Genomic DNA, 230,686 nt, shown 5'->3' with positions numbered 1-230,686 from the left:
CGCCGGCCTGGCGCGGCGGGAACAGCATCGGCATTTGCTTGAAGGTGGACGCGTTGCCGACCCCAGCGAAGAAGAACAGCGTCAGCATCCCCGCGACGAACATCGGGAAGCTCTCCAAGCCCGACGGCTGCGTCAGCGTGGTCACCCACAGCGCAGCACCCAGCATGCCCAGCCCCGCCCAATGCGTCACCCGTGCGCCACCCAGCTTGTCCGACAGCGGGCCGGCCACGACGCGCGATGCCGACCCCACCAGCGGCCCCCAGAACGCCCAGGCGAGCGGGTCGGGTGCACCGGGGAATTGACCGTAGATTTGCTTGATGAGCAGCGGAAACGTCGCCGACAGACCGGAGAACGCGCCGAAGGTCATGATGTAGAGCGACGTCATCGACCACGTGTGGCGCGAGCGGAAGATGTCGAACTGCTCGGCGAAATTGGCCTTGACCGGCACCGACTTCAGCAGCAACCACGCGGTGATGCCGAACACCGCCACCAGCGGAATCATCACCGCCGGCGCGTTTTGCAGCCACACCTGGCTCGTCACGCCCCCCTTGACCATCGTCTGGCTGGTCCCCATCCAGGTCGCGCCCGCCAGCAGCGGAAAGCTGATCACCCACGGCGTGACGAACTGCACGATCGACACCCCGAAGTTGCCGATACCCGCCTGAATGGCCAGCGCCGTGCCCTGCAGCCGCTTGGGGAAGAACAGGCTCGTCGACGGCATGAAGGACGAGAAATTGCCACCGCCCAGCCCGGCCAGGAAGGCCAGCACCATCAGCACCCAGTACGGGGTACTGATGTCCTGTACGACGTAGAACCACCCCACCAGTGGCAACAACAGCGACAGGGTCGAGAGACTGACCACGTGGCGCGTGCCCACCATGGGCGTCAGGAACATGTGGACGAGACGAAGCGTGCCGCCAGCCAATCCGGGCATCGCCGCCAGCCAGAACAGCTCCGTGGGGCTGAACTTGAAGCCGATCTGGGGCAAGCGCACGACCAATGCCGACACCAGAAACCACGACATGAACGCCATGGTCAGACACAGGGTGGTGATGGTCAGGGTGCGCCACGCCAGGCTGGCTCCGCCGTTGCGCCAGAACGCGTCGTTTTCCGGCTCCCAGCGTTCGAGCCAGGTGCCATCGGGTGCCGAAGGGCCACGCGAAGTGACCGAGGGGGTGGGCATAGGAACTCTCCTGTTTTTTCAACGGTGACGTTCCGCACTGTGCCCAGTCTTCCCCGGTTTGACCATCCGTCGGAAGGCTCACTGGCGCATCCTCCTGATGGCCGATTCGCCACATCCAATCGGACGATGGCGAAGCGCCCCATATCCGCCGATCGCATCATCCGGGGCGATCTTTCGGGCGATTGGCATATCCGCGGACGGCTCCTAGAGTGGCGACATCACCAACCCTGTTCAGGAGGACAACCGCCATGCCCCCTTCGACCCCGAAAGCGGATCGGCGCGCCTGGTCGACGCTGATCGTTAGCACATGGGCCTTCACCGTGTGCTTCATGGTGTGGATGATGTTTGGCGTGATCGGCATCCCGCTCAAAAAGGAGCTGGGCCTCAACGCCACGCAGTTCGGGCTGCTGACCGCCACACCGGTTCTCACCGGCTCCTTGGTCCGGGTGCCGCTGGGCATTTGGACAGACAAGTACGGCGGCCGCATCGTGCTGACCATCCTGATGGCCGTGACCGTTCCAGCGATCTGGTTGATGGCCTACGCCACCGAGTTCTGGCACTTCTTGGTCATCGGCTTGTTCGTCGGTCTCGCGGGCGGGTCGTTTTCGGTGGGCACGCCCTACGTCGCGCGCTGGTTCCCAAAACACCAGCAAGGCATGGCGATGGGCATCTTCGGCGCCGGTAACTCAGGCGCCGCGGTCAACAAGTTCGTCGCGCCGGCGCTCGTCGTGGCCTTTGGCTGGGCCATGGTACCGCAGGTATACGCCGCGGTCATGCTCGGCACGGTGATCCTGTTTTGGCTGTTCAGCCATCACGATCCGGCACATCTCGTCCCCAGTAACACCCGCTTCGTGGACCAGCTCAAGGCATTGAAAGACCCCACGGTGCTCAAGTACTGCCAGTACTACAGCATCGTCTTCGGCGGCTATGTCGCGCTGAGCCTGTGGATGGTGCAGTACTACGTGGGTGAGTTCGGGCTGGACATCCGGGTTGCAGCACTGCTGGCCGCGTGCTTCTCGCTCCCGGGCGGCGTGCTGCGCGCCATCGGCGGGTGGCTCTCCGACAAATATGGCGCGCACAACGTCACCTGGTGGGTGATGTGGGTGAGCTGGATCTGCCTGTTCCTGCTGAGCTATCCGCAAACCGACTTCACCATCCAGACCATCAACGGGCCGCAGACCTTCCACATCGGGCTCAACGTGTACCTGTTCACCATCCTGATGTTCGTGCTCGGTATTGCCTGGGCGTTTGGCAAGGCCAGCGTCTTCAAGTACATCTCCGACGAATACCCGAAGAACATCGGTACCGTGTCGGGCATCGTCGGACTGGCCGGCGGATTGGGTGGTTTCATCCTGCCCATCATGTTTGGCGCGCTGCTGGACATCACCGGTATCCGCTCCAGCGCCTTCATGCTGATGTACGGCGTGGTGTGGGTCTCACTGATCTGGATGTACCTGACCGAAGTGCGCCGCCACGAGGTGCTCAAGCGCGAGCCGGTCAGCGCGGAGGCCTGACACCGTGCTTGCCGCCATCGATCCGGTCGTCGGCTTCTTCGTATTGGGCCTGGTGGCAGGCCTGCTGGGGTCGGATCTGAAACTCTCCAGCGGCCTGTACGACACGCTGACGATTTATTTGCTGATTGCGATCGGACTCAAAGGTGGGTTCGAACTGGCCAGCCGGGATGTCACCTCGTTGATCCTGCCGACCGCCGTCATCGTGGTGGCCAGTGCGGTCACGCCGATGGTGGCGTACCAGATCTTGCTGCGGCTGGGGCGTTTGCCCCACGCCGACGCGGCGTCGATTTCGGCGCACTACGGTTCGGTATCGGTGGTGACGTTTGCGGTCGGGGCCTCCTACCTGGGACGGCAGGGCCTGGATTACGACGGCTTCATGTCGGTCTTTCTGGTGTTTTTGGAGTTTCCCGCGCTGATCGTGGGCGTACTGTTGGCCAAGGGCTTGAAAGCCGATGCCAACTGGCGGCGCCTGGCACACGAGGTTCTGACGGGCAAAGCCATCGTGCTACTGCTCGGCGCTTTGCTCATCGGCTGGATCTGGGGACGCGAGGGGGGAAAGGCCCTGGTGCCGTTCTTCGAAGGCCTTTTCAAGGGCTTTCTGGCCCTGTTTCTGCTCGGCATGGGTGTGACCACCGCTGCCCGCTTCGGGGATCTGCGCCGGGTCGGCTTGTTTCTGGTGGGGTTTGGTATCCTGATGCCCATCGTCTCTGCGGCGGGCGGTGTGCTCGTGGGCTGGCTGCTGGGGCTGTCGGTTGGCAATACGCACTTGCTGGCGGTGCTGTACGCGAGCGCGTCATACATCGCCGCACCCGCGGCGATGCGTATTGCGATACCCGAAGCCAACCCCGCGCTGTCGATGGGCGCGTCGTTGGGCGTGACGTTTCCGTTCAACGTGGTCGCTGGTGTCCCGCTGTATCTGGCGATGACCCAAACCTTCTACCGGATGATGGCATGAACGCCCCGAGCCCCACACCCTCCCCGTACCACGGCTTCGTCGTGGTGGTGATCGCCGAGGCGGAGCTGGAATCCGTCTTGCGTGACGACATTCTGCACGCAGGCGCGCAGGGTTATACCGTCAGCGAGGTCCGTGGCCGCGGCAACCGCGGCCTGCGCGACGATCGGTTGCTGCTTTCGAACAATGTGCGGTTCGAGGTACTGTGCGACGAAGCCACGGCGCGCCGCGTGTTGGATACGGTATTGGGTCGCTACGGTCGGCACTATGGCATCGTCGCCTACGCGCTGCCGACATGGACACCACCCGACGCCAGCAGTGCGCACCGTCCCCCTCTCACCCGAGTCCGTGATTGACCGCCAGCACGGCGGCCTGCACGCGCGATGTCACATTGAGTTTGCGCAGAATGTGCTGCACGTGGATCTTGACGGTGGTCTCGGCAATGTCCAAGGCCCGCGCGATCATTTTGTTGCTCTGACCGCGGGCGATGAGGATTAGGATTTCGCGCTCGCGTTCCGACAGTCCGTCCAGAGCCGAGGGCGGCGGCGGGGGTGGCGCTGGCGCTGGGATCGGCGTGACGTGCTGATGTCCAGCAGCTTCTGCCATATCGCCCGCGGAGGCGGGGACCGACGGCACCCCGTTTTCCGCGGGCTGACGCATCAATGACACCAACTTGTTCAACATGGGCGGGCTGATGACCGAGTCGCCCTCCATCGCCCGCTCGACGGCGTCACAGAGCTGGTCCAGTTCAGCAGTCTTGAGCAGATAGCCATCCGCGCCAGCGCGCAGCGCAGCGGCGAGATCCTCGGCATCCTCGCTGACCGTCAGCATCACGATGCGGACTGCGCCGGCCACCTCGCGCAACGAGGCAATCGCGTCCACCCCCCGCACCCCGGGCAGGTGGTTGTCCAGCAGAATCACGTCCACCTCGATGTCTCGCAAGGCACGCAATGCCTCGCCAATATCGCCCGCCTCGCCGCAGACACGCAGTTGTCCAGCCTGCTCCAGCAGCGCGCGCAACCCGCGGCGAAACAACGTGTGGTCGTCCACCAAAAACAAACGGATGGTTTTCATGACGATTGACTGGTCGCGAAGGCGACGGCCACGCGCGCCGGCTGCGAAGCCGCCTCCCGCGGCCCGACATCACGGCTACCCGCATCGGTGGGCACGATCAGGGTGACGGTCGTCCCGGCTTGCGGGGCGGCCTCGATTTGCAACGTCGCCCCAATGGTAGCCGCACGCTCACGCATGATACGCAGACCCACATGGGTCTCCCCCGCCAGGGCCGCGGGATCGAAGCCCGCCCCGTCGTCACGCACGACAAAGCGCCACGGCTCGCCTTTGTGCACACTCATTACCACACGCCGAGCGCGCGCGTGCTTGCGCACGTTCGACAACGCCTCCTGCACCACGTGCAACACCTGAATCTGCACATCGGCGGGCAGCTCGACCCCAGTACCGTCGACCTGCACCTGCACCGGCATCCCCGTCTGGTGCTGGAACTTGCTCGCCGTCTCCTGCAGTGCGGCCACGATATCCCCCTCGTGCGAGCGGGTGCGGAAATGCACCAGCAGCTCCCGCACGTCGGCCAAGCTCTCCTGCAACCCCGCCTGCAGCTCCTCGACGTGTCCCCGGATCGCCGTCATGTCGCCACGGTGGAGCGCGCCCTGCAGCAGCTGCACCTGGATCTTGAGAAACGCCAGCGACTGTGCGATGGAGTCGTGCAGCTCGCGCGCCAGAAAGGCCCGCTCCTGCGCCACCGCGGCTTCGCGCTCCAGCGCGCGGGCTCGCAAACCCTCCAACGCGTTGGCCAGCTGCCCCGCCAAGGCATCCAACAACTCACGCTCGCCATCGTGCAACACCACAGGCTGGCGGTAGAACAGGTTGATTTCTCCCAAAATCTGGTGCTGCAGCCGCACGGGCACGCTGATCAGTGCACGCAAGCCATGGTCGGCGCAATGCACGGGGTGGGCGCTGTCCACCGGCTCGATCGGGATGACGCGCGTACGCCCCTCGATGTGGACTTGTCCGCATTCGCACACACCACACGGCAGGACGCGCTCGGCCGCGACGATTTCACGCGGCATCTGGTGCTCTGCCAGCAGCACGTAGCCTTGCATCGCGTCTTGCGCCCAACGCAGCACGACGGCTTCGGCCCCCATCCGGTGACGCAAGCGCTCGACAAACCCCGGCGCCAGCACGGGTAAAGAATCGGCGTCGCTGAGAAATTCGCTCATCTCATAGAGCGTTTGCAGATTGGCGCGCTTGGTCTCAAGGTCCCGGGTTTTTTCGGCTACCTTCGCCTCGAGCTGACCGTACAGCTCCTGCAGCGTGGCTGCCATCTGGTTGAAACCCGCGGCCAGCTGACCGAACTCGTCTCCCGTCGTCGCCACCACCCGCGCGGCGAACCGTCCTTGCTGCAGATCGGTCATCGCACGGGCGAGCCGTGTCAGCGGCTGCATCACGTAGCGCTGTCCGGTGTGGAGCATGATGACTGCGCCCAAAACAGCCAGCCCGATCATGACAAACTGCAGCAAGTTGAGCGCTCGCGTCAGGCGAGCCAACTCATCTTCGATCGCTTGCACCAGGGCGTCGATATCCCGCACCAATTGTTGCGCCGCGACAAAGTTGGCCATCCCTTCCTGCGCCAACGGCGTGGCAACGGACTCGATCGGCTCCCAACGCCAACGATTGCTCTCCCAGCCCATCTGGACGGCGGTAAAGCGCGCCTCGATCGTGGGGGTCCACGGTACAAACAGCGGCCGCTGCGGATCACCCGCCCGCAAGCGCTCCAGACTGGCAGCGAGCTCCCGCACATAGGCCGCCCGTTCGGGTGCGGGGATGCGCTGGGCCTGCGCTGCATCAAGCCGCCAAACCTGCATCCGCAGCCGACCCGCCTCATTGGTCGCCCCTGAAATATTCATAACAGCATGATTTTTCTTGTGTTATTGTCTGTTTGCGAGTACAATTTCCCCCAGATTTGATGGTCTGATGCGCCGTTTTCTGGGAGTTTTGCGATGTTTGCCTGCCCCGCCACCGAGGACTTCTTCCGCGCCCGGCTCGATCAGATGATCGACCTGCGCCATCCGCTGGCGGTGTTGTCCTCACGCATGCCGTGGCAGGAGTTGGAAGCAAGGCTGTCGCACCTGTTCATGCGCAAAGCGCGCGCAGGTGTCGCGATGCCCGATCTGGACCTCTTTGGCGAATCTCCGGTGCGCGCAGCTCGGGCGTCCAACGCAGGCCGACCCCGCGTGCCGCTGCGCGTGATGATCGCGCTGCTGTATCTGAAGCACGCCTTCAACGAGTCGGACGAAGGGGTGGTCGAGCGCTGGGGCGAAACCCCCACATGGCAGTTCTTCTCGGGGCGGGCGTACTTTGAACATCGCCGGCCGTGCGACGCCACGACGCTGGTGAAGTTTCGCCGGCTGCTGGGCGAAGAAGGCGTGGAAGAACTCTTGGCGCAGACCATCAACGTGGCGGTGGAAACCGGACTCATCAAGCCGCAGGAACTCAAGCGCGTGGTGGTGGACACCACCGTACAACCCAAGGCGGTGGCGCACCCCACCGACAGCCGGCTGCTGGAGACGGCACGCACCAAGCTGGTGGAGGCGGCCAAGGCCGCCGGCATCGCCTTGAAGCAGACCTTTGCCAAGGAAGGCAAGGAGCTGGCCCGCAAGGCAGGACGCTATGCGCACGCGCGGCAGTTTGCGCGCATGCGCCGGGTCATCAAGCGCCAGCGCACGATCGTGGCCAGGCTGCAGCGCGAGATCGAGCGCAAGGCCAGCCGCCTGGGGCAGGCCATCCAGAGTGCTCTTGGCCACACCCTCAACAAGGCGGCGCGTCTGGTGGCGCAGACTGCCAACCGAAAGACCGCCGACGGGACTCGAAAGCTCTACGCCTGGCACGCGCCGGAGGTGGAGTGCATCAACAAGGGCAAGGCCCGCTGCCCTTACGAGTTCGGCGTCAAGGTCGGCATTGCCAGCACCCTGAAGCACAGCCTCATCGTCGCAGCCCGGGCCTTCCATGGCAACCCCTACGACGGGCACACGCTGCAAGCGCAGCTGGAGCAGGCCACGATCCTGATGCAGGACACTGGCATCAAGCCCAGCACAGCGTTTGCCGATCTGGGCTACCGCGGGGTGGAAGCCGACATTGCGGATGTGCGCCTGGTGCACCGCGGCAAGATCAAGCGCCTCACGCAGCAGGAGCGCAAGCTGCTCAAGCGCCGCCAGGCCATCGAGCCGGTCATCGGGCACTTGAAGCAGGATCACCGCATGGACAGGTGCCACCTCAAGGGCGAGCAGGGTGACCGGCTGCACGCGGTGCTGTGCGCGGCGGGCTACAACATCCGCTGGCTGCTGCGCATGATCACGAAGAAGGGCGTGCCCTTCTTGAGGCGAGCTTTTTTGCGCCTCATTGCGGCCGTGCGCCTCATCGGCCGGTGGCTCGCCCAGCGGCGGCCAACCGAGTCCAGTGGCGCCAACCCTGCCCAGCTGCGGCTAAGGGCGGCGTGAAAATGAATTTTTCAGGGACGACTCATTGACGGCTGCGGCCCCGCCATCGAGCTGCCAGGTCACCCACAGCGTCACGCCGATCGACGCTGCAACGGCCAGCAGCAACGACAGGCCGGCGTAAACCAGCTTGGTGGCGATGGTGGAACGGGTGCGCATCGCGGCAGCGGGGACAGTCAGGCACTGTCCCCAAGTTCTCAAAGCGGGCCCAGCATATTGCGCACGATACGCGCACTGCCGTGACACGCGACATCATGCATATTTTTAACCCAGATTGTCCATAGTATTTTCCAATTCAGGTATGAGCCTGAAGCGTGGTGTGTGAGGGGTGATTTTCAGGCGGCGGGTCTGGATCGTTTGGAGATTGTCGCAAAGAGGCTGCTGCGTGCGGCATTGAGTGTTTCGGCGGCCTGCAAGTCCGACATCTGCATGGCCTGCTGTTGCAGCTGCGCGAGGGTGATGCCGGGCTTGAGCCTGTGATCGATGTCGGGCAGGCTGGCGAGCTTCTCCAGTGGGGTCTGCACCTGATCGTGTGGATAGGTTTTGCGGATCTTGTCCTTGCCATCGATGATCTCCTTGGCGAACAGACAGGGGCGATGCAGGTTGAGGTACGGGTTCAGAGGCCGCTGGCAGAAGTCATTGATCAGGCTGGCAAAGCGCTGCGGGATGTGGGCGTAGCCAAGTCGCCCCTGAAATATTCATAACAGCATGATTTTTCTTGTGTTATTGTCTGTTTGCGAGTACAATTTCCCCCAGATTTGATGGTCTGATGCGCCGTTTTCTGGGAGTTTTGCGATGTTTGCCTGCCCCGCCACCGAGGACTTCTTCCGCGCCCGGCTCGATCAGATGATCGACCTGCGCCATCCGCTGGCGGTGTTGTCCTCACGCATGCCGTGGCAGGAGTTGGAAGCAAGGCTGTCGCACCTGTTCATGCGCAAAGCGCGCTCTGGGGTGGCCATGCCCGATCTGGACCTCTTTGGCGAATCTCCGGTGCGCGCAGCTCGGGCGTCCAACGCAGGCCGACCCCGCGTGCCGCTGCGCGTGATGATCGCGCTGCTGTATCTGAAGCACGCCTTCAACGAGTCGGACGAAGGGGTGGTCGAGCGCTGGGGCGAAACCCCCACATGGCAGTTCTTCTCGGGGCGGGCGTACTTTGAACATCGCCGGCCGTGCGACGCCACGACGCTGGTGAAGTTTCGCCGGCTGCTGGGCGAAGAAGGCGTGGAAGAACTCTTGGCGCAGACCATCAACGTGGCGGTGGAAACCGGACTCATCAAGCCGCAGGAACTCAAGCGCGTGGTGGTGGACACCACCGTACAACCCAAGGCGGTGGCGCACCCCACCGACAGCCGGCTGCTGGAGACGGCACGCACCAAGCTGGTGGAGGCGGCCAAGGCCGCCGGCATCGCCTTGAAGCAGACCTTTGCCAAGGAAGGCAAGGAGCTGGCCCGCAAGGCAGGACGCTATGCGCACGCGCGGCAGTTTGCGCGCATGCGCCGGGTCATCAAGCGCCAGCGCACGATCGTGGCCAGGCTGCAGCGCGAGATCGAGCGCAAGGCCAGCCGCCTGGGGCAGGCCATCCAGAGTGCTCTTGGCCACACCCTCAACAAGGCGGCGCGTCTGGTGGCGCAGACTGCCAACCGAAAGACCGCCGACGGGACTCGAAAGCTCTACGCCTGGCACGCGCCGGAGGTGGAGTGCATCAACAAGGGCAAGGCCCGCTGCCCTTACGAGTTCGGCGTCAAGGTCGGCATTGCCAGCACCCTGAAGCACAGCCTCATCGTCGCAGCCCGGGCCTTCCATGGCAACCCCTACGACGGGCACACGCTGCAAGCGCAGCTGGAGCAGGCCACGATCCTGATGCAGGACACTGGCATCAAGCCCAGCACAGCGTTTGCCGATCTGGGCTACCGCGGGGTGGAAGCCGACATTGCGGATGTGCGCCTGGTGCACCGCGGCAAGATCAAGCGCCTCACGCAGCAGGAGCGCAAGCTGCTCAAGCGCCGCCAGGCCATCGAGCCGGTCATCGGGCACTTGAAGCAGGATCACCGCATGGACAGGTGCCACCTCAAGGGCGAGCAGGGTGACCGGCTGCACGCGGTGCTGTGCGCGGCGGGCTACAACATCCGCTGGCTGCTGCGCATGATCACGAAGAAGGGCGTGCCCTTCTTGAGGCGAGCTTTTTTGCGCCTCATTGCGGCCGTGCGCCTCATCGGCCGGTGGCTCGCCCAGCGGCGGCCAACCGAGTCCAGTGGCGCCAACCCTGCCCAGCTGCGGCTAAGGGCGGCGTGAAAATGAATTTTTCAGGGACGACTAGCCAAAGGTCTTGCGCACGACCGAGCCGTTCTTGCTCTCGGCAAGGGCGTTGTCGTTGCTCTTGCGTGGACGTGACTTGGTCTGCTCGGCATGGAGCTTGTGCAGCAAGGCTGCCACCGTCTTGTTGATGTACTCGCCGCCGTTGTCCGAGTGAAAGCCTTTGATGGGGAAGGGAAACTGCTCGATCAGCTGCTGGAGCACCGGCAGCAGATAAGCCTCGCTGATGCGCTTGTATGTTTCATACCAGACCAGTGCGGTAGAGTTTGACTGCCGACGAGGCAGCCAGACCGGCCCGTGCAGTTTGGTATGCGCTGGGGTGATCGAGCCCGTTTGTGAGTACAGAGCGCACGGCCGCCGTGCTGGTCTTCCTCAAGCCCGAACGGTTACGCGCGCTGGCCTGTCCGAGCGCGCATGCACAAGCAAGGGATCCGAAGACCATGTCTGCTTCCTCTGTGGTGGTGGGCATCGACGTGGCCAAAGCGCATGTCGATGTCTGTGTGCTGGGCGCCCAGTTCAAGGCCCAGCGGTTTGACAACCAGGCCGAGGGCCACTCGGCCTTGACGGCGGCCCTGAAGCCGCTGGGGGTGGCGCTGGTGGTGATGGAGGCCACCGGCGGGTATGAAACGGAACTGGCCTGCGCGCTGCAGGCGGCCGGCTTGCCGGTGGCGGTGGTCAATCCGCGTCAGGCGCGAGACTTCGCCAAATCGATGGGCCGCCTGGCCAAGACCGACGCCATCGATGCGCGTGTGCTGGCCGAGTACGCGGCGGTGCTGCTGCGCCGCGAGGACCTCACGCGCTTGCTGCGCCCGCTGCCCGATGCGCAGCAGCAGTGGCTCGCCGCGCTGGTCACACGCCGTCGGCAGCTGCTGGCCATGCTGCTGGCCGAACGCCAGCGCCTGCAGATCACGCCCCGCGGGCTGCACCCGAGCATCGAGGCCGTCATTGCCGTCATCAAGGCCCAGCTCGACGAGATCGATGGCCAAATGGTGGGCCACGTGCGCGAGCACTTTGGCGAGCTCGATGCGCTGCTGCAGTCGGCCCGTGGCATCGGCCCGGTGGCCAGCGCCACGCTCATTGCCGAGCTGCCCGAGCTCGGGCGGCTCAATCGGCGCGAAATCGCCGCGCTCGTGGGCATCGCCCCCATGGCCAACGACTCGGGCGCGAGCAAGGGGCGACGACGCATCCAGGGCGGGCGCTTCGACGTGCGCCGCGTGCTCTACATGGCCACACTCACCGCTTGCCGCGCCAACCCCGTCATCAAGGCCTTCTACGAGCGCCTCATCGCTGCGGGGAAGTTGCCCAAGGTGGCACTGGTGGCCTGCATGCGCAAGCTGCTGACCATGCTCAATGCCATGGTCAGATCCAACAAACCTTGGGACAACTCGCTTCACAACTCGCCTCTCGGCGCTTGACAGAAAAGACGGTTACTCACAGCAGGCCACCACCTCCCACTGGGTGAGGATGTCGACCGCGTTGATGTGATAGACCCCCTTGGTGCCATCCTGATCGCCCTGATGCACGGAGTCGATGCGGATGAAGCCCACCTGCCCGCGAGGGTTGGGGGCCCGGCGCTCACCGATGGGATTGAGCACCGGGCGGGTTTTGGTGAAAGACACCCGGGCAGCTTGGTACTGCCGGGTCTTGCGCAGGTTGTACAGATGGGAGCAGGACAACTGCGCCAGGCGCTCGAAGCGCGCATCGGCGTGCACATGCCAGGCGCGGCGCAGCAGGTGCACGGTCGCAGGCCCGGACAAGCAGCCATGGGCGCGATCGACCATCACCAGCAAATCGACGTCGGCCGAGGTGTAGCGCCGGGCAAAGGCGTGGGCCGGGGTGCGGTAGCGCTTGCCCAAGGGGGCACCCTCGAGCACACGGGCCACCAGACGGCTCAGTTGAGCACGGGAGTAGCCACTGGTGTGGGCCAGATAGCGCAGCACCACGCCCTTGTCGGACTTGCCAAGCCGGGCGTAGCCAAAGCGGCGCACCACGCTGGCGATGTGGGCATGACGCGCATCGTCATCGGCCAACGGCGCAAAGGCAACGGAGGGCGTGCCTTCGAGGAAGGCCCGCAGTTGGGCAATGGTGCCCACAGCAGAGTCGTTCATGTCGATCACCATGAGAGAAATGATCGACCCAGATCCCCCTTCAGGCTCACACCTCGTTGGAATCACAACACCCCGTTCAGCCTCATACCTCGTTGGACAAGACTTCCATTAGCGATTTTTGAGGAGTTATGGCAAGCTGTCGGGGGAGCGCAGTAGCAGGTCGTGTCCTAGCAAGTGGTGTAAGAAGCCGGGTCCGATCTCGGTTCTTCCGCTCGGTCGGGGCACCCTCGATCAGGCCAGCGCCTGCGCAGTCGGCAGCCTGGGGCGGCATTGTCGCTCATCGCCGCCAGTGGCCCCAAGCGCATGTAGCGCTTCTGGATAGCGTGCCTTCCACTACAATCGTTGTGCCGCAGCGGAGCCTTCCTGCGCGCCAGCGGGCGCGTCGGTATGGGTGTCGCGGCACGTGGCCTTCACAGCGCCCGCGGTGGTGAAGGTCGGTCCTGACGGCCCGCAGCGGCCGACGGAGCGTGCCGTGGAAGCGTACGTGCTTGATTGGCTCAACGTCTTGCTGCGCTGGCTGCACGTGGTGGCGGCCATCGCCTGGATCGGCTCTTCGTTTTATTTCGTCTTTCTGGACAGCAGCCTGACCCCGCCCGCTGACGAGCGGCTGCGGCGCGAGGGAGCCACCGGCGAGCTGTGGGCGGTGCACGGGGGTGGCTTTTACCACCCGGTCAAGTACGCAGTCGCGCCGCCTGCGCTGCCCCCCCACCTGCACTGGTTCTACTGGGAGAGCTACACCACGTGGCTCAGCGGCTTTGCGCTGTTCGCGGCCAGCTACCTGTGGCAGGCGGATGTCTACCTGATCGATACGCGCGTCTACGCCTGGCCGTCGACGGGGTGGGCGGTGGCCGCGGCGCTGGCGTGGCTTTTGGTATTCTGGCTGGCGTACGATGGGTTGTGCCGCGTGCTGGGCCAGGGGCCGGGCGGGGATCGGCGCGTCGGCATCGGCGTGGCCATCCTGGTCGCGTTCGCCACGTGGCTGGCGTGTCAGCTGTTCACTGGAAGAGCCGCCTTTGTGCTCGTCGGCGCGATGCTCGCCACGGCGATGAGTGCCAACGTGCTCGTGTGGATCATCCCCGGCCAGCGCAAGGTGGTCGCCGCGCTGCGCCGCGGCGAGACCCCGAATCCGGTGCACGGCCAGCGGGGCAAGCAGCGCAGTGTCCACAACACCTATTTCACGCTGCCGGTGGTGATCGCGATGATCAGCAACCACTACGGCTTCTTGACGCAGCACGCGTGGAACTGGGCGGTGTTGCTGGTGCTGATGGCGGCGGGCGCGGCGATCCGGCAGTTTTTCGTGCTGCGGCACGCCCACCGGCTGGGCAAACACCCCCACCCGTGGCCGTGGGCCGCGGTGGGCGTCGGGTTGATCGTCGCGGTCATCGTGGCGCTGCGGCCGGACGGTGCCGCCATCGCTCCGGCGGCGTCCGCTCCGCTGTCGGCCCCGCAACCGCAGCAGGTGCTGGCGATCGTGCAGCAGCGCTGCGTCGCCTGCCACGGCGAGGCGCTTGCGTCACGCAATGTGCGGCTGGACTCCCCGGAGGCCCTGCGCCAGCACGCGCAAGCGGTGTATCAACAGGTGGTCGTGCTGCGCCAGATGCCGCTGAACAACGTCACGGGCCTGACGGAGGAGGAGCGCGCCGTGCTGGCCGCGTGGTACCGGGCAGGTGCGCCGCTGCCGCCGTGATGTCCTATCCCCGCCACGGGCTTGCGTGCGTCACGGCAACCCGGGCGACACCCCCTTGCGTAACCGGCTCCCACGCCGTCGCCGACCCCGTCACGGTTGGTTGCACGCGCGCCAGATGCGCTCCGGGGTCGCGGGGGCGTCCAGTGGCAGCGGGCGGTCGACCGGTAGCGCCGCGCGACGGCGGGCACTGGCCACGGCGTCGCGGATGGCTTCCCAGACGCTCAAGGCCAGCATAAAGGGCGGTTCACCCACGGCCTTGCTGCCGTAGACGTTGTCTTCGCGGTTCGGTTCGGGCCACAGCTCGATGCACCAGTGGGCCGGTATGTCACCGGCCGTAGGGATCTTGTAGGTGCTGGCACCGGTGGTCCAGAGGGAGCCGTCCTCGCGCCAGACGAGTTCCTCGGTGGTCAGCCACCCCATGCCCTGGACGAAACCGCCTTCGATCTGTCCGATGTCGATGGCCGGGTTGATGCTGCGCCCGACGTCGTGCAGCACGTCGACGGCGAGGACGCGCAGCTCGCCGGTGGTGGTGTCGATGGCGACCTCAGTACACGCCGCCCCATACGCGAAGTAATAAAACGGCCGCCCGGTCAGCGTCGCGCGGTCGTAGTGGATTTTTGGGGTGCGGTAGAACCCGTCGCTCCACAACTGCACCCGCGCGGCGTAGGCGAGCCGCACCACGTCGTCAAACGTCCGCTGCGCCACCGGCGATACGACAACGCCATGCGCAAACCGTACATCCTCCGGGGCGCAGCCATCCTGCTCCGCCACGAAGCGCGCGAGCCGCTCGCGGATGCGTTGCGCGGCGCGCTCGGCGGCGCGGCCGTTGAGGTCGGTCCCACTGGAGGCGGCGGTGGCGCTCGCATTGGGCACGCGCGCCGTGTCGCTGGCGCTGACGCGCACGCGCGTGAGCGGCACCCCGAGGGTCTCGGCGACGATTTGCGCCACTTTGGTGTGCAGGCCCTGCCCCATCTCGGTCCCGCCGTGATTCACGAGGACGCTGCCGTCGGTGTAAACGTGCACCAGGGCCCCGGCCTGGTTGAAGTGTGTGGCGGTGAAGCTGATGCCAAACTTGACGGGCGTGAGTGCCAGCCCGCGCTGGACGACAGGCTGCTGCGCGTTCCACGCGGCGATGGCCGCGCGTCGCTCGGCGTAGCGGCAGCGCTGCGCCAGCGTCTGCAGCAACGGCTCCAGGATGTTGTCCTCCACCCGCATGCCGTAGGGGGTGGTGTCACAGCGCGGGGGCACCGGGTGGTGGTGTGGCGGCAGCGGCGCGGTCCATGGCACAGCCGGTGCATCGCGATAGAGGTTGCGCAGGCGCACCTGCAGCGGGTCGAGCCCCAAGCACCGCGCCACGTCGCCCAGCACGGTTTCGATCGCCAACATTCCCTGCGGACCGCCAAAGCCGCGAAACGCCGTGAAACTCGTCTTGTGCGTGCGGCAGCGGTAACTGTGCAGCGCCACGTGCGGGATGAAGTACGCGTTGTCGGCGTGGAAGACCGCCCGGTCGGCCACAGGGCCGGAGAGGTCCGCACTGAACCCGCAGTCGACCCACATCGTCAGCGCCAGCGCCTGCACGACGCCATCGTCGTCGAAGCCAACGTCGTAGGCGTAGTGGAACGGGTGGCGCTTGCCGGTGATGCGGAAGTCCTCGTCACGGTCCAGCCGCAGCTTGACGGGCGCGCCCACCCGCTGGGCCGCCACCGCGGCCCACACCGCCACCTGCCCGGCTTGCGTCTCCTTGCCGCCAAACCCGCCGCCCATGCGGCGGCACTCGACCCGCACGTCGTGCGCTGCCACGCCCAGCGCGTGGGCCACCCAGTGTTGCACTTCGCCCGGGTGCTGGGTGCTGGAGCAGATATGCCACTGGTGCCCCTCCACCGGTATGGCCAGGGCCGCCTGTGTCTCCAAATAGTAGTGCTCCTGCCCCCCGGCGGAAAACCGCCCCTGCAGCCGGTGCGGCGCACGCGCGAGGGCCGCGTCCGGATCACCCCGGCACACGTGCACCGGCGGCAGCACGTAGTGCTGCTGGGCGTGCGCCACATGGACGTCCAACACCGCCGGCAACGGCTCGATCTCGAGCCGCACGGCGCGCGCCGCGGCACGGGCCGTGCGCTCGTCGTCGGCGACGACCAGCGCCACGACCTGCCCTTCGTAAGCGATCTCTTCCGTGGGGAAAACGGGTTCGTCGCGCGCGGGCGTAGGGAAAAAGCCCTCCCCGACCACATCCCGCGCCGTGACCACCGCCCGCACCCCGGGCAGCGCCAGCGCGGCCTCCCCATCGACGCCTCGCAGCCGACCGTGCGCGACGCCCGCACACACCGGGGCCGCGTGCAAAGTGCCTCGGGGCACCGGGATGTCGTCCAGGTAAGGCGCAGTGCCACACACGTGGCCAGCGGCGCTTTCGTGCGCCACGGGCACGCCACACCCCCCGCACGCTACCGGCGAGCCTGGCAGCGCGGCATCGGCGACGTTCATGACGGCTCCCCCTGCAGTTCGACGTCGACGGCGATGGGAGCGACGGATTCGAGCCCTCCGACGGCAGTCGACGCAATTACACCGGGCACACCGGGCTCGGTCGTCTGCGCCAGCCGCATCAGCAACGCGCCCAGCATCGCGCGCCGATAGCCAGCGCTGGCACGCCCGTCGTCCAGCGGCTGCACGCTGGCTTGCAAGGCGGCAGCCGCCCGCTGCAGGGCGTCACGCCCCCACGGGCGGTGCAGGAGCTGCGCTTCGGCGGCCGTCGCGCGCACGGGGGTCGCGGCCACACCGCCGACGCCGATGCGCACGTGTTGCACCGCGCCATCGGGATCAAGCCGCCACGCGGCGGCCAGACTCACGGTGGAGATGTCGTCTTCGTGGCGCTTGGCGATCTTGTATGCAGCCACCTCCGGCAGCGGCTCCCTCAGGGGCACGTCTACCGCCGTCAACAGTTCGTCCCCGCGCAGTGCGGTGCGCCGGTAGCCGAGGTAAAAATCCTCGATCAGCACCGTGCGCGTCTGGAGACCGGCGTCGGCGTCGAGCCGCTGCAGGACAACCCGCGCGCCCAGCGCGATCAGCACCGGCATGCTGTCGCCGATTGGCGAGCCGTTGACGACATTGCCGCCCAGGGTGCCGCCATGTCGGATCGGCTCGCCCGCGAACCGATCGGCAAACGGCCCCAACCGCGGCCAACGCTCGGCGAGAACAGACCACGCCTGCTCCAGCGTCACCGCGGCACCGATGCGCAGGTACGGCCCAGTGTCATCGCTGCCGACGCTCACGGCCGTCAACGCATCGCAGCGCGAAACGTCCAGCACCCGATCCCAGCGGGCCTGGCGCTTGGTCAGTGCGAGTGCCGCGTCCGTGCCGCCGGCCACCACCATGGCCTGTGGCCAGCGCGCGCGTGCCGTCAGCGCGTCGGCGAGCGTGCGGGGTGCAAGGTAGGTCGACCCCTGCGGCGCATCCCCCCGCGCCGCGTCGGCCTGTGCCACCAGGTCCCGCAAGCGAGCCTCGTCCATGGCCGCCCGCGGGTAGTCGTCCATGGCCCGCGCGGCGTCCAGGATCGGCCGGTACCCCGTGCACCGGCACAGGTTGCCGGACAGCACCCGCACCGCCTCCTCGTGTCCGAGCCCCTCGCCCGCACGGCGCTGGTAGGCCACAAACAGGCTCATGACGAAACCCGGGGTGCAAAAACCGCACTGGGACGCGTGGCACGCGCGCATGGCCTCCTGCACCGGGTGCAAGTCTGTTGTCTTGGCGATCAGCGGGTCGTGCACGAGATCGGCGCTCGTCCACACCGCGCAGCCCGCCACACTGTGCGCCAGGCGCAGGCAGCTGTTGAGGGCACGCCAGCGCAGCGCCCCGTCCGTCGTCACGTCGGCCACGGCCACGGTGCAGGCCCCACAGTCGCCGCTGGCGCAGCCTTCCTTGACCGCGGTGAGGCCGAGCTCCTCGCGCAGGACGGACAGCAGCGTGCGGTCGGGCGCAATACCGTGCAGCATCGTCACCCGCCCCCGGTGCACGAGGGGCAGCGGCGGAGGGGCCGACGGCGGCGGTTCAAGGGACGTGTCGTGCATACCAGCAAGGTTACGCGCGTACCCTCTTCCCACCATAACGGATTCGTTATATGGGTCATAATGCAACAGAGATGGAAACTGCTGCATGGCTCGACCTCGACCTGCACCTGGTCCGTGTCTTGCACGCAGTGCTCACGGAGGGCAGCGTCTCGCGTGCGGCGTTGCGCCTCGGGATGCACCAGCCCGCGGTGAGTGCAGCACTGCGCCGCTTGCGCGCCATCACCGGCGATCCGCTGCTGGTACGGGCGGGGGGGCGAATGGTTCCCACCGCCAACGCGCTGCGCATGATCGGGCCGGCGAGCGCGATCCTGGCGCACGCCCAGGCGATGGTCCAGCAAACGCAGCCGTTCGATCCCGCCCACGCACGGCACGCGTTCACCATCGCGGCGAGCGACTACCTGGACCCGCGCTTTCTGCCGCAGGTGGTGGCGCGACTCAAGGCGGAGGCACCGCTCGTGCAGCTGACGATCCAGCCGCTGCACCCCGGTGCCGACTACCGGCGCTGGCTCGCCGAGGGGGAGGTCGACGTCGTGATCGGCAACTGGCCCAGCCCGCCCGGTGACCTGCACCAGGGGCGACTGCTGTCGGACGAGGTGGTGTGTCTCGTCGCGCGCCACCACCCTGCCGTGCGGCGTGGCTGGACGCTGCAGGAGTGGCTGCAGGCGGAGCATGTCGCGCCGACACCGTTCGGCCCAGGGCTGCGTGGCGCGATCGACGATTACCTGAACCAGCAGGGGTGGCAGCGCAACATCGTGGTGCGCTGCCCCTCATTCGGCATGATTCCAGCGATGGTCAGCCAGACCTTGCTGGTGCTGACGACGGGGCGACGCTACTGCGAGGCGTTCACGGCCCAGCTGCCGCTGGTGGTATTGCCGCCGCCCGTGCCACTGCCGCGCTTGCAGTACTACCAGCTGTGGCACGAGCGCGCGCACGGCTCGCGCAGCGGTCAATGGCTGCGCGCCCTGATCCGCGACGTGGCGGCACGCTTGTGGCAGCCCGCCGCCGCTTGACCCGCGCTGAGCCGCCACACCCCACCCGGCATCCCCGTGGTGGTGCATGGTGACCCTGTGCGGGCAGCGCGCGCACCACGACGGGGACGGGTTTTCCCGGGGGCTTGTACACAAGCCTGTGTGCAAAATGCGTCATGCGTCTGGCACCGAACTTGCTGGCCTGGATGCGTCCGGGGCGTCGCCCCTTTGCCGGAGACCTCGCCATGAACAAACGTCAACTGCTGCGTACGCTCGCCGCCCTCCCCGTCGCCATCGCCGCGCCGACGGCATTCGCGCAGGCGGTGCCGATCAAGTTCCAGCTCGACTGGCGCTTCGAAGGGCCGTCGGCGCTGTTCCTGCACCCGGCCAGCAAGGGGTATTTCCGCGACGCGGGTCTGAACGTGACGATCGACGCCGGCAGCGGCTCGGCTGGTACGGTCACGCGCGTGGCGTCCGGTACCTATGACATGGGGTTGGCGGACATGGCCGCGCTGATGGAGTTCCACGCCAACAACCCGGACGCGCCGAACAAGCCGGTGGCCATCATGATGGTCTACAACAACACCCCGGCGGCGGTGCTCGCGCTGAAAAAATCCGGAATCCGCACGCCCAAGGACCTGAGCGGCAAGAAGCTCGGCGCGCCGGTGTTCGACGCGGGCCGCAAAGCGTGGCCGATTTTCGAGAAGGCCAACGGGGTCGGGCCCGTGACGTGGACGTCGATGGATCCCCCGCTGCGCGAGACCATGCTGGTGCGCGGCGACGTCGACGCGATCACCGGCTTTTCGTTCACGTCGCTGCTCAACCTCGAGGCGCGCGGCGTCAAGACCGAGGACATCGTCGTGATGCCCTACGCGCAGTATGGCGTCAAGCTGTACGGCAACGCGATCATCGCGAGCCCCAAACTCCTACGGGAAAACCCGAGTGCGGTGCGCGCGTTCCTCGCCACCTTCGCCAAGGGGGCGGGCGAGGTGATGGCGGACCCGGCCAACGGCATCCAGGCCGTCAAGGCGCGTGACGGGATCATCAACACCGACCTGGAGCTGCGCCGCCTGCGGCTGGCCATCGACTCCGTCGTCGCCAGCCCCGACGCACGGGCCGAAGGGTTCGGCCGCGTCAACCCGGGGCGCCTGTCGCTGATGGCGAGTCAGATTTCGGACGCCTACCAGACCAAGACGCGCGTGGACGTCAGCAAGGTCTGGGACGGGTCGTTCCTGCCGGACGCCGCGGCCCTGAACGTGCTGCCGAAGCGGTGAACCGATGACGACCTCCCCGGCAACGGACGAGCCCTTCGTCGTCTTCGACGGCGTGTGGCTGGCGTACAACCCGACGCTGCTGGCGCAGGGCATCTACGCCGTCGAGGACATCCACCTGACGGTGCGGCGCGGCGAGTTCATCGCCATCGTCGGCCCGTCGGGCTGTGGCAAATCGACCTTCATGAAGCTGACCACGGGGCTCAAGCGCCCGTCGCGGGGCACGATCCGCGTCGACGGGCAGCCCGTGGACGGGCCGCTGAAGATCTCCGGCATGGCGTTTCAGGCGCCGTCGCTGCTGCCGTGGCGCACGACGCTCGACAACGTGCTGCTGCCGCTGGAAATCGTGGAGCCGTATCGCAGCCAGTTCAAGGACCGGCGGCGTGAGTTTGAGGAACGCGCCCGGCGGTTGCTGGCGTCCGTCGGCCTGGCCGGCTATGAGCACAAGTACCCCTGGGAACTCTCTGGTGGGATGCAGCAGCGCGCCAGTATCTGCCGCGCGCTCATCCACGAACCCAAGATGCTGCTGCTCGACGAGCCCTTCGGCGCGCTGGACGCCTTCACGCGCGAGGAGCTGTGGTGCACGCTGCGCGATCTGTGGGAGGCGCAGCGCTTCAACGTCATCCTGGTCACGCACGACCTGCGCGAATCCGTCTTTCTGGCCGACACCGTCTACTGCATGAGCAAGAGCCCCGGGCGCTTCGTGGTGCGGCGCGACATCCCCATCCCGCGCACGCGCGACCTGGAGGTCACCTATACCCCCGAGTTCACCGACATCGTGCACGAGCTGCGCGGCCACATCGGCGCGCTGCGCAAGCCGGGCGCCCCCCTGCACCAGTGAGCCCCATGTCCCGCAAAACCCTCGAACGCCTCTCGCCTCTCATCCTGCTCGTCGCGCTCGTCGTGCTGTGGGAAGGCATCACGCGCGGCTTTGCCGTGTCGGAGTTCATCTTTCCGTCTCCGTCCCGGATTTGGGAGCAGACGGTGGAGCACCACACCACGATCCTCGGGCACGCGTGGCGCACCTTCTGGGTGACGATGGCGGGCTTTGGCATTGCCATCGTGGTGGGCGTGCTGCTCGGTTTCCTGATGGGGTCGTCGCGCATCGCCTACGCCGCACTCTACCCGCTGATGACGGCGTTCAACGCGCTGCCGAAAGCGGCGTTCGTGCCGATCCTGGTGGTGTGGTTCGGCATCGGGGTGGGACCGGCGATCCTCACGGCCTTCCTCATCAGCTTCTTCCCGATCATGGTCAACATCGCCACCGGGCTCGCGACGCTGGAGCCAGAGTTGGAGGACGTGCTGCGCGTGCTCGGCGCCAGGCGCTGGGACGTGCTGACCAAGGTGGGGCTGCCGCGGTCGCTGCCGTACTTTTTCGGTTCGCTCAAGGTCGCCATCACGCTGGCGTTCGTCGGCACCACGGTGTCGGAAATGACCGCCGCCAACGAGGGCATCGGCTACCTGCTGATCTCGGCCGGCTCGTCGATGCAGATGGGGTTGGCGTTTGCCGGCCTGCTGGTGGTGGGCATCATGGCGATGGCGATGTACGAGCTGTTCAGCTGGATCGAGCGGCGCATGACGGGCTGGGCGCACCGCGGCAGCCAGGCGGCATGAACGCGCCTTCCTGGACGGCCCGGCTGCGGCTCGATTTCTGGCGCGATGCCGCCGCCACACGCCTGCGTTTCCGCCATGAGGGGCCGCTGCGTGTCTTCAAGACGCTGTACCCCGAGGGCGATGCGGTGTGCCACACCGTGATCGTCCACCCCCCGGGCGGTATCGTGCAGGGCGATCGGCTGGATATCGCCGTCGACGCCGGCCCCGATACCCATGCGGTGATCACGACGCCCGGGGCGACCCGGTTCTACCGTTGCGAACATGGCGACAGTCGCCAGACCACGCAATTGCACGTCGGTGCCCACGCGCGGCTCGAGTGGCTGCCGCAAGAAACCATCGTCTACCCCGGGGTACGTGGGGCCAATCGGCTGTGCTGGACGCTGCATGAGAGCGCCTCGCTGATCACGTGGGACGTGCTGAGCCTCGGGCTGCCCGCCTCGGGCCTCAGCTACACCGCGGGGCGGTTCGAGCAGACGATAGCGTGGCCCGGTGTCTGGCTGGATCAGGGGTGTCTGGACGGCAGCGACCAACGGCTGCTGACGTCTCCGCTGGGGTGGGGCGGATGTGCGTGCCTCGGCACGCTGGTCTACGCCAGTGGTTCCCCGCTACCGACCGCCACCCGCGAGTCCTGGCTGGCGGCGATCCGGGAGGGGTTGCCTTGGAACGCCGAGATACGGGCCGCCGCCACCAGCCCCGATGCCCGCCTGATCGTGGTGCGCGCGCTCGCTCCGCTGACGGAACCGATTTTTCGCAGCCTGGAGTCCACGTGGGCACGGCTGCGCCAGCTCGCGTGGGGAATGACCGCCCCGCCGCTGCGCAGTTGGCGGGTTTGAGCACCATCGCGGGCATGTCGCTCGAAGCCCCGCGAGATGCGCCGCTCAAATCGCGATCCGCTGCCGCACCCCCCGTTGCGCCATTTCATGGCCAGCGCCCGCATCGACGACCTCGCCGCGCTCGAGCACGACATACCGATCCGCCAAAGCCTGTGCAAAATCGTAGTACTGCTCCACCAGCAGAATGGCCATCGGGCGTCCATCCACCCCTTCCCGCGCCAAGCGGCGCAATACCTCCCCAATGGCCTGGATAATGTTGGGCTGAATGCCCTCCGTCGGTTCATCCAACACCAGCACGCGCGGAGACGCTGCGAGCGCCCGTGCGATGGCCAGTTGCTGCTGCTGCCCCCCGGACAGGTCGCCCCCTCGGCGGCGGCGCATCTGCGCCAGGATCGGAAAGAGCTCGTACAACACGGCAGGAATGGCCGTGTGCGCGGGGCGGCTCGCCAACCCCATCATGAGGTTTTCGTGAACCGTGAGGCGACCGAAGATCTCCCGCCCCTGCGGGACGTAGCCGATCCCCGCCGCGGCCCGCCGGTACGGCGGCCATCCCGCGATGGGCTGACCGTCCAGGGCGATCGTCCCACGACGGATCGGCACCAAACCCATCAGGCATTTCAACAGCGTCGTTTTGCCGACGCCGTTGCGCCCCAACACCACGGTGATCTCGCCGGGCCGCACCTCGAGCCCTACCCCGCGCAAAATATGTGAGCCCCCGTAGTACTGGTGGACGTCTTGGATCTGCAGCATCGGCACGCTCCCCGTCATCGGCCCAGATACACCTCGATGACGCGCTCGTCCGCCTGGACCTTTTCCAGCGTTCCGTCGGCCAGCACGCGCCCCTCGCTCAACACGGTCACCCGTCCGCCGTCGCTCACGGCGCGCACGAACGCCATGTCGTGCTCCACCACCATCAACGAGTGCTTGCCTTTGAGCGAGCGCAAGAGCTCGGCCGTGCGCGCGGTCTCGTCATCGGTCATCCCGGCCACGGGTTCGTCCAGCAACAGCAGCCGCGGCTCCTGCGCCAGCAGCATGCCGATTTCCAACCACTGCTTCTGGCCGTGACTCAGTTCACCGGCCCGCCGGTGCCGCTGATCCGCCAACTGGATGGTCGCCAGCAACTCATCGATGCGTTGCCGGCCCTTGGCATCGAGTGTGCCGCGCAAGCTGGCGACAATGCCTTTCTCACCGGCCAGGGCCAGTTCGAGGTTTTCCCACACGGTCAGGGCCTCGAATACCGTGGGCTTTTGAAATTTGCGCCCGATCCCGAGCGCCGCAATCTCCGCCTCGCGGTAACGCGTCAGGTCGATGGCGCTGCCAAAAAACACCGTCCCGCTATCGGGTCGTGTCTTGCCGGTGATCACATCCATCAGGGTGGTCTTGCCGGCACCGTTCGGACCGATGATGCACCGCAGCTCGCCCACCCCGATATCGAGCGTCAGCCGGTCCAAGGCCCGAAAGCCGTCGAACGTTACCGTCACGTCTTCCAGGTACAGAATGCGGCCGTGTGCGGCATCAAAGCGGTCCGCGGACAACGGACGTGCATACCCTGCATCACGTCCGCCGGATTCCGTGGCGATATTGCGCCGCTCGCTGGCACGCGCCAACCGCGCCGCCCCCTCGTCCAGCAAGTCGGGCGTCATGTCCGGTGCTCCTGTTTCGAGGCGCCGAGACTGTCCGGCTTGCGCCGCCCCAGCAGCCCCACCAAGCCGCGCGGCATCCACAGCGTCACCGCGATGAACAACGCCCCCAGGGCGTACAACCAGTACTCGGGCATGGCGACCGTGAACCAGCTCTTCGCTCCGTTGACTGCAAACGCGCCCACGATCGGGCCAATGAGCGTTCCGCGGCCACCCACCGCCGTCCAGACCGCAATCTCGATACTGTTGGCCGGGCTCATTTCACTTGGGTTGATGATGCCCACCTGGGGCACGTACAACGCTCCCGCAATCCCGCACAACACCGCGGAGAAGGTCCACACCGCCAGCTTGTACGGCAGTGGGTCATAGCCACAAAACATCAGCCGCGACTCCGCGTCTCGCACGGCTTGCAGCAGACGCCCAAACTTCGACGCGACCAGCCAACGGCACGCCACGTACGCGAGCACCAGCGTCACGCCCGACAGCGCAAACAGCGTCACCCGCATCTCACCCGTGGCAATCGGGTAGCCAAGGATCCGTTTGAAATCGGTAAAGCCATTGTTTCCCCCAAACCCCGTTTCGTTTCGGAAAAAAAGCAGCATCGCGGCAAAGGTGAGCGCTTGCGTGATGATGGAAAAATACACCCCTTGGATGCGCGAGCGAAACGCGAAGTAGCCAAACACCAGCGCCAGCAAGCCCGGCACCAACATCACGAGCAATACCGTGGCGACAAAACTGTCCGACAGCGCCCAATGCCAGGGCAGTTCCTTCCAGTCGAGAAACACCATGAAGTCGGGCAAGTCGGCGCCGTAGTGGCCGTCGCGCCCGATTTGACGCATCAGGTACATGCCCATCACATAGCCCCCCAAGGCAAAAAACAATCCATGCCCAAGGGAGAGGATGCCCGCATAGCCCCAGATCAGATCCATCGCCAGCGCACAAATCGCATAGCAGAGGATCTTGCCGACCAGACTGACCGTGTAGTCCGAAACGTGCAGAAAGTGCTCTGGTGGAACGGCGAGGTTCAACACCGGCACCAGGACAGCCACGACCAGGAGACCGGCCCACACACCCAGCCACTGCGGCTGGAGGAGCAGCGGGAGGCGTCGTCGTGATGGGGTCATCACCGGGGCATGGGGTTGAAGCACGTCAGTTGTCATGTCGGTTTCCACCTCAAGCCGCGCGTCCACGCAAGGCAAAGAGGCCTTGGGGACGTTTCTGGATGAATGCGATGATGAGCAGCAAGACGGCGATCTTGGCCAATACCGCGCCCGCCCATCCCTCGAATAGCTTGTTCAACAGGCCCAACCCCAGTGCCGCAAGCACCGACCCAGCCAATTGCCCCACTCCACCGACCACCACGACCATGAACGAATCGATGATGTAAGCCTGCCCGAGATCAGGCCCGACATTGCCGAGTTGGCTCAGCGCCACACCGGCCAAACCCGCCACACCCGAACCAAACGCAAACGCCAACATGTCGACGCGCGCGGTGTTGACCCCCATACACGCCGCGATCGGACGGTTTTGGGTCACACCCCGCACGAACAACCCAAAGCGAGTGCGAGCAATCAGCAGCGCCACGGCAGCCAACACCAACGCCGCAAATGCCAGTACGGCGATGCGATTCCACGGCAGGATGAGCCCCGCGCCCACATCGACACCGCCCGAGAGCCAGCCCGGGTTTTCGACGGCGACGTTCTGCGCCCCGAACAGGCTGCGCACCGCCTGAATGAGGATCAGACTCAGGCCCCACGTCGCCAGCAGCGTCTCCAGCGGTCGGCCATAGAGATGACGGATCACGCCGCGCTCGATGGCTGCGCCAACCGCCGCCGTGGCCAAAAACGCCACCGGTATCGCAGCCAGGACGTAATACTCCAGTGCCTGCGGCCACCAGCGCTGAAAAGCCACCTGTACCGCATAGGTCGCGTAGGCACCGATCATGATCATTTCCCCATGGGCCATGTTGATGACGCCCATGAGCCCATACGTGATCGCCAACCCCAGTGCCGCGAGCAACAGAATCGAGCCCAGGCTCAACCCCGCAAACAACTGTCCTGCGGCGGCGGTCAGGGCTTGACGCCGCTCGACGGCTGCCAGCGCGTGCTGCAGCGCCGCGCGCACAGCCGGGTCCGACTCCTCAGCCAGGCGACGCTCGATCAGGGGGCGAATGGCGGGCTCCGCTGACCGCGCCAGCAGCTTGGCAGCGCGCTGCCGCTCGCTGGGCTCTTCCGATGCCAACCCAGCGGCCGCCAAGGCCTCATCCAAAGCGCGACGGGTGCTGGCATCGACGGTGCGGTTCGCCAACGCCGCATCCACCCGCTGCAACAGCGCCAGCAGGGCCGCGTCAGCGTCATCGACGGCCGCACTGCGCAGCAGCCGTGCTGCCTCACGCTGGCGCGCGGGATCAGCACCCTCGATCAGGTCCAACGCCGCCAGCGCCGTTTCCAATACACCGCGCAGGCGGTTGTTGACGAGCGCGTCTTCGGCATCAGGGGGCACGGTAACTGACTGCCCCGTCACCGCATCGCGCGCCCCCGTGTCGTCGACCACGTAGACCCCCAGGGCGTTGAAGCGCACGGCACCCTGCGCCAGCGCGCGCAGCAGCCGCGCCGCCGCAGGGTCGCCGGATGCGACGAGCCGTTGCACGACCTCCACGCGATCGCCGATGCCCCCCTCGACCGCGGCACGCGCGTCCTCGGGCGTCAGGGCCCACGCGGCGCGGGTCAGCAGCAGGCTGGCCAGCAGCAGCGCAGCCCCGAGCCAAGCCGGTACGGGGATTCCATGTCGATTGCGAGTTGCCATGATCGTGCAGGCCCTGTAGTGCCGGCCGTCGTTGACCGTCACGCTTTCTCCGGAACGTCCTTTTTCTTCTCGTTGCCCGGAATGAACGGACTCCACGGCTGGGCGCGGATCGGCCCCTTGGTCTTCCAGACCACGTTGAACTGCCCGTCCGCCCGCACCTCCCCGATAAATACTGGCTTGTGCAGGTGGTGGTTGCGTTCGTCCATCTTCACGACGAAGCCGCACGGGGCCTGGAAGGTCTGTCCCGCCATCGCGGCAATGACTTTGTCGGTCTCCGTGCTCTTGGCCTTCTCCACCGCCTGCTTCCACATGTGGATGCCGATGTAGGTGGCCTCCATCGGATCGTTGGTCAATGGCTTGTCTTTGTGGCCGGGGATGTTTTTGGCTTTGGCGTAGGCGGCCCACTTTTGGATGAAGGCATCGTTGGCCGGGTTTTTGATCGACATGAAATAGTTCCACGCCGCCAGATGGCCCACCAGCGGCTTGGTGTCGACACCACGCAACTCCTCCTCGCCCACGGAAAATGCCACGACCGGCACATCGGTGGCTTTGAGGCCCTGGTTGCCCAGTTCCTTGTAGAACGGCACATTGGAGTCACCGTTGATCGTGGACACCACCGCCGTCTTCTTGCCCTCGCTGGCAAATTTTTTGATTTTGGCGATGATGCTTTGGTAGTCGCTGTGGCCAAACGGCGTGTATTCCTCCATGATGTCGGATTCGGGAATGCCTTTGGACTTGAGGAACGCGCGCAGGATCTTGTTCGTGGTACGCGGATAAACATAGTCCGTGCCCAGCAACACAAAGCGCTTGGCCCCGCCACCGTCTTTGCTCATCAGGTATTCCACGGCAGGAATGGCCTGTTGGTTGGGCGCGGCACCGGTGTAGAAGACGTTTTTGCTGAGCTCTTCGCCCTCGTACTGAACGGGGTAGAACAGCAGGCTGTTGAGCTCCTCGAAGACCGGCAGCACCGACTTGCGCGACACACTGGTCCAGCAACCGAATACGGCGGCCACCTTATCTTGGGTGATGAGCTGCCGCGCCTTCTCGGCAAACAGCGGCCAGTTCGACGCCGGGTCGACGACGACCGGCTCGATACGGCGTCCCATCACACCACCGGCGGCGTTGATCTCATCGAACGTCATCAGCGCAATGTCCTTGAGCACCGTCTCGGAAATGGCCATCGTGCCCGAGAGGCTGTGCAGCACCCCCACCTTGATCGGGGCGTTTTGTGCGCGCACGGAAAATATCGGCAGGGTCGACAGGGCGGCAGCGGACAGCAGCTGGAGCGATTCACGGCGTTTCATGGCAAGACTCCTGGACGTTGGAGAGGAAGGGACCGGCTCGCATCACGGATCCGGCGACCACATCTGCATCCTAGGGTTGACCCTAGGGCCCTGTCTGTACGCCAGATGGCGTACGGCGCGCGTCACGGAGCCCGCAGACGCTGCAGCGCCATGGCCGCTGCGGCCGTCCGCGTCTCGACGCCGAGCTTGGCCAAAATGCGTTCCAAGTGCTTTTTGACGGTCGCCGGGCTGGCACCGACGATGGCTCCGATGTCACGGTTGATCTTGCCCTGCGCCACCCAATACAGCACCTCGGCCTCGCGGACGGTCAGGCCGAACGCCTCGGCCAGCCGCGCCATCGCGAGACTCTCACGCCGCTCCTCCAAAACGATCAGCCAGTCCCCCGCGTCCCTCGTCCCCGTTGCGCTCTGCTCGTCGTCCAGATCGCCGATGCGACGGTGCACGCGCAACACGAGTTGATCGGCCCCCGCGCGCAAGACGAGTGGTGGTGGCTCCTCACCGCGTTGCGCCAACGACAACCCTGCCTGCCACCAACGGCGCACGGGTGCCGGAGTGTGGACACCGTCTCCCCCGGCGTACTGCACCAGCAACGCACGGGCCAGAGGTGTCTGCCACAACAGCTTGCCCTCGGCACCGCGCAGCACCAGGGTCGCCAGACCGAACGCGTCCAGCGCCTGCCGCGCCAGCCCGTCCTGCCGCTGGCCCCAGCGCACTTGCCGGGCCAACCGCCGGTGGGCATTCAGCCGCGCCAACACCTCACGGGGTCGGACTGGCTTGGTGACGTAGTCCACGCCGCCCACGGCAAAGGCGCGCTCCACGTCCTCGGTCTCGTTCAAGCCGGTCATAAAAATGATGGGCACCCCCTGGGTACGTGGGTCTGCCTGCAGACGCCGCGCGACCTCGAAACCATCCATCCCGGGCATCACGGCATCGAGCAGGATCGCGTCCGGCAGCGCCTCCCGCGCGCGCTGCAGCGCCGTCCCCCCGTCCAGCGCCACCAAAACGGTGAAACCCGCCTCGTCCAGCACATCGTGCAGGGCAGACACGCTGTGCGGCTGGTCGTCGACCAACAGCACCACTGCCCCGGATGAGAAGCCCGTCCCCCGAATGACCTCCGATGCCTCTGCCGCGGTCATCGCTCAACCCCAACAGCGCTGTCATCGTCAACCACGATCGGCTGCAATCGATCGAACCGGAATTCGCGCACGTCCTCGCGACACTGCCGCAGCCATTGCCGCGCTGCGGCGGAAAGGCCTGGCTGGGCCTGCGCCGTGTCCAGCGCGGCTTCGACACCGCGGCGATGCCCCAGGCGTGCCGCCGTCGCCAACCGTTGGCGCAGCATCTCGGGCAGCTCCAGCCACGGCTGCGGGAGCGCTTCGTGTGTCGGCCCCGTGGCGTGGTGCGCGGCCAGCCCGTCAGTGGCATGAGCCATCTCCACGGCATCGGAGGCACGGGCCGTCTCACCCGGGGCGCCATCCTCGCCCTGGATCCATCGCAGCAGGGTCTGCCGTGACACGGGTTTGACCAAAAAATCGACCACGGGCAGGCCGATCGGGTTGTCGATGCCACGGTCGAAGGCGTTGGCCGACACCACGGCACACCGAGGCGGCGGCTGCAGCTCCATGGCGCGTATGTCGGCCAACGTTTGCCAGCCGTCTTTGCCCGGCATGGCCAAGTCCATCAGGACGAAATCGGGGCGCAAGCCCCCGTGAAGCGCTTCCAGAGCCGACTCGCCGTCCGGACAGATGACAACGTCATAGCCGGCCTCACGCAGCCAAATCCCCAGCAACTCCCGGTCTGCCGCCTCGTTGTCGACCACCAGCGCACAGCCGCGTCGGTCGGTACGCGCCTCCCCCGCTGGGGTGGCCGGCTCGTCGCGCAGTGGTGGCGGGGCAGCGAGCGTGGGTAAGAACAGGCGCAACCGACACGTGGTCCCCACCCCCGGCCTGCTGTCGATCACCAACTCCCCCCCCATGAGGTCGGTCAGCATCCGCGCCACGGTCAATCCCAAGCCGGAGCCAGGCACACCCACTGCGGCGCGCCCCCGCGCAAACGGCTCGAAGATGCGCTCACGCTCGTCGGGGTCGATTCCCGGCCCTGAGTCGGTGATCTCGAACGATGCGATCTCGCGCGCGTACGCGACCCGAAGCGCCACGTGACCGTCTCGCGTGAACTTGACCGCGTTGCCGAGCAGATTGAGCAGGATCTGGCGGATGCGGCGCTCGTCTGCCCGTACCGCCGCAGGCCAGCGTTCGGGCGGCTGGTAGTCGAACGTGAGCTGTTTCGCTCGGGCTTGGGGCCCGATGAGTGCCACGACACTCTCCACGAGCCCGCGCAGATCGGTCGGGCGCGGCTCCAGCACCATACGGCCCGACTCGATACGGGCGATGTCGAGGGTGCCCTCGATGAGCGACAGCACGTGCTCGCCCGCCCGCGCGATCACCCCGGCCGCTTCCCGCCGCTTCGGCGACAGATCCCGCGCCTCTTGCAACCACTGCGCGTAGCCCAGGATCGCGTTGAGCGGGGTGCGCAATTCGTGACTCAAACTGCCGATAAAGCGCGTCTTTGCGCGGTTGGCCTGATCGGCCGTGCGCCGTGCGCGTTCGGCCTGCTCGCGGGCCTGCTGCAGTTGTCGGTCGGTGCGGCGGTGCGCCTCGATCTCGCGCAACAGCAACGCGGTCTGCCGTCGGGATTCCTCCAGTGCCACGGCACGGCTCTTCTGCGCCAGGACCACCCACCACACCAGCGTCGCCAACATCACACTGGTGAGCGCAAGGACCGGCAGATACCCGGACGACCACCAATACCCCCAGGTCAGTCCCGTTGAACCGGCTGGCGGCCAAGCGCCCAGGTAACGAAACAAGAGCGCCAGGCCGATGGCGACCAGTGGGAGGAGAACCGCCATCCACAAGGTGAATGCCGCCAATCCCGCCTCCAGATAGGGGTGGGCGCGCGCGGGCAACAGCCGGTGCAACAGCTGCTGCCACTGGACAGCCACGCGGGCCTGTGGCTTGCACAGATCTTCGCAGCGGGCATCCAACGTACAGCACAACGAGCAGATGCGCCCCTGGTATGCAGGGCAGTGGGCGGTGTCGGGTGCCTCGTACTCGCCGCCGCAAACGACACACCGAACCGCCGCCGGGACGTCAGCGCCATTGGGTTGCGCCACAGGATCGGGGTGGCGCGCCAGGTAGTAGCGCCCGCGTGTGAGCCACGCCAACAGCGGTGCCGCCGCGATAGCCACCACCAACGCCACAACAGCAGAGAATGCTTGCGCCGCCAGACCCATGGCCCCCACATGCGCCGCAATACCCACGACCGATGCCAACCCCATGGCCCCGAGCCCGACCGGATTGACATCGTAGAGATAAGCCCGTTGAAAGACGATGGCCCGCGGTGACCAGCCCAGCGGCTTGTTGATCACCAAGTCTGCAAACACCGCCCCCATCCATGCGATGGCCAGGTTGGCATAGATCCCCAGCACCTGCGACATCGCGTCGAAGACGTTCATCTCCATCAGCAGCAGCGCAATCCCGATGTTGAACACGACCCACACCACGCGGCCGGGGTGACTGTGCGTCCAGCGGGAAAAGAAGTTGCTCCACGCCAGCGACCCGGCATAGGCGTTGGTGACGTTGATCTTGAGCTGCGAGATCACGACGAACAGGGCGGTCGCCCACACCGCCCACTCGTGGGGCAGCAGATACTCATAGGCGACGAGGTACATCTGGTTGGGATCGACTGCCCGTTCCGGAGGCACCTGATGGCCGATGGCGAGCCACGCGAGCGCCGCCCCACCCAGCATCTTGAGCACACCGATCAGAACCCACCCGACACCGCCGATCAGCACAGCCATGCGCCAGCGTCCCGCTTGCCCCGGACGTGCCGGCGGCATGAAGCGCAAGTAATCGGCCTGCTCCCCCATCTGGGTCACCAAAGCCAGCCCGACGGTGAGGGCCGTTCCGAATGCCAGGCTGTCGAACCCTGCGTACGTCCCCCCGGCACCGGCGTAGACCGAGAGACCTTCGAAGGCGTTGGGCGCTTGCACCAGCACGCCCACAAAGGGCACGACCATCAACGAGAGCCAGATCGGCTGTGTCCACACCTGAAAGCGACTGATCGCCGTGATCCCGTGGATGACCAGCGGGATGACGACGAGAGCGCACACCCCATAGCCCCAGGCGGGCGGAATGCCGAATGCGAGCTCCAGCGCGTACGCCATCACCGCCGCCTCGAGCGCGAAAAAGATGAACGTGAAGCTCGCGTAAATGAGCGACGTAACGGTCGAGCCGATATAGCCGAACCCGGCCCCGCGCGTGAGCAGGTCCATGTCCACCCCGTGGCGTGCCGCCGCCATGCTGATGGGCCAGCCGATAAGAAAAATCAGCGCGCCAGCGGCCACAATCGCCCACGCTGCATTGACAAAGCCGAACTGGACCAGCAGGCTGGCACCGACCGCTTCCAAGACCAAAAAGGACGACACGCCCAACGCCGTGTTGGCGACCCGCCCAGGGGACCAGCGGCGAAAGCGCCGCGCGGTGTAGCGCAGGGCGTAGTCTTCCATCGTCTCGCTGGCCACCCAGCGGTTGTAGTCACGCCGCACGCGGACGATGCGCTGCAGAGGTTCCGTGCTCACGCGGGCGTTTCAGCAGATTCCATGCCATCGGGCGCGCCCTCTTTGGCATGCCGCTTGCTTCAATTCCTGCATGGACCTCACCCCCCGCGAAAAAGACAAACTGCTGATCTTCACGGCGGCGCTGTTGGCCGAGCGGCGTCGCGCCCGTGGTCTCAAGCTCAATCATCCCGAGGCGGTGGCGCTGATCAGTGCCGCGGTGCTCGAAGGCGCGCGCGACGGGCGCACCGTCGCCGAACTGATGGCACTGGGGCGCGAGGTCCTGACGCGCGACGACGTGATGGAGGGTGTGCCCGAGATGATCCCGGAAATCCAGGTGGAGGCCACCTTCCCCGACGGCACCAAATTGGTGACCGTGCACCAACCGATTGCGTAACCCAACCACGAGAGAGAGAACAACATGCCAGAAGACCACACCCACCCGTCGCGCCGATCGGTGCGGCGGCCGCCGACGACCCGCGTGACAGCGCTGCTCTTGGGGCTCGCGGCCATACCCGGATACGCCCACACCGGGCACGGGACCTCGAGCTGGTTCGAGGGGCTCGTTCATCCCTTCGGCCTGGATCACATGCTCGCGATGATCGCGGTGGGCACATGGTCCGTCTTTGCGCTGCCGCCACAGCGGGCCTGGTGGGGGCCGGCAGCGTTCATGCTCGCGCTCATCATCGGTGCCATCACCGGATGGAGCGTGGGGGTGCCCGGCTGGCTGGAACACGCGGTGGCGCTGTCCGTCGTGGTGTTCGGGCTGATGTTGATGGCGGCGCAGCGCCGCTGGCCCGTTCCGTTGGGGATGGGGTTGATCGCCGCCGGCGCGGCGCTGCACGGGCTGGCGCACGGCGCGGAAACGCCGGAAAGCGGCTTTGCCGGATACGCGGCCGGCTTTCTGCTCACGACGCTGGCCCTGCACATGAGCGGCGTCACGGCGGGGCTGTCGCTGCGACGCTGGGCGGCCGCCCGCGCGCGTTGGCTGCTGGCCGCTGCCGGTGGCGCAACGGGGCTCGCCGGGCTGGTGCTGATGGGGCGACTCGCCTGACACGGGGGCACGTGCCATGATCCCAGGCGAAATCGTGACAGCCGGGGGCGACCTGACGCTCAATCCCGGGCGCGCCACGCTAACCTTGGTCGTGCGCAACACCGGCGACCGCCCCATCCAGGTCGGCTCGCACTACCACTTTGCCGAGACGAACCCGGCGCTCGCGTTCGACCGAGCGGCCGCACGCGGAATGCGCCTGCACATCGCCTCCGGAACCGCGATCCGCTTCGAACCGGGCCAGCAGCGCACCGTCACGCTCGTGCCGTTTGGCGGCCAACGCGTCGTCTGGGGTTTTCGGGGAGAGGTCCAGGGGCCGCTGGATTCCGGCGCTGACGCCAAGGAGGCATCATGAGCACAATCTCACGCCGGGCCTACGCCGAGATGTTCGGCCCCACCGTGGGTGACCGGGTGCGGCTCGCCGACACCGATCTCTGGGTCGAGGTCGAAGACGACTACACCCTGCGCGCCGGGGGCTATGGCGAGGAGGTGAAGTTCGGTGGTGGCAAGACCATCCGCGACGGCATGGGCCAGAGCCAGAGGACCCGCGCGCAGGGGGCGATGGACCTGGTCATCACCAACGCGCTCATCATCGACCACTGGGGCATTGTCAAAGCCGATATCGGCGTGCGCGACGGGCGCATCGCGGCCATCGGCAAGGCCGGCAACCCGGACGTGCAGCCGGGTGTCGACATCGTCATCGGCCCGGGCACCGAAATTCTCGCGGGCGAAGGCATGATCGTCACCGCCGGTGGATACGACAGCCACATCCACTTTATCTGCCCGCAGCAGGTGGAAGAAGCGCTGATGTCCGGCATCACCACGATGACCGGCGGCGGCACCGGCCCCGCCACCGGCACCAACGCCACCACCTGCACGCCGGGCCCGTGGAATATCGCGCGCATGCTGCAGGCGGCCGATGGCCTGCCCGTGAACCTGGGGTTTCTGGGCAAGGGCAACGCCAGCCACCCCGACGCCTTGCACGAGCAGATCGCCGCCGGTGCCATCGGCATGAAGCTGCACGAGGACTGGGGCAGCACCCCGGGCGCCATCCGCACCTGCCTGTCCGTTGCCGAAGAGACGGACACCCAGGTGGCGATCCACACCGACACGCTCAACGAAAGCGGCTGTGTCGAGGACTCGATCGCCGCTTTCGAGGGGCGCACCATCCACGCGTTCCACTGCGAGGGGGCGGGCGGCGGCCACGCGCCCGATATCCTGCGCATCGTCGGTGAGGCCAACGTCCTGCCCTCTTCCACCAACCCCACGCGCCCGTACACCGTCAACACGCTCGACGAGCACGTGGACATGCTGATGGTGTGCCACCATCTCGACGCGAGCATCCCGGAGGACCTCGCCTTTGCCGAGAGCCGCATCCGGCGCGAGACGATCGCGGCCGAGGACATCCTGCACGACCTCGGGGCAATCAGCATCATGAGCAGCGACAGCCAGGCGATGGGACGGGTGGGCGAGGTCATCACCCGCACTTGGCAGACCGCGCACAAAATGAAGGTGCAGCGTGGCTGGCTTGCGCCCCCGGCCAACCGTCCGCCGGGGGTCGAGCACGCATCGCGTAACGACAACTTTCGCGTCAAGCGCTACATCGCCAAGTACACGATCAATCCGGCCATCGCGCACGGCGTCTCGCACATCGTCGGCTCGATCGAGCCGGGCAAGTGGGCCGATCTGGTGCTGTGGAAACCGGCGTTTTTTGGCGTCAAGCCAGCCGTCATCGTCAAAGGGGGCATGATCATCGCCGCGGCGATGGGCGACCCCAACGCCTCGATTCCCACGCCGCAGCCGGTGCACTTCCGTCCGATGTTCGGTGCCTATGGCGGCGCGCTCGCGCGGACGTCGCTGACCTTTGTGTCGCAGGCCGCACTGGCCGCGGGCGTCGGCGCGCGCTATGGGTTGGCCAAGCCACTGGTCACGGTGCAGGGCTGCCGCACCATCGGCAAGCGCGACATGGTGCTCAATGATTACGCACCGCGGCTGGAGATCGACCCGCAGACCTACGCGGTGCGCGCGGACGGCGAACTCCTGACCTGTGAGCCCGCGCAGGTCCTGCCGATGGCGCAACGGTATTTTCTCTTCTGACGGGCCGATACCGCCATGCTGACCGCTGCCCGACTGATCCCCCAAGGCCAAGGGTTGGCGCGCCCGCTGCTGGAACGCTGCGCGTGGCTCAGCCTGGATTGGGACCAGCGACAAAAGAGCCGCTTCGACTGCGAGGATTCGCTCGGCCGCCGCGTCGGTGTCTTTTTGGCGCCGGGCACCGTGTTGCGCGGGGGCGACGTCCTGGTCACCGAAGACGGAACGCTGCTGCGCGTGCAGGCCGCCGCCCAGCCCGTGCTGCGGGTGAGCGTTTGCCCGCAGCACGGCACGCCACTCGATCTGCTGCGCGCCGCCTACCACCTGGGGAACCGTCACGTGCCATTGGAAGTGCGCGCCGATCACCTCAAGCTGGAGCCGGACCATGTGCTGGCCGATCTGCTGCGGCAGATGCACCTGATCGTGACCGAGGCGCGCGAGCCGTTCGAGCCCGAAGCCGGTGCCTACGCCGCCCATGGGCATGCCCACGCCCATGATGGGCACGGACACGTCCATCCGCACGGCCACGGTGCATCCCCGGCATGACCCCCACCGCCACCCTGCTACCTCTCTTGTGGTTGGCCTCACCGGCACTGCCCGTGGGGGCGTTCTCCTACTCCGAGGGACTGGAAGCCGCAGTGGACGACGGGTGGGTGCACGACGAGCGCTCCGCAGGGGATTGGATCGTCGATCAGCTGCACCTGAGTGTGGCGCGCGCGGAATTGCCCGTGATCGCGCGTGCCTGTTTGGCGGCGCGCTCGGGTGACGCCACCGCACTGCGGTTGCTCGACGATTGGGTGCACCACAGCCGCGAGAGCGCCGAGCTGCGCCTGCAGACCGAGCAGATCGGGCACGGCGTGTGGGCGTGGCTGGAAGCGCTGGGTGCCCGGCCCCACCCCTGCTGGCCCGACCCGACGTCCCCCACCCATCCCGTCGCGCTGGGCATGGCGCTGGCCCTGCAGACCCCGGCGGATACCCCGCTGGAGGCGGCGCTAGCGGCGCTTGCTTTCGGTTGGGCGGAAAACGCGGTGCAGGCCGCCATCAAGGCGGTGCCCTTGGGCCAGGCCGCGGGACAACGGATCCTGCGCCGACTGGTCGCGGAGATTCCCGACGCGGTGGCCGAGGCGCTGCGGCGCGCCGACGACCCCTCGCCTCTCGCGTTGCAGGCGTTTACCCCCGGGCTGGCCCTGTTGTCCAGCCGGCACGAAACCCAGTATTCCCGACTGTTTCGCTCATGAACGCGACCCTTCAGAATCCCGCCCCTGCCCTGCACCACATCCCGGGCCGCACCAAGCGGTTGCCGCCGCTGCGCGTCGGCATCGGCGGCCCCGTCGGTTCCGGCAAAACCACGCTGCTGGAGATGCTGTGCAAGGCCATGCGCGACCGCTGGGACCTCGTGGCGATCACCAACGACATCTACACCAAGGAGGACCAGCGACTCCTCACCGCCAGCGGCGCGCTGCCGCCCGAGCGCATCCTCGGTGTGGAAACCGGCGGCTGCCCCCACACGGCGATCCGGGAGGACTGCTCGATCAACCTCGAAGCCATCGACCGCATGCTGCGCCAGTTTCCGGATGCGGACATCGTGTTCGTGGAAAGCGGCGGTGACAACCTGGCCGCCACCTTCAGCCCCGAGCTGTCGGACCTGACGATCTACGTTATCGACGTCGCCGCGGGCGAAAAAATCCCGCGCAAAGGGGGGCCCGGCATCACGAAAAGCGACCTCTTCGTCATCAACAAGACCGACCTCGCGCCGCACGTGGGGGCCAACCTCGACGTGATGGCGGCCGACACCGCACGTATGCGCCCCGATGCGCAGCGCCGGCCGTGGGTCATGACCAATTTGAAGACTGGCGAGGGGCTGGACGCGGTCGTGCGCTTCATCGAGGAACGCGGTCTGCTGACAACGCCTTCCTCGCCCCCTGCGCGGCCGTAGTGCCCCGACAGACGGGGGAAGCGCCGAGCATCAACAACTGCGCCGCCACGGAAACGGCGATGACTGACGGGGCCTTGCCGGCAATACCGGCCAGCCCGATGGGGCAGACGACCCGCTGACACTCCGCCGGACCGAAACCCAGTGCCTGCAGCCGGCGCTGAAAGCCGTTCCATTTGCTGCGGCTGCCGATCAGCCCGATGAACGGCAGATCACCCCGTCGCCGCAGCCGCTCCAGCGCCGCACGCACGATGGCAAAGTCATCGTCGTGCCGGTGCGTCATCACCAGCACCCGCGCCCCGGCGGGCAGGTCGTCGACGGCGTCCTGCACCGGGTCCGCATGCTCCACGAGGACGACGGGCGGATGCGGCGCGGGAAGCGCCTCGGCGCGCGCGTCGATGCACGTCACGGCAAAAGGCAGCGGGCGCAACACGTCGACGAGCGCCCGCCCCACGTGCCCCATGCCAAAAATCGCCACCGGCGTCAGCGTCGCTAGCGCGGCCTGCGCCAACGGTTCAATATCCGCCACCCCGATGCGCTCGAACGACAGGTGCACCACACCGCCACAGCATTGGCCCAGGCTCGGGCCCAGCGCCCAGCGCACCCGCTTGGAGCGGCTATCAAGCCGCGCCAGCATGGCGCGCGCGTGCGCCATCGCCTGCCACTCGAGGTGTCCGCCGCCGATCGAACCCGCGGTCGCATCGGCCGTGACGACCATCCAGGCACCGACCCCGCGCGGGGCCGACCCCTGCACGTCGTGCACCCGGACCAGCACACCGGGACCACGGGTCAGCAACGCACGGGCGCGCTCGACGTCATCCCACGTCGCATGCTCCGCGCCGTTCACGCCCGCCGCTATGCCAGCCCCAGCGCCGGACGTCACCGTCAGCTCCCCCGGTAGGTCGCGTAGCTCCAGGGGCTCACCAGCAGCGGCACGTGGTAGTGCCCCTGCGCATCCGCCACCCCAAAGTCCACGCTGACTTCATCCAGGAACGGCGGATCGGGCAACGCCACCCCGCGGCGGCGAAAGTAGTCGCCGACCGAAAACACCAGCCGATAGCGCCCCGCCTGGAACGCCGCCTGCCCCAACAAACGCGCCCCGGCGGCCCGGCCGTCGGCGTCCAGCACGAGGCTCGCCAACGGCTCCGCCGCGGAACCGTCCAACCGGTACAGCCGCACCGCCATCCCAGCGGCCGGACAGCCGTGCATCGTATCGAGAACGTGGGTGCTCAGGCCCATCGGTCACCTCCAGGCTGATGGCAGCGGGCAACGATCGTACCCGCCAAACCGACGTTTGCAATACCAAAGTGTATACAAGCGGGCGATTCTGCCGCTATCATGCCCCCATGCCGGACGTCAGCGCCCACACCATCGTCGCAACCATCACCCAGGCGATCGCCGAACACCGCCTGCTGCCCGGGACCCCGCTGGTGGAGCTGCGCCTGGCGGAGCATTTTGGCGTCTCGCGCACGGTGGTGCGGCAGGCCCTGCACCAGCTCGCCCAGACGCGGCTCGTGCAGCTGCGCCCGCGCCGCGGCGCGTGCGTCGCCGCCCCGACGGTGCAGGAGGCGCGCCAGATCCTGAGTGTGCGCCGCACCCTCGAGGTCGATCTGGTGCGCCAGCTGGCCGCTTCCATTACGGACAAGCAACTGCGTGCCTGGCGCGCGCACTTGCGGGCGGAGCGCGCCGCCATCGCGGACGGTGACGCCAGTACACGCAACCAACTATTGGGAGACTTCCATCTGCGTTTGGCCGAGTGCTCGGGCAACCAGGTGCTGACCGAGATCCTCGGCGGGCTGCTGACCCGCAGCGCGCTCATCACGCTGATGTACCAAAGCGAGCCGGCAGCGCGACACTCCAGCGAGGAGCACGAGGCAATCCTCGACGCGCTTGCCGCGCGCGATGCGGAGGCCGCGGCGCGGCTGATGGCCGATCACCTCGAACACGTAATCAGCGGCCTGTCGTTCGAGCGGCCGCGGCGCAGCGCCGATCTCTCTCTGGCTTTGGGATAACGCGACATGGCTGCCCTCTACGACACGACCGCCCCCTACCCCCGCGACCTCGTCGGCTACGGTCGCCAGCCCCCGCACGCCCGCTGGCCGGGCGGCGCACGCGTCGCCGTGCAGTTCGTCCTCAACTACGAGGAGGGCGGCGAGAACTGCGTTCTGCACGGTGACGCGGCGAGCGAAACCTTCCTATCCGAGATGTTCGCGCCGGCGGCCTACCCGGATCGGCACCTGAGCATGGAGGGCATCTACGAGTACGGCTCGCGCGTCGGCGTGTGGCGCATCCTGCGCGAGTTCGAATCCCGCGGCCTGGCGTTGACCGTCTTCGCGGTGGCCAGCGCCTTGCAGCGCCACCCGGAAGTGGCGGCCGCCTGCCGCGCGGCGGGCCACGAAATCGCCTGCCACGGGCTCAAATGGATCCACTACCAACAGGTGGATGAGGCGACGGAACGCGCCCACATGGCCGAAGCCATCGCCATCCAGACCGCCCTCACCGGGGAGCCGCCGCTGGGCTGGTACACGGGGCGCGACAGCCCCAACACCCGCCGCCTCGTCGTCGATCACGGGGGTTTTCTCTACGACAGCGATTACTACGGCGACGACCTGCCGTTCTGGATGCGCGTGCGCCGCAGCGACGGCACCGTGGTCAACCACTTGGTCGTGCCGTACACGCTCGACTGCAACGACATGCGCTTTGCGCTCCCGCAGGGTTTTTCGCACGCGGATCCGTTCTACCTCTACCTGCGTGACACATTCGATGCGCTCTATGCCGAAGGCGACCCCGAGGGTCTGGACCAGCCGCGCATGATGAGCGTGGGCATGCACTGTCGGCTGTTGGGTCGCCCGGGGCGTATCGGCGCGCTGCAACGCTTCCTCGATCATATCCAGCGCCACGACGGTGTGTGGGTCGCCCGGCGCGTGGATATTGCGCGCCACTGGCGGGACACCCATCCCTGCCCCACCCCGGCGGAGGACACCCGATGAGCACCGGCATCGCGGCGCTCGACGCCCTCAACGCCGCGCCGTTGGAGGAGGCTTGCGCGCGCCTCGACGGGCTGTATGAGCACTCGCCCTGGATCGTGCGCGCGGCCCTGGCGCGCCGCCCGTTTGCGACACCGGCCGCGCTCATCTGTGCCTGCGCCGACGTGGTGGACCAGGCCCCCCTCGAGGCCCAGCTCGCCCTCATCCGAGCCCACCCCGAACTCGCCGGCAAGGCCATGGTCGCTGGCACGCTGACGGCAGAGTCGACCGGCGAACAAAGCCGGGCCGGGCTTACGCATTGCAGCCCCGAGGAGTTCGCGGCGCTGCAACGCCTCAACGCGGCCTACAACGCCCGCTTTGGCTGGCCCTTCATCCTGGCGGTGCGCGGCCCGCGCGGCACCGGGCTGACGCGAGCCGAGATCATCGCCACGTTCGAGCGGCGGCTGCACGCCCACCCGGACGATGAGTGGCGCGAGTGCCTGCGGCAGATTCACCGCATCGCCGAAATCCGCCTGCACGACAAGTTGGGTTGGGAGCCCACCGCGGGACACGCCGTGTGGGATCGGTTGGCGGCCCTCGCCCGACACAGTGAAGATGCCGGTCAGCTGACGGTCACCTACCTCAGCGAAGCCCACCGCGCCTGTGCCGCGGAGATCGCCGCCTGGATGCGCGACGCCGGTTGTGACGCGGTGGAGATCGACGCGGTCGGCAATGTCGTCGGCCGGTATGCCGCGGCGCAACCGCACGCGCGCTGGCTCCTCACCGGCAGCCACTACGACACGGTGCGCAACGCCGGCCCGCACGACGGGCGCTTGGGCATCGCAGTCCCGCTGGCCGCCGTGCGTGCGCTGCACGCACGCGGCGAGCGCCTGCCGTTCGGCATCGAAATCATCGCATTCGCTGAGGAGGAAGGCCAACGCTACCCCGCGACGTTTTTGGGCTCTGCCGCCGTGGCGGGCGCGTTCGATCCCGCGTGGCTCGCCCTCACGGACGCCGACGGCGTTCCCATGGCCGACGCCATGCGCGGCGCGGGGCTGCCGGGTACGATGGACGCCATCGCGGCGTGCGAACGCGATCCGTCCCGCTACCTCGGTTTTGTCGAGGTACACATCGAACAAGGGCCCGTGCTGGCGGCGGCCAACCGCCCGCTGGGGATCGTCACCGGCATCAACGGCAGCGTCCGGTGGCTGGGCGAATACACAGGCGTCGCCTGCCATGCCGGCACCACGCCGATGACGCAGCGCCGCGACGCCGCCGCCGGCGCCGCCGAGCTGGTGTTGGCTGTCGAGCGCCTGGCCCGCGCCCACCCCGGTACGGTCGGCACCGTGGGTATCCTGGACGTGCCGTCGGGCTCCATCAACGTCGTGCCGGGCCGCTGCCGCTTCAGCCTGGACCTGCGCGCGCCGACCGACGCCGCCCGCGACGCGTTGGCGCAGGTGGCCCTCAGCGAAGCCCACGCGATCGCCGAGCAGCGCGGCCTGACGCTGACGCTGCGCGAAACGTTGCGCGCCGCTGCCGCCCCGAGTGCCCCCGCGTGGCAGGCGCGCTGGGAACGCGCGGTGGCGGCGATGGGCGTTCCGCTGCACCACCTGCCCAGCGGCGCGGGACACGACGCGATGATGCTGCACCGTATCCTGCCCCAGGCCATGCTGTTCGTACGGGGGGAAAACGGCGGCATCAGCCACAACCCGCTCGAATCGACGACCAGCGACGATATCGACCTGGCGGTGCAGGCCTTTGCGCGCTTGCTGCGCGATCTGGCCGCCGAAACGGTCTGAGCCCGTGTCCCTTCCCCGACGCTGCTTCATCGGCCGGTCTCAAGATCCACCGCCGTTTTCGACCCTCACAAGCCTTCACCCCTGTCATGAGCACCGCTTACACAGACCCCACTGCACTGGACGCCTGGATCGATGCCCACTTCGACGAGGAAGTGCGGTTCCTGCAGGCGCTGCTGCGGGTGCCGACCGACACCCCGCCGGGCGACAACGCACGCCACGCCGAGGTCACCGCCACCCTGTTGGAAGCGATGGGTTGGTCCGTGGAGCGCCACCCCGTGCCCGCGGATATCGTGCACGCGGCCGGACTGGCGTCGATCACCAACCTGATCGTGCGGCGTCGCTACGGCAGCGATGCCGCGACACAGCGCCCGGTGATCGCGCTCAATGCGCACGGTGACGTCGTGCCGCCCGGCGAGGGTTGGACCCACGACCCCTATGGCGGCGAGATCGTCGACGGCAAGCTCTACGGCCGCGCCGCCGCGGTCAGCAAAAGCGACTTCGCCACATACGTGTTCGCCGTCCGCGCGCTGGAAGCCGTCGCGCGTCCGCGGCAAGGCGCGGTGGAGCTGCACTTCACCTACGACGAAGAGTTTGGCGGCGAGCTGGGGCCGGGGTGGCTGTTGCGACAGGGCCTGACCCAGCCGGATCTGATGATGGCCGCCGGCTTCACCTACCAAGTGGTCACGGCCCACAACGGCTGTCTGCAGCTCGAAGTCACCATCGAGGGGGAAATGGCCCACGCCGCAATCCCCGACAGCGGCACCGACGCGCTGCAGGGTGCTGTGCACATCCTCAATGCCCTGTACCGGCTCAACGCGGACTATCTGGCCATCCGCTCCGGTGTCGGAGGTATCACGCACCCGTACCTGAACGTCGGCCGCATCGAGGGCGGCACCAACACCAACGTCGTGCCGGGCAAGGTCACCTTCAAGCTGGACCGCCGCCTGATCCCGGAAGAGGATCCGACCGCGGTCGAAGCCGCACTGCGCCGCACGATCGGCGAAGCCGCCGCCACCTATGCACCGGTGCGCGGCGGGCGGGCGTTGAAGGTCTCGGTGCGGCGGCTGTTGCTGGCACACGCGATGCGGCCGCTGCCAGGGGCCCAGCCGTTGGTGCGGGCGCTGCAGCGCCACGCCCACGCGGTGCTCGGGGAGGCCATCCCCGCCGTCGGCACACCGCTCTACACCGATGTCCGGCTGTACGTGGAGCGCGGCGTCCCCGGCGTCATCTACGGTGCGGGGCCACGGACGGTGCGCGAATCCAACGCCAAGCGGGCCGACGAACACCTCGTACTGGAAGACCTGCGCCGCGCAACCAAGATCGTGGCGCGCGCACTGGCCGATCTGCTCGGCCCGACCTCGCCCCTGCAGCAGACACCGCGTGAATGAAGCGCGGCAAAGACGTACCGCTATATCGGCAACGGAATCGGTGCGTCGGTGCACTCAGGCCGGCTGGCGGGCCCGTCGCGACCGGTGGAGGGGACGCCCCACCCTATCCCCGCAACGCCGCATCGAGCCGGTCCACCACCTCCGCCCAGTCGGCATCCTCACAGCGCGCGTCACGCAGGAAAGCCGCCTGCGGCGGCGTCCAGAACGGCGCATCCGGCAGCGCGACGTGACGGGGCAGTGGCGCGTGGGTTTCGATGAAGCGGCGGATGCTCTGCTCGTCCGATGGCAGGCCGAGCTGCTCGAACAGTTCCCGGAAACCGTGAAACGGGTGGTCGATCATGGCGTTTTCCCCTCTCCGACTGATCAGTAATCGCTGTGGTACTCCGCCAGATTCTCGAAGCGGGTGAGCGCGTTCAGGAACGCGAGCTTGACCGTGCCCGTCGGGCCGTTGCGCTGCTTACCGATGATGATCTCGGCCACGCCCGGCTCCTTGCACTGGTCCTTGGTGTAGTACTCGTCGCGGTAGATGAACATGATGATGTCGGCGTCTTGTTCGATCGCGCCCGAGTTGTGGCTGACAATCCCATCGGCCAACCACGAAGCCCTATCCGGGACGGTCAGGTCAAAGACCTCCCGTTCACCGGCAGGCTCCACCGCCACGACGGTATCCCAGAAAAGATCCGACTGTGCCCAGTTCAGCAGCGCCTCGTCGCCCAAGCGTTGCGCGTAGTCGGCCACCACGGATCGCGACGGCGAAAATCGAAAATGCGAAGTGCCGCCGTATGCGGTCCCACGCCATTGCGCCATCTGGCGATGGCTGACACCCTTCTCGCGCATCACGCGACGGATGCGATCGAAAATCGCCTTCGGCAGCGTGTCCACATTGAACTGTCGGCGGCGAGGCGCGTCCGAGCCACGTCCCAGCCACTCGGCCAGTCGTTGCGCAGGCTCGACGCGCGGCCCGAAAGCGCCGGCCGTTTCCAAAAACCGCTTGAGTTGCTCTGCCCCGGAGATGTCGACGGTCCAGACGCCGCCACCCGTGCGGCTCAACCGTATCCGCGCAACAATGCCCAACCGCAGCAGGAGCGCCGCGACGTCGTGCGCGAGCCCACGACTTGCCGTGGAGAAATACACCCGTGGGCTACCTTTTTGCCCGTGCGGGCGAATATGAATCGCGCCGTCTGTCGCCCAGAGGTGCCGCAACAAAACGGCCACGCATTCGTCATTGAGCGTGAACGCTTCCTGCGGAATCCGCTTTTCACGCGAACGCTGTCCATACACGCCGAGCCCACGCAGCCAGGCATTTACGCCTTTGGTTTGCCAACGGTTCCCGTTACCGCGGATGAGGAGTTGCCACCACCGCCCCCGGCCAGGGTAGCGCCGCACGGTGCACCCCATCGCCTCGGCCGCCCGGGTAACGATCGCAGCGTTTTCGTCTGATGAGGTCGCATACCGCAACGGCTGACCGTCCAGATAGCTGCCATCCCCGATCAGGTGAGCGAGCAGCGCCAAATGTTCCTCGGGCCACGCGGTGGCGTGCGCGGGTTGGGGAATCCGACGGGCAATGGCGAGTCGATCGCCTTTGCGTAAGGCTGCTATGGCAACCCACCCTTGCGCACCCAGAAGACGGTGATCGGCGGTGGCCACGAGCGTGCGGCCACTGGCCAAACGCACTTCGTATACCGGCCGATTGCCGACCCTCCACACGATGTCGGCCCGCGCCGGTACCAAGCGCTGCTGGGCATCGAGTGCCCAGACTTCGGGTTGGGTGCCCACGAGCTCCTGAATGGGCACGCGTCGTCCGTCCGCCAAACAAACCAAAGTATCTCCGGTGACGCACTCCCGCAGATCCGACATCATCGGCCGCTTGTCGGTGCGCTGCTCCACGCCGCGGTTGAGCTGCGACAGCGCGATCACGGGGCATTGCAGCTCCTTGGCCAGCATCTTGAGGCCGCGCGAGATTTCGCCCAGTTCGGTGGCGCGGTTTTCGCCGTCGCTGTTGCTGCCGCTCATGAGCTGCAGGTAGTCCACGACGATCAGGCCCAGCTTGCCGCACTGGCGGGCCAGGCGCCGGGCGTTGGCGCGCAGCTCCGCGGGCGTGAGGCCCGGTGTCTCGTCGATGTAGAGGGATACGTGGCGCAGCTTCTCGATCGCCTCGGTCAGGCGCGGCCACTCATCGGGCGTGAGCTTGCCGGTGCGCAGGTGCCCCTGATTGATGCGGCCGATCGATCCCACGACCCGCACCGCCAGCTGCGCGGCGCCCATTTCCATCGAGAACACCGCCACCGGCAAGCCTTCGTTGAGCGCAACGTGCTCGGCGATGTTGATCGCAAAGCTCGTCTTGCCCATGCTGGGGCGTGCCGCGATGATGATGAGGTCGCCCGGCTGCAGCCCGGCGGTCATGCGGTCCAGGTCGATGAAGCCGGTGGGCACCCCAGTGATGTCGTTGGGGTTGTCGGCCATCTCCTGCACGCGGTCGAGCAGCTCCACCACGAGCTTGTCCATCGACTGGAAGCCCTGCTTCATGCGGCTGCCTTCCTCGCCGATGGAGAGGATTTTCTGCTCCGCCTCGTCGAGGATGGTGGCCACGGGCTTGCCGCGCGGCGCGAAGGCCTGCGCGGCGATCTCGTCGCTGGCGACGATGAGCTTGCGCAGGATCGCGCGCTCGCGCACGATCTCGGCATAGCGCCGGATGTTGGCCGCGCTGGGGACGAACTGCGCGAGCTGGTTGAGGTAGGCAAGCCCCCCCACCTCCTCAGCCCGCCCCAGACTCGTCAGGTGTTCATAGACCGTGATGACGTCCGCGGGCTTGTTGGCGTTGATCAGCGCGGCGATGGCCTCGAAGATGCGCTGGTGCTCGGCGCGGTAGAAGTCGGTCTCGGTGATCAGGTCCGCCACGCGGTCCCACGCACTGTTGTCCAGCAGCAACCCGCCCAGCACGCTGGATTCGGCCTCCAGCGAGTGCGGCGGCACGCGCAGCTGGGCCAGTTGCAGGTCATCGTGAAACGGAATCACGGGCGCGGTGGGCGTCGGCCCGCTCAACTCTTGCTCGCTCATCGGCGCAATTGTGGCAGCAGTCCGTGGCGCGGGAGCGGTCGCGTCCCAGCAACGGGCGTAGAACGCCGACTCCGATTTCGGTTTTCTTCCGCGCGGGCAGGATGCCCCCGATCAGACCAGTACCGGCGGGCGGGGCGGGCACCTGCCGGCGTGCGACCAAGCAGAGCGGCCTATACGGAGTGGGGAAAAAGAAAAACGCCCCGTGCCGGATCGAACACGGGGCGTTGCGGTGTCTGGTAGGCGCGATTGGACTCGAACCAACGACCCCCACCATGTCAAGGTGGTGCTCTAACCAGCTGAGCTACGCGCCTGTCGTCTGTGTCACCAGCGGTGCGTCGACAGAACCGAGACTATAGCAGAAAAATCGCCCTTTCTGACGCTCTTCGGTCAGCGTCGCCACACCTTGAGCACGCCGGGCACGTCGTTGAGCACGGCCATCACCCGCTGCACGCGCGTGGCGTCGTTCACCTCGACGGTGAACGTCATCCACGCCACGCCTTTGACCGACTGGGTTTGCACGCCGACGACGTTGATCTTCTCGCGCGCGAAGGCCTCCGAGATATCGCGCAGCAGGCCCTGCCGATCTTGCGCCTGGACGCCCACATCCACTGCGTACACCGGCGCGTGCGCGCCACCGCCGGTGGGGGCGGCCCACTCGACGTCGATGACGCGCGCCGGCTGACGTTTCGCCAGCGCGAGGAAGTCCGGGCAATCCGCGCGGTGAACGCTCACCCCCTTGCCGCGCGTGACGAAGCCCCGGATGTCGTCCGGCGGCGCCGGCTTGCAGCACCGCGCCAGCGTCGTCATCAACGCCCCCACGCCGACGACCACGACCCCGCTGGGGCCGCCCGCGGCGCGCTGGCGCGACGGCTTCGGGCTCAACACCTCGGCGGCGGGTACCGGCTCCGCCGGGCGCAGGCGCTGCTCGATCGCGCGCAGCGAGACCGCCTCCTTGCCCACCGCCTCGAACAGCGCGTCGGCGGCGTCAAACCCCATCTCCAGCGCGAGTTCGTCGAGGTTGACGCTGGTCTTGCCCTCGCGCTGCAACAAGCGCTCCACCTGCTCCCGGCCGCGCGCGACGTTCTCGGCCGCCGCCTGCGCGTTGAACCATGCGCGCACCTTGGACTTGGCGCGGTGGCTGACCAGGTAGCCCGCTTCCGGGTTGAGCCAGTCCCGCGAAGGCCCCCCCTCCTTGGCCGCGATGATTTCCACCGTCTGGCCGTTGGCCAACGGGGTGTTGAGCGGCACCATCTGCCCGTCGACCCGCGCGCCCCGGCAGCGGTGCCCGAGATCCGTGTGCACCGCGTAGGCAAAGTCGACCGGGGTCGCCCCCTTGGGCAGCTCGACGATCGCGGCCTGGGGCGTGAGCACGTAGATGCGGTCGTCGAACAGGGCGTGCGAGACACCGCCCCCCAGATCCCGCTGCCACGCCAGCAACTGGCGCAGCACCGCAATCTTGGCGTCGTACGACGACCCCGCCGTCACGCCCGCGTAGCCCTTGGTGCCGGCTTCCTTGTAGGCCCAGTGGGCCGCGACACCGTGCTCCGCGTGCTCGTGCATCGCGCGGGTGCGAATCTGGATTTCGAACGCGCGCCCCTGCTCATCGCGCACCACCGTGTGCAGCGACTGGTAGCCGTTGGGCTTGGGCTTGGCGATGTAGTCGTCGAACTCCTCCGGCACGGGCGTGAAATGCTCGTGCACCCAGGCGAGCACCCGGTAGCACTCGTCCACCGTCTCGACGATGACGCGCAGCGCCCGCAGGTCGTAGACGTGGTCGAAGTCGAGCGACTTGCCGCGCATCTTTTTGACGATGCTGTAGATGTGCTTGGGCCGCCCCTGCACCTGCACGCGCAGACCCAACGAAGTCAACGCCTGTTCCAGCCGCTGGCGCACCTGCTCGACATGCTGCTCGCGCTCGACGCGCTTCTCATCCAGCAGGCGCGCGATGTGCTTGTACGTCTCGGGCTCGAGGAAGCGAAACGCCAGATCCTCCAGCTCCCACTTGAGCTGCCAGATCCCCAGCCGGTTGGCCAGCGGCGCAAAGACGTGCAGCGACTCGGCCGCGAGGGCCTGCGGGGGCTCGCGCTTCACCGCAGCAAAGTAGCGCAGCGTCTGCAGGCGCGACGCCAGCCGCAGCAGCACCACCCGCAGGTCGCGCGAGAACGCCAGCAGCATCTTGCGCACGTTCTCGGTCTGCGCCGCCTCCAGCGCGTTGGGGGCAGCCTTCGGGTTGGACGCCTCGGCAACGACCCGCCGGCGCGCCTGCCGCTGCAGCTCGACGAGCTTGTGGGTTTCCACCGCGACGTCCGCGAACGGCTCGCCGAATGCCTTGGCGATCGCCTCGCGCGGCCGGGCCAGGTACGGCGTGGTATAGACCAGGTACACGCACACCTGCAGGTCGGTGTTGCCCCCGATGTGGCGCAGGATCTCGACGACGGCGTCGGCGTGGTCGAGCACGGGCTCACCGGTGTCCAGGACCTCGCCGGTGAGCAACGGCTCGGCGAACGCGCGCGCCCGCTGCAGCGCGCGCTGCTCCTCTCCATCGCCAGTGGGCGCCGGGGTGGCCAGCGCGGCAGTGATCGCCGTGGCGGCCTCTGTTGGGGCCACGGCCGGGAGCGTGCGCGTGATCATGGGGCCAACAGGAAGTCCCGCACCACCTGCACCTGATCGGGCTGCACCAGCGTCGGCGCATGCCCGACGCCCGCAAACTCGACCAGCCGCGCGCGGGGACCGCGCTGCGTCATCGCGAGTGCCGTCTCGCGCGAGAGGAGGTCGGACGCCGCCCCGCGCAGCAGCAGCGTCGGGCACGTGATGGCGTCGTAGATGGCCCACAGCGTCGCTTCACCGGCCTGCTGCGCGGATCGCTGCGCATCGGCCGCGGCAGCGGGGTCGGCTGCCTGCGCAGCGCGCTGCGCTTCGAGCAGGGCCCGAAACGGCACCGCGATCGCGGGGTCGTAATGCAGCGTCCAGCCCCCCTCCACCGGCCGCAGCATCGGCCGCGTCAGCGCCATCCACTGCTCCGGGGTATGGGGGCCAAAGGTGCGGGAGACCTCCCACAGCGCGTCGGCCGCCGTCTGCTCGGTCGGAAATACCGGCATCGTGCCGACGTACTGCGCGATGCGCTCAATGGCCGCGGGCTCCAACACCGGGCCGACGTCGTTGAGCACGAGCCGGTGCAGCCCCATCGCGGGCTGCGAGGCGAGCGCCATGCCGATCAGCCCGCCCATGCTCGTCCCCACCCAGTCGATGCGCAGCGCGTAAGGCTCGGCGCTGCCGGTGGCCTGGGCGTGACGCTGCCGCAGGTGGGCCAGCAACACCGCCAGATCGCTGACATAGGTAGGAATCTGGTACGCCATCGGGTCTTCCAGCCAGTCGCTGTGGCCGCGACCGGCGACGTCCACGCACACGACGGCCGCATGCGGCGCGAGGGCGCGCGCTAGCACATCGAAGTCCCGCGCCTGCCGGGTCAGCCCGTGCACGCAGACGACCACATGATCGGGGTGGGCCAGCCCGGTCGCGTTCCACTCCCACCAGGCGATGCGCCGGGGCTCGCCGTGCTTGGCGCGCGGGCCGGGAACGGGCAGGTGATGCAGCAAAGGTTCCATGGCGTGTGTGACCGATAATGGGTGTTATTGTCAACCCGAATGGCCACCATCGTAAAGGAAACCGAGCCCCATGCTGAAAGGCAAAACCGCTCTCGTCACCGGCTCCACCAGCGGCATCGGTCTGGGCATCGCCAAGGCCCTGGCGCGCCAGGGGGCCAACATCGTGCTCAACGGCTTTGGCGACGTCGACGGCGCACGTGCGGCCGTTGAAGCGCTGGGCGTCGAGGTGTTCTACCACGGCGCCGACATGAGCCAGCCCACCCAGATCGAGGACATGATGCGCGCCGCCGCCGAGCGCTTCGGCCGCGTCGACATCCTGGTCAACAACGCCGGCATCCAGCACGTCGCGCCGGTGGAGGAGTTTCCGGTGGAGCGCTGGGACGCGATCATCGCGATCAACCTCTCCAGCGCCTTTCACACCACGCGGCTGGCGCTGCCCGCGATGAAGGCCGCCAACTGGGGCCGCATCATCAACGTGGCGTCCGTGCACGGGCTGGTGGCGTCCGCCCAGAAATCGGCTTACGTGGCGGCCAAGCACGGCCTGGTGGGGTTGACCAAGGTCGTGGCGCTGGAGACCGCCACCACCGGCGTGACGTGCAACGCGATCTGCCCCGGCTGGGTGCTGACGCCGCTGGTGCAAAAGCAGGTGGACGCGAAGGCGGCGGCGCTGGGCATCAGCAACGAGGAAGCCACCCGCCTGCTGCTCGGCGAAAAAGAGCCGTCGATGCAATTCACGACACCGGAGGAGCTGGGCGAACTGGCGGTGTTTTTCTGCTCGCCTGCGGCCAACAACGTGCGCGGGGTGGCCTGGAACATGGACGGCGGCTGGGCCGCCCAATGACGCGGCGGCAATAGGGATCCGCTACGAAGCTGTTTTTGTGTTCCCGCGCCGCGTCCTTTCCGTATTCATGAAGTGGAGGGCTCAAACCAGACCGGGCCTATCCGTTCGGCACGATTTTGTCTTGAGTGCCTGCCCCTCACCCAGATACGCCGCAATGCGAGAGCGCCAGACTTCCTCGTACCGAATCAATAGAACAATAGCTGCCCGTGGTGCAGAGGGCGTCATTGCAACTGCACCGCGCCCGACACCGTGACCTGCAGCCACGTGTGCCCGGGTGCAACGGGCAATGCCGGGGCCGCTTCTACGGCAGCGGCCATACCGCGCATGACCGGGATAGGCCCCGGCTCTGGCCGCTGGGCGCCAACATGCACCTCGTGGAGCACATAGCCACGAAAACCGAACGCCGCGGCCACGTCCTGCGCCTGCTGACGGAACGCCGCGATCGCCTGCGCCCGCAGGTCCGCTTCGGCAGCGCGCGCCGCTTCGCGACTGACCGACGTTTGCAGGCCCGCGACCACCATCCCCGGTGTCTGGGCGGCCAGTGCGGTAATCGCGCCCACGTTGCGGCCCTGCACCAACAGCTCGGCGCTGCCCTGCCAGCCGACGATCTGCCCCTCGCGGCCGTAGCGGGGCTGGACCTGAACCGCGCCACTGGCCACCTCGAGCTCTCCCGGGCGCTGGCGCGCGCGCAGCGGCTCAAGCGCCCGCTGCAGCACGCGCTGCAGGTGCGCCTGGACCGCCGCCGCCTCGTCACCCTGATGACGCACTGCGAGGGTCACCGCCACCCAGTCGTGCGGCAGGCGCTGCTCCGCCTGTGCGTTCAGGTGAACGAGGCGCGCCGGCGGGGTCTGGACCTGTGCGTAAACCGGCGTCACCGCGGTCAGTGCCAGGAGCGCTGCGCCGATGTGCCGACCGGCCAAGAGTACCGCACGGCGGGCGAGCCATCGAACGTCGGCGCCTGCCGAGCCCTCCACTGCGCCGGCACGATTTTGCCTCGAGTCCGCAGCGCTTTTCAAAAAAAGTACAGAGCGCCGCGAAAGACTCAAAACTGCTTTGTGCTGGATCGGTGAGACCATCGTTTGCTCCGATCCCGTCGTCATCGCCATCGCCTTGCCCCCATGTGAACGGTCGTTACCGAGGCAGGTGCCACATCCGGCACCGCCCCTATCATGCCGTTTCGCGCCACAATGTTAAGCCATGAACACGCGCCACCCGGACCGCATCGTTATCGTCGACGACGACGCCCGCATCCGCGAGCTGCTGCACCGCTACCTGTCGCAGGAGGGGTTCGAGGTGCTCCTCGCGGAAAACGGCCAGCGGCTCGACCGGTTGCTGATGCGCGAAACAGTGGACCTGATCGTACTCGACCTGATGCTGCCGGGCGAGGACGGCCTGTCGATCTGTCGCCGCCTGCGCGCGGCGGGCGATGCGACGCCGATCATCATGCTCACCGCCAAGGGCGAGGACGTGGACCGCATCGTCGGCCTCGAGCTGGGCGCGGACGACTACCTGCCCAAGCCGTTCAACCCGCGCGAGCTGCTGGCCCGCATCCACGCGGTGCTGCGCCGCCGCCCGCGCCAGGAGGCGCCAGGCGCCGCGGCCAGCGACAAGATCGTGGTGCGCTTCGGCCCCTTCGTCTTCGATGCCGGACAGCGGACGCTGACGCGCGACGGCGAACCGGTGCCGCTGACCACCGGCGAATTCGCGATGCTCAAGGCGCTGGCGCGCCACCCCCGCCAGCCGATGTCGCGCGACAAGCTGGCGCAACTGGCGCGCGGGCGTGAGTTCGAGCCTTTCGACCGCAGCCTGGACGTGCAGATTTCGCGGCTGCGCAAGCTGATCGAGCCCGACCCGGCCAACCCCCGCTACATCCAGACCGTCTGGGGCGTGGGCTACATGTTCGTGCCGGACGACTGATGAGCCTGTTCTGGCGCACTTTTTTGCTGCTCGCCGGGCTGCTGCTGCTGAGCGTGCTCGCCTGGTTCCAGACCTTTCGCACGCTCGAGCAGGAGCCGCGCGCGCTGCAGAGCGCCCAGGGCCTGGCGTCACTCGTGAACCTCACGCGCGCCGCCCTCATCTACACCGACCCGATCGCGCGCGTCGCGCTCGTCAAGACCCTGGTCGACGAGGAGAACGTGCGCATCGCCGTGCGCGACGAGGGAGACACCTTCACCCCCTTCGAGGTCGATTCCCCCAGCCACCGCGTGGCCCAGGCGCTCATCGAGCGGCTCGGCCCCGGCACGGTCGTCGCGCGGGAGGTCAACGGCTTTCCGGGGCTGTGGATCGGCTTTGCGATCGAAGGCCAAAAATACTGGTTGCTCGCCGATCCGGCGCGGCTGGAGACGGTACGCGGGCGCACGTGGCTCGCGTGGCTGGCGACGGCGCTGGCGCTATCGCTGCTCGGCGCCGCGGTCATCGCCCGGCTCATCAACCAGCCGCTGCAGCGACTCGCGCTGGCGGCCGCCCGCGTGCGCGACGGCGACTTCGAGGGCGCGCACCTGGACGAGCGCCTGCCGACGCGCGAGATCGCCAGCGTCAACCGCGCCTTCAACCGCATGGCCGAGCGGCTCGCGCGCGCGGAGGCGGACCGTCGCCTGATGCTCGCGGGGATTTCGCACGACCTGCGCACCCCGCTGGCACGGCTGCGGCTGGAAATCGAGATGGGTGTGCCCGATGCGCCCACGCGCGAGCGTATGGCCGGCGACATCGCCGACGTCGATGCGATCATCGGGCAGTTCCTGGACTACGCGCGCGAGCGGCCGGCACAGCTGGAACCGACGCCGCTGGCCACCGCCATCGAGCGCGCCGCCGCGCCGTACCGCCAGCGCCCGGAGGTGGTGTTGCGCGTCTTCGCGCCGCAGGACGTCGCGGCGCTGGCCGACGCCACCGCGCTGCAGCGGGCGCTGACCAACCTGCTGGAAAACGCCGTGCGCCACGGTCGCAGCCCGGACGAACAGGCCCGTATCGATATCACCGTCGAGCGACGGGGTGAGTGGAGCGAGGTGACGGTGCGGGACCACGGCCCAGGTGTCCCCGACGATGCGCTCGCGCATCTGACCGAGCCGTTTTTCCGCGCAGAAAGCGCGCGCACCACCCCGGGCAGTGGCCTGGGGCTCGCGATCGTGCGCCGGGCGGTCGAGCGCATGGGGGGTGAATGCCACGTCAGCCACGCCGAAGGCGGCGGGTTGGCAGTACGGTTGCGGTTGCGGTCCGCGCCGTGATCGGCCGCCGTCGAGGATGTGTTCTTGATCCAGCACCAAGAAGTTTTGTGTGTCCGCACCACGCCCTTCCCTTGTGATGGGAGCGGAGGATTCAAGACAGAATCGTGCCGGATCTGTAGGGTGATCAACCCGCGGCGCGCAGGTCAACGTGGAGCAGCCGACCGACCGACGAGGACCACCGCCCGCGCCTCGATCGAAAGGCCCTGCCCCACCGGTCCCAGCCGCTCGGCGGTCTTGGCCTTCACATTGACCGCATCGGCGGGCACGCCCAGACAGCGCGCGATGTTGGCCTGCATCGCCGAGCGGTAGGGACCGAGGCGCGGCGCTTGGGCGATGACGGTCGCGTCGACGTTGACGGGCTGCCAGCCGCGTTCCCGCACCGCGGCGGCCGCTTCGGTCAACAAGCGCAGGGAGTCTGCGCCGCGGAAACGGTCGTCCGTGTCCGGAAACCACGTCCCGATGTCCCCCAGCCCCGCAGCGCCCAGCAACGCGTCCGTCACCGCGTGCAGCAACGCATCCGCGTCCGAGTGTCCCAGCAAACCCTTGTCGAATGGGATCTCCACCCCACCGAGCATCAACCGACGCCCCGGCACGAGCGCGTGCACGTCCCAGCCCTCGCCCACACGCCAGCGCGGCGCATCGTCCGCGCGCAACATCGCCTCGGCCACGATGAAATCCTCCGGGTAGGTGAGCTTCACGTTGTGCGTGCGGCCGCGCACCAGCCGCGGGCGGCCGCCGGCGCGCTCGATCGCGCTGGCCTCGTCGGTGATACCGGCAAAACCGCTGGCCGCGTGCGCCTGCAGCGCCGCACGCAGCGCCCCCAAGCGGAACATCTGCGGCGTCTGCGCCAGCCACAGATCGTCCCGGGGCACGGTGCGCTGCACGCGCCCCTCGGCGTCGGCCTGCTTGAGCGTGTCGGCCAGCGGGACCGCGAGCAGCCCGCCGACCGGGTCATCGATACAGGCGTCGATCAGCGCCTGGATATCCGCCGGCTGCACCAGGCAGCGCGCGGCGTCGTGCACCAGCACCCAGTCGGTATCGCGCGCACCTGCCTGGGCGAGTGCCACGAGCCCGTTGTGCACGCTCTCGGCCCGCGTCGCGCCGCCCACGCGCCAGACCCGCACGCGCTCACCGTCACCCACCGGCGTCTCATCGTCCGGCGCCAGCACGACCCCGATGCCGGCCAGCCCCGGTACCGCGGCGAGTGCCGCGAGCGTGTGGTCGATCACGCGCCGCCCCGCCAGCCGGTGGTACTGCTTTGGCCCCCCGAGCCCGGCGCGGCTGCCCTGGCCAGCTGCAACGACCAAGGCGAAGCGCCGCGGCAAGGCATCCTCCGACGATGAGCCCCACCCGACCATATTGTTCTTGACTATGGCGTACATCCCCTCATTATCCCGACTGATCGGCAGCTCCATCAGTCGACAGACCAAAATCACCGTGATCAACTCGGGTGCAATTGCGCCCGGCCTCCTTGGCCCGATATAGCGCGCGATCGGCACACCTGAGCATGCCGCGCAGGTCTCCGGTAGCTTCCCCTCCCGTCGACACCGCCACCCCAATACTCACTGTCACGCGGCTTTCACCATCCGGTAGGCGAATCGCACTAACACGGTCATGCACTTTGCGGGCGATCTTGAGGGCGGCATCTACGCTCGCATCCGGCAGCCACAGCGCGAATTCCTCGCCACCCAAGCGCACCACGGTGTCGCTACGGCGAACACAATCTCTCATGCAGCCAGCCAGACGCACCAGCACCTCGTCACCGATATCGTGACCAAATTTATCGTTGATTTTTTTGAAGTAGTCGACATCGATAAGCAGTAAGGCGTCGTCCCTGAAAAATTCATTTTCACGCCGCCCTTAGCCGCAGCTGGGCAGGGTTGGCGCCACTGGACTCGGTTGGCCGCCGCTGGGCGAGCCACCGGCCGATGAGGCGCACGGCCGCAATGAGGCGCAAAAAAGCTCGCCTCAAGAAGGGCACGCCCTTCTTCGTGATCATGCGCAGCAGCCAGCGGATGTTGTAGCCCGCCGCGCACAGCACCGCGTGCAGCCGGTCACCCTGCTCGCCCTTGAGGTGGCACCTGTCCATGCGGTGATCCTGCTTCAAGTGCCCGATGACCGGCTCGATGGCCTGGCGGCGCTTGAGCAGCTTGCGCTCCTGCTGCGTGAGGCGCTTGATCTTGCCGCGGTGCACCAGGCGCACATCCGCAATGTCGGCTTCCACCCCGCGGTAGCCCAGATCGGCAAACGCTGTGCTGGGCTTGATGCCAGTGTCCTGCATCAGGATCGTGGCCTGCTCCAGCTGCGCTTGCAGCGTGTGCCCGTCGTAGGGGTTGCCATGGAAGGCCCGGGCTGCGACGATGAGGCTGTGCTTCAGGGTGCTGGCAATGCCGACCTTGACGCCGAACTCGTAAGGGCAGCGGGCCTTGCCCTTGTTGATGCACTCCACCTCCGGCGCGTGCCAGGCGTAGAGCTTTCGAGTCCCGTCGGCGGTCTTTCGGTTGGCAGTCTGCGCCACCAGACGCGCCGCCTTGTTGAGGGTGTGGCCAAGAGCACTCTGGATGGCCTGCCCCAGGCGGCTGGCCTTGCGCTCGATCTCGCGCTGCAGCCTGGCCACGATCGTGCGCTGGCGCTTGATGACCCGGCGCATGCGCGCAAACTGCCGCGCGTGCGCATAGCGTCCTGCCTTGCGGGCCAGCTCCTTGCCTTCCTTGGCAAAGGTCTGCTTCAAGGCGATGCCGGCGGCCTTGGCCGCCTCCACCAGCTTGGTGCGTGCCGTCTCCAGCAGCCGGCTGTCGGTGGGGTGCGCCACCGCCTTGGGTTGTACGGTGGTGTCCACCACCACGCGCTTGAGTTCCTGCGGCTTGATGAGTCCGGTTTCCACCGCCACGTTGATGGTCTGCGCCAAGAGTTCTTCCACGCCTTCTTCGCCCAGCAGCCGGCGAAACTTCACCAGCGTCGTGGCGTCGCACGGCCGGCGATGTTCAAAGTACGCCCGCCCCGAGAAGAACTGCCATGTGGGGGTTTCGCCCCAGCGCTCGACCACCCCTTCGTCCGACTCGTTGAAGGCGTGCTTCAGATACAGCAGCGCGATCATCACGCGCAGCGGCACGCGGGGTCGGCCTGCGTTGGACGCCCGAGCTGCGCGCACCGGAGATTCGCCAAAGAGGTCCAGATCGGGCATCGCGACACCTGCGCGCGCTTTGCGCATGAACAGGTGCGACAGCCTTGCTTCCAACTCCTGCCACGGCATGCGTGAGGACAACACCGCCAGCGGATGGCGCAGGTCGATCATCTGATCGAGCCGGGCGCGGAAGAAGTCCTCGGTGGCGGGGCAGGCAAACATCGCAAAACTCCCAGAAAACGGCGCATCAGACCATCAAATCTGGGGGAAATTGTACTCGCAAACAGACAATAACACAAGAAAAATCATGCTGTTATGAATATTTCAGGGGCGACTAAGGCACCGTCGCGACGCTTCCCGTTACCGACCACCGAATGCAAACTGTGCACAAACGCTTTATCCAGCGCACGCCGGTTGCCCAACCCGGTTAGCGGATCGGTTCGCGCGAGCGTGTCGAGCCGCCAGTTTTGGACCCTCAAGGTCTCCGTCAAACGCTGCGCCTGCGCTTTCGCTTGAATCAGCTCGGATTCAAAACGGGCTCGCTCAGTAGCAGGAAACAACAACCAAACAAACCACTGACCTGCACCGTCTGACATCGTCCTTGCGCTGACAAAGCACGGCCATGGCTCGCCTCCCACGTGCTCCATCGGCGCGTAACACTCATCGATGCGTCCCATCCGCCGCAAGAGGGGCCACAGGTGCGTCTCCAAGAATATCGCCGCGGGCTGACTGAAAATCGTGCCCAGATACGCCCCGCGCTGAGGAGCCGTTTTGATGGCGTGGCGTACCTCGCCCCAGACTTGCTCGATCCGCCCGTCGCTATCGGTCCTCACTACCAAGGCGGGCAGGGCGTCCAGTACGGACGAAAACAATTGCTCAGACCGACGCAAATCGCTGCCTCATGGCGTCAATTACCAGGTCGGGGTGACTCATGTGCGCAGCGTGCCCCGCTACATCCAATACCCGTAGCGTCGCACGGGGCATCTGCCGCTGCAGCCAATCGCCCACCTCCAGCGGAGCGAGCAGATCATGCCGATGCTGCAAAATTAGCGCCGGGGTCTGCACGAGGATAGCCTCCCGACGGTTATCTGCAAAGAACGTAGCTCGCGCAAATATCCTCGCCACTTCCTCATCCATGGCACAAAACAGAGCTTCCAACCGCTTTGCAACGGGCTGTCCACCCCCTTCACCCGCCACCATGGGCGACAGCACCGGCTGCCAAGCCAAAGGGTTGCGCTCCATCAGATCCAGCAGCCCCTGCAAGTCTTGCCGGTCGAAACCGCCGCGATAGTCAGGGAGGGCATTAAGAAAGCATGGGTTGGGGCCGATGAGAATCAAATCGCGAAACAAATCGGGGGCCCGAATTGCCGCCAGCATGGCGATGCTGCAACTGACAGAATGGGCAACCAGAACGACACCTTCAGGCGCGCCAAATGCCCGGCACACATTGATGAGATCGTCCGCATAGCCAGCAAGCGTTCGATGGCGCCCGGGCTCAAAAGCTCGCGGATCGGCGCTCCCGGTTCCCGGGTAGTCAAAAAACACCTGACGGTGCGTCCGGATAAAACCTGGTGCCACATCCGCCCACACTGCCTGATTGCAGCCAAAACCGTTGGCGTAGACCAGCGTGGGACCCGCCCCCAAAACGTGCACAGCGTAGCGGCGCGCGACCCCGTCTTGATCGTCGTAGACGACGGCGTCTCTCATGTTATGGCTCTTATCGGTGATGGCTCAACGGCGGAACGGTACTATTGTTCCGACACGGCTCTATTTCACATCTCCTGCCTTCATCACCGCTGTGGAGCACTGCGGGGGGCACACAACATATCTGCGTGTCGAACCGGTGTAAAAGTATAGCGTCGCGACTGAACCGCCTCAATAAGGCTGACGCATCACCCAGCCACAGGCCGCAGTGGCGACTTGGCGCAGTCAGACACATCGGTGACGCCTAGAATGCAGCCCCTCATGGACCTTCCACGCCTCACCCCCGGCAAGCGTTTTGCCTCGCCGCGTCCCGCCCCGTCGGGCGACGCGCTGCTGCTGGCCGCGCTTGCCGCGCGCGAAAAAGCCGCCGGCCGCCCCATGGCCATCGTCACGGCCGACGCTGCCGATGCGCAGCGGCTGCTCGCCGAGCTGCCGTTTTTCGAGCCGGGCTTGCGCTGCGCGCTGTTTCCGGACTGGGAGACGCTGCCCTACGACAGTTTCTCGCCGCACCAGGATTTGATCTCCGAGCGGCTGGCCACGCTGTGGCGCATCCAGCAGCGCAAGGCTGACGACGGCGCCGATGTCATCCTGATCCCGGCCACGACGGCGCTCTATCGCCTCGCGCCGCCGTCGTTTCTGGCCGCCTACACCTTTCACTTCAAGGTCGGCCAAAAGCTCGACGAGGCGAAGCTGCGCGCGCAGCTGACGCTGGCGGGCTACCAGCACGTCACGCAGGTGGTCAGCCCCGGCGAGTACGCGGTGCGCGGCGGACTCATCGATCTCTTTCCGATGGGCGCGCCGATGCCCTACCGGGTGGACCTGTTCGACGACGAGATCGACTCCATCCGCACCTTCGACCCGGACACGCAGCGCAGCCTCTACCCGGTGCCGGAAGTGCGCCTGCTGCCCGGGCGCGAGTTCCCGATGGACGAGGCGGCGCGCACGCGCTTTCGCGCCCGCTGGCGCGAGCTGCTGGAGGGCGACCCGACCAAGAGCCGGCTGTACAAGGACATCGGCAACGGCGTGGCCACGGCCGGGATCGAATACTACCTGCCGCTCTTTTTCGACGAGACGGCCACGGTTTTCGATTACCTCGGGGACGACGCGGCGCTGGTGCTGCACGGCGACCTCGACGACGCGTTCCAGCGTTTCTGGCAGGACACGCGCGAGCGCTACCGGCTCGTGCGCGGCGACCCCGACCGCCCCGCCCTGCCGCCGGAAACGCTGTTCCTCACACCCGAGGCGTTCTACACCCGCGCCAAGCCCTACCCGCAGTGGGCGCTGCGCCCCGCGCCCGCCACCGAGGCCCTGAACACCTGGGCGAGCGTGATCGGCGCTTTGCCCGATCTGGCCGCCCAGCGCGGGGCTGACGATCCGCTGCGCAAGCTCCACGACCACCTGCAGCGTACCCCCGCGCGGGTACTGATCCTGGCCGAAAGCGACGGGCGGCGCGAGAGCCTGCTCGACTTTTTGCGCGCCAGCCGCCTCGATCCGCCGGTTTTTGACGACCTCGCGGCCTTTCGCGCCAGCGCCGAGCGCGTCGGCCTGACCACCGGGCCGCTCGCGGCCGGCTTTGCGTGGGCGGAAGCGGGCATCGAGCTCGTCACGGAAACCGAGCTCTTTGCCGCCGGGCCGACGATGCGCCGCCGCCGCAAGCAGGAGCAGGTCAGCGACGTCGAGGCGCTGATCAAGGACCTGAGCGAGCTGCAGATCGGCGACCCCGTGGTGCACGCGCAGCACGGCATCGGCCGCTACCGGGGTCTCGTCAACCTGGACCTGGGCGAGAAAAACCCCGACGGCACGCCCGCGCTGCAGGAGTTTTTGCACCTGGAATACGCCCAGGGCGCCACGCTCTACGTGCCGGTGTCGCAGCTGCACCTGATCAGCCGCTACACGGGCGTGAGCGCCGAAGAGGCCCCACTGCACCGCCTGGGCAGCGGCCAATGGGAGAAAGCCCGCCGCAAGGCGGCCGAGCAGGTGCGCGACACCGCCGCCGAGCTGCTCGACGTCTATGCCCGCCGCGCGGCGCGCGAGGGACACGCCTTCCGCTTCGACGCGCAGGCCTACGAGGCGTTTGCCAACGACTTCGGCTTCGAGGAGACGCCGGACCAGCGTGCCGCCATTCACGCGGTCATCCAGGACATGGTCAGCCCGCGGCCGATGGACCGTCTCGTGTGTGGCGACGTCGGCTTTGGCAAAACCGAAGTCGCGCTGCGCGCCGCCTTCGTCGCGGTCATGGGCGGCAAGCAGGTGGCCTTCCTCGCCCCGACGACGCTGCTGGCCGAGCAGCACTACCAAACATTGGTGGACCGCTTCGCCAAGTGGCCGGTGCGCATCGCCGAAATGAGCCGTTTCCGCACGAGCAAGGAGATCACCGCCGCGCTCAAGGGGCTGGAGGACGGCAGCATCGACATCGTCGTCGGCACGCACAAACTGCTGAGCGAAAAGACGAAATTCAAAAACCTCGGTCTGCTCATCATCGACGAGGAACACCGCTTCGGCGTGCGCCACAAGGAGGCGATCAAGGCGCTGCGCGCCGAGGTGGATGTGCTCACGCTCACCGCCACGCCGATCCCCCGCACGCTGGGCATGGCGTTGGAGGGGCTGCGCGACCTGTCGGTCATCGCCACCGCGCCGCAGCGGCGACTCGCGATCAAAACCTTCGTGCGCGAGGAAAACAACGGCGTCATCCGCGAGGCGGTGCTGCGCGAGCTCAAGCGCGGCGGGCAGGTGTATTTCCTGCACAACGAGGTCGAAACGATCGAGAACCGCCGCGCCAAGCTGGAACAGTTGCTACCCGAGGCGCGCATCGCGATCGCCCACGGCCAGATGCCCGAACGGGAACTCGAGCGCGTGATGCGCGACTTCGTGGCGCAGCGCTACAACCTGCTGCTGTGCTCGACCATCATCGAGACCGGCATCGACGTGCCCACGGCCAACACCATCGTCATCAGCCGCGCGGACAAGTTCGGCCTGGCGCAGCTGCACCAGTTGCGCGGGCGCGTCGGCCGCAGCCACCACCAGGCCTACGCCTATCTGCTCGTGCCCGACATCGAGGGGCTGACCAAACAGGCTGCGCAGCGGCTGGAAGCCATCCAGCAGATGGAGGAGCTCGGCAGCGGCTTCTACCTCGCGATGCACGACCTGGAAATCCGCGGCGCGGGCGAGGTGCTGGGCGAAGCGCAAAGCGGCAACATCACCGAAATCGGCTTTCAGCTCTACAACGAGATGCTGGCCGAGGCCGTGCGTGCGCTGCGCGAGGGGAAAGAGCCAGACCTGCTCAAACCGCTGGCGGCCACCACCGAAATCAACCTCCACGCCCCCGCGCTGCTGCCACAGGACTACTGCGGCGACGTGCACCTGCGGCTGAGCTTTTACAAAAAGCTCGCCACCGCCAAGACGAACGAACAGGTCGACCACCTCGTGGAAGAAATCGTCGACCGCTTCGGCAAGCTGCCGCCCGCCGCGCACAACCTCATCGAGGTGCACCGGCTGCGCGTGCTGGCGAGCCGCTACGGCGTCGTCAAGATCGACGCCACGCCCGCACACATCCTCATCACCTTCCAACCCAACCCACCGATCGACCCGATGCGCATCATCGAGCTGATCCAGAAAAACCGCCACATCAAGCTCGCCGGCAACGACCGGCTCAAAATCGAACGCGCACTGGCCGAGCCGTCCGCGCGCGCGCACCTGGTGCGCGACGTGCTGCGCTCGCTCGGTCAACCCATTACCGCGGAGGCGGCATGACGCAAGCCGACGTACCGTTTCCGGTCGCGCGCCACACGTGGTGGGACGACGCCCAGGCGCTGCTCACCGGCACGCTCATCGTCGCGTTGGGGCTGGTGCTGTTCCGCCATGCCGGGTTCGTCACGGGCGGCACGGTGGGGCTGGCGTTTCTTGCGCACTACGCCACCGGATGGCCCTTTGGGGCGCTGGTCTTCGCCATCAACCTGCCGTTTTACGTACTGGCCTGGGTGCGGATGGGGCGCGCGTTCACGCTCAAGACGGTGCTGGCCGTCGCGCTGCTGGCGGCCTTCACCGAGGCCATGCCCCACTGGATCGGGCTGCAGCACCTCGACCCCGTCTTTGCCGCGGCCGCGGGCGGCCTGCTCGTCGGCGTGGGCTTCATCATCCTGTTCCGTCACCGGGCGAGTCTGGGCGGCTTCAACACGCTGGTGCTGTGGCTGCAGGAGCGCTTCGGCTGGCGCGCCGGCGTGGTGCAGCTCATCATCGACGGCAGCATCCTGCTGGCCTCGTGGCCGCTGCTGGATGGGGCGCGGCTGGCGCTGTCCGTGCTGGCCGCCGTGCTGATGAACCTGACACTGGCCATCAACCACCGCCCCGGGCGCTACGTCGCCTTCTGACCCCGCTGCCGGCTACACTCGCGCTGCCTACCTGCGCCGAACCACCATGACCCCACGCACCGAATTCGCCCCGGGCCTGAGCATCCAGGGCATCACCCCGCCGCTGCGTCTGCGCGACTTCAAGCTCATCGCGTTCGACATGGACTCCACGCTCATCAACATCGAGTGCGTGGACGAAATCGCCGACGCCGCCGGTCGCAAGGCCGAAGTCGCCGCCATCACCGAAGCCGCGATGCGGGGCGAGATCGCCGATTACAAGGAAAGCCTGCGCCGCCGCGTCGCGCTGCTGGCGGGGGTCTCCGTCGAACATCTCGAACACGTCTACCGCCAGCGGCTCAAGCTGCACCCCGGCGCCGCGGAACTCGTGCTCGCCTGCAAGGGGGCGGGGCTCAAGGTGTTGCTGGTCAGCGGCGGCTTCACCTTCTTCACCGACCGGCTGCGCGAGCGGCTGGCGCTGGACTTTGCGCGCAGCAACCAGCTGGAAATCGTCGACGGACGGCTCACCGGTCGCCTGTTGGACCAGCACTGGGGCGACATCTGCGACGGTGCCGAGAAGCGCCGCACGCTGCTGCAGGCGTGCGACCTGATCGGCTGCACGCCCGCGCAGGCGATCGCGATGGGCGACGGCGCCAACGACCTGGAGATGATGGCCGCCGCCGGCCTGTCGGTCGCCTACCGTGCCAAGCCCAAGGTGCGCCAGCAGGCGCACATCGCCATCGACATGGGCGGGCTGGACCGGCTGCTCGAGGTCGTGCAGCCCTGACGCCGGCGCCCTGACCGCAGGCCCCGGCGCCGGTCAGCCCTGCGCGCGACCGGGGTCGCGGTCGCGCGCGGGTCGCCTCATGCCGGTTCCGGCACGCTCGGCAGCCCGGCGAGCGCCATCGCCAGCTCGCGCTCGTCGTAGGTCTCGTCCTTGAGCTCGCCGGCAAAGTACTTCTGGTAGGCCGCCATGTCGAAGTGGCCGTGCCCGCAGAGGTTGAACAGGATGGTCTCGCTGCGCCCCTCGCGCTTGCAGCGCAGCGCCTCCTCGATCGCACCCTTGACCGCGTGGTTCGCCTCCGGCGCAGGCACGATGCCCTCGCAGCGCGCGAACAGCACGCCGGCTTCGAAACACTGTGTCTGGGTGTACGCGACGGCTTCGATCAGGCCCAGCTCCTTCAGATGCGACACCAGCGGCGCCATGCCGTGGTAGCGCAGCCCACCCGCGTGGAACGGCGGCGGCGTGAAGGTCGAGCCCAGCGTGTGCATCTTGGTCAGCGGCGTCAGGTGCGCCGTGTCGCCAAAGTCATAGGCGTACCTGCCGCGCGTCAGCGACGGGCACGCCGCCGGCTCCACCGCCACGACGCGTGGCCGCGCGCCACCGCGCAGCCCGTGGCCGATGAACGGAAACGCGATGCCCGCGAAGTTGCTGCCCCCGCCGGTGGCGCCGACGATCACATCCGGCCACGCGTCGGCCATCTGCAGCTGCTCCATCGCCTCCAGGCCGATGACGGTCTGGTGCAGCAGCACGTGGTTGAGCACCGAGCCCAGCGCGTATTTGGTGTCCTCGCGCTGTGCGGCCAGTTCCACGGCCTCGGAAATCGCGATGCCCAGGCTACCCGGATGGTCCGGCCGCTGCGCCAGCACGCGCCGGCCGTACTCGGTCTCGGTCGAGGGCGACGGCAGGCAGCGCGCGCCATAGGTCTCCATCACCGCGCGACGGTACGGCTTCTGGTCGTAGCTGACGCGCACCTGGAACACCAGCACCTCCAGCCCAAAGAGCTGGCCGGCAAACGACAGCGACGTGCCCCACTGCCCGGCGCCGGTCTCGGTCGTCAGCCGTTTGGTGCCGGCCTGCGCGTTGTAGAACGCCTGCGGCACCGCGGTGTTGGGCTTGTGGCTGCCAGCGGGGCTCACGCCCTCGTACTTGTAGAAAATCTTGGCCGGCGTGCCGAGGGCCTTTTCCAGTCGGTGCGCGCGGTACAGCGGCGCAGGCCGCCACAGGCGGTAGATCTCGCGCACGGGCTCGGGGATCTCGATCTCGCGCTCGGTGCTGACCTCCTGCAGGATCAGCTCCATCGGAAACAGCGGCGCCAGATCGTCCGGCCCCACCGGCTGCAGCGTGCCCGGGTGCAGCACGGGCGGCGGCGCCTTCGGCAGGTCGGCCGCGATGTTGTACCAGAACTTGGGCAACTGGGATTCGTCGAGCAGGTACTTGGTCGGGGTGGTCATGGGGTCTCCTCGGGCACGCAACCGGCGGGCCCGCGACAATGTGGCATGGCATTCACCCGACAAACCTTACGCTTACGCGAGGCGGCGCTGACCGTGGCCATGGCCGTCGGCGTTTTCCTGGCCGTGCAGGCATGGCAGACGCGCGATGCTTCCCCCCACTGGCAGGGCCCACCCACGCTGGCGTGGGTGCTGCCCGACGGCACGCAGGGGCGCGGCACGCTGCAGGACCTGCGTGCCCAACTCGGCATCCCGCCGCAGGTGCCCATCGCGCTGCATGTGTGGGCCACCTGGTGCAGCATCTGCCGCGCCCAGGAAAGCACCGTCACCGCCCTGGGGCGCGAGCACGCCGTCGTCACGCTCGCCACCCGCTCCGGCGACGCGCAGGCCGTTCAACGCTACCTGCGCGAGCGCCGCCTGCCGTGGGTCGCCCTCCTCGACCCCGACGGTGCCATCGCCGCCGCCCACGGCTGGCGCGCCGTGCCGGTGTTCGGTGTCCTCACCGCCGACGGCGCGCTGCGTCACACCACCGTCGGCTACACCACGGGCTGGGGGATGCGCCTGCGGCTGTGGTGGGCGCGGCCATAATCGTCGGCGTCCGCCGCGCTTCCCTTCCGTGCACGCCATGAAGACCTTCAACACCGCCGGCCCCTCCAAGCCGGATCTGCATTACATGCTCGATCCGCTGGCGCGTATCGACTTGGCCGAACTCGAATCGCTCATCGATGCGCAGCGCTACTTCGTGCTGCACGCGCCGCGCCAGACCGGCAAGACCACGGCGCTGCTGGCGCTGATGCACCACCTCAACGTCCAAGGGCGCTATCGCGCGCTCTACTGCAATATCGAGGCCGCGCAAGCCGCCCGCGGCAACGTTTCAGAGGGCATGGCCGCCATCGTCAACGCGCTGGCCAGCGCAGCCTCGGTCTACTGGCGGGACGAGGCGGCGGCGCAAACGGCGCGCGCACGCCTGCACGAAGCCGGTGCCACCGACTGGGTGCGCGCCACCCTGGAAGCCTGGAGCCGCCACAGCCACCGACCCATCGTCCTCTTCCTTGACGAAGTCGATGCGCTGGTGGGGGATACGCTCATTTCGCTGCTGCGGCAAATCCGCGCCGGCTATGCCCAGCGCCCCGAGGCCTTTCCGCAAACCGTGGTGCTGTGCGGCGTGCGCGACGTGCGCGACTACCGCATCCACTCCGGCGGCGAGATCATCACCGGAGGGTCGGCCTTCAACATCAAGGCCGTGTCGCTGCGCTTGAGCAACTTCTCGCGCGCCGAGTGCGAGCAGCTTTGGCAGCAGCACGAGGCCGAGACGGGTCAGCGCTTCGACCCAGCGATCTACCCGGAGCTGTGGGCCGACACCGAGGGGCAGCCGTGGCTGGTCAATGCGCTGGGGCATGAGCTAACCTGGAATATGCGGGAACTCAGGGACCGCAGCCAGCCCATCACGTTGACGCACTACTGGCAGGCACGCGAGAACCTCATCCAGTCGCGCGCCACGCACCTGGATCAGCTCACCGACAAGTTGCGCGAGGCGCGGGTGGCGCGCATCGTCTACGCGCTTCTTCAGGGTGAGCCGGTGCAAGAGCGCTTTCCCACCGATGACGTGCAGTACGTCGAGGACTTGGGGCTGATCGCCTCTCGCCCACAGATCCGCATTGCCAACCGCATCTACCGCGAGGTCATCCCGCGCGAGCTGACGTGGACCATCCAGACCGTGTTGCCGTATGAGCAGCCGTGGTATGTGCGCCCCGACCGGCGGCTGGACATGCCGAAGCTGCTCGCCGGGTTTCAGCAGTTTTTTCGTGAGCACTCGGAGGCGTGGATCGAGGGATTCGACTACAAGGAAGCCGGCCCGCAGTTGCTGATGCAAGCCTTTCTGCAAAGAATCGTCAACGGCGGCGGGCGCATCCAGCGCGAGTACGGCCTGGGCCGGCGCCGCACGGACCTGCTGATCGAGTGGCCGCTGGATGAGCAGCAGGGCTTTTTCGGCCCGGTGCAGCGGGTGGTGATCGAACTGAAGCTCTACCGCAAGGGCAGCCTGGATGCGCTCATCGCCGAGGGGCTCACCCAGACCGCCGACTACGCCGACAAAGCGGGGGCGGACGAGGCGCACTTGGTCATCTTCGACCGTCGCCCGGGCATCGCGTGGGAAGACAAAATCTGGCAGCGCAGCGAGACGGTCAGCCGCACACCCGACGGCGGCAGCGACGCCGGGGCGCGCACCATTGGGGTGTGGGGGTGTTGAAGCAGAGCGGGACATTGCGTGATGGCCAATCCCAAACAAACGCTCCAGCCCAAACTCTGCACAACTTCGCACAGCCCAGCCCGCATCGTCGCCACTCACGCCGTTGGGCCTTTGTAGGTTGGGCGAAGAGGATTTCACAGGCTTTCCCTTGCGCCGGTAGCCGCTGATCGAGTCTGGTTGCGTACGGCCCGCAACGACGCATCGCGGTGCCTCTGAACCGTTAGATTGATACCGCCCCCTGACCATGAACGCGCCGAGCGCCATCTCCGCCTTCATCACCCGTTGGCAGGCCGCCAGCGGCTCCGAACGCGCCAACTACCAGCTCTTTCTCACAGAACTCACCGAAGCGCTGGGCCTGCCGCGCCCGGAACCGGCAAGCGACGATACCCGGGACAACGCCTACGTCTTCGAGCGGCGCGTGGACATCGCCCACGCCGACGGCAGCGTCACACGCGGGTTCATCGACCTTTACCGGCGCGGTTCTTTCGTGCTGGAAGCCAAGCAAACCGGGCTGGAGCTGGATTCGGGCGGCTGGGACCGCGCCATGCTGCGCGCGCACGCGCAGGCCGAGAGCTACGCCCGGGCGCTGCCCGCCGAGGAGGGCCGCCCGCCCTTCATCGTCGTGGTGGACGTGGGCCGCTCGCTGGAGCTGTACGCCGATTTTTCCCGCACCGGTGCCACGTACGTCCCCTACCCCGATCCGGCGCACCACCGCGTGCGGCTCGCGGACCTTGCCGACCCTACGATACAGGAGCGGCTCAAGCTCCTCTGGCTCGACCCGCTCAAGCTCGACCCTGCCCGCGAATCCGCCCGGGTAACGCGCGCCATTGCCGACCGGCTCGCCCAGCTGGCGAAATCCTTGGAGGCCGCCGGACACGATGCGCAGCGCGTCGCGCACTTCCTCATGCGCGCGCTCTTTTCCATGTTTGCCGAAGACGTGGGCCTCTTGCCGAAACAAGACGGCGTGGGCGCCTTCACCGGGCTGTTGCAGAGCGTGCGCAACAAGCCCGGGGCGTTTGTCCCGGCGCTCACCCTTTTCTGGCAGGCAATGAACCAGGGCGGGTTCGACGCGCGGCTCCTGGCCCCCATTCGCCGCTTCAACGGCGGGCTCTTCGCCGACCCGGACGTGATTCCGCTCACGCGCGCGCAGATCGACGAACTGCTGGATGCCGCGCGCGCCGACTGGCGGCAGGTGGAACCGGCCATTTTCGGGACGCTCCTTGAACGCGCGCTCGACCCCCGCGAGCGGCATCGGCTCGGTGCCCACTACACCCCGCGGGCGTATGTCGAGCGGCTGGTGCAGCCCACCCTGATCGAACCCTTGCGCGCCGAGTGGCAAACCGTGCAGGTGGCGGCCAGCCACTACTTCGCGCAGGGCAAGCCCGACAAAGCGCGCGCCGAGGTCGAAGCCTTTCACCGGCGGCTCTGCCACGTGCGCGTGCTCGACCCGGCGTGTGGCAGCGGCAACTTCCTCTATGTGGCGCTGGAACTGATGAAGCGGCTCGAGGGCGAGGTATTGAACCTTTTGGCTGATCTCGGCGACACCCAGGGGCGGCTCGCGATGGCCGGTGTCACCGTCGATCCCCACCAGTTCCTGGGGCTGGAGATCAACCCCCGAGCGGCGGCCATTGCCGAACTGGTGCTGTGGATTGGTTATCTGCAATGGCACCACCGCATCCACAAGGGGCTCAATGACCTCCCTGACCCGGTGCTGCGGGACTTTCACAACATCGAGCACCGCGACGCGCTCATCGACCACGACGGCGTCGACTACGAGACCGACGAGGCGGGCCGCCTGCGCACCCGCTGGGATGGCGTGACCACCAAGCCCCACCCCGTTACCGGTGAGCCGGTGCCCGATGAGACCGCGCAAGTGCCCATCGAGCGCTACCGCAACCCGCGTCCGGCGGCGTGGCCCGAAGCCGACTTCATCGTGGGGAACCCGCCGTTCATCGGCAACAAACGGATGCGCCTTGCGCTGGGCGATGGCTACGTGGAGGCGCTGCGCGCTGCCTATCCGGAGGTGCCGGAGAGCGCCGATTTCGTGATGTACTGGTGGCACAAGGCCGCGGAGGCGGTGCGGCAGGGAAGAGCGCGCCGCTTCGGTTTCATCACCACCAACAGCGTGACGATGATCTTCAACCGCCGCGTGTTGGAAGCCCATTTGAACGCGCCGCAAACGCCGCTCAAGCTCGCGTTTGCCATCCCCGACCACCCGTGGGTCGACGCAGCGGACGGGGCCGCCGTGCGGATTGCGATGACGGTGGGGGCGGCGGACGTGGACGAGGGCGAGTTACAAATCGCCACAATCGAGGCTCCCAAGTCGAAGACCTTTTTGAATGACACGCACCTGACGAGCGGCCAGTTCCTCACGCGCGGTAGTCAGGATGTGGACACCTACGACATCCGCGTCACGTCGCGCCGCGGCATCATCCACCCCGACCTCACGATCGGTGCGAACGTAGCCGGGGCCACGGCGTTGCGATCAAACAACGGCATAAGCTACCGGGGTGTCATCCCACACGGCGCAGGCTTCATCGTCACGCCCGCCGAGGCCGAAGCGCTCGGCTTGGGCCGGGTGCCGGGGCTGGAGCAGCACATCCGGGCCTACCGAAACGGGCGCGACCTCACCGACCGGCCGCGCGGCGTGATGGTGATCGACCTCTACGGCCTCACCGCGGACGAGGTGCGCAGCCGCTACCCGGCGGTATTCCAATGGCTGTACGAGCGGGTAAAGCCCGAACGAGACCACAACCCACGCAAAACGCGCCGTGAACACTGGTGGCTGTTCGCCGAATCCCAACCCAAGATGCGGAATTCCATGACCGGGATCCCCCGCTACGTCGCCACCCCCCACGTCGCCAAACACCGCTGCTTTCAGTTTCTCGACAGTACCATCCTGCCCGATGACAAGTTGATCGCCATCGCCCTCGACGACCCCTTCGCGCTGGGTATCCTCTCCTCCCGGCTGCATGTGGCGTGGGCACTCGCGGCGGGCGGCACGCTGGAGGATCGCCCGGTTTACAGCAAAACCACGTGCTTCGAGACCTTCCCCTTCCCCGACGCCGACACGGGGCTCACCGCCGCGCTGCGGGCGCGCATCGGGGAACTCGCGGAGGCGATCGACGCGCACCGCAAACGCGTGCTCGTCGAACACGAAGCGCTGACGCTGACCGGCCTCTACAACGTGCTGGAGAAACTGCGCGCGGGCGACCCCCTCACCCCCAAGGAGCGCGCCATCCATGAAAACGGCCTCGTGTCGGTGCTCCAGACACTCCACGACGAGCTGGACGAAGCGGTCTTTGCCGCCTATGGCTGGGGCGATCTCGCCGCCGAGCTCGTCGGGCGGCCTGGGGCGACGACGCCGTTCAAGGCGAAGTCCCCTGAACAGGCGCAAGCGGAAGAGGAGCTGCTCACCCGAATCGTCGCCTTGAATGCGCGCAGAAGCGCCGAGGAGGTGCAGGGGCTCGTCCGCTGGTTGCGGCCTGCTTATCAAAACCCGGCGGGTGCCGCCGCCATACAGACCAGCGCCGGGCTGGAGGCCGAAGCCGACACCACCCCCGCCGTGACCGCCTCGCTTGCCTGGCCCAAGACCCTACGCGAGCAGATCGCCGCCGTGCGCGCACTCGTCACCGCCACGCCACAGTCGGTCGAGGCGCTCGCGGCGCGTTTTGCCAAAAAGCCCGTCAAGACCGTGGCGGCGGTACTCGCCGCACTCGCCGACCTGGGGTTGGCGGTGGAGACAGAGAACGGCTGGCGGGTGGGGTAGCGGCACGCTTTTCGACAAACTTTGCCAACGGTCGCAAAGTGATTGATATGAGCACGATGAACATCTCCTTGCCCGACGTGCTCAAGGCCTTCTAGGACAAACAGGTCAGAGAGCGCGGCTATGGCTCCAGCAGCGAATATCTGCGCAAGCTGATCCGCAAGGAACGGGATCGCCAGCAGCTGCGCCAGCTCCTGTTGGCCGGCGCCAGCTCGCCACCGGCACAGGAGGCCGACGACGCCTATTTCGCCCGCCTGCGGCAGCGCGTCAAACAGGCGGCAGGTACCCGTTCGGTGTGAAGTCCATCGTCCCGCGCGAACAAGCGCTGCGTGACGTCGATGACGCCATCGCGTATTACCTGTGCGAAGGCGGGGAGGCGCTGGCGCTGAATTCCATCTACGCCCTCGAATGCGCCTACGCGCGCATCCGCGCGCACCCGGCCACCGGCTCATCGCTTTTAATGCCTTTTATGGCAGCAGCGCTGGCTGCGGTGCCTGTTGCGCTTTGGTTTGGGGCGCAGCAATCGCCTTGACCGTCGCGCTCGTCCTGACGTTTTTGCTCTGGCCGCTGATGGCCGCGGCGCGTGGCTTGGTCGATGGGCTGATCCAGATTCTTGGCTGCTGCTTACCGCCTGAGTTGCCACGGCGCGTGCGCTCAAACCATCGCCAAGGCGAGCATGAGCACTAACGCCCACCAACCAAGCACCGTGGCCAAGGAGGCCAAACCGCGCTGTCCGGTTACCAGAACGATCACCATCGGCGGCAGAAAGAGAAACGCTACGAAAAGCCACTGCGCCCAAGCGTGTGCGGAGACAAAGGCAAAAAGAGTTTCGAGCATGCTGGGTTGCGCAGGCGTAGCGCTCATTCATCGTCCCCCCAGGCAGAGCCGATCCACAGCCCAACGAGCAGCGGCAGCAGCCAGTTCGACGCGGGTTGACGCTTGATGGGAGGGATGCGCCGCACAGACGCATGCCGTGGGGGTGGTTTGCGCGCAGCGAGAGACGCCGCGCGTCGCAACCGCGCCTGCTCGCGTTGCTGGGGTGACATACCCAAGCCCACTAGCCAGGCTGAGAAAAATCCCAGAATCGCCGCGGCAAGAAACGGCAAAGGGGTCAAAAACAACAGCCCATACATCAGCACCGCAAAGACAAAGCCCCAGAGCCAGCCTGCCGCGTCGACGCTTGTCAGCTCCACCCACAGCACGACGAATCCCACGCCGTACCAAAGCCACATGTGGCTGTCCGCCTGTTCGCAAGCGTAATCGAACGCTGTGGGCCCCGGTTGATCCCTCGAGGACACGATCAGCCCTTGGCAACGACAAGGTTGTTGTGTTGCGGGTGCGAGTGCATCGAGCTTGCGTTGCAGTCTTCGATACCAGGGCCGTCGGCGAATGAACCGATCCCACCCCTGCCACAGCGCCACGAGATTCGATAGATACCAGCGGCGCGGCGTGGGTTTTCGCTGCCACGGCCGCTTGGCCCACCTGCGCCACAGCGCCTCCGCCCCCATCGACGCGAGGCACAGCGGTACCAGCAACGCCCACGGAAAGCGTAACAACGCCGCCAGCAAGACGAGCGCTCCCACGATCCCTGCCGCCACAATGAGGCAGGCCAGCGCGTAAAACACATCCACCGTCGCATCCGCTGCCGGGTCGAGCAGCAGCACCACCCACCACAGCGGCACTTGCGCGTAGACCCACCCCTCGGCGTGCGCCGGAAAGCGCCGGCGCAGGAAGCGCCGCCAGGGAAATGGCTGCATGCCCACATCGGTCATCATCCGCCCCTTCAAAACATCCGCCACCATGCGGACGCAAACCGTGGTGCCCGTCGCGGCCGGCGCGGTGGTCGTTGGCACACCGGAGGCTGCTTAGGTCAGCCCCCGATGGTTGGGCAGTATGCGGGAGGCAGTGGCGCAAAAACCGAGCCTGTGTGGACTGACCATCCCGCACGCCCGTCACGCCACGTCCTGATGAAGGCCCTGCATGGGCAGCCCGCACGGTCGTGACCTGCACACCGTATGCAAGGCGTGTGCGGTGACGCCCGGCCCAGTGTGCCCCTCATCCGTGATGGCACGCCGTGCCGCGAGGGACCGTATCCGTTACCACGCCCATCCCCATCGAGGCCAAGAGATCGGTCAGCGCCTGCCGTGACCACCCCGAGAGGTATACGGCTGCCGATGCAGCGTCCACCTGCGCACACATCCCCAAGCGCCTGGCGAGCGCGAACACGGCGGGATGCCCGTGTTGAAACAAAAGCCGCCGGCAATGCGCCATCCGATCGTCCACCAGCGCCGTGGCCAGCAATCGCGTCGCCAGCCCCTGTCGCCGCAGCAGCGGCAGCACAGTGATCGCAACCTCCACCGTGCCAGCAGTCGCCGTCTCCGTCGGCAACGGCGCGAGCTGCAACGCCCCCACCAGCGCGTCCTCTGCCGCCCACCACGCCCCCATCCAGCCGTCGCGCTGCCAGTCGATCCGGCGCACCCAGCGCAAGACGGCCGTATCGGTGAGCCGATGCCCAAAGCGCGCGTAGCGGTCGTCGCTGTCGAGCGCCAGCAAATGGATGCCCAACGCGGCAGTGTGGTGGTGCCCCAGCCAGGCGATCTCAATCATCCGTGGCCACATACACCAGGTTGGCCGAGGTGCAAAAGCGGCGCTGACCGGTAGCCGGGTGCTCCGCCCACATGCGCGCCCTGACCCGCACCGAGCGCCGCCCCACACCGCAAACCCGAGCATCGACCTCGACAACGTCACCCACATGCGCCGGTGCGACAAAGCACAAGCGCTCGCTGCTGGCAAGCACGACGCTGCGCCGCAGGTGTCGGCTCGCTGCGATAAACCCCGCTTTCGCGATCCATTCCATGGCCGCTCCACCGTGCAAAATGCCGCGGTGGTTGGCATGCCCCGGAAAAACAATTTCGGCCACACGCACCGCAGCGGGTGCGCCATCTCCATCCGCCTCGGCCACGTCAGCCACCCCACTGCCCGTGGCAAGGGCAGCATCGGCCGCAGCCCCTTCGCTATCGGCGCGGCGCACCATGGTGAAGTCACCCACGATGCAGACGTTGCGCTCGCCGCTGAGCGCATCCTCCGTCACCAAACGGGTGTGGATCAGCGCTGATCGCCCGCCACGCCGACCCACTCGGGCCCGACACTCGATGAGTTGCCCTGTCGGGATGGGGGCACGAAAATCCAACCGCGACACCGCCGCGGTCACCACCGTTCCCCGCAGCGCACGGCTGCCCATGATGAAAGCCAAGCGATCGAGCATAGCCAGCGCCGCCCCACCAAACAAGGTACCGTGGTGGTTGGACTGCTGCGGCCAAACCAGATCGAACACCGTCAAGACCGATTGCGCCGCGACACCGGGCTCGGTGACAGTACACCGAGCACCCGCGGCCAGTGACAGAGTTGACATCACACCTCCTATCGCAGGAGGCGGGGGACGCGTCAGAACGCGCGCAGCATAGGCTGCACGAACACCGCCCGCGCATGGCAGGCCGCGTGCATCGTTCTTGTTCCGGGACACCCCGCCCAGACACAACACTTCACGCCCATGGGCAGGTCTCCTGGCTCTCGGGTCATCACCTTACGCCTGTCTTCCCGGCACGCTGGCCAGTGACATGCAGCGGCGTCAGGCTCGCCGATCACAGTTGCGGGGGCAGCCACAGCTTCGGCGCTCTTTGGGAGGCCCCATCGAAACACCGTCCTGTCGTTCCCTTTTCATTCTCGCTGTCGTGCGAGAAACCCATTGGCAGTACCAGTTTAGCAGGCAACGCGCCCAACTGCCACCCCTCCTTCCTCGACCCGAACCGCTCGCAAAGGCACTGCCCGATGGGTGGCATCCTTCACCCCTCCTGCGGCTCGGCATGAGCGATGCGACCGCCGCAGCCATGTCTGCATGACACCGCCAGCGCGTGCGTACCAGCGTCGCTGCAGCCCTACCGGCCGACTGCCCCCAACCCGCTCGTGCGTGTACGATGCCGCGCTGCAGGGTTCGGAAAGCACGCCTCGACCGCCCGACCACCCGCGTTTTCGCTTGCTACCCGTGCCTGAGGCCCGACGATGAACCGCACCGAGCGCTTCTACCGCATCGACCAGTTGCTGCACGAGCGGCGCGTCGTGCCGCTGCGCGTCTTTCTGGAGACGCTGCAGGTCTCGCGCGCCACGTTCAAGCGCGACTTGGAGTACATGCGCGAGCGGCTGCACGCCCCCATCGTGTGGGACCGGCAGGTGCGCGGCTACCGCTTCGGCCCGGCTGACGATGGCCCGGTGTATGCCCTGCCGGGGCTGTGGTTCTCGAGCGGCGAGTTGTACGCACTGCTGGCCGCGCAGCGCTTGCTGGCCGAGTTGGAGCCCGGCATTTTGAGCGCCCACATCGCGCCGCTGCAAGCGCGCTTGTCGGCGCTGTTGGAGCTCGGCGGCCACCCTGCACAAGAGGTTGCGCGCCGCGTGCGCATTGCGTCGATGGCGCGCCGCCCCGTCGCTCCCGAATGTTTTACGGAAGTGGCACTGGCCGTCATGAAGCGCCAACGGCTGGAAATCGACGCCTGGAACCGCGAGCGCGACGAGGTCAACACGCGCGTGGTGTCGCCACAGCGCCTGGTGCACTACCGCGACAACTGGTACTTGGACGCCTGGTGCCACTGGCGGGAGGCACTGCGCAGCTTTGCGCTGGACACCATCCGCGCGGCTCGCCCGCTGCGCCAACGCGCCCGCGAGGTCCCGCAGACGCGCCTGCAGGCGCACTACGAAAGCAGCTACGGCATTTTTGCCGGCAAACCCAAGGGCCGCGCGGTGCTGCGCTTTTCGCCCGAGCGGGCGCGTTGGGTGCGCAGCGAGATTTGGCACCCCAACCAACAGGGGCGGGACCTGCCCGGTGGCGGCTGGGAGCTCACCATCCCTTATGCCGATGCGCGCGAGCTGTTGATGGACATCCTGCGCCACGGCCGACACGTCGAGGTGGTGGCCCCCGCGTCACTGCGCATCGCCGTGACTGAGGAGATACGGCAGATGGTCCACTCTTACGGCGAGTTGGGTACAACCGGGGATGGCGCCGTCCGCCCGGCCGGTGCATGAACCGTCACTCGCGACGACGCGCCCTCCCTCGCGGTCGATTCCGGCCACGCCACCACGATGGCGACATGTTCGTGTGCGGGCAGGGACGGGTCGACGTCGTCCACCCAGGCGCGCAGCGGCACACCGGCGTCGAGCGCCGCCGCCACATCGCGATTGACGCGCCGCGGGATATAACCCAGCGTCACGTCGCCCCAGTCGATGCGCACGGCCAGCGGGTCGTGGGGATTGTCCGGCTCGCGCACCAGGCGCACGGCGTCGCCCACCCCGAGGCGGGCCAGACAGTAGCGGCCCGGCCGATAGAGCAGCCCCGCAACGGCCGTGCGCAGCCGCCGGCCCAACCCGGGGCCCGCAGGCGCGTGCGCCGACCAAAAAGCCAGCGCGCCTTGCAGCTCCTGCTCACTCTGACGATCCAGGGGTCGGATGGGGTCCGGCGTCGGTTGCGGAACCAGTGCACGGGATTGGCTACGCTGTGCCCGCACTGCTTGTGCCAACCGTCGTCGGACCGCCATTGTCGCCTCGGCGTTGAGCGCCTCCTCCAGCTGCTGTGCCAGGGCCTGGATCGTGTCGCAGGCAGGCGCGTTACGCGGTCCGCGACAGTCGTGCCATTCGTAAAGCGGCGGCTCGGCGTCCGCGTCGAGTTCAAAGCTGGCGGTCGCCCGCTCTCCATTCGTCGCCTGCAAGCGAAAAAACCGCATCCCCTCCCACGCGCAGTCCGACCAATAATCGGCGGCGCAGTGCCGCATCGCCTCGCCTTCAGCCCGCAGCGCGTCGGCGGTGGTGAGCTCCTCGGCCTCCCCCAGTGCCGACCGCCAGTGCCCGATCACCGGCTCGACCGCGGCAAGCGATGCCGTTTCGTCTGCGGGGCGCGGCAGCGGTTGGAAACGGTCGACCACGGGCGTTTCGTGCCAGCGCTGTGACGCCGCCAACAAGCGCCGCAGCCCCCAACGGGCCATCCATGCGAGCCCGAGCTCGCCCGCGTCAGGCAGCACCGACACACCTCCACGCTGCACGGCGTGCGCATGCGCCGCACGCAAAAAATCCCACGCATCGCGCAGCGCCAGTCCCAAGTGTGGCCAGCGCTGCTGCAAGGCCCCCCACAGCGCGGCAGGGTCGGGTCCGAGCCCTCTCGCCACCCAATCCGCGTCAGACCGCGATCGCCACCGTACGGGCACCGCGCGCAGATGACTCTCCCACGCTTGCCAATCGGCTTCAGTTCGGGGCCGGGCGTGCGCCGGCAGTGCGTCCAGCAGCCACAGCCACTTCCGGGGAATCGGCAGCGTGCGCCACGGCTGACGCATCAGCGGCAGGCGCACCACGCCGCGCGTCACGCCCCAGTAGCGCGCCAGCGCGCCGACGAGATCGCGCCCGCGATCGATGGCATCCAGCACCTCGGGTGATGCATGCCAACCCGGGGGCGGATCGTCGGCAGACGGCGGATCGAGCACCTCCGCTCGCTCGGGACACAGCAACAACAACGGGGCCACCAGCGGTGGGAACAAGGCCAGTGCCTGTAAGCGATGTGCCCGAACCGTGGGGGACAGCACAGCGAGTCGGCTGTAGTTCTCCGCGCAGCCGAAATAGGCACCGCCTTGCTCCAACCCACCCAAGGTATCCAGCACAGCGCCATCCAGCGCGGCCGCGAATGCCTGTGCCGCACGCGCCATCGGATGGCCCCACGAGACCGACCAGCGCGGCACCGGTACCACCGGCGCCAGCGGCAGCCGCCACGTGTCGTTTACCGGATCGTCGTCGGCGCGCCAGGCCAGCTCGACCAGACGCTCGTCTTCCCCCAGTGATGCCCGCGGCAGCCGCCAGACGCGCAACGCGCCATCCGCCCGCAGCAACCACAGCCAAGCGTACGCCTGTGCCGATTCGCGAACGAACAGCATGTCGGCCGGCACCCAAAGGCGGGCGCGCACGCCCTGCTGTTGCACGGCAGGGGGCGGCGTGACGGCGTGGTCGGACGACGCGCTCGGTAGCTTGAGAACCCGTTCCATGCGCACCAGTATGGAACGAGCATAGGCTCAAAAAATGAGCCCTTCAAGAAAAAGCCTCGCATGGAAAGCCCGTCGAGCGGATAGACCATGCAGCATCGCTCCATCCGCCCATCCCCGACGCCACCGCACTTTCCCCGGGATCAACGCGTCCTGTCTACCGGGGCGGTTTCTACACGCAAGCGTTTGTATTCCGCCACAACCTCAAAGCCACGCATCACTGCGCCGCCGCCAGCGCCACGCCCAAGCGCCGCACGCCCTCACGGATGCGGTCTTCGTCCACGGTGGCAAAGCTCAGCCGCAGCGTCGCCGGGTCGGGGTCACGGGCGAAGAACGGCGCGCCCGGCACGAAAGCCACCCCCTGCTCGATGGCGCGCTGCGCCAACACGCCGCCGTCGGCACAGCGGCCGTTGGCCCCGGTGAGGCGCGCCCACACGAACAGCCCCCCTTGCGGCGGCGCGAAGGTGATGGCCGCGCCGAGCGTGTCGCGCAGCGCCTGCACCATTGCCGCGGCACGCTGCGCGTAGATGGCGCGCACGCGAGCGAGCGTCGCCGGCATGCGCCCGGCCGCCAGGTACTGCGCCGCCGTGGCTTGCGCGAAGGTGCTGGTGTGCGCGTCGCTGAACTGTTTGCACATGGTCGCCTTGGCCAGCAACAGCGGCGGGGCCACCAGCCAGCCAATGCGCAGCCCCGGCGAGAGCACTTTGGACAGGCTCCCACAGTGCACGAGGCACTCGCGGCTGCCAGGGACCTCGGCGCTCAGCGCCAGCAGGCTCTGCGGCGGCGCGGCGTCGAAGTACAGGTCGCCGTACGGGTCGTCCTCCACGATCAGCGTGCGGGTCTGCACCGCCAGCTCCAGCACCCGCCGGCGGCGCTCGCGCGACATCGTCGCCCCGCTGGGGTTGCCGAACGTGGGAATCAGGTACACGAGCTTGGGCCGGTGCTCGGCGATGAGGCGCTCCAGCGCGTCGACGTCGGCCCCCTGCCCGTCCACGGGCACGGTGATCAGCTCCGCGCCGTAGAGCTTGAAGCACTGGATCGTGGCCAAGAACGTCGGCCCCTCGACGATCACCTTGTCGCCGGGGGAGATGAGCGTCTTGCCAATGAGATCCAGCGCCTGCTGGCTGCCGGTGGTGACGATGAGATCGGTGGGGGCCACACCCGTCGCGCCTTTGGCGGCCATGAAGGCCGCCAATTGCTCGCGCAACGGATCGAACCCCTCGGTGGCGCCGTATTGCAGCGCGGCGCCGGGATGAGCGGCCAATGCCGCAAGCGCTGCCTCACGGATGCCCTCGACGTCGAACAGCGCGGCATCCGGGAAGCCCCCGGCAAAGCTGATGATGCCGGGCTTGCCCAACAGCTTGAAGAGTTCGCGTATGGCCGACGTCTCGACGTTGTTGAGCCGATCGGCCAAACGCACGGGCGATGTGGGCTGCGCTGCGCCCGCGGCAAAATTCGTCATTCGCGATTCCCCATTGCGGGCGAACGCCCCTGACGGCGCCCGCCCTGACGATCCATGACACCCCGCGACATCGAAGCGTTTTTTGCGACCCTGCAGGCCGAACGCCCCCATCCGCAGACCGAGTTGGAGTATACGAGCGTGTTCGAGCTGCTCGTGGCGGTGCTGCTCAGTGCCCAGGCCACCGACGTCGGCGTCAACAAGGCCACGCGGCGGTTGTTTCCGGTGGCCAACACCCCCCAGGCGATCCTCGATCTGGGTCCGGAGGGGCTGGAGTCGTATATCCGCACGATCGGCCTGTACCGTAGCAAGGCGCGCCACCTGATGCAAACGTGTCGGCTGCTGCTGGAGCGCCACGGCGGCGAGGTGCCGCGCGACCGCGCGGCGCTGGAGGCGCTGCCGGGCGTCGGCCGCAAGACGGCCAACGTGGTGCTCAACGTGGCATTTGGCGAGCCCACGATCGCCGTGGACACGCACATCTTCCGCGTGGCCAACCGTACGGGCCTCGCGCCCGGCAAAACGCCGCTGCAGGTGGAGCAGAAGCTGCTGCAGCGCGTACCCGAACGGTACCGCGAGGACGCCCACCACTGGCTGATCCTGCACGGGCGCTACGTCTGCCGCGCCCGGGCGCCGCAGTGCGCGCAGTGCCGCGTGGCCGCGTGGTGCGATCACGCCCGGCGCGAGGCCAAGGGGCGCCGATGACGCGCGCGCTGCCGTGGCTGGAGCCGGGCGACCCCTTCCCGCCGGCGGAAGCGGCGTGGGGCCCGCGTGACCCCATCCCCGGCTTGCTGGCCGCCGGAGGTGCCCTGGACGTCCCGACGCTGGTACGGGCGTATCGCGCGGGGATCTTCCCATGGTTCGGGCGGGACCAGCCGATCCTGTGGTGGAGCCCGGAACCGCGCATGGTGCTGCGCCCGGAGCGCTTTCACCTGAGCCATTCGCTGCGCAAGGCGCTGCGCAGCGCGCTGCGGGCGCGGCGGCTCGACATCCGCATCGACACCGCGTTCGATACCGTCATCGAGGCGTGCGCGCACACGCCCCGCCCCGGACAGGATGGCACGTGGATCGTGCCGGAGATGATCGCGGCGTACCGGGCGCTGCACGCCGCGGGGCACGCGCACAGCGTCGAGACCTGGTGGGAGGGGCGGCTGGTCGGTGGGCTGTACCTCGTCAACCTCGGCCGCGCGGTCTTTGGGGAGTCGATGTTCAGCCACCGGCCGGACGCCTCCAAGATGGCGCTGGCGGCGCTGGTGGCGGCGTGCCGCGCGTGGAGCGTGCCGCTCATCGACTGTCAGCAGAACACGCGCCACCTGGCCTCGCTGGGCGCGGCGGAGGAACCGCGTGCCGCGTTTCTGCGCGACGTGCGCAGGGCCGTCGACGCGCCGCCCCCCGTCTGGCACTGGAATTGCCTATACTGGAATCGGCTCTGGCCCGAGTCGCCACTGGACCTGCCGGACACCCCGCCGCCACCGAGAACCCCGTGACCCGCCTGCAGGAATTGCCCTTGACCGCCGTGCAGTTCTATGCCACGGCGCCCTATCCCTGCAGCTACCTGCCGGACCGGCTGGCGCGCTCACAGGTGGCCACACCCAGCCACCTGATCCAGGGCGAAACCTACTCGCGCCTGGTGGCCAGCGGCTTTCGGCGCAGCGGCCTGTTCACCTACCGGCCGCATTGCGACGGCTGCCACGCCTGCGTCCCGCTGCGCGTGCGGGCGCTGGAGTTCACCCCGAGCCGCAGCCAGCGCCGCGCGTGGCGCGCGCACGCGGACCTGCGCGTGCGGGTGATGCGGCTCGGGTACTCGCCGCAGCACTATGCGCTGTACCTGCGCTACCAGCGCAGCCGCCACCCGGGCGGCGGCATGGACCACGACAACGTCGAGCAGTACACGCAGTTCCTGCTGCAAAGCCACGTCAACTCGCGCCTGGTCGAGTTTTGGGCGCCCGATGCGACGGGCGGACCGGACCGGCTGGTGATGGTGTCGCTGGTCGACCTGCTGGACGACGGGATGTCGGCCGTGTACACCTTCTACGACCCCGATTGGCCCGGGTCGCTCGGCACCTACGGCATCCTGTGGCAGATCGACCAGGCGCGGCGGCTGCACTTGCCGTACGTGTACCTGGGCTACTGGATCGCCGACAGCCCCAAAATGGCGTACAAGGTGCGCTTCCGGCCGCACGAGCTGTACCAAAACGGACACTGGCGGCTCGCGCTCTGACGGGCCCGCTGGCCGTCACCCCCCGGTGACTGCCCCCTGCGGCCACAGGACCGCTGGACCGCTGGACCACCGAACCCGACTGTCTCGCAGCCCCACCGCCATCCCGGCACGCGCGGTATCGCGTACCGTAGCGGGTATCGGCGACCTGTCTTCATTTCATCAGATAAAATCCGATGCCAATGAGGTCGACCCGTCCGCGCCCCCCCGAGCCTCCCACCGCCACGCAGCCCAGCGTGCAGGTGATCGAGCGCATGTTTGCCCTGCTCGACGCGCTGGCGCGGCACGAGGATCCGGTGTCGCTCAAAACGCTGGGCGAGGAAACTGGCCTGCACCCCTCGACCGCCCACCGCATCCTCAATGACCTCGCGATCGGCCGCTTCGTCGACCGGCCGGAGCCTGGCATGTACCGCCTGGGCCTGCGGCTGCTGGAGCTGGGCAACCTGGTCAAGGCGCGGCTGGACGTGCGCGAGGTGGCCGTCGGCCCGATGCGCGAGCTGCACCGGCAGATCCAGCAGCCGGTCAACCTCAGCGTGCGCCAAGGCGACGAGATCGTTTACGTCGAGCGCGCGTACAGCGAGCGCTCGGGCATGCAGGTGGTGCGCGCCATCGGCGGGCGGGCACCGCTGCACCTGACGTCCGTCGGCAAGCTGTTCCTCGCGCAGGAGGATCCGCAGCGCCTGCGCGCCTATGCGACGCGCACGGGGCTGGCCGGCAACACGCCCAACAGCATCACCAACCTGACCACGCTGGAACGCGAGCTGGCGCAGTGCCGACGGCTCGGCGTGGCGCGCGACAACGAGGAGCTGGAGCCCGGCGTGCGCTGCATGGCCGCCGGCATCTACGACGATCAGGGGCGGCTCGTCGCGGGGCTGTCGATTTCCGCGCCCGCGGACCGGCTGGACGAAGGGTGGCTGCCGAAACTGCAGGCCACCGCCGCGCGCATCAGCGCGGCCCTGGGCTATACGCCGGCCCGCGCCTGAGGCAGCGAGCGCTCCAGCCAGCGCAGCAGGTGCTCCGCATCGGCCCACCGCGCCGACGAATTGGCCGCGTTCATCAGCACGAGGATCAGGTTGCGGCCCGCCAGCCGCACCTGCATCACGACGCAGCGGCCCGCCTCGCGGATGTAGCCGGTCTTCTGCAACAGGATATCCCAGTCGCTTTCGCGTACCAGCTTGTTGCTGTTGCGGTAGTGCACGACCCGCCGGCCCGTGGCCAGCTCGTATTCCGGCGACACACTCAATTCGCGCAGCATCGGGCGCTGCGCCGCGGCCGCGGCGAGGCGCGCGAGGTCGCGCGGGGTGGAGCGGTTGTCGCTCGAGAGCCCCGTCGGCTCCACGAAGCGCGTCGCGCGCATGCCCAGCTCCATCGCCTTGCGGTTCATCGCCTCGACGAAGGCCGGCAGCCCGCCCGGGTAGGTGCGCCCCAGCGCATGCGCGGCGCGGTTCTCGCTGGACATCAGCGCCAGGTGCAGCGCCTCGGCGCGCGTCAGGCGCGTGCCCACCGCCAGACGTGAGCCGCTGCCCTTGAGCCGGTCGACGTCGTCTTCGGTGATCGTCAGCACCTCGTCCATCGGCAGACCGGCGTCCGCGATGACGAGACCGGTCATCAGCTTGGTCAGCGACGCGATGGGCAACACCGCGTCGTCGTTCTTGCCGATCAGGACCGTGTTCGTGTCACCGTCGAGCACGAGCACCGCGTTGGAGCGCAGCCGCGCCGGATCCAGTGCGCCCCCGTCATCGAGGGCATCGAATGCGGTACTCTCGGCCGGTGCGCTGGCGCGCGCGCCGTCGAGCATGGTGGGCACGCGGGGTTGCGGCGCCCACGCAACCGACGCGACGCGCGTCCGCTCGGCGGCCACGACCGGCGCCTTCACCGCCCCCGCTTTGGCTTTGAGGGCGCGCCGCTGTTTGGCGCTGACTTTGACGGAGCGCCGCTGCTGGGCGCTGACGCGTTTCTTGGCCTGGGGCCGCTTGTTCGCTTGCGCCGGCTTGGCGTTCTTGGCGCGCTCGGCGGCGCGGATGGTGGGCGCGGCGTGCGCCTCGCCCACCGACGGCGGCAGGGCCAGCCCCCACCCCAGCAGCGCCACGGCCACGGCCCGTGCGCCCCACTGCATCGCCTTGATCATGGTGTCTATCCGCATGCAGCTTGAACCGAAAGCTGCAGTATACGGCGCTCACCGCGAAAATGGCGCACCGCGTCAGCCGCTTAGCCGCTTTTTTTGAAGATGGTTGCGAACACTGTCGCCCACGCGCCACCGGCTCGGCGTGTGCGCGGCGGACGCGGCCCGTCAGCCCTGCGCCGCGACGCGGTCCACCTGGCTGTGCAGCTTGGTCAACGCCGAGAGGTACGCCTTGGCCGACGCGACGACGATGTCGGGATCCGCCCCCACGCCGTTGACCACGCGGCCGCCGTGCTGCAGGCGGATCGTCACCTCGCCTTGCGACTCGGTCGAGCCGCTGGTGATGGCGTTGACCGAGTACAGCAGCAGCTCCGCGCCGCTCTTGACGTGCGACTCGATCGCCTTGATCGACGCGTCCACCGGGCCGTTGCCGTCGGCTTCGCCCACGTATTCCTTGCCGTCGATCGTGAAGACGACGCGTGCGTGCGGCCGCTCGCCCGTCTCCGAGTGCTGCGACAGCGACACCAGGCCGTAGCGCTCGCGCTCCGGGGTGACGCTCTCGTCGCTGACCAGCGCGATGATGTCCTCGTCGAAGATCTCCGCCTTGCGGTCGGCGAGCTCCTTGAACTTCGCAAACGCCGTGTTGAGCTCGGTTTCGGACTCCATCACGATGCCCAGCTCCTGCAGCCGCTGCTTGAACGCGTTGCGGCCCGAGAGCTTGCCGAGCACGATCTTGTTCGTGCTCCAGCCCACGTCCTCGGCGCGCATGATCTCGTAGGTGTCGCGCGCCTTGAGCACACCGTCCTGGTGGATACCGCTGGCGTGCGCGAACGCATTGGCCCCGACGACCGCCTTGTTCGGCTGCACGACGAAGCCTGTGGTTTGGCTGACCAGGCGGCTCGCCGGCACGATCTGCGTCGTGTCGATGCCCACCTCCAGCCCGAAGTAGTCGCGCCGCGTCTTGACGGCCATCACGACCTCTTCCAGCGCGCAGTTGCCGGCGCGCTCGCCCAGCCCGTTGATCGTGCACTCGACCTGACGCGCGCCGCCGATCTTGACGCCCGCGAGCGAGTTGGCCACCGCCATGCCGAGGTCATTGTGGCAGTGCACGCTCCAGATGGCTTTGTCGGAGTTGGGGATGCGCTCGCGCAGCGTCTTGATGAAATGGCCGTACAGCTCCGGCACGGCGTAGCCGACCGTGTCCGGGATGTTGATCGTGGTGGCCCCCTCGTCGATCACCGCCTCCAGCACGCGGCAGAGGAAGTCGATCTCGCTGCGGTAGCCGTCCTCGGGGCTGAATTCGACGTCCGGGCACAGGTTGCGCGCAAACCGCACCGCCAGCCGCGCCTGCTCGTACACCTGATCCGGCGTCATGCGCAGCTTCTTTTCCATGTGCAGCGGCGACGTCGCGATGAAGGTGTGGATGCGCGCGCGGTTGGCGCCGCGCAGCGCCTCCGCCGCGCGCGCGATGTCGCGGTCGTTGGCCCGCGCCAGCGAACAGACCGTGGAGTCCTTGATCGCGTCGGCGATCGCCTTCACCGCCTCGAAGTCGCCGTTGGAGCTGGCCGCGAAGCCCGCCTCGATCACGTCCACGCGCAGCCGCTCGAGCTGGCGCGCGATGCGCAGCTTCTCTTCCTTGGTCATCGAGGCGCCGGGCGACTGCTCGCCGTCGCGCAACGTGGTGTCGAAAATGATGAGCTTGTCGGTCATGGCGAACTCCTGCGGTGTTGGCAACCGGCCCTCCCACGCGCTGCACCACCGGCAAAACAAACGGCCCGCAGCGGGGGGCATGCGGGCCGTGGAATCGAGCAACGCGCGCTACACCACCTGCCCGCCGTGCGGTAGGAGAAGTAGGCGCAGCGCGTCGCGTCTCATGCGCTGCAATGTAACACAAACCCGCCACGGGGCGCGATAGCCGGCCGTGATCGCCGCCATAGCGGCGCGCGCCCGGGCGCTTTCGGACGCTGGCGTCCCGTGCGCGCCGTCACTCGTGCAAGCCGCGCTCGTCCGGCTCGTCGGTGGAGGTGCTCACGACACTGACGGGGCGCCCCTTGGCCTTGCGCACCGCGTACACCACGTAACCCGACACGCCATAAAACACGAACAACAGAAACAGCACCACCGGCGGGTGGATGTTGATGACCGCGATGCCCAGCGCGATCAGCACCAGCGTGGCAAACGGCACGCTCTTTTTGAGGCTCAGGTCCTTGAAACTGTAAAACGGCACGTTGGTGACCATCGTCAAGCCGGCGTACAGCGTCAGCACGAACAGCACCCACTGCAGCCCGTCGCCGTCCAGCCCGGCGTCGGTGGCCAGCCAGATGAAGCCCGCCACCAGCGCCGCGGCCGCGGGCGACGGCAACCCCTGAAAGTAGCGCTTGTCCACCACATGCGTGTTGACGTTGAAGCGCGCGAGCCGCAGCGCCGCGCAGGCGCAATAGACGAACGCCGCGATCCACCCCCAGCGCCCCAAATCCCGCAGCGCCCACTCGTACGCCACCAGCGCCGGGGCCGCGCCGAACGACACCATGTCCGACAGCGAGTCCATCTGCTCGCCAAAGGCGCTTTGTGTGTGCGTCAGCCGCGCGATGCGCCCGTCGAGGCTGTCGAGCACCATCGCGACGAAAATCCCCGTCGTCGCCAGGTCGTAACGCCCGTTCATCGCCATCACGATGGCGTAGAAGCCGCCAAAGAGCGCCGCCAGCGTCACCAGGTTGGGCAGGACGTAGATGCCCTTGGGGCGGCGGGGCGGCTCCGGCGCCGCGTACGTCTCGGTTCCGTCGTGCATGACTCGTTCGAATGCTGCGTGGTTCGCGCCCCGCGCAGGGGCGCCCGGGGCGCAAGTGTACGCCGTGCGCGAAAACACAACGCCCGCCGGCGCGGGGTTCCACCACCAGCGGGCGCTGCCGCCCCACCTGCCGGTGGAGCGGCCGATCGGGCACGTCCGATCAGTTGCGGGTCTGGTCCACCAGCTTGTTCTTCGCGATCCAAGGCATCATCGCGCGCAGCTTGGCACCGACCTGCTCGATCGGGTGCTCGGCCAGGTTGCGACGGCGCGCCGTCATGCTCGGGTAGCCGGTGCGGCCTTCCAGGATGAACATCTTCGCGTACTCGCCGTTCTGGATGCGCTGCAGCGCCTTGCGCATGGCCTTGCGCGACTCCTCGTTGATCACCTCGGGGCCGGTCACGTACTCGCCGAACTCCGCGTTGTTGGAGATCGAGTAGTTCATGTTGGCGATGCCGCCCTCGTACATCAGGTCGACGATCAGCTTGAGCTCGTGCAGGCATTCGAAATAAGCCATCTCGGGCGCATAGCCAGCCTCGACCAGCGTCTCGAAGCCCATCTTGACCAGCTCCACCGCACCGCCGCACAGCACGGCCTGCTCACCGAACAGGTCGGTCTCGGTCTCTTCCTTGAAGGTGGTCTCGATGATGCCGGCTTTGCCCCCGCCGTTGGCCATCGCGTAGCTCAGCGCCAGATCGCGCGCCTTGCCGCTCTTGTCCTGGTGCACGGCCACGAGGTGCGGCACGCCGCCGCCCTGCAGATAGGTGGAGCGCACCGTGTGGCCGGGTGCCTTGGGCGCGACCATCCACACGTCGAGGTCCGCGCGCGGCACCACCTGGTTATAGTGCACGTTGAAGCCGTGCGCAAACGCCAGCGACGCGCCCTGGCGGATGTTGGGCTCGACCTGGGTCTTGTAGACGTCGGCGATCTGCTCGTCCGGCAGCAGGATCATCACCACGTCGGCCGCGCGCACCGCGTCGGCCACTTCCATCACCGTCAGGCCGGCCTTCTCGGCCTTGGTCCACGACGCGCCGCCACGGCGCAAACCGACGATGACCTTGACGCCGCTGTCGTTGAGGTTTTGCGCGTGCGCGTGCCCCTGGCTGCCGTAGCCGATGATGGCCACGGTCTTGCCCTTGATGAGGCTCAGGTCACAGTCCTTGTCGTAAAACACTTTCATGGGGATCGCTCCGGGTTCAGAGGGGAAAGGGGGTGAGGAAGGGATCAGACGCGCAGGATGCGTTCGCCGCGGCCGATGCCGCAGGCACCGGTGCGCACCGTCTCCAGGATCGCGCTGCGGTCGATCGCCTGCAAAAAGGCGTCGTTCTTGGCCTGGTCGCCGGTGAGCTCGATCGTGTAGCTCTTGTCGGTGACGTCGATGATGCGGCCACGGAAGATGTCGGCCATGCGCTTCATCTCCTCGCGCTCCTTGCCGACCGCGCGCACTTTGACGAGCATCAGCTCGCGCTCGGTGTAGGCCCCCTCGGTCAGGTCCACGACCTTGACGACCTCGATGAGCCGGTTGAGGTGTTTGGTGATCTGCTCGATGATGTCGTCCGACCCGGTGGTCTGGATCGTCATGCGCGACAGCGACGGGTCCTCGGTCGGGGCCACGGTCAGCGACTCGATGTTGTAGCCCCGCGCGGAAAACAGCCCGACCACGCGGGACAGCGCCCCCGCTTCGTTTTCGAGCAATACGGCGATGATGTGTCTCATGGGGTGGATTCCTCTTTTCGCTGCCCTCCCCCGCACCCGGTAAGGTGCGAGCTTGGCAGGCGATAGATTCCTCGGAAAAACACCGGGCGGTATATCGACCGCCCGGCGCGACGGTCACAGGTCTTCGCTGCCGAGCAGCATCTCCGTGATGCCCTTGCCCGCCTGGACCATCGGCCAGACGTTCTCGGTCGGGTCGGTGCGGAAGTCGATGAAGACCGTGCGGTCCTTCAACCGCCGCGCCTCGCGCAGCGCGGGCTCGACGTCCTGCGGCCGCTCGACCAGGATGCCCACGTGCCCATACGCCTCCGCGAGCTTGACGAAGTTGGGCAGCGCGTCCATGTACGAGTGGCTGTAGCGACCGGAGTACTCGATCTCCTGCCACTGCCGCACCATGCCGAGGTAGCGGTTGTTGAGCGAGAGGATTTTGATCGGCGTGTTGTACTGCAAGCAGGTGGAAAGCTCCTGGATGCACATCTGCACCGAGCCCTCGCCGGTGACGCAGTACACCTCGGCGTCGGGCTTGGCGAGCTTGATGCCCATCGCGTAGGGGATCCCCACGCCCATCGTGCCCAGGCCGCCGGAGTTGATCCAGCGCCGCGGCTGGTCGAACTTGTAGAACTGCGCCGCCCACATCTGGTGCTGGCCGACGTCGGAGGTGATATAGGCCTCGACGTCGCGCGTCATCTTCCACAGCGTCTCGATGACCATCTGGGGCTTGATCACCTCGGTGTTGTCGCGGTCGTATTTCAGGCAGTCGCGCGCGCGCCAGCCCTCGATCGTTTGCCACCAGGCGGCCAGCGCCTTTTCGTCGGGGCGGGCCGGCGTCTCGCGCAGCATCGCGATCAGCTCGGTGAGCACGTCCTTGACGTCACCGACGATCGGCACGTCGACCTTGACGCGCTTGGAGATGCTCGACGGGTCGATGTCGATGTGGATGATCTTGCGTTCGTTCTGCGCAAAGTGCCGCGGGTTGCCGATGACGCGGTCGTCGAAGCGCGCCCCCACCGCGAGCAGCACGTCGCAGTTCTGCATCGCGTTGTTGGCCTCGTACGTGCCGTGCATGCCGAGCATGCCGAGGAAGCGCCGGTCCGTCGCTGGAAACGCCCCCAGCCCCATCAGTGTGTTGGTGACGGGGAAGTTGAGCAGGTCGACGAGCTGGCGCAGCTCGCCCACCGCATTGCCCAGGATCACGCCGCCGCCGGTGTAGATGTACGGGCGCTTGGCGTTGAGCAGCAGTTGCAGCGCCTTGCGAATCTGTCCGCCGTGCCCCTTGCGCACCGGGTTGTACGAGCGCATCGTGACGCTCTCCGGGTACCCGGTGAACGCGGTCTTCTTGAACGACACGTCCTTCGGGATGTCGACCACCACCGGTCCCGGGCGACCGGTGCGGGCGATGTGGAACGCCTTCTTGATCGTCAGCGCCAGGTCGCGCACATCTTTGACGAGGAAGTTGTGCTTGACGATCGGGCGCGTGATGCCGACCGTATCGCACTCCTGGAACGCGTCCTGTCCGATGGCGGCGGTGGGCACCTGGCCGGTGATGATCACCATCGGGATCGAGTCCATGTAAGCGGTGGCGATCCCGGTGATTGCGTTGGTGACGCCGGGGCCGCTGGTGACGAGCGCGACGCCGACTTCGCCGGTGGCGCGGGCGTAGCCGTCTGCCGCGTGCACCGCCGCCTGCTCGTGCCGCACGAGCACGTGCTGGATCGTGTCCTGCTTGTACAGCGCGTCGTAAATGTAGAGCACCGCGCCGCCGGGGTAACCCCAGATGTACTTGACGCCTTCGGCCTGCAGGCAGCGCACGAGAATGTCGGCCCCCATCAATTCGACGGGCGGGGTCTGGCCTGCGGCAGCGGCCGCCGAGGCAACTTCGGCTTTGTGGATGTCCATGTCGGTCAACCTTTCAGTATTTCTCTGACGAAAAACCTCCGGTGCCCCTCGGTCGCGTCCTTGTGGGACGGCTTTGGGACTTGAGGCCAAGGCCATGGCGGTCGATCCGCGACCTTGACCCGTTTCGGGCTGGCAAGGGTGAATACCAAGCCGCATTATGGCACTGCAACATGGGAATCGGAACCGGCGACGGGAAATTTTGCGCACGGGCGCCCGTGCGACAATGCGCTTCTTACCCGGCACAGTCGCCACGTGACGGCCGCGCCGCGGATGTCAGCCCCCGATGGAGTCACCCACGCACACGATCCGTACCACGCCTGGATCGCTCGACCGCATGCCCTCGACACCGGACGCTCGCCCTTCTGCTTTCGATCCGACGGCCCCGTCACTGCCGCGGCGCATGGCCTGCTGGCTCTACGAAGGGGTGCTGCTCTTTGGCGTGGTGTTCATCGCCGGCTACCTGTTTTCCGCGCTGACGCAGACGCGGCACGCGCTGGACAACCGCCACGCCCAGCAGGCGTTCCTGTTCGTTGTGTTGGGCATCTACTTCACGTGGTTCTGGCACAAGGGCCAGACGCTCGCGATGAAGACGTGGCACATCCGCGTGGTCGATCGGTTTGGGCGGCCACTGACGCAGGCGCGGGCGTTGTGGCGCTATGTGCTTGCGTGGCTGTGGTTTCTGCCGCCACTGGCGGCGCGTGAGTGGTTCGCGCTGCCGGCGGTGGAGGTGGCGGTGCTGCTGGGCGGCTGGATCGCCGTGTGGGCGCTGCTTGCGCGCTTTCACCCGCAGCGGCAGTTCTGGCACGATGCGCTGGCGGGCACGCGCCTCATCGACAGCCGCGCAACGGCCGCTCGCGCGGCCACGGGCCCACGCGGCGTTGAAGGATCGCGATGAGCACGCCAGCGCCCGCCTTTTCGCTGTGCGTCTACTGCGGCTCCCGCCCCGGGGCCGACGCGCGCTTCGCCGCCGTGGCGGAATCGGTCGGGCACTGGATCGGGCGGCACGGGGGCCAGCTCGTGTACGGCGGCGGCAACGCGGGGCTGATGGGGCGCGTCGCCGACGCGACGCTGGCGGCAGGCGGGCGCGTGGTCGGCATCATCCCGCAGGCGCTGGTGGCGCGGGAATTCGCCAAGCGCGACTGCACCGAGCTGCACATCGTGCCGGACATGCACCAGCGCAAGCGCCTGATGGCCGAGCGTGCGGACGCCTTCCTTGCGCTGCCGGGCGGCCTGGGCACACTGGAGGAGTTGTTCGAGGTGTGGACGTGGCGCCAGCTGGGCTACCACGACAAGCCGATCGGGCTGCTCAACACCGCCGGCTACTACGACGGGCTGCTCGCCTTCCTCGCGCACACGACGAACGCCGGGTTCGTCAGCGACTGGCAGCGCACGCTGGTCACGGTCGGAGACGATCCGGCGACGCTGCTGCCGCGGCTGGTGGAAGCGGCCGGCTGGGCGCCGCCGGCCGATCTGCGCGGGATCTGAACGCGACGCGCACGCGGCTCAGACCGCGGCGTCGTCCTCTTCGCCGGTGCGGATGCGGATGACCTTTTCCACCGGCGTGACGAAAATCTTGCCGTCACCGATCTTGCCCGTGCGCGCCGCGCGCACGATCGCATCGACACAGCGGTCGACGTCGCCGTCGCGCACCACCACGTCGATGCGCACCTTGGGCAAGAAATCGACCACGTATTCGGCGCCGCGGTAGAGCTCGGTGTGGCCCTTTTGGCGGCCGAACCCTTTGACCTCGGTCACCGTCAACCCCGTCACGCCCTGCTCGGCCAGTGCCTCACGCACTTCCTCCAGCTTGAACGGTTTGATGATGGCGGTGATCTGCTTCATGCGCAACGACTCCGGAAAGCAAAAGGGGACACGACACCGGGCCCCGGCACGGGGCGATCGGGCGAATCTACCACACGACCGCCCGCGTGCGCTGCGGGGGCATCACGCCATAACGCCATCACACCGCCCCGACGCACCGCCACCGGTCACCCCCGCCAGCGGTTGGTGTTGGGGTAACGCCAGTCCTTGCCAAAGCTGCGGTGCGTGACGCGGATGCCCACCGGCGCCTGGCGGCGCTTGTACTCGTTCACGCGAATCAGCCGCACCACCTGCTCCACGGCCGCCGCCGGATACCCTTCGGCGATGATCTCGGCGGGGCTGCGGTCGTTTTCCATGTAACGCTCGATGATGGCGTCGAGCACGTCGTAGGGCGGCAGCGTGTCCTGGTCCTTCTGGTCCGGCCGCAGCTCGGCGCTGGGCGGCCGGGTGATGATGCGCTCCGGGATCGGGTTGGCCCCGCGGCCGTACGGATCGTGGGCGTTGCGCCAGCGCGCCAGTCGCCAGACCCACGTCTTGGTCACGTCCTTGATGACCGCGAAACCACCGGCCATGTCGCCGTAGAGCGTGCAGTAGCCGGTGGCCATCTCGCTCTTGTTGCCCGTGGTCAGCACGATGTCGCCGAACTTGTTGGACAGCGCCATCAGCAGCGTGCCGCGAATGCGGGCCTGCAGGTTTTCTTCCGTCGTGTCGGGGCCGCGCCCTGCGAACAGCGGCTGTAGCGTGTCGAGGAACCGCTCGAAGATCGGCCCGATCGGGATTTCGTCGTAGCGCACGCCCAGGCGCGCCGCCATGTCGCGCGCATCCATCCACGAGATGTCGGCCGTGTAGGGCGAGGGCATCATCACCGCGCGCACGCGCTGCGGCCCGAGGGCATCGACCGCCACGGCCAGCACGAGCGCCGAGTCGACCCCCCCCGACAGGCCGATGATCGCGCCGGGAAAGCCGTTCTTCTCCACGTAGTCGCGCGTGCCGAGCACGAGCGCGTGCCACAAATCCGCTTCCGTTCCGCCCTGCGGAGCGAGCGGCCCGTGCACCCTCCCCGCCCCCGCGCCCGCTTCGACATCGACGACGAGCAGATCCTCCACGAAGCCCGGTGCCCGCGCGGCGACTGCGCCGTCGCGGTCGAGCGCAAAGCTGCGCCCTTCGAAGACGATCTCGTCCTGCCCGCCGACCAGGTGCGCGTACACCAGCGGCAGCCCGGTCTCGCGCACGCGCTCGCGCATCGCGCGCTCGCGCTCGTCGCCCTTGCCGATGTGAAACGGCGACGCGTTGATGACGCACAGCACCTCGGCGCCGGCCTGCGCCGTTTCCCGCGCCGGCTGCGCGTACCACGCATCCTCGCAGATCAACAGCCCCACGCGGTGCGTGCGCCCGTCCGCGACGACGTCGAACACACAGGGGGTATCGCCGGGGACGAAGTAGCGCCGCTCGTCGAACACCTGGTAATTGGGCAGTTCGCGTTTGGCGTACCGGTGCGTGATCCGCCCACCGCACAGCACGCTGGCCGCGTTGCGGCATGGCGTGCGCCCGACACTGCGCCCGTGCCCGGCGTCCGCCCCCACAGGCGCGGGCAGCGGCTGACCCACCACGATGTGTAGGTCATCCAGATCGGCCGTCTGCGCGGCGATCGATTGCACGGCATCATCGCAGGCGGCGACGAACGCCGGCCGCAGGAACAAATCCTCCGCCGCGTAGCCGCAAATCGCGAGCTCGGGCGTGAGCAGCACGTGCACCCCCTGCGCATGAGCGGCGCGCGCGGCCTCGACGATGCGTCGGGCGTTGCCGGCCAGGTCGCCCACCACGAAATTGCACTGCGCCACCCCGATCCTGATCGCCATGGATGCCCCGACGTCTCCTGAAAGCGCGGATTATCTCACCCGGGTCGTACACGACCCGCGGGAGGTGCCGGCCACGGCGTGGGACGCCCTGCTGCAGGCCCAGCCGGGCGGCGGCGCCTGCGGGCCGTTCCTGCGCCACGCGTATTTGGCGGCGCTGCATGCCAGCGGCTGCGCCACGGCCACCACCGGCTGGGCGCCCCATTGGGTGACGCTGTGGAACCGCGCGGACGGCGCCCTGGTGGCGGCGGCGCCGCTGTACGCAAAGACGCATTCGTACGGGGAGTACGTGTTCGACTGGGCGTGGGCGGAGGCGCACCACCGCCACGGGCTGCGCTACTACCCCAAGGGCGTGGTCGCCGTGCCCTTCACGCCGGTGGCGGGGCCGCGGCTGCTGGCGCGCAACAAGGGTTCGCGAACGGCGCTGCTGCGCGCGCTGCTCGACCACGCCCGCGAGCGGGGCTGGTCGTCGCTGCACATCCTGCTGGGAACGGACGCCGACATGCACTGCGCCGATGGCGAGGGGCTGCTGGCGCGCGAGACGGTGCAGTTCCACTGGCACAACCGCCACCCGCAACGCGGCACGGCGTTCACGGACTGGGAGGATTTTCTGTCCAGCCTCAGCCAGGACAAGCGCAAAAAAATCCGGCAGGAGCGGCGCAAAGTCGCCGCCGCGGGCGTGACGATCGAGGCACGGCGTGGCGCGGCGATCGGCGAGGCGGACTGGGCGTTTTTCACGCGCTGCTACACGCAGACCTACCGCGAGCACGGCAACCCGCCTTACCTCAACGAAGCCTTCTTTCGCACCGTGGGGCAGGCGCTGCCCGACCACTGGCTGATGTTCATCGCCCGCTACGGCGGCGGCGCGCCGATCGCCGCCAGCCTCGTCGCGCTCAGCGACGGCGGCGCATCACCGACCGTGGCATACGGCCGCTACTGGGGAGCGCTCAAGCGCGTGGACTGCCTGCACTTCGAGCTGTGCTATTACCAGCCGCTGGCGTGGTGCATCGCGCACGGTGTGCAGCGCTTCGAGGGGGGCGCACAGGGGGAGCACAAGATGGCGCGGGCGTTGCTGCCCACGGCGGTGCCCAGCCGTCACTGGCTGGCGCACCCGGCATTCGCCGACGCGATTGGCGACTACCTGGCGCGCGAACGCGCGGCGCTGCAAGACTACCGCGCCGCGCTGTCCGCGCACTCGCCCTATCGTCAGGCGCCCTGCGAGCGGCGGTAGTTCTCGACGCCGGCGAGGATTTCCTGCCGCGCCTCTTCGAGCGACCCCCAGCCCAGCACCTTGACCCACTTGCCAGGGTCGAGGTCCTTGTAGTGCTCGAAGAAGTGCTCGATCGTCTTCAGGACCCCGGGGCTCACGTCCTCGTACGACTTCCAGCGTGCATACAGCGGCAGGACCTTGTCGGTCGGCACGGCCAGCACCTTGCCGTCCACGCCAGCTTCGTCCTCCATCTTCAGGATGCCGAGCGCCCGGCACGGCACCACGACGCCCGGCGGCAGCGGCACCGGCGTGATGACCAGCACGTCCACCGGATCGCCGTCGCCGGCGATGGTCTTGGGCACGTACCCGTAGTTGGTCGGGTAGTGCATCGCGGTGTTCATGAAGCGGTCGACGAAGATCGCGCCCGAGGCCTTGTCGACCTCGTACTTGATCGGTTCACCGTTCATCGAGATTTCGATGATGACATTGAATACATCGGGAACCTTGGTGCCTGGAGTAACCAGATGCAGCGACATACCTCATTTCTCCTTTCAACATTCGGAACTGTCTTGGATTCTACGGTGAAACCACCACGTGCCCGGAGGCTCAGCGGAGTCGTGTAAAGTGATCACAGCCAATTCGCGATGGCGTCGACGTCCTCGGGAAACAGCTGACCGCGTTCGGCCATCACGATGCGGCCGTCGCGGTCACGCACGAGGGTGATCGGCAGCCCCTTGGGCTTGGGCATCGCGCGCTGGACCTCGGGCGTCACCCACGCGCAGGGGAAGGTGTAGCCGCGCTGCTGCAGGTATTGCTGCGCGGCCTGGAGAGTGCGGTCGATCGACAGCGTCAGCAGCATCCACCCGGGCCGCGCGGCGTGCGTGCGCCAGAAGCGCTCCACGTGCGGGCTGGTGACCGCGCAGAACGGGCAGGTGCTCGCCCACCAGTAGAGCACCAGCACCTTGCCCTCGGCGTGCGCAGGCTCGAAGCGCGTCCCGTCCAGTCGCGTCATCGCCGGCACCGGCCACGGCACCCCCAGCGCCGGCAGTGGCGGCGCCTTCGCTTCCGCCGCGGCGGCGTCCGCCGGCTGAGCCCCGGCCGCGCGCCATCCCACCAACCCCCAACCCACGCCGGCGATCCACTGTCTGCGCCGCATCGCATCCTCTCCTGCCCGAACGACGCCCGGTTTCCCTTTCCCGGACGCCGCCCGGTCTGCACCCGGACGGGCGATACCCGAAAAAACCCCAAAGGCGGCCCCTGCTTCGGCCGGGACCGGTCGTCCTCTGCTACTCTAGCGCACATGTCCGAACGCGTCATCCCTCTGGTCGATCAGCGCATCACGGCGCTGCGCGCCCCCCGGCCAGCGGTCCCGATCGCGCCCAGCGGGCGCGTGCTCGACCGGCTGCAGCGGCCGCTGCGCGATCTGCGCATCAGCGTGACGGACCGCTGCAACTTCCGCTGCAGCTACTGCATGCCCAAGGAGGTGTTCGGCAAGGACTACCCCTACCTGCCCCACGCGGCGCTGCTGACGTTCGAGGAAATCACGCGGCTGGCGCGCCTGTTCGTCGCACACGGGGTGCGCAAGATCCGCCTGACCGGCGGCGAGCCGCTGCTGCGCAAAAACCTCGAGCGGCTCATCGAGCAGCTCGCCGCGCTGCGCACGCCCGACGGCGCCGAGCTGGACCTGACGCTGACCACCAACGGCAGCCTGCTCAAGCGCAAAGCCCGCCTGCTGCGCGACGCCGGGCTGCGGCGCGTGACGGTGAGCCTCGACGGGCTGGACGACGCCGTGTTTCAGCGCATGAACGACGTCGGCTTTCCGGTGGGTGAGGTGCTCGACGGCATCGCCGAGGCGCAGGCGGTGGGCCTGGGCCCGATCAAGGTCAACATGGTCGTCAAGCGCGGCACCAACGACGACCAGATCCTCCCGATGGCGCGCCATTTCCGCGGCACGGGCATCGTGCTGCGCTTCATCGAGTACATGGACGTCGGGGCGACCAACGGCTGGTGCATGGACGAGGTGCTGCCCAGCGCCGAGGCGCTCGCGCGCGTGCAGCGCGAGTTCCCCCTCGTGCCGCTGGAGCCGAGCGCCCCCGGCGAGACGGCGGAGCGCTGGGGATACGCCGGGCCCGACGGGCGCCACGACCCGGCGCTGGGCGAGGTCGGCTTCATCAGCAGCGTCACGCAGGCGTTCTGCCGCGACTGCAACCGCGCGCGCCTGTCCACCGAGGGCAAGGTGTACCTGTGCCTGTTTGCCGATCGGGGGTACGACCTGCGGGAGCTGCTGCGCGGCGGCGCGAGTGACGACGAGATCGCCGCGTCGATCGCGGCCATCTGGCAGGGGCGCGCCGACCGCTATTCCGAGCTGCGTGCCAGCCTGCCGCCGGAAACCCGCCAGTCCGCGCGTCGCATCGAAATGAGCTACATCGGAGGGTGAGCACCGTGCACGCGATGGGAGACGACCCGAGCGCGATCGAGCAGCGGCCACTGCCGCAACCGGGCGGGGTGACGGGTGTGGTGCTCGCCGGTGGGCGCGGCAGCCGCATGGGCGGCGTCGACAAGGGGCTGCAACCGTTTCAGGGGGCGCCGCTCGCCCTGCACGCCCTGCTGCGGCTGCAGCGCCAGCGCGGCGGCTGGATCGGCGACTGCATGATCAACGCCAACCGCCACCTCGGTGCGTACGAGGGCTTTGGCGTGCCGGTGTGGCCGGACGAACTCCCGGACTACGCCGGCCCGCTGGCGGGGATGCTCACCGCGCTGACCCACTGCGAGACGCCCCACCTGCTGACGGTGCCGTGCGATTCGCCGCGATTGCCGCTGGACCTGGCGGATCGGCTGTGCCGCGCGGTGATCGAACACGGCGCCGACCTCGCGATGGCCGCCGCGCCGGAACCCGATGGACAGGTGCGGCCGCAGCCGGTGTTTTGCCTGCTGGGCACGCACCTGCTGGAGAGCCTCACGCGCTTTCTGCACGACGGTGGGCGCAAAATCGACGCCTGGACCGCGCGCCATCGGTGCGTCATCGTGCCGTTCGACCGCCCGGACGACGACCCGCTGGCGTTTGCCAACGTCAACACTCTGGAAGAACTGCGCGCGCTGCAGGATGCGCCCGCGGCGTCACGCTGACGCGCGCGCCTGCGCCGCCACCCGCCTGGCATGACCCATCCGACCCTCGACCAGATCGCCGCCGAGCTGCAAGGCTACGACCCCCAGTCCCTCTCCGCCGACGCCGTCACGGCCTTCCTCGCCCGTCTCGCGCGCCCCCTCCCCGACCATGAAACCGTGGCGGTGCCGGATGCGCTGGACCGCGTGCTGGCGACCGACGTCATCTCCCCGATCGACGTGCCGCCGCACGACAACGCCGCGATGGACGGCTACGCGCTGCGAGGTGCGGCGCTGGCCGCCACCGGCGAGACCGTGCTGCGCGTCGTGGGCACGTGCTACGCCGGTGATGCGCGCTGGACGCAACCCGTCCCCGACGACGCGTGCGTGCGCATCATGACCGGCGCCGTGATGCCCGAGGGGCTCGATACCGTCGCGCCGGTCGAGTTCGTGCGCGCGGCAGGGGATGCTACGGTCGCCATTCCCGCCGGCGTCGTGCGTCCCGGGGACAACCGCCGGCTGCGCGGGGAAGACCTGATGGCCGGCCGAGCGGCCCTGCACGCGGGCACGCGCCTGACGCCGGCGGCGCTCGGCCTGATCGCCAGCCTTGGCATCGCCCGGGTGAACGTGGTGCGGCGCCTGCGCGTCGCGTATTTCTCCACCGGCGACGAGGTGCTCTCGCTGGGAGAGCCGCTGCGCGAAGGTGCGATTTACGACAGCAACCGCTACACCATCACCGGCCTGCTGCGCCGGCTGGGGGTGGAGGTGGTCGACTTGGGCGTCGTGCGCGACGACCCGGCGGCGCTGGAAGCGGCGTTGCGCGACGCCGCCCAGCGGGCCGACGCCGTCATCACCAGCGGCGGCGTCAGCATGGGCGAGGCCGACCACACCAAGGCGATGATGCGCCGGCTTGGCGACGTGGTGTTCTGGCGCATCGCGATGCGCCCGGGCCGACCGATGGCGGTGGGCCGGCTGCGCGACGACGGCAGCGGCCGCGCCCCGATCCTGTTCGGCCTGCCGGGCAACCCGGTGGCGGTGATGGTGACTTTCCTCGTCTTCGTGCGGCCCGCGCTGCTGCGCATGATGGGCCTGCGCGAGACCGAACCGCTGCGGCTGCGCGCGCACAGCACGGAGGCGATCCGCAAAAAACCCGGCCGCACCGAATACCAGCGCGGCATCGTCACGCGCACCGCGGACGGCACGCTGCAGGTGCGCACCACCGGACAGCAGGGCTCGGGCGTGCTGCGCTCGATGGTCGAGGCCAACGCCCTCATCGTCCTCGGGCACGATCAGGGATCGGTGGCCCCGGGCGACGCCGTGGACGTGCTGCTGTTCGACAGCGTGATGTGAACGAACGCCGAAACGGAGGCCAGGCCCCCGCGCGCTGCGCAGAAAAGGCGTCACCGCGCGACAGGAAAAAGCGCGACGGGGCCAAAACTGCGCGCCCTTGGGCGCGGTGATGCAACGCTCCTCGGCCCGCTCATCCCAGCAGCATCAACCCCACCTGCAGCAGGATCAGCCACACGAGGATTGACAGGTCCACGCCGCCGATCGTGGGGATGAGGCGGCGCATCGGCGCCAGCAGCGGCTCCAGCAGCCGCCCGAGGCTGCCAATCAACGGCGAAAACGGCTGCACCCACGTCAGCACCGCCAGCAGCAGCATCAGCAGCATCAGCCCCTGCAGCGCGGTGCGCAGCAGCCATTGCAGCGCCAGTACCGGCACCGTCACGAGAAAACCCAGCGACGGCGCGTCCGGCAGCGCCCCGCCCCACAGCAGGTGCACACACCCCGCATAGGCCAGCGCCAGCAGCACGGCCGCAACGAAGCTGCCCCAATCCACGTTGGCCTGCGCCCACACGCGCGGCAGGGTGCGGCGCACGGGCTGCACGATCCAGTCGGTCACCGCGATCACGAATGGGCCGGGCTGCGACGCCATGCGCAGCCGCCGGGTGTTCATCCACCCGCGCAGCAGCGCGGCACCGACCAGGATGAAAAAAACGGTATCGAGCAGGAACTGCAGAATGCGCATGGCCGACGAGGGGGACGCGGTTCGTGGCCCCGCTGGTCAGTTGCGCCGGGGCCGCGCGCGCCGGGCCGAACGCCCGGCAGATGTCGATGGTACCCCACCCGACGCCGGACGGCCGCCCTTTTTGCCCGCCCCGGCGGGGCGGGTGCGCCGCCGGGGCGCGGATTCGCCGCGCTCGTCATCGCCCGCGGTCCGCTCCGTGCCGCGCTCCTGCGCCGGGTCGGTCACCAGGCGGAAGTCGATGCGGCGGCCGTCCAGATCGACGCGGCTGACCTGCACCGCCACCTTGGAGCCGAGGGTATAGCGCACGCCGGTGCGCTCGCCGCGCAGCTCCTGCCGGCGCTCGTCGTAGCGGAAATACTCGCCGCCCAGCTCGGTGATGTGCACCAGGCCCTCGACGTACAGGGCGTCGAGCGTGACGAACAGGCCGAAGCTCGTGACCGCGGTGACGGTGCCCGTGAACTCCTCGCCCAGGCGCTCGCGCATGTACTTGCACTTGAGCCACGCCTCGACGTCGCGGCTGGCCTCGTCGGCGCGGCGCTCGTTGGCGCTGCAGTGCAGGCCTGCCGCCTCCCACCCGAGAATCTCGTTCGACGGCCGACCGCGCGTGCGCTTCATTGCGTCGGACGCGCCGCGTTCCTCCAGCCGCTTGGCCAGCTTGGCCTGCGCCTCGCCCGGTGTCGGCAACACCGGCAGGTGGTAGCGCTCGCCTTTCAGGATCGCCTTGATGACGCGGTGCACGAGCAGGTCCGGGTAGCGGCGGATCGGGCTCGTGAAGTGGGTGTAGGCCTCGAACGCGAGGCCAAAGTGCCCCACGTTGTGCGGCGAATACATCGCCTGCTGCATCGAACGCAGCAGCATCTGGTGGATCTGCGGCGCGTCCGGGCGGTCCGCGGTCGCCTTGGAAATCGCCTGAAAGTCGCGCGGGGTGGGCTCGTCGCCGATCGTCACCCCGACGCCCAGCGCCTTGAGGTACTCGCGCAGGGTCTCGAGCTTGTCCGCCGACGGCCGTTCGTGCACGCGGTACAGCGCCGGATGGCGGTGGGTGGCGATGAACTCGGCGGCGCAGACGTTGGCCGCCAGCATCGCCTCCTCGATCAGCCGGTGGGCATCGTTGCGCGTGCGCGGCTCGATGCGCTCGATGCGCCCGGCCTCGTCGCAGACGATTTGCGTCTCCACCGTCTCGAGGTCCACTGCGCCGCGCGCCTCCCGCGCCGCCAGCAGCGCCTGGTACACGTCGTACAGGTTGAGCAGGTGCGGCACCAGCGCGGCGTGCCGCTGGGCCAGCGGGCCGCGCGTGTTCTGCAGGATCGCCGCCACCTCCGTGTACGTGAAGCGCTGGTGGCTGTGCATCACCGCCGGGTAGAACTGGTACGCCTGCACCTGCCCCTTGGCGTCGATCAGCATGTCGCACACCATGCACAGCCGGTCCACCCCCGGGTTGAGCGAACACAAGCCGTTGGAGAGCTTCTCCGGCAGCATCGGGATGACGCGGCGCGGGAAGTACACGCTGGTGGCGCGGTCGTACGCGTCGATGTCCAGCGCCGCGCCGTTGCGCACGTAGTGGCTGACGTCGGCGATCGCCACCAGCAGCCGCCACCCCCGCCCGGCCCCCACGCGGGCCGGCTCGCAGTACACCGCGTCGTCGAAGTCGCGCGCGTCCTCGCCATCGATCGTCACCAGTGGCACGTCGGTCAGGTCGACACGGCCGCGGCGGTCGACGGCGCGGACTTTCTCCGGCAGCGCGCGCGCCTCGGCCAGCGCGGCTTCCGAAAACTGGTGCGGCACGCCGTACTTGCGCACGGCGATTTCGATCTCCATGCCCGGGTCGTCGATATCGCCCAGCACCTCTTTCACGCGCCCGACGGGCTGTCCGTACAGCGCCGGTGGCTCGGTCAGTTCCACGACCACCACCTGCCCGGGCTGCGCGCTGCCGGTCGCACCCTTGGGGATCAGGACGTCCTGGCCGTAGCGCTTGTCTTCCGGTGCCACGAGCCACACCCCGCCCTCGTGCAGCAGGCGGCCGATGATCGGGGTGTCGGAGCGCGCTAGGATCTCGGTGACCCGCCCCTCCGGGCGGCCGCGGCGGTCATGGCGGATGATGCGCACGCGCACGCGGTCTTTGTGCAGCACCGCGCGCATCTCGTTGGGCGACAGGTAAATGTCGGGTTGACCGTCGTCGCGCACGACGAAGCCGTGCCCGTCGCGGTGGCCGATCACGGTGCCTTCGACCTCGGCCAGGGTAGCGGATATTTTTTCTTTCACAGGGGTCTGTTCTCGGCGGGCAATGGCCCGCGGGTGGATATAATTATGGCTTCCTGAAACGCCCAGGTGGCGGAATTGGTAGACGCACTAGTTTCAGGTACTAGCGCCGCGAGGCGTGGAGGTTCGAGTCCTCTCCTGGGCACCAGACACCGGCCACATGGGCGGTCACGTCTGGATTCGGGTGGCAGTGCCGCGCCGATGGCATCGGCCTGCGGGGTCGATCATACCCTGCTTTCGCCGGTTGCGTCCGTCGGGCTCGCTCGCCACGCTCGTAACGCCCATGGCGTGCGTGCAGTGGTGGAACCGGAATTCGGCCTTATCGGCGGAACTGCTATAATTCAAGAATATTCAGAAGCGCCCAGGTGGCGGAATTGGTAGACGCACTAGTTTCAGGTACTAGCGCCGCGAGGCGTGGAGGTTCGAGTCCTCTCCTGGGCACCAGCTTCTGAAGCATCCATCGTCTGAGCCGGCTTTTTCGTTTTTCGGTATAGGAGGTCTCCGCCCGCTGCAGCGGCGGGGCGCCAAGCGACCTATACCCTATCCCGCAAACACCATCCTTGTATCTTTACGCGGAGGCTGCGGACCGGCTCACGCGGCCCGAAGCCCCGTGCGCCCGATCCGCACTCCCGGTCAGGTCACGCCGCCACGTGCAGCAGCGGACCGCCACGCTCACACCGGCACGCCGATCAGATCGTGCCCTTCCGCGCCGACGATGCGCGCGCGGATGAACTCCCCGGTGCGGTAGGTCTTGCTGACCTTTTCCGGGGGCAGCAGGCGCACCGTGCCGTCGATTTCCGGCGCATCCGCGTAGGTGCGTCCCACCCCGCCCTTCTTGCCGAGGCCGACCGCCTGATCCACGAGCACTTGCATCGTCGCGCCAACGCGGCGCTGCAGGCGCTCCACCGCCACCTGCTCCGCCACCGCCATGAACCGCGCGCGCCGCTCCTCACGCACCGCGTCCGGCAGCGCGCCGGGCAGCGCGTTGGCCGCGGCCCCCGCCACCGGCGAGTACGCAAAGCAGCCGGCGCGGTCGATCTGCGCCTCGCGCACGAAGTCGAGCAGGTGCGCAAACTCCTCTTCCGTCTCGCCAGGAAAGCCGGCGATGAAGGTGCTGCGCACGACCAGTTCCGGGCAGATCTCGCGCCAGCGGCGGATGCGCTCGAGGTTTTTCTCGCCACTGGCCGGGCGTTTCATGCGGCGCAGCACGTCCGGGTGGCTGTGCTGGAACGGCACATCGAGGTACGGCAACACCCACCCCTCCGCCATCAGCGGCACCACCTCGTCCACGTGCGGGTAGGGATAGACGTAGTGCAGCCGCACCCACGCCCCATGCGCGCGCGCCAGTTGCCCCAGCTCGCGCACCAGCTCCAGCATGCGCGTGCGGATCGGCCGCCCGTCCCAGAAGCCGGTGCGGTACTGCACGTCCACGCCGTAGGCGCTGGTGTCCTGGCTGATGACGAGCAGCTCCTTGACGCCGCCCTCGAACAGGCGGCGCGCCTCGGTCAGCACTTCGCCGATCGGGCGGCTCACCAGATCGCCGCGCATCGACGGGATGATGCAAAACGTGCAGCGATGGTTGCAGCCCTCGCTGATCTTCAGGTACGCGTAGTGGCGCGGGGTGAGCTTGACGCCGACGCCTTCGATCGCGTTGCTCGGCGGCGGCACCAGGTCGACGAACGGATCGTGCGGCTTGGGCAGGTGCGCATGCACCGCGTCGAGCACCTCGTCCGCCGCGTGCGGGCCGGTCACCGCCAGCACCGCGGGGTGCAGCGACTTCACGAGGTTGTCCCCCTGCTCGTTGGCGCGCGCACCCAAACAGCCGGTCACGATCACCTTGCCGTTGGCGGCGAGCGCCTCGCCGATCGCGTCCAGGCTTTCCTTGACCGCGTCGTCGATGAAGCCGCAGGTGTTGACGATGACGAGGTCCGCGCCTTCGTAGCGCTTGCTGGTGCGGTAGCCCTCGGCGCTCAGGCGCGTCAGGATCAGCTCGGAGTCGGTCAGCGCCTTGGGGCAGCCCAGACTCACGAAGCCGATGGTCGGGGCCGCAGCAGGGGCGTGTTCGGTGACGGTTGTGGACATCCCGTTATTGTCTCAGGTCGACGGCCTGACAGGGGTGCCCTCCGGGCCGACGGTCCATCGGTGCGCGGCCTATCGATCCGGCACGAAGAAGCTCGGTGTTCTCGCTCCGCGCCCTTTCCATGCAAGGGGGAGTGGGCACGCCAGACGAAATCGTGCCGGCGCGATAACGCATGGTGCAGATCGGCACGCGGGCCCGGCGCGCCCGCGGCGACCGTTCAGCCGTTGGGGCGCTTGACACCCATCGCGGCCAGCATCTGCTCCTGCAGCTGCGCGAAGGCCCGCTGCGACTGCGCGAAAAAGTTGCCCATCATCAGCGGCGTCTGCGCCGCCATGAACTGCTGCCAGACCTCTGGCGTCAGCTCCTTGGCCTGCTCGGCGAGTTTTTGCTGCAGCTCCATGAAGATCTGCAGGTTGCGCTCCAGGTACGAACCCATGAAATCCTGCATCGCGTGACCATAGAATCGAATAATATTGGCCAGCATCTTCTCGGAGAACAGCGGCACGCCGGCCGTCTCCTCCTCCAGAATGATCTGCAGCAGGATCGAACGCGTCAGGTCCTCGCCGGTCTTGGCGTCGCGCACGACGAACGGTTCCGCGCGCATCACGAGGTTCTTGACGTCACCGAGCGTGATGTAAGACGACGACTGTGTGTCGTACAGGCGCCGGTTGGGATACTTTTTGATCACACGGGTGACGGGGCCGGCCGGTTCGGCGTTCGGCTGGGCGGCGGGAGCTTCGGCCTTGGCCTTCGTTGACTGCACGAATGGAACTCCTGAATCGATGAACGGACACGCTGCCGCGCCCGGGCGCGACACCCCGCGGGGCATTGTAGGGCCGCTGCCGCGCGGTGCCGACCGGGGGTTTCCCGATCTTGCGGGGGTGGCACGATGAGCGCTGCCACAGAGGCCGAGGCCCTCGCCGCGCCCCGGTCACCGGCCGCACTGTTCTGGGCCTGTACCGTGCTGGCGTTGCAGGGCTTTGGTGGTGTGCTGGCGGTGGTGCAGCGCGAACTGGTGGAGCGCCGGCGCTGGCTCACACGCGAGCAGTTTCTGGAGGATTGGGCGGCCGCGCAGGTGCTGCCCGGCCCCAACGTCGTCAACCTCGCGCTGATGATCGGTGGGCGTCATTTCGGCTGGCGCGGCGCGGTGGCCGCGCTGTCCGGCATGCTGCTCGCCCCACTGGTGCTGTTGCTGGCGATCGCGGTCGCGTTCTCGCACGTGGCCGCGCACCCCGTCGCCCAGGGGGCGCTGCGGGGCATGGGAGCGGTCGCCGCCGGGCTGATCGTCGGCACGGCGTTGCGCCTGCTGCCGGCGCTAGCCGGCAATGTGCTGGGTCTCGCGTGGTGCGCCGTGCTCGGGGGTGCGACGTTCGTCGCCGTCGCGATCCTGCGCTGGCCGCTGGCCGCGGTGCTGGCCGTCACCGGCGGCGTCGGGTGGGCGCTGGCGGCGCGACGGCTGCGGCACCGGGCGAAGGAGCCCGTATGACCACTCCCCTCACCACGGGCGACTGGCTGGCGCTCTTCACGCATTTTCTGTCGCTGTCGCTACTGGCCATCGGCGGGGCGATCACGACCGCGCCGGACATGCACCGCTATCTGGTCACGGAGCACGGCTGGCTCAGCGACGGCCAGTTCGCCGCGTCGATCGCGCTGGCGCAAGCCGCACCTGGGCCCAACATCCTGTTCGTGGCGCTGATGGGCTGGCACGTCGGCCTCAACAGCGGAGGCGGGCCCGCCGCGGGACCGGCCGCGTGGGGACTGGGTCTGCTGGGCGTCGTCGTCTGTCTCGGGGCCATGCTGCTGCCGTCGTCGCTGCTGACCTACGGCGTGGCGCGCTGGCTGCACGAGCGGCGCGACGCCTGGCCGGTGCAGGCGTTCCGGCAGGGACTCGCGCCCGCGGTCGTCGCGCTGCTGTTCACCTCCGGCTGGCTGCTCGCGTGCGGCACGGGCGACTGGCGGCACAATGCGGGACAGTGGGCACTGGCGGCGCTGGCCGCGCTGGTCGTCTGGCGCACGCGGCTGCACCTGTTGTGGCTGCTGGGGGCCGGGGGGCTGCTGGGTGCCTTGGGATGGGTATAGGTACCAGTGTGTAGGGCCACTGGCCCCTCCGCCCGAGAGCGGAAGATCCGGCGGCGTGTGCACCGCGACGGCTCGGGTGACTGGGGCCAGTACGCCGACGATGCAAAACGGCGTTCAGCGCCCGGCCGGCGACGCCGCGGCCAGGCGCTGGCGGACTAGCTCGTAGAGGCACACGGCGCTGGCCACCGAGACGTTGAGACTCTCCACCGCCCCGCGCATCGGGATGCTGACCAGCTCGTCGCAGGTACGGCGCACCAGCGGCCGGATGCCCTTGCCCTCTGCGCCCATCACCAACGCCACCGGACCGCGCCAGTCGTATTGGTAGAGGCTGCGCGGCGCGTCGTCGCTCGTGCCCACGATCCACAGGCCGCGGTCTTTCAGCGACTGCAGCGTGCGCGCCAGGTTCGTCACCATGAAATACGGCACCGTCTCGGCCGCGCCACTGGCCACTTTGGCCACCGTCGCATTGAGGCCGCAGGACTGGTCCTTGGGCGCGACGACGGCGTGCGCCCCCGCCCCATCGGCAACGCGTAGGCACGCACCCAGGTTGTGCGGATCCGTCACGCCGTCCAACACCAGCAGCAGCGGCGGATCGGCGCGCTGTTCGACCTCGGCGCGCGCCGCGAGCTGGTCCAGCAGGTCGTCCAGTGTGCGCGCCTGCTCCACCGGCCGCACGCGCGCCACCACGCCCTGATGGTGCGCGCCACCGGCCAGCTTGGCCAGACGCGGGCCATCGGCTTCGATCACGCGCACGCCCGCGTCGGCCGCGCGCTGCAGGAACTGCCGCATGCGCGCGTCGCGTCGCATGGCGTCGACATAGACCTCCAGCACCGAGTCGGGTGCCGTCTTGACGCGCACGCCGACGGCGTGAAAGCCGAACAGGATCTTGGTATCGGAAGACATGGGGCGCGATTATGCGCCGCGGGGCAGCTCGCGCGCGCGGCCGGCCTCGATCGCGATGCGGCGCTGGCATCGCGCCGCGATCGCCGGGTCATGCGTCACCAGCACCAGCGTCGTGCCGTGCTCGCGGTTGAGGTCGAACATCAGCTCCATCACCCGCTCACCCGTCGCGTGGTCCAGGCTGCCCGTGGGTTCGTCGGCCAGCAGCACCGCCGGCTCGACGACGAAGGCCCGCGCGAGCGCGACGCGCTGCTGCTCGCCGCCGGAGAGCACGCGGGGATAGTGCCCCAGCCGCTCGCCCAGGCCCACGCGTTCGAGCATGCGGCGCGCGGCCTCCCGCGCATCACGCCGCCCGGCCAGCTCCAGCGGTAGCATCACGTTTTCCAGCGCCGTGAGATTCCCCAGCAGCTGAAAACTCTGGAATACGAAGCCCACACGCCGCGCCCGCAGCGCCGCACGTGCGTCCTCGTCCAGCGCGAACAGGTCCACCCCGTCCAGGACGACCGTCCCGGTCGTCGGGGTATCGAGCCCGGCGATCAGCGACAACAGCGTGCTCTTGCCCGAGCCGGAGGCGCCGACGATCGCCAGCGCCTCGCCCGGCGCCACGTCAAAATCGATATCGTGCAAGATGTCAAGCGTGCCGGTGGCGTCGGTGACGGATTTGCCCAGCCGGCGCACCGCGATGATGGGAGCAGATGACATGAAAGGGATCGATTCGTGAAACGTCGCCACTGTACCGTGGCGCTGCTGGGCGCCGCCGCCGGGACGTGCCTGCCCCTCAGAGCCCACGCCACCGCCCGGGGTTCCGCACCGGTCATCCTCGTCGTCGGCGATTCGCTGAGCGCCGAGTATGGGCTGGCGCGCGGCAGCGGCTGGGTCGCGCTGCTGGAGCAGCGCCTGCAGCGCCAGCGGCCCGGCGCGCGGGTCGTCAACGCCAGCGTCAGCGGCGACACCACGGCCGGGGGCCGCTCGCGGCTGCCCGCGTTGCTGGAGCGGCACCGGCCCGACATCGTGATCCTGGAATTGGGCGGCAACGATGCGCTGCGCGGGCTGCCGCTGGCGACGACGCGCGACAACCTGCGCGCGATGATCCGCGCCAGCCGCGACGCCGGGGCGCGGGTGCTGCTGCTGGGCATGGACATGCCGCCCAACTACGGCGAACGCTATCGGGCGGAGTTTCGTGCCCTCTACACCGATTTGGCGCGTGAAGAAAACACCGCCGTGGTGCCGTTTTTCCTCGCGGGTGTGGCCGACCGGCCCGACGCAGGGCAGCACTTTCAAGACGACCGCATACACCCCAACGAGCGCGCACAGCCCCGCCTGCGCGACAACGTTTGGGCAGCGCTGCAACGCCTACTGTGAGATTGAGGCTTGCGCGCGCAGGGCACGGCGCCTTGCGGAGTACGAAAGTCGATCGCCGATCCGCAACGTCAGCTCAAAAACCCCCGGTGAACTGATACCGCGACGCGGGGTGCCACATCGCAACCACCGACGCGACGCGATCGCGTGAGCGTGTTTGGCGGCGCAGCACCAAACACGGCTCATGCGGCCCCATGCGCAACAGCTCCCGTATCGACTCCGGAGGCATACAGGCCTCGATCGCGAAGCGTACACCCTGCAGCGGGGCCACCCGCATCAGGTATGCGTTAGGGGTTTGGCTGCGAAAGTCCGCGTTCATGTACTCAGGAGCCACCTCGGGGTTCACATAGCGATCCTCCACCTGGATGGGATCGTCGTTGTCGTAGTGCACCACGATGGAGTGAAAGAGCGCAGAGCGCGGTGGTAGCTCAAACTGCCGCGCCAACGCCTCCGTGGCACGACAACGCTCCAACAGATGGAGCTCGCCTCGGTGCGCGTGCCCGCGCTCGGCAATTTCGTCCGCAATGTTGCGAATTTCCACCAGCGTGGACTGGTATTTGCGCTGCGCCACGTAGGTACCCGAGCCGCGCGTGCGCGACACGATGTGCTCGTCGCTGAGGTCGCGCAGCGCGCGGTTGACCGTCATGCGCGACACACCGAACTGACGTGCCAACGCCTCCTCGCTCGGGATGGCATCCCCCTCCTTCCACTCGCCACTGTGGATGCGCTCCAGCACATAGGCCTTGATGGTCTGGTAGGCCGGTTGACGGCCCTCATCAGCGGGCCGGAGGGTCGTGTTCATCTAGGGTAATCACTGAAGAGTTTCTGACACGGATTGTATTGACGCCTTTGGGTCTCGACGATCAAAATGTCTATACAACTTCAGATCAATCTGATAGATTTGTATAGACTATCAACCCTAGGAGACACCACATGCCCCGTCCTGACATCGCCCTGGCTGGCTCCCCCGGTGGTCTAGCCCTCCCGCTGCTCAAGCTGCTGGCCTTCAGCGCCGTGGGCGTGTTTCTCTTCTTCGTCGACATCGAGATCGGCGGCCGGCGCACGATTCCGGTGGATCACCTCAGCAGCTACCTGGTGCGCGAGCAGCGCAGTCTGGCGGTGGCCTTCGTGCTGGCACTGATGGCCTGGGGGGCCGTGTCACCCTTCGTTACTGGGGCATTTCGCCAGAGCGCCACGGCACTGGTATTCGGCGTGATCAAGCTGGCCGGCCTGGCCCTGGCAGGCCTGTACCTGGCCGGGCTGGCCCCCGACTGGGCCACCCAGAAAGACATGCTGCCCTTCCTTTTCGAGAAGCTGGCGCTGTCGGTGGGCGTGCTCATCCCCATCGGCGCTCTGGCGCTGAGCTTCCTGGTGGGCTTCGGCCTGCTCGAGCTGGTGGGCGTGCTGATGGAGCGCGTGATGCGCCCGCTCTTCCGCACCCCCGGCTACTCGGCCATCGACGCCGTCACCTCCTTCGTCGGCAGCTATTCCATCGGCCTGCTCGTCACCAACGCGATGTACCAGCAGGGCAAGTACACCGTGCGCGAGGCCATGGTCATCGCCACAGGTTTCTCCACGGTATCGGCCACGTTCATGGTGGTCGTGGCCAAGACCCTGGGCCTGATGGAGCACTGGACATTCTTCTTCTGGGCCAGCTTCGTCGTGACCTTCGCGGTCACTGCGATCACGGCCTACCTGCCGCCCATCGCCGGCATGGACGACCGCCGCCCCACCCCTGTCGAGGACGACCACGCCCCGGCCACCGGCAGCCGCTGGCGGCGGGCCCTGCAAGCGGGTGTGGCGCGCTACCAGTCGCGCGAGCCGCTGCCTCGGATGCTGTGGACCCACCTGAAGGACGGGCTGCAAATGTCCGCCGTCGTCACCCCCAGCATCCTCGCGGTGGGTTTTGCCGGCCTGTGCCTGGCCAGGTACACGCCGTTGTTCGATTGGATCGGCGTGCTGCTCAAGCCCGCGCTGTGGATCGCCGGTGCCGTGCTGGGCCTGGAAAACGCGACCGCTGCCAGCGGTGCCTTCGCCTCGGGCCTGGCCGAGATGTTCCTGCCGGCCATCCTGCTCAAAGACGCCGATTTCCTGCTGCGTTTCCTGGTGGCCCTGGTCTCGATCAGCACGGTGCTCTTCCTGTCCGGCTGCATACCCTGCATCCTGGCCACCCGCATCCCCGTCAAGTTTCGCGACCTGCTCGTGATCTGGCTGCTGCGCAGCCTGCTGAGCATCGTCGTCGGCGCTGCCGTACTGCGCACCGGCTTGGCCTTCGGCTGGATCAGGCTGCCGACCTGACCCATGTCCCACCGACACCCTTTTACCGTCACCCTTTTTCTCTGGAGCGCCCTATGACCGCCAACCCCGACCCCCGCCACGACCCCACGCGTGTGATTCGCGCCCCGCGCGGCACGACCCTGCACTGCAAAAGCTGGCTCACCGAGGCCGCTTACCGCATGTTGCAGAACAACCTCGACCCTGAGGTCGCGGAAAACCCGCAGGCCCTGGTGGTCTACGGCGGCATCGGCCGTGCAGCGCGCAACTGGGCCTGCTTCGACCGCATCCTGGCCTGCCTGCGCGAGCTCAACGACGACGAGTCGCTGCTGATCCAGTCTGGCAAGCCGGTGGGCGTGTTCAAAACACATCCCGATGCGCCGCGGGTGCTCATTGCCAACTCCAACCTCGTGCCCAAGTGGGCAACGTGGGATCACTTCCACGAGCTGGATCGCCAAGGCTTGTTCATGTACGGGCAGATGACCGCCGGCAGCTGGATCTACATCGGCAGCCAGGGCATCGTCCAAGGCACATTCGAGACGTTCGCCGAGGCCGGCCGCCAGCACTACGGCGGCAACTGGTCCGGGCGCTGGATCCTCACCGCAGGGCTTGGCGGCATGGGGGGGGCACAGCCGCTGGCCGCCACACTGGCGGGCGCGGTATCGCTGACCATCGAGTGCGAGCAAAGCCGCATCGACTTTCGGTTGCGCACGCGCTACGTCGATCGGCAAGCACGCGACCTGGACGAGGCGCTGGCGATGGTGCGTCACCATTGCGAGCGCAAAGAAGCCGTCTCCATCGCTCTGTTGGGCAACGCCGCCGAGGTGTTGCCTGAGCTGGTCAAGCGCGCGCGCGCCGGTGGTCTCAAACCGGATTTGGTCACGGATCAAACCTCGGCTCATGACTTGATTCACGGCTACCTGCCAGCCGGTTGGACCGTCGAGCAGTGGAAGGCCGCGCAGCGCGACCCCGCGCAGCACGCCACTTTGAGAGAAGCCGCCGCCCGCAGCTGCGCACAGCACGTGCAAGCGATGCTCGATTTCCATGCGATGGGGGTGCCGGTGGTGGACTACGGCAACAATATTCGCCAAGTCGCCTTTGATCAGGGCGTGCGCAACGCTTTCGACTTCCCCGGCTTCGTGCCGGCCTACATCCGTCCCCTGTTCTGCGAGGGCAAGGGGCCGTTCCGCTGGGTGGCGCTGTCGGGCGACCCGGAAGACATCTACAAGACCGACGCCAAGATCAAGGAGCTCTTCCCTGACAACCACCACACCCACCGCTGGCTGGACATGGCGCGCGAACGCATCGCCTTCCAGGGGTTGCCCGCGCGCATCTGCTGGCTCGGTCTGGGCGAGCGCCATCTCGCCGGCTTGGCCTTCAACGAGATGGTACGCAAAGGAGAACTCAAGGCACCCATCGTGATCGGCCGCGACCACCTGGACACCGGCTCGGTGGCGAGCCCCAACCGCGAAACGGAGGCCATGCGCGATGGCAGCGACGCCGTCTCCGACTGGCCGCTGCTCAATGCGTTGCTCAATACCGCCAGTGGTGCGACGTGGGTGAGCTTGCACCACGGTGGGGGTGTGGGCATGGGATATTCACAACACGCGGGCATGGTGATCGTCGCCGACGGCACCGAGGCGGCCGAGCGTCGCTTGGCACGCGTGCTGGTCAACGACTGCGCCTCGGGCGTGATGCGCCACGCCGACGCGGGCTACGAATTGGCCGTGGCCACCGCCAAACGCCATGGCTTGCGCCTACCCATGATCGACTAACCCCCCGAGTACCCATGGCTGAGACACTGACTCTGGAACCTGGCCGTCTGCAACTGCAAGACTTGCGCAAGCTCTGGGCAGCACCGCAAGCCGTGCAGTTATCCACGGCGGCCCGTGCAGCGGTGGCAGCAGCGGCTGCCACCATCGATACCATCGTCACCCGCGGCGAAGCGGCTTACGGTATCAACACGGGTTTTGGCAAGCTGGCCAAGACGCGCATCGCCGACACGCAGCTGCAACAATTGCAGCGCAACCTGATCCTCTCGCACGCCGTGGGCACAGGCGAGCCGCTCAAGGACGCGGTGGTGCGCCTGATACTGGCCACCAAAGCCGCCAGTTTGGCGCGCGGGCACTCGGGCGTGCGACCAGAGGCAATCGATACGTTGCTGGCCTTGCTCAACGCCGATATCCTGCCGCTGATCCCGGCCAAGGGCTCGGTGGGCGCGTCGGGTGACTTGGCACCGCTGGCGCACATGACGCTGGCGCTGATGGGCGAGGGCCTCGTGCGCATGCGAGGACGGGTGATGCCTGCGGCTGCGGCACTGCAAGCAGCCGGTATTGCACCGCTGCAACTGGCCCCCAAGGAGGGGTTGGCTTTGATCAACGGGACGCAGGTGTCGACGGCGCTGGCGCTGCACGGCTTGTTCATGGCCGAGCGCCTGCTGGAGGCAGGCCACTTGATCGGCGCGCTTTCGGTGGACGCCGCCAAGGGCAGCGACACCCCCTTTGACCCCCGCATTCACGCGCTACGGGGCCAACCGGGACAGATTGCCAGCGCGGCACTGACGCGCACCCTGCTGGAAGGCAGCGCCATTCGGCGCTCACACCTCACGCATGACGAGCGCGTGCAGGATCCGTACAGCCTGCGCTGTCAGCCCCAGGTGATGGGTGCCTGTCGCGACCTCATCGCGCAGGTGGCGCGCACGCTGCTCATCGAGGCCAATGCCGTCACCGACAACCCGCTGGTCTTTGCCGACACAGGCGAGGTGCTCTCGGGGGGCAACTTCCACGCCGAGCCCGTGGCCTTCGCTGCCGACACCCTGGCGCTGGCGCTGGCCGAGATCGGCGCGCTGTCCGAGCGGCGCATCGCCTTGCTGATCGACAGCACCCTCTCGGGGCTGCCGCCCTTCCTGGTGGACAACCCCGGGCTGAACAGCGGCTTCATGATCGCTCACGTCACCGCCGCGGCTTTGGCGTCCGAAAACAAACTGTTGGCGCACCCAGCCAGCGTGGACAGCCTGCCCACCAGCGCCAACCAGGAAGACCATGTGAGCATGGCCACCCATGCGGCACGGCGGCTCGACACGATGGCCGAGCACACGGGCACAATCCTCGCCATCGAGTGGCTCGCTGCCGCTCAGGGCGTGGACTTCCACCGCCCGCTGCCGACCTCTCCTCGCTTGCAGCGGCTGCACGGTGTGCTGCGTGAACGAGTGCCGTTCTACGCCGAAGACCGGTTCCTCGCGCCCGATATCGAGGCCGCCAAAACACTGGTGCTTGCCGGTGCGGCCACCACGGGCAACGAAGATATCGTGGCCGTGCTGTGGAAGGATTGAGATGTCGCCACCGCTGACCCTGTGGCACCGCGCGCGGCTGGCAACCCTGGCCGATGGCGATTGGAGCCTGATCGACGACGGCGCCCTGCTCACGCAAGGCGCACACATCACCTGGGTAGGGCGCGCACGCGAACTGCCGCGCGGCCTGGCCATCGAACGTGAATACGATCTGGGCGGTGCGCTGGTCACGCCGGGCCTGGTCGACTGCCACACACATTTGGTGTACGCGGGCTGCCGCGCGACGGAGGCGGCACTGCGCCTCAGCGGTGCCAGCTACGAGCAAATCGCGCGCGCCGGCGGTGGCATCCGCAGCACCGTCGCGGCCACGCGTGCTGCCAGCGAAGAGGCATTGCTGCAGCTGGCTGTGCAACGCGCACGAACGCTGCGCTCTCAGGGCGTGACAACTCTGGAGATCAAGTCCGGTTACGGCCTCGATCTGCCAACCGAGGCGCGTTGCCTGCGCGTGGCACGGCGCGTGCAAGCCACGCTGGGGATGAGCGTGCGCACCACTTACTTGGGAGCACATGCCGTACCACCAGAGTTCGAAGGCCGCCGCGACGACTACATCGAGGCCGTGTGTGAGTGGCTGCCCATCCTCCACGCGCAAGGCTTGGTCGACGCCGTCGACGCATTTTGCGAGCACGTGGCTTTTACACCGGCGCAGATCGGGCGCGTCTTTGCGACCGCGCGTCGCCTGGGATTGCCAGTCAAACTGCACGCCGAGCAGTTGTCCCATCAAGGAGGGGCAGCGCTGGCCGCCTCCTTCTCAGCCCTCTCGTGTGACCATTTGGAGTATCTTGACCCGGCAGGCATTGAGGCGATGCGCAGGGCCGCCACAGTGGCCGTCTTGCTGCCCGGGGCTTACTACCTGCTGCGCGAGACACGTCGCCCCCCCGTCGCAGCGTTGCGCGAAGCGGGCGTGCCCATCGCCGTGGCCACGGATCACAACCCGGGCACGTCACCAACGCTCTCGCTGCCGCTGATGGCGCACATGGCCTGTGTGCTGTTCGGCCTGACGCCGCTGGAGGCGGTGCTCGGCATCACGCGACACGCGGCACGGGCACTGGGCTTGCATGACCGGGGCTGCTTGGCCGTGGGGCAGCGGGCAGACTTGGCGGTGTGGGCACTCGACCACCCCAACGAGCTTTGTTATTGGTTTGGACACCTCCAACCTGAACGGGTGGTGATTGCGGGCGAGGTGGTGGCATGAGCGACTTTGTTTGGCGGGGCCGCATCGACGCCGACGACAGCGGCGTCACCACCCGGTGGCACCAACACGTGCGGCCACTGGCACAAGCCGATCGCCCCGGCGTGGTGTTGCTGGGCTTTGCCTGTGACGAGGGCGTGCGCCGTAACGGTGGCCGAGTCGGCGCAGCCCGTGGCCCACAGGCGTTGCGCAGCGCCCTGGCCAATGTGCCGGTGTTGGGCGAGCCAGCGGTTTTTGATGACGGCGACGTCGGGTGCGAGTGCGGGAATTTGGAAGCCGCCCAACGCGCGTTGGCCACGCGGGTGGCCGCGGCTTTGAGCGCCGGCCACTACCCGATTGTGTTGGGCGGCGGTCACGAGGTGGCGTGGGGCAGTTTTCAGGGGCTGGCGCACGCGCGGCCGCACCTGGCGCGGGTGCTCATCGTCAATTTGGATGCGCATTTCGATTTGCGGCAAGCCCCCCATCCCAACTCCGGTACACCGTTTTTTCAGATCCGCGCGTGGTGTGCGGCCCACGGGCGGCCGTTTCAGTACCGGGTCTTGGGCATCAGCCGCTTTGCCAATACGCAAGCCTTGTTCGACCGTGCGCGCGACTGGGAGGTGCCGTACTGGACGGATGAGGTCCTGCAAACGACCGACGGGGTGCGTGCGGCGCTGGCCGCACTCAGCAGGGACTTGACCACTTGCGACGCGGTCTACCTGAGCGTGTGCTTGGATGTCCTGCCCGCATCGCTGGCACCGGGCGTGTCAGCCCCTGCGGCCTTGGGCGTGCCGCTGGCACACGTGGAGACGATGATCGACCACGTGATGGCCAGCGGCCGCGTGGCGCTGGCGGATATCGCCGAGCTCAACCCCGCGCTGGATCGCGACGCACTCACCGCCCGCGCAGCCGCGCGCTTGGTGGCGCGTATCACGCGCGGCTGGGCGCCGCACATGTGCCGTTGATCTGCGCCCACCCCGCTGCCACGTTGTCAAGTCAACGCCCGTAGCGCTTGCGCCAAGTCCGCCCGCAGATCCTCTACATCCTCCAGGCCGACGGCGAACCGAACCAACCGCGGGGCGTGCGGCCACGGACGCGCGCGCATCGCCGGAATGTCGTAGGGCACGCACAGGCTGACCGGCCCCGCCCAGCTATAGCCCAGGCGAAACAGCCGCAGTGCGTCACAGAACGCGTCCACCCGCTCGGGCGTGACATCCGGTTCGAACACCACGCTGAACAGGCACGCCGCCCCCCGCGCGTCGCGCTGCCATGCGGCGTGGCCGGGGGAATCCGGCAGCGCGGGATGCAACACACGCGCGACGCGGGGCTGGGCCTGCATCCAGCGCGCCAGCTCGCGCGTGGCGGCGTCCTGCGCCCGGTAGCGCAGCGGCAGCGACGGCAGCCCGCGCAGCACCGCTTCGGCGTCGTTGGCACCCACCCCGAGCCCCAGGCGCATGTGCGTCATCAGCAGCGCGTCGTGCAGGTCGTCATCGCGCGTCACGACCGATCCCATCAACACGTCGGCGCCGCCGCTGGGGTATTTGGTGAGCGCCTGCATCGCGACGTCCACCCCCAGCTCGAACGGACGCAGCGCCACCCCCGCCCCCCAGGTGTCGTCCAGTGCCGTGAGGATCGGGCGCTCCCGGCCGGCATTGGCGGCGCGCACGACGGCGACCAGCGCCGGCACGTCCGGAAACTCCAGCGTCACCGACCCCGCCGCCTCCAGCCAGACGAGCCGCGTGCGCGGCGTGATCGCGGCGGCCAGATCGGCCGGATCCATCGGATCGTAGATGCGGTGGCCGATGCCCCACGCGGCCAGCTCGTGCGCGGCCAGTGCCTTGTTGGGGCCGTAGGCGTTGTCGGGGATCAGCACCTCGTCGCCGCTGCGCAGGAAGGCGAGGTCCACGAGCGCGATCGCCGCCAGCCCGCTGGGGGCGAGCACGCAGTGGCGCCCGCCCTCGAGGGTGGCGAGCCGCTCCTCCAGCGTGAACGTGGTGGGCGTGCCGTGCAGGCCGTAGGTGTAGCCGGACTTGTCCTGCCAGCGGCGCAGGCGCATCGCCTCGACGTTGGGGAAGAAAACCGTCGACGCCTTGTGCACCGCCACCGGCACGGCGTCGAAGCCGTCCGGCGCGCGGTACGGGTGATGGATCAGGCGCGTGGCGTCACCCGCGCCATCCGGCGGCTCACCGGGGGTCAGACCTTCCACTTCGCCAGCAATTGTTCGGGCCGCAGGTTGTCGTAGCACTCAAACGGCTGGTGGATCCAGGGGTTGGTCGGCAGAAACTCCACCGAATAGTCCGGCTGGAAGATCGACACCGCCTTGGTCCACAGCACGGCGGTGCGCAGTTCCGTGATCGGCGGGTAGTGGGTGCGCAGCATCTCGACCACGGCCTTGAGGGTGTGGCCCGAATCGGCCAAGTCGTCGACCAGCAGCACGCGGCCCGCGATCTCGCCCTTGGGCGTGGTGATGTAGCGCGCGATGTCGAGCTGGCCGCGCACCGTGCCCCCCTCCGCCCGGTAGGAGCTCGTGGACATGATGGCCAGCGGCTTGTCGAAGATGCGGCTGAGGATATCGCCCGGCCGCATGCCGCCGCGTGCCAGACACAGGATGGTGTCGAACATCCAGCCCGACTGGTAAATCTGGATCGCGAGCTTTTCGATCAGGTTGTGGTATTCGTCGTACGAGACGTAGAGGTGCTTGCCGTCTTCGGTGAGCATGGGCGGGCCTTTCGCGGTTCAGGCGGCAAAGGGATGGTGCAGAAGGATCGTATGGTCGCGATCCGGGCTTGTCGAGATGACGTGAATCGGCACGCCGGTGACGGCCTCGATGCGCTCCAGGTAGCGGCGGGCGTTGGCGGGCAGATCGTCGTAGCGCGTGACGCCCGCCGACGACTCCTGCCAGCCCGGCAGCGTTTCGTAGATCGGCTCACAGCGCGCGATCTCGTCAGCGCCCAGCGGCAGCAGGTCGATCTCCTGGCCGTCGAGGCGGTAGCCCACGCAGAGTTTGAGCTCTGGCAGGCCGTCGAGCACGTCGAGCTTGGTGATGCACAGGCCCGACAGGCCGTTGACCTGTGCGGAGCGCTTGAGCAGCGCGGCGTCGAACCAGCCACAGCGGCGCGCGCGGCCGGTGGTGGTGCCCTTCTCTGCACCGACGGTGGCCATGTGCCAGCCGGGCGTGCCCTCGGTCTGCCAATCCAGCTCGGTCGGAAACGGCCCACCGCCAACGCGGGTGCAGTAGGCCTTGGTGATCCCCAACACGTAGTGCAGCAGCCCCGGCCCGACACCCGCGCCGGCCGCGGCGTTGCCCGCCACGCAGTTGCTGGAGGTAACGAACGGGTAGGTACCGTGGTCGATGTCGAGCAGCGTCCCCTGCGCGCCCTCGAACAGCAGGTTGGCGCCCGCGCGGTGCGCCTCGTTGAGCTCGCGCGAGACGTCGGCCACCATCGGAAGCAACTGCTCGGCTTGTCGCATCGCCTCGTCGTAGACCGGCTCGAAGCGCACACGGCCGCCGTCCAAGTACGGCTGCAGCGCCGCCGGCCACGCGATCGACGCCGCATCGAGGTAGGTGGTCAGCAGGTGGTTGTGCAGGTCGAGCAGCTCGCGCAGCTTGGCGGCAAAACGCTGCGGGTGCTTGAGGTCCTGCACGCGCAGCGCGCGGCGCGCCACCTTGTCCTCATAGGCGGGGCCGATGCCGCGGCCGGTCGTTCCGATTTTCGCGGTGCCCGCTTTTTCCTTGGCCGCCTCGCGCGCGACGTCGACCGCGGCGTGAAACGGCAGGATCAGCGGACAGGCTTCGCTCACGCGCAGGCGCGAGCGCACCTCCACCCCGACGCGCTCCAGGCCTTCGATCTCCTCCAGCAGCTTGGCCGGTGAGAGCACGACACCGTTGCCGATGTAGCACTTGACACCGGCGCGCATGATGCCGCTGGGGATCAGGTGCAGCGCGGTCTTCACGCCGCCGATGACCAGCGTGTGGCCCGCGTTATGGCCGCCCTGGAAGCGCACCACGCCGTGCGCGGTCTCGGTCAGCCAGTCGACCAGCTTGCCCTTGCCTTCGTCACCCCACTGGGTGCCCACCACCACCACGTTGCGCCCGGGCTGGGGTCGGAATTGCGTGTCACTCATGGAAACTCTGCCGTTGTTGGGGTCGATTGGGTCTTTCGCTGCGGGGGGACGCCGGTTCTGCACGCGCGGGCCATCACACCGGCTGCACCGCGAGGGGCTGCACGATCCAGGCCCCGTCGCGCTCGACCAGCTCGCGATCACAAGCAAACTCGTCCACCTCGTGTTCGTGACCGGGGAGCACGCACACGACCGTCTCGCCGGCGGCGCGCAGGCGGGCGATCGCCTCGCGCAGCGCGGCGTCGTGTCGCCAGGGGGCGCGGATCGCGGGGCGCAGCGCCAGCGCCGGCGCCAGTCGCACCATCTGCTTGAGGTCGAGGCTGAAGCCCGCCGCCGGTCGCCGCCGCCCGAAGACGGCGCCCACCTCGTCGTAGCGGCCGCCGCGAGCCACCTCCTCGCGCGCGCCCGCCCCGGCGGCCAACAGCGAAAACCGCACGCCCGTGTAATAGGCATAGCCGCGCAGATCCGCCAGATCGATGGTGACCTCGACGTCCGGATCGCGCTCGCGCAGACGCGCGACGAGCCAGGCCAGATCGTCCAGCGCCGCGCGCAGCCGCTCACCGCCCGGCAGACAGCGCTGCGCCTGCGCCAGCACCGCCTCGTCGCCGTACAGCTCCGGCAGCGCGAGCAGCCCCGCGCGTACCGGCTCGGGCAGCCCGGCCGCGAGTTCCGCCAGCGCCGCCACGTCCTTGACCGCCAACGCGGCGTGCAGGCGCGCCAGGCGCTCGGCGGGGAGGGAACACCCCTGCAACACCGCGTCGACCACCCGCACGTCGCCGAGGTCGATCCCGAGCCGCTGCAGCCCCGCGGCGCGCACGGCGTCGAGCGCGAGTTCGAGGATTTCGAGATCGGCTTCGAGCCCGGCGTGACCGTAGATCTCGGCCCCCAGCTGCAGCGGCTCGCGCGAGCCGTGCGGACCGGCCACGCGCGTGTGCACCACCGGGCCGCAGTAGCACAGTCGCGTGACGCCGGCGCGGTTGAGCAGGTGGGCGTCGATGCGCGCGACCTGGGGCGTCGTATCCGCGCGCAGGCCGAGCGTACGGCCGGAGAGCTGATCGACGAGCTTGAACGTCTGCAGGTCGAGCGCCTCGCCGGTGCCGGTGAGCAGCGACTCCAGGTGCTCCAGCAGCGGGGGAATCACCAGCTCGTAGCCGTAGCGGCGCGCGACGTCGAGCAAACCGCGGCGCAGGTCCTCAATGTGGCGCGCCTCCGAAGGCAGCACATCGGCAAAATGATCCGGCAACAGCCAGGCAGACATGGATCGGCGATATCGGTGGGCAAAGGCCGGATTTTACCCCCTGCCCACCGGTGGCCCCGCCACCGCGCCCTCAGCGGGCGGGCGGCGCGCCGGTTCCCTTGAACGCCTTAAAGAACTCGGTGGACGGATCGACCACCAACACGTCCCCCTTGTTGGCAAAGCTGGCCTTGTACGCTTCCAGGCTGCGGTAGAACTGCGCGAACGCCGGATCGCGGCCAAACGCCTGCGCATAGATGCGCGCGGCTTCGGCGTCACCCTCACCCTTGATCTTCTGCGCCTGGCGGAAGGCTTCGGCCAGGATCACCTCGCGTTCACGGTCCGCTTCGGCGCGGATCTTCTCGCCCTCGGCAAAGCCGGTGGAACGCAGCTCGTTGGCGACGCGCTTGCGCTCTGCCTCCATCCGGTCGTAGACCGAGCGCGTGATCGATTCGGCATAGTCGATGCGCGAGATGCGCACGTCGACCACGTCCATGCCCCACGGCTTTTCCGCGCCGCGCACCGCGGCCAGCACCTCGCGCTGCACCGCGGCCATCAGTTCCTCGCGCTTGGACGACAGCAGCTCGCGCAGCGTGCGCTTGTTGACCTCCTGCTGGAAGGCGTTGCGCACGACGCGGTTGAGCTGCGCCGCCCCAGCGCGCTCATCCAGCCCGACGTTGCGGATGTAAGCCGACGGGTCGGAGATGCGCCAGCGCACGTACCAGTCGATGACGACGCGCTGCTTCTCGGCGGTCAGCGTCGGCTCGGTGTCCGTGCTCTCCAGCGTCAGCAGCCGCTTGTCGATGTACGACACATTCTGGAACGGCGGCGGCAGCTTGAAGTTGAGCCCCGGCTCGGTCACGACGTTGCGGATCTGGCCGAACTGGAACACGACGCCGTACTGGCGCTGGTCGACGACGAACAGCATGGAGCTGGCGATCGCCAGCGCCACCAGCACCGAGGTGAGGATGAATCCGATGCGGTTGATCATGTGGCCTGTCCTCCCCTCAACGCCCTTCACGGTCGCGGCTGCGCGCGTCGTCACGGCTGCGCGCGTCGGCGCTGCCAGCGGATGCCGCGGGCGCTGGCGCGGAAACGGCCGGCGCACCCGCGGCGGCCGCAGCGCCACTGCTCACCTGCTGCACGATCTTGTCCAGCGGCAAGTACAACAGGCTGGACTGCTGGCGCGTGTCGATCAACACCTTGGTCACGTTGGCATAGACCTCCTGCATCGCTTCCAGGTACATGCGCTCGCGCGTGACCTGGGGGGCCTTGGCGTACTCCGCCTGCACCAGCGCGAAGCGCTGCGCGTCACCCTGCGCCTGGCCGACGATGCGCGCCTTGTAGCCTTCCGCTTCCGCCAGCAGGCGCGACGCCGCACCGCGCGCTCGCGGGACGACGTCGTTGGCATACGCCTCGGCCTCGTTCTTGGCGCGCTCGCGCTCCTGGCCGGCCTTGAGCACGTCGTCGAACGCGGCCTGCACCTGCTCGGGCGGGCGCACACCGCCGGCCTGCAGGTTGATGCCGACGATCTCGATGCCGACGTTGTAGCGGTCCAGAATGTTCTGCATCAGCGTGCGCACGCGCGGGGCGATCTGTTCGCGCTCCTCGGCCAGCGCCGCGTCCATTTTCATCTTGCCGACCACCTCGCGCACCGCCGTCTCCGCGGCCTTGACCACGGCCGCGTCCGGATCGCGGCTATTGAAGAGGTACGCCCGCGCGTCACTCAGCCGGTACTGCACGGCGAACTTGATCTCGACGATGTTCTCGTCCTCGGTGAGCATCGCGGATTCGCGCAGCCCAGTGGCGCGCACGATCGCATCGCGCCCGATGTCGACCGAGCGGATCTGGGTCACGAACACCGTCTCGTGGCGCTGGATCGGGTACGGCAGGCGCCAGTTGAAGCCCGCGCCGACCGTGCTGTGGTAGCGGCCGAACTGCGTGATGACGGCCTGCTGACCTTCCTGCACGACGAAAAAGCCGCTGCCCAGCCAGATGAGCACGCCCACGCCCACCAGCAGACCAGCGCCGATGCCCGCGCCTTTCGGATCGGGCCGAGTGGGGCCGCCGCCTTCGCCGCGGCCCCAGCCGGGGCCACCGGGTCCGGTGGGCGGCCGCCCGCCGCCCCGACCGCCGAACAGCCCGCCGAGCTTGCGGTTGAAGTCGCGCCACAGCTCGTCGAGGTCGGGCGGGTTTTGTCCGCCGCCGGGCCGGCGCGACCCGTTGCCGTCACGACCCGGCTCGTCCTCGCCCCGTCCCCAGCGCGGGTCGTTCAGGTTGAACACGGCCCGCAGCCGTCGCACCCAGCCACCGGCGCGAGCCTTCGGGCCGGTGGCGGCCGGTGGACGGAGCGGTTGGGTGTCCCAAGGGTGATCACTCATGGATGACAGGTCGGTCGTTGTTGGGCAGGGGTATTGTGCCGTAAGGTGCGTCGCGTCCGCCGTCCGCGGGATTTGCCCGGTCCGACGCGCGCACCGCCTCGGCGACGACGGCGCGCAGGATGTCCAGGCCCTGGCCGGTCTGGGCGCTCACAAAGACCCGAGTCCGCGCTTGCCCGTCGAGTTCCACCCGGTCGCGCAGCTGCCGGGGCAGGCGCTCCGGGGGCAGCGCATCGATCTTGTTGAACACCAGCACCTGGGGGATGTCGCCGGCGCCGATTTCGTGCAGCACCTGCACGACGTTGTCGATCTGCTCCGGGTGCTGCGGGTTGGCGGCGTCGACGACGTGCAGCAGCAGGTCGGCGTCGCGCGCCTCCTGCAGCGTGGCCGCGAATGCCTCCACCAGCGTGTGCGGCAGGTCACGGATGAAGCCCACCGTATCCGACAGCGTCACGCTCGCGTCCGCCTCGGCCACGTACCACTGCCGCGTGGTGGTGTCCAGCGTCGCGAAAAGCTGGTCCGCCGCGTAGGCGCGCGCCTTGACCAGCGCGTTGAACAGCGTCGACTTGCCGGCGTTGGTGTAGCCCACCAGCGAGACGTTGAACGTGCCGCGCCGCTCGCGCTGGCGCCGCTGCGTGCGCCGCTGGCGCTTGACGCGCTCGAGCCGCTCGCGCGTACGGTGAATGGCCTCGGCGATCATGCGCCGGTCGAGCTCGATCTGCGTCTCGCCGGGCCCGCCGCGCAGGCCGATACCGCCGCTTTGCCGCTCCAGGTGCGACCAACGGCGCACCAGCCGTGTCGAGAGGTACTGCAGCCGCGCCAGCTCCACCTGTAGCTTGCCCTCGTGGCTGCGCGCCCGGCGCGCAAAGATCTCGAGGATCAGCAGCACGCGGTCGTTGACCGGCATTTTCAGGTGCCGCTCGAGGTTGCGTTGCTGCGCCGGACTGAGCGCCTGGTCGAACAGCACCTCGGCCGCGCCGTGCGCGGCGGCCAGCGCGGCGATCTGGTCGGCCTTGCCGCGGCCAACGTAAAGCGCCGCGTCGGGCGCACGGCGCCGACACACCACGCGGTCACAGACCCGGTAGCCCGCGGATTCGGCGAGCTGGGCCAACTCATCCAGGCTGGCGTCGAAATGCGCCTGTCCGATATCGACCCCGACGAGGATGACGCCGGGGGCCGGCCCCCCGGCCGGGGATGCCGGCGCGCCCGGGGTCACGATGCCGACGGACCCTCGGCCGGCTGCCCGACCGTGAAGTGCACCGGACGGCCCGGCACGATGGTCGAAATGGCGTGCTTGTACACCATCTGGGTGACGGTGTTGCGCAGCAGCACGACATACTGATCGAAGGACTCGATCTGGCCCTGCAGCTTGATGCCGTTGACGAGGTAGATCGACACCGGCACGTGCTCACGACGGAGCTGGTTCAGAAACGGGTCCTGCAGGAGTTGGCCTTTGTTGTTGCTCACGATATCTTCCGTGTTCCAAAAATTGGGGGGACGCCGACCATACCACAAACCCGGCGTCCCTGCCCGCGCGCCACACGCGCGGCGGCGGCCGGTTCACACGCGGATCAGGCGTAGGGGTTGTCCTGGGTCTTGAACTCGATGCGCAGCGGCGTGCCCTCGAGGTCGAACGCCTTGCGAAAGCGCGCCTCCAGGTAGCGGCGGTACGCGGCCCCCACGTGCTCCAGCGAGTTGCCGTGGATGACGATGACCGGCGGGTTTTGCCCGCCCTGGTGGGCGTAGCGCAGCTTGGGGCGGAACATCCCAGCTTTGGGCGGGGCCTGAAACGCCACGGCCTCCTGCAGCAGCCGGGTCAGCACCGGTGTGGGCATCTTGACCATCGCCGACTCGTACGCCCGGCGGATCGCCTTCCACAGCCCCTGGATGCCCTGGCGCTTGCGCGCCGAGACAAAGTGCGGCGGCGCGAATTTCAGGAACCCGAGCCGCGCCTCCAACGAGCGGCGCAACAACTCGCGCTGGTACTCGTCGACGGCGTCCCACTTGTTGACCGCGACGACGACCGCGCGACCACTGTCCAGGATGTAGCCAGCGATGTGCGCATCCTGCTCGGTGACGCCCTGCGTCGCGTCGAGCAGCAGCAGCACGACGTGGGCGCTTTCGATCGCCTGCAGCGTCTTGACGACGGAAAACTTCTCCACCGCCTCGAATACCCGACCTTTGCGCCGCAGGCCGGCCGTGTCGATCAGCTCGAAGCGCCGGCCCTCGCGCTCGAAAGGCACGCGAATCGCGTCGCGCGTCGTGCCCGGCAGGTCGAAGGCGACCAACCGCTCCTCCCCCAGCCAGGCGTTGATGAGCGTGGACTTGCCGACGTTGGGACGGCCGGCGACGGCGAGCCGAATCACGGCATCGGCCGCATCCCCTTCCGTTTGCAGCTCGGTGTCGTCGGCCCCATCCGGCCACGACAGGCGGTCCAACGCCGCCTCGACCATCGAGCGCACGCCCTGCCCGTGCGCGGCCGACACCGGCACGACGTCGCCGAGGCCCAGCTCGTAGAACTCCGCCCACTGCGCGCCCTCGCGCATCCCCTCGGCCTTGTTGGCGACGAGCACGGTCGGCTTGCCCAGGCGCCGCAGGTACGCGGCGATGTCGTGGTCCTGCGCGGTGACGCCGGCGCGCGCATCGACGACGAACACGACCACGTCCGCTTCGGCCACGGCCTGCCGGGTCTGCTTGGCCATCTCGCGGTAGATGCCGCTGTCCGCGTCGGGCTCGAAGCCGCCGGTATCGATGACGATGAACTCGCGCCGCCCCAGCCGCGCGTTGCCGTAGTGCCGGTCGCGCGTCAGCCCCGGCAGGTCGGCCACCAGGGCGTCGCGGCTCTTCGTGAGGCGGTTGAACAGCGTGGACTTGCCGACATTGGGCCGGCCGACCAACGCCACGACGGGCTTGAATCCGCTCATTGCGGACGCCACGCGTAAACGCCGCCGTTGCGCGTCACGGCCACCAGCGTGTTGCCGACGAGCAGCGGACCGTCGACGATCGGCGAGCCATCGGTCGCGAGGCGGTTGAGGAACGCGCCGTCCGCACGCGCAAGCACGTGCACATGGCCCTGCGCGTCACCGACGGCGAGCGACCGACCCAGCACCAGCGGCGCGGTCACGCCGCGGTGCAGCAGCCGCTCGTTCGTCCACGCGCGCTCGCCGTCCGTGCGCCGCCACGCGACGACCCGGCCGTTGGACTCGGTGCCGTAGACGCGCTCGGCGTCCGCCTGCACGCCCGAGACGCCATCGGCGCTCTGCGTCCACAGCGTGCGCCCGCGCACCGCATCCACGCAACCGACCGCGGACTGGAACGCGCGCACGCACACGACATCGCCGTCACGCCCGACGCGGCCGACCAGGTCCACCAGCCGCTCGATTTCGTTGGCGCCGCGCGAGCGGCCGACCACCGCATCCCACAGGACGCGCCCGCTGTCGGGGTCGAGCCCGACCAGCCGCCCGCCGATCCCCGCGATCAGGGTGTTGCCGACGGCCCCGAGCACCCCCGGCTGCTGCAGCACGAGCGGCTCGGTGCCGCGGCTGCTCTGTGACCACAGGCGCCGCCCGTCCCGGGCGTCGAACGCGATGACGCTGCGGTCACCCCCAAGCACGAACACCCGCTCACCCGCGACGAACGGCGGCGTGAACGGGCGCGACGCCAGCCGCTGGCGCCACGCGACGCCGCGCTCGGTCAACACGGTCAGGTCGTTGTCACGCGTGACCAGCGCCACGCGCTGACCGTCGAAGCCGACCCCGGCGGCCATCGGGGCGCCCGCCTCCGCGCGCCAGCGCACGCGGCCACTGGCGCCGTCGAGCACGACCACCGCCCCCGCGGCGCTGGCCAGCGCGATGGCATCGCCACGCACCACCGGCACCAGCAACGGGTCGACGGCGCCGATCGACTGCGTCCACGCCTGCTGCACCGGCAGCAGGGCCGTCACCGGCTCGAGCGGCGTGGGTTGGGGTTTCTTCGGACCGGACGAGCAGGCCGCCAGCGCCAGCGCCGCCACGCCGATCATCCACCACGCGCCCCGCGCGGGCCGCGGCGGCACTCCCTGTCGCACTGTTGCGTTCACGGTTTGGCCTCCGGTTCGGCACCGGGGTCGACCCCGAGTGCGTTGAGTTTGGCTTCGACGATGCCACGGTAAGCAACGTCGCTGTCCATCCCGCGCCAGGCTTCCCGGTACGCTTCGCGGGCCTCGTCGATGCGCCCAAGCCGTTGCAACACGTCGCCGCGGCGGTCGGCCCGCCAGGGGCGCAGCGCGGCGGGCACTTCGGCCTCCAGCAGCTTGAGCGCCGCTTCGGGCTGCCCGGCATCTAGCTCGATCCCCGCGAGGCGCAGCCGCGCCACCGCCGCCAGCGCGTCATCGCGCGCGCGGTCGATCACGAACTGCAATGCAGCCCGCGCATCGGCGCTTTGCTCGGCGTCGGCGAACACCCGCGCGGCCAGCAGGGCCCCGTGCTGCGCCTGCGTCGTGCGCGCCGCCTGCGCCTGCAGGTCGGTCCAGACGCGGCGCACGCGCTCGACGTCGTCGGCGCGCGCCGCCTGTTCGAGTTCGTCGAACAGCGCCGCGGCCTGCACCGCCTGGCGGTTTTGCCAGTACTGCCAGCCGTTGTACGCCGCATAGGCCGCCAGCACCGCGATCAGCAGCCACGTGATCGCGTTGCCCCAGCGGGCCCAGAACGCCTTGAGCTGGGCGATTTGTTCCTGTTCTTCGAGGTCGTAGTGGGAGGCCATGCGGTCTCGCGTTGGTGGTGTCTGGGCGGGATTGTAGAGGGGGCGCCGCGGCCCGCCGGCACCGCGGCCGCGCGATCAGGGTTGCGCGTCGCCGCGCAGCCGATCGGCCCACTGCGCCACCTGCGCCAGCGGCAGGCGGGTCTGCGCCGTGATCGTACCGGCAACCCCCTCGCGCAACGGCTTGACCGCGACTTCGCCCGCCGCGAGCTCTTCCGCGCCGAAGATGAGCGCGTAGCGCGCGCCGCTGGCGTCAGCCTTTTTGAACTGCGACTTCATGCTGCCCAGTCCGTCGGCGGTCGTGGCGTGCATGACGACGCTCACCCCCGCGGCGCGCAGTGCGCGCAGCGCCGGCAGCACCTGCGGCCATGCGCCAGCGTCCGGGACGATCGCGTAGGCGTCCGGCACCGCAACCGCCGGCAAGCGTTGCTGCGCCTTCAACAGCTCCAGAATGCGCTCCACCCCCATCGCCCAGCCCACGCCCGGTGCGGGCTTGCCGCCGAGCTCGGCGATCAACCCGTCGTAGCGGCCCCCGGCGCACACCGTCCCTTGCGCCCCCAGCGACGCGGTGACGAACTCGAAAACCGTGTGGTGGTAGTAGTCGAGCCCGCGCACGAGCCGCGGGTTGACGCGGTAGGCAATGCCCTGCGCATCGAGCAGCCGCCGCACCGTGTCGAAGTGCGCCAGCGACACCGGGCCCAGGTGGTCGAGCAGCTTCGGTGCGGCCTCCACGAGCGCCTGCATCGCGGGGTTTTTGGTGTCCAGGATGCGCAGCGGGTTGGTGTAGAGCCGTCGGCGCGCGTCCTCGTCGAGTTGGTCCGCGTGCTGCTCGAAGTAGGCGATGAGCGCCTGCCGGTGCGCCTGCCGCTCCGCCGGCTGCCCCAGCGTGTTGAGCTCGAGCGTGATGTCTTGCAAGCCGAGTTCGCGCCACAGGTCCGCGGCCATCGTGATCAGTTCGGCGTCCGCCTCCGGCCCGGCCAACCCCAGCGCCTCCACGCCGATCTGGTGGAACTGCCGATAGCGCCCGCGCTGCGGGCGCTCGTGGCGGAACATCGGCCCCATGTAGTAGTAGCGCTTCGGACCGTCGTAGAGCAGCGAATGCTCGACCGCGGCGCGCACGACGCCGGCCGTGCCCTCGGGCCGCAGCGCGAGTTGCTCGCCGTTGAGCCGGTCCTCGAACGCGTACATCTCCTTCTCGACGATGTCGGTCACCTCCCCGAGCCCGCGCACGAACAGCGCGAGCGGCTCGACGATCGGGGTGCGGATGTTGCGGTAGCCGTAGCGGGCAAACAGCGCACGCACCTGCCCCTCCAGCCACTCCCAGTGGGCGGAGTCGGGCGCGACGATGTCGTTCATGCCTTTGACGGCGTTGATCTTGTCTGTCATGCGAAATCTCGACGGATGGCTGCCCGCGGGGGCGCGGCAGCGAACGAAACACAACAACGGGATGCGGGATCGGGCCGCTCAGGCCCCGGCCCGGCCAAAGCGGCGCGCGACGTAGTCCTCGACGATCTGGCGAAACTCCTCGGCGATGCGCTCACCGCGCAGCGTCGCCACCTTCTGCCCGTCCAGGTACACCGGTGCCGCCGGCGCTTCGCCGGTGCCGGGCAGGCTGATGCCGATGTCGGCGTGCTTGCTCTCGCCCGGCCCATTGACGATGCAGCCCATGACCGCGACCTTGAGATTCTCCACGCCGGGGTAGCGGCTGCGCCATACCGGCATCGCGGCGCGCAGGTGGTCGTCGATCTGCTTGGCCAGTTCCTGAAACACGGTGCTGGTGGTGCGCCCGCAGCCGGGACAGGCGGTGACGCTGGGCACGAAGTGCCGCAGCCCCAACGCCTGCAAAATCTCCAACGCGACGACCACCTCCTGCGTGCGCGGCTCGCCGGGCTGGGGCGTGAGGCTGACGCGGATCGTGTCGCCGATGCCCTGCTGCAGCAGCACCGCCAGCGCCGCCGCGGACGCGACCGTCCCCTTGACGCCCATGCCCGCCTCGGTCAACCCGAGGTGCAGCGGGTAGTCGCAGCGCCGCGCCAGTTCCTGGTACACGGCGATCAGATCCTGCGCGTTGCTGACCTTGCACGACAGCACCACGTCCTCGCGCGCCATGCCCAGCTCGACGGCGCGCTCGGCCGACGCCAGCGCGGAGGTGATCAGCGCCTCGTACATCACCTGCCGCGCGTCCCACGGTTCGGCACGGCGGGCGTTCTCGTCCATCATCTGCCCGAGCAGCTCCTGATCCAGGCTGCCCCAGTTGACCCCGATGCGCACCGGCCGGCCCCAGCGCAGCGCGGCCTCGATCATTTGCGCGAACTGGCGGTCCTTTTTCTCGCCCCGGCCGACATTGCCCGGGTTGATGCGGTATTTGGACAGCGCCTGCGCCATCGCCGGGTAGTCGGCCAGCAGCCGGTGCCCATTGAAGTGAAAGTCCCCGATCAACGGCACGGACACGCCCATGCGGTCGAGCTGCTCGCGGATGTACGGGACCGCCTTCGCGGCCTCGTCGTTGTTGACCGTGATGCGCACCAGCTCCGAGCCGGCCTGCGCGAGTTCCTTGACCTGGATCGCGGTGGCGACCGCGTCCGCGGTGTCGGTGTTGGTCATCGACTGCACGCGGATCGGTGCGTCGCCGCCGACGGTGACGCGGTTGTCACCCCAAGCGACGACGCCCTGGCGCGACCGCCGCGGGGCAGGACCGCCGAGCGGAATCGGCTGCTCACGGGGGGAGGTGGAGGACCGTTCGGCCACCGCGGCGCTGGGGCTCGTGCTCATCAGCGGATCTCGAAACGCGCGACGTTGTTGCGGGCGAGCGGCGCGAGGTCGAACGGCTGGCCGCGCACCACCACCTCGGTGACATCGGCGCGCCCGACCGTGACCGCCAGCGGCAGGTCTTCGTCGAAACGCAGCGTCTCGCCGGGCTGCACGTTGCGCTGCAGCCAAACGCGGCCGGACGCCCCGGTCACCTGGATCCAGCTCGCACCGCCGCGGATGCGCAATTCCAGCACGCCGGCGGTCGCCGCGGGCGGCGCCGACGGCACTTGGGCCTCGGCCGTCGTCGGGGTGGACGCGGCGGCCGGGACCGCTGTTGTTGTCGCGGCCGCTGGGGCGGTGGCCGTGCCGCCCGGCCCCGCGGCCATCGAGGCGCCCGAGGCGGACGATGCCGCAGCCGGCGTCGCCGGCGGTGCCGCCGACGTGGACTCGCCCGCAGGCGGCGTCGCTGCCGCGGGACCGTCGCTGGCCGGCGGCGTCACCGCGACCCCGTTGGCCGTCGCGGGCGGGGTGTCGTCCGTGTTGGGCAACACGAACCACAGCACGCCCGCCAGCACCACCAGCACCAGCGCCACCCACCACGGCGCGCGCTCCCGCACCGAAAGGGTGCTGCCACCGGTGCCGGCGGACTCCCGCGGCATCGGCGCGCCGATCGTGTCCCGCGCGGGACCGAGATCGGGCGCCTGCCCGGCCGGCAGGCCGGCGAGCACCGGCGCCGCGTCGATCTTGAGCGCGCGGCACACGCTCAGCGCCAACGCCCGCGTGAAGGTCGCATCGGGCAACGCATCGAAGCGCCCCTGCTCCAGCGCCTCCAGCCGCTGCACCGGCACCTTCAGCGTCGCCGCCAGCGTCGCCACGTGCAGCCCGGCGCGCTCGCGCGCCTGCCGCAGCAAGGCACCGCCGTGCGTACCGGACATCGTGTTCCCATCGGACACCGGTGTCGGCTGCTCACTCATCGATGGCCCCTCGCTCGTAGGCGCTGGCTTCGCGCGACACGGGGAAACGCCGCCGCAACTGTTCGCCGAGCTGCGCCGCCGCCTCGCGGCTTTGCAGGCGGTTTTCGATCTTGATGCCCAGCCACAGCGACTCCGCGTTGGCGAGCTCCGAATTGTTCAGGCGCCGGATATAGAAGCGCGCGCGCTCGCTGTCGCCGCGCTGGTGCAGCAGCAACGCGAGGTTGTACAGCGTCACCGGGTGACCGGCGTCGAGCTCAAAGGAGCGCTCCAGGCTGCGCAAACCGGCGTCGACCTGTCCGGCACGTGCCTGACAAATTCCTAGCGCCATCCATGTACGCGCCGCCGACGCGTAGCCCGGTGTCTCGAGCGCGCGGCGGAAGGCGTCGAACGCCATCGGGTAGCGCGTGTCCAGGCAGTACATCCACCCGAGGTTGTGCCACGTGTCGCCATCGCGGGCATCGAGCCGCAGCGCCTGCTGGAAGCTGTCTTCGGCAAGCCGCAGGTCACGCAGCTGCGTGTAAATCAGGCCGCGCAGATTGAAAGCCGCGGCATAGCTGGGGTCGATCTGGATGGCCTGCTTGACCTCGTCGAGGGCGACGACATACTGCCCCTGCTCGAAATAGCCAGTGGCCAGCTCAAGCCGGGTGCGCGCGCGCTTGCGCGTCGCCGGCTCGTCCGACTCGGTCACCCAGTCACGCGCGGTCGGGTTGCCCGCTGAGCCCACGCTACCGGCACACCCGGCCAGTTGCGCCAGACACACGAGCGCGAGCCCGAGCGCGAAGCCGCGCCTCCCTGCCCTTGTCAGCCTCCCTGCCCTTGTCATACAGTGCCCTCCTTTGCGCGCACTGGGTGCGCCACCCGCACCGGCGCGACCTCGATCCGCCGGTGCGCCAGCCGTTGGGCCGCGCGCGTGCGATCGAGCACGTCACCGGCGAGTTGCCCGCACGCAGCATCGATGTCGTCGCCACGCGTCTTGCGAATGGTGGTGACGATGCCCGCCGCGTTGAGCCGGTCGGCGAAGGCTTTGACGACCTCACGCGGTGAACGGCGCAGCCCCGACGCCGGAAACGGGTTGAACGGTATCAGGTTGAGCTTGCACGGCACCCCACGCCCGCCGCGCCCGCGCAGCAGCGCGATCAACGCGTCCGCGTGCTGCGGCGTGTCGTTGATACCGTCGAGCATGCAGTACTCGAACGTGATGAAATCCCGCGGTGCCGCCGGCAAATAGCGCTGGCAGGCGTCCAGCAGCTCATCCAGTGGGTACTTGCGGTTCAGCGGCACGAGCTGGTCGCGCAGGGCGTCGTCCGGTGCGTGCAGCGATACCGCCAGCGCCACCGGACAGTCCTGCGCCAGCCGCTCCATCATCGGCACCACGCCGGAGGTGGACACCGTGACGCGGCGGCGCGACAGCCCGTAGCCGTGGTCGTCCAGCATCACCCGCAGCGCCGGCACCAGCGCGTGGTAATTCTGCAGCGGCTCGCCCATGCCCATCATCACGACGTTGGAGATGACGCGTTCGGTCGTCTTCAGACGCCTGCGCAGCGTGTGCTCGGCGTACCAGAGCTGGGCAATGATTTCGCCGGTCGTGAGGTTGCGGCTGAAGCCCTGATGCCCTGTGGAGCAAAACCGACAACCGACTGCGCAGCCGGCCTGGCTGGAGACGCACAGCGTGCCCCGGTCGTCCTCGGGGATGTAGACGGCCTCGACCGCGTTGCCGTCGCCGACGTCGAACAGCCACTTGATGGTGCCGTCGGCGGAGACCTGCTCGGCCAACACGGGCAGGCCCCGCACGTGCGCGACCGCAGGCAGCCGCTCGCGCAGGTCGCGCGCGAGATCGGTCATCTCCTCGAAGCGCGCGACGCCTTTCTGGTGGATCCAGCGAAACAGCTGGACGGCCCGGAAACGCTTGTGTCCGAGCCGCTCGCAGAAAGCGGCCAACCCCTCGAGGTCGAAATCGAGCAAATTGGCCGTCATGGCATGGTCAGCGCGAGTAGATGTTCATGCCAGGGAAGAAGAACGCCACCTCGACCGCGGCGGTCTCGGGCGCGTCGGAGCCGTGCACGGCGTTGGCGTCGATGCTGTCGGCAAAGTCCGCGCGGATCGTACCGGGCGCGGCCTTCTTCGGGTCGGTGGCCCCCATCAGCTCGCGGTTCTTCGCGATGGCGTTTTCGCCCTCGAGCACTTGCACCATCACCGGACCGGAGACCATGAAGTCCACCAGGTCCTTGAAGAACGGGCGCTCCTTGTGCACGGCGTAGAACTGCTCGGCCTCGCGGCGCGACAGGTGCACCATCTTGGCCGCCACGATCTTGAGGCCGGCGGCCTCGAAGCGGCTGTAGATCTGGCCGATGACGTTTTTGGCGACGGCGTCGGGCTTGATGATGGAAAGGGTGCGTTCGATGGCCATGATGCGTTGCGTGAATGATAGACAAAACCTGCGATTTTAGCGGTTACGCGGCGCTTTCGCCGAACGTCCACGGTCCGCTGACCGGGGACGCGCACCGGCAGTGGTGCCAGGACCGGGCACCGGCGCGCTGCGTCTGGCACGGGAACCGACGCCCGGCGTCGGGGCCGGCGAAGCGGCGGGCCGTGCGGGCCGGGGGCTGACGGCTGTCGAAGCGGCTCGCCGCGTCGGCCGGGCGCCGACGGTCGGCGAAGCGGCTGACCGGCTGTTGCGGGCGCTGGCGGTCGGCGCTGGCGCGGGCCGGCTCGGCCGCGGCCCGGCACCGCGCGGTGGCCCGGAACGCCGCCGCGCGGCGGTCACGGGCCGCTCCGGCAACGCCATGCCGGCCGCCCGCATCAACTCGGCCACTGCCGGCGGCTCCAGCTCCACGTAAGTGCCACGCCGCAACCCCGGCGGCAGGCGCACCACCCCGTAGCGCACCCGGATCAGGCGGCTCACCGCGTGCCCGACCGCCTCGAACAGGCGCCGCACCTCGCGGTTGCGCCCCTCGGCGATCGTCACCCGGTACCAGCGGTTGGCCCCTTCCCCGCCGCCGTCCTCGAGCGTGCGAAACTGCGCCGGACCGTCCTCCAGCGGCACGCCCTCGAGCAGGCGCTGGCGCTCCTCCTGCGACAGCGCCCCCAGCACGCGCACGGCGTATTCGCGCTCCAGCCCGAAGCGTGGGTGCATCAGCCGGTTGGCCAGCTCCCCCGAATCGGTGAAGAGCAGCAGCCCCTCGGTGTTGATGTCGAGCCGCCCCACCGCCATCCACTTGCCGCTGCGCAGGCGCGGCAGGTGGCGAAACACCGTCGGCCGGTTCTCCGGGTCGTCCAGCGTGACGATCTCGCCCGTGGGCTTGTGGTAGGCCAGCACCCGCGGCAGCCGCGTCGGCGTGGCGCGCCAACGCACCAGCCGGCCGTCGAACTTGATCACATCGCCGGCGCGGACGCGCTGCCCGACGTGCGCCGCCTCGCCGTTGACGGTCACGCGACCGGCGGCGATCGCCTGCTCCATGTCGGCACGCGAACCCAGGCCCGCCTGGGCCAGGACCTTGTGCAGCTTCAGCGACGCGGCGGTCGCGGCGCGCGGGGGTTTTTTCATGTCTGTCCTTCGTTCGGTTCCGCTGCGGGGATCGCCCCATCGGCGGCAGTCGGCGCATCGTCGAGCAGGGTCAGCGTCTGTCCGTCGTCGGCGGCGGACGCCACCTCGACCCACGCCGGCAGCTGATCCAGCGACGCCAGCCCCAGGTCGTCCAGGAACTGCTTCGTCGTCGCATAAAGCGCCGGCCGGCCCACCGTCTCGCGGTGGCCGATCACCTCGATCCACCCGCGGTCTTCCAGCTGCTTGAGGATCTGGCTGCCGATCGTCACACCGCGGATCGCCTCCATGTCGCCGCGCGTCACCGGCTGCCGGTAGGCGATGATCGCCAGTGTCTCGAGCACGGCGCGGCTGTAGCGCGGGGGTTTTTCCGGGTGCAGGCGCTCCAGAAACGGCTGCATCTGCGGCCGGCTCTGAAAGCGCCACCCATCGGCGACGCACACCAGCTCCAGCCCCCGGTCGGCCCACGCCAGTTGCAGCTCGCGCAGCAGGCGGCGCAGGGTGTCGGCGCCGATCGCCCCCTCGAACAGCGCCGACAGGGCCGACAGCGACAACGGCTGCCCCGCGCACAGCAGGGCGGCTTCCAGGATGCGGCGCGCGTCGGACGTGTTCATGCGCTGGCGTCTGGCCCGTCGGCATCGTCCGCGCGGGCGTCCCACAGGAGGGCGGGATTGTAGTGCAGCCCGGCCGTGCGCACGGCATCGGCGATGTCCGGCGGCAGGGCGCTTTCGAACGCGAGCCAGCGCCCGTCGACCGGATGCCGCAGGCCGAGCCGCGCCGCGTGCAGCGCCTGGCGCGACAGCCCGAGCGCCGCGCACCCGCCATAGAGCGCATCGCCCACCAACGGCGCGCCGAGCGACGCCAGGTGCACGCGGATCTGATGCGTGCGCCCGGTGTGCAGCCGGCAGCCGAGCAACACCCACGCGGCCTGCGACCCCTGCCCGCCGTCGAGGCGGCGCACGTCGGTGCGCGCCGGCTTGGCCGCCGTGCTGCCCGTGGGGTGCACCGCCATGCGCAGCCGCTGGCGCGGATCGCGCCCGATCGGCTGGTCGATCGACAGCTCGTCGGCCGCCCGCCACGGCCCCTGCGCCAGCGCCACATAGATGCGCCGCACCGTACGCGCCGCGATCATCGCGACCAGCGCCTCGAACGCGCGCGCCGTCTTGGCCACGACCATCAGGCCGCTGGTGTCCTTGTCCAGCCGGTGCACGATGCCCGCCCGCGGCAGCGCGACCGCCCCCGCGTGGTGCGCCAGCAGCCCGTTGAGCAGCGTCCCGCTCCAGTGGCCTGCCGCCGGATGCACGACCAGACCCGCCGGCTTGTCGATCACCAGCAGGTGCGCGTCCTCGAACACGATCGGCAGCGCCATCGCTTGCGGCACGAAGGCCTGCGCCTGCGCGGTCGGCCGCAGCTCGATGGCCACCGCCTCGCCCACGCGCAGCCGTCGCGCGGGCTTGGCGCAGGGCGCGCCCCCGAGCTGCACCGCCCCGGTGTCGATCAGGTGCTGGATGTGGCTGCGCGAGACTTCCGGCACGCGGCGCGCCAGCCAGCGGTCGAGCCGCTCGCCGTGCCCGTCGGCCTCGACGGTGAACGTGCGCCATTCGGCACCGGCACCGCCGGCCTCGTCCGCTTCGTCGGGCCACGCCTCGCTAGTAGCGCCGACCTCTATAATTTTTGTCACCATGTTTGCTGCTGCGGCAGCGCGCCGTGAGGGGCGCCCCCGATGAAAATGCCACGATTATCTGCCGACCACCTGCGCGCCCCGCTGGCGTCCACCGTCGCGCTCTGCGCGGCGCTGCTGGTCGGTTGCGCCAGCCAGCCGGAAAAGGACGTCACCGCCGGGTGGAGCCCCAACAAGCTCTACGCCGAGGCGATGGACGAGCGCAACGCCGGCAACTTCGACCGCGCGATCCAACTCTTCGAGAAGCTCGAAGGCCGCGCCGCCGGCACCCCGCTGGCGCAGCAGGCCCAGCTCGAAAAGGCGTTTGCCCACTACAAGAACGGCGAGCCCGCGCAAGCCATCGCGACGCTGGACCGCTTCATCAAGCTGCACCCGGCCAGCCCCGCACTCGACTACGCGCTCTACCTCAAGGGCCTGGTCAATTTCAACGACAACCTCGGGCTGTTCGGCTTCATCTCGCAGCAGGACCTCTCGGAGCGCGACCAGAAAGCCGCCAAGGACTCGTTCGAAGCCTTTAAGGAACTGGTCGAGCGCTTCCCCGACTCGCGCTACGCGCCGGACGCGCGCCAGCGCATGACCTACATCGTCAACTCGCTCGCGCAGTACGAGGTGCACGTCGCGCGCTACTACTACCGCCGCGGCGCCTACGTCGCCGCGATCAACCGCGCCCAGACCGCGCTGAAGGACTACCAGAATGTCCCGGCCGCCGAGGAGGCGCTCTACATCCTGATGAAATCCTACGAGGCGCTGGAGATGCCCGAGCAGGCCAAGGACGCGCGGCGCGTGCTGGAGGCCAACTTCCCCAACAGCGCGTTCCTCATGCACGGCTTTCGCCGCGACAGCGGGCCGTGGTGGAAGCTCTGGTGAGCCGTTGATCAATACAAGGACAAAAGCCGCCCGCGGGCGGCTTTTGTGTGTCGGCCGGCTCACGCGGGCGACACCCGCGTGAGGGCCGCCATCAGACGGTCTCGCCCAGCACCTGGACGTTGATGTCGACCACGACGTCGGTGTGCAGCGCCACCGAGACGGTGTAGTCCCCGACCATCTTCAGCACGCCGTTGGGCATGCGCACCTGCGCCTTGGCGACCGGGAAGCCGGCCTTGCTCAGCTCCGCCGCGATGTCGTGGTTCGTGACCGAGCCGAACAGGCGTCCGTCCACACCCGCCTTCTGCGACACCTTGACGGTGTAGCCAGCGAGCTTTTCGGCCAAGGCCTGCGCTTCGGCCAGCTTGGCCGCCGCCGCTTTCTCGAGCTCGGCGCGGCGCGCGTTGAACTCGTCGATCGCGGCTTGCGTCGCGCGACGGGCGCGGCCGGTCGGGATCAGGTAGTTGCGGGCGTAGCCGTCTTTGACCTTGACGATGTCGCCGAGGTTGCCCAGGTTGACGACTTTGTCGAGCAGGATGACTTGCATGGTGTCGGGCTCCTTCAGACGCGGTGCTGGTCGGTGTACGGCAGCAGCGCCAGGAAGCGCGCCCGCTTGATGGCGGTGGCCACTTGGCGCTGGAAGATCGCACGGGTGCCGGTCAGACGCGCCGGGATGATCTTGCCGTTCTCGGCGATGAAGTCCTTCAGGGTGTCGATGTCCTTGTAATCGACTTCCTCGACGCCGGTGACGGTGAAGCGGCAGAACTTCTTGCGCTTGAACAGCAGGTTGTTGCTGGCGCGCTTGTTGGGGCGGTTGCCCTGATTGCGTTGCGGTGCAGCCATGATGGTTTCCTAAATCGGCTTGAATTCCTGGATGTGAAACACGACACCGGTGCCACGGCGACCGGGGGCCAGAAAGCCCGCACAGTCCAGCGTCGTCCCCAGTGCCTGCGCGGCGAGCCGCTCGGCGACCTCGCCCAGCGCGACGGCCTTCAATTGCAGCCGCACACGCCGGGGATGCCCCGCCTCGATCTGCTCGGACTCGTGCGCAAGCACGACGTCCAGGGCGCTGATGCCGGCGGGGGTGTAGCGCAGCGCCGCACGCTCGGCGAGCTGTGCGACGATGGCCACGTGCTGGGTCGGTGTCGTCGTGTCCCCTGCTGCGGTCAAGCAGCGGCTTCCTGTTGCGCCTTGCGGGCCTCTTCACGCTCGACGGCCTTCATCATGGCCGACGGCCCCGTCTCCGCCTTCTTCTTCTGCACCACGAGGTGACGCAGCACGGCATCGTTGAAGCGGAACGCGTGCTCCAGCTCGCTCATGACCTCTTTGCCGGCCTCGATGTTGAGGCACAGGTAGTGGGCCTTGGACAGCTTGTTGATCTGGTACGCCAGCTGGCGACGACCCCAGTCCTCGACGCGGTGGATGACGCCACCGCCGGCCGTGATCATGCCCTTGTAGCGCTCCAGCATGGCGGGCACCTGCTCGCTCTGATCCGGGTGGATCAGCATGACGATTTCGTAATGACGCATGAACTCTCCTTGTGGAACGACTGCCACCCCCGCGTCGATGGGGTGTGGCAAGGAAACTCGCGATTATACGCGGCCGCCGTCCGGCACGCGCAAGCGGCGCACCCACTGGCGCCGCCGCGCCGGCGGCGCGGGGGTAAGCAGGCTCACGACCACCAGCACCGCAACGCCCACCGGCACACCGAACACCCCGGCGGCGATCGGCTGAATGTCCCACCACAGCCGCGGCTCGCCCGTCAGCCCCAGCAGCGTGCGCAGCCACGGCTGGGTCGTCGCCATGTAGTACACCGCGACCGACAATCCCGCCGCCATGCCGGCCACGGCTCCCGCTCGGTTGGCACGGGACCAGAAGATCCCGAGCACGAGCGCCGGGAAGAAGGCGGAAGCCGCCAGCGAAAACGCCGCCGCCACGAGGAACAGGATGTCGGCTGGCTTCTGGGCCGCCACATAGGCCGCGAGCAGCGCGACCATCAGCAACACCACCTTGGACAGGGTCACGCGCCGGGCCGTGTCCGCGGCCGGGTCCAGCGTCTTGTAGTACAGATCGTGACTGAGCGCGCTGGTGATGGCCAGCAGCAACCCGTCCGCCGTCGACAGCGCCGCCGCCAGCCCGCCGGCCGCCACCAGACCCGCCACCACGTAGGGCAACCCGGCGATCTCGGCGGCGGCGAGCACGATGATGTCCGGCCCGATCGAGATTTCGCCCAGCTGCAGGATGCCGTCGCGGTTGACGTCCTGCACGGTCAGCAGCGCCGGATCCACACGGCTCCACGCCGCGACCCACGACGGCAGCTGCGCGATCGGTGTGCCGATCAGCCCGGAAAAGACCTCGTGTTTGACGAGCACCGCCAGCGCCGGCGCGGTCAGGTAGACCAAGACGATAAAGCCCGCGCCCCACGCCACCGACAGCCGCGCCTGGCGCACGTCCGGCACCGTGTAAAACCGCACCAGCAGGTGCGGCAGCGACGCCGTGCCGACCATCAGGCAAAACACCAGCGCCAGAAAATTGCGCCGCTGCCGCTGCGCCCCGTCGTCGGCGGTGGCCGATTCCCCCGGGACGCGGGCAAAGGGCTCGAGCTGCGGTGCCATCCCACCCAGGGGCGCCATCTTCGCCCGCGCTTCCTCGAGCTGGCGCGTCCACAGGCGGATGGCCGCCGCTTCGTCCCGCGGCAGGCGCGACAGCGTCCGCTCGGCCTCGGCCAAATCGGCCGGATCCGCCCCCGAGCGGCGCAGCGACTCGATGAACGCCTCGGCCCGCTCGCGCTCGCGCTGCAACGCGCCGGCCGGATCGCGCAGCCGCTCCTCCAGCACCTGCGCCCGGTGCGCCCAGATGCGCTGGACATGCACCTCGCTCGGGTCCTCGACCAGCGCGCGCTCGCGCTCGGCCACCCGCTCGAGCTGCGCACCGTAGCCCAGCTGCGGCACCGGCCAGCCGGTCTGCTTGACCGACAGCCAGACGACCGGCGTCACGTACGCGAGGAACAACACGATGTACTGCGCCACCTGCGTCCAGGTCACGGCGCGCATCCCCCCGAGAAACGAGCACACGAGGATGCCGCCCAGACCGAGAAAGACCCCCACCTCGAACGCCAGCCCCGTCAGGCGCGACGTGATGAGCCCGACGCCGTAGATCTGCGCCACGACGTAGATGAACGAGCACAACAGCAGCGCAACCACCCCGAGCAGCCGCGGCGCGGCGCCGCCGTAGCGTTCGGCCAGAAAGTCCGGAATGGTGAACTGCCCGAAGCGCCGCAGGTACGGCGCCAGCAGCAGCGCCACCAGCACGAACCCCCCGGACCAGCCGAGCACGAACGCCAGGCCGCCGAAGCCGTGCAAGTACAGCGTGCCAGCCAGCCCCAGGAAAGACGCCGCCGACAGCCAGTCCGCCGCCAGCGCCACGCCGTTGTAGAACGCCGGCACCCGCCGCCCGGCGACGTAAAACTCCACCGGATCGGTCGTTCGGGTCAGGATGCCGATCGTCGCGTACACCGCCAGCGTGGCCAGCAAAAACGTCAACCCTATCGACGCCTTGGACCACCCGAGCCACTCCAGCACCCCGAGCAGCACCACGAAGCCGACGAACACCAGCGTGAAACGGCCGTAGAGCCGGTCGAGCTGGCGGCGGAACACGGACGGCGGCGGGGCGGGCATGGTGGCAACGGTGACGGTATTTGACGCAGCGCAAGGGCCGACATCCGACCGGGCGGCGCGGCAACGGCGGCGGTGTAGCATCCCTATCGTATGCCACTTCCCGCCCCGGCCATGCACACCCCCCACCCCCGCCGAACGCGACACCGATGACGCCCTGCAACTCGCCGCGCTGCCGGTGCGCGCGCTGCTGCGGCGCCCGCCCGTCACGGTCGCGCCCGAGCAGTCGATCCAGGCGGCGGCACAGACGATGCGCGAGCACGGGGCCTCCTCCGCCCTGGTGGTGCGGGATGGCGCGCTGCTGGGCCTGATCACCGACCGCGACCTGCGCAACCGGGTGCTCGCCGCCGGGCTCGATCCGGCCCGGCCGGTTGCGGACATCGCCACCACGCGCGTGTACACGGTGCAGGGGAACGACCCGGCCTTCGACGCGCTGCTGCTGATGGCGCGCCACAACATCCACCACCTGCCCGTCACCGATGGCGGGGCGGTGGTCGGGGTGGTCTCCAGCACCGACCTGCAACAGCAGCAAAGCAACTCCGCGGTCCATCTCGCCGGCGCCATCTACCGGCAGGACGATCTCGACGGACTGGTGGCCACCGCCAGCCGGATCGGCCAGCTGCAACGGCAGCTCGCCGCCGCGGGCACGAGCGCGCACGTCACGGGTCGTATCGTGTCCGCGATGACGGACGCGCTGACCTCGCGCCTGCTGCAGCTGGCGCAGGCCCGGCTCGGCCCTGCCCCGGTGCCGTATGCCTGGGTCGCGGCCGGTTCACAGGGGCGCAACGAGCAGACCGCCAAGTCCGACCAGGACAACTGCCTGGTGCTCGACGACGGCTACGACCCGGCGCAGCACGGGGCGTACTACGAGGCGCTGGCGCGCTTCGTCTGCGACGGACTCAACGCCTGTGGCTACGTCTACTGCCCGGGCGAGATGATGGCGATGACCGACACGTGGCGCCAGCCGCTGCGGCGCTGGCGCGCGTATTTCGAGACCTGGATCGACCGCCCGGACCCCAAGGCGCTGATGCTGACCTGTGTGTTTTTCGACCAGCGCTTCGTGTACGGCGAGCGACAGCTGCTCGACACGCTGCGCACGGAGGTGTTGCAGCGTACCCCGGGGCAGCGGATTTTTCTCGCGCACATGGTCAGCAACGCGCTGACGCACCAGCCGCCGCTGGGCTGGCTGGGCGGCATCCACACCATCCGGCGTGGCGAGCACGAGGGCACGATCGACCTCAAGCACAGCGGGATCGTGCCCATCATCGACCTGGCCCGTATCTATGCGCTGGCGGGCGGCATCGCCGCGGTCAGCACGCGCGAGCGGCTACAGGCCGCGGCCAGCAGCGGCGAGATTTCCGCCGAACGCACCCGGGATCTCATCGACGCGCTGGATTTCCTGGGCGCGCTGCGCATCCAGCACCAGGCCCGGCGGCTCGCCCAGGGTCAGACGGCCGACAATTTTCTGCGCCTCGACGAACTCTCGGAGCTGGAGCGCCGTCACCTCAAGGACGCCTTCGGCGTGGTCAAAGACCTGCAGGGCGTGCTGGAAAAACGCTATCTGGCCGGCCGGTTCTGACCCCGCGCCGTCACCCGACCTCCAGCCACTCCCGCCGCACGTAGGGGTTGGCCTTGAGCTCGGCGGGCGTGCCGTCGAAGACGATGCTGCCGTGCCCCATCACCAGCACGCGGTCGGAGATCTCGAGCGCGATCGTGAGCTTTTGCTCGATCAACAGCACCGAAATGCCCTTGGCCTTGAGCGCGCGCAGGTACTGCGCGACCTGCTCGACGATCTTCGGCGCCAGCCCCTCGGTCGGCTCGTCGATGATGATCAGGTCCGGGTCGCCCATCAGCGAGCGACACAGCGTCAACATCTGCTGCTCGCCGCCCGACAGCACCCCCGCCTCGGTGTGCTGGCGCTCCTTCAGGCGCGGAAACAGCGCATACATGTCGTCGAAGCTCCAGCGCCCCGTCTGGCGCGTACGCTTCAGGCCGAGCATCAGGTTCTGGTGCACCGTGAGCTTCGGGAAAATGTCACGGCTCTCGGGCACATAGCCGATGCCGCGGTGCGCGATCTCGTAGGGCTTGCGCCCCGTGATCCGCTCGCCGCGCCAGCGGATGTCGCCTTCGGCGTCCACGAGCCCCATGATGGCCTTGGCGGTGGTGGAGCGGCCAGAGCCGTTGCGCCCCAGCAGCGCCACGATCTCGCCGTCCTGGACGCGGAAGTGCACCCCGTGCAGGACGTGGCTTTTGCCGTAGAAGGCGTGGAGGTTGTCGATCTCGAGCATGGTGTCGGTGTCGATGGCGTCGCGGGGGCGCGACGGGGCTCAGTGGGCGACCTCGGCCGCCTGCTGCTCCGCCAGCACGGAGCCGAGGTACGCTTCCTGCACGCGGGGGTTGTTTCTCACCGCCTCGGGCGTGTCGAAGGCGATCACCTCGCCGTAAACGACCACGGCGATGCGGTCCGCCAACCCGAACACGACCCCCATGTCGTGCTCCACGGTCAACAGGGTCTTGCCCTCGGTCACCTCGCGGATCAGCTCGATGAAGCGGCGCGTCTCGCTCTTGCTCATGCCGGCCGTGGGTTCGTCGAGCAGGATCACGTTGGCCCCGCCGGCGATCGTGATGCCGATTTCGAGCGCGCGCTGCTCCGCGTACGTCAGGTTCATCGCCAGCGTGTCGCGCTTCTTCGTCAGCCCGATGCGCTCGAGCAGCTCCTCGGCCCGCTCGTTGGCGTCATCGAGGTCGGCGAGGAACTTCAGAAACGTGTAGCGGTAGCCCAGGCTCCACAGCACGCCGCAGCGCAGGTTTTCGAAGACACTCAGCTTGGGGAAGATGTTCGTGATCTGGAAGCTGCGACTCAGCCCCATGCGGTTGATCTCGAACGGCCGCTTGCCGTCGATGCGCTGGCCGTTGAGCCAGATCTCACCGCTGGACGGCTCGAAACGCCCACTGATCAGGTTGAACAGCGTCGACTTGCCGGCGCCGTTGGGGCCGATGACGGCGACCCGCTCGCCGGCGCGCACCGACAGGTTGACGCCCCGGATGATCTCGGTCTTGCCGAAGCGCTTCCAGACGTCGCGCAACTCCAGCGCCGGCGTCGCAGCGGATGCGGTGGGGGTGTGCATCTCAGGCCATCTCCCGTCGTTTGATTTCCTTCTCGATATCGACCTGGATCTCGCTCCAGTGCTCGCGGAAGCGCCGGCGGGCCACCTCGAACAGGCCGATGCCGGTGAGCGCCACGAACGCCGAGCCGAACCAGCTCTCCACCGAACGCGTGTCGAGCGTGCCGCCGAGGTATTTCACCTCCGAGCCGATCGCCGCGTTGAGCTGCAGGTGGTACACCATCTCGATGATCCCGCCCGCGCCCAGCAGCGCGACGAGCGCCGTGCCGCCCAGCGCCAGGTAGCTCACCCACAGCTCGCGCAGGCGCCCGAACGCCGCCACACGCAGGTTCATCATGATGAGGCTGGCGATGCCGCCCGGCGCGTACATCACCATGAACATGAACACCAGCCCGAGGTAGAGCAACCACGCCTTGGTCAGCTCCGACAGGAACACCAACGCCAGCACCATCAGCACGCCGCCGATGATGGGACCGAAAAAGAACGTCGCGCCGCCGAGGAAGGTGAACAGCAGGTACGCCCCGGAGCGCAGCGGCCCGACGACCTCGGCGGTGACGATTTCGAACTGGATCGCGCCCAGGCCACCGGCGATCCCCGCGAAAAAGCCCGAGACCATGAACGCCAGGTAGCGCACCATCTGCGTGTTGTAGCCGATGAACTCCACGCGCTCCGGGTTGTCCCGCACGGCGTTGAGGATGCGCCCCAGCGGCGTGCGCGTGAAGGCGAACATCGCGGCGACGCACACGAAGGTGTAGACGGCGATCAGGTAGTACACCTGAACCGCGGGGCCGAAGGTGATGCCCAGCACCGGCTCGCCGACGACGCGGTTGGCGCTGATGCCCGCCTCGCCGCCGAAGAAGTCCGAAAACATCAGCGACAGCGCGAACACCAGCTCGCCCACGCCCAGCGTGATCATCGCGAAGGGCGTGCCGGACTTCTTGGTCGTCACGTAGCCGAACAGAAAGGCGAAGAACAGCCCGGCCAGCCCCCCCGCCAGCGGGATCAGCGACACCGGCACCCACACCTCGCCCGCCGATACTTTCAGCAGCGTGTGGATCGCGATGTACGAGCCCAGGCCGCTGTAGACCGCGTGGCCGAAGCTCAGCATCCCCCCCTGCCCGAGCAGCAGGTTGTACGACAGGCAGGCGATGATCGCGATGCCCATCTGCGCCAGCATGCTGACCGACAGGTTGCTGGTAAACAGCTGCGGCGCCGCGAGCAGCACCACGGCAAACAACGACCAGACGATCCAGCGCCCGACGTTGTACGGTTTGAATTCGTAGTAGGCCTTGCTCATGGATAAGCCCATCAATGGTCACGCGTCCCGAGCAGCCCCTTGGGACGGAAGATCAGGATCAGCACCAGCAACAGGTACGGCAGCACCGGCGCGACCTGCGACAGCGTGAGCTTGAACACGTCCGACCCGCGCAGCGCATCGGTCAGCGTCAGCCCGAGCGACTCGGCCAGCGACCCGATCGAGTGGTCCATCGCCACCGCGAACGTCTGGATGATCCCGATCAACAGCGACGCGAGGAACGCCCCCGGCAGCGACCCGAGCCCCCCGATGACCACCACGGCAAACACCAGCGACCCGAGCGTCGCCGCCATCGCTGGTTCGGTGACGAAGGTGCTGCCGCCGATCACACCGGCCAAGCCGGCCAGCCCCGTGCCGACGCCGAACACCAGCATGAACACCCGCGGCACGTTGTGACCGAGCGCCTCCGCCATCTGCGGGTGCGTCAGCGCCGCCTGGATGACGAGGCCGACACGGGTGCGCGTGATCAGCAGCCACAGCCCCACCAGCATCAGCACCGCGACCAGCATCATGAACGCCCGCGTCGCGGGAAACGGCGTGCACACCGCCCCCTGGCACAGCTCCGCGGCGGCCCGCCCCCACGTGAACAGCATGCGGTCGTCCGCGGTGTGGATGAGCGTGAACGCCGGCCCCTGCAGCAGCGCGGGCGGGCGAAAATCCACCGCCGTGCGCCCCCACACGAGCTGCACCAGCTCGAGCACGACGTAGGACAGCCCGAAGGTAATCAGCAGCTCCGGCACATGCCCGTAGGCGTGCACCTTGCGCAGGCTCGTCTTTTCGAAGAGCGCGCCGGCCACCCCCACCAGCACCGGCGCCACCAGCAACGCGCCCCAGAACCCGATGATGCCCGACAGGGCGTAGGCGAAATACGCCCCGAGCATGTAGAAGCTCGCATGGGCGAAATTGAGCACCCCCATCATCGAGAAGATGAGGGTCAGCCCCGAACTGAGCATGAACAGCAGCAGCCCGTAGCTGACACCGTTGAGCAGGGAGACGATGACGAATTCCATGACAGGGCGTCGGTGGCGAGAAAGGGACGATCACCGGTGCGAGAACCGCCCCACCCGCCGGCGGCGGTCGCCGCGGCAGGTCCGCAACGCGAGGGGACGGCACCCGACCCGGGGCGCCGGCACGGCGGCGCCCCGCGGCGGCATCAGTTGGGCCGCTGCATGTTGCAGCTCGTCGGCGTGCTCGCGACGTAGGCGGGGAATTCCTTCACCAGCGCGAAGGTCATGCCGGTGTTCTCGACGCTATACGTCCACTGCTTGCCGTCGAGCTTTTGCCAGCGGGAGATGTAGAGCGGCTGCTGCAGCTGGTGGTCGGCCTTGCGCATCTCGACCTCGCCGTTGTAGCTGGTGAACTTGAGCCCCTCCAGCTCTTTGGCAACCTTGACCGGGTCGGTGGACTTGGCCTTGGCCATCGCCTCGGACAGCGCGCGGAAGATGTGAATCACCGAGCCCGTGTAGAAGTCGGCGTTGAACTTTTGCTTGAACTCGTCCTGCCACTTCTGCATGTCACCACCCATGTGGTAGTGGTTGTACGACACCTGGTACACCTTGCCCTCGGACTGCTGGCCGAGCGCCGTCGGCGTTCCGGTCACCCCCGCGTAGTAAGTGTAGAACTTGCCGTTGTAGCCGCCTTCCGTCGCCGCCTTGACCAGCAGCGCGAGGTCCGAGCCCCAGTTGCCGGTGATCACGGTGTCCGCGCCGGAGGCCTTGATCTTCGCGATGTAGGGCGCGAAGTCCCGCACCTGCGCCAGCGGGTGCAGGTCTTCCCCGACGATCTGGATGTCCGGGCGCTTGCGCGCGATCAGCTCCTTGGCGTATTTGGCGACCTGGTGCCCGTGTGAATAGTTCTGGTTGAGCAGGTAGACCTTCTTGATGTCGGGCTGGTCCTTCATGAAAGTGGTCAGCGCCTCCATCTTCATCGACGTGTCGGCGTCGAAGCGGAAGTGCCAGTAGTTGCACTTGCTGTTCGTAAAGTCCGGGTCCACCGCCGAGTGGTTGAGGAAGACGACCTCCTTGCCCGGGTTGCGCGCGTTGTGGCGCGCCACCGCCTCGATGAGCGCACCGGCGACCGACGAGCCGTTGCCCTGCGTGATGTAGCGGATGCCCTGGTCGATGGCCGACTGCAACGCCGTCAGGCTCTCGGCGGGGCTGAGCTTGTTGTCGAACGGCACCACCTCCCACTTGACCCCGGCGGGGTTGTATTTGTTGGGACCGCTGAACTTCTCGGCGAAGAACTGGAAGCTGCGCACCTGGTTGGAGCCGACCGGCGCCATCAGGCCCGACAGCGGGTCGATCCACGCGATCTTCACCGTCTGACCGGCCAGCGGGGCGTTGGCCGCGGCCTGCGCCTGTTCGCGCTTGGCCTGGCGGGCGCTCTGCGCCTGAGCGACGCTGCTCAGCGCCAGCCCCAGCATCGCCGCGACCGTGAGGGTCTTGAATGCAAACGTCATGTCCAGTCTCCTTCTGTGGGTGGTGAAGCGGTTTCGAGCTTAGACCGCTGCGGGCCGGTCGTGCACAGGGGAAACCCCGCAAAACTATCACCTGGGCGACTGTCGTGCCGGCGACGATGCGGGGTTGCCCCGTCCGTCACAGTCCCGGCAGGCGATAGTCGCCCAGCATTTCGCGCAACTTCATCTTCTGCATCTTGCCGGTGGCGCCGAGCGGGATCGCGTCGACGAACACCACGTCGTCCGGGATCTGCCACTTGGCGAGCTTGCCCTCGTAGAAGGCGAGCAACTCCTCGCGCGTGACCTCCTGACCGGGCTTCTTGACGACGACGACGATCGGGCGCTCGTCCCACTTCGGGTGCTTGACGCCGATGCACGCCGCCATCAGCACCGCCGGATGCGCCATCGCGATATTTTCGACGTCGATGGAGCTGATCCACTCGCCGCCCGACTTGATCACGTCCTTGCTGCGGTCGGTGATCTGCATGTAGCCGTCCGGGTCGATGGTGGCCACATCCCCGGTCGGGAACCACCCGTCGACCAGCGGGCTCGGCTTGTCGCTGCGGTAGTAGTCGCGGATCACCCACGGGCCGCGCACCATCAGTTCGCCCTGGCTCTTGCCGTCCCACGGCAGCTCCTGCCCGTCCGGCCCGACGATCTTCATGTCGATGCCGAAGATCGCGCGCCCCTGCTTGAGGCGGATCTTCATCTGTTCCTCCTCGGGCAGCGCCAGGTGCTTGTTCTTCAGCGTGCACAGCGTGCCCAAGGGGCTGAGCTCCGTCATGCCCCACGCGTGCAGCACCTCCACGCCGTACTGCTCGCGGAAAGCCTGGATCATCGCCGGCGGGCACGCCGAGCCGCCGATCACCGTGCGCTGCAGGTGCGGCAGTTTCAGACCGTGGGTCCCCATGTGCGTCAGCAGCATCTGCCAGACGGTGGGCACACCCGCGGCCATCGTCACGCGCTCGGCGTCGAGCAGCTCGTACACCGATTTGCCGTCGAGCTGCGCCCCCGGGAAGACCAGCTTGCAGCCCACCGCCGCGGCCGAGTACGGGATGCCCCACGCGTTGACGTGGAACATCGGCACCACCGGCAGCACGCAGTCGCGCGCGCTCAGGCACATCACGTCCGGCAGCGCCGCCGCGTACGCGTGCAGGATGGTGGACTTGTGGCTGTAGAGCGCCGCCTTCGGGTGGCCGGTGGTGCCGCTGGTGTAGCACATGCTGCTGGCGGTCTCGTCGCTGAAGCGCGGCCAGTCGTACGTCGTCGGGTGCGCGGCGATCCAGCCCTCGTAGCTGATCAGATTCGGGATGCTGCCCTCGGCGGTCATGCGCGCCAGGTGCGCGTCGTCGCACAGGGCCACCCAGCGCTGCACCGTCGGGCACTTGTCGTGGATCGCCTTGACGATGGGCCAGAAGGTCATGTCGAAGGCCAGCACGCGGTCTTCGGCGTGGTTGACGATCCACGCGATCTGGTCCGGGATCAGCCGCGGGTTGATCGTGTGCAGCACGCGGCCCGAGCCGCTGACACCGAAATACATCTCGAAGTGGCGGTAGCCGTTCCACGCCAGCGTCGCCACGCGCTCCCCGGCCGCGAGACCCATCGCATCGAGCGCGTGCGCGAGCTGCCGGGCGCGCTGCGCCGCTTCAGCGTAGGTGGTACGGTGAATGTCGCCCTCGACGCGGCGCGAGACGATCTCGACGTCGCCGTGGTGGCGCGCGGCGTGCTCGATCAGATCTGAAATCAGCAACGGTCGTTCTTGCATTAAGCCAAACACACTCAATACCTCCTTGCTAGAAGAATCTGAACCTTCACACTACCTTAAGCGCCGAGAAAGACCTCCAAAGTTTCTGCAAGCGCGAGCAGCGCGCGTGTAGCATAAAACAATACCGCATGTAAAGCAACCCGCCTCACCGGTGAACCCTCGCTCAAGCGCAGCTCCAAGCCTCCTATAAACTATTGAAACATGTGAACCGAATCTCCCCTTGCGCCACGCAGATCGCAATCTAGCCCTGCCCGGCGCCGCCGGTAGCAGCCGCTACGGACCCAAAACCGGCTATCCAAAGCCAAAATCTCAGCCAAATGTGTGCTGCATCGCCTCTAGTCGCAAACCCGGCTTCTTCTGATTAGCCGACCCCGGAAGCCAAACCGTTTACACGAGAAGGCCAGTTTTGATTCTGGCCTACCCACGCCACGCTTCAAAGAAGTTGCCGATCCCGGCACCTCTAAGACAAGGCCGGCACAACTTTCACTTTAAATTAAAACTGCTTTTTAACACCCAATACAATCCTCTTACGCCCCTCCGGACCGGCTTTATTTTGAGCACCAGTCACCACACCCGATAACGCCCACCCCTCGCCGAGATCATATACAACGCCAACCGAAAAATAACCAGGCCGATTTAAAATCAGGCTATTCAACTTACCCACCTCAGCAACAAATGAAAGCCTTGAATCAATCGGCTGCGAATACACAAATGCAAGTCTCTCGAAACTCTCCAATTTACCACCAAAAGTCCTCCCAAAACGAATAGCAAACCACCCATATGAGACAGAAGCATTCACCTCATTCACCGTCAACAACCGAACACCAGGAAAATAGTAACGGGCAACTGAAACATCATAAGAAACCCCACTTTCGTTTCCACCCGTTAAGCCAACCACAGCATCTATTTCCACATTCGCTTGATTAATGCCATCAGAAAATTTACCGGTCGAAAAAGCCGCCCCAAGATAAAACCCATTATCAAAACTGTAGCGAATATCACCCTGAAGCGATGGATTGAAACCATTATTATTTCGACTACTCCTGCTATCAACATCGATACCATTAAACTTATACAATGAGACCACCCCAAGCGATCCGGAAACCTCCGCTTTCGCAACTCCTGGCCCGAACATCACAGCCAACAAAACGACTACAAAAACATACGTGAATGCATTCATCGTTCGCTCCTCTACCCAATTCAACAAACACACAGCACAACACGCTTACATACACCAATCACATCTCAGACAACCATCATAAACCCCCTTTCAAACGAAAGCATTGCCCTTATCACAAGCAACAAAGAAAACTACGCCCAACCCATCAAACAGTTTGACTAAAAAATCACACGCAAAACCACTCCAGCCACACTCTCAGCCACCCTACAATTGCAACATCAAAAATAGAGCACCCAAAACCCGATTACCCAAACAACCTTTAATTAATCAGAACGCACCCAAAACTTTTGAACATATCGCAACAACCGAATATTAACATTACGCAACCACTCAACAATTCAACAGAAAGACCTTTAGCTCATCGTCTCCGCAACGATAAACATGCCTCGCACGCATAATAGTACGCTGTTAACAATAACGCCCACGAGGCTAGCGCCAGAGTATAAAACGTCGTGCGATGCTCATCATCCCACGGAATATGATAGAAGTCGTAAGCTATAGCGATGAACAAATTAAAAACTACAACCAAAAACAAAAACAACGCAAGATATTTTTTATTGAAAGAGAACAGTTGAGCCGCCAAATACACAGAAAATCCAGCAAACCAAATTGCCAAAATGAGATACACCCACGGCTTCACCGGCGCCAAAACTTCATATGTTACCCAAATATAAGCCCCCAGAAAACCAACCACAAATAATGCAATCTCAAGCCATCGAGCGAGGCGCACGCCCCGAGCAAAAATAATTACCCCCACAACCACAATAACCGGAAACCCGAACCATCTTGAAAACGCATCAAGAAATATTGAGTTGCCCCTGAAAAATTCACCCCACCGCTCGCAGCGTCCCTGGCATGGGGGTGGTGAGCGCGCGCTTTGCCTGCTCGATGGTTTGTAGCAGGCGCAGCAGCAGACGCAAAAGAACCGCCACAAGGGGGCCGATGCCCCGCTTGGCGATCATGCGCAGCAGCCAGCGGATGTTGTAGCCGGCCGCGCACAGCACCGCGTGCAGCCGATCGCCCCGCTCGCCCTTGAGGTGACAGCGATCCATGCGGCAATCGGCCTTCAGGTGCCCGATGATGGGTTCGATGGCCTGGCGGCGCTTGAGCCGGCGCCGATCGGAGCGACTCAGGCACCGCCAGCGCCCGCGGTGCACGATGCGCACCTGTGGGTTGTCGGCCTCCACCCCGCGGTAGCCCAGGTCCACGTACACCTCGGTGGGAGCGACGGCGTTGTCCTGCATCAGGATGGTGGCCTGTTCGAGCTGCGCCCACAGGGTGTGTCCGTCGTAGGGATTGCCGTGAAAGGCGCGCGCACCCACGACCAGGTTGTGCTGCAGGGTGCTGGCCACACCGACCTTCACCCCGAACTCGTAGGGGCTGCGCGCCTTGCCTTTGCTGATGCAATCGACCTCCGGTGCGTGCCAGGCATACAGCTTGGGATGCCCTGCGTTGGCCTTGCGCTGGCGGCTCTGCGCCATGATCTGTTGCGCCTTGGCCAGCGACTCGCCCAGGGCCTCGCGTGCAGCCTGCGTCAGTGCCGTGGCTTTGCGCTCGATCTCGCGCGCCAAGCGTCCCACGATCGTGGCCTGGCGCTCGATGGTGCGGCGCAGCCGCTTGAACTGCCTGGCATGCGCGTAGCCGGCAGCCTTGCGCCGCAGTCGCTGCCCCTCCTTCGCAAAGGTCTGCTTGAGCTGCACCCCGGCGTTCTTGGCCGCCGCCACGAGCTTGACTCGCGCCACCTCCAGCAGCCGGCTGTCGCTGGGGTGGGCGATGGCCTTGTGCTGCACGGTGCTGTCCACCACCAGGTGCTCGAGCGCCTGCGGCTCGATGAGCTCGAGTTCGACCGCCACATTGATCGTCTGCGCCAGCAGCTCCTCCACCCCTTCTTCCCCGAGCCACTGGCGAAACTTCACCAGCGTCGTGGCATCGCACGGCAGCCGATCCTCGTAGTAGGCACAGCCCGAGAAATACTGCCAGCGGGGCGTGTCTCTCCAGCGCTGCACCACGCCTTCATCGGACTCGTTGAAGGCGTGCTTGAGGTACAGCAGGCTGATCATGATGCGCAGCGGCACGCGCGGCCGCCCCGCGCGGCTGGTGCGCCGGGTGCGCGCGCGCTGCTCACCGAAGAGGTCGATCGCGTCGTCCAGCGCCTCGACAGCCTGGCTGCGGGGTGCGCGCGCCAGGCGCTGCGCGATCGCGTGCTCGAGCCGCTGCCACGGCATGCGCTGTGCCAGCACCGCCAGTGGGTGGCGCACATCGATCATGTGCTCCAGACGCAGCCGGAAAAAATCCTCGCTGTGCATGCACTCGGCCATGGTCAGAACTCCCAGCAACCGCGTCGAGGGTGGCAAAAAGCTGGGAGAAATTGTACCGCAAAACAGCCAAAAACGAACGCTTTATCAACGGGTTAGGAATATTTCAGGGGCGACTATTGAAAGTGAATAAAAAATAGACCACTGCGAAATAGCATAAAGAAAAAAGCTCGACGCAGAAACGACCACAATCCACCACTCAAAACTCAACAAAATACTATCTCGCTTCCAGAACCTCCACCCAAAGTAATAACCACAACCAGCCAACGACAAATCACTCAGCAAAAATAGAAATAACGACATATCCATTACAAGCCTCTCAATTACGTAGCGTTTAAGCGCCACATTACGTCGTCCGGCGCACCTAGCCTAGAGCCTATATCCCGGTCACTTGTCCTGTAACCTATTTCCGCATTTAGCGCCGTCTTCGCCACCCCGCCTTTTAACCGCGTCAACCCCATGTCTCGCACCTACCCGTCGGCGCAATCAAAAAACGCATGAAGTACCTCGCGCACCTCGACCCTATGGCGGAACTTCATGATGTTATTCTGATCAGTCACAACTTCTGCAGCATTTTTCATCACGGCTCCAAAAAAGAAACCACGACGCAAAAACAATGGATATGCACCAGTGTATTCAACGCCAACAGTGCTTACCTTTCAATACAACCATGTTTCGCCGAATCAAGCTAAATGAACGCCTCCGACTCAGTCTTCGAGGAAAATGGCGCCAACCAATAAAAAATAAAACGTCGACTCGCAGACTTAGCGCTATGTTCAAAAGCGTGGTAACCAATGAGACCATGCGAGTTGATCTACTGCGTTGCTTTTCGAAGTTAAACAGCCGGCGCTGAATACTAATAGAACGCGTCTAGCCGCCACAACTAAAATATTTTGGTTTTCCCTCTGACCCGTATTTTGGGCGCGGCGGCCATAACGACCGCCGCGGGAATAACGAGCTACATTTGGCAACAAGAAATTACAAAGTAAATTTTGTGCAACCAATGCGACTCATGCCGCGATTACACACAGTTTACTAACAGACAACATTCTCGTCACCTGAGAGCTCGCGCCACATTTATTGCACAGCACTCAAAATACACCAACATCCGTAAACTCTTTTTTATGCAATAAGTCCAATGGATCCCGCATTTGTCCGTTAATCTCAACCCATCCGTTCTGGGTCACGCTTCGCGTCCACCCGAGTAATTTCTGTAATTCCTCAGGAAACTGTTTCATTACCTCAATAGGAATGGATAAATATTGATTTTCTTCCTGCCGCAGAAAAGCAAGATCATACGCGATCGTCACTCCGGTGCGCGGCCCATTTGAGCGATTCTCACCACCACCGTGATATAAAGATCCTAGCCACAAAAGCGCATCACCGGGCTCCATTTCTGCGGAAACCGCTTCCTCGACGCGTGGCATACGATCATCTGACCACTTGTGGCTACCGGGAATGACCCTTGTCGCCCCATTTTCTTCGGTAAAGTCGGAAATTGCTACCATTATCTGCACCCTAGCCTCGCGTCCATACGCGGGGTGTCGCCACAAAACATTTGCGTCATCACGGTGCAACGGTTGTGCTTTTTGGCCCGGCAGAATCTGAATCGCTTGCGTAACGCTAATTTGTATGTCAGGAATCACGGGATAAGAGGCCTCTCCAATCCAGACGTTCACGGGATTGGCCTGTAATATAGAACGCGCAGCATCTAAGAATAGCGGATTTAGAGCAATCTTACTTATCGATCGCGGCGCTCGGGCAAAGAGTCGCGACAAACGACGCGTCTTATCTCCCAGAAAGAAGGCATCTTCTCCTTTATCGATTTTCTCAAGAGCTGGCAGCAGCTCCGACTTTAGCTCATTTAAGGTATCATCATCGAGAAAGTGACCAATTTTTACGCAACCATCATCCCTTAAAGCCATCACAACTTCATTTACTTCCGAATTTCTGTGAAGAGTTTGAACAAACATCTCTTGCTCCTTCTTAACATTGTTGGCCACCCTGATTTAAACCTAACCTGGACAGCATTAGACACCCTAGATGCTTAGTTTATTTTTGAAGCAAAAGAAATATGACTTAATATTAAATCAGCCATTAAATCTATAAACGGCAACGATATGTCATGTCCCAAGCCCGGAATAATAATAAATGTCACATCCCGGATGATCATATGGCCGTTTTTGGAACAGATGCGGGTGTGACGTGTACCACTGTTTCATGGCCTGCATGGGCGTGAGACCCTTGAGTGCGGCCTGGGGCAGCTGGTGGTTGTAAAGCCAAGCATAGCGCAGCAGGGTCTTCTCGAGATCCTCGCCGCTGATGAAGTGGTGGCTGCGCAGCACCTCCTCGATGCGGCCGTTGAAGCGCTCTACCATCCCGTTGGTCTGGGGGCGTCGCACGCGCGTGGTGCGGTGCTCGATGCCGAGTGCCTCGCACAGGCTCTCGAAGGCGTGGGTGGCACTGGGCTGCCCCAGCAGCCGTGCGGTGAACTCCTTGCCATTGTCTGTGAGGATCTTGTTGATCTTGATCGGGCACGCCGTGAGCAGCGACTTGAGGAAGGCGCGCGCGTTTCTCGCGCTCTTGGAGGCGTACAGGGCAATGAAGACCCAGCGCGTGGCACGGTCGATGGCCACAAAGAGGTAGCGCCGCCGCGTCTCATCGGCCATTTGCGGCAGGTACTTCACGTCGATATGAATGAAGCCCGGCTCGTAAGCGGCAAAGGGCTGATGTGCGGGTTTGGGCACCTGGGGCTTGAGGGATCGCAGCGACCCCACGCCGTGGCGTCGCAAGCAGCGATCCAGTCCCGAGCGCGACACGTCAGGACAGACGAACTCGCGCATGACCGACAGCAGATCATCCAGCGGCAGCAGCAGCGTCTTGCGCAGCTCCACTGCAATGGCCTCCTGCGCCGGGGTCATGGTGGTACGCAGCCGGTGCGGGGTGTGGGAGCGATCCAGAAAATCCTCGCGGCGCTTCCACTTGTACACCGTCATGAGCGAAACGCCGTAACGCTCAGCCAACACCGCAGCCGGCTCATCCGACAGCGCGATCTCGCGCCGTATGGCTGGCGTTGTACGCGCCAGGGCATGCAGCTTGATGTTCATGAGGGCATCTCCCGATGATGGTCGTCAACGCCTTGACCCGCTGCCCAGCAGCTCGCGCAGAACGCTTACCGCCAGCAGGTACGCATGGCGTGATGGCACTATCCAATCATCCGGGATGCGACAAATAAATCTTGAACCTCTAATGGCCGCAGCAGTAGCGTATCCCCCACTGGGCGCAACCACTTTGTCAACGTCACCATGCATTACTAACGTTGGACACCGCACAAAACTCAACTCTCGCGTGCGATCTCCAGAATTAATTATTGCCGAAATTTGTCTAGAAATACCGTCATTAATTCGCTCGCCCCCGCCTCTTATCCAAGCTGCCCGAGCATACGCTTTATGTCGGTTTTCGTTAGTATCAACTCTAGCGCCAATTAACCGCATGGTGCGCACATAGTTTTCAACAAATTCCTTTTCATCACGTGAATTATTTTTCAAAAGAGCGCACAATCCACTTAGCGAAGGCTGCCCCACTTTTAAAGAACCTGTACTTGAAAAAATGCTGGTTAATGACTTCGTTCGGTTTGGATATCGTGCGGCGCACACCTGGGCGATCATCCCTCCCATTGACATTCCAACGAGGTGAGCATTTTGTATTTTTAATGAATCCATTAGCGCAATCACATCAGCCGCCATATCGGACAGCGTATAACCGTCGGTTTTGGCCCTGAGCAAGTGGCTCCAACTACTTGGGACTGGGGTATCGGAATAAAACGAGCGACCGGAATCTCGATTATCAAAAACCACAACCTTCACCCCTCTTTCCACCAAAGCAGCGACGAACTCCTCTGGCCAATAGATTAGTTGCAACCCCAACCCGGCTATTAATAACACAACATCTCTATGGCTATTTCCATAAACCCTATAACAAATTTCCCCACCCCCTGGCGTTTGACAAAAGCGATCTTCAGCACTCATAACACAGACACCCAATGCGATTCATTGCCCAAGTCTCATTCAAATATCAAGGCATCATCGTTGAAGTTCTTATTTTTATAGACTTTTATATCCTTAAAATAATCCATGGACATGGTCCAGGGAAATTTATCTCCTTGTCTCGGCATTTCATGCAGAGATCTTTTAACATAACCCGCTCCAAAATCCAATAATGGGCGCAATGAAATATCATCAGGCCATCTTGGTTTGCATACCCTATAGCCCTTGTTATCCATGTACTCTAGTAGGTTACATAGGTATTTACTTATTAGGCATACCTTTAGAGTCCACGACGAGTTTGTATAACCAACTGCAAACGCAAAGTTTGGCACACCAGATAGCATAAACCCTTTATAAACGACACATTCATTAAAAGCAATTTCTTGTCCATCAATTTTTAGCCTAACGCCACCAATGAATTGTATATTTAGGCCTGTCGCAACAATAATTACGTCTGCGCTTAGCTCTTTACCAGACTCAAGCAAAATGCCATATTTTGTGGATTTCTTAATTCTATCCGTAATGATATCCGCCTTCCCGGACTTTATCGCATAGAATAAGTCACCATCGGGCACTGTGCATAACCTTTGATCCCAAGGATTGTAAGGCGGGTTAAAGTGAACATGCACCGGATATCCGGGTGGCAAATTTCTTTTGACATGCGCCATCAAGAGCTTTTTTGAAAAGCGCGGGTATTTCTGACAGATTTTCCAAAAAGTTATAGTTAGCTTTGCGTTCAAGTACCGCATAATTTTAAATACAGTCGCAGGAGAAAATATTTTGCTTGCGACGCGCGCTATTGGATCATACAGCGGCTGACTTACTATGTATGTTGGCGTACGCTGCAGCATTGTTACATGCTTAGCATCGCTCGCAAGTGCGGGAACCAGCGTGACTGCGGTTGCACCGCTTCCAATTATTACAATGCGTTTGTTCTTATAAATAAAATTGTTTGGCCAATGTTGTGGGTGCACTATCTCGCCGCCATATTCCTTCTCACCCTCAAATACGGGCCTGTATCCTTGCTCGTAATTATAATAACCCGCACCACTAAATAGCCAATCACATTTAATTAATTTTTTTCCGATAAATTTTGATCAAGAACTTCCACCTCCCATTTTTTTTCAGCTGTTATCCAGTTGGCAGATATAACTTTCTGCCCGAAGGCGATGTTTTGCTTTAGATTGTACTCTTCGACCACATCTGTCAAATATTCCAATATCTCCTTTGCCGACGCGAAAGATTTTCCTTTTTGCCACGGTTTAAAATCATAACCAAAAGTAAATAGTCGCCCCTGAAATATTCATAACAGCATGATTTTTCTTGTGTTATTGTCTGTTTGCGAGTACAATTTCCCCCAGATTTGATGGTCTGATGCGCCGTTTTCTGGGAGTTTTGCGATGTTTGCCTGCCCCGCCACCGAGGACTTCTTCCGCGCCCGGCTCGATCAGATGATCGACCTGCGCCATCCGCTGGCGGTGTTGTCCTCACGCATGCCGTGGCAGGAGTTGGAAGCAAGGCTGTCGCACCTGTTCATGCGCAAAGCGCGCGCAGGTGTCGCGATGCCCGATCTGGACCTCTTTGGCGAATCTCCGGTGCGCGCAGCTCGGGCGTCCAACGCAGGCCGACCCCGCGTGCCGCTGCGCGTGATGATCGCGCTGCTGTATCTGAAGCACGCCTTCAACGAGTCGGACGAAGGGGTGGTCGAGCGCTGGGGCGAAACCCCCACATGGCAGTTCTTCTCGGGGCGGGCGTACTTTGAACATCGCCGGCCGTGCGACGCCACGACGCTGGTGAAGTTTCGCCGGCTGCTGGGCGAAGAAGGCGTGGAAGAACTCTTGGCGCAGACCATCAACGTGGCGGTGGAAACCGGACTCATCAAGCCGCAGGAACTCAAGCGCGTGGTGGTGGACACCACCGTACAACCCAAGGCGGTGGCGCACCCCACCGACAGCCGGCTGCTGGAGACGGCACGCACCAAGCTGGTGGAGGCGGCCAAGGCCGCCGGCATCGCCTTGAAGCAGACCTTTGCCAAGGAAGGCAAGGAGCTGGCCCGCAAGGCAGGACGCTATGCGCACGCGCGGCAGTTTGCGCGCATGCGCCGGGTCATCAAGCGCCAGCGCACGATCGTGGCCAGGCTGCAGCGCGAGATCGAGCGCAAGGCCAGCCGCCTGGGGCAGGCCATCCAGAGTGCTCTTGGCCACACCCTCAACAAGGCGGCGCGTCTGGTGGCGCAGACTGCCAACCGAAAGACCGCCGACGGGACTCGAAAGCTCTACGCCTGGCACGCGCCGGAGGTGGAGTGCATCAACAAGGGCAAGGCCCGCTGCCCTTACGAGTTCGGCGTCAAGGTCGGCATTGCCAGCACCCTGAAGCACAGCCTCATCGTCGCAGCCCGGGCCTTCCATGGCAACCCCTACGACGGGCACACGCTGCAAGCGCAGCTGGAGCAGGCCACGATCCTGATGCAGGACACTGGCATCAAGCCCAGCACAGCGTTTGCCGATCTGGGCTACCGCGGGGTGGAAGCCGACATTGCGGATGTGCGCCTGGTGCACCGCGGCAAGATCAAGCGCCTCACGCAGCAGGAGCGCAAGCTGCTCAAGCGCCGCCAGGCCATCGAGCCGGTCATCGGGCACTTGAAGCAGGATCACCGCATGGACAGGTGCCACCTCAAGGGCGAGCAGGGTGACCGGCTGCACGCGGTGCTGTGCGCGGCGGGCTACAACATCCGCTGGCTGCTGCGCATGATCACGAAGAAGGGCGTGCCCTTCTTGAGGCGAGCTTTTTTGCGCCTCATTGCGGCCGTGCGCCTCATCGGCCGGTGGCTCGCCCAGCGGCGGCCAACCGAGTCCAGTGGCGCCAACCCTGCCCAGCTGCGGCTAAGGGCGGCGTGAAAATGAATTTTTCAGGGACGACTAAATAGTCGCCCCTGAAATATTCATAACAGCATGATTTTTCTTGTGTTATTGTCTGTTTGCGAGTACAATTTCCCCCAGATTTGATGGTCTGATGCGCCGTTTTCTGGGAGTTTTGCGATGTTTGCCTGCCCCGCCACCGAGGACTTCTTCCGCGCCCGGCTCGATCAGATGATCGACCTGCGCCATCCGCTGGCGGTGTTGTCCTCACGCATGCCGTGGCAGGAGTTGGAAGCAAGGCTGTCGCACCTGTTCATGCGCAAAGCGCGCGCAGGTGTCGCGATGCCCGATCTGGACCTCTTTGGCGAATCTCCGGTGCGCGCAGCTCGGGCGTCCAACGCAGGCCGACCCCGCGTGCCGCTGCGCGTGATGATCGCGCTGCTGTATCTGAAGCACGCCTTCAACGAGTCGGACGAAGGGGTGGTCGAGCGCTGGGGCGAAACCCCCACATGGCAGTTCTTCTCGGGGCGGGCGTACTTTGAACATCGCCGGCCGTGCGACGCCACGACGCTGGTGAAGTTTCGCCGGCTGCTGGGCGAAGAAGGCGTGGAAGAACTCTTGGCGCAGACCATCAACGTGGCGGTGGAAACCGGACTCATCAAGCCGCAGGAACTCAAGCGCGTGGTGGTGGACACCACCGTACAACCCAAGGCGGTGGCGCACCCCACCGACAGCCGGCTGCTGGAGACGGCACGCACCAAGCTGGTGGAGGCGGCCAAGGCCGCCGGCATCGCCTTGAAGCAGACCTTTGCCAAGGAAGGCAAGGAGCTGGCCCGCAAGGCAGGACGCTATGCGCACGCGCGGCAGTTTGCGCGCATGCGCCGGGTCATCAAGCGCCAGCGCACGATCGTGGCCAGGCTGCAGCGCGAGATCGAGCGCAAGGCCAGCCGCCTGGGGCAGGCCATCCAGAGTGCTCTTGGCCACACCCTCAACAAGGCGGCGCGTCTGGTGGCGCAGACTGCCAACCGAAAGACCGCCGACGGGACTCGAAAGCTCTACGCCTGGCACGCGCCGGAGGTGGAGTGCATCAACAAGGGCAAGGCCCGCTGCCCTTACGAGTTCGGCGTCAAGGTCGGCATTGCCAGCACCCTGAAGCACAGCCTCATCGTCGCAGCCCGGGCCTTCCATGGCAACCCCTACGACGGGCACACGCTGCAAGCGCAGCTGGAGCAGGCCACGATCCTGATGCAGGACACTGGCATCAAGCCCAGCACAGCGTTTGCCGATCTGGGCTACCGCGGGGTGGAAGCCGACATTGCGGATGTGCGCCTGGTGCACCGCGGCAAGATCAAGCGCCTCACGCAGCAGGAGCGCAAGCTGCTCAAGCGCCGCCAGGCCATCGAGCCGGTCATCGGGCACTTGAAGCAGGATCACCGCATGGACAGGTGCCACCTCAAGGGCGAGCAGGGTGACCGGCTGCACGCGGTGCTGTGCGCGGCGGGCTACAACATCCGCTGGCTGCTGCGCATGATCACGAAGAAGGGCGTGCCCTTCTTGAGGCGAGCTTTTTTGCGCCTCATTGCGGCCGTGCGCCTCATCGGCCGGTGGCTCGCCCAGCGGCGGCCAACCGAGTCCAGTGGCGCCAACCCTGCCCAGCTGCGGCTAAGGGCGGCGTGAAAATGAATTTTTCAGGGACGACTAAATAAATCGGAGTCAGATCGAATGCCAGGATATTTAAATAGATCCCATGTTCCGCCAATATTTTCTCTACCCTCCACTATGAGGAATTTCTTTTTAGGCTGAAGCTTGCGCAGATAAACGGCCATACCTATACCAGAAATTCCTGCCCCAATAATTAAGACATTTATGTTGCTTTTCTTGAGGTCTTCGATCGGCATTTTTTTCTCCTTTTGCAAATCTTTTACTTGCACGGTAACTCGCAGAGAAGTTATTCGCCTCAATCCTAGCGCCCTGGACTTTGCTGCTCAATGTACAAATTGCAGTATTTATGGTTTTTTTTGTGCGTTTTGCACACCTTAAGAGGGATGAGCCTCGATTTATTCGGGTTTTTACCTATAACCGCGGCTTACTTGGTCGTCCCTGAAAAATTCATTTTCACGCCGCCCTTAGCCGCAGCTGGGCAGGGTTGGCGCCACTGGACTCGGTTGGCCGCCGCTGGGCGAGCCACCGGCCGATGAGGCGCACGGCCGCAATGAGGCGCAAAAAAGCTCGCCTCAAGAAGGGCACGCCCTTCTTCGTGATCATGCGCAGCAGCCAGCGGATGTTGTAGCCCGCCGCGCACAGCACCGCGTGCAGCCGGTCACCCTGCTCGCCCTTGAGGTGGCACCTGTCCATGCGGTGATCCTGCTTCAAGTGCCCGATGACCGGCTCGATGGCCTGGCGGCGCTTGAGCAGCTTGCGCTCCTGCTGCGTGAGGCGCTTGATCTTGCCGCGGTGCACCAGGCGCACATCCGCAATGTCGGCTTCCACCCCGCGGTAGCCCAGATCGGCAAACGCTGTGCTGGGCTTGATGCCAGTGTCCTGCATCAGGATCGTGGCCTGCTCCAGCTGCGCTTGCAGCGTGTGCCCGTCGTAGGGGTTGCCATGGAAGGCCCGGGCTGCGACGATGAGGCTGTGCTTCAGGGTGCTGGCAATGCCGACCTTGACGCCGAACTCGTAAGGGCAGCGGGCCTTGCCCTTGTTGATGCACTCCACCTCCGGCGCGTGCCAGGCGTAGAGCTTTCGAGTCCCGTCGGCGGTCTTTCGGTTGGCAGTCTGCGCCACCAGACGCGCCGCCTTGTTGAGGGTGTGGCCAAGAGCACTCTGGATGGCCTGCCCCAGGCGGCTGGCCTTGCGCTCGATCTCGCGCTGCAGCCTGGCCACGATCGTGCGCTGGCGCTTGATGACCCGGCGCATGCGCGCAAACTGCCGCGCGTGCGCATAGCGTCCTGCCTTGCGGGCCAGCTCCTTGCCTTCCTTGGCAAAGGTCTGCTTCAAGGCGATGCCGGCGGCCTTGGCCGCCTCCACCAGCTTGGTGCGTGCCGTCTCCAGCAGCCGGCTGTCGGTGGGGTGCGCCACCGCCTTGGGTTGTACGGTGGTGTCCACCACCACGCGCTTGAGTTCCTGCGGCTTGATGAGTCCGGTTTCCACCGCCACGTTGATGGTCTGCGCCAAGAGTTCTTCCACGCCTTCTTCGCCCAGCAGCCGGCGAAACTTCACCAGCGTCGTGGCGTCGCACGGCCGGCGATGTTCAAAGTACGCCCGCCCCGAGAAGAACTGCCATGTGGGGGTTTCGCCCCAGCGCTCGACCACCCCTTCGTCCGACTCGTTGAAGGCGTGCTTCAGATACAGCAGCGCGATCATCACGCGCAGCGGCACGCGGGGTCGGCCTGCGTTGGACGCCCGAGCTGCGCGCACCGGAGATTCGCCAAAGAGGTCCAGATCGGGCATCGCGACACCTGCGCGCGCTTTGCGCATGAACAGGTGCGACAGCCTTGCTTCCAACTCCTGCCACGGCATGCGTGAGGACAACACCGCCAGCGGATGGCGCAGGTCGATCATCTGATCGAGCCGGGCGCGGAAGAAGTCCTCGGTGGCGGGGCAGGCAAACATCGCAAAACTCCCAGAAAACGGCGCATCAGACCATCAAATCTGGGGGAAATTGTACTCGCAAACAGACAATAACACAAGAAAAATCATGCTGTTATGAATATTTCAGGGGCGACTACTTGGCATTGTCCGCTCTAGTTGTCGCATCCCGGATGATTGGATAGTGCCATCACGCCATGCGTACCTGCTGGCGGTAAGCGTTCTGCGCGAGCTGCTGGGCAGCGGGTCAAGGCGTTGACGACCATCATCGGGAGATGCCCTCATGAACATCAAGCTGCATGCCCTGGCGCGTACAACGCCAGCCATACGGCGCGAGATCGCGCTGTCGGATGAGCCGGCTGCGGTGTTGGCTGAGCGTTACGGCGTTTCGCTCATGACGGTGTACAAGTGGAAGCGCCGCGAGGATTTTCTGGATCGCTCCCACACCCCGCACCGGCTGCGTACCACCATGACCCCGGCGCAGGAGGCCATTGCAGTGGAGCTGCGCAAGACGCTGCTGCTGCCGCTGGATGATCTGCTGTCGGTCATGCGCGAGTTCGTCTGTCCTGACGTGTCGCGCTCGGGACTGGATCGCTGCTTGCGACGCCACGGCGTGGGGTCGCTGCGATCCCTCAAGCCCCAGGTGCCCAAACCCGCACATCAGCCCTTTGCCGCTTACGAGCCGGGCTTCATTCATATCGACGTGAAGTACCTGCCGCAAATGGCCGATGAGACGCGGCGGCGCTACCTCTTTGTGGCCATCGACCGTGCCACGCGCTGGGTCTTCATTGCCCTGTACGCCTCCAAGAGCGCGAGAAACGCGCGCGCCTTCCTCAAGTCGCTGCTCACGGCGTGCCCGATCAAGATCAACAAGATCCTCACAGACAATGGCAAGGAGTTCACCGCACGGCTGCTGGGGCAGCCCAGTGCCACCCACGCCTTCGAGAGCCTGTGCGAGGCACTCGGCATCGAGCACCGCACCACGCGCGTGCGACGCCCCCAGACCAACGGGATGGTAGAGCGCTTCAACGGCCGCATCGAGGAGGTGCTGCGCAGCCACCACTTCATCAGCGGCGAGGATCTCGAGAAGACCCTGCTGCGCTATGCTTGGCTTTACAACCACCAGCTGCCCCAGGCCGCACTCAAGGGTCTCACGCCCATGCAGGCCATGAAACAGTGGTACACGTCACACCCGCATCTGTTCCAAAAACGGCCATATGATCATCCGGGATGTGACATCTAGTGTTCAGGCCGCAGCTGGTGTTTAATATCCGGCGAACACAACACACGTTGTCGCGAGCTCATGGGTACTGAGCCTTTTTGCTGTGCACACGCCTAGTAGTCGATGTCATCCCGACCTATGACCTACAACGTACGCAAGTTGATCGACTTGAAGAACGTCAGGGCGCAGCTCAACAGGGTTATTGCCACGGAACGCCACACGCGGCCGTGGCTCTGGGCTTTATGGACAGTGGCGGCCGTTGAGTCGACGCGCTTGGCTCAGTGGTACGCGCTCACCTTTGAGTCAGAATGGTTGTCACTTGATAAAGCCCGATAACCAGACAGCGATAACGGAGGAACGAAGTGGCCAGATACGGACACGTATTCAAGGACAGAGCGTTGGCGCGTCTCTGGCCGCCCCAAAGCGCATCGGTGGAGACAGTGTCACGCGTGTCGTGGATTTCAACGACCACACTCGAGCAGTGGCAGGCGGATACCCTGAGCCGGCCCGCTCGCGAGCGGCGTGGGGCAAGGCCGGCCCGATTCAAGGCGGCGCTCGCGACTGCTCTGATGGACGAGGCCCGCGAGAGAACTTGGGGCTGCGAGCACGGCGTGCATCAGCGGGAACTCGAGCGATGGCGGGGCGCGGCCGCCCAGGTGCTGGCCGACCTTGAGGATGGCGCGCGCCAACCTCTGGCATGCAAGAGTACCGGCATCAACGTGCGCACCCTGCAACCCTGGAAATCCGGCAGCGGCCTCCATGCCCGGTACCGCCGGCCTCGGCCCGAGCGGCCGACGACTACCGATGCGCTCACCGACGAGGAACGAGCGCGCACCCTCACCGTGGCCAACGAGCCGCGCTTTGCCGATCAGCCGCCCGCGCGCCTCGTGCCCGCGCTGGCCGACGAAGGGGCCTATATTGCCAGCGAATCGTGCTTCCAGCGCGTGCTGCACGAGCATGGACAGAATGCGCACCGGGGGCGCGCGCCCCAACCCACGCGAACGCCCACCACGCATGTGGCCAACGCGCCCGGTCAGGTCTGGTGCTGGGACATGACCCATCTGCCTGAGCAGATTCAGGGGCGCAGGTTGTATCTTTACCTGATCATGGATCTGTTCAGCAGCATGATAGTCGCTTGTGAGATCCACGAGTTCGACGACGCCAAGCGGGCGGCCTGTCCGCTCAAGCGCACCGCGCTGACTGAAGGCATCCATGCGATGGCTGACAAGCCCGTGCTCCAAGACGACAACAGCGGGACGATCAAGGCCACCGCGGTGCTGGCGATGCTCCACTGGCTAGGGATCATGCCGTCGTACCCGCGCCCGCGCGTCTCCGACAACAACGCCTTCGTCGGGCTGCTCTTTGAGACCACCAAGTACCGGCAGCACGAATTTCCGGTGCGCGGGTTCGCCACCCTGGAAGATGCCCGCCAGTGGAGACCCGACTTCGTGCGCTGGTACAACTTCGAGCAACGCCACAGCGCGCTGCGCTATGTAACGCGGGCGCAGCGACATGCGGGGGAGGACATCGCGGTCCTGGCTGCGCGCCACCAGACCTACCTCAAGGCCCGCGAGCGGCACCCCGCGCGCTGGCCCGACAACAGACGCGACTGGACGTCAGTCAGTCCGAGTCCGGTGACGCTTAACCCTGAGCGCGACGCCGTTAACCGTGACCCTGTGCATCCCAAAAACATGGATCGTTTGGTTGCATGATTCAGGCGACAACTATCTTGGCTTGCTCCGGAGGGTTAGCAATAGCCCACCAGCGATTTCTTACCCCAACTAATAGACCCCAGCACGACGTCATGGATAACTCTCGCTACCAAATATCCGAGCCTGCTACAGAACTTGTACGCCGCACCGCAATAATTGCACAATCCTTACCAGCAGAGTGGCTAAAAGAGTTCGACAACTCCATCCTTTTCTTAGCAACTCATTACAGCAAAACGCTAAATGCATCGATAATTGAGGCCACAAAAAGAAGTGTTCGCCTAGAACTAATGCACTGGGCTCATCAAACAATAAAGAATCCCACCAAATTCCCCGAACCACTCATCACAGCTGACGCAGAAGAGATAGCAAAAGAGGTCACAAGTTTAAATATACCTGAAATTTTCATAGAAATCAGTCGACTACACCAAAACACAGCAATAAAACTCTGTATAAATACAATCTTTCAAGAAAAATGCAGTCAAGAAATTGCGAATGAGGCAATTACATTTTTACTAAAATCAATTAATTATTACTTCGATAATTCTGTAAATAAATTAACAAATATTATCCACAAAGAAAAATTGAGCGCAACTCACTCAAAGAAAGATGCCAAATATAATTTAATCAAAAACCTTTTGGACAATCGCTTTGTCGACGCAAATATTGCATCAAGAGAGTTAAATTACAACATCAATTCAACACATCAGTGCGGCATTGCATGGGCCCCCAAAGACAAAGTTCAATTAACTGAACTCGAGAAGATGACAATAAAAATAATTACCAAGATCTCTACGGCCCAGAGTATTTTTATCCCCATGGAGCACGACACTATTGTATTCTGGCTAAACTTAAAAAACCCGATCACCGCTCAGCAGTTAAGCAAGGTGCCCCATCATTACCCCGCAAGGCTGGTCCTGGGCCCCTTAGGACAAGGGCCAGATGGATTTCGTCGATCTTATCAAGACGCTCTGACCACTCAACGCATACTAACGCAATTCAACGCGAAGACAAAGTTCGCCACATATTATGACACCCAACTAATCGAAGCATTTGCTCACAATATGGATTTTACCAAAGAGTTTATCAACACAACGCTCGGCAAGCTGTTAGCGGCACCACCAGAGCTACAGAAGTCCTTGTACATTTTTCTAAGAGAGGGCTGCAATCTGACAAAATCAGCATCAATACTAGGCATTCACCGAAATACCCTGCTCACAAGAATAGACAGGGCAACGTCATTATTACCAACAGATTTAAATGAGCACCGCATACAAATTTCTGTCGCCCTACACGCATTAGTCGCCCCTGAAATATTCATAACAGCATGATTTTTCTTGTGTTATTGTCTGTTTGCGAGTACAATTTCCCCCAGATTTGATGGTCTGATGCGCCGTTTTCTGGGAGTTTTGCGATGTTTGCCTGCCCCGCCACCGAGGACTTCTTCCGCGCCCGGCTCGATCAGATGATCGACCTGCGCCATCCGCTGGCGGTGTTGTCCTCACGCATGCCGTGGCAGGAGTTGGAAGCAAGGCTGTCGCACCTGTTCATGCGCAAAGCGCGCGCAGGTGTCGCGATGCCCGATCTGGACCTCTTTGGCGAATCTCCGGTGCGCGCAGCTCGGGCGTCCAACGCAGGCCGACCCCGCGTGCCGCTGCGCGTGATGATCGCGCTGCTGTATCTGAAGCACGCCTTCAACGAGTCGGACGAAGGGGTGGTCGAGCGCTGGGGCGAAACCCCCACATGGCAGTTCTTCTCGGGGCGGGCGTACTTTGAACATCGCCGGCCGTGCGACGCCACGACGCTGGTGAAGTTTCGCCGGCTGCTGGGCGAAGAAGGCGTGGAAGAACTCTTGGCGCAGACCATCAACGTGGCGGTGGAAACCGGACTCATCAAGCCGCAGGAACTCAAGCGCGTGGTGGTGGACACCACCGTACAACCCAAGGCGGTGGCGCACCCCACCGACAGCCGGCTGCTGGAGACGGCACGCACCAAGCTGGTGGAGGCGGCCAAGGCCGCCGGCATCGCCTTGAAGCAGACCTTTGCCAAGGAAGGCAAGGAGCTGGCCCGCAAGGCAGGACGCTATGCGCACGCGCGGCAGTTTGCGCGCATGCGCCGGGTCATCAAGCGCCAGCGCACGATCGTGGCCAGGCTGCAGCGCGAGATCGAGCGCAAGGCCAGCCGCCTGGGGCAGGCCATCCAGAGTGCTCTTGGCCACACCCTCAACAAGGCGGCGCGTCTGGTGGCGCAGACTGCCAACCGAAAGACCGCCGACGGGACTCGAAAGCTCTACGCCTGGCACGCGCCGGAGGTGGAGTGCATCAACAAGGGCAAGGCCCGCTGCCCTTACGAGTTCGGCGTCAAGGTCGGCATTGCCAGCACCCTGAAGCACAGCCTCATCGTCGCAGCCCGGGCCTTCCATGGCAACCCCTACGACGGGCACACGCTGCAAGCGCAGCTGGAGCAGGCCACGATCCTGATGCAGGACACTGGCATCAAGCCCAGCACAGCGTTTGCCGATCTGGGCTACCGCGGGGTGGAAGCCGACATTGCGGATGTGCGCCTGGTGCACCGCGGCAAGATCAAGCGCCTCACGCAGCAGGAGCGCAAGCTGCTCAAGCGCCGCCAGGCCATCGAGCCGGTCATCGGGCACTTGAAGCAGGATCACCGCATGGACAGGTGCCACCTCAAGGGCGAGCAGGGTGACCGGCTGCACGCGGTGCTGTGCGCGGCGGGCTACAACATCCGCTGGCTGCTGCGCATGATCACGAAGAAGGGCGTGCCCTTCTTGAGGCGAGCTTTTTTGCGCCTCATTGCGGCCGTGCGCCTCATCGGCCGGTGGCTCGCCCAGCGGCGGCCAACCGAGTCCAGTGGCGCCAACCCTGCCCAGCTGCGGCTAAGGGCGGCGTGAAAATGAATTTTTCAGGGACGACGCATTACTATGGTCTCAAATACCATAGGCGCTATTGCCTACCCATAAACGAATTCGGGTATAATGCAGGGCATTCTGATTTTATGCATGCACCACACTGCGCTATCAAATCAATACAAACAAAACCCTAATTCAATCTAACAAAGACCTAAAGCGAGAGTAACGATTTGCTGAGTCGAGTTTAACTTTCCGTGGTCAGCATACTGCGCGGGTTGACCACTTGTAGCTGATAACACTCTCTGAATGAAAAGTCTTTCTTGCATCATGACCATCGATAGCCGCCACCCTATTCGGGTTTTTTTGTCACAACAGTCCTGGTTTGTCGAATTGGCACCGCCGCATCGCCAAACCTTGGTGGAATCGATGCTATTGCACCGCGCCCCGCGCGGCGAGTTGCTGATCCGGCGCGGCACGCCGGTCGATGCGTGGTGGGGCGTGCTGGCCGGCATGGCCAAGCTGCAGACCGCCGCGCCCGATGGCCGCATCTCGGCTTTCCTGAGCGTGCCCGCGGGGGACTGGTTCGGCGAGGGGTCCGTCCTCAACGGTGGCCAGTGGCGCTATGACGTGCTGGCGGTGCGCGACACGACCCTGGTGGGCATGCCGCTCGCGCATTTCCAGCACCTGCACCGCACGAGCCTGCCGTTCAACCACTTTCTGGTCGCACGGCTCAACCTGCGGCTCGGTCAGGCGATGACCGCCATCGAGGCGGGCCGCCTGCGCTCGCCGGAGGAACGCGTCGCGCAGTACCTGTCGATGTTCTGCCGCTCGGGCGTGCGCAGAATCACACTGTCGCAGGAGGACCTGGGCCATCTGGCGGGGCTGTCGCGGCAGACCACCAACCGCGTGCTCAAGGCGTTCGAGGCCCAGGGCTGGATCGCCATCGACTTCAGCCGCATCGAGGTGCTGCAGCCCGACGCGCTCGACACCCTGCTGGCCCCGCGCACCTGAGTCCCCGCGCCCGGCAAGGTTGCCTCGTGCGCCGGACAATCGGCGCATGGACACCCTCGCCGATGCACTGACGCTACAGCCCGCGCGCTACGCCGCGCTGGGCGACGCGTTTTACCGCCGCGTGCGCGCGCAGCCGCTGCCCGAGCCGTATTGGGTCGGCATCAGCCCCGCGGCGGCCGCGGCGCTGGGCCTGGAGGGTGCGTGGGCGGACGCGCACCACCTGCACGCGCTGACCGGCAACACGGACCTCCCGGGCGCCGCCCCGATCGCGACCGTGTACAGCGGGCACCAGTTCGGCGTCTGGGCCGGGCAGCTCGGCGACGGGCGCGCGCTGCTGCTGGGTGAACGCGCCGGCCCTGGGGAGATATGGGAGGTGCAGCTCAAGGGCAGCGGCCGCACGCCCTACTCGCGTATGGGCGATGGGCGCGCCGTGCTGCGCAGCTCGATCCGCGAATTCCTCGCCAGCGAGGCGATGCACGCACTGGGCATCCCGACGACGCGGGCGCTGTGCGTCATCGGCTCGCCCGCGCCGGTGTACCGGGAGACGGTGGAGACCGCTGCCGTGGTGACGCGGCTGGCGCCGAGCTTCGTGCGCTTCGGGCATTTCGAGCACTTCGCCAGCGTTGGCGCGTGGGATGCGCTGCGCGGTCTGGCCGACTTCGTGATCGACCATTTCTACCCCGACTGCCGGCACGCGCACGGCCCCGCCGACACCCCGCCATGGCACGACGAGGCACTCGACGGCCCGCCTCCACCGTGGGGCACGGACGGCTGCGCCAACCCCTACGCCCGCCTGCTGGAAGCCGTGACCCGGCGCACCGCCACGCTGCTGGCCGCGTGGCAGGCCGTCGGTTTTTGCCACGGCGTGATGAACACGGACAACATGAGCATCCTCGGGCTCACGCTCGACTACGGGCCCTACCAGTTCCTGGATGCGTTCGACGCGCGCCACATCTGCAACCACTCCGATCACACCGGGCGCTACGCTTACGCGCGCCAACCCCAGATCGCGTACTGGAACCTGCACTGCCTGGCGCAGGCGCTGCTGCCGCTGCTCGACGACGCCGAACAGGCACACGCGGCGCTGCGGCCGTACCGGGACACGTTCCTTGGCGCGCTGCGCCGGCGCATGAACGCCAAACTCGGCCTCGGCACCCCCGAACCGGGCGACGACGAGCGGCAGGAGGCGCTGCTGCGCCTGATGGACGCCGATCGCGTGGACTACCCGATCTTCTGGCGGCGGCTCACCGACGCCGTGGCCGCTGGGGCGCTGTCGGCACAACCCGAGGTCGCGGCCCTGGCCCTGCGGCCGGTGCGCGACCTGTTCCTGCAGCGCGACGCGTTCGATGCGTGGGCGCGCGACTGGCGCGAGCGCGCGCGCCGCGACGACGGCCCCGACGCGGTGATCGCGCGCCAGCGCGCCGCCAACCCGCGGGTCGTGCTGCGCAACCACCTCGCGCAGCTCGCCATCCAGCGCGCACAGGCGCTCGACATGGGTGGGGTGGCGGACCTGCTGCACGCCGTGCTGCACCCGTTCGACGAACCGGACGACCCCGCGCTCACCGACTTTCCGCCCGATTGGGCCGCCCAACTGCACCTGAGCTGCTCCTCATGAACGACACCGACTTTCCCGTGCAGAAAACCGACCACGAGTGGCGGGCGCTGCTCGCGGACAAGATCGCCCGCGGCGAAGCGGAGCCGCTGGCCTTCGAGGTCACGCGCCGCGCCGCAACCGAGCACCCCTTCACCGGCCGCTACGAGGCGTGGTGGCAGCCCGGCCGCTACCACTGCGTCGCCTGCGGCGCCCACCTGTTCGACAGCGACACCAAATTCGACGCGGGTTGCGGCTGGCCGAGCTTCTGGCGCGCACGCCCCGGCGCCATCGTCGAACGCGTGGACCGCAGCCACGGCATGATCCGCACCGAAACGCTGTGCGCCGGCTGCGGCGCCCACCTGGGCCACGTCTTCGACGACGGGCCACCGCCGACGGGTCTGCGCTACTGCATGAACTCCGCCGCGCTGCAGTGGCAGCCCCGCTGAATCCGCGCTCCCCCGATAATCGCGGCATGCGCCTTTTGATCGATTTTTTCCCGATCGTCCTCTTCTTCGTCGCGTACCAGTGGCACGGCATTTACGCGGCCACCGCGGTGCTGATGGCCGCGACCGTCCTACAGATGGGGTTGATCTACGCGATCGACCGCCGGCTGCAGACGGTGCAGAAGGCGACGCTTGCGCTCGTGCTCGTGTTCGGCGCGCTGACCCTCGTGCTGCAGGACGAACGCTTCATCAAATGGAAGCCGACGGTGCTCTACGGCGCGATGGCGCTGGCGCTGGCGGCCGCCCTCTGGGGCTGGAAAAAGAACGTGCTGCAGCTGCTGCTGGGCAGCCAGCTGCGGCTGCCGCCCCCGGTGTGGGCACGGCTCACCCAGGCGTGGATCGGGTATTGCCTGTTCATGGCCGTGCTCAACGGCTACGTCGCGGCCTATTTCTCCACCGACGCGTGGGTCGACTTCAAGCTCTGGGGATACGTATTCCCAGTGCTGTTCCTCGTCGGGCAGGGGGTCTACGTCGCCCGCCACTTGAAGGATGACACGCCATGATGGCCCACCACGGCTGGCCGACCGCCGAGGGGATCGAGCAGCTGCTGCGCGAGGCGCTGGCGCCGACCCGGCTGGAGGTGATCGACGAGAGCGCCGCGCATGCCGGCCACGCCGGCGCCAACGGGCTCGGGCACGGCACACACTTTCGCGTGCGCATCGCGGCACCCGCGCTCGCCGGCCTGCCCCGCGTGGCCGCCCACCGGCTTGTGTATGATGCGTTGCGCCCCGCGTTCGCCGCCGGGCTGCACGCCTTGGCGCTGGAGGTGCTGCCTGCCTGAGTTCGCACCGCCGCCGTGCGCCACGGCGAACCGTCGTGGTCCTTCCCTTTTCCCGTTTCGTTGAGTACCTGTTTCCCATGAACCGCTTTCTGACGCGCGTGGCCACCGCCACGTGCCTGACCCTCGGCCTCGCCGCCCCGGCACTCGCCCAAAATATCGCCATCGTCAACGGCAAACCCGTCCCGACCGCCCGCCTGAAGGCGCTGGAGCAGCAGGTGGCGCGTTCTGGCCGTCCCGTGGACGACGCGGTGCGCCAGCAGCTGCGCGAAGAGGCCATCCTGCGCGAGATCTTCATGCAGGAGGCCGAACGGCGCGGGCTGCGCGCCTCGCCCGAGGTCAAGGCGCAGCTGGAACTCGCCACGCAGACGGTGCTGATCCGTGAGCTCTTTGCCGACGAGCAGCGCCGCCACCCCGTGACCGACGCCGACCTGAAGGCCGAATACGACCGCATCGCCGCGTCGATGGGCCAGGAATACCGCGCGCGCCACATCCTCGTCGGCTCGGAAGACGAAGCCAAGGCGATCATTGCCGAGCTCGGCAAGGGCGCGCGCTTCGAAGAGCTGGCCAAGCAACGCTCCAAGGACCCCGGATCCGGCGCCAACGGCGGCGATCTGGACTGGGCGACCCCGGACATGTTCGTACCGGAGTTCTCGGAGGCAATGGTCAAACTGGGCAAGGGCGAGGTCACCTCGACCCCGGTGAAGTCGCCCTTCGGCTGGCACGTGATCCGCCTCGACGACACCCGCAAGGCCCAACTGCCGCCCTTCGAGGACGTCAAGCCCCAACTGCAGCAGCAACTGCAGCAAAAGCGCCTGGCGGAGTTCCAGGAAGCGCTGCGCGCCAAGGCCAAGGTGCAGTAAACCCGACGTCGGCGCCGCACCGACATCGCACCGTGGATCAGCGGTGCGGCGCGGATGTCGGCGGTGCGGGTGGGCGATCGGCTGCGGACGAACCCATAGGCCACAGGGCCAGGGCCGACTGTGCGATCGGGTATAGCCCGTACAGCACCGCGATGGCCGCCGCGTGTGACGCCTCCGTCCCCGCCGGAGCGAGGACGAGCACCGCCGCGGCCTCGCGCGTGCCCCAGCCGCCGAAGCCCACCGGCAGCGTCGCAAAGACGAACACGGGCACCGCCGCGATCGCGAGCGTCGCCCACGGCAACGGCGCGCCCACCGCGTAAGCCGCGCAGTACAGCGTCGTCACGGATGCCGCCTGCACCGCCAGCGACCCGATCAACTGCCGCGCGCCGTGGCGCCACGGCGCGTGCTGCGCCAGCGTCAGCCACCAGCGCCACGGCGAGCTCCCCCACCCCGCCCGCCGCGCCGCGAGCCACGGGGTGATCGCCAGTGCCGCGGCGGGCACTGCAACGGCCAACACAGCAGCGCACCAAGCCGCGCCCCCCAGCCACGCCGGCGACAGGCCCAGCCACCGCGCCAGCGCCCCCTCCCATGGCAGGGGAACGCCGCCGATCCAGCCCAGCCCCCAGACGACCGCCCCCAGGATCACCAACCCCCACAGGCCGCTGAGGCGGTCGAGCACGACGGAGACCCCGGCCTCCAGCACCGGCACGCCGCGCCGGTGCAGGCCCCACGCGCGCAACACGTCACCCCCGACGACAGCGCCCGGCATCACCACGTTGGCCGCAACGCCGCGAAAGTATGTGACGAACGCCCACCGCCACGGCACGCTGTAGCCCAACCACGCCGCGCCATCGCGCCAGCGCCACGCCGACAGCACGTTGGCCGCCGTGCTGCTGAGCAGACCGGCGCCCCACCACCACGGGTCGAGACGGGCCAGCACCGCGCCCACCCGCCCGGGATCAACCCAGACCAGCACGGCCGCGAGCAGGCCCAGCGCCAACGCGGGCCGCCACCAGCGCGCCCGTCTCCTCGCCCCGTGCGGCGCTGCGGCGCTCATCGGCGCGTGGACGCGTCCCCGGCGCTGGGCAGCACGCGCGTGTGGTACTGCGGTCGCGCTGCACCCTCGTGGTAGATGCGGATCAACAGCTCACCGATCAGACCCGCGACGATCAACTGCGCCCCCATCAGCACCGCCATCACCCCGACGATCAGCAGCGGCCGCGATCCGATGTCCTCCCCCGTCAGCTTGAGCGCGAACAGATACGCCAGCACCAACGCCCCTGGTGTGAGCAGCCACAGGCCCAGGCCCCCGAAGGCGTGCAGCGGCCGCTGCCGGTAGCGCAGGAAAAAGACGATCAGCACCAGGTCGAGGATGACGCGAAACGTGCGGTCGATGCCGTACTTCGACTGGCCGCGTGTGCGCGCGTGGTGCCGCACCGGCACCTCGACGATGTGGGCGCCCGCCTCCCGCGCGAGCGACGGAATGAAGCGGTGCAGCTCGCCGTAGAGGTGGATGCGCTCGATGATCTCGCGCCGGTACGCCTTGAGCGCGCAACCGTAGTCGCGCAGCCGCACGCCGGTGGCCCAGGAGATCAGCCGGTTCGCGAGCACCGAGGGCAACCGCCGCGACAGCGCCTTGTCCTGCCGCTGATGCCGCCAGCCGGAAATCATGTCCACCGTCGGGTCTGTCTCCAGGCGCTCGATCATCGCCGGGATGTCCAGCGGATCGTTTTGCAGGTCGCCATCGAGCGTCACGATGTAGCGCCCGCGCGCGCGCTCGAACCCCGCCTGCAGCGCGGTGGACTGCCCATAGTTGCGCGCCAGCGCCACCGGCCGCAGCCACGGGCGGCTGCCCGCCAGCTCCGCCAGCAGCGCCACGCTGCCGTCGCGTGAGCCATCGTCCACACAGATCAGCTCGAACGCCCAGCGCGTCGGCCGCAGCGCCGCCTCCACCCGCTCGACCAGCTCACGCAGGTTGTCCACCTCGTGGTACACCGGGATCACCACCGAAACGTCGATGGCGTCGTCCGCAGGCGACGGAAAAGACGGCAACGGGGCGGTGGAATCGGACATGCGCGGGCTCAAAGAAAGGGGCGACGGGTGCCGTCCCCGCGGACGGTTGTCACACAGAGGGAGGACGATCCCCACCATCAGCGGGCTATCTCAGACGCGGCCGATTGTAGCCAGCGGGGTGCCTATACTTCGCGACGCCGACGGGCCCCTGTGTGGCGACGTTTCACCCCCCCGCCACGTGGACGAGGACCGCCATTCGGACGATAGCCGCCGCTCTGCCCTCTGCACCACCGCCTCTGGATCACTGCTTCACCGCGCGCCGCGCCCCACGCATCCATGACAACGACCATCCACCCCACCCCGCCCCTGCGCATCGCCGTCGTCGGCGCGGGCTTTGTGGGCGTGGCCAACGCGCTGCTGCTGGCCCAGCACCAACCGGTGACGGTGGTGGACATCAACCCGCGGCGCGTGGCGGCGTTACAGGCGCGTCAGAGCCCCGTGGTCGATGCGCTGGCGAGCGAGTTCCTGCAGCGGGGTGACTTGCAGCTCGGCGCCACCACCGACGCGGCGGCAGCACTCGCCAGCGCCGACGTCGTCTTCATCGCCACCCCCACCGACTACGACCCCACCACGAACGCCTTCGACACCACGAGCGTCGAGGCGGTCGTCGCGCAAGCGCTCGCCGCGCACCCCAGCAGCACCCTCGTCATCAAATCCACCGTGCCGGTGGGCTTCACTGCGCGGCTGCGGCAGCAGCACGGGACGGATCGCATCGTCTTCTCCCCCGAGTTCCTGCGCGAGGGGCAGGCGCTCGCCGACAACCTGCGCCCGAGCCGCATCGTGGTGGGCGACCGTGGGGAGCGCGGCGCGCTCGTGGCCGAGCTGCTGCGTCAGGGTGCGCACCGCGCGGACGTGCCCGTGCTGCTGACCGACCCGACCGAGGCCGAGGCGATCAAGCTCTTTGCCAACACGTATCTGGCGATGCGCGTGGCCTTCTTCAACGAACTCGACACCTACGCCGCCACGCACGGGCTGGACACGCGCCAGATCATCGAGGGCGTGTGCCTCGACCCGCGCATCGGCGCGGGCTACAACAACCCAAGCTTTGGCTACGGCGGCTACTGCCTGCCCAAGGACACCAAGCAGCTGCTGGCCAACTACCGCGACGTGCCGCAAAACCTCATTGCCGCCATCGTCTCTGCCAACGCCACGCGCAAGGACTTCATCGCCGACGACGTGCTGCGGCGCTTGCAGGTGCTCACCGCCGATGGCAGCGCCGCGCGGGTCGGGCGCGTGCCCACGGTGGGCGTGTACCGGCTGGTGATGAAGCAGGGGTCGGACAACTTCCGCGCCTCCGCCATCCAGGGGGTGATGAAGCGCCTCAAGGCCAAGGGCGTGCCTGTCATCGTGTACGAGCCGACCTACGAGGGCGAGCACTTCTTCCAGTCCCCGGTGGTGCGCGACCTCGCGGCGTTCAAGGCACAATCAGACGTGATCCTCGCCAACCGGCGGCACCCCGACCTCGAGGACGTCGCGCACAAGGTCTACACACGGGATCTGTTCGGCGGCGACGGTTGAGGCGGCAAGGCCTACCCGCCGCCGTTCGAAGACATTCAGCCCCAGCGGCGGCCACTGAAGCAAAAACGTCTGCTGGACTCCTGGGAAGTGCTGCGCGCCAAAGCCAAGGTGCCGTCAGCAAAAAAGCGCCCCTTGTCCGGGGCGCTTTTGCAGGGTCGCGAAGGATTCGTTGAGCGCCGCGACGCACAGCGCGGCCTCGTCCTTCGGATCGGCGGCATTTTGTCCGTCAGTGCACCGTCGGCCCGAACTGGAACTGCCCTGGCGCGCGGATCGGGTCCACGTCCACGGTGATCGTGCTCTTGGGCGGGAAACGCCCTTCGAGGATCAGCTTGGACAGCGGGTTCTCGATGCGCTGCTGGATCGCGCGCTTGAGCGGCCGCGCCCCGAACACCGGGTCGAACCCCACCTTCGCCAGTTCCTCCAGCGCCGTATCGGTCACCTCCAGCGTCAGGTCTACGCGCGCCAGGCGCTCCTGCAGCGTGCGCAGCTGGATGCGCGCGATATTCTTGATGTGCTCGCTAGAGAGCGGGTGGAACACCACGGTCTCGTCGATACGGTTGAGGAACTCGGGCCGGAAATGCGCCTTGAGCTCCTCCCACACGGCTTCCTTGATGTCCTCCACGTCCTGCCCCGCCATCGCCTGGATGCGGTGCGAGCCGATGTTGGAGGTCATCACGATCACCGTGTTCTTGAAGTCCACCGTGCGCCCCTGCCCGTCCGTCAGGCGCCCGTCATCGAGCACCTGCAGCAGCACGTTGAAGACGTCCGGGTGGGCCTTCTCCACCTCGTCGAGCAGCACCACGCTATAGGGCTTGCGCCGCACCGCTTCGGTCAGATACCCGCCCTCGTCGTAGCCGACGTAGCCCGGCGGCGCGCCGATCAGGCGGCTCACCGAGTGCTTCTCCATGAACTCGCTCATGTCGATGCGGATCATGTGCTCCTCGGTGTCGAAGAGGAACGCCGCCAGCGCCTTGCACAGCTCGGTCTTGCCCACGCCGGTCGGCCCGAGGAACAGGAACGACCCCAGTGGCCGGTTCGGATCCGACAGGCCCGCGCGCGCACGGCGGATGGCGTTGGACACGGCGACGATGGCCTCGTCCTGGCCGACGACGCGCTCGTGCAACTTGGCTTCCATCTGCAGCAGCTTTTCGCGCTCGCCCTGCATCAGCTTGGACACCGGGATGCCCGTGGCGCGCGAGACCACCTCGGCGATCTCTTCCGCGCCCACCTGCGTGCGCAGCAGCTTGAAGCCCTTGCCCGCACCGCTGCCGGATTCGCGCGCCTGCGCTTCCTGCAACCGGCGCTCCAGCTCCGGCAGGCGGCCGTACTGCAACTCGGCGACCTTGTTGAAGTCGCCCTTGCGCTTGAGCTCCTCGATCTGGAAGCGGATGCGGTCGATCTCTTCCTTGATCTGCGCCGAACCCTGCACCTGGGCTTTCTCGGCCTTCCAGACCTCCTCCAGGTCCGCGTACTCGCGCTCGAGCTTGCTGATCTCTTCTTCGATCAGCTCCAGCCGCTTGCGCGACGCCTCGTCGGTCTCCTTGCGCACCGCCTCGCGCTCGATCTTGAGTTGGATGAGTCGCCGCTCGAGCCGATCCAGCGCCTCGGGCTTGGAGTCGATCTCCATTTTGATGCGCGCGGCGGCCTCGTCGATCAGGTCGATGGCCTTGTCCGGCAGGAAGCGGTCGGTGATGTAGCGGTGGCTCAGCTCCGCCGCTGCGACGATCGCCGGGTCGGTGATCTCGACACCGTGGTGCAGCTCATACTTCTCCTGCAGGCCGCGCAGGATGGCGATCGTCGCCTCGACGCTGGGTTCATCGACCAGCACCTTCTGGAAGCGCCGCTCCAGCGCCGCGTCCTTCTCGATGTACTTGCGGTATTCGTCGAGCGTCGTGGCGCCGATGCAGTGCAGCTCGCCGCGCGCGAGCGCCGGTTTCAGCATGTTGCCCGCGTCCATCGCGCCCTCGGCCTTGCCCGCGCCCACCATCGTGTGGATTTCGTCGATGAAGAGGATGATGCGCCCCTCCTCGGCGGCAATCTCCTTGAGCACGGCCTTGAGCCGCTCCTCGAACTCGCCGCGGTACTTGGCACCGGCGAGCAGCCCGGCCATGTCCAGCACCAGCACGCGCTTGTCCTTGAGCGTCTCCGGCACCTCGCCGTTGACGATGCGCTGGGCCAGCCCCTCGACGATCGCGGTCTTGCCCACGCCCGGCTCGCCGATCAGCACTGGGTTGTTCTTGCTGCGGCGCTGCAGGATCTGGATGGTGCGGCGGATTTCGTCATCGCGCCCGATCACCGGATCGAGCTTGCCCTGACGGGCGCGCTCGGTCAGGTCCAGCGTGTATTTTTTGAGCGCCTCGCGCTGGCCCTCGGCCTGCGGATCGTTTACCTTCTGCCCGCCGCGCACCGCGTCGACCGCCGCTTCCAGCGCCTTGCGGTTGAGGCCGGCCGCACGCACCGCATCACCGAACGACGTCTTGCTGTCGGCCAGCGCCAGCAGGAACAGCTCGCTGGCGATGAACTGGTCACCGCGCTTGATGGCTTCTTTCTCGGCCGCCTGCAGCAGCGTGACGGTGTCGCGCCCGACCTGCACCTGCTCCTGACCCTCGACCTGGGGCAGGCGATTGAGCGCCTCTTCGGCCGCCTTGGTCAGCGCGCCAACGTTGGCACCGGCGCGCGTCAGCAGCGCGCGCGGGCCGTCCTGCTGCAGCAGCGCCGCCAGCACGTGCGCCGGCTCGATGTAGGCGTGGTCGCGGCCCAGCGCCATCGATTGCGCTTCGGCCAGGGCTTCCTGAAACTGGGTGGTGAGTTTGTCGATCCGCATGAGGATGGCTCCAACAATGAACTATCCTGGATGTGGGGGAATGTGCCGGGATTTCAAGCGGCCCGTCCTGATGCGGATCAAATGGACGCACCACGCGACCCCGCGTGGTACCGTGCGCCCGATCAGCCCCCAACGGCGGCTACGCGCGACGAAACGGCTGGGCAGCCCGCCACGCAAGCGGGCTTATGCGCTGTTGCGCGCCGTGATTCCCCAACGCGCCAGCGCCGCGTCGTCGCTGACGCGCGCGTCCACCCAGCGCGCGCCCTCGGGCGTCTGTTCCTTTTTCCAGAACGGCGCTTGGGTTTTCAGGTAGTCCATCAAAAACTCGCAGGCCTGAAACGCCTCGCCCCGGTGCGCCGACGTCACGGCGACGAGCACGATCTGGTCCTGCGGCTGCAGTGGCCCGACGCGGTGGATGACGCGCACGCCGCGGATGTCGAAGCGGCGCGCCGCCTCGTCGATCATCGCGTCGATAGCGCGCTCGGTCATCCCGGGGTAATGCTCCAGCTCCATCGCGGCGACCGCCGCCCCGTCGTTGCGGTCACGCACGGTGCCAACGAACGCACACACCGCGCCGACGCCCGGGTCGCCGGCGCGCAGCGCAGCCACCTCGGCACCGAGGTCGAAGTCCGCGGTCTGGATGCAGACACTGCGCTGCTGTAGGGCCATGCCCGTCACCCCCCGGTCACCGGCGGAAAAAACGCCACCTCCGCCCCGTCGCGCAGCGGGGTGGCCTCGTCGGCCATGACCTGGTCCACCGCCACGCGCAGCGCGCGGCCGCGCGCCAGCGCCTCGGCCCAGGCGCCACCGCGGGCGATCAGCTCGTCACGCAAAGCGGCGACCGTCACCGCCTGCGTCTCCACCGTCTCGGCGGCCGTGCCGAGGGCTTCGCGGATGGCGGCAAAAAATCGCAGCTGTATCTTCATCGACGCACGTCATGACAGGTTGGACCGGACGGCTCACGATGATACCGGAGCGCCTGGCGCGACGCGATGCGCGACCCAGTCGTCCACGGGTCTGGCGGGCGACCACAGGAACCCTTGCCCGCGGCGCACCCCGCGCGCGGCGAGAAAGTCGCGCTGCGCGGCGGTCTCCACGCCCTCGGCGACGAGCTCCAGCCCCACCGCATGGCCAAGCTGGATCAGCGACTCGACCAGGGCGTCTGCCTGCGGATTCGTGCCGATGTCGCGCACGAAGCTGCCGTCGATCTTGAGCGTATCGAGCGGCAGCCGGCGCAGGTACGCCAGCGACGAGTAACCGGTGCCGAAGTCGTCCACCGCCAGGCGCACGCCCTGCGCCTCCAGCCGCTGCAGGCCGCCGCGCGCCTGATCCTCGTCGAGCAGCACGCTTTCGGTGATTTCCAGCTCCAGCCGGCTCGCCGGCCAGCCGCTCGCCTGCAGGTGGCGTAAGACCTCGTCGGCAAACGCCTCGCCGGTGAGCTGCAGCGGCGAGACGTTGATCGCCAGCCGCTCGAGCGACCAGCCCGCGGCCTCCAGCCGCTTGCCGTGCTCGAACGCGAGCGCCAGCACCAGCTGCCCCAGCCGCGGCATCAGCCCGCCGTCCTCCGCCAGCGGGATGAAGGTCGCCGGCGACACGTGGCCCCAGCGCGGGTGTTGCCAGCGCAACAGGCCCTCCGCTGCAACGATGCGGCCGCTGGGCAGATCGACCTGCGGCTGCCACCACAGCGCGATGCTACGGTCCGCGATCGCCTGCGCCAGCGCCTCGCGCATCTCGCGCGCCTCCTGCGTCGCCTGACTGAAACCCGCTTCGTACACGACCACGCGGGCGCGGCCGGTCGATTTGGCGCGGTACATCGCCTCGTCCGCGTGGCGCAGCAAGGTCACCGCGTCGCGCCCGTCGCGCGGCGCCAGGCACAGGCCGACACTGGCCGAGATGTGCGTGCGGTGTTCACCGAGTTCGAACGGCTGCTCCAGCGCCGCGACCACGGCGCGGGCACGATCCTGCGCGGTGGCCGGGTCGATATCCTCCAGCACCAGCGCAAACTCATCGCCGCCCAGCCGCGCGACCGTGTCCCCCCCGCGCACCAGCTCGCGCAGGCGTTGCGCCACCTGCTGCAACAGCGCATCGCCCACGTCGTGCCCCCAGCTGTCGTTGACCTCCTTGAAATGGTCCAGGTCGACATAGAGCACGGCCAGCGGCGCGCCGGTGCGCGCCCCGCGGGCCAGCGCGTGCTGGATGCGCTCGAGCAGCAGCCGGCGGTTGGGCAGGTCCGTTAGCGGATCGTGCAAGCCCACGTGCAGCAGCCGCTGCTCCGCCGCGGTCAGCGCCTCGACCTCGCGTTGGAGCTGGGCCTCGCGCCGCTGCAGCCGCCGTTGAAAGATACGCAGCCGCCGGCGCATATCGTTCATCGCCTTGGCGAGCGCCTGCACCTCGACGGTGCGCCAGTCGGTGCGCACCGGGCGGCTGAACGACAGCCGCCCCACGGCCTCGGCCGCCCGGGCCAGATACTCCAGCGGGCGCGCAAACTGCTGCGCCCCGCGCCGGGCGGCCCACAGCGCGGCGATCGCCACCGCCAGCGCGAAGCCCGCGAGCAACGCCAGCCAGCGCCCCAGGTGGGGCACGAAGTCCCACCACGGCGCAGCGAGCCACAGCGACAGCTCCCGGTCGCCAAGCATGACCGCCCGCCGCGTGACCCACCAATGGGCGTCCGGAAAGCCCAGACGGGCCGGCTCGGACGCCTCGCTGCCGGGCTGCGCCAGCGCCTGCCGGATCACGGGGGGCGCCGTGTCCGCCGCCGTGGGCAGGCGCCACGCCCCCGTGGCCGTGGCCGATAGCGTCAGTGGCGCGTCCGAGCGGCCGAACACCTGCCCCGCCCCATCCACCATCACGGCCAGCCCCCGCGGGCCGAGCGGCAGGCCCTTGAGCATCGCGTCGATCTCCGACGCGCGCAAGTCGAACCCCACGGCCCACGGTTCCCCTTGGGGGCTGCGCCACGCCAGTGCCGCCGTGATGCCCGGCTCCCGCGTCGTGAAAAAGACGTAAGGCTCGGTCCAGCGCACCTGACCGGGCGTGGCCATTGCCAACCGATACCACGGCCGCTCGCGGGCGTCGTAGGCGAGCGGCTCGCGCCACGTGCGCAGCACCCGCCCGCTGTCGTCCAGTGTCATGAAGTGCTGCACGTCGCCCCAGCGGGCACGGTCGGTCAGACGCACGAACCATTCCCGCTGCGCGGGACGCCACAGCAGCAGCCAGCCCTGTCCCCGCCCATTGCCGGCGACGATCGACGTCACGAGCGGCATCGACGCGATCGCGTGTTGGGCGAGGTGCAGGAACGGCTCGGGCGCGTCGACCGAGGGCGGGTTGGCCTCGAGCGCGTGGGCGAACACCTGCAGCGCCTGGCGGGTGGCGCCGAAGTCGGCCTGCAGCCGCGCATCGACCTCGCGTGTCGCGGACACGAACGCATGCTGCGCCGCGTGCTGCGCCATCGGCCACACGATGCCCACCGCCGTGAGCCCCGTCAACGCCAGGATCACCGTCAGCGCCCCGGCGAGCAACCGGCGCTGCAACAGCACGCGAAACGGGACGCGGACCTGCTGCGGCGCGGTGGCGGTTGGAACGCGGGGAGCGGTAGCCACGGCGCGCAGCGGGAGCGCGGTTCAGTCGAACCAGTCCGCCAGGGGCAGGTAGCGGACCACGTCGCCGTGGGCGATGGTGCCGCCGGCGGGCTTGTCCACCAGGCCGTCGGCCCAGGCCATCGAGGTCAGCACCGACGAGTTCTGGTTGGGGAATAGGTCCAGCCCCCCGACGCTGTTGCGCCGCACGCGCAAAAATTCGCGCCGCTTGTCGGGGGTGGGGACGTCGAAGTGCGCGACCATCGGCAGTGCGGGCGGCAGCGCCGCCTCCACGGCTGCGCCGCCCAGCCGCAGCAAGAACGGCCGCGCCAGCAGCAAAAAGGTCACGAAGCTCGACACCGGGTTACCCGGTAAACCCAACACGTGGCAGCGCCCCTGCCCGCCGGCGCGGGCGCGGTCGATCCAGCCGTGGGCAAACGGCTTGCCCGGCTTCATTGCCACCTGCCACAGGTCCAGCGTGCCCAGCGCCTGCACCACGGGTTTGACATGGTCGGCCTCGCCCACCGACACGCCGCCGGTGGTCAGGATCACGTCGTGCCCGGCGGCCGCATCCAGCAGCACCTCTTGCGTCGCCTCGCGCGTGTCCGGAATCGGCGGCAGCACGGTCACCTCGCACCCCAGCCGGCGCAGCAGCGGCTCCAGAAAATAGCGGTTGGAGTTGTAGATGGCCCCGGGCGGCAGCCGATCCGGCGGACACTGCCCCGGCAGAATCAGCTCGTCCCCCGTGGAGGCCAGCGCGACCCGCAGGCGGCGCACGACGGTGAGGTGGTCCGCCCCAATGGACGCCGCCAGTCCCAGATGCGCCGCGGCGAGCCGCGTGCCCGCAGGCACGACCGCCGCCCCGGCGCGGACGTCCTCGCCGCGGCGGCGTACCCACTGGCCGCTGGCAGGCGCGGCGCTGAAGCGCACCCAACCGAATGCCCCCTGGCTGGCTTCGGCATCGACCGGCGCATCGGCCGCGCTGGCTTCCTCCTGCATGATGACGGCATCGGCCCCCGCCGGCAGCGGCGCGCCGGTGAAGATGCGCGCGACCGTCCCCGGCTGCAGCGCGGCCCCAAAGTGGCCGGCCGCGATGCGCTGCGCCACGGGCAGCGGCCGCCCCGCCGCAACGGCGGCAGCGACGTCCGCGCTGCGCACCGCGTAGCCGTCCATCTGGCTGTTGTCGAAGCCCGGCACGTCCAACGCCGACACGAGGTCGCGGGCCAGCACCCGCCCCGCGGCGGCTTCGGTCGCGACGGATTCGACCTCGGTGACCGGCGCCACGCCGTCCAGCAAGCGCGCGAGCGCCTCCTCCAACGCCATCAGGCCAGGGCGTGCGGGTGGGGCGGCTGGGACAGGTGTCGTCATCGCATGGGGCTCAATGGGCTCTATGGGCTCGATGAGGCTCAACTTTGGCGGCAGACCGACTCGATGTAGGCCTTGACCCGTTCGGCATCGGCGGGCATGACCTGCACGCGCTTGGGCAGGTCTTCGATGCCCGCAAAGCGCGCCGGCCGCTCGGGCTCCCGGCCGATGGCCTCGACGATGGTCGCAGCAAATTTGATCGGCAGCGCGGTTTCCAGCACGATCATCGGCACGCCGCTTTGGCGATACTCGCGCGCCACCTTGACGCCGTCGGCGGTGTGCGGGTCGATCAGCACGCCAAAGCGCTCCCACGCGTCGCGGATGGTCGCCAGGCGGTTGGCGTGCGTGCTGCGGCCGCTGACGAAGCCGTAGCGGTCCCGCACTTGGGCAAACGCCGGGTGGGCCGAGAGGTCGAAGCGCCCGTCGCGCGCCAAGGCGTCTGCGAACAGCGCGCGCGTCGCCGCTGCGTCGCGCCCGAGCAGGTCGAAGACGAAGCGCTCGAAGTTGCTCGCCTTGCTGATGTCCATCGAGGGGCTGGACGTCTCGTACGTGTCGGCGCTGCCGCGCACGCGGTACACGCCGGTGCGGAAAAACTCGTCGAGCACGTCGTTTTCGTTGGTGGCGACGACGAGCCGCTCGATGGGCAGCCCCATCATGCGCGCGATATGCCCGGCGCAGACGTTGCCGAAATTGCCGCTCGGCACGGCAAAGCTCACACGCTGGTCGTCGCGCTCGGTGGCCTGAATCCAGCCGGCGAAGTAGTACACCACCTGCGCCAGCAGCCGCGCCCAGTTGATCGAATTGACAGTGCCGATGTGCCAGCGGCGCTTGAAGTCCAGGTCGGCGCTCACCGCCTTGACGATGTCCTGACAGTCGTCAAAGACACCTTCGATCGCGATGTTGTGGATGTTGGCGTCCATCAGGCTGTACATCTGCGCCTGCTGAAACGGACTCATGCGCCCGCGCGGGCTGAGCATGAAGACGCGGATGCCGCGCTTGCCGCGCATCGCGTATTCGGCCGCGCTGCCGGTGTCGCCGCTGGTCGCGCCCAGAATGTTGAGCGTCTCGCCGCGGCGCGCCAGTTCGTATTCGAACAGGTGGCCCAGCAACTGCATCGCCATATCCTTGAACGCGAGCGTCGGGCCGTTGGACAGCGCCTCCAGCCACAGGCCGTCTTCCAGGTGGCGCAGCGGCACGATCTCGCCGGTGCCGAAGACCTCCGCGGTGTAGGTCTTGCGCAGCAGCGCGCGCAGGTCGTCGGCCGGGATGTCGTCGATGTAGAGCGACAGGATTTCGAACGCGAGTTCGGCGTAGCCCTGCTCGTGATAGACGCGCCGCCAGCGCGCCAGCGTCGCCGCATCGACCTGCGGGTAGGTTTCCGGCAGATAAAGGCCACCGTCGGGGGCCAAGCCTTCTAGCAGGATATCGCTGAAGCGCCGCCGCTCGGGGTGGCCGCGGGTGGAGAGGTAGCGCATCAGGCCAGCTCCTCCTTGCGGATGCGCACGATCGGGGCGAGCACCGTCGGCAGCGCCTGGATCGCGGCGAGCGCCTGATCCATCGTGCCCTCCGTCGTGTCGTGCGTCAGGATGATGAGGTCGGTCTGCGTGCTGCCCTCGCCGCCGACTTCGTCGGCCTCGCGCTGCAGCACCGCGTCGATGCTGATGCCCGCGCGCGCCAGGATCCCCGTCACCTCGGCCAACACGCCGGGCTGGTCCGCCACGCGCAGGCGCAGGTAGTAGCTGGTCATCACCTGCGCCATCGGGACGATGGCCAGATCGCTCATCGCGTGCGGCTGGAACGCCAGATGCGGCACGCGGTGCTGCGGATCGGCGGTGTGCAGGCGCGTCACGTCCACCAGGTCGGCGATCACGGCGCTCGCCGTCGGCTCACTGCCCGCGCCCTTGCCGTAGTAGAGCGTGGTGCCCACCGCGTCGCCCTGCACCACCACCGCGTTCATCGCCCCTTCGACGTTGGCGATCAAGCGCTTGGCCGGCACCAGCGTCGGGTGCACGCGCAGCTCCACCCCACCGGCCACGCGCTTGGTGATGCCCAGCAGCTTGATGCGGTAGCCCAGCTGCTCGGCGTAGCGGATGTCGGCCGCCTGCAGCTTCGTGATGCCTTCGACGTAGGCTTTGTCGAACTGCACCGGGATGCCAAACGCCAGCGCGCTCATCAGCGTCGCCTTGTGCGCGGCGTCGATGCCCTCGATGTCGAACGTGGGGTCGGCCTCGGCGTAGCCAAGGCGCTGCGCCTCCTTCAGCACGACGTCGAAGTCCAGCCCCTTGTCGCGCATTTCGGACAGGATGAAGTTGGTGGTGCCGTTGATGATGCCGGCCACCCACTGGATGCGGTTGGCGGTCAACCCTTCGCGCAAGGCCTTGATGATGGGGATGCCACCGGCCACGGCCGCCTCGAACGCCACCATCACCCCCTTGGCCTGCGCGGCAGCAAAAATCTCGCTGCCGTGCACCGCCAGCAGCGCCTTGTTGGCGGTAACGACGTGCTTGCCCGCGGCGATGGCTTCCAACACCAGTTGACGGGCGATCCCGTAGCCGCCGATGAGCTCGACGACGATGTCGATGTCGGGGTTGGCGATCACCGCGCGGGCGTCGGCCACCACCTGCGCCGCATCCCCCACGATGCCGCGCGCGCGCTCGGTGTCGAGGTCGGCCACCATCGTGATGGCGATGCCACGGCCTGCGCGGCGCCGGATCTCCTCCTGGTTGCGCTGCAGCACGCGGAAGACGCCGCTGCCCACGGTGCCGATGCCCAGCAGGCCCACTTGGATGGGGGGAAGTTGAGTCATGTTCGCTCTTCGGATCGTTCGTCGTAACGCGGTGGGTAAAGTCAGGGGGGCCAGCGCTTCAGTCGGTACCGTAGCGGCGCCGCAGGTGGCCGAGGAAGCGCGCAATGCGCCCGATCGCCTCGGTCAGGTCGTCCTCGTGCGGCAAAAACACCAGGCGGAAGTGGTCCGGCGTCGGGTAGTTGAAGCCCGTACCCTGCACGATCAGCACCTTTTCCTCGGCCAGCAGGTCGTAGGCGAACTGCTGGTCATCTTCGATCGGGTAAACCTTGGGGTCCAGGCGCGGAAACATGTACAGAGCGGCCTTGGGCTTGACACAGGTGACGCCCGGAATCTCGGTCAGCAGCCGGTGCGCCAGGTCGCGCTGGCGGCACAACCGCCCGCCCGGCGCCACCAGGTCGTTGATGCTCTGGTAGCCGCCCAGCGCCGTCTGGATCGCCAGCTGCCCCGGCGTGTTGGCGCACAGCCGCATCGACGCCAGCATGTTGAGGCCCTCGATGTAGTCTTGGGCGCGGCGCTTGTCGCCGGAGACGATCATCCACCCCGCGCGGTAGCCGCACGAGCGGTAGTTCTTGCTCAGGCCGTTGAACGTCACAAACAGGATGTCGTCCGCCAGCGACGCGATCGAGGTGTGCACGTGGCCGTCGTAGAGCACCTTGTCGTAAATCTCGTCGGCGAAGATGATCAGGCCGTGCTTGCGCGCCAGCGCCACGATCGCCTGCAGCACCTCCACCGGGTACAGCGCGCCGGTGGGGTTGTTGGGGTTGATGACGACGATGCCCTTGGTGCGCGGCGTGATCTTGCGCGCCATGTCGTCCAGGTCGGGGATCCAGCCGTTGGACTCGTCGCACAGGTAGTGCACCGGCGTGCCGCCCGACAGCGACACGGAGGCCGTCCACAGGGGGTAGTCCGGCGCCGGCACCAGGATCTCGTCCCCGGCGTTGAGCAGCGCGTTCATGCTCATCGTGATGAGCTCGCTGGCGCCGTTGCCCAGGTACACGTCGTCCACCGTGACGCCGGCGATGCCCTTTTGCTGCGTGTAGTGCACGATGGCCTTGCGCGGCGCGAACAGGCCCTTGCTGTCGGTGTAGCCAGCCGCCTGCGGCAGGTTGCGGATCATGTCCTGCACGATCTCGTCGGGCGGCTCCAGCCCGAACACCGCCAGGTTGCCGATGTTGAGCTTGATGATCTTGTGCCCGTCTTCCTCCATCTGACGGGCTTTTTCGAGCACGGGGCCGCGGATGTCGTAGCAGACGTTGGCGAGTTTGGCCGACTTGTGGATCACGGGATGCGACATGGCGCGCGCGGGGATGCAAGGGGTGGAACCTATAATTTCACCACAGTTTTTTGGCGATCCCGCCCCGGTCCGTCCATGAAATTTCAGCCCGACCGCATCGACGCACTCGCCATCCAGGCCCATGGCCCGGGGTGGTTGGTAATCGCGGGACAGCGCTACGAGTCGAGCATGATCGTCGGCGCCGACGGGCGGCTCGAGCCGTGGCCGTGCGCGCGCCACGGCGACCTGACGGCCGCGCACTTCGACGCCCTGGCTACTGACGGCACCGAGGTGGTGATCTTCGGCAGTGGCGAGCGGCTGCGCTTCGTGCATCCGTCGCTGCTGGCGGGCCTGATCGCGCGCGGTATCGGCGTCGAGACGATGGACACGATGGCCGCCGCGCGCACCTACAACATCCTGGCGGGCGAGGGACGCCGGGTCGTGGCCGCGCTGCTCATCGAAACGGGCGTGAAATAAGCTAAAATATCACAATGTTCGGCGCAGCCCAACCCCGCTCGTCGCCGAACGCCATCGCGCCGCGTGGTGGCGGGCGCTCACGAGCGGGTGATGGGGTCTTGCGGCGTTTTTCCGGACGCTTCCGACTGACCATCCAACCACGCAGGGGATACGCTCAATGGCCGTCGTCGTCAATAAACCCATTCCCGAATTCGAAGCCAAAGCGACCGGCGGCATCACCGTCACCCACCAGTCCCACCTCGGGCAAACGCTGGTTCTCTATTTTTATCCGAAGGACCACACCCCGGGCTGCACGACCGAGGCGATGCAGTTCCGCGACCGCTACCAGGATTTCGTCGCGGCCGGTGCGGTGGTGTTCGGTGTGTCGCGCGACAACATGAAATCGCACGAGGACTTCAAGGCCAAGCTGGAGCTGCCGTTCGAGCTGATCGCCGACACCGAAGAAAAAATGTGCCACATGTTCGGCGTGGTCAAAAACAAGATCATGTACGGCAAGAAGGTCAAGGGCATCGAGCGCAGCACCTTCCTGATCAGCCCCGAGGGCATCCTCTTGCAGGAGTGGCGCGGCATCAAGGTGCCGGGTCACGTCGACGAGGTGCTCAAGGCCGTGCAGATGCTGGAGAAAGTGGCCTGACCGACCGGCCACACGCGACACGAGGGACCCGGCGCGGGTCCCTTGTCGTTTGGAGGCCACGCTGCCGCGGTGAGAGGCGTTTTTCTGGCATCATCGTCTTATGCCATTGCCTCCCCCTCCGCGCCGCAAGGCGGACCGTGTCCAACTGAAACCCTCCCCGCGTGCTCGTGACGCCGAAGCGGACGAACGCGTCCTCGACGCCCTGTCGGCGGCGTCCCCTGTATCGGCTGGCGAAGGGGACGCCGCTGCGGTGTCCGCGGCCCCGTCGTCCTCCCCTGCCCCGGCGCCTGCCGCAACCGGCGGGCCGTCGCGGCGCACGCGGCGCCGCCAGGCGGCAGTCGGGGCGGTCGAAACAGCCGCGGCCGATACGGCGGTTGCCGATACCGCCGCGGCCCCGATTGCGGAAGCACTGCCTCAGGCCGTGGGTACCCCCGGAAACGGAATGCCCCCCACCACGCCGCCGCAGGTGCCCGCCACGCCACGCACCACCCCAGCCACCCCAGCTCGCGCGGCCACCCCGCGCCGCGCACCGCACCGCCGTCACGGCGCCGGCCCGCGCAAGCTGTTCGTGCTGGACACCAACGTGCTGATGCACGACCCGAGCAGCCTGTTCCGCTTCGAAGAACACGACATCTTCCTGCCGATGATCGTGCTGGAGGAGCTGGACAACAACAAGAAGGGCATGAGCGAGGTCGCGCGCAACGCGCGGCAGGCCAGCCGCTCGCTCGACGCGCTGGCCGCGCACGTCGGCGGCGACATCCGCCCCGGGGTGCCGCTGTCCGCGCTGGGCAACACCGAGGCCACCGGCACGCTCTTCTTCCAGACCGAGCCGCTGCCCGCCGAGCTGCCCGCCGGTATCCCGCAGGGCAAGGCCGACAACCAGATCCTGTCGGTCGTGCAGGCGCTCAAGGCGCGGCACCCGGAGCGCGACGTCGTGCTGGTGTCCAAGGACATCAACATGCGCATCAAGGCGCGCGCGCTGGGGCTGGCCGCGGAGGATTATGAAAACGACAAGGTGCTCGACGACGCCGAGCTGCTCTACACCGGTACGCTGGCGTTGCCCGCCGACTTCTGGGCGCAGCAGGGGCAGTCGGTGCAGAGCTGGCAGCAGGGCGGCCACACGTTCTACCGCATCACCGGAGCCGTGGTCGACGCGCTGCTGCTCAACCAGTTCGTCTACTACGAGGCGCCGGGTGAGCCACCGCTGTACGCGCGCGTGGTCGAGCTGCGCGGCCGCAGCGCGGTGCTGCGCACGGTCAAGGACTACACCCACCTGAAAAACGCCGTCTGGGGCGTGACGGCGCGCAACCGCGAGCAGAATTTTGCGCTCAACCTGCTGATGGATCCGGAGGTCGATTTCGTCACGCTCGCGGGCACGGCCGGTACTGGCAAGACGCTGATGGCGCTCGCCGCCGGGTTGACACAGGTGCTGGATGAGCGCCGCTACACCGAGATCATCATGACCCGCGCCACGGTCAGCGTCGGCGAAGACATCGGCTTCCTGCCCGGCACCGAAGAAGAAAAGATGGGACCGTGGATGGGGGCGCTGGACGACAACCTCGAATTCCTCGCCAAGGGGCACGGCAACACCGCGGGTGAATGGGGACGCGCGGCGACCAACGACCTGATCCGCAGCCGCATCAAGATCAAGAGCATGAACTTCATGCGCGGGCGCACGTTCCTCAACAAGTACGTCATCATCGACGAGGCGCAGAACCTCACGCCCAAGCAGATGAAGACGCTCATCACGCGTGCCGGCCCCGGGACCAAGCTGGTGTGCATGGGCAACCTCGCGCAGATCGACACGCCCTACCTGACCGAGGGCTCGTCCGGGCTGACCTACGTCGTCGACCGCTTCAAGGGCTGGCCACACGGCGGGCACGTGACACTCGCGCGCGGCGAGCGCTCGCGCCTAGCGGACTTCGCCAGCGAGGTGTTGTAAGGAGGGCAATCTCCCCGCCTTTTTCTCGATCGGGCGATCGAACGGCCCTGGGCAGGCGGGCCGTCACTTGGCGATGCCCAGAAATATCGCCAGGCACCGTTCGACTTGGATGAGGATATTCGCATCGAGGTGGCCAAATGCCGGCCCCAGCTTGTCGCGCCGAACCGTCACGGCCTTGTCGATCATGACCTGCGAGGGCCGATGCAAGCCATTGTCGGCGCTGGGTTGGACCATCACGCGCAGCAGCGGCGCCTCCACCAGCGTACTCGTCAGGGGCAGCACGGTCACGCTGTCGAGTTCGCCAAACAGATCCGCCTGAATCACCAGCGCGGGACGTGGCTTGCCAAAGTCACCCTGCATCGCAATGGTGACCAGGTCGCCCCGCTTCATGCCGTCCAGCCATCCACGTCTGCCGCTGCCGCGTCCATCAGTGTGTGCAGTTGCGTGTCGGCTCGATCCGCCTGCGCCACCCGCAGGCCCTGTCGCCGACACTCCTGCGCAAAGTCGGGACGACGCGTGTCCGGCACCCAGATTTGCACCAGACGAAACCCCGCTTGGCGCATCTGCCGGCGATGCTTTTGCATCCGCTCAGTCGCGGGTGTCCCCATAGTCACCCCCAGTCACTTGTCACATGATGCGGGCATGTTACGCGATCTGGAGGCGGCCCGCAACGCGCGTGGGGGCACGCGCTTTGGGGCAACACGAGCGTGCGGCACACGAATGGTCGTCAGAACGATCTTCCGTGACGGTGCACGCGGGTGCGGAGATCAATGGCCGCTCGCCGTCGCGGGTTGCCCGACCTCGACGGCCGTGCGATCCGGCCCCGGAATGCGCCGCCGCGCCAGCAGCAGGTACATCGTCGGCACGACGAAGATCGTCAGCAGCGTGCCCACGCTCATGCCACCGACGATCACCCAGCCGATCTGCTGACGGCTCTCGGCCCCGGCGCCGCTGGCCAGCGCGAGTGGAATTGCCCCCAGCACCATCGCGCCAGTGGTCATCAGGATCGGGCGCAGGCGCAGGGCCGCGGCTTCGCTCACGGCGTCGTGCAGCGCGCGCCCCTGCTGGCGCAGCTGGTTGGCGAACTCGACGATCAGGATGCCGTGCTTGGTGATCAGCCCCACCAGCGTCACCAGGCCGATCTGGCTGAAGACGTTGAGCGTGCCGCCGCTGAATTTGAGCGCGGCCAGCGCCCCCAGCATCGACAACGGCACCGACAGCAGGATGATGAAGGGGTCGACGAAGCTTTCGAACTGCGCGGCCAGCACCAGGTAGATGAACACCAGGGCCAGCACGAACACCAGCGCCAGCGAACCGGACGCGGCACGGAACTCGCGGCTGGAACCGTTGAGGTCCGTGGTGTAGCCCTCCGGCAGCACCTCGCGCGCGATCTCGTCCATCACGCGCAGCGCCTCGCCCAGTGCGAAGTCCGGTGCCAGGTTGGCGGTGAGGGAGGCGCTGCGCCGCTGCGCGAAGTGGTTGAGCTCGCGCGGCACCACCACCTCCTGCACGCGCACGACCGCCGACAGCGGCACCATCGCGTTGTTGCGGCCGCGCACGTAGAGGCGGTCGATGTCGTGCGGGGTGCTGCGCTGGGCCGCGTCGGTCTGCACGATGACGTCGTACTGTTCGCCCTCGCGCTTGTAGCGCCCGACGACACGGCCGCCCAGCATGGTCTCGACCGTGCGCGCGACGGCATCGACACTGACGCCCAGCGCCGCCGCACGCTCGCGATCCACTTCCAGCCGCAGCTCGGGCTTGTTCATGCGCAGGTCGGTGTCCACCTGCAAAAAGCCCGGGTACTGCGCCATGCGGCGCTGAAACTCCGCCACCACGCGGGCGAGGTTGGCGTAGCTGTCGCTGGTCGTGATGACATAGTTGAGCGGCCGCTCGCGAAAGCCCTGGCCCAGCGACGGCGGCGTGATCGGAAACGCCGTCACGCCGGGCAGCGCGGCGATGCGCGGTGCCATTTCGCGCGCCAACTCGAGCGTGCTGCGCTCACGTTCCTCCCACGGCTTGGCGCGGAAGAACACCGTCGCCTGCGACACCGTGGGGTTGCCGATCAGCGCAAAGATGCGGTCGAACTCCGGGTACTCAGCGCCGATGCGCTCGATCATCGCCGCATAACGGGACGTGTAGGCGGCGGTGGCCCCGTCCGGGGCGTTGACGACGTTGAGGATGACGCCGCGGTCCTCCAGCGGGGCGAGTTCCTGCTTGGTCGTGCGCAGCAGCCACCAGCTCGCCGCGGCGCTGGCGAGCATCAGCCCCACCACCGCCCAGCGCCAGCGCAGCGCCACGTCCAACGCGCGCGCGTAGCCGCGCGTGAGCGCCTGCAGCGCACGCTCCATCGTGCGGTCGAACCAGCCAGGCCGCGCCTGGTGCCGCAGCAGCTTGGCGCACATCATCGGGGAGAGCGTCAGCGCGACGAACCCCGACACCAGCACCGCGCCGGCGAGCGCCAGGGCGAACTCCGCGAACAGGCGGCCGGTGCGCCCGGGGGTCAGCGCCAGCGGCGCATACACCGCGGCGAGCGTCAGCGTCATCGCGACGACCGCAAACGCGATCTCGCGCGAGCCCTTGATGGCGGCGGCCAGCGGCGTCATCCCCTCCTCGATGTGACGGTGGATGTTCTCCAGCACGACGATGGCGTCGTCCACCACCAACCCGATGGCCAGCACCAGCGCCAGCAGCGTCAGCGTGTTGATGGAAAACCCGAACAGCGCCATCAGCGCGAACGCCCCGATGAGGCTGACAGGAATCGTCACCAGCGGGATGATGGAGGCGCGCACGGTGCGCAAAAAGAGCACGATGACCAGCGTCACCAGCACCACGGCTTCCAGAATCGTCTGGTAGACCGCGCGGATCGAGCGGTCGATGAAGACCGAGTTGTCGTTGGCCACCTGCACGTCGATGCCAGGGGGCAAGTCGCGCTGCACGCGTTCCAGCAAGCCACGCACACTGGCGGAGAGCTCCAGCGGGTTGGCCGTCGCCTGGCGGATCACGCCCAGCGACACCGTGTCGCGGCCGTTGAGCCGTACAGAAGTGCGCTCGTCGGCCGCGCCCTGCACGACCTCGGCCACGTCACCGATGCGCACCGGCAGCCCGCCGACGGTGCGGATCGTGATGTCGGCGAACTCGCGCGCCGTGCGCAGGTCGGTCGCCGCGGTGACGTTGAATTCGCGCTGACGGCTCTCGACGCGGCCGGCCGGCACCTCCAGGTTGGCGCGGCGCAGCGCGTCCTCGACGTCCTGCACCGTCAGCCCGTAGGCCGCGAGGCGGTCCGGATCCGGGCGGATGCGCATCGCGAAACGCCGCTCGCCATAAATGCGCACCTCGGCCACGCCGGTGGCCGTCTGCAGCACCGGCTTGGCGATGCGGTTGGCCAGATCCGTCAGCTCCAGCGGCGAGTAGCGGTCGGACGACAGCGCGATCCAGATGACCGGAAAGGCGTCGGCCTCCACCTTGGCCACGACGGGCTCGTCGACCGACTGCGGCAGGCGGGCACGCACGCGCGCGACCTTGTCGCGCACCTCGGCGGCCGCCGCATCGGGGTCGCGCTCGAGCCGGAAGCGCACGCTGATCTGGCTTTGCTCCGGCCGGCTGATCGAGGTGATGACATCCACCCCCTCGATGCCGGCGAGCGAATCCTCCAGCACCTTGGTGACGGTGGACTCGATCACCTCGCTGGAAGCACCGGCCAGGCGCGTCGAGACCGTGACGACGGGCTCGTCGATCTTCGGGTATTCGCGCACCGACAGGTTCTGGAACGACACCCAGCCGATGAGCACGATGAGCAGCGACAGCACCGTGGCGAAGACCGGGCGGCGGATGCTGATTTCGGGCAGTTGCATCGCAGGCTCCGTTGGCGTCGTCGCGGATCAGGACGCCGCGGCGCCCGGCTGAGCGGTCGGTGGCCGACCACCTTGCGCGGGGTCGAGCACGCGTACCGGGGTGCCGTCCTTTTGCAACCGCTGCTGCCCGGCCACGACGATGGTGTCCCCTGCCTGCAGCCCCTGCAGCACCTGCACCTCGCCGTCGCGGCGCAGCCCCAGCCGCACCGCCACGCGCTCGGCCTGCGCGGGGTTGCCATCGGCGGCGGGCCGCACGCGCCAGACCCAGAACTGTTGCCCCTGGGGCACGATGGCCTCTTCCGGCACCAGCAGGGCCGCGTCGTCACGGCCCAGCGTCAGCGCCACGCGCACGAACATGCCGGGCTGCAGGCCGGGCTGGCCCGCCTCGAGCTGCGCGCGCACGATGAGCGCGCGCCCGTCGGCGTCCAGCGCCGGGTCGATCGCGACGACGCGCGCGCGCAGCGGCGCCTCAGGCCGTGCATCGGCCGTCAGCTGCAACACTTGGCCCAGGCGCACCCGCGGCTGCAGCCGCTCCGGCAGGCGAAAGTCCACCACCAGTCGCGACGTGTCTTCCAGGTGCACGAGTTCCGTGCCGTCCTTGACGTACTCGCCGACGTGGACGCTGCGGATGCCCGCGACGGCATCGAACGGCGCGAGCAGCCGCATGCGCTGCAGGCGCGCCTGCGCCAGCGCCACCTGGGCCTCGGCCACCTGCACCGCGGCGCGGCTCTCGTCCAGCACACGCTGGGCGACAAAACCCTGCGCCACCAGCTCTTCGTTGCGGCGCAGGTTGGCCCGCTGCACGGCGAGCTGCGCCTCGGCCTGCGCCAGTTCCGCGCGCTGCAGCGTGTCGTCGAGCTGGAACAGCAACTGCCCCTTGCGCACCGGGGCGCCGTCGGCAAACCCGATCGCGACGATGCGGCCAGCAACCTCCGGTCGCACGGCGACGCGCTGGCGCGCGTTGAGCGTGCCGACCGCCTGGGCTTCCTCGACGATCGAGGCGGTGCGCACGGTGGCGACCTCCACCGCGGGCGGTCCGCCCCGTCCGCCGGGTCCGCCACCGGGCCCCGCCCCCCCGGGGCGGCCGGGAGCCCCGCCCGGCTGCGGCGCCGCACCCGCCGCACCGGGGCCACCGGCCGCGGGAGCACCCGCACGCGGCGGTTCGGACGGGGCGGCGGGGCCCCGACGCTGCCACCACCAGGCGGCAGCGGCCAGCCCCACCAGCAGGACGATGGCAACGACGGCGATCGGTCGTGCGCGCGACGGCATGGACATCTCCCCGAATGTCAGGCGAAGCCCCGACTGTAGCCCAGCGACGTTGCGGGCGTGTAAACGGTGGGACAAGCCCGCTCAGCGCGGCACACCGCGGTTGGCGAGCGCGTCCGCGCGTTCGTTGCCGGGGTCGCCCGCGTGGCCGCGCACCCAGTGCCACTCGATCTGGTGGCCACGGCCCTGCACCAGCTCGTCCAGCCGCCGCCACAGGTCCGCGTTTTTCACCGGCTGGCCGGCGGCGGTCTTCCAACCGCGCCGCTTCCAGTTCGGCAGCCATTCGGTGATGCCCTTGCGCACGTACTCGCTGTCGAGGTAGAGCCGAACGCGGCACGGGCGCTTGAGCGCTGCGAGCGCCTCGATGACGGCGGTGAGCTCCATGCGGTTGTTGGTCGTCTCGCGCTCGCCGCCCCAGAGCTCCTTTTCCGCCTCGCCGGCGCGCAGCAGCGCCCCCCAGCCGCCCGGGCCGGGGTTGCCCTTGCAGGCCCCGTCGGTATAGATCGTGACGTCCGTCATATGGTCGAGCGATCGCGGTCGCGGCGGGCGACGACGGCCGGTGCCGCCGCCGCGCGCGTCGGCCGCCACGCGGGACCGAGCAGGTGCAGCCCGCGCACGCGCTTGACCGCGACGATGAAATAGACCGCGCCCAGCATCGGCCACCAGCGCGCGCCCAACCGGTCCATCCACGCGGTGCGCTGCAGCCAGCGTTCGGTGACGACCGCCGGGCGGTAGCAGCCGTGTTCGGTTGCCGCGACCTCGAAGCTCAGCAGCCGCAGCCAGTCGCGCAGGCGCCACGGCCCGATGAAGGCGCCCGCCTCCGGCAGGTACAGGCGCGCGCAGCGGGTTCGCCCAAGCCCCAGGCGTTGGGCCGCGCGTGCGCGGAACTGCCGCAGCCCCCACAGGCTCGCCGGATTGAGGCCGGTCACGATGACGCGGCCGTTGGGCACCAGCACGCGCTCCACCTCACGCAGCACCGCATGCGGGTCGGCGCTGAGCTCCAGCGTGTGCGGCAACAGCACGAGGTCGAGGCTCGCCGCCGGAAACGGCAGCGCCGCCGCGTGCGTCACGAGGTCGACGGCGCGCGGCCTGCCGGCTTCGCCGTCCGCTCCCACGCCCCCTACTCCCTCCCCGTTGCCGTTGCCGGCCACGGGAGCCTCCGGCAGCGCGAGCCAGCGATGCGGCATGCGGTTGCCCGCGAGCGCGTCGAGCTGCGGCAGCCCGAGCTGCAGGGCGTGGTAGCCGAACGCGTCGGCCACGGCCGCCGCGTAGCGCTCGCGCTCCCAGTCGAGCAGGTAGCGACCGGGCGGGGTCTGAAACCACGCAGCCAGCGCTTCGCCCAACCGGGCGGGCGGCGGGGGCTCGCCCGACGGGCCCGACCCACACGGTTCGGGGTCGGACACGCCCGGTGTCCGCGGCGCGTCGGTCATCGCCGCTCAGTCGACCTCGACCGAAGCCGGGGGCACCGTGTCCGCCGCCTCGCCGAGCACGGTGGCGCGCACCATCTCGCGCATCAGGCGTTTTTCCGGGAAGCTCAGGTTGCGGCCCAGTTCACGCCGGACCTGCATCAGGATACGACGGTCGGTCTCGGGCGGCACACCGCGCTGGTCGCGCATCGCGTCGGCGAGGTCGAGCCGCTCGTCCTCGGACGCCTCGGCCCACCACGATTCGATGATGCGCGCCACCTGTGCGCGCCAGGCCTCGTCGGGCTCGGCGGCGGGCTCGCGCGGCACTGCCGGGCCAAAGGTTGCGGCGCCCTCGCCCTCCTCCGCCTCCGTGCCGCTGGTGCGTAACCCGCCATACGGCGTGCCGGGGGTGGTGAGCGCGTTCCAAGCCGCCACGGGCATCGCCACGCGGCGGTCGGCCTGCATCAGCAGGCGTGCCCAGCTCGGGTCATCCGCGGCCAACCGCGCGAAATCGTGCACCGCGTCATCGGCCACCAGCACGACCCGGGCCCCGTGCGCCTGGGCCTCGTCGATGTAGGGGATGAGCCGCTCGTCGTCGCTGGCAACGAGCAGCCACGCCGCCCCGTGGCGGGCGAGCTGCACCAGCTCCTGCCCCATCGCGCGCACCAGCGACAGGCCGCCATCGGTGGCGTGTCGCGGCACCTGCCGCAGCACGAGGTCGTCGAACAACTCGGTCGGCGCGGTGTCGCTGTAGAGCACGGTGCGCAACAGCGGCGCTTCCGCACCGGCCAGGCGCGCCAGATGCGCCATCACCGCCGACAGCGGCGCCCGCTGCAAGGTCACGCGCTCGTTACCGGTCACCTGGGCCGCGAGCCAGGCGAGAAACCGTTCGTCGACCAGTGCCACGACGGTGGCAGCGCCAGCGTCGGCGCCATTGGCACCACGACGCAGGGCGGAACGCTTGTGCAGGGGGTATTTGGTTTTCATGGTGGGTAAGGGCGCGCGGTGGGCGGCCGCAGAGCCGCACCCGCATAAAAACGCCATAAAAAAGTGCAAAAACGGAAAAAACGGCGAAGTACCGTGGCGCGATTGTGCCGCAAAACCGGCACCGGTTGCAGCCCCTCGGGTCGGCGTGCAAACCAGCCGGGCAGATCAGCGCGGCAGCGACGACGGCGACGCGGGTACCGGTCTGGCGGCTTCCGTTTCGCCCAGCACCCACTGCAGCCGCCGCCGCGCGCGGGCCGCACCCTCCACATCGCCGGCCGCGTCGGCCAGCCGTGCCTGCACCCCCAGCCACACCGCCAGCGGCTGCCGCCACCCCTCGGCGGACGCGGTGTCGACCAGCAACGCCACCCCTTCAGCGTCCAACCGACCCGCGCGCCACGCAACCGCGCCGGCGACCAGGCGCGCCAACGGATCCTCGATGGCGGCCAGCGCCGGCGTGAGCGCCGCGGGCGGGGCGCCCTCGGCCAACAGCCGCGCGATGGGCCGGTGCGGTACGGGCAGCGCCTCGTGAACCGCGGTCGCGCTCCCGTCGCCGGCGGACGCGGGGATGTCCGGCACGCCGAGATAAGCCGCGTAGGCCCGCTCGGCCGCGCCCGCATCGGGAAGGTAGGGCTCGGCTGCGGCACATCCCTCCCCGCGCAACACGACGGTCTCCACCGCACACCGTGCCAGCGCGATGCGCGCCAGCACGTCGGCCTGAGCGGCCGCCGCCGCGGCCTGCGCCGCCAGCCGCCACTGCTGCTCGGCCACGCGTGTGCGCCCGGTCAGCGCCGCCGCCGTGGCCTGCTCGACCCGGTTGCGGGTTTCGATGCGCCACGCCGGTGCGGATGTGCCCGCACACCCGGCCAATGCCGCCACCACGGCACCGATGAGCAGCGCGGCGGCAAGGCGGCTTCCCCGAAGACCCCTCGTCGTCATGGCAGGCGCACCTCGCTCTCGCGTACGAACGGCCAGCGGCGCTGGATATCGACGATCATGCCGTCGACGCGCTGCAGCGTCGCCTCCACCTCGGCCCGCAGGGCGTCGAGGTCCGTCGTCGCCGCGCGGGTGTTCGCGGCGATACCGTGGGCTTCGACCAACACCGCGTCGACGCGCTGCAGCGTGCCGCGCAGGCCAACGAGCAACTCGCGCGCCTGCTGCACCGTCGCCTGCACCTCGTCGGCGAGGCCCTGCGGGCCCAGCACCCGCTCGTCCGCGCGCTGCACGAGGGCTTCGACGCGCTGGGCGGCCGCCGTCGCCTGCTGAAGCAGCCGGCGGGTGTCGTCCAGCGCCGCGGTGACGCGGGCGCGATCCGCGTCGCTGCCCATCACGACGCCAAGCACGCCCGCCTCGCCGTTGGCCTTCGCCAGCAGCGCGCGCAGCTCGCGCAGGCTAACGTTGAGCGGCGCGTCGTTGTCGGTCATCGCGCGCAACTGCTCCAGCAGCTCGCGCGCGGTGTTGACGGCCCGCGGCAGGTCCGCCAGCGCGTCACCCCGCAGCACACGACGCTCGGCGCCGTCGGGTAGCAACGGCCCCTCCAGCACGCCCGTGTAAGCCCGCAGCCGTGTGCCGCCGACGATCCCCCGCTCCATCGTGAACACGCTGCCCTCACGCAGCCAGTGCGCGTCACGCCGCGCGACATCGACGACGATGCGCACCGCGCCGTCGGGCGCCAGTTCGATGCGCCGCACGCGCCCGATCGGAAAGCCGGAAAACGTCAGGTCCATCCCGACGGTCACCCCTTCCGCGTCGTCGGTGACGAGCACGAGCGTCTGGGTCGACTCGAACACGCCGCGCGCGTACAGCAGGTAGCCCGCGGCGCCCAGCAACAACGCCGCCAGCAGCACCAGCAGCGCCCGGGCACGGCGCTCCACCGCCGGCGCCGCCGGGGTGGCGTCCGCCGGTTCGGTGCCGGTCGGGGGAAGGGCGGGATCGTCGCGCATACGGGCTCAATAATAGTTGCCGATCAGGGACAGCAGCTCGACCGCCAGCAGCACCGCGGTTGTGCGCACCAGCGCCCGCAAGTCGCCTGCCGGCGTCGCCTCGAACGCCGCGGCGAGCGGCACGACCGACACCGCCAGTGCAAAGCCCAGCGTCTTGAGCACGAAGATCAGCGTGACCGCCGGGTCGAAGATGTGGCCGACGGCGCGCGTGTAGCCCGGCAGGGCCCACGGGGTGAAGCCGTACAGGTTGAGGTAGGCCAGCACCAGCGCCACCGCGGCGCTCAGCAGCACCAGCAGCAGCGTCACGAGCACCGCGGCCAGCACCCGCGGCACGGCCAGCTCACGCAACGGATCCTGCCCCGCACGCTGCAGCGCGTCGAATGTGCCGTCCCCGCGCCAGCGCCTCAGGACCTGGCCGTGGCCCACCGTCACGCGCATCAGCACGAACAGCGCGGCCGACAGCGGGATCAGCTCCAGCACCAGCACCCGCACGACCATCTCCACCGCATAGGGCGTGAGGCCATAGCCGACCGCGGTGACGACGACGATGCGGATCAGCACCTGACCGAACAGTGTGGACAACACCGCGTACCACCAGACGGTGGGCGCGGCGGCCGCGACGAGCTGGTGGGCCAGCGCCTGCCAGCGCGGTCCGGTGTACGTGGCGCGCATGCACGCCCACGCGAGCACACGGCCGGTCAGCCGCAGCAGCGCACCCCAGTGCGCCCAGCGCTGGGCCCAGGCCGACAGGCGGTCGCGGGTGGGCAGCGGTGGAGCGGACATGCCGTGATCTTACGGTGCTTCCAGCGCCCACGCGACGTGCTCGCGCACGAGCGGCGGCGTCGCGGGGTCGTCTCGTGCGGGCGCCAGCGCCGCCGCGATCGCGGCCGCCGCGGCGGTGTCCCCGCTGTCGCGGGCGGCGGCGCGCGCGTTACCCAGCGCCACCGCGAGGTTGCGGCGCCAGCGCCCGTAACCGATGCGCCGGATCGCGCTGCCCTCGGTGTGCCGCAAAAAATCGGCCTCGTCCCACGCCCACAGCGCCAGCAGCCGCGGCGCCGCAAACGGCGCGCGCACGTCGAAATCGGACAGCGCGCTGCGCCGGGCGTACTTGTTCCACGGACAGACGAGCTGGCAGTCGTCGCAGCCGTAGATGCGGTTGCCGATCGCGCGCCGCAGCGCCGGCGGAATCGGCCCGTCGTGCTCGATCGTCAGGTACGAGATGCAGCGCCGCGCGTCCAGCCGGTACGGCGCGACGATCGCCTGCGTCGGACAGACGTCCAGACACGCGCGGCAGCGGCCGCAGTGCGCCGGCGCTGGCGGTGTCGGCGGCAACGCCCGGTCGACGTAGATCTCGCCCAGAAAGAACATCGACCCCGCGTCGCGCTGCAGCAGCAGCGTGTGCTTGCCGCGCCAGCCCAGCCCGGCACGCGCGGCCAGCTCCACCTCCAGCACCGGCGCGGAATCGGTGAAGACCCGGTAGCCCAGCGGCGGCCCGGCGGGGTCTTCGGCCCGCAGCGCCGCGTCGATGCGCTCCGCCAGCCGCTGCAGGCGCTGGCGCAGCACCTTGTGGTAGTCCCGCCCGCGGGCGTAGAGCGACACGGTGGCCGCGTGCGGATCGCCCAGCCGCGCCCACTCGCGCGCGCGCCAGTCCGGCGGCGCGTTACGCGGCAGATAGTCCATCCGCACCGTGATGACACTCACCGTCCCCGGCACGAGCTCCGCGGGGCGTGCCCGGCGCAGCCCGTGCCGCGCCATGTAGTCCATCTGCCCGTGAAAACCCGCCGCGAGCCACGCGAGCAGCCCCGGCTCGGCCGACGCCAGATCGACGCCGCTGACGCCGATCTGAGAAAATCCCAGATCGCGCGCCCACGCCCGGATGCGGTCGAGCAGCGGAATGTGGGATGCGGTGGTGGGCGGTGTCCCCGGAACTTTAGCTGCGATAGCGCCGCCGGCCCCGGCGGCCCGCGGCGGGGTCGGTGCGGCGGTCGCCATGCCAACGCTGAGCGCAGCGGGGGCTGCCACAGACCCGGACACCCTTTGAGGGTCCGGGGCATTGGGGGGCACGGCGGTCATGCAGACCCCGTCCGAGCCCTCGTCAGAGCCATCATTTGCATGCGTGCCGATTGTAAAAAGCGATGTCCGTCTCTGCATCTGCCGCGAACGCTCCCGCGCTGACCTGGACAGCGGTCACCGAGGATGACACCGCGCGCCTGGCGCAGCAGCTGGCGCAGGCCATGGGCGCGCAGCCCGCGCTCGCCGACGCGCTGCTGACGCTGCGCGGTAACCTGGGGGCGGGCAAGACCACCTTCGTGCGCCACCTGTTGCGCGCGCTGGGCGTGACGGGCCGCATCAAGAGCCCCACCTACGCGCTCGTCGAGCCGTACGAGCTGCCTGCGACGGCGGCGCGGGCCGGCGCGCCCCTGCCGGCGTGGCACGCGGACCTGTACCGCTTCGACGACCCACGCGAGTGGGAGGACGCGGGCCTGCGGGAACTGTTCGCCACCCCCGGGCTCAAGCTCGTCGAGTGGCCCGAAAAGGCCGCCACCCTGCTGCCAATGGCCGACCTCGACCTGCACTTCCTGCACGATGGCGACGACGCCCGCCGCATCGTCGTCGCCGCCCCAACCGCGCGCGGCGCGCAACTGCTGGCGGCGCTGGCATGACGGCCCCGCGGGACCCCGGTCGCCGGCAGGCGCTGCGCGGATGGCGCGCGCTGCTGCTGGCGCTCGGTGCCGGCGGCTTGGCGTGGCCCGTGTGGGCGGCGCGCGTGCTCGGCGTGCGGGTGTGGCCCGCGCGCGACTACACCCGGGTCACGATCGAATCGGACACCGCGCTGCAAGCCACACCGGTGTACGTCGCTGACCCGCCCCGCCTCGCGGTGGACATCCGCGGCGCGGACCTGCTGCCCAGCCTGCAGGAACTGGTGCGGCGCGTGCAGCCCGATGACCCGTTCGTCGAGCGGGTGCGCGTCGGGCTCTACAACGCCGAGACGGTCCGGCTCGTGCTCGACCTGAAGCAGCCGGTCGGGCCCCAGGTCTTTCAGCTCGACCCCGTGGCGGCTTACCAGCACCGGCTGGTGCTGGACCTATACCCGCTGACGCCTCCCGACCCGCTGGAGGAACTGATCGCCCGCCACCTCGCGGGCCAGCCGACTTCGCCGCCGCCACCGGGTGGCGCACCGGCCCACGACCCGATCGCCGAGCTGATCGAGCGCCGGCTGCAGCGCGAGATGACCGAGGCACCGGCGCGCGGTGCCCCACCGTCCCGGCCGGCTCCCCCCGCCGACGGCACGGCACGCAGCGCGACGGCGCCCGGTGCGTCGCCCACCGCCGCCCGCCGCCCCGCGGCCGAACGGCTCATCATCGTCGCGCTCGACCCCGGCCACGGTGGCGAGGACCCGGGCGCGATCGGCCCAGAGGGCACGCGCGAGAAGGACGTCGTGCTGGCCATCGCGCGCCGGCTGCGCGACCGGCTCGACGGTACCCGCATCAACGGCAACCCGGTGCGCGTCTTCATGACGCGCGATGACGACTACTTCGTCCCGCTGCACGTGCGGGTACAGAAAGCCCGCCGCGTGCAGGCGGACCTGTTCGTCAGCATCCACGCCGACGCCTTCTTCTCGCCGCGTCCGCGCGGGGCGAGCGTCTACGCGCTCAGCCCGCGCGGGGCGTCGAGCGCCGCCGCGCGCTGGCTGGCCAACCAGGAAAACGCCGCGGACCGCGTCGGCGGCCTGCCCGTCGCAGTCAAGGACACCGCCGTGCAGCGTGCACTGCTCGACATGAGCATGACCGCGCAGATCAACGACAGCCTCTCGCTCGGCGCCACGCTGCTGCGCGAGCTCGACCGCGTTGGCGACCTGCACAAACCCCGCGTCGAGCAGGCGGGCTTCGCGGTGCTGCGCGCGCCCGACATCCCGAGCGTGCTGGTGGAAACAGCGTTCATCAGCAACCCGGACGAGGAGCGGCGGCTGCGCGACCCGGCGTTCCAGGCCCGCATGGCCGAGGCACTGGCGCGCGGTATCCAGCGCTATTTCGAACGCAACCCGCCCCTTGCGCGCAACCGCGCGACCTGAGTGGCTATCGTTCTGACACGATTTGTGTTCCCGCACCGCGCCCTGCTTGCGTGATGGATGCGGGCGATTCAAGACAATCTCGTGCCGGAGCCACCCCCCCCCTTCGGGTGCCTCGCCCGAACGGAAAAACCGAGATCGCATCCGGCGCCTCTTACACCACTTGCGGGGACACGACCCACCGTTTCATGCCCACGACGGCGGTGCGGTTGTGCGCGGGAGGCATCTGCGGCGATGTGGTGTGGACTGGCGTCCGACATCCCTGATCGACCCCCACCCTCTAGAATCAGCGGCGATGAGCGTGCCTTCCCCCGCCACCCCCACGGCTCCATCGGCCCGACGCCCGATCCGGCCCCTGCCGGACGAGTTGATCAGTCAGATCGCCGCCGGCGAGGTGGTCGAGCGCCCCGCCTCCGTGGTGCGCGAGCTGGTCGACAACGCGCTGGACGCCGGCGCGCGCCAGATCACGGTGCGGCTCGTGGGCGGCGGTGTGCGCCTGATCGCCGTGGAGGACGACGGCTGCGGCATCCCGCGTGACGAGCTGCCGGTGGCCGTGCAGCGCCACGCCACCAGCAAGATCCGCGACCTCGCCGAGCTGGAGGCGGTGCAGACCATGGGTTTTCGCGGCGAGGCGCTGGCCGCCATCGCCTCCATCGCCGAGCTGGCGCTGCTGTCGCGGCCCGCGGACGACCCGGCCGGGCACGCGTGGCGGCTGGATGCGCGCACCGGCGAGCTGCAACCCGCCGCCCGTCCCCCCGGCACGACGGTGGAGGTGCGCGAGCTCTTCTACGCCACCCCCGCGCGGCGCAAATTTCTCAAGAGCGACGCGACCGAACTCGCGCACTGCATTGAGGCCGTCCGCCGCCACGCGCTGGCGCGGCCGGACGTCGGGTTTGCCATTTGGCACGACGGCCGGCTGGTTCAGCAGTGGCGCGCGTGCACCGACCTGGACCCGACCCTTGCCTGGCAGCGGCGCATCGCCGACGCGCTGGACGGCGATTTCGTCGCCGCGGGAATCGCCGTGGACGCGAGCGCGGGCCCGCTGCGCGTGCACGGCCTCGTCGGCCGGCCGGACATGGCGCGCAGCCGCACCGACCGGCAGTTCGCCTACGTCAACGGCCGCTACGTGCGCGACAAGGTCGTCACCCACGCGGTGCGCAGCGCTTACGAAGACGTGCTGCACGGCCAGCGCCAGCCGGCGTATGTGCTGTTCCTGACGATCGACCCGCACGCGGTCGACGTCAACGTCCACCCGACCAAGATCGAGGTGCGCTTTCGCGACAGCGGTGCCGTGCACCAGGCCGTGCAGCGCGCGGTGGAGGCGGCGCTGGCCGCCCCGCGCAGCGCGGCCGCCGGCGCAGCCCCACTTTCGGCGACGGCGAGCGGCGGCCTGACCACGGCGACCACGGCGACCGCGGCCGCCCCCGAAGGCCACACCGCCACACCGTCAGACCCCACCCGCTGGGACACCACCCGCTACCGCGGCCACGCCAGTCTGCCACTGAGCGTGCGCGAGCCGACGCCGTGGCCACGCTGGGCCGGCTGGCCCGAGCCCCCGGCTGCGCTTGGGGGGGGCGAGGCGGCGGTTTACCCGGTACCGCAGACCGGCCCGCACGCCAGCCCACTCACCGACCCGTCCGCGCCGCCGGACGGGGGCGCATCGGCACCCCACGCGGTGACCCAGCCGTCCACGGCGACCGCCCCTGGCGATGGGGGCCCACCCACGACCGACACCGTCACCCCCCCCGGCGAAGCGTCGCCGGACGCGTGGCCGCTCGGGCGGGCGCTCGCGCAACTGCACGGCATCTATATCCTCGCGGAAAACGCCCACGGCCTGGTGCTGGTCGATATGCACGCCGCGCACGAGCGCATCGTCTACGAGCGCCTCAAGGCGCAGTTCGACCGGCTCGGTGATGGCGGCGCCATGCCCAGCCAGCCGCTGCTCATCCCGGCGACGTTTGCGGCCACGCCGCTGGAAGTGGCCACCGCCGAGCGCTGTGGCGAGGCCCTGCTGCGCCTGGGGCTGGAGGTGGCGCCGCTGTCGCCCCAGACGCTGGCGGTTCGGGCCGTGCCGGTGTTGCTCGCGCACGCCGACGCGGTCGCGCTGGCGCGCTCGGTGCTGGCGGAGCTGGACCAGCACGGCGGCACGCGCGTCCTGGAGCGCGCGCGCAATGAACTGCTGGCGACGATGGCCTGCCACGGCGCGGTGCGCGCCAACCGGCGCCTGACGCTCGACGAGATGAACGCGCTGCTGCGGCAGATGGAAGCCACCGAGCGCAGCGACCAGTGCAACCACGGCCGCCCCACGTGGCGGCAGCTGACGCTGCGGGAGCTGGATGCGCTGTTCTTGCGCGGGCGCTGATCGCGTCACCCCGTCGCCCCCTGGCAGCCTCACTGTTACTATTCATAACCATGCAAGCCGCCTCGCCCGCCCCCGCCGCTCCGATGCCGCCCGGTTGGGTGGTCGTCTTTCTGTCGCTGCTGCTCGGGGTGCAGCCGCTGGCCACCGACCTGTACCTGCCGGCGCTGCCCGCGATCACCGCGGCGTTCGACGCGCCGATGGCCAAGGTGCAGGCGACGCTGACGGCACTGCTGCTGTCGTTCGGCGCGGCGCAGCTCGTCTGGGGGCCGGTGTCGGACCGCTACGGCCGCCGCCCCGTGCTGCTGGCGGGCCTCGCGGCGTACACGCTCGCCTCCATCGGTAACGCGCTGGCCGCCAGTATCGAGCAGCTCATCCTCTGGCGCATCGTGCAGGGTGCCGCGATGGGCGCGGCCGTGATGGGCGCGCGCGCGATCGTGCGCGACCTCTACCAGCCGGTGGAGGGTGCGCGCATGATGTCCAAAGGGCTCAGCGGCCTGGGGATTTTTGCCTGCATCAGCGGGCCGCTGGGCGGCTGGCTCACCGAACACTTTGGCTGGCGCGTCACGCTGGCGGCGCTGGCGGTGTTCTCCGCCGTGGCGCTGGCGCTGGTGGCGTTGCGCTTTCGCGAAACCCTGCCCGCCCGCAACCCGCGCGCGCTGCAGCCGCGCGAGATGCTCACCATCTGGTCGCGCATCGCGCGCCACCCCACCTTCTGGGCGTGGGCGCTGCTGGCGGCCACCTCCTACGGCGGGCTGTTCACCTTTCTGGCGACGTCGTCGTTCGTCTTCATCACCGTGCTGGGCTTGACCAAGACGCAGTACGGGCTGCTGATGTTGTCGATGTCGCTAGTCTACATCGCGGGCACCATCCTGTGCCGGCGGCTCATCCCGCGCGTCGGGGTGCGCCGCACCGTGGCCATCGCGGCCGGTTTTACGCTCGCCGGCGGCACGCTGTGCGGGCTGCTCGCGCACCTGGGCTGGCACGGCACGTGGACGATCATGGGGCCGTACTACCTGTTCATCCTCGCGCACGGCGTGCACCAGCCCTGCGGCCAAAGCGGTGCCGTCTCGCCGTTTCCGCAAGCAGCCGGCGCCGCCTCGGCGCTCGCGGGTTTCATCATGATGCTCACCGCCTTTGGCATGGGCACGTGGCTGGGCCTGACGATGTCCACCGGGCCAGATGCGGGGGTGTATCCGCTGACCAACGGCCTGTGGTTCTGGGCGGTGGCGATCGCGGCGGTGGCCTGGATCCTCGTGCAGCGCCACGGGGAAGTGCGCACACAGCCCCAACCCGCGGCGACGCGATAATCCCGGGCCCATGAGTGCCCCGCCCCCCGTCCTGCCGCCCGAAACGCCGGCGGCCTGGCTGGCCATCGCCGGCCCCACCGCGAGCGGCAAAACCGCCGCCGCGCTGGCCATCGCCGCGCGCTGGCCGGTGGAGATCATCAGCGTCGACTCCGCCCTCGTCTACCGCGGCATGGACATCGGCACCGCCAAGCCCACCGCCGCCGAGCGGGCCACCGTGCCGCACCACCTGATCGACATCCGCGACCCGCGCGATGCGTACAGCGCGGCCGAATTCGTCGCCGACGCGCAGCGGCTCATCCACAACATCCGGGCGCGCGGGCGCTGGCCGCTGCTGGTGGGGGGCACGATGCTGTATTTCAAAGCCCTGTTCGACGGGCTGGACGACCTGCCGCCGGCGCAACCCGCGCTGCGCGCCGCCATCGAGGCCGAAGCCCGCGCGCGCGGCTGGCCCGCGCTGCACGCGGAGCTCGCCCGGGTGGATCCGGTGACCGCCGCGCGCCTGCCGCCCAACGACGCCCAGCGCATCGGCCGCGCGCTGGAAGTCTGGCGCGCCACCGGCACGCCGCTGTCGACGCTGCAGCGGCGCTGGGCGCGTTCATCCGCTGATCGGGCCGACGCCGGCATTCCGCGCCAAACGGGCGATGCGGACGGTGAGCCGAACACGGACTGCGCCAGCGACACGACGGCCAGCACACCGCGCGGCTCCCCCCACCACGGCGCCGATCCGGCGGGCCGCCACGACCCCGATGATCACGGCGCACCGCTGCGTATCGGCGCACTGCCCGGCGTGCTGCTGTCGCTGGAGCCGCGCGACCGCACGTGGCTGCATCGGCGCATCGGCGAGCGCTTCGTGCAGATGCTCGACGCGGGCCTCGTCGACGAGGTGCGCACGCTGCGCGCGCGCGGCGACCTGCACGCCGCCCTGCCCTCGATGCGCTGCGTCGGCTACCGCCAGACGTGGGAAGCGCTGGACGCCGCAGCCGCCCAGGGGCGCGAAACGCTCACCGCCGCCGAGCGCGCGCAACTGGCCGAACGGGGCGCCGCCGCCACACGGCAACTCGCCAAGCGCCAGCTCACCTGGCTGCGCTCGATTCCGCAGCGGCGGGTGATCGCGGCGGATGAGTCAGCAGGATTGAACAGGGTACTCGAAACGGTCGACAAGCTGTGGCGAGGCGTCGACCTGCCCGCCCCCGACTTGTCATGACTCGAATTCGAAATTCTTGAACCGCAACACGGTGCAGTTTTCCCTCACTGTGCGTTGCAGCCCCTCGTCAAAACCCGTGGCCGACTCCGCCTGGATTTCGATGGCAATTTTCACCTTCACACCGGGTCGTACGGTAAACGCCTGGACGACCTCGTCAACCACATCCGCAAACTGCTTCTTCGCCTGGATCGGGTCCAGCTCGATCGTGCCGTAAAACTGCCGCATGACTGCCTGCCCGACAGGCGTCCCACCCACGGTGTAGGCACCACTCGCGGAGTCACCTGCGTAAGAGGGGCTACCACCTGTGGGCACGCTTGCCGTGCCCCCCGCGCCGCCGTCCAAGCCGCCCCCTCGGGCGGCCTCCTCTGCCGCCCGCTGTTGTTCCGCGTAGGCCGCCGCAGCGGCTGGCTCGATCAAAAGCAGTGACGAGTCCAGAATCGGCGAGTACCGCTTGCCGTAGCTGAACCCAACGTAGCGGCCGTCCTCCTTTCCCTGCGCGAAGCCAAAGAAGTCGCGGCTTTCGGCACCCGCCGCCAGCGTCGACTGAAACACGGTATCGTCCCGCAAACGCGGCAGATAGAGCTGCTGGCAGGTCTGCTGCCACACCGTCAGCGCCGACACCTCCTTGACATCTTCCCGCCAGAACCATTCCGTCAGAACACGGCGCAGGTGGATGGGTGCCCATTCGGTGATGAGCAGCTCGTTCTCCTTGAGCACGCGTTCGATTTCCTGCGACCAGTTTTGCGCACCTGCATTGAGGGGAAAGTACTCCCAGATTACCTCGGATAAGCCCTTGCCCGGACGCGCTTCCTGCATCGGTGCCAGCAACCACCGGTAGGCCTCTCGGATCATGCGGCGCACGGTCTCCTCGGCCTGCTCGAGACTGGCGCTCGCCTGCTTGGCCATCAGGTTGTCAAGGACGATGCGGTTGTCCTTGTAGTCGGCGACGATGCTGCGCCAGGCGAGGTACGAGCGCACGTGGTCTTTCAGACGACTGATGCTGTCGTGGTCCGCCGCCACGAAGATCAGGCGATTTTGCTTGAAGCGGGGTTGGTCGCCACGTTTCTTCAAGATCTCCGTGGCGCGCTCCTGCGCCAAACTCTGGCCGCTTTTGCTGAAGGGCGCATCGGGCGGCAGGACCACCAGCCGCAATGCCCAGTCGTCGGGTACATCGCCGCTTTCGGTAAAAACATGGATGCCGCCGAACACGCCGCTGGCAAAGCTGCGCTGCAAGCGCTCCCGGATCGTGGGATATACGTCCTCTCGGTCTTGATAACGGCGCTTGCGTTCCTCCATCTCGCGCCGCAGATTGGGGCGCGTGTCCAGCCAAAAGCGGTTGTTGGCATGGTTCAGGTAATGCAGCCGATCCCGTAATCGTGTCAGGGCGTCTCTGAAGATGCCCACCGGGTGGCTGGGCAGCGCAGCCCCCAAGAGCACGCGCTCCAGCTCCAGTCCGCGCACCAACTGATTGGAGGTGGCGGGGGCGCTACCCAAAAAGATCGTGCGCGCCGTTCGCCGGCAGGCGTGCACGCTGCCCAAGCGGGCATCCGTATTCTCGATCGCCCAGGTTTCGGCGCGCTCGCCGTCCACGTCGCGCTCGATCACGGGGTCCCACCCCGGCGGCAGGTAGTAGATCGCTTCGTTGCGCACGTCAGCGTCATACAGTGGCAGACTCCCCGGCATGATCAGCGGGTCGTTGTTGCCGTCTTTCCACAGCCGGTGGATCACCTTGGCCATCAGCTTGAGCACCCCGCGGGTGCGCTGGAAGTTCTCCAGCGTCGACCAATCCTCATACAGCCGGTCGAACACCTCCGGGTGGATCGGGTAAGCGTGCAACAGCCGCTCAAAATAGCGGCTCTCCTGCGTCTCGACCGGGAAGTCGTTGCGGTGGACGGCATAAAAGTCCGCATACGCCCGGCAAACCGCCTCCATGGCCAGTTTGTCGTTGATGTGTGTAAACAAGCGCCGCCGCACAATTTCGAAAGCCTCTTCGGTGGCCACCGGCTTCCACAGCGCTTGCACGCGGCCGAAATAGTGCGCCAACGCCTCGAGCGCCCGCACGCCGCGCTGGCTGCCCGCTTCCTTATCCGACTCCGGCAGCGACGCCAGCAGCACCGCCGTGGGCACGGCCTTCAGGGCTTCGGTGAGCGCCTGCACGAACGAGAGGTTGGAGTCGAACGTCCCCCCGCTGAGCGTCTTGCCCTCCTCGAACTGCCGCACGTAGGCAACCAGCTCGTCGATCAGGATCACGCACGGAGCGGAGCGCGCCAGCAATGTCTCCAGCACCGCCTTGCCGGGTGACGTGCCCGACGCATCCGCATCGGCCACCAAGGCGTAACCTTCCGCACCGCCCAACTGCCACGCCAGATCACCCCAGAGCGTGCGGATCACATGCCCCTCACGGACGGTAGGCTGGTTGGGCGAAGCCTTGATCCCGTCGAGCACCGCAACCCTGGCCTTGGGCAGCTCCGTCACCCCTGCAACGTCCAGGATCGCCGCAACTCCCTGCAACTCACTGATGGGCACCTCGCCTTTGGCCAGGTGATACACGGCCAGCATGGTGTGCGTCTTGCCGCCGCCAAAAGCGGTCTGGAGCTGGATCACCGGGTCGCCGCCCTTGCCCGTCATACGCCGGACCACCGAGTCCAGCAACAAACGCATGCCCTCGGTGATGTAAGTGCGCTGAAAAAAGTGCACGGGGTTTTGATACTCCTCGTTTGCCGTGCCCGCGTGCACGCGCGACAGGTCCGCCGCGAACTCGGCTTGCTGGAACGTGCCTTTGAGCACGTCTTCGTGCGGAACGGCGATTTCACGCCAGGGTTTGAAACTCATACAGCTTGCTCCACGCGAGCGGCAAAAATCGTCAACACCAGCTCGCTGTCATCGTTTAGGTGGTATTCAGGGCGCTTTCCAGAAAGTCGCTCGCTTCTCGACAGGATGATCGATACCCCCTCGCCGCGCTTGTCCATGATATGACTGCGATGGTTCGCGAGCTCGTCATCACCAGTCGGACAGCGTGCCAGAAGGCTGGTCAGCGCTTCGTTGCGCGCCGCCTGACGGTAAGGCAGGCTCTCCGGCGTCATCGTGTTGGGCAACATCCCCGGCGAATACAACTCCAGCCGGTCGTCAAACAGACGCAACCGCACCTTGCTGCCTGCCATCGAGTAGTCGCGATGGGCCACGGCGTTGGTGACGGCCTCGAACACAGCCGTCATGTCAAACTGCGGCACATCCACCCGGCCACCCTCGGCACGCTTGTAGGCGGCTACCTGCATGTTCTTGCGCACGAAGGCACAGGTGGCGCGTATCTGCTCATCGAGCGGGCCTGTGATGTCTTGTGCGTCCCGTTGGTACGCCCCCTCGCCGGTTGGCACCACGTCCGTGCCCGCATAGGCCACCGCCTGCACGATGGCGCCGGGCAGGTGACGCTCCGGGTGGCGGCTGCCCATCAGCAGGCCCGCCACCGTTGGGCGCCAGACGTCTTGGTCGTCCTGCGCTGCCATCGCCAGCTTGGCCATCAGAACTTCCGGCGCGTCTGCACTTTGAGCGGGCGCGAAACGCCGCCACAAACTCTCATCCAGCTCGGAGAGCGTCGCACGCGGCACCGGTGTTTCGTCGAAGCGGATCAAGCGTGACTGGCTGCGTTGCTGAAACAATCGTGCCAAGTGATCGGGCGGCATCGGGCGCTTCGATGAGCCCACCCGATGCAAATAGCCGCCCGGGCTCTGATGCACAAAGAGACTGCGCGCCACCGCCACCCGAATGACAGGCTGCTCGATACCGGACAAATCGGGCAATGTCATGCGCTCGATGATGGGGGCCAAGGCCGGCTTCACCGAGTCCTCGCAGGCCTGCCGCACCAGGGCTTCGACGGCATCCAGTTGCTCGACCGGGATGCCCAACACCGTGCGCGATTTGTTCTCGACACCGAGTAACAGCACGCCCCCTGCGCTATTGGCAAAAGCCGCCAACTCGTCGGCTAAGTCTTCTTGCGAAGGGCCTCGGACTTTTCCGCCCGCGAACTTCACTTCCTTGAGCTCGAAAAAGCTGTCTTCGCCCAGGCGGATTTTTTCGAGCAGTTCCGATCGTGTGTCGAGCACTTCACACCTCCTTGCCCAGACGTCTCCAGCGACGGGTAAACGCTTCACGACCGCCTTCCATCACCCGGCAGACCTCCTCGCGCACGGCCTTGTCCTGCAAAGCGCCGCTTTGCTGAACGAAGCACTGGCCGCGGCCAAACTCCATCACGTGCACCAGTTCGGCGTCAGCATTGACCACGACGTTCGGATTGTGGGTGACGACGATGAGCTGCCGACGCAGCTTGTTTTCGCGGATCTGGCGCACGATCAGGTCGTAGATGAGGTGGTTATCCAGATCGTCCTCTGGCTGGTCAAGCACGATGGGTTCTTCGCCGAAGGCCAGCAGGAACGCCAGCAATGCGGCCGACCGTTGCCCTTGGGAGCCCTCGCTGATCGACTCCCATTTGTTCTCGCGCCGGTATTCGATGCGCAGATCGTCTTCGGGGAACCATACCAGCACGTGATCGGCGAGTTCCGGTTTTTCCCAGCGCTTGGCCAGGTAATTGCGGAACTTGCCGTGAAACGCCCCATCTGCCTCAAGCAGCCGCTGACGCACCTTGGCGATCATCGTCGGCTTGTCCTCGGCCCGCGCCAGATCCAAGGCGAGCCCCCCCTGCGGATGCCCGTTCTCATCGCGACGCAGGATATCGTCACTGAATCGCTCATCCGGGACATCGATCAACGCACGCAGACTCTCCTCGATGACCTGCGCGTCGAAGCCGTAGGGCACCAGCTCGATCCGGACAAAGTCGTTGTTCGCCAGGGTCTGGCGCAAAAACTCGTTACGCCGCGCACAGATCGCCGCGCGCCGCTGCTCGATGAGAGAGTGCTGCTGTTCGATCTGCTGCTGCAAGCTTTGCCGATCCACCTGCAATTGCTTGAGCGCTTTGTGCTGCCCCTCCAACTGCTGGCGCTGTTGGGTGAGCCGCGCGAAGGCCTGTGGGTCGGCCACGCCTTGGGCGGTCAGTTGCGCCTGCAAATCGGTGTGCGCCCGTCGCGCGGCTTCTGCACGCTCCCTCCAGGCGATCAGCCTCGCATCACCCTTCAGGCGTGCAATCTCCGCGTCCAGCTTTGCAGCCTCATCCAGCAAGCGCTGCCGGGTGCCTGCCAATACGGCATCCGCGTCGGCCCGCCAGGCCAAGAGGTCGGCCTCCGCCTCGGTGAAGTGCTGTGGCAGCCAGTCGTCGAGCAACAGTTCTTCGGCGGTTCGGTGCAGCCTTTGCGCAACCTCGCGCAACTGGGTGAGGGTTTCCTCCACCGCACGGCCTTGCTGCTGAGTACGGGCATAGGCCTGCAACACCGCGGCATGATCGGCTTGCGCCAGCGCTTTGAGCTTGGTCTCCAGCTCCTGCAATTGCCGCTCGACCTCCGGCAGCGTCGCGAGCTTGCCGTCAATCTCGCGCAAGCGCGCGCGCTGGGCGAAGAATGTGCGCCGGGCTTCCTCGAAGGCCTGTTTCAACGGCGCAACGCCTGCCGCCTCATCGATGATCTTGAGCAGCGCCTGCCGTCCGCCCCCGGCCATTGCGGCGATTTGTCCTTGCGAGAAGATGCGGATCGGAAAACGCCCAGCGTGCACGAGCTGGCTCGAAGAAGGCTGCCACTGCCCGTCGCGCCACTCTTGCACCTCGAGGTCTTTGCCCTCGTTGCCCCAGCACAGACGCAAGTGCTTGTCCTCGTGCTGCCACTCCACCCGAATCGCAGTGGTGGGCCGCAGCGCGCCCTTGTCGTCGCGCCCCCGGGCGATCTGGCGAAACGCTTCGAAGCGCTCGCGTGGCTCGCTGTCTTTGGGCAGGGCCTGAAGCTCGTCTTCGCGCCGGGTAGCGAGCCGAAGCGCATGCACCAGCGTCGATTTACCCGTCCCACGCCCGCCGACGATGGCATTGAAATAGGGCGACAGCTCGATGATCGCCGCCCGGCCATTGCCCATCGCCTTGGCGTTCTCGACCTCGATGCGGCGAAGGAGATGTGCGGGCGTCTTGAACGGTTCGAAAGGCCCCTCGTCACTGCGCCGAATCGACACCCCGTTGCCATCCAGCAGCGCCAGCCGCAACCCCTCCAGCGTCGGGCGAGCCATCTTGACCCAGGTGTAGCGGCTGCCCGGCACATTCGCGCCCTGGAAGTTGTGGCAGTCGCTGCCGAGCACCCGCGCCAACGGTTCGGCGAGTCTCTCCATGGCCTGGGGATAGGGGTGGGCCAGATCGCACCATTCGACCGCCAGTAGCTCCTCCACCTCCAGTGCTTGCCTGACGGTGTTGGTCGACAACGCGCATTGCCGGGTGCCGGGGTTGACGCGCAACAGGCCTTTTTCGGCATCGGCATGGGCCGGAATGGGAATGCCACCCCGTTCGATGATCTTGGCGATGACAGCGGCGACCGATTTGCGCGTCTCCCCATCGCTGTCGCCTTTGCTGCCTTCGTATTCGACCGCTCCCAACAGACTGTCGATATCGCTCGTCGTGGCTGACGGATCAAAGATCGCCAGCACGTGCACCCCACCGTTGGCGGAAATCTCGACCCCCGGAAAGATCGTCAGCTCCCGAAAGCCCGCCGGCGGGTTGCCTGCGTCGGCTCGCGCCTTCATTTGCGCGTAGGCGGCCTTGAGCGGGTCGATCCACGCGGCGCTGTTGTGGTCGGTCACCGCCACGCAGTCGATCTCAGCAGCCATGAACTTGAGAAGCCACCGCTCGGGCGTGAGTGCGTCGGGCGTACCGATGGCGCGTTGCCAGGGATCAGTGTCCTTCGACGCTGGCGTGTGGGTGTGGAAATCGAACTTCCACCAACGCGAACCGGGGTAAGGCCACACCGTTTTATCGAACATATCGCTTCCTCACACCCCCCGTTGGGACGCCGTATCTTTGCCCACTAAACGCTCGAGCCCCGTCACGAAAGCCTGCAAGCTGGCCGAGCGCGCGGTTTGCACCGGTAAAGCCTTACCCATGCGCCGGGCGGCGTCGGTCTTTTGAAAACACGCAATGGCCTGTTTCAAACTCGCGCTCGGCTTGGGACAGGCATCAGGGTTGGGGAAACGTTTGCCCAGACGTCGAATGGCTGCGGCGCAGTCTGGATACACCTTGCTCAAAGTTTGTGTATCAGCCAGGTACCACGCTTCCAGCTCCTGACACACCAAGCGAACGAGCACCTCTCGCCCACTACCCGATGCCAGCGCGAGCAAACGCCGCTTGAGTGCCAGACAGTCGGCGTTGTCATTGTCGCGCACGATCACAAAGCGCACTTGCGGTTCGCGCCAGGCCTTGAGCTTGCGCGCAATGCTGGCTTCCAGATCCGACTTGCCTTCATGCGCCAGGAGCAAAAAATCCCGCTCATGCTGCCAGCCTGGAATGAGGCGGGGCAAAAACTCCAGCAGAAACGTCTTCATCGAAGGCTCTTCGAGCAGAAAGATCACCCTCCCGCTCATCGATTCACCCCCTCGAACAACCCCTGCTTCCAGAGATAGCCCGGCAAGTCCCCCGCCTCGACCAAAGCGCGCAGGTTCTCCGAGTCGCTGGCGTGGGTCACCACGGTATAGCCCCCCTCTTTGCGCAGGCAGTAGATCTCCTCCAGCTTCAGCGCATTGAGAAAGTCCGGCGAATGCGTGGAGACGAACACCTGCCCACCGCGTTCGGCATAGGCGCGAAACTCCTCGGCCAGCTCGGACAAGAGGTCGGGGTAGAGCTGGTTTTCCGGCTCTTCCACGGCGAGCAGCGGAAAAGGCTTCGGGTCATGGAGCAGCACCAGGTAGGCAAACATCTTGATGGTGCCGTCCGACACAAAGCGCGCGATGAACGGATCCTGGAAGCTGCCATCCTGAAAGCGCAACACCAACCGCCCATCCTCGGTGGGTTTGGCCTCGATCTGGCTGACTCCCGGCACACGCCGCTTCATCGCGTCCAGGATCGCCTGAAAACGGTCGGGGTGGTAGGTGTAGAGGTACTGCGCCACCTGTGCGAGGTTGTCGCCCCGGGTCGAGAGGTGTTCCGCGTAGCCCTCTTCGGTCGAAGGCCGGGCGTCGGCAATGTGAAAATCGGAAACCTGCCAGTGCTCGATCAGGTTGCGAAACTCCGCCACCACACGAAAATCCTTGAACTGGCCCAAGCCCTTGATCGCCAACACATCGGGCTCATCCAAGGCATACTCCGCACGCTGCTCCGCGATCCCCTCGCGTCCATACTGCTCTTCGTTGGTGATCGCCGTCCCCCGGCCACGCGAAAAGTCGACGAAGTGCCACGGTTTGCCCCGCTGGCCGCGGCGAAACTTCAGCACCTCACGCTCGATCACCACGCGGCCGCGGTCCTCGTCGAAGGCGAGCTCATACGTGGCCAGACGACCGCCCGACTCGCGGAACTTGATCTCCAGCCGGATCGGCCCCGTCTGACCGCGGCTGCGCAACTCGCGCATCCCACCGCGACGCGCCACCGCCTTGCCCACGTTGAACGCCAAGGCATCCTTGAGGAAGGAAAAGACGTCGAACAGCGTGCTCTTGCCGGTGCCGTTCGCACCGACCAAGGCCACCAGCCGCGGCATGTGGTCCAGCCGGATGCGACGAAACGCCCGGTAGTTCTCGATCTCGATCGACTCGATCTGCATGGCACGCCCCTCAAAGCCCCAATTGTCCCTGCACGCCGACCATACCGGCGTCGCCCGCCGCCTGTTCGATGGCGCTCCAGGCCGTGACGAGCTCGTTGTAAGCGCGTGCATCCTCGGCCCAGCCCTGGCGTTCGCACAGGGTGTAGAGGCGGTAGGTGAGCGCGCGCATGGCTTCCGCGCGCGTTGGCATGCGCGCGAGCAGGCGGCCGGCGGCCGATTCCCCCTCGGTGTTGAGCGCGCGGATCAGGTGGTGCAGCGCCTCCCAGATCGGCGTGCGGGTGTCGGTTTCCGGCGACCAGTCGGCGGGCAGCTCGCGCCACTTCAAAAGACGCACGCTGCCGCGAGCCGCTTCCACCACCCCGGCGGCCACCAACGCATCCACCGCCGTGCCCTTGGCGCGGGCCAGCACGTCGGCCTCGCCGTACTTGCCCGCGCTCCAGCCGTGCTGCTCGAACCAGTGCAGGCAAAACTGCGTGTCGGCGTCGAAGTCGTCTTCGGCGAGATACCGGTTGATGAGCTGCAAGGCGGTCTTCACGCGCATGGGCGTGCCGTCGGCCTCGAGCACCGCGGCGTACTGGCTGAAGATCGCCATGCCGGGGCCGATGATGGCCTGGGAGAGATCCACCGGCGCCACCGGCGAGTGCACGCCGCCGCGGGTCATCTCGTCGAGCGCCTCGGGCAGCACGGCATTGAGTTCGCGCAGAAACTCGCGGCGCGAGACGGTGGGCGCGTCGGCGGGGCGTTGGCGGCAGACCAGCACGATGCTGGAGGCCAGGGCGTTGGTGCCGATGCCAATCGAGCGCGCACCGCGTTCCGTGCGCATCGGCCAGGTGCCGGTGATGGCGAAGCCCGCGTCGAGCACCGCCTGCAAAAAGGTCTCCCAGCCGGTGCTGGCGGTGCCTTCTTCACTCTCGGTTTCGCTTTGCTTGAAGGCGTAGTAGATGGTCACCGGAAAGGCCGGGTGCGCCTGCTCGGCCAAGTTTTTGAGCGCTCGGCGCATGCCGTCGAGAAAGAAGGCTTCGGCCTTTTCTCGGCTGCCGTGGCGGTATGGGGTGGCGACCAGTTCCTCGGCCTTGGGCACGGCCAGCGTGGCGAACAGGTCCGGGAAGACGGGCCGGAGCGATCGGCGCAGCCAGACGTAGAAGAAGTCGGACAGGTCGGCGTAGCCGATATTGTCGTAGTAGGGCGGGTCAGTGGAAACGACCTTTCCTGCGGAAATTGATTGAGCGGCTGCATCGGCTTGCGCACTTACGCCAGATCCAGAGACGGGAAAGCCATCCATTGCCTTCGCAGCCCATTCGATTCCGCCCATCCAATTACCGCTTGTGTTTCCGAACGGCGGTGCCTCGGCGTAGTCCCAAGTCATAGGCAGGGCTTGACGCGCGAAAGTGCCGCGGATGAATCCATCCGCAGGCGTCGCAATCACCGACCAGTAGTTAGCCGCATAGTCCACTGCAAACGCCAAATACACCCCCACCGCCTGGGCGTAGGCGGTAGCGCCGGTGCCGCCGGCGTCCAGGCCCACGCCGTCGTCGGGCATGCCCGCGGCCAGCGCGTCTTGGCGGCAGCGCTCGATCGCCTCGCCCACCAGATCGGAAAAGGTGGTCAGCGCCACCAACTGGCGGGGGGTGAAGAGGTCGCTGAAACGTCCGAGCCCGTAGTTCGGCGTCTTGAAATCGCGCGGATTGACGGGAAGCGCGTGGTCCGGCCTCCACGTCGGCTCGGCCTGGCGGGCGATGGCTTCGTGTTCGGGGATCGGCGGCAGGTAGATGCGCCCGCGCGGGCCTTCGGCGACGATGGCCATCAGCCGTGCGCCCATGCGCCCCGCCTGTCCCTCGCTGCGGATGTATTTGTAGTCGATGGGCGAGCCCGAGAGCAGGCAGTAGAACCCGCCGCGCTTGCCCGCCGCCGTGCCCGCCTTGGCCGCCTCGGTGGGTTTGCCGATCCTCACGGTGAAGCGGTAGCGGTCGCCCTCCACCACCGGCTCCACATAGGCCTCCTTGCCGGCCTTGCTCGAGAGCACGAAGGTGGAGGCGAGCGGCACCTCCACGTGGCTGAAGGCCGGGTTGGGGCTTTTGACCGTGCGCGCCCACAGCCAGGCGATGACGGTGAGCTTTTGCCCCACGAGCGGCTGCAGGTCCGGCCGCTCGGCGGCGAGTTCGGCGGTGATGGTCACGGTCGGGTACAGGTGCCCGATGCGCTTTTCGGCTTCAGCGCGCATCCACACGCCGTAGCGGCGCACGTCTTCGGCCAGCCCGCGCGCGCCGCGCCAGTCCTCGTGCAGCCGGGCCTGCCGCTCACCCGGCGGCAGCGGCCCCACCGGCGCGCGGCCGGCAAAGCGCGGCGGGATTTCGATCATCGCCTTGTTGATGGTCACCGCGACGGGGTTCAGGTCCGAGGCGTAGCTCTCCAGCCCCAGGCGCTGGGCTTCGAGCGGCAGCGCGCCGCCGCCGGCAAAGGGGTCGTGGAAGGCGGGGAGTTTGTCGGGGTCGAACAGTTCGGCCGCCTGCGGGTGGTTTTTGTTGAGGGCGCAGGTTTCGCGCCAGCTCTTCCAGATTTCCGCGCGGGCGCGCTCGAGCACTTCTTCGTTGTTGGTGTTTTCCCACTGGACCAGCTCTTCGATGAGCTTGAACAGACGCTCGCGTTCCAGCGCGGCCTTTTCCTTGTTCACCCCGCGGCCGAGGTGGCGCTCATAGCCCGGGTCGTTGACCATTTGGGCAAAGATCACCGCGCGCGCCGCGGCCAAGGGACGGCGCGCCCACCACAGGTGCAGCGTGGAGGGGTGGCCGTGGCGGATGGATTTTTCGCGCGCCGCTGCCGTGTTGATGGCGTCGAGCGGCAGCGCCACTTCGATGAGTTTTTTGGGGGTTTTGATCGGGGTCATGTGTTTTCTGTTTTGCTTTCAGCGCCAGCTCGCGGGGCGGGTGAGCACGTAGCCGTCGGGCTTGGTGAGGTGTTCGGGCAGTTGACTGGCGCGCAGTTTGTTCTCGCTGATGGCCAGGTGGCCGTGAGCGCTTTGCTTGAGGGCTTTGGAGTGTCGATGCGGCGGAAAGGCGACGATGACCCGCTTGGTCGGGAAGCGCTCACGCACGCGGCGAATGGGCGTCGTCAGGTCGCTGTCGCCGGAGACAACGAGAGCCGTGTCGAAGGCATCATCAAAGGCATCGCTGAGAAGCTGGATCGCGATGTTCACATCCGTCATTTTTTCTTCGTAATCCGGCCAAGTGGCATGGCACGCGCGGCAATGGCGCGTTTTCTCGAGATAGTGACCGAATTGACACTGCACGCCGTGCAATGCCAGGGCCTCCAGATAGATGTGCTGCCTTTTCTGGTCGGCCGTGTTGTGGCCGTTGTCGCGGATGCGCGCAGTGAAGTAGTGTGTCGCCACCAAGTGCTGGCCCGGCTTGAGCAACGAACGCGCCAGCGCAGCCACGTCGAGCCAGTAGTAACGCTTGTAACGGGCCTGCTTCAACCCAAAATAGAGGTTGAAACCGTCGATATAGGCGGCAACGCGGTTCACAGACAACCCTCCAGCCGGTTGCCATACGGCTTGATAGTGGTATAATTAATCGCACTAACCCCCCCGGAGATAGCATCTCCGGCCCGACGCCCCGCAAGGGGCGTTTCTCTTTGTGGGGTTGCTTCTAGCCCCGCCAAGGTGAGCAGCCTTGGCCCGACGCCCTCCCCGTGAGGGCGTTTCTCTTTCTGGGCACGAACCGGGCTCACAGCGACGCCTCCGGCGCGACGGCCTTGGCCAGCAACTGGCCCAAGTCGAGGTTGATGCTGGTGACCGCCCAGTCGGGCTCTTGGGTGAAGGGCTGTCGCACATAGAAGGGGCCCTCGTACCGCTCACCGTCCACGAGCACGACGGCCAGCAGAAACTTGTCGGCCTGGTTGAGGGCGTAGAGGATTTCGTTGCGCGTCACCGTGATGGTGGTCTGGCCCTTGGCGCGGCCTTTGACCTCGATGTGGCGCGAGGGCGGCAGCCGCCCGTCGCGGGCCGGGGGCAGGCTGGTGACGTCCCAGCCGCACTTTTGCGTCGAGACGTCGATCACCTCATGCCCCAGGGCCCGTTCGGCCTCGATGACCGCCTGCATGGCGATGCGCTCGATGCGGCTGCGCGCATCGGCATCGGCCGACCAGCCGGGCTGGCCTTTGCGCTGCAGCAACAGGCCCGCCGGAATCACGAGCGCGCCACCCAGCACGACCGGTGTGGCCGACACCACGTGGCGCATGGCCAAGAGCTCCTTCTCGCGCGTCTCGCGGCGGGCGGTCAGGTCGTCGATGGTGCGGCGCACGTTTTCCAGCGTCAGGCGCACGTCCTTGCCGGCAGCGATGTCGTCCTGCAGCTTGATGTAGCGGTCGGACCAGAAGTTGATCTCCTTGACCAGCCGTTCGTGCACGGCGGCGAGGGTCTTGTCCACCATCGCTTCGCGGCGGGTGCGCACCTCGTCGAAGTGCTCGGGCACGAGGTGCGTGGAGGCGTGCGCGAGCGCCACCCGCTCCAGATCCTGGGTGATCCAGGGGGCGGCGAGCACATCCTCGATCAGCGCCCTGTCGGCCGGTGTCAGCGGCTCCAGGTCGAGGTGCGGGGCCCAGCCGGCGTTGATGGCGTTGCCCTGCGGGTCGATCTCGACGAACTGCATGCGGCGCGAGACGATGCGTGTCGGGTCCGCGCCTTCCTTGACGGCGTGGTCAATGATGAAGCACACCCGCGGCGTCAGGCCCATGTCGGCGGGGTTCACCAGCACCGCGCCTTGCTTGAGCTTGTTGCGGTGGGCCTCCAGCACCAGGTCGGTCACCGACTGCATCAGCGGATGGCCGGGGTGCAGCAGGCTCGCCATCGGTGCGCCGACGCGATCCATCAGGCGCACGTGTTGCTTCTCGAAGCAGACGCGCTCGTAGCGGCGCAGAACTGGCTCGGTATACCGCCGGTCGCGGCCGGTGATTTGCCGGTCGCGCTCGCGGATGATCGCCGGAACGTGGGTGATTTCGTAGCGCCCGGGCTCACGCGGGCGCAGCTCGCCGCCGAGTCGCTGGAAGGCCTGGCTGAAGAACGAGCGGATGAAGTAGGGCTGCAGCTTGCGGGCCTCGGCTTTTTCCATCTCCTCCTTCACGGCAAAGAGGCGCTTTTCGTCCATCACCTCTTCGCACAGCGCGTTGCGCTGCAGGATCTCCCGCAGGTGCTGGGTGTCGAGCGCGCCCTCGACCTTGCGCAGCAGGCGGGCGCGGACCTCGGGATCGGCGCCGTAGCGGATGGCCTCGATCAGCAGGTCTTTGAGGGGCTTGTCCTCGAAGACTTCGCCCAGGATGTCGAACACACGGCCGCCCAGCGCCTTGCGCTCCACCTCCAGCTTGTCGAACAGGCGCTGGAAAACGTCGCCTTCGCGCGTTTCGGCCGCCACCATGTTCCACAGGTGGCAAACCTCGGTCTGTCCGATGCGGTGGATGCGGCCGAAGCGCTGCTCGATGCGGTTGGGGTTCCAGGGCAGGTCGTAGTTGACCATCAGGTTGGCGTTTTGCAGGTTCACGCCTTCGCCGGCCGCGTCGGTGGCGATGAGCACGCGCACCGCGGGGTCGTTGCGGAACAGCTCCTGCACCTTGCGGCGCTCTTCGCGCTTGATGCCGCCGTGGATCATGACCACGGCATCCATGCTGCCGATCAGTCCACGAATCTTCTCGGCCAGGTAGTTGAGCGTGTCGCGGTGCTCGGTGAAGATGATGAGCTTGCGCTGCCGCCCCTCGGCGTCGCGCATTTCCGGCGTGTCTTGCAGCAGGCGGGAGAGTTCGTCCCACTTGCGGTCCTGACCCGAATGCACCACCTGCCGGGCCTGCTCCTCCAGGCTCTCGAGGATCAGGATTTCGGCTTCGAGCTCCTGGATCGTCTGCGCGGCGGTGGCCTGGTCGACGAGGGTTTGCTCGAAGTTTTCGTAGTCATCGGGGGAGAGCGCGTCGGCCGACTCCCAGATGTCATCAGGCACGCCGTTGGTGCCGGGGCCCGCCAGCGTTTCGGCCAGGGCCTTGCCGCGCTGGCCCAGCTTTTCTTCCTCGACACGGCGCTTGAGCTTGTTGCGCCGGCGCTTGAGCGACTGGTAGATGGCCTCGGGGCTGGAGGCGAGTCGGCGCTGTAGTGCCGTCAGCGCAAAGCCCACGGTGCCTTTGCGGCCGCTGTCGGCGAGCTGGTCGGCCTTGTTGAACTGCTCCTTGACGTAGTCGGTGACGGCCGCGTACAGGGCGGCTTCGAGGTCGGAGAGTTTGTAGTTGACGGTGTAGGCCCGGCGCTCAGGGAACAGCGGGGTGCCGTCGAACTTGAGCAGCTCCTCCTTGACCATGCGCCGCATGAGGTCGGAGACGTCGACCTTGTGCGCGCCGTCGCGGAACTTGCCGTAGAAGCGATCGGCGTCCAAGAGCGACAGGAAGAGCTGGAAGTCCTCCTCTTTGCCGTTGTGCGGCGTGGCCGTCATCAACAGGAAGTGCCGGGTGATCGACCCGAGCAGCTCGCCGAGCTGAAAGCGCTTGGTCTTGTTGACTTTGTTGCCAAAGTAGCTGGCCGAGAGTTTGTGCGCTTCGTCGACGACCACCAGGTCCCAGCGCGACAGGCGCAGCTTTTCTTGCAGGTCGTCGGCGCGGGCCAGTTGATCGACACGGGCGACCAGCAAGTCGTGGTCGTCGAAGGGGTTGCCACTGCGCGACTGCTCGACCTGCTCGCGCGAAAACAGCGTGAACGACAGGCCGAACTTCTCGTACATTTCGTCCTGCCACTGCTCGACCAGGCTGCCGGGCGCGACGATGAGCACGCGCTTGGCGTCGGCGCGCATCAGCAGCTCGCGGATGTAGAGCCCCGCCATGATGGTCTTGCCAGCGCCGGGATCGTCGGCCAGCACGAAGCGCAACGGCTGGCGCGGCAGCATCGATTCGTAGACCGCGGTGATCTGGTGCGGCAGCGGCTCCACGTTCGACGTGTGCACCGCCATCATCGGATCGAACAGGTGGGCGAGATGGATGCGGTAAGCCTCTGTGGCGAGCTTGAACGCCTCGCCCGGTGCATCGAAGGCCCAGGGACGACCGGCCTCGGCGAGCGACAGCCGGGCCTCGTCGCTGCGGAACAGCATCCGCTCGCGCAGCGTGCCGTCGGCGGTCTTGTAGTAGACGGTCAGGGCGTCGTCGCCGACCGGCTCGGTCGTGACGATGCGCACGACCTGCCCGGGCTCCAGCCCCGAGATGCTCGCGTTCTTTTGGATTTGTTCGAGCTTCAGCACGAAAACCGTCTCCCTCGATGGTCCGCTCTGTTCTGTCTGGTCGCGATTTCATGACCGCGTTCGAGTGTAGCGCGCCACAACGAAAAAGCCGCCCAGGGGGCGGCTCGATGGAAGTGAACCCAATTACCGGGACACGTGGGCTCAGGCTCAGACAGACGGCGACCGAGCGGTCAGTGGCCCGCACACAACCGCGCCCGCGCCTCGGCGTACTCGCGCTTGAGGCGCGCGACCACCTCGGCCGCCGGGCGCACGGCGTCGACTACGCCGATGCCCTGCCCGCAGCCCCAGATGTCCTTCCACGCCTTGGCGCCGGCCGACGCGAAGTTCATCTTGCTCGGGTCGCTCTCGGGCAGGTTGTCCGGGTCCAGCCCTGCCGCGCGGATCGAGGGCTTGAGGTAATTGCCGTGCACGCCGGTGAACAGGTTGGTGTAGACGATGTCGTCCGAGTTGCACTCGACGATGCACTGCTTGTACGCGTCGCTGGCGCGCGCCTCGTGCGTGGCGATGAAGAGCGAGCCGATGTAGGCGAAGTCCGCCCCCATCGCCTGGGCGGCGAGCACCGCGGCGCCGGTGGCCATCGATCCGGAGAGCGCCAGCGGACCATCGAACCACTGGCGGATTTCCTGGATCAGCGCGAACGGGCTCTTGGTGCCCGCATGCCCCCCGGCCCCGGCGGCCACGGCGATCAGGCCGTCGGCCCCCTTTTCGATGGCCTTGTGCGCGAAGGTGTTGTTGATGATGTCGTGCAGCACGACACCGCCCCAGCCGTGCACGGCCTGGTTGACGTCCTCGCGCGCGCCCAGGCTGGTGATGATGATGGGCACCTTGTACTTTTCGCACAGGGCCATGTCGTGCTCGAGCCGGTCGTTGCTCTTGTGCACGATCTGGTTGATGGCAAAGGGCGCGGCGGGCTGATCCGGGTGTGCGCGGTTGTGGGCGTCGAGCGCCTCGGTAATTTCGGCCAGCCATTCGTCGAGCTGCGACGCGGGACGCGCGTTGAGCGCGGGCATCGCGCCGACGATGCCGGCCTTGCACTGCTCGATGACGAGCTTGGGGTTGCTGATGATGAACAGCGGCGAGCCGATCACGGGAAACGGCACACGCTGCAGGATTGCGGGCAAACGGGACATCGGGCGGGTCTCCTCAATAAGCATCCAGGGGCATCTCGGCGACCGCGGCGTGGCCACCGATGATGCTGTCGCGCCAACCCGCGCAGCGGGTCAGGATGTGGTCGGCGTAGAAGCGGGCGGT

The 230,686-nt window shown here is 67.3% G+C and carries 197 protein-coding genes, 3 tRNA genes, 2 pseudogenes and 1 riboswitch (2 of these 203 only partly in view); of the genes and pseudogenes, 78 read left to right on the top strand and 124 right to left on the bottom strand.

Annotation, left to right across the window (positions count from 1 at the left end):
* Window positions 1-1,183, bottom strand: the 5' portion of a protein-coding gene (locus LCC91_RS04695; protein WP_143898243.1) for an MFS transporter. The gene continues 188 nt to the left of window position 1, outside the view; 1,183 of the gene's 1,371 nt are visible here — the first part of the coding sequence; the start codon lies at window positions 1,181-1,183; the stop codon falls past the left edge of the window.
* A 248-nt stretch (window positions 1,184-1,431) separates the two neighbouring features.
* Between LCC91_RS04695 and LCC91_RS04690 the strand changes: the two genes are divergently transcribed.
* From LCC91_RS04690 to LCC91_RS04680, 3 genes are read left to right on the top strand one after another with little or no spacing between them, the layout of a single operon-like run.
* Complete coding sequence (locus LCC91_RS04690; RefSeq protein WP_143898241.1) at window positions 1,432-2,697, top strand: MFS transporter; 1,266 nt, start codon at window positions 1,432-1,434, stop codon at window positions 2,695-2,697.
* Window positions 2,698-2,701: 4 nt separating this feature from the next.
* Window positions 2,702-3,652, top strand: coding sequence for a sodium-dependent bicarbonate transport family permease (locus tag LCC91_RS04685; RefSeq protein WP_224441027.1), 951 nt, complete (start codon window positions 2,702-2,704; stop codon window positions 3,650-3,652).
* The gene (locus LCC91_RS04680; RefSeq protein ID WP_052231752.1) at window positions 3,649-4,005 is read left to right on the top strand and encodes a P-II family nitrogen regulator; all 357 of its coding nucleotides are present in this window, start codon (window positions 3,649-3,651) and stop codon (window positions 4,003-4,005) included. Before LCC91_RS04685 ends, LCC91_RS04680 begins: the two co-directional genes overlap by 4 nt.
* On the opposite strand, the gene LCC91_RS04675 is transcribed toward LCC91_RS04680, so the two are convergent.
* Complete coding sequence (locus LCC91_RS04675; RefSeq protein WP_143898239.1) at window positions 3,986-4,723, bottom strand: response regulator; 738 nt, start codon at window positions 4,721-4,723, stop codon at window positions 3,986-3,988. The two genes, LCC91_RS04680 and LCC91_RS04675, sit on opposite strands and share 20 nt — an antisense overlap.
* A complete protein-coding gene (locus LCC91_RS04670; protein WP_143898237.1) occupies window positions 4,720-6,573 on the bottom strand; it encodes a histidine kinase in 1,854 nt (617 codons plus the stop codon). The genes LCC91_RS04675 and LCC91_RS04670 overlap by 4 nt, the downstream gene beginning before the upstream one ends.
* A 93-nt stretch (window positions 6,574-6,666) precedes the next feature.
* Here LCC91_RS04670 and LCC91_RS04665 point away from each other — a divergent pair, with 93 nt between their 5' ends.
* Window positions 6,667-8,163: an IS5 family transposase gene (locus LCC91_RS04665; RefSeq protein ID WP_224440884.1), complete on the top strand. Its 1,497-nt coding sequence runs from the start codon at window positions 6,667-6,669 to the stop codon at window positions 8,161-8,163.
* Here the strand turns inward: LCC91_RS04665 and LCC91_RS04660 are convergent.
* Together LCC91_RS04660 and LCC91_RS04655 are read right to left on the bottom strand one after the other, a co-directional pair.
* Window positions 8,149-8,319, bottom strand: coding sequence for a hypothetical protein (locus tag LCC91_RS04660; protein ID WP_185974949.1), 171 nt, complete (start codon window positions 8,317-8,319; stop codon window positions 8,149-8,151). The genes LCC91_RS04665 and LCC91_RS04660 overlap by 15 nt on opposite strands.
* A gap of 176 nt (window positions 8,320-8,495) precedes the next feature.
* A complete protein-coding gene (locus LCC91_RS04655; protein ID WP_143898654.1) occupies window positions 8,496-8,684 on the bottom strand; it encodes a hypothetical protein in 189 nt (62 codons plus the stop codon).
* 271 nt (window positions 8,685-8,955) lie between these two features.
* Between LCC91_RS04655 and LCC91_RS04650 the strand changes: the two genes are divergently transcribed.
* On the top strand, window positions 8,956-10,452 hold the full coding sequence (locus LCC91_RS04650; protein ID WP_224441026.1) for an IS5 family transposase: 1,497 nt from the start codon (window positions 8,956-8,958) through the stop codon (window positions 10,450-10,452).
* Between the two features lie 21 nt (window positions 10,453-10,473).
* Here LCC91_RS04650 and LCC91_RS04645 read toward each other — a convergent pair whose 3' ends face one another.
* On the bottom strand, window positions 10,474-10,677 hold the full coding sequence (locus LCC91_RS04645) for a hypothetical protein (protein ID WP_224441025.1): 204 nt from the start codon (window positions 10,675-10,677) through the stop codon (window positions 10,474-10,476).
* Between the two features lie 236 nt (window positions 10,678-10,913).
* On the opposite strand from LCC91_RS04645, the gene LCC91_RS04640 reads away from it, so the two are divergent.
* Window positions 10,914-11,888, top strand: coding sequence for an IS110 family transposase (locus LCC91_RS04640; RefSeq protein WP_224441024.1), 975 nt, complete (start codon window positions 10,914-10,916; stop codon window positions 11,886-11,888).
* A gap of 12 nt (window positions 11,889-11,900) precedes the next feature.
* Here LCC91_RS04640 and LCC91_RS04635 read toward each other — a convergent pair whose 3' ends face one another.
* Entirely contained in the window at window positions 11,901-12,593 is a 693-nt protein-coding gene (locus LCC91_RS04635; protein WP_185974906.1) for a hypothetical protein, read from the bottom strand.
* A 460-nt stretch (window positions 12,594-13,053) separates the two neighbouring features.
* Here LCC91_RS04635 and LCC91_RS04630 point away from each other — a divergent pair, with 460 nt between their 5' ends.
* Window positions 13,054-14,268, top strand: coding sequence for a urate hydroxylase PuuD (locus LCC91_RS04630; RefSeq protein WP_143898167.1), 1,215 nt, complete (start codon window positions 13,054-13,056; stop codon window positions 14,266-14,268).
* 90 nt (window positions 14,269-14,358) lie between these two features.
* Here LCC91_RS04630 and xdhB read toward each other — a convergent pair whose 3' ends face one another.
* Both xdhB and xdhA read right to left on the bottom strand, forming a co-directional pair.
* Complete coding sequence (xdhB, locus tag LCC91_RS04625) at window positions 14,359-16,746, bottom strand: xanthine dehydrogenase molybdopterin binding subunit (protein ID WP_143898165.1); 2,388 nt, start codon at window positions 16,744-16,746, stop codon at window positions 14,359-14,361.
* On the bottom strand, window positions 16,743-18,326 hold the full coding sequence (gene xdhA, locus LCC91_RS04620; RefSeq protein WP_143898163.1) for a xanthine dehydrogenase small subunit: 1,584 nt from the start codon (window positions 18,324-18,326) through the stop codon (window positions 16,743-16,745). The genes xdhB and xdhA overlap by 4 nt, the downstream gene beginning before the upstream one ends.
* A gap of 71 nt (window positions 18,327-18,397) precedes the next feature.
* Between xdhA and LCC91_RS04615 the strand changes: the two genes are divergently transcribed.
* From LCC91_RS04615 to LCC91_RS04595, 5 genes are all read left to right on the top strand, one after another.
* Entirely contained in the window at window positions 18,398-19,336 is a 939-nt protein-coding gene (locus LCC91_RS04615) for a LysR family transcriptional regulator (protein WP_143898161.1), read from the top strand.
* 203 nt (window positions 19,337-19,539) lie between these two features.
* The gene (locus tag LCC91_RS04610) at window positions 19,540-20,568 is read left to right on the top strand and encodes an ABC transporter substrate-binding protein (protein ID WP_143898159.1); all 1,029 of its coding nucleotides are present in this window, start codon (window positions 19,540-19,542) and stop codon (window positions 20,566-20,568) included.
* A 4-nt stretch (window positions 20,569-20,572) separates the two neighbouring features.
* Window positions 20,573-21,406, top strand: a complete 834-nt coding sequence (locus LCC91_RS04605; protein WP_058615609.1) for an ABC transporter ATP-binding protein — start codon at window positions 20,573-20,575, stop codon at window positions 21,404-21,406.
* A 5-nt stretch (window positions 21,407-21,411) separates the two neighbouring features.
* Entirely contained in the window at window positions 21,412-22,179 is a 768-nt protein-coding gene (locus LCC91_RS04600) for an ABC transporter permease (protein WP_058615610.1), read from the top strand.
* On the top strand, window positions 22,176-23,012 hold the full coding sequence (locus LCC91_RS04595) for an urease accessory protein UreD (RefSeq protein ID WP_143898156.1): 837 nt from the start codon (window positions 22,176-22,178) through the stop codon (window positions 23,010-23,012). The genes LCC91_RS04600 and LCC91_RS04595 overlap by 4 nt, the downstream gene beginning before the upstream one ends.
* A 45-nt stretch (window positions 23,013-23,057) precedes the next feature.
* Here the strand turns inward: LCC91_RS04595 and urtE are convergent, their stop codons facing one another.
* The 7 genes from urtE to LCC91_RS04560 all read right to left on the bottom strand — a co-directional run bounded on the left by urtE (window position 23,058) and on the right by LCC91_RS04560 (window position 33,397).
* Window positions 23,058-23,762 carry an urea ABC transporter ATP-binding subunit UrtE gene (urtE, locus tag LCC91_RS04590; protein ID WP_143898154.1) on the bottom strand — a complete coding sequence of 235 codons (705 nt, stop codon included), beginning with the start codon at window positions 23,760-23,762 and terminating at the stop codon, window positions 23,058-23,060.
* A 14-nt stretch (window positions 23,763-23,776) separates the two neighbouring features.
* Window positions 23,777-24,655, bottom strand: a complete 879-nt coding sequence (gene urtD, locus LCC91_RS04585) for an urea ABC transporter ATP-binding protein UrtD (protein ID WP_143898152.1) — start codon at window positions 24,653-24,655, stop codon at window positions 23,777-23,779.
* The gene (gene urtC, locus LCC91_RS04580; protein WP_143898149.1) at window positions 24,652-25,812 is read right to left on the bottom strand and encodes an urea ABC transporter permease subunit UrtC; all 1,161 of its coding nucleotides are present in this window, start codon (window positions 25,810-25,812) and stop codon (window positions 24,652-24,654) included. The genes urtD and urtC overlap by 4 nt, the downstream gene beginning before the upstream one ends.
* Before the next feature lie 13 nt (window positions 25,813-25,825).
* Complete coding sequence (gene urtB, locus LCC91_RS04575) at window positions 25,826-27,457, bottom strand: urea ABC transporter permease subunit UrtB (RefSeq protein WP_143898147.1); 1,632 nt, start codon at window positions 27,455-27,457, stop codon at window positions 25,826-25,828.
* A 38-nt stretch (window positions 27,458-27,495) separates the two neighbouring features.
* Window positions 27,496-28,761, bottom strand: coding sequence for an urea ABC transporter substrate-binding protein (gene urtA / locus LCC91_RS04570; RefSeq protein WP_043703173.1), 1,266 nt, complete (start codon window positions 28,759-28,761; stop codon window positions 27,496-27,498).
* A 122-nt stretch (window positions 28,762-28,883) separates the two neighbouring features.
* Window positions 28,884-29,897: a response regulator transcription factor gene (locus LCC91_RS04565; protein WP_143898145.1), complete on the bottom strand. Its 1,014-nt coding sequence runs from the start codon at window positions 29,895-29,897 to the stop codon at window positions 28,884-28,886.
* Window positions 29,894-33,397 (bottom strand): hybrid sensor histidine kinase/response regulator, encoded by a 3,504-nt coding sequence (locus LCC91_RS04560; protein ID WP_313904198.1) that lies wholly within the window; start codon window positions 33,395-33,397, stop codon window positions 29,894-29,896. The genes LCC91_RS04565 and LCC91_RS04560 overlap by 4 nt, the downstream gene beginning before the upstream one ends.
* Window positions 33,398-33,467: 70 nt before the next feature.
* On the opposite strand from LCC91_RS04560, the gene LCC91_RS04555 reads away from it, so the two are divergent.
* Genes LCC91_RS04555 through ureG form a run of 7 tightly spaced genes read left to right on the top strand, consistent with a single transcriptional unit; the run spans window position 33,468 to window position 38,451 of the window.
* Entirely contained in the window at window positions 33,468-33,770 is a 303-nt protein-coding gene (locus tag LCC91_RS04555; protein WP_058615617.1) for an urease subunit gamma, read from the top strand.
* A gap of 24 nt (window positions 33,771-33,794) precedes the next feature.
* A complete protein-coding gene (locus LCC91_RS04550) occupies window positions 33,795-34,427 on the top strand; it encodes a HupE/UreJ family protein (protein WP_143898143.1) in 633 nt (210 codons plus the stop codon).
* A 16-nt stretch (window positions 34,428-34,443) separates the two neighbouring features.
* Window positions 34,444-34,779, top strand: a complete 336-nt coding sequence (locus LCC91_RS04545; RefSeq protein WP_143898141.1) for an urease subunit beta — start codon at window positions 34,444-34,446, stop codon at window positions 34,777-34,779.
* Window positions 34,776-36,521, top strand: a complete 1,746-nt coding sequence (gene ureC, locus LCC91_RS04540) for an urease subunit alpha (RefSeq protein WP_143898139.1) — start codon at window positions 34,776-34,778, stop codon at window positions 36,519-36,521. The genes LCC91_RS04545 and ureC overlap by 4 nt, the downstream gene beginning before the upstream one ends.
* A 15-nt stretch (window positions 36,522-36,536) precedes the next feature.
* Window positions 36,537-37,061: an urease accessory protein UreE gene (gene ureE / locus LCC91_RS04535; RefSeq protein ID WP_043703166.1), complete on the top strand. Its 525-nt coding sequence runs from the start codon at window positions 36,537-36,539 to the stop codon at window positions 37,059-37,061.
* Complete coding sequence (locus LCC91_RS04530) at window positions 37,058-37,753, top strand: urease accessory protein UreF (RefSeq protein WP_185974905.1); 696 nt, start codon at window positions 37,058-37,060, stop codon at window positions 37,751-37,753. Before ureE ends, LCC91_RS04530 begins: the two co-directional genes overlap by 4 nt.
* Window positions 37,750-38,451, top strand: a complete 702-nt coding sequence (gene ureG, locus LCC91_RS04525; protein WP_043703163.1) for an urease accessory protein UreG — start codon at window positions 37,750-37,752, stop codon at window positions 38,449-38,451. Before LCC91_RS04530 ends, ureG begins: the two co-directional genes overlap by 4 nt.
* Here the strand turns inward: ureG and xdhC are convergent.
* Together xdhC and uraH are read right to left on the bottom strand one after the other, a co-directional pair.
* Window positions 38,396-39,331, bottom strand: a complete 936-nt coding sequence (gene xdhC, locus LCC91_RS04520; RefSeq protein ID WP_224441023.1) for a xanthine dehydrogenase accessory protein XdhC — start codon at window positions 39,329-39,331, stop codon at window positions 38,396-38,398. The genes ureG and xdhC overlap by 56 nt on opposite strands.
* 2 nt (window positions 39,332-39,333) lie before the next feature.
* Window positions 39,334-39,687: a hydroxyisourate hydrolase gene (gene uraH / locus LCC91_RS04515; RefSeq protein ID WP_143898137.1), complete on the bottom strand. Its 354-nt coding sequence runs from the start codon at window positions 39,685-39,687 to the stop codon at window positions 39,334-39,336.
* Window positions 39,688-39,794: 107 nt separating this feature from the next.
* Here uraH and LCC91_RS04510 point away from each other — a divergent pair, with 107 nt between their 5' ends.
* From LCC91_RS04510 to LCC91_RS04495, 4 genes are all read left to right on the top strand, one after another.
* Complete coding sequence (locus LCC91_RS04510; protein ID WP_143898135.1) at window positions 39,795-40,460, top strand: GntR family transcriptional regulator; 666 nt, start codon at window positions 39,795-39,797, stop codon at window positions 40,458-40,460.
* A gap of 6 nt (window positions 40,461-40,466) precedes the next feature.
* Complete coding sequence (gene puuE, locus LCC91_RS04505; protein ID WP_143898133.1) at window positions 40,467-41,438, top strand: allantoinase PuuE; 972 nt, start codon at window positions 40,467-40,469, stop codon at window positions 41,436-41,438.
* Complete coding sequence (gene uraD, locus LCC91_RS04500) at window positions 41,435-43,213, top strand: 2-oxo-4-hydroxy-4-carboxy-5-ureidoimidazoline decarboxylase (protein WP_143898131.1); 1,779 nt, start codon at window positions 41,435-41,437, stop codon at window positions 43,211-43,213. The genes puuE and uraD overlap by 4 nt, the downstream gene beginning before the upstream one ends.
* An 86-nt stretch (window positions 43,214-43,299) precedes the next feature.
* On the top strand, window positions 43,300-44,601 hold the full coding sequence (locus tag LCC91_RS04495) for a M20/M25/M40 family metallo-hydrolase (protein ID WP_143898129.1): 1,302 nt from the start codon (window positions 43,300-43,302) through the stop codon (window positions 44,599-44,601).
* A gap of 103 nt (window positions 44,602-44,704) precedes the next feature.
* On the opposite strand, the gene LCC91_RS04490 is transcribed toward LCC91_RS04495, so the two are convergent.
* From LCC91_RS04490 to LCC91_RS04470, 5 genes are all read right to left on the bottom strand, one after another.
* On the bottom strand, window positions 44,705-44,941 hold the full coding sequence (locus tag LCC91_RS04490) for a DUF2789 domain-containing protein (RefSeq protein WP_143898127.1): 237 nt from the start codon (window positions 44,939-44,941) through the stop codon (window positions 44,705-44,707).
* Between the two features lie 23 nt (window positions 44,942-44,964).
* Window positions 44,965-47,658, bottom strand: coding sequence for a replicative DNA helicase (locus tag LCC91_RS04485; RefSeq protein WP_082007636.1), 2,694 nt, complete (start codon window positions 47,656-47,658; stop codon window positions 44,965-44,967).
* 234 nt (window positions 47,659-47,892) lie between these two features.
* Window positions 47,893-47,969 (bottom strand) — tRNA-Val (locus LCC91_RS04480).
* A 76-nt stretch (window positions 47,970-48,045) separates the two neighbouring features.
* Window positions 48,046-50,289 carry a RelA/SpoT family protein gene (locus LCC91_RS04475; protein ID WP_143898125.1) on the bottom strand — a complete coding sequence of 748 codons (2,244 nt, stop codon included), beginning with the start codon at window positions 50,287-50,289 and terminating at the stop codon, window positions 48,046-48,048.
* Window positions 50,286-51,263 carry an alpha/beta fold hydrolase gene (locus tag LCC91_RS04470; protein ID WP_143898123.1) on the bottom strand — a complete coding sequence of 326 codons (978 nt, stop codon included), beginning with the start codon at window positions 51,261-51,263 and terminating at the stop codon, window positions 50,286-50,288. The genes LCC91_RS04475 and LCC91_RS04470 overlap by 4 nt, the downstream gene beginning before the upstream one ends.
* A 70-nt stretch (window positions 51,264-51,333) precedes the next feature.
* Between LCC91_RS04470 and LCC91_RS04465 the strand changes: the two genes are divergently transcribed.
* Window positions 51,334-52,104, top strand: coding sequence for a 3-hydroxybutyrate dehydrogenase (locus tag LCC91_RS04465; protein WP_043701972.1), 771 nt, complete (start codon window positions 51,334-51,336; stop codon window positions 52,102-52,104).
* A 221-nt stretch (window positions 52,105-52,325) separates the two neighbouring features.
* Here LCC91_RS04465 and LCC91_RS04460 read toward each other — a convergent pair whose 3' ends face one another.
* Window positions 52,326-52,979 carry an SIMPL domain-containing protein gene (locus LCC91_RS04460; RefSeq protein ID WP_185974904.1) on the bottom strand — a complete coding sequence of 218 codons (654 nt, stop codon included), beginning with the start codon at window positions 52,977-52,979 and terminating at the stop codon, window positions 52,326-52,328.
* A gap of 322 nt (window positions 52,980-53,301) precedes the next feature.
* Between LCC91_RS04460 and ompR the strand changes: the two genes are divergently transcribed.
* Both ompR and LCC91_RS04450 read left to right on the top strand, forming a co-directional pair.
* Complete coding sequence (gene ompR, locus LCC91_RS04455; protein ID WP_043701969.1) at window positions 53,302-54,021, top strand: osmolarity response regulator transcription factor OmpR; 720 nt, start codon at window positions 53,302-53,304, stop codon at window positions 54,019-54,021.
* Window positions 54,021-55,325, top strand: a complete 1,305-nt coding sequence (locus tag LCC91_RS04450; protein ID WP_082007634.1) for a sensor histidine kinase — start codon at window positions 54,021-54,023, stop codon at window positions 55,323-55,325. The genes ompR and LCC91_RS04450 overlap by 1 nt, the downstream gene beginning before the upstream one ends.
* Window positions 55,326-55,468: 143 nt before the next feature.
* On the opposite strand, the gene ispD is transcribed toward LCC91_RS04450, so the two are convergent.
* From ispD to LCC91_RS04425, 5 genes are all read right to left on the bottom strand, one after another.
* Complete coding sequence (ispD, locus tag LCC91_RS04445) at window positions 55,469-56,707, bottom strand: 2-C-methyl-D-erythritol 4-phosphate cytidylyltransferase (protein ID WP_224441022.1); 1,239 nt, start codon at window positions 56,705-56,707, stop codon at window positions 55,469-55,471.
* Between the two features lie 7 nt (window positions 56,708-56,714).
* Window positions 56,715-57,116 carry a GGDEF domain-containing protein gene (locus tag LCC91_RS13920; protein ID WP_390612140.1) on the bottom strand — a complete coding sequence of 134 codons (402 nt, stop codon included), beginning with the start codon at window positions 57,114-57,116 and terminating at the stop codon, window positions 56,715-56,717.
* A 58-nt stretch (window positions 57,117-57,174) separates the two neighbouring features.
* Entirely contained in the window at window positions 57,175-58,671 is a 1,497-nt protein-coding gene (locus LCC91_RS04435; protein WP_224440884.1) for an IS5 family transposase, read from the bottom strand.
* Window positions 58,672-58,754: 83 nt separating this feature from the next.
* A complete protein-coding gene (locus tag LCC91_RS04430; protein ID WP_143898547.1) occupies window positions 58,755-59,339 on the bottom strand; it encodes a nitrogen regulation protein NR(II) in 585 nt (194 codons plus the stop codon).
* Complete coding sequence (locus LCC91_RS04425) at window positions 59,326-60,156, bottom strand: alpha/beta fold hydrolase (protein ID WP_082007632.1); 831 nt, start codon at window positions 60,154-60,156, stop codon at window positions 59,326-59,328. Before LCC91_RS04425 ends, LCC91_RS04430 begins: the two co-directional genes overlap by 14 nt.
* A 258-nt stretch (window positions 60,157-60,414) precedes the next feature.
* Between LCC91_RS04425 and mfd the strand changes: the two genes are divergently transcribed.
* The 3 genes from mfd to serB are packed head-to-tail and all read left to right on the top strand — an operon-like array spanning window position 60,415 to window position 65,283.
* Window positions 60,415-63,903: a transcription-repair coupling factor gene (gene mfd, locus LCC91_RS04420; RefSeq protein WP_143898549.1), complete on the top strand. Its 3,489-nt coding sequence runs from the start codon at window positions 60,415-60,417 to the stop codon at window positions 63,901-63,903.
* Window positions 63,900-64,520 (top strand): YitT family protein, encoded by a 621-nt coding sequence (locus tag LCC91_RS04415; RefSeq protein WP_043701956.1) that lies wholly within the window; start codon window positions 63,900-63,902, stop codon window positions 64,518-64,520. The genes mfd and LCC91_RS04415 overlap by 4 nt, the downstream gene beginning before the upstream one ends.
* 46 nt (window positions 64,521-64,566) lie before the next feature.
* On the top strand, window positions 64,567-65,283 hold the full coding sequence (gene serB / locus LCC91_RS04410; protein WP_043701953.1) for a phosphoserine phosphatase SerB: 717 nt from the start codon (window positions 64,567-64,569) through the stop codon (window positions 65,281-65,283).
* A 77-nt stretch (window positions 65,284-65,360) separates the two neighbouring features.
* On the opposite strand, the gene LCC91_RS04405 is transcribed toward serB, so the two are convergent.
* A complete protein-coding gene (locus tag LCC91_RS04405; protein WP_143898550.1) occupies window positions 65,361-66,731 on the bottom strand; it encodes a TrpB-like pyridoxal phosphate-dependent enzyme in 1,371 nt (456 codons plus the stop codon).
* A 45-nt stretch (window positions 66,732-66,776) separates the two neighbouring features.
* On the opposite strand from LCC91_RS04405, the gene LCC91_RS04400 reads away from it, so the two are divergent.
* From LCC91_RS04400 to LCC91_RS04380, 5 genes and pseudogenes are all read left to right on the top strand, one after another.
* Window positions 66,777-67,316 (top strand): redoxin family protein, encoded by a 540-nt coding sequence (locus LCC91_RS04400; protein WP_143898552.1) that lies wholly within the window; start codon window positions 66,777-66,779, stop codon window positions 67,314-67,316.
* 37 nt (window positions 67,317-67,353) lie between these two features.
* The gene (locus LCC91_RS04395; RefSeq protein ID WP_224441021.1) at window positions 67,354-68,976 is read left to right on the top strand and encodes an ATP-binding protein; all 1,623 of its coding nucleotides are present in this window, start codon (window positions 67,354-67,356) and stop codon (window positions 68,974-68,976) included.
* 244 nt (window positions 68,977-69,220) lie between these two features.
* Window positions 69,221-72,745 carry a class I SAM-dependent DNA methyltransferase gene (locus tag LCC91_RS04390; RefSeq protein WP_052231634.1) on the top strand — a complete coding sequence of 1,175 codons (3,525 nt, stop codon included), beginning with the start codon at window positions 69,221-69,223 and terminating at the stop codon, window positions 72,743-72,745.
* Window positions 72,746-72,792: 47 nt separating this feature from the next.
* Window positions 72,793-73,041: pseudogene (locus LCC91_RS04385) on the top strand (ribbon-helix-helix domain-containing protein).
* A complete protein-coding gene (locus tag LCC91_RS04380; protein ID WP_052231633.1) occupies window positions 73,038-73,274 on the top strand; it encodes a type II toxin-antitoxin system RelE/ParE family toxin in 237 nt (78 codons plus the stop codon). Before LCC91_RS04385 ends, LCC91_RS04380 begins: the two are co-directional and overlap by 4 nt.
* A 122-nt stretch (window positions 73,275-73,396) precedes the next feature.
* On the opposite strand, the gene LCC91_RS04375 is transcribed toward LCC91_RS04380, so the two are convergent.
* From LCC91_RS04375 to LCC91_RS04360, 4 genes are all read right to left on the bottom strand, one after another.
* Window positions 73,397-73,606, bottom strand: coding sequence for a hypothetical protein (locus tag LCC91_RS04375; RefSeq protein ID WP_143897838.1), 210 nt, complete (start codon window positions 73,604-73,606; stop codon window positions 73,397-73,399).
* A complete protein-coding gene (locus tag LCC91_RS04370; protein ID WP_224441020.1) occupies window positions 73,603-74,406 on the bottom strand; it encodes a hypothetical protein in 804 nt (267 codons plus the stop codon). Before LCC91_RS04370 ends, LCC91_RS04375 begins: the two co-directional genes overlap by 4 nt.
* A 391-nt stretch (window positions 74,407-74,797) precedes the next feature.
* Entirely contained in the window at window positions 74,798-75,349 is a 552-nt protein-coding gene (locus LCC91_RS04365; RefSeq protein ID WP_052231632.1) for a GNAT family N-acetyltransferase, read from the bottom strand.
* Window positions 75,342-76,076 carry an acyl-CoA thioesterase gene (locus tag LCC91_RS04360; protein ID WP_224441065.1) on the bottom strand — a complete coding sequence of 245 codons (735 nt, stop codon included), beginning with the start codon at window positions 76,074-76,076 and terminating at the stop codon, window positions 75,342-75,344. Before LCC91_RS04360 ends, LCC91_RS04365 begins: the two co-directional genes overlap by 8 nt.
* Before the next feature lie 202 nt (window positions 76,077-76,278).
* Window positions 76,279-76,503, bottom strand: a riboswitch (cobalamin riboswitch).
* A 298-nt stretch (window positions 76,504-76,801) separates the two neighbouring features.
* On the opposite strand from LCC91_RS04360, the gene LCC91_RS04355 reads away from it, so the two are divergent.
* On the top strand, window positions 76,802-77,815 hold the full coding sequence (locus tag LCC91_RS04355) for a helix-turn-helix transcriptional regulator (RefSeq protein ID WP_143897844.1): 1,014 nt from the start codon (window positions 76,802-76,804) through the stop codon (window positions 77,813-77,815).
* On the opposite strand, the gene LCC91_RS04350 is transcribed toward LCC91_RS04355, so the two are convergent.
* Window positions 77,761-79,812, bottom strand: coding sequence for an HIRAN domain-containing protein (locus tag LCC91_RS04350; RefSeq protein WP_052231630.1), 2,052 nt, complete (start codon window positions 79,810-79,812; stop codon window positions 77,761-77,763). The two genes, LCC91_RS04355 and LCC91_RS04350, sit on opposite strands and share 55 nt — an antisense overlap.
* A gap of 214 nt (window positions 79,813-80,026) precedes the next feature.
* A complete protein-coding gene (locus LCC91_RS04345) occupies window positions 80,027-81,229 on the bottom strand; it encodes an aminotransferase-like domain-containing protein (protein WP_043701792.1) in 1,203 nt (400 codons plus the stop codon).
* Window positions 81,230-81,325: 96 nt separating this feature from the next.
* Between LCC91_RS04345 and nth the strand changes: the two genes are divergently transcribed.
* From nth to LCC91_RS04325, 4 genes are all read left to right on the top strand, one after another.
* Entirely contained in the window at window positions 81,326-81,970 is a 645-nt protein-coding gene (nth, locus tag LCC91_RS04340; protein WP_043701733.1) for an endonuclease III, read from the top strand.
* Window positions 81,967-82,752 carry a leucyl/phenylalanyl-tRNA--protein transferase gene (gene aat, locus LCC91_RS04335; protein WP_052231629.1) on the top strand — a complete coding sequence of 262 codons (786 nt, stop codon included), beginning with the start codon at window positions 81,967-81,969 and terminating at the stop codon, window positions 82,750-82,752. The genes nth and aat overlap by 4 nt, the downstream gene beginning before the upstream one ends.
* Window positions 82,749-83,486 carry an arginyltransferase gene (locus LCC91_RS04330; protein WP_043701730.1) on the top strand — a complete coding sequence of 246 codons (738 nt, stop codon included), beginning with the start codon at window positions 82,749-82,751 and terminating at the stop codon, window positions 83,484-83,486. The genes aat and LCC91_RS04330 overlap by 4 nt, the downstream gene beginning before the upstream one ends.
* 179 nt (window positions 83,487-83,665) lie before the next feature.
* Window positions 83,666-84,466, top strand: coding sequence for an IclR family transcriptional regulator (locus tag LCC91_RS04325; RefSeq protein ID WP_043701727.1), 801 nt, complete (start codon window positions 83,666-83,668; stop codon window positions 84,464-84,466).
* Here the strand turns inward: LCC91_RS04325 and LCC91_RS04320 are convergent.
* The 6 genes from LCC91_RS04320 to LCC91_RS04295 all read right to left on the bottom strand — a co-directional run bounded on the left by LCC91_RS04320 (window position 84,445) and on the right by LCC91_RS04295 (window position 91,999).
* Window positions 84,445-85,611 carry a serine hydrolase gene (locus LCC91_RS04320; protein WP_224441019.1) on the bottom strand — a complete coding sequence of 389 codons (1,167 nt, stop codon included), beginning with the start codon at window positions 85,609-85,611 and terminating at the stop codon, window positions 84,445-84,447. The two genes, LCC91_RS04325 and LCC91_RS04320, sit on opposite strands and share 22 nt — an antisense overlap.
* 162 nt (window positions 85,612-85,773) lie before the next feature.
* On the bottom strand, window positions 85,774-87,315 hold the full coding sequence (locus LCC91_RS04315; protein ID WP_043701724.1) for a 2-isopropylmalate synthase: 1,542 nt from the start codon (window positions 87,313-87,315) through the stop codon (window positions 85,774-85,776).
* Window positions 87,316-87,589: 274 nt separating this feature from the next.
* Window positions 87,590-88,393 (bottom strand): CDP-diacylglycerol--serine O-phosphatidyltransferase, encoded by an 804-nt coding sequence (gene pssA / locus LCC91_RS04310; protein WP_043701721.1) that lies wholly within the window; start codon window positions 88,391-88,393, stop codon window positions 87,590-87,592.
* A 160-nt stretch (window positions 88,394-88,553) separates the two neighbouring features.
* Window positions 88,554-89,570 carry a ketol-acid reductoisomerase gene (ilvC, locus tag LCC91_RS04305; RefSeq protein ID WP_043701718.1) on the bottom strand — a complete coding sequence of 339 codons (1,017 nt, stop codon included), beginning with the start codon at window positions 89,568-89,570 and terminating at the stop codon, window positions 88,554-88,556.
* A gap of 44 nt (window positions 89,571-89,614) precedes the next feature.
* Window positions 89,615-90,106 (bottom strand): acetolactate synthase small subunit, encoded by a 492-nt coding sequence (ilvN, locus tag LCC91_RS04300; RefSeq protein WP_043701716.1) that lies wholly within the window; start codon window positions 90,104-90,106, stop codon window positions 89,615-89,617.
* A 114-nt stretch (window positions 90,107-90,220) separates the two neighbouring features.
* Window positions 90,221-91,999, bottom strand: coding sequence for an acetolactate synthase 3 catalytic subunit (locus LCC91_RS04295; RefSeq protein ID WP_043701714.1), 1,779 nt, complete (start codon window positions 91,997-91,999; stop codon window positions 90,221-90,223).
* Window positions 92,000-92,333: 334 nt separating this feature from the next.
* On the opposite strand from LCC91_RS04295, the gene LCC91_RS04290 reads away from it, so the two are divergent.
* Together LCC91_RS04290 and LCC91_RS04285 are read left to right on the top strand one after the other, a co-directional pair.
* Window positions 92,334-92,894 carry an RDD family protein gene (locus tag LCC91_RS04290; RefSeq protein WP_082007619.1) on the top strand — a complete coding sequence of 187 codons (561 nt, stop codon included), beginning with the start codon at window positions 92,334-92,336 and terminating at the stop codon, window positions 92,892-92,894.
* The gene (locus LCC91_RS04285) at window positions 92,891-93,484 is read left to right on the top strand and encodes an LOG family protein (RefSeq protein ID WP_043701711.1); all 594 of its coding nucleotides are present in this window, start codon (window positions 92,891-92,893) and stop codon (window positions 93,482-93,484) included. The genes LCC91_RS04290 and LCC91_RS04285 overlap by 4 nt, the downstream gene beginning before the upstream one ends.
* Before the next feature lie 18 nt (window positions 93,485-93,502).
* On the opposite strand, the gene LCC91_RS04280 is transcribed toward LCC91_RS04285, so the two are convergent.
* Window positions 93,503-93,841, bottom strand: coding sequence for a P-II family nitrogen regulator (locus tag LCC91_RS04280; RefSeq protein ID WP_043701709.1), 339 nt, complete (start codon window positions 93,839-93,841; stop codon window positions 93,503-93,505).
* Window positions 93,842-93,987: 146 nt separating this feature from the next.
* Window positions 93,988-95,679: an NAD+ synthase gene (locus LCC91_RS04275; protein WP_043701707.1), complete on the bottom strand. Its 1,692-nt coding sequence runs from the start codon at window positions 95,677-95,679 to the stop codon at window positions 93,988-93,990.
* On the opposite strand from LCC91_RS04275, the gene LCC91_RS04270 reads away from it, so the two are divergent.
* Window positions 95,678-96,907, top strand: coding sequence for a GNAT family N-acetyltransferase (locus LCC91_RS04270; RefSeq protein ID WP_043701784.1), 1,230 nt, complete (start codon window positions 95,678-95,680; stop codon window positions 96,905-96,907). The two genes, LCC91_RS04275 and LCC91_RS04270, sit on opposite strands and share 2 nt — an antisense overlap.
* Here LCC91_RS04270 and ppa read toward each other — a convergent pair.
* Together ppa and LCC91_RS04260 are read right to left on the bottom strand one after the other, a co-directional pair.
* Window positions 96,883-97,422 carry an inorganic diphosphatase gene (gene ppa, locus LCC91_RS04265; RefSeq protein ID WP_043701704.1) on the bottom strand — a complete coding sequence of 180 codons (540 nt, stop codon included), beginning with the start codon at window positions 97,420-97,422 and terminating at the stop codon, window positions 96,883-96,885. The two genes, LCC91_RS04270 and ppa, sit on opposite strands and share 25 nt — an antisense overlap.
* Before the next feature lie 92 nt (window positions 97,423-97,514).
* Window positions 97,515-98,042: a TlpA family protein disulfide reductase gene (locus tag LCC91_RS04260; RefSeq protein ID WP_052231627.1), complete on the bottom strand. Its 528-nt coding sequence runs from the start codon at window positions 98,040-98,042 to the stop codon at window positions 97,515-97,517.
* Window positions 98,043-98,186: 144 nt separating this feature from the next.
* On the opposite strand from LCC91_RS04260, the gene moaA reads away from it, so the two are divergent.
* Genes moaA through moeA form a run of 3 tightly spaced genes read left to right on the top strand, consistent with a single transcriptional unit; the run spans window position 98,187 to window position 101,338 of the window.
* Window positions 98,187-99,323, top strand: coding sequence for a GTP 3',8-cyclase MoaA (gene moaA, locus LCC91_RS04255; protein WP_043701701.1), 1,137 nt, complete (start codon window positions 98,187-98,189; stop codon window positions 99,321-99,323).
* Between the two features lie 14 nt (window positions 99,324-99,337).
* Window positions 99,338-100,012, top strand: a complete 675-nt coding sequence (gene mobA / locus LCC91_RS04250; RefSeq protein ID WP_052231637.1) for a molybdenum cofactor guanylyltransferase MobA — start codon at window positions 99,338-99,340, stop codon at window positions 100,010-100,012.
* A gap of 30 nt (window positions 100,013-100,042) precedes the next feature.
* Complete coding sequence (moeA, locus tag LCC91_RS04245; protein WP_043701697.1) at window positions 100,043-101,338, top strand: molybdopterin molybdotransferase MoeA; 1,296 nt, start codon at window positions 100,043-100,045, stop codon at window positions 101,336-101,338.
* Window positions 101,339-101,468: 130 nt separating this feature from the next.
* Here moeA and LCC91_RS04240 read toward each other — a convergent pair whose 3' ends face one another.
* Both LCC91_RS04240 and rnr read right to left on the bottom strand, forming a co-directional pair.
* Window positions 101,469-102,017, bottom strand: a complete 549-nt coding sequence (locus LCC91_RS04240) for a YggT family protein (RefSeq protein ID WP_043701695.1) — start codon at window positions 102,015-102,017, stop codon at window positions 101,469-101,471.
* 36 nt (window positions 102,018-102,053) lie between these two features.
* A complete protein-coding gene (gene rnr, locus LCC91_RS04235; protein WP_082007618.1) occupies window positions 102,054-104,279 on the bottom strand; it encodes a ribonuclease R in 2,226 nt (741 codons plus the stop codon).
* Window positions 104,280-104,339: 60 nt separating this feature from the next.
* On the opposite strand from rnr, the gene LCC91_RS04230 reads away from it, so the two are divergent.
* Window positions 104,340-104,424: transfer RNA gene (locus tag LCC91_RS04230), tRNA-Leu, on the top strand.
* A gap of 211 nt (window positions 104,425-104,635) precedes the next feature.
* Window positions 104,636-104,720: transfer RNA gene (locus LCC91_RS04225), tRNA-Leu, on the top strand.
* Window positions 104,721-104,948: 228 nt separating this feature from the next.
* On the opposite strand, the gene rimO is transcribed toward LCC91_RS04225, so the two are convergent.
* A complete protein-coding gene (gene rimO, locus LCC91_RS04220) occupies window positions 104,949-106,358 on the bottom strand; it encodes a 30S ribosomal protein S12 methylthiotransferase RimO (RefSeq protein WP_043701693.1) in 1,410 nt (469 codons plus the stop codon).
* A gap of 215 nt (window positions 106,359-106,573) precedes the next feature.
* Window positions 106,574-107,119, bottom strand: a complete 546-nt coding sequence (gene phaR, locus LCC91_RS04215) for a polyhydroxyalkanoate synthesis repressor PhaR (RefSeq protein WP_390612130.1) — start codon at window positions 107,117-107,119, stop codon at window positions 106,574-106,576.
* A 126-nt stretch (window positions 107,120-107,245) separates the two neighbouring features.
* On the opposite strand from phaR, the gene LCC91_RS04210 reads away from it, so the two are divergent.
* A complete protein-coding gene (locus tag LCC91_RS04210; protein ID WP_143897848.1) occupies window positions 107,246-107,842 on the top strand; it encodes a chromate transporter in 597 nt (198 codons plus the stop codon).
* Window positions 107,839-108,435, top strand: coding sequence for a chromate transporter (locus LCC91_RS04205; RefSeq protein WP_058615999.1), 597 nt, complete (start codon window positions 107,839-107,841; stop codon window positions 108,433-108,435). Before LCC91_RS04210 ends, LCC91_RS04205 begins: the two co-directional genes overlap by 4 nt.
* A gap of 114 nt (window positions 108,436-108,549) precedes the next feature.
* Here LCC91_RS04205 and rlmB read toward each other — a convergent pair whose 3' ends face one another.
* Entirely contained in the window at window positions 108,550-109,338 is a 789-nt protein-coding gene (rlmB, locus tag LCC91_RS04200; protein ID WP_143897850.1) for a 23S rRNA (guanosine(2251)-2'-O)-methyltransferase RlmB, read from the bottom strand.
* Window positions 109,339-109,347: 9 nt separating this feature from the next.
* Window positions 109,348-110,037, bottom strand: coding sequence for an ABC transporter ATP-binding protein (locus LCC91_RS04195; protein ID WP_143897852.1), 690 nt, complete (start codon window positions 110,035-110,037; stop codon window positions 109,348-109,350).
* A 15-nt stretch (window positions 110,038-110,052) separates the two neighbouring features.
* Between LCC91_RS04195 and LCC91_RS04190 the strand changes: the two genes are divergently transcribed.
* Window positions 110,053-110,697, top strand: coding sequence for an arylesterase (locus LCC91_RS04190; protein ID WP_043701683.1), 645 nt, complete (start codon window positions 110,053-110,055; stop codon window positions 110,695-110,697).
* A 73-nt stretch (window positions 110,698-110,770) separates the two neighbouring features.
* On the opposite strand, the gene hutC is transcribed toward LCC91_RS04190, so the two are convergent.
* Complete coding sequence (hutC, locus tag LCC91_RS04185; RefSeq protein ID WP_043701680.1) at window positions 110,771-111,496, bottom strand: histidine utilization repressor; 726 nt, start codon at window positions 111,494-111,496, stop codon at window positions 110,771-110,773.
* A gap of 131 nt (window positions 111,497-111,627) precedes the next feature.
* On the opposite strand from hutC, the gene LCC91_RS04180 reads away from it, so the two are divergent.
* From LCC91_RS04180 to hutG, 5 genes are read left to right on the top strand one after another with little or no spacing between them, the layout of a single operon-like run.
* Entirely contained in the window at window positions 111,628-112,992 is a 1,365-nt protein-coding gene (locus LCC91_RS04180) for a YjiH family protein (RefSeq protein ID WP_043701677.1), read from the top strand.
* A gap of 53 nt (window positions 112,993-113,045) precedes the next feature.
* Window positions 113,046-114,743, top strand: a complete 1,698-nt coding sequence (gene hutU / locus LCC91_RS04175; protein WP_043701674.1) for a urocanate hydratase — start codon at window positions 113,046-113,048, stop codon at window positions 114,741-114,743.
* A 14-nt stretch (window positions 114,744-114,757) separates the two neighbouring features.
* Window positions 114,758-116,299, top strand: a complete 1,542-nt coding sequence (hutH, locus tag LCC91_RS04170; RefSeq protein ID WP_043701669.1) for a histidine ammonia-lyase — start codon at window positions 114,758-114,760, stop codon at window positions 116,297-116,299.
* Window position 116,300: 1 nt separating this feature from the next.
* Window positions 116,301-117,509, top strand: coding sequence for an imidazolonepropionase (gene hutI / locus LCC91_RS04165; protein WP_043701666.1), 1,209 nt, complete (start codon window positions 116,301-116,303; stop codon window positions 117,507-117,509).
* Window positions 117,506-118,450: a formimidoylglutamase gene (gene hutG, locus LCC91_RS04160; protein ID WP_058615994.1), complete on the top strand. Its 945-nt coding sequence runs from the start codon at window positions 117,506-117,508 to the stop codon at window positions 118,448-118,450. Before hutI ends, hutG begins: the two co-directional genes overlap by 4 nt.
* Window positions 118,451-118,476: 26 nt before the next feature.
* Here the strand turns inward: hutG and LCC91_RS04155 are convergent, their stop codons facing one another.
* The 20 genes from LCC91_RS04155 to LCC91_RS04060 all read right to left on the bottom strand — a co-directional run bounded on the left by LCC91_RS04155 (window position 118,477) and on the right by LCC91_RS04060 (window position 138,906).
* The gene (locus LCC91_RS04155) at window positions 118,477-119,703 is read right to left on the bottom strand and encodes a cystathionine beta-lyase (RefSeq protein WP_043701770.1); all 1,227 of its coding nucleotides are present in this window, start codon (window positions 119,701-119,703) and stop codon (window positions 118,477-118,479) included.
* A complete protein-coding gene (locus LCC91_RS04150) occupies window positions 119,679-120,203 on the bottom strand; it encodes a phosphoribosyltransferase (protein ID WP_043701661.1) in 525 nt (174 codons plus the stop codon). Before LCC91_RS04150 ends, LCC91_RS04155 begins: the two co-directional genes overlap by 25 nt.
* An 18-nt stretch (window positions 120,204-120,221) precedes the next feature.
* Window positions 120,222-121,610 carry an adenylosuccinate synthase gene (locus tag LCC91_RS04145; RefSeq protein ID WP_043701657.1) on the bottom strand — a complete coding sequence of 463 codons (1,389 nt, stop codon included), beginning with the start codon at window positions 121,608-121,610 and terminating at the stop codon, window positions 120,222-120,224.
* 73 nt (window positions 121,611-121,683) lie between these two features.
* A complete protein-coding gene (locus LCC91_RS04140) occupies window positions 121,684-122,865 on the bottom strand; it encodes an ATP phosphoribosyltransferase regulatory subunit (protein WP_043701654.1) in 1,182 nt (393 codons plus the stop codon).
* A gap of 70 nt (window positions 122,866-122,935) precedes the next feature.
* On the bottom strand, window positions 122,936-123,829 hold the full coding sequence (gene hflC / locus LCC91_RS04135) for a protease modulator HflC (protein WP_043701768.1): 894 nt from the start codon (window positions 123,827-123,829) through the stop codon (window positions 122,936-122,938).
* Between the two features lie 19 nt (window positions 123,830-123,848).
* Window positions 123,849-125,222 carry an FtsH protease activity modulator HflK gene (gene hflK / locus LCC91_RS04130; protein WP_082007616.1) on the bottom strand — a complete coding sequence of 458 codons (1,374 nt, stop codon included), beginning with the start codon at window positions 125,220-125,222 and terminating at the stop codon, window positions 123,849-123,851.
* Window positions 125,215-126,435 carry a GTPase HflX gene (gene hflX / locus LCC91_RS04125; RefSeq protein WP_043701652.1) on the bottom strand — a complete coding sequence of 407 codons (1,221 nt, stop codon included), beginning with the start codon at window positions 126,433-126,435 and terminating at the stop codon, window positions 125,215-125,217. Before hflX ends, hflK begins: the two co-directional genes overlap by 8 nt.
* Window positions 126,432-126,686: an RNA chaperone Hfq gene (gene hfq / locus LCC91_RS04120; RefSeq protein ID WP_043701649.1), complete on the bottom strand. Its 255-nt coding sequence runs from the start codon at window positions 126,684-126,686 to the stop codon at window positions 126,432-126,434. The genes hflX and hfq overlap by 4 nt, the downstream gene beginning before the upstream one ends.
* A gap of 104 nt (window positions 126,687-126,790) precedes the next feature.
* The gene (gene der, locus LCC91_RS04115; RefSeq protein ID WP_043701647.1) at window positions 126,791-128,143 is read right to left on the bottom strand and encodes a ribosome biogenesis GTPase Der; all 1,353 of its coding nucleotides are present in this window, start codon (window positions 128,141-128,143) and stop codon (window positions 126,791-126,793) included.
* On the bottom strand, window positions 128,140-129,297 hold the full coding sequence (gene bamB / locus LCC91_RS04110) for an outer membrane protein assembly factor BamB (RefSeq protein WP_224441018.1): 1,158 nt from the start codon (window positions 129,295-129,297) through the stop codon (window positions 128,140-128,142). The genes der and bamB overlap by 4 nt, the downstream gene beginning before the upstream one ends.
* A complete protein-coding gene (locus LCC91_RS04105) occupies window positions 129,294-129,959 on the bottom strand; it encodes a YfgM family protein (RefSeq protein WP_043701644.1) in 666 nt (221 codons plus the stop codon). Before LCC91_RS04105 ends, bamB begins: the two co-directional genes overlap by 4 nt.
* A gap of 75 nt (window positions 129,960-130,034) precedes the next feature.
* Window positions 130,035-131,342 (bottom strand): histidine--tRNA ligase, encoded by a 1,308-nt coding sequence (hisS, locus tag LCC91_RS04100; protein ID WP_043701642.1) that lies wholly within the window; start codon window positions 131,340-131,342, stop codon window positions 130,035-130,037.
* A 78-nt stretch (window positions 131,343-131,420) separates the two neighbouring features.
* On the bottom strand, window positions 131,421-132,728 hold the full coding sequence (gene ispG, locus LCC91_RS04095; RefSeq protein ID WP_052231625.1) for a flavodoxin-dependent (E)-4-hydroxy-3-methylbut-2-enyl-diphosphate synthase: 1,308 nt from the start codon (window positions 132,726-132,728) through the stop codon (window positions 131,421-131,423).
* Window positions 132,728-133,642, bottom strand: coding sequence for a helix-turn-helix domain-containing protein (locus LCC91_RS04090; RefSeq protein WP_043701758.1), 915 nt, complete (start codon window positions 133,640-133,642; stop codon window positions 132,728-132,730). Before LCC91_RS04090 ends, ispG begins: the two co-directional genes overlap by 1 nt.
* A gap of 31 nt (window positions 133,643-133,673) precedes the next feature.
* Complete coding sequence (gene pilW / locus LCC91_RS04085) at window positions 133,674-134,504, bottom strand: type IV pilus biogenesis/stability protein PilW (protein WP_043701640.1); 831 nt, start codon at window positions 134,502-134,504, stop codon at window positions 133,674-133,676.
* A complete protein-coding gene (gene rlmN / locus LCC91_RS04080; RefSeq protein WP_043701638.1) occupies window positions 134,501-135,655 on the bottom strand; it encodes a 23S rRNA (adenine(2503)-C(2))-methyltransferase RlmN in 1,155 nt (384 codons plus the stop codon). Before rlmN ends, pilW begins: the two co-directional genes overlap by 4 nt.
* Window positions 135,656-135,662: 7 nt before the next feature.
* Window positions 135,663-136,088 (bottom strand): nucleoside-diphosphate kinase, encoded by a 426-nt coding sequence (ndk, locus tag LCC91_RS04075; RefSeq protein ID WP_043701635.1) that lies wholly within the window; start codon window positions 136,086-136,088, stop codon window positions 135,663-135,665.
* 36 nt (window positions 136,089-136,124) lie between these two features.
* Window positions 136,125-137,225 (bottom strand): 23S rRNA pseudouridine(2605) synthase RluB, encoded by a 1,101-nt coding sequence (gene rluB / locus LCC91_RS04070; RefSeq protein ID WP_185974891.1) that lies wholly within the window; start codon window positions 137,223-137,225, stop codon window positions 136,125-136,127.
* Window positions 137,222-137,836 (bottom strand): SMC-Scp complex subunit ScpB, encoded by a 615-nt coding sequence (scpB, locus tag LCC91_RS04065; RefSeq protein ID WP_185974892.1) that lies wholly within the window; start codon window positions 137,834-137,836, stop codon window positions 137,222-137,224. The genes rluB and scpB overlap by 4 nt, the downstream gene beginning before the upstream one ends.
* Complete coding sequence (locus LCC91_RS04060; RefSeq protein ID WP_052231623.1) at window positions 137,833-138,906, bottom strand: RluA family pseudouridine synthase; 1,074 nt, start codon at window positions 138,904-138,906, stop codon at window positions 137,833-137,835. Before LCC91_RS04060 ends, scpB begins: the two co-directional genes overlap by 4 nt.
* 45 nt (window positions 138,907-138,951) lie before the next feature.
* On the opposite strand from LCC91_RS04060, the gene LCC91_RS04055 reads away from it, so the two are divergent.
* Window positions 138,952-139,770 carry an outer membrane protein assembly factor BamD gene (locus LCC91_RS04055; RefSeq protein WP_082007615.1) on the top strand — a complete coding sequence of 273 codons (819 nt, stop codon included), beginning with the start codon at window positions 138,952-138,954 and terminating at the stop codon, window positions 139,768-139,770.
* A gap of 91 nt (window positions 139,771-139,861) precedes the next feature.
* Here LCC91_RS04055 and rplI read toward each other — a convergent pair whose 3' ends face one another.
* From rplI to LCC91_RS04030, 5 genes are all read right to left on the bottom strand, one after another.
* Window positions 139,862-140,314, bottom strand: a complete 453-nt coding sequence (rplI, locus tag LCC91_RS04050; protein ID WP_043701631.1) for a 50S ribosomal protein L9 — start codon at window positions 140,312-140,314, stop codon at window positions 139,862-139,864.
* Window positions 140,315-140,328: 14 nt separating this feature from the next.
* The gene (gene rpsR / locus LCC91_RS04045) at window positions 140,329-140,610 is read right to left on the bottom strand and encodes a 30S ribosomal protein S18 (protein ID WP_043701628.1); all 282 of its coding nucleotides are present in this window, start codon (window positions 140,608-140,610) and stop codon (window positions 140,329-140,331) included.
* Between the two features lie 9 nt (window positions 140,611-140,619).
* Window positions 140,620-140,937, bottom strand: coding sequence for a primosomal replication protein N (priB, locus tag LCC91_RS04040; protein WP_052231622.1), 318 nt, complete (start codon window positions 140,935-140,937; stop codon window positions 140,620-140,622).
* Window positions 140,934-141,296: a 30S ribosomal protein S6 gene (gene rpsF, locus LCC91_RS04035; RefSeq protein ID WP_043701622.1), complete on the bottom strand. Its 363-nt coding sequence runs from the start codon at window positions 141,294-141,296 to the stop codon at window positions 140,934-140,936. Before rpsF ends, priB begins: the two co-directional genes overlap by 4 nt.
* A 63-nt stretch (window positions 141,297-141,359) precedes the next feature.
* Complete coding sequence (locus LCC91_RS04030; protein WP_043701620.1) at window positions 141,360-143,444, bottom strand: VC_2705 family sodium/solute symporter; 2,085 nt, start codon at window positions 143,442-143,444, stop codon at window positions 141,360-141,362.
* A 175-nt stretch (window positions 143,445-143,619) separates the two neighbouring features.
* On the opposite strand from LCC91_RS04030, the gene LCC91_RS04025 reads away from it, so the two are divergent.
* Entirely contained in the window at window positions 143,620-145,020 is a 1,401-nt protein-coding gene (locus LCC91_RS04025) for a putative nucleotidyltransferase substrate binding domain-containing protein (RefSeq protein WP_224441017.1), read from the top strand.
* 10 nt (window positions 145,021-145,030) lie between these two features.
* On the opposite strand, the gene LCC91_RS04020 is transcribed toward LCC91_RS04025, so the two are convergent.
* The 13 genes from LCC91_RS04020 to LCC91_RS03960 all read right to left on the bottom strand — a co-directional run bounded on the left by LCC91_RS04020 (window position 145,031) and on the right by LCC91_RS03960 (window position 160,715).
* Complete coding sequence (locus tag LCC91_RS04020; protein WP_043701618.1) at window positions 145,031-145,729, bottom strand: ABC transporter ATP-binding protein; 699 nt, start codon at window positions 145,727-145,729, stop codon at window positions 145,031-145,033.
* A 39-nt stretch (window positions 145,730-145,768) separates the two neighbouring features.
* Window positions 145,769-146,569 (bottom strand): ABC transporter ATP-binding protein, encoded by an 801-nt coding sequence (locus LCC91_RS04015; protein ID WP_043701616.1) that lies wholly within the window; start codon window positions 146,567-146,569, stop codon window positions 145,769-145,771.
* A gap of 1 nt (window position 146,570) precedes the next feature.
* The gene (locus LCC91_RS04010; protein ID WP_052231621.1) at window positions 146,571-147,863 is read right to left on the bottom strand and encodes a branched-chain amino acid ABC transporter permease; all 1,293 of its coding nucleotides are present in this window, start codon (window positions 147,861-147,863) and stop codon (window positions 146,571-146,573) included.
* Window positions 147,864-147,874: 11 nt separating this feature from the next.
* Window positions 147,875-148,891 (bottom strand): branched-chain amino acid ABC transporter permease, encoded by a 1,017-nt coding sequence (locus LCC91_RS04005; protein WP_043701610.1) that lies wholly within the window; start codon window positions 148,889-148,891, stop codon window positions 147,875-147,877.
* Window positions 148,892-149,034: 143 nt separating this feature from the next.
* Window positions 149,035-150,339 (bottom strand): branched-chain amino acid ABC transporter substrate-binding protein, encoded by a 1,305-nt coding sequence (locus LCC91_RS04000; RefSeq protein ID WP_043701608.1) that lies wholly within the window; start codon window positions 150,337-150,339, stop codon window positions 149,035-149,037.
* Window positions 150,340-150,475: 136 nt separating this feature from the next.
* Window positions 150,476-152,113: a 3-(methylthio)propionyl-CoA ligase gene (locus LCC91_RS03995; RefSeq protein ID WP_043701743.1), complete on the bottom strand. Its 1,638-nt coding sequence runs from the start codon at window positions 152,111-152,113 to the stop codon at window positions 150,476-150,478.
* A gap of 481 nt (window positions 152,114-152,594) precedes the next feature.
* Window positions 152,595-153,281 carry a TorF family putative porin gene (locus LCC91_RS03990; protein ID WP_082007613.1) on the bottom strand — a complete coding sequence of 229 codons (687 nt, stop codon included), beginning with the start codon at window positions 153,279-153,281 and terminating at the stop codon, window positions 152,595-152,597.
* A 358-nt stretch (window positions 153,282-153,639) separates the two neighbouring features.
* Window positions 153,640-154,011: a hypothetical protein gene (locus LCC91_RS03985; protein ID WP_224441016.1), complete on the bottom strand. Its 372-nt coding sequence runs from the start codon at window positions 154,009-154,011 to the stop codon at window positions 153,640-153,642.
* Between the two features lie 97 nt (window positions 154,012-154,108).
* Entirely contained in the window at window positions 154,109-155,587 is a 1,479-nt protein-coding gene (locus LCC91_RS03980; protein WP_390612153.1) for an IS5 family transposase, read from the bottom strand.
* 1,100 nt (window positions 155,588-156,687) lie between these two features.
* Entirely contained in the window at window positions 156,688-157,569 is an 882-nt protein-coding gene (locus LCC91_RS03975) for a phytanoyl-CoA dioxygenase family protein (RefSeq protein ID WP_082007612.1), read from the bottom strand.
* Between the two features lie 150 nt (window positions 157,570-157,719).
* Entirely contained in the window at window positions 157,720-158,703 is a 984-nt protein-coding gene (locus tag LCC91_RS03970) for an IS481 family transposase (RefSeq protein ID WP_224441015.1), read from the bottom strand.
* Between the two features lie 24 nt (window positions 158,704-158,727).
* A complete protein-coding gene (locus tag LCC91_RS03965; protein WP_143898635.1) occupies window positions 158,728-159,624 on the bottom strand; it encodes an alpha/beta fold hydrolase in 897 nt (298 codons plus the stop codon).
* Between the two features lie 35 nt (window positions 159,625-159,659).
* A complete protein-coding gene (locus LCC91_RS03960; protein WP_224441062.1) occupies window positions 159,660-160,715 on the bottom strand; it encodes a flavin-containing monooxygenase in 1,056 nt (351 codons plus the stop codon).
* A 327-nt stretch (window positions 160,716-161,042) separates the two neighbouring features.
* Here LCC91_RS03960 and LCC91_RS03955 point away from each other — a divergent pair, with 327 nt between their 5' ends.
* Both LCC91_RS03955 and LCC91_RS03950 read left to right on the top strand, forming a co-directional pair.
* Window positions 161,043-162,539, top strand: coding sequence for an IS5 family transposase (locus LCC91_RS03955; RefSeq protein WP_224440884.1), 1,497 nt, complete (start codon window positions 161,043-161,045; stop codon window positions 162,537-162,539).
* Between the two features lie 141 nt (window positions 162,540-162,680).
* Window positions 162,681-164,177: an IS5 family transposase gene (locus tag LCC91_RS03950; RefSeq protein ID WP_224440884.1), complete on the top strand. Its 1,497-nt coding sequence runs from the start codon at window positions 162,681-162,683 to the stop codon at window positions 164,175-164,177.
* 20 nt (window positions 164,178-164,197) lie between these two features.
* On the opposite strand, the pseudogene LCC91_RS03945 reads toward LCC91_RS03950, so the two are convergent.
* Together LCC91_RS03945 and LCC91_RS03940 are read right to left on the bottom strand one after the other, a co-directional pair.
* Window positions 164,198-164,398, bottom strand: a pseudogene (locus LCC91_RS03945) (NAD(P)-binding protein); the annotation flags it as partial.
* A 217-nt stretch (window positions 164,399-164,615) separates the two neighbouring features.
* Window positions 164,616-166,112, bottom strand: coding sequence for an IS5 family transposase (locus LCC91_RS03940; protein WP_224440884.1), 1,497 nt, complete (start codon window positions 166,110-166,112; stop codon window positions 164,616-164,618).
* 259 nt (window positions 166,113-166,371) lie between these two features.
* Between LCC91_RS03940 and LCC91_RS03935 the strand changes: the two genes are divergently transcribed.
* The 10 genes from LCC91_RS03935 (at window position 166,372) to LCC91_RS03890 (ending at window position 176,637) form a co-directional block, all read left to right on the top strand.
* On the top strand, window positions 166,372-167,331 hold the full coding sequence (locus LCC91_RS03935) for an IS481 family transposase (RefSeq protein ID WP_224441014.1): 960 nt from the start codon (window positions 166,372-166,374) through the stop codon (window positions 167,329-167,331).
* A gap of 341 nt (window positions 167,332-167,672) precedes the next feature.
* Window positions 167,673-169,022: a DDE-type integrase/transposase/recombinase gene (locus tag LCC91_RS03930; protein WP_143898631.1), complete on the top strand. Its 1,350-nt coding sequence runs from the start codon at window positions 167,673-167,675 to the stop codon at window positions 169,020-169,022.
* A 92-nt stretch (window positions 169,023-169,114) separates the two neighbouring features.
* On the top strand, window positions 169,115-170,350 hold the full coding sequence (locus LCC91_RS03925; protein WP_185974945.1) for a PucR family transcriptional regulator: 1,236 nt from the start codon (window positions 169,115-169,117) through the stop codon (window positions 170,348-170,350).
* 83 nt (window positions 170,351-170,433) lie between these two features.
* On the top strand, window positions 170,434-171,930 hold the full coding sequence (locus tag LCC91_RS03920; protein WP_224440884.1) for an IS5 family transposase: 1,497 nt from the start codon (window positions 170,434-170,436) through the stop codon (window positions 171,928-171,930).
* Between the two features lie 384 nt (window positions 171,931-172,314).
* The gene (locus tag LCC91_RS03915) at window positions 172,315-172,899 is read left to right on the top strand and encodes a Crp/Fnr family transcriptional regulator (RefSeq protein WP_224441013.1); all 585 of its coding nucleotides are present in this window, start codon (window positions 172,315-172,317) and stop codon (window positions 172,897-172,899) included.
* A 46-nt stretch (window positions 172,900-172,945) separates the two neighbouring features.
* Complete coding sequence (locus LCC91_RS03910) at window positions 172,946-174,514, top strand: protein adenylyltransferase SelO (protein ID WP_043700011.1); 1,569 nt, start codon at window positions 172,946-172,948, stop codon at window positions 174,512-174,514.
* A complete protein-coding gene (msrB, locus tag LCC91_RS03905) occupies window positions 174,511-174,939 on the top strand; it encodes a peptide-methionine (R)-S-oxide reductase MsrB (protein ID WP_058616326.1) in 429 nt (142 codons plus the stop codon). The genes LCC91_RS03910 and msrB overlap by 4 nt, the downstream gene beginning before the upstream one ends.
* A 26-nt stretch (window positions 174,940-174,965) precedes the next feature.
* Window positions 174,966-175,499, top strand: a complete 534-nt coding sequence (locus LCC91_RS03900; RefSeq protein WP_058616327.1) for a septation protein A — start codon at window positions 174,966-174,968, stop codon at window positions 175,497-175,499.
* A complete protein-coding gene (locus LCC91_RS03895) occupies window positions 175,496-175,777 on the top strand; it encodes a BolA family protein (RefSeq protein ID WP_143898625.1) in 282 nt (93 codons plus the stop codon). Before LCC91_RS03900 ends, LCC91_RS03895 begins: the two co-directional genes overlap by 4 nt.
* A gap of 77 nt (window positions 175,778-175,854) precedes the next feature.
* The gene (locus LCC91_RS03890) at window positions 175,855-176,637 is read left to right on the top strand and encodes a peptidylprolyl isomerase (RefSeq protein ID WP_052231491.1); all 783 of its coding nucleotides are present in this window, start codon (window positions 175,855-175,857) and stop codon (window positions 176,635-176,637) included.
* A 37-nt stretch (window positions 176,638-176,674) separates the two neighbouring features.
* On the opposite strand, the gene LCC91_RS03885 is transcribed toward LCC91_RS03890, so the two are convergent.
* A complete protein-coding gene (locus LCC91_RS03885; RefSeq protein ID WP_082007524.1) occupies window positions 176,675-177,694 on the bottom strand; it encodes a lysylphosphatidylglycerol synthase transmembrane domain-containing protein in 1,020 nt (339 codons plus the stop codon).
* Window positions 177,691-178,710 (bottom strand): glycosyltransferase family 2 protein, encoded by a 1,020-nt coding sequence (locus LCC91_RS03880; protein WP_052231490.1) that lies wholly within the window; start codon window positions 178,708-178,710, stop codon window positions 177,691-177,693. The genes LCC91_RS03885 and LCC91_RS03880 overlap by 4 nt, the downstream gene beginning before the upstream one ends.
* A gap of 306 nt (window positions 178,711-179,016) precedes the next feature.
* Here LCC91_RS03880 and LCC91_RS03875 point away from each other — a divergent pair, with 306 nt between their 5' ends.
* The gene (locus LCC91_RS03875) at window positions 179,017-180,228 is read left to right on the top strand and encodes a nucleotide sugar dehydrogenase (RefSeq protein WP_043700085.1); all 1,212 of its coding nucleotides are present in this window, start codon (window positions 179,017-179,019) and stop codon (window positions 180,226-180,228) included.
* 226 nt (window positions 180,229-180,454) lie between these two features.
* Here LCC91_RS03875 and clpB read toward each other — a convergent pair whose 3' ends face one another.
* The 8 genes from clpB to LCC91_RS03835 all read right to left on the bottom strand — a co-directional run bounded on the left by clpB (window position 180,455) and on the right by LCC91_RS03835 (window position 192,089).
* Window positions 180,455-183,052 (bottom strand): ATP-dependent chaperone ClpB, encoded by a 2,598-nt coding sequence (clpB, locus tag LCC91_RS03870; RefSeq protein ID WP_043700003.1) that lies wholly within the window; start codon window positions 183,050-183,052, stop codon window positions 180,455-180,457.
* Window positions 183,053-183,235: 183 nt separating this feature from the next.
* Window positions 183,236-183,721, bottom strand: a complete 486-nt coding sequence (gene moaE, locus LCC91_RS03865; protein WP_043700000.1) for a molybdopterin synthase catalytic subunit MoaE — start codon at window positions 183,719-183,721, stop codon at window positions 183,236-183,238.
* Window positions 183,722-183,726: 5 nt separating this feature from the next.
* On the bottom strand, window positions 183,727-183,978 hold the full coding sequence (gene moaD, locus LCC91_RS03860) for a molybdopterin converting factor subunit 1 (RefSeq protein ID WP_043699997.1): 252 nt from the start codon (window positions 183,976-183,978) through the stop codon (window positions 183,727-183,729).
* A gap of 33 nt (window positions 183,979-184,011) precedes the next feature.
* Window positions 184,012-186,648, bottom strand: a complete 2,637-nt coding sequence (locus tag LCC91_RS03855; protein ID WP_143897915.1) for a bifunctional diguanylate cyclase/phosphodiesterase — start codon at window positions 186,646-186,648, stop codon at window positions 184,012-184,014.
* 21 nt (window positions 186,649-186,669) lie between these two features.
* Complete coding sequence (locus LCC91_RS03850; protein WP_043699994.1) at window positions 186,670-187,992, bottom strand: molybdopterin molybdotransferase MoeA; 1,323 nt, start codon at window positions 187,990-187,992, stop codon at window positions 186,670-186,672.
* Between the two features lie 38 nt (window positions 187,993-188,030).
* The gene (gene thrC / locus LCC91_RS03845) at window positions 188,031-189,464 is read right to left on the bottom strand and encodes a threonine synthase (RefSeq protein WP_043699991.1); all 1,434 of its coding nucleotides are present in this window, start codon (window positions 189,462-189,464) and stop codon (window positions 188,031-188,033) included.
* Complete coding sequence (locus tag LCC91_RS03840; RefSeq protein WP_143897917.1) at window positions 189,464-190,795, bottom strand: homoserine dehydrogenase; 1,332 nt, start codon at window positions 190,793-190,795, stop codon at window positions 189,464-189,466. The genes thrC and LCC91_RS03840 overlap by 1 nt, the downstream gene beginning before the upstream one ends.
* A gap of 58 nt (window positions 190,796-190,853) precedes the next feature.
* The gene (locus LCC91_RS03835; RefSeq protein WP_143897919.1) at window positions 190,854-192,089 is read right to left on the bottom strand and encodes a pyridoxal phosphate-dependent aminotransferase; all 1,236 of its coding nucleotides are present in this window, start codon (window positions 192,087-192,089) and stop codon (window positions 190,854-190,856) included.
* A gap of 75 nt (window positions 192,090-192,164) precedes the next feature.
* Between LCC91_RS03835 and LCC91_RS03830 the strand changes: the two genes are divergently transcribed.
* From LCC91_RS03830 to LCC91_RS03820, 3 genes are all read left to right on the top strand, one after another.
* Window positions 192,165-192,545, top strand: coding sequence for an Mth938-like domain-containing protein (locus tag LCC91_RS03830; protein WP_043699978.1), 381 nt, complete (start codon window positions 192,165-192,167; stop codon window positions 192,543-192,545).
* Between the two features lie 157 nt (window positions 192,546-192,702).
* Complete coding sequence (locus tag LCC91_RS03825) at window positions 192,703-193,179, top strand: peroxiredoxin (protein WP_043699973.1); 477 nt, start codon at window positions 192,703-192,705, stop codon at window positions 193,177-193,179.
* A 100-nt stretch (window positions 193,180-193,279) separates the two neighbouring features.
* The gene (locus tag LCC91_RS03820; RefSeq protein WP_043699969.1) at window positions 193,280-195,121 is read left to right on the top strand and encodes a PhoH family protein; all 1,842 of its coding nucleotides are present in this window, start codon (window positions 193,280-193,282) and stop codon (window positions 195,119-195,121) included.
* 63 nt (window positions 195,122-195,184) lie between these two features.
* Here the strand turns inward: LCC91_RS03820 and LCC91_RS03815 are convergent, their stop codons facing one another.
* The 11 genes from LCC91_RS03815 to queG all read right to left on the bottom strand — a co-directional run bounded on the left by LCC91_RS03815 (window position 195,185) and on the right by queG (window position 206,563).
* Window positions 195,185-195,511 carry a type II toxin-antitoxin system PemK/MazF family toxin gene (locus LCC91_RS03815; protein WP_043699967.1) on the bottom strand — a complete coding sequence of 109 codons (327 nt, stop codon included), beginning with the start codon at window positions 195,509-195,511 and terminating at the stop codon, window positions 195,185-195,187.
* Window positions 195,508-195,705: an antitoxin MazE family protein gene (locus LCC91_RS03810; protein WP_224441012.1), complete on the bottom strand. Its 198-nt coding sequence runs from the start codon at window positions 195,703-195,705 to the stop codon at window positions 195,508-195,510. The genes LCC91_RS03815 and LCC91_RS03810 overlap by 4 nt, the downstream gene beginning before the upstream one ends.
* Window positions 195,706-195,888: 183 nt before the next feature.
* On the bottom strand, window positions 195,889-198,972 hold the full coding sequence (locus LCC91_RS03805) for an efflux RND transporter permease subunit (RefSeq protein WP_043699962.1): 3,084 nt from the start codon (window positions 198,970-198,972) through the stop codon (window positions 195,889-195,891).
* A gap of 27 nt (window positions 198,973-198,999) precedes the next feature.
* Window positions 199,000-200,241, bottom strand: a complete 1,242-nt coding sequence (locus tag LCC91_RS03800; RefSeq protein WP_224441011.1) for an efflux RND transporter periplasmic adaptor subunit — start codon at window positions 200,239-200,241, stop codon at window positions 199,000-199,002.
* Window positions 200,242-200,322: 81 nt separating this feature from the next.
* The gene (gene rnhA, locus LCC91_RS03795) at window positions 200,323-200,757 is read right to left on the bottom strand and encodes a ribonuclease HI (protein WP_043699961.1); all 435 of its coding nucleotides are present in this window, start codon (window positions 200,755-200,757) and stop codon (window positions 200,323-200,325) included.
* Window positions 200,754-201,569, bottom strand: a complete 816-nt coding sequence (locus LCC91_RS03790; protein ID WP_224441061.1) for a class I SAM-dependent methyltransferase — start codon at window positions 201,567-201,569, stop codon at window positions 200,754-200,756. The genes rnhA and LCC91_RS03790 overlap by 4 nt, the downstream gene beginning before the upstream one ends.
* Window positions 201,570-201,674: 105 nt before the next feature.
* A complete protein-coding gene (locus tag LCC91_RS03785) occupies window positions 201,675-202,631 on the bottom strand; it encodes a hypothetical protein (RefSeq protein WP_043699959.1) in 957 nt (318 codons plus the stop codon).
* A gap of 165 nt (window positions 202,632-202,796) precedes the next feature.
* The gene (locus LCC91_RS03780; RefSeq protein WP_143897921.1) at window positions 202,797-203,567 is read right to left on the bottom strand and encodes a hypothetical protein; all 771 of its coding nucleotides are present in this window, start codon (window positions 203,565-203,567) and stop codon (window positions 202,797-202,799) included.
* Window positions 203,564-204,571, bottom strand: a complete 1,008-nt coding sequence (locus LCC91_RS03775; RefSeq protein ID WP_143897923.1) for an MlaD family protein — start codon at window positions 204,569-204,571, stop codon at window positions 203,564-203,566. Before LCC91_RS03775 ends, LCC91_RS03780 begins: the two co-directional genes overlap by 4 nt.
* 6 nt (window positions 204,572-204,577) lie before the next feature.
* A complete protein-coding gene (locus LCC91_RS03770) occupies window positions 204,578-205,354 on the bottom strand; it encodes an ABC transporter permease (protein WP_043699955.1) in 777 nt (258 codons plus the stop codon).
* 9 nt (window positions 205,355-205,363) lie between these two features.
* Entirely contained in the window at window positions 205,364-206,563 is a 1,200-nt protein-coding gene (queG, locus tag LCC91_RS03765; RefSeq protein ID WP_082007522.1) for a tRNA epoxyqueuosine(34) reductase QueG, read from the bottom strand.
* 143 nt (window positions 206,564-206,706) lie between these two features.
* Between queG and tsaE the strand changes: the two genes are divergently transcribed.
* The 5 genes from tsaE to miaA all read left to right on the top strand — a co-directional run bounded on the left by tsaE (window position 206,707) and on the right by miaA (window position 213,513).
* Window positions 206,707-207,234 carry a tRNA (adenosine(37)-N6)-threonylcarbamoyltransferase complex ATPase subunit type 1 TsaE gene (tsaE, locus tag LCC91_RS03760; RefSeq protein ID WP_058616316.1) on the top strand — a complete coding sequence of 176 codons (528 nt, stop codon included), beginning with the start codon at window positions 206,707-206,709 and terminating at the stop codon, window positions 207,232-207,234.
* Window positions 207,231-208,643, top strand: coding sequence for an N-acetylmuramoyl-L-alanine amidase (locus LCC91_RS03755; RefSeq protein ID WP_043699950.1), 1,413 nt, complete (start codon window positions 207,231-207,233; stop codon window positions 208,641-208,643). Before tsaE ends, LCC91_RS03755 begins: the two co-directional genes overlap by 4 nt.
* A 292-nt stretch (window positions 208,644-208,935) precedes the next feature.
* A complete protein-coding gene (gene mutL / locus LCC91_RS03750; protein ID WP_058616317.1) occupies window positions 208,936-211,002 on the top strand; it encodes a DNA mismatch repair endonuclease MutL in 2,067 nt (688 codons plus the stop codon).
* 50 nt (window positions 211,003-211,052) lie between these two features.
* The gene (locus LCC91_RS03745; RefSeq protein ID WP_043699944.1) at window positions 211,053-212,309 is read left to right on the top strand and encodes a multidrug effflux MFS transporter; all 1,257 of its coding nucleotides are present in this window, start codon (window positions 211,053-211,055) and stop codon (window positions 212,307-212,309) included.
* Between the two features lie 10 nt (window positions 212,310-212,319).
* Window positions 212,320-213,513 (top strand): tRNA (adenosine(37)-N6)-dimethylallyltransferase MiaA, encoded by a 1,194-nt coding sequence (gene miaA / locus LCC91_RS03740; RefSeq protein ID WP_052231480.1) that lies wholly within the window; start codon window positions 212,320-212,322, stop codon window positions 213,511-213,513.
* Here miaA and LCC91_RS03735 read toward each other — a convergent pair.
* From LCC91_RS03735 to LCC91_RS03690, 10 genes are all read right to left on the bottom strand, one after another.
* Window positions 213,508-216,345, bottom strand: coding sequence for an ATP-binding protein (locus LCC91_RS03735; protein ID WP_043699941.1), 2,838 nt, complete (start codon window positions 216,343-216,345; stop codon window positions 213,508-213,510). The two genes, miaA and LCC91_RS03735, sit on opposite strands and share 6 nt — an antisense overlap.
* A complete protein-coding gene (locus LCC91_RS03730) occupies window positions 216,342-217,613 on the bottom strand; it encodes an ATP-binding protein (RefSeq protein WP_043699938.1) in 1,272 nt (423 codons plus the stop codon). Before LCC91_RS03730 ends, LCC91_RS03735 begins: the two co-directional genes overlap by 4 nt.
* A gap of 1 nt (window position 217,614) precedes the next feature.
* Entirely contained in the window at window positions 217,615-220,410 is a 2,796-nt protein-coding gene (locus tag LCC91_RS03725) for a TrlF family AAA-like ATPase (protein ID WP_043699935.1), read from the bottom strand.
* A 9-nt stretch (window positions 220,411-220,419) separates the two neighbouring features.
* Window positions 220,420-220,995, bottom strand: a complete 576-nt coding sequence (locus LCC91_RS03720) for a DUF4276 family protein (RefSeq protein ID WP_224441010.1) — start codon at window positions 220,993-220,995, stop codon at window positions 220,420-220,422.
* 8 nt (window positions 220,996-221,003) lie between these two features.
* Window positions 221,004-222,176, bottom strand: a complete 1,173-nt coding sequence (locus LCC91_RS03715; protein ID WP_043699929.1) for an AAA family ATPase — start codon at window positions 222,174-222,176, stop codon at window positions 221,004-221,006.
* Between the two features lie 10 nt (window positions 222,177-222,186).
* Window positions 222,187-225,060 carry a DUF1156 domain-containing protein gene (locus LCC91_RS03710; protein WP_143897925.1) on the bottom strand — a complete coding sequence of 958 codons (2,874 nt, stop codon included), beginning with the start codon at window positions 225,058-225,060 and terminating at the stop codon, window positions 222,187-222,189.
* An 18-nt stretch (window positions 225,061-225,078) separates the two neighbouring features.
* On the bottom strand, window positions 225,079-225,696 hold the full coding sequence (locus LCC91_RS03705; protein WP_043699923.1) for an NYN domain-containing protein: 618 nt from the start codon (window positions 225,694-225,696) through the stop codon (window positions 225,079-225,081).
* Between the two features lie 202 nt (window positions 225,697-225,898).
* Complete coding sequence (locus LCC91_RS03700) at window positions 225,899-229,435, bottom strand: helicase-related protein (protein WP_143897927.1); 3,537 nt, start codon at window positions 229,433-229,435, stop codon at window positions 225,899-225,901.
* Window positions 229,436-229,605: 170 nt separating this feature from the next.
* Window positions 229,606-230,565, bottom strand: coding sequence for an NAD(P)H-dependent flavin oxidoreductase (locus tag LCC91_RS03695; protein WP_043699919.1), 960 nt, complete (start codon window positions 230,563-230,565; stop codon window positions 229,606-229,608).
* Window positions 230,566-230,578: 13 nt separating this feature from the next.
* Window positions 230,579-230,686, bottom strand: the 3' portion of a protein-coding gene (locus LCC91_RS03690; RefSeq protein ID WP_043699917.1) for an acyl-CoA dehydrogenase. 1,683 nt of this gene lie beyond the right edge of the window; the window shows 108 of its 1,791 coding nt (coding positions 1,684-1,791); its start codon lies beyond the right edge, outside the window — the gene reads right to left on this strand; the stop codon is at window positions 230,579-230,581.

The sequence above is a fragment of the Tepidimonas taiwanensis genome (assembly GCF_020162115.1).
GTDB lineage: Bacteria > Pseudomonadota > Gammaproteobacteria > Burkholderiales > Burkholderiaceae_C > Tepidimonas > Tepidimonas taiwanensis.
The sequence above is the reverse complement of the archived record's forward strand: the minus strand, read 5'-3'. Positions and strand labels throughout refer to the sequence as shown.

Excerpts from the sequence above, each read along its gene's own strand:
- LCC91_RS04690 (WP_143898241.1), top strand. The coding sequence starts at position 1,432 with ATGCCCCCTTCGACCCCGAAAGCGGATCGGCGCGCCTGGTCGACGCTG.
- LCC91_RS04680 (WP_052231752.1), top strand. The coding sequence starts at position 3,649 with ATGAACGCCCCGAGCCCCACACCCTCCCCGTACCACGGCTTCGTCGTG.
- LCC91_RS04675 (WP_143898239.1), bottom strand. The coding sequence starts at position 4,723 with ATGAAAACCATCCGTTTGTTTTTGGTGGACGACCACACGTTGTTTCGC.
- LCC91_RS04670 (WP_143898237.1), bottom strand. The coding sequence starts at position 6,573 with ATGAATATTTCAGGGGCGACCAATGAGGCGGGTCGGCTGCGGATGCAG.
- LCC91_RS04665 (WP_224440884.1), top strand. The coding sequence starts at position 6,667 with ATGTTTGCCTGCCCCGCCACCGAGGACTTCTTCCGCGCCCGGCTCGAT.
- LCC91_RS04660 (WP_185974949.1), bottom strand. The coding sequence starts at position 8,319 with ATGCGCACCCGTTCCACCATCGCCACCAAGCTGGTTTACGCCGGCCTG.
- LCC91_RS04650 (WP_224441026.1), top strand. The coding sequence starts at position 8,956 with ATGTTTGCCTGCCCCGCCACCGAGGACTTCTTCCGCGCCCGGCTCGAT.
- LCC91_RS04640 (WP_224441024.1), top strand. The coding sequence starts at position 10,914 with ATGTCTGCTTCCTCTGTGGTGGTGGGCATCGACGTGGCCAAAGCGCAT.
- LCC91_RS04635 (WP_185974906.1), bottom strand. The coding sequence starts at position 12,593 with ATGGTGATCGACATGAACGACTCTGCTGTGGGCACCATTGCCCAACTG.
- xdhB (WP_143898165.1), bottom strand. The coding sequence starts at position 16,746 with ATGAACGTCGCCGATGCCGCGCTGCCAGGCTCGCCGGTAGCGTGCGGG.
- xdhA (WP_143898163.1), bottom strand. The coding sequence starts at position 18,326 with ATGCACGACACGTCCCTTGAACCGCCGCCGTCGGCCCCTCCGCCGCTG.
- LCC91_RS04615 (WP_143898161.1), top strand. The coding sequence starts at position 18,398 with ATGGAAACTGCTGCATGGCTCGACCTCGACCTGCACCTGGTCCGTGTC.
- LCC91_RS04610 (WP_143898159.1), top strand. The coding sequence starts at position 19,540 with ATGAACAAACGTCAACTGCTGCGTACGCTCGCCGCCCTCCCCGTCGCC.
- LCC91_RS04605 (WP_058615609.1), top strand. The coding sequence starts at position 20,573 with ATGACGACCTCCCCGGCAACGGACGAGCCCTTCGTCGTCTTCGACGGC.
- LCC91_RS04600 (WP_058615610.1), top strand. The coding sequence starts at position 21,412 with ATGTCCCGCAAAACCCTCGAACGCCTCTCGCCTCTCATCCTGCTCGTC.
- LCC91_RS04595 (WP_143898156.1), top strand. The coding sequence starts at position 22,176 with ATGAACGCGCCTTCCTGGACGGCCCGGCTGCGGCTCGATTTCTGGCGC.
- urtE (WP_143898154.1), bottom strand. The coding sequence starts at position 23,762 with ATGCTGCAGATCCAAGACGTCCACCAGTACTACGGGGGCTCACATATT.
- urtD (WP_143898152.1), bottom strand. The coding sequence starts at position 24,655 with ATGACGCCCGACTTGCTGGACGAGGGGGCGGCGCGGTTGGCGCGTGCC.
- urtC (WP_143898149.1), bottom strand. The coding sequence starts at position 25,812 with ATGACAACTGACGTGCTTCAACCCCATGCCCCGGTGATGACCCCATCA.
- urtB (WP_143898147.1), bottom strand. The coding sequence starts at position 27,457 with ATGGCAACTCGCAATCGACATGGAATCCCCGTACCGGCTTGGCTCGGG.
- urtA (WP_043703173.1), bottom strand. The coding sequence starts at position 28,761 with ATGAAACGCCGTGAATCGCTCCAGCTGCTGTCCGCTGCCGCCCTGTCG.
- LCC91_RS04565 (WP_143898145.1), bottom strand. The coding sequence starts at position 29,897 with ATGACCGCGGCAGAGGCATCGGAGGTCATTCGGGGGACGGGCTTCTCA.
- LCC91_RS04555 (WP_058615617.1), top strand. The coding sequence starts at position 33,468 with ATGGACCTCACCCCCCGCGAAAAAGACAAACTGCTGATCTTCACGGCG.
- LCC91_RS04550 (WP_143898143.1), top strand. The coding sequence starts at position 33,795 with ATGCCAGAAGACCACACCCACCCGTCGCGCCGATCGGTGCGGCGGCCG.
- LCC91_RS04545 (WP_143898141.1), top strand. The coding sequence starts at position 34,444 with ATGATCCCAGGCGAAATCGTGACAGCCGGGGGCGACCTGACGCTCAAT.
- ureC (WP_143898139.1), top strand. The coding sequence starts at position 34,776 with ATGAGCACAATCTCACGCCGGGCCTACGCCGAGATGTTCGGCCCCACC.
- ureE (WP_043703166.1), top strand. The coding sequence starts at position 36,537 with ATGCTGACCGCTGCCCGACTGATCCCCCAAGGCCAAGGGTTGGCGCGC.
- LCC91_RS04530 (WP_185974905.1), top strand. The coding sequence starts at position 37,058 with ATGACCCCCACCGCCACCCTGCTACCTCTCTTGTGGTTGGCCTCACCG.
- ureG (WP_043703163.1), top strand. The coding sequence starts at position 37,750 with ATGAACGCGACCCTTCAGAATCCCGCCCCTGCCCTGCACCACATCCCG.
- uraH (WP_143898137.1), bottom strand. The coding sequence starts at position 39,687 with ATGGGCCTGAGCACCCACGTTCTCGATACGATGCACGGCTGTCCGGCC.
- LCC91_RS04510 (WP_143898135.1), top strand. The coding sequence starts at position 39,795 with ATGCCGGACGTCAGCGCCCACACCATCGTCGCAACCATCACCCAGGCG.
- puuE (WP_143898133.1), top strand. The coding sequence starts at position 40,467 with ATGGCTGCCCTCTACGACACGACCGCCCCCTACCCCCGCGACCTCGTC.
- uraD (WP_143898131.1), top strand. The coding sequence starts at position 41,435 with ATGAGCACCGGCATCGCGGCGCTCGACGCCCTCAACGCCGCGCCGTTG.
- LCC91_RS04495 (WP_143898129.1), top strand. The coding sequence starts at position 43,300 with ATGAGCACCGCTTACACAGACCCCACTGCACTGGACGCCTGGATCGAT.
- LCC91_RS04490 (WP_143898127.1), bottom strand. The coding sequence starts at position 44,941 with ATGATCGACCACCCGTTTCACGGTTTCCGGGAACTGTTCGAGCAGCTC.
- LCC91_RS04485 (WP_082007636.1), bottom strand. The coding sequence starts at position 47,658 with ATGAGCGAGCAAGAGTTGAGCGGGCCGACGCCCACCGCGCCCGTGATT.
- LCC91_RS04475 (WP_143898125.1), bottom strand. The coding sequence starts at position 50,289 with ATGATCACGCGCACGCTCCCGGCCGTGGCCCCAACAGAGGCCGCCACG.
- LCC91_RS04470 (WP_143898123.1), bottom strand. The coding sequence starts at position 51,263 with ATGGAACCTTTGCTGCATCACCTGCCCGTTCCCGGCCCGCGCGCCAAG.
- LCC91_RS04465 (WP_043701972.1), top strand. The coding sequence starts at position 51,334 with ATGCTGAAAGGCAAAACCGCTCTCGTCACCGGCTCCACCAGCGGCATC.
- ompR (WP_043701969.1), top strand. The coding sequence starts at position 53,302 with ATGAACACGCGCCACCCGGACCGCATCGTTATCGTCGACGACGACGCC.
- LCC91_RS04450 (WP_082007634.1), top strand. The coding sequence starts at position 54,021 with ATGAGCCTGTTCTGGCGCACTTTTTTGCTGCTCGCCGGGCTGCTGCTG.
- ispD (WP_224441022.1), bottom strand. The coding sequence starts at position 56,707 with ATGTACGCCATAGTCAAGAACAATATGGTCGGGTGGGGCTCATCGTCG.
- LCC91_RS04435 (WP_224440884.1), bottom strand. The coding sequence starts at position 58,671 with ATGTTTGCCTGCCCCGCCACCGAGGACTTCTTCCGCGCCCGGCTCGAT.
- LCC91_RS04425 (WP_082007632.1), bottom strand. The coding sequence starts at position 60,156 with ATGAGAGACGCCGTCGTCTACGACGATCAAGACGGGGTCGCGCGCCGC.
- mfd (WP_143898549.1), top strand. The coding sequence starts at position 60,415 with ATGGACCTTCCACGCCTCACCCCCGGCAAGCGTTTTGCCTCGCCGCGT.
- LCC91_RS04415 (WP_043701956.1), top strand. The coding sequence starts at position 63,900 with ATGACGCAAGCCGACGTACCGTTTCCGGTCGCGCGCCACACGTGGTGG.
- serB (WP_043701953.1), top strand. The coding sequence starts at position 64,567 with ATGACCCCACGCACCGAATTCGCCCCGGGCCTGAGCATCCAGGGCATC.
- LCC91_RS04405 (WP_143898550.1), bottom strand. The coding sequence starts at position 66,731 with ATGACCACCCCGACCAAGTACCTGCTCGACGAATCCCAGTTGCCCAAG.
- LCC91_RS04400 (WP_143898552.1), top strand. The coding sequence starts at position 66,777 with ATGGCATTCACCCGACAAACCTTACGCTTACGCGAGGCGGCGCTGACC.
- LCC91_RS04395 (WP_224441021.1), top strand. The coding sequence starts at position 67,354 with ATGAAGACCTTCAACACCGCCGGCCCCTCCAAGCCGGATCTGCATTAC.
- LCC91_RS04390 (WP_052231634.1), top strand. The coding sequence starts at position 69,221 with ATGAACGCGCCGAGCGCCATCTCCGCCTTCATCACCCGTTGGCAGGCC.
- LCC91_RS04375 (WP_143897838.1), bottom strand. The coding sequence starts at position 73,606 with ATGAGCGCTACGCCTGCGCAACCCAGCATGCTCGAAACTCTTTTTGCC.
- LCC91_RS04365 (WP_052231632.1), bottom strand. The coding sequence starts at position 75,349 with ATGATTGAGATCGCCTGGCTGGGGCACCACCACACTGCCGCGTTGGGC.
- LCC91_RS04355 (WP_143897844.1), top strand. The coding sequence starts at position 76,802 with ATGAACCGCACCGAGCGCTTCTACCGCATCGACCAGTTGCTGCACGAG.
- LCC91_RS04350 (WP_052231630.1), bottom strand. The coding sequence starts at position 79,812 with ATGGAACGGGTTCTCAAGCTACCGAGCGCGTCGTCCGACCACGCCGTC.
- nth (WP_043701733.1), top strand. The coding sequence starts at position 81,326 with ATGACACCCCGCGACATCGAAGCGTTTTTTGCGACCCTGCAGGCCGAA.
- aat (WP_052231629.1), top strand. The coding sequence starts at position 81,967 with ATGACGCGCGCGCTGCCGTGGCTGGAGCCGGGCGACCCCTTCCCGCCG.
- LCC91_RS04325 (WP_043701727.1), top strand. The coding sequence starts at position 83,666 with ATGAGGTCGACCCGTCCGCGCCCCCCCGAGCCTCCCACCGCCACGCAG.
- LCC91_RS04320 (WP_224441019.1), bottom strand. The coding sequence starts at position 85,611 with ATGATCAAGGCGATGCAGTGGGGCGCACGGGCCGTGGCCGTGGCGCTG.
- LCC91_RS04315 (WP_043701724.1), bottom strand. The coding sequence starts at position 87,315 with ATGACCGACAAGCTCATCATTTTCGACACCACGTTGCGCGACGGCGAG.
- pssA (WP_043701721.1), bottom strand. The coding sequence starts at position 88,393 with ATGCACGACGGAACCGAGACGTACGCGGCGCCGGAGCCGCCCCGCCGC.
- ilvC (WP_043701718.1), bottom strand. The coding sequence starts at position 89,570 with ATGAAAGTGTTTTACGACAAGGACTGTGACCTGAGCCTCATCAAGGGC.
- ilvN (WP_043701716.1), bottom strand. The coding sequence starts at position 90,106 with ATGAGACACATCATCGCCGTATTGCTCGAAAACGAAGCGGGGGCGCTG.
- LCC91_RS04295 (WP_043701714.1), bottom strand. The coding sequence starts at position 91,999 with ATGGACATCCACAAAGCCGAAGTTGCCTCGGCGGCCGCTGCCGCAGGC.
- LCC91_RS04290 (WP_082007619.1), top strand. The coding sequence starts at position 92,334 with ATGCCCTCGACACCGGACGCTCGCCCTTCTGCTTTCGATCCGACGGCC.
- LCC91_RS04285 (WP_043701711.1), top strand. The coding sequence starts at position 92,891 with ATGAGCACGCCAGCGCCCGCCTTTTCGCTGTGCGTCTACTGCGGCTCC.
- LCC91_RS04280 (WP_043701709.1), bottom strand. The coding sequence starts at position 93,841 with ATGAAGCAGATCACCGCCATCATCAAACCGTTCAAGCTGGAGGAAGTG.
- LCC91_RS04270 (WP_043701784.1), top strand. The coding sequence starts at position 95,678 with ATGGATGCCCCGACGTCTCCTGAAAGCGCGGATTATCTCACCCGGGTC.
- LCC91_RS04275 (WP_043701707.1), bottom strand. The coding sequence starts at position 95,679 with ATGGCGATCAGGATCGGGGTGGCGCAGTGCAATTTCGTGGTGGGCGAC.
- ppa (WP_043701704.1), bottom strand. The coding sequence starts at position 97,422 with ATGTCGCTGCATCTGGTTACTCCAGGCACCAAGGTTCCCGATGTATTC.
- LCC91_RS04260 (WP_052231627.1), bottom strand. The coding sequence starts at position 98,042 with ATGCGGCGCAGACAGTGGATCGCCGGCGTGGGTTGGGGGTTGGTGGGA.
- moaA (WP_043701701.1), top strand. The coding sequence starts at position 98,187 with ATGTCCGAACGCGTCATCCCTCTGGTCGATCAGCGCATCACGGCGCTG.
- mobA (WP_052231637.1), top strand. The coding sequence starts at position 99,338 with ATGGGAGACGACCCGAGCGCGATCGAGCAGCGGCCACTGCCGCAACCG.
- moeA (WP_043701697.1), top strand. The coding sequence starts at position 100,043 with ATGACCCATCCGACCCTCGACCAGATCGCCGCCGAGCTGCAAGGCTAC.
- LCC91_RS04240 (WP_043701695.1), bottom strand. The coding sequence starts at position 102,017 with ATGCGCATTCTGCAGTTCCTGCTCGATACCGTTTTTTTCATCCTGGTC.
- rimO (WP_043701693.1), bottom strand. The coding sequence starts at position 106,358 with ATGTCCACAACCGTCACCGAACACGCCCCTGCTGCGGCCCCGACCATC.
- LCC91_RS04210 (WP_143897848.1), top strand. The coding sequence starts at position 107,246 with ATGAGCGCTGCCACAGAGGCCGAGGCCCTCGCCGCGCCCCGGTCACCG.
- LCC91_RS04205 (WP_058615999.1), top strand. The coding sequence starts at position 107,839 with ATGACCACTCCCCTCACCACGGGCGACTGGCTGGCGCTCTTCACGCAT.
- rlmB (WP_143897850.1), bottom strand. The coding sequence starts at position 109,338 with ATGTCTTCCGATACCAAGATCCTGTTCGGCTTTCACGCCGTCGGCGTG.
- LCC91_RS04195 (WP_143897852.1), bottom strand. The coding sequence starts at position 110,037 with ATGTCATCTGCTCCCATCATCGCGGTGCGCCGGCTGGGCAAATCCGTC.
- hutC (WP_043701680.1), bottom strand. The coding sequence starts at position 111,496 with ATGAACACGACCCTCCGGCCCGCTGATGAGGGCCGTCAACCGGCCTAC.
- LCC91_RS04180 (WP_043701677.1), top strand. The coding sequence starts at position 111,628 with ATGCCCCGTCCTGACATCGCCCTGGCTGGCTCCCCCGGTGGTCTAGCC.
- hutU (WP_043701674.1), top strand. The coding sequence starts at position 113,046 with ATGACCGCCAACCCCGACCCCCGCCACGACCCCACGCGTGTGATTCGC.
- hutH (WP_043701669.1), top strand. The coding sequence starts at position 114,758 with ATGGCTGAGACACTGACTCTGGAACCTGGCCGTCTGCAACTGCAAGAC.
- hutI (WP_043701666.1), top strand. The coding sequence starts at position 116,301 with ATGTCGCCACCGCTGACCCTGTGGCACCGCGCGCGGCTGGCAACCCTG.
- hutG (WP_058615994.1), top strand. The coding sequence starts at position 117,506 with ATGAGCGACTTTGTTTGGCGGGGCCGCATCGACGCCGACGACAGCGGC.
- LCC91_RS04150 (WP_043701661.1), bottom strand. The coding sequence starts at position 120,203 with ATGCTCACCGAAGACGGCAAGCACCTCTACGTCTCGTACGACGAATAC.
- LCC91_RS04145 (WP_043701657.1), bottom strand. The coding sequence starts at position 121,610 with ATGAGTGACACGCAATTCCGACCCCAGCCCGGGCGCAACGTGGTGGTG.
- LCC91_RS04140 (WP_043701654.1), bottom strand. The coding sequence starts at position 122,865 with ATGTCTGCCTGGCTGTTGCCGGATCATTTTGCCGATGTGCTGCCTTCG.
- hflK (WP_082007616.1), bottom strand. The coding sequence starts at position 125,222 with ATGAGTGATCACCCTTGGGACACCCAACCGCTCCGTCCACCGGCCGCC.
- der (WP_043701647.1), bottom strand. The coding sequence starts at position 128,143 with ATGAGCGGATTCAAGCCCGTCGTGGCGTTGGTCGGCCGGCCCAATGTC.
- LCC91_RS04105 (WP_043701644.1), bottom strand. The coding sequence starts at position 129,959 with ATGGCCTCCCACTACGACCTCGAAGAACAGGAACAAATCGCCCAGCTC.
- hisS (WP_043701642.1), bottom strand. The coding sequence starts at position 131,342 with ATGACAGACAAGATCAACGCCGTCAAAGGCATGAACGACATCGTCGCG.
- ispG (WP_052231625.1), bottom strand. The coding sequence starts at position 132,728 with ATGAGCACGAGCCCCAGCGCCGCGGTGGCCGAACGGTCCTCCACCTCC.
- LCC91_RS04090 (WP_043701758.1), bottom strand. The coding sequence starts at position 133,642 with ATGTCCGGTACGCACGGCGGTGCCTTGCTGCGGCAGGCGCGCGAGCGC.
- pilW (WP_043701640.1), bottom strand. The coding sequence starts at position 134,504 with ATGACAAGGGCAGGGAGGCTGACAAGGGCAGGGAGGCGCGGCTTCGCG.
- rlmN (WP_043701638.1), bottom strand. The coding sequence starts at position 135,655 with ATGACGGCCAATTTGCTCGATTTCGACCTCGAGGGGTTGGCCGCTTTC.
- ndk (WP_043701635.1), bottom strand. The coding sequence starts at position 136,088 with ATGGCCATCGAACGCACCCTTTCCATCATCAAGCCCGACGCCGTCGCC.
- rluB (WP_185974891.1), bottom strand. The coding sequence starts at position 137,225 with ATGAAAAAACCCCCGCGCGCCGCGACCGCCGCGTCGCTGAAGCTGCAC.
- scpB (WP_185974892.1), bottom strand. The coding sequence starts at position 137,836 with ATGAACACGTCCGACGCGCGCCGCATCCTGGAAGCCGCCCTGCTGTGC.
- LCC91_RS04060 (WP_052231623.1), bottom strand. The coding sequence starts at position 138,906 with ATGGTGACAAAAATTATAGAGGTCGGCGCTACTAGCGAGGCGTGGCCC.
- LCC91_RS04055 (WP_082007615.1), top strand. The coding sequence starts at position 138,952 with ATGCCACGATTATCTGCCGACCACCTGCGCGCCCCGCTGGCGTCCACC.
- rplI (WP_043701631.1), bottom strand. The coding sequence starts at position 140,314 with ATGCAAGTCATCCTGCTCGACAAAGTCGTCAACCTGGGCAACCTCGGC.
- rpsR (WP_043701628.1), bottom strand. The coding sequence starts at position 140,610 with ATGGCTGCACCGCAACGCAATCAGGGCAACCGCCCCAACAAGCGCGCC.
- rpsF (WP_043701622.1), bottom strand. The coding sequence starts at position 141,296 with ATGCGTCATTACGAAATCGTCATGCTGATCCACCCGGATCAGAGCGAG.
- LCC91_RS04030 (WP_043701620.1), bottom strand. The coding sequence starts at position 143,444 with ATGCCCGCCCCGCCGCCGTCCGTGTTCCGCCGCCAGCTCGACCGGCTC.
- LCC91_RS04020 (WP_043701618.1), bottom strand. The coding sequence starts at position 145,729 with ATGCTCGAGATCGACAACCTCCACGCCTTCTACGGCAAAAGCCACGTC.
- LCC91_RS04015 (WP_043701616.1), bottom strand. The coding sequence starts at position 146,569 with ATGCACACCCCCACCGCATCCGCTGCGACGCCGGCGCTGGAGTTGCGC.
- LCC91_RS04010 (WP_052231621.1), bottom strand. The coding sequence starts at position 147,863 with ATGAGCAAGGCCTACTACGAATTCAAACCGTACAACGTCGGGCGCTGG.
- LCC91_RS04005 (WP_043701610.1), bottom strand. The coding sequence starts at position 148,891 with ATGGAATTCGTCATCGTCTCCCTGCTCAACGGTGTCAGCTACGGGCTG.
- LCC91_RS04000 (WP_043701608.1), bottom strand. The coding sequence starts at position 150,339 with ATGACGTTTGCATTCAAGACCCTCACGGTCGCGGCGATGCTGGGGCTG.
- LCC91_RS03990 (WP_082007613.1), bottom strand. The coding sequence starts at position 153,281 with ATGAATGCATTCACGTATGTTTTTGTAGTCGTTTTGTTGGCTGTGATG.
- LCC91_RS03980 (WP_390612153.1), bottom strand. The coding sequence starts at position 155,587 with ATGCACAGCGAGGATTTTTTCCGGCTGCGTCTGGAGCACATGATCGAT.
- LCC91_RS03975 (WP_082007612.1), bottom strand. The coding sequence starts at position 157,569 with ATGTTTGTTCAAACTCTTCACAGAAATTCGGAAGTAAATGAAGTTGTG.
- LCC91_RS03970 (WP_224441015.1), bottom strand. The coding sequence starts at position 158,703 with ATGAACATCAAGCTGCATGCCCTGGCGCGTACAACGCCAGCCATACGG.
- LCC91_RS03965 (WP_143898635.1), bottom strand. The coding sequence starts at position 159,624 with ATGAGTGCTGAAGATCGCTTTTGTCAAACGCCAGGGGGTGGGGAAATT.
- LCC91_RS03955 (WP_224440884.1), top strand. The coding sequence starts at position 161,043 with ATGTTTGCCTGCCCCGCCACCGAGGACTTCTTCCGCGCCCGGCTCGAT.
- LCC91_RS03950 (WP_224440884.1), top strand. The coding sequence starts at position 162,681 with ATGTTTGCCTGCCCCGCCACCGAGGACTTCTTCCGCGCCCGGCTCGAT.
- LCC91_RS03940 (WP_224440884.1), bottom strand. The coding sequence starts at position 166,112 with ATGTTTGCCTGCCCCGCCACCGAGGACTTCTTCCGCGCCCGGCTCGAT.
- LCC91_RS03935 (WP_224441014.1), top strand. The coding sequence starts at position 166,372 with ATGAACATCAAGCTGCATGCCCTGGCGCGTACAACGCCAGCCATACGG.
- LCC91_RS03925 (WP_185974945.1), top strand. The coding sequence starts at position 169,115 with ATGGATAACTCTCGCTACCAAATATCCGAGCCTGCTACAGAACTTGTA.
- LCC91_RS03920 (WP_224440884.1), top strand. The coding sequence starts at position 170,434 with ATGTTTGCCTGCCCCGCCACCGAGGACTTCTTCCGCGCCCGGCTCGAT.
- LCC91_RS03915 (WP_224441013.1), top strand. The coding sequence starts at position 172,315 with ATGCTATTGCACCGCGCCCCGCGCGGCGAGTTGCTGATCCGGCGCGGC.
- LCC91_RS03910 (WP_043700011.1), top strand. The coding sequence starts at position 172,946 with ATGGACACCCTCGCCGATGCACTGACGCTACAGCCCGCGCGCTACGCC.
- msrB (WP_058616326.1), top strand. The coding sequence starts at position 174,511 with ATGAACGACACCGACTTTCCCGTGCAGAAAACCGACCACGAGTGGCGG.
- LCC91_RS03900 (WP_058616327.1), top strand. The coding sequence starts at position 174,966 with ATGCGCCTTTTGATCGATTTTTTCCCGATCGTCCTCTTCTTCGTCGCG.
- LCC91_RS03895 (WP_143898625.1), top strand. The coding sequence starts at position 175,496 with ATGATGGCCCACCACGGCTGGCCGACCGCCGAGGGGATCGAGCAGCTG.
- LCC91_RS03890 (WP_052231491.1), top strand. The coding sequence starts at position 175,855 with ATGAACCGCTTTCTGACGCGCGTGGCCACCGCCACGTGCCTGACCCTC.
- LCC91_RS03885 (WP_082007524.1), bottom strand. The coding sequence starts at position 177,694 with ATGAGCGCCGCAGCGCCGCACGGGGCGAGGAGACGGGCGCGCTGGTGG.
- LCC91_RS03880 (WP_052231490.1), bottom strand. The coding sequence starts at position 178,710 with ATGTCCGATTCCACCGCCCCGTTGCCGTCTTTTCCGTCGCCTGCGGAC.
- clpB (WP_043700003.1), bottom strand. The coding sequence starts at position 183,052 with ATGCGGATCGACAAACTCACCACCCAGTTTCAGGAAGCCCTGGCCGAA.
- moaE (WP_043700000.1), bottom strand. The coding sequence starts at position 183,721 with ATGGCCCTACAGCAGCGCAGTGTCTGCATCCAGACCGCGGACTTCGAC.
- moaD (WP_043699997.1), bottom strand. The coding sequence starts at position 183,978 with ATGAAGATACAGCTGCGATTTTTTGCCGCCATCCGCGAAGCCCTCGGC.
- LCC91_RS03850 (WP_043699994.1), bottom strand. The coding sequence starts at position 187,992 with ATGACGACACCTGTCCCAGCCGCCCCACCCGCACGCCCTGGCCTGATG.
- thrC (WP_043699991.1), bottom strand. The coding sequence starts at position 189,464 with ATGCGCTACCTCTCCACCCGCGGCCACCCCGAGCGGCGGCGCTTCAGC.
- LCC91_RS03840 (WP_143897917.1), bottom strand. The coding sequence starts at position 190,795 with ATGACTCAACTTCCCCCCATCCAAGTGGGCCTGCTGGGCATCGGCACC.
- LCC91_RS03835 (WP_143897919.1), bottom strand. The coding sequence starts at position 192,089 with ATGTCGCATCCCGTGATCCACAAGTCGGCCAAACTCGCCAACGTCTGC.
- LCC91_RS03830 (WP_043699978.1), top strand. The coding sequence starts at position 192,165 with ATGAAATTTCAGCCCGACCGCATCGACGCACTCGCCATCCAGGCCCAT.
- LCC91_RS03825 (WP_043699973.1), top strand. The coding sequence starts at position 192,703 with ATGGCCGTCGTCGTCAATAAACCCATTCCCGAATTCGAAGCCAAAGCG.
- LCC91_RS03820 (WP_043699969.1), top strand. The coding sequence starts at position 193,280 with ATGCCATTGCCTCCCCCTCCGCGCCGCAAGGCGGACCGTGTCCAACTG.
- LCC91_RS03815 (WP_043699967.1), bottom strand. The coding sequence starts at position 195,511 with ATGAAGCGGGGCGACCTGGTCACCATTGCGATGCAGGGTGACTTTGGC.
- LCC91_RS03810 (WP_224441012.1), bottom strand. The coding sequence starts at position 195,705 with ATGCAAAAGCATCGCCGGCAGATGCGCCAAGCGGGGTTTCGTCTGGTG.
- LCC91_RS03805 (WP_043699962.1), bottom strand. The coding sequence starts at position 198,972 with ATGCAACTGCCCGAAATCAGCATCCGCCGCCCGGTCTTCGCCACGGTG.
- LCC91_RS03800 (WP_224441011.1), bottom strand. The coding sequence starts at position 200,241 with ATGCCGTCGCGCGCACGACCGATCGCCGTCGTTGCCATCGTCCTGCTG.
- rnhA (WP_043699961.1), bottom strand. The coding sequence starts at position 200,757 with ATGACGGACGTCACGATCTATACCGACGGGGCCTGCAAGGGCAACCCC.
- LCC91_RS03785 (WP_043699959.1), bottom strand. The coding sequence starts at position 202,631 with ATGAAAACCAAATACCCCCTGCACAAGCGTTCCGCCCTGCGTCGTGGT.
- LCC91_RS03780 (WP_143897921.1), bottom strand. The coding sequence starts at position 203,567 with ATGACGACGAGGGGTCTTCGGGGAAGCCGCCTTGCCGCCGCGCTGCTC.
- LCC91_RS03775 (WP_143897923.1), bottom strand. The coding sequence starts at position 204,571 with ATGCGCGACGATCCCGCCCTTCCCCCGACCGGCACCGAACCGGCGGAC.
- LCC91_RS03770 (WP_043699955.1), bottom strand. The coding sequence starts at position 205,354 with ATGTCCGCTCCACCGCTGCCCACCCGCGACCGCCTGTCGGCCTGGGCC.
- queG (WP_082007522.1), bottom strand. The coding sequence starts at position 206,563 with ATGGCGACCGCCGCACCGACCCCGCCGCGGGCCGCCGGGGCCGGCGGC.
- tsaE (WP_058616316.1), top strand. The coding sequence starts at position 206,707 with ATGTCCGTCTCTGCATCTGCCGCGAACGCTCCCGCGCTGACCTGGACA.
- LCC91_RS03755 (WP_043699950.1), top strand. The coding sequence starts at position 207,231 with ATGACGGCCCCGCGGGACCCCGGTCGCCGGCAGGCGCTGCGCGGATGG.
- mutL (WP_058616317.1), top strand. The coding sequence starts at position 208,936 with ATGAGCGTGCCTTCCCCCGCCACCCCCACGGCTCCATCGGCCCGACGC.
- LCC91_RS03745 (WP_043699944.1), top strand. The coding sequence starts at position 211,053 with ATGCAAGCCGCCTCGCCCGCCCCCGCCGCTCCGATGCCGCCCGGTTGG.
- miaA (WP_052231480.1), top strand. The coding sequence starts at position 212,320 with ATGAGTGCCCCGCCCCCCGTCCTGCCGCCCGAAACGCCGGCGGCCTGG.
- LCC91_RS03735 (WP_043699941.1), bottom strand. The coding sequence starts at position 216,345 with ATGAGTTTCAAACCCTGGCGTGAAATCGCCGTTCCGCACGAAGACGTG.
- LCC91_RS03725 (WP_043699935.1), bottom strand. The coding sequence starts at position 220,410 with ATGTTCGATAAAACGGTGTGGCCTTACCCCGGTTCGCGTTGGTGGAAG.
- LCC91_RS03715 (WP_043699929.1), bottom strand. The coding sequence starts at position 222,176 with ATGCAGATCGAGTCGATCGAGATCGAGAACTACCGGGCGTTTCGTCGC.
- LCC91_RS03710 (WP_143897925.1), bottom strand. The coding sequence starts at position 225,060 with ATGACCCCGATCAAAACCCCCAAAAAACTCATCGAAGTGGCGCTGCCG.
- LCC91_RS03695 (WP_043699919.1), bottom strand. The coding sequence starts at position 230,565 with ATGTCCCGTTTGCCCGCAATCCTGCAGCGTGTGCCGTTTCCCGTGATC.